Source organism: Micromonospora sonchi (assembly GCF_014646235.1).
Classification (GTDB): domain Bacteria; phylum Actinomycetota; class Actinomycetes; order Mycobacteriales; family Micromonosporaceae; genus Micromonospora; species Micromonospora sonchi.
Genome location: NZ_BMNB01000008.1, coordinates 1 through 228,459, shown reverse-complemented (window position 1 = coordinate 228,459; position 228,459 = coordinate 1). Strand labels below are relative to the sequence as shown.

Sequence of the window (228,459 nt, the reverse complement as noted above, 5' to 3'; positions counted from 1 at the left end):
CGGCGGTGACGGTCAACGCTGGCGGCAGTACGCGCCGAGCGGGACCCGCTCTACGGTCGACAACCCGCTGATCCTCGCCAACCGCGCCTCAAACAGACGCCCAATTCTTCACCGACCTGGTCGACACCGAACTGTCCCAACTCGGTGCCGACCGGGCAGCCCTGACTGAGCTGCGCGGCCTCGGCAACCAGGCCGACGGAGAAGCTGGCATCTATGGCAACAGCGACGCGCAGGGATTCCTTGACAAGATCAACCCGGGCAACTCAATGGCCGCGAACGTCGTCTTCGACGTGCCGAAAGGCACCAAACTCAAGTCGATCACGCTCGACGCCGGCTAGTTCACCTTCACTGAGGACGCCGTCGTCCTGCGACCGGAGTGCCCGGCGGCAGTGGCCGATCGCGCCCCTGGAGGGAGTCGATCGGCCACTGCCGGGCCGTGAAGTGGTCCGAGCGGGGATCGAGGCCCCGGCCACGCCGGGGCCTCGTGAAGAGAAGGGTCGAAGGCTCTTCATCGTGGCGTGGGTCGACAACAGCCTTGACCTCGCGTCAAAATGCAGGCATTATGCAGTCATGGCAGTGGTGCTCACGATCCGCGACGTGCCAGAGGAAGTGCGGGACCTCCTGGCCCAGCAGGCACGCGAACGCGGCCAGTCTTTGCAGGCATACCTACTTTCTGTCCTCAACCGCCAGGCTGACTTCTGCCGGAACCGGCAGCTTCTCGCCGAGATCGGCCAGGAGCTCGACAGCGGCGCCGGTGCCGATCAGGGCGCCCCCGATGCGGCTGAGGTTCTGGGGCAAGCTCGTGCCGAGCGTGGCCTTCGCGGCGACGCATCCTCCGCACACTCAACCCGGGATGTCGCGTGATCGTCGTTGATGCCTCGGCCGTCGCGAGCATGCTCGTGTACACCGACGATCGTGGCCGCAAGGCCCGCGCTGTGCTGGGCCGGGATCCTGAATGGGCGGCACCCGAGCACTGGAAGATCGAGGTCTTCTCCGTCATGCGTGGGCTGGTGCTCGGCGGGAAGATCACCGACCAACTGGCATCCCGCGCGGTCGACCGGATCGGTCGCCTGGGCGTCGATACGGTGCCGGTTGACGATCTCCTGCCGCGGATGTGGCAGATCAAGGCGAACATCAGCGCCTACGACGCGGCCTATGTCGCCCTCGCGGAACGCCGTGACTTGACGCTCGTGACCGCCGACGCCAAACTCGGTCGGGCCGCGATGGCGCACTGCCGAGTGGAGCTTCTCTCGTAGCGGGCCTTCGTCCCGGAACGGGCCATGCCGCCGCGACCTCTTCGATGCTGGCCATGCTGTCCCTCCGTCGACCGTCCGCGAACGTGGATTACGTCTGATTAGTCGGACGGACGCTATTGGAGATGAATGCGGCTCGCAGTCTGGTGACGACGGGGTCGCGCTCGGTGGTCGCGCTGTGGCATTGTGCGGGTTGTGAGCGAGACCGGTCAGTCGGATCGGGTGACTGGGGTGCCGGAAAAGCTGGATCCGTGGCACGACTTTCGCAAGAGTGTCGCGCTGGTGTCGATGGTGCTGTTCTTCTTCTGCGTGGTCGGCCTCGGCTTCCTCGGCTACCAGTTGGCGATCGTCGGTGACAACGAGGCCTTCGACGTTTGGTCGTTCGTTCGTTTCACGTCGGTGGCTGTCCCTCTCGGTGTCGCCGCCGTGGCGGGTCTCGGCATCTACCGTGCGTCTTCCAACGCCGAGTCGAAACGGCGCGGTCGGATCATGGCCTTGGCGTTGCTCGCCGCCGCGATCCTGCTCGTCGTGACGGGCGTGATCCGGGACGCGCTGTCATGAGCCTTTAGGCATGGCCCGCGCATCAGAAACTCGTCAACGAGATGGACCAGCGGCTTACCCACCTGATCGAACTCCTCGGCAAGTCGCGCGACGCGCTGTACGCCGTCGGGGCTTTCTACCGGTGCACCGACACCGACATCGCCGCCCGGATGGACGCCACCTATCCGACGACGGATCGCAGCGGTTACGCGCTTCCCGGTGGCCCGCTGAGTGGCAACCTGTCATGAGAGAGCCAACCAACTTCCTTGTTGCGCCCGGAGAGCCGGACGCCTCGCTGACCAAGGGCTTCGCCAATCCCATCGGGATCCTCGATGCTCTGCCCATCTCCCACTCCGGCACCCACGACCTGGACCACCTCCGCGCCGAGTGACCCGCGCCCCGGAGCAGCGCCTTGCTCCTCAGCGTGCGGCCCCCTAACCTAAATTCGCGGACGTCGATCATTTGCCACTCGTGACGGCGTCCCGGTGGCGCAGGGCTGCCCGTGTTCCCGCTGGCCGCACGCCGCCTGGCCGGGTGGTTCGAGCGACGGGGAGCCAGTGATGCGACGGCGAACGGTATGGACGGTCCGGCTGGCCACGGCGGCGGTGGTGGTCGGAAGCCTGGTTGTCTCGACAGCCTCGGGCGGCACCGCGCACCGGCCCGTTGCCCCGCCCGCCACGGTGGTCGACTGGAGCGCGGAACGGCAGACCGTCGACGGCTTCGGCGGGGCGTTCCCGTTCCACAAGGCGGGTGCGCTCCAGCGGCTCGGAGAGCCGCTGACCTCGCAGATGCTCGACATGGTCTTCGACGACCAGTCCGGCATCGGCCTGGACATCGTTCGGGTCATGGTGGGCGACGGCGGCGTGGGCGTGTGGGGCGACCAGCTCTACGACGGCCCGACGCAGACGATCGAGCCGGAGCCGGGCCGGTTCGTGTGGGACCTGCCCGACTGGGCGCAGCGCAAGGCCGACTTCGACGCGTACCAGGTGTGGCTGATGCGTGAGGCGCAGGCGCGCGGCGTGGAAACGATCCTCGCCAGCGTGTGGAGCCCGCCGGCGTGGATGAAGCAGAACAACAGCGTGATCTCCTCCGGCCCGTCCGGCCCACCGAACAAGCTCCGGCCCGACATGTACCAGGCGTTCGCCGACTACCTCGCGGAGTACGTGCTCGGCTACGAGCGCGAGTTCGGCATCCGGATCACGCACATCTCACCGACCAACGAACCCGACATCACCACCGGGTACTCAAGCTGCCAGTGGACGGCCGAGGAGCTGCGTGTCCTGGTGCGCGACCACCTGGGCCCGACGTTCGCACGCCGGGGGGTGGACGCGAAGATCGTGCTTGGCGAGGGCGTCGGCTTCCACGAGGGCTTCGCCCTGCCGGCGATCAGCGACCCGGCGGCGAACCGGCACGTCGACGTCGTCGCGGCGCACGGATACTCGGGGCTGATCGACGCGGCGACGCGGGCCACGCCCACGGCGTTCACCACCTCGCACGCGCTGGGTAAGACCATCTGGCAGACCGAGTACATGAACCAGGGTGCGCCGCGCGACCGGCTGTTCGTCAACAACACGATCAGCGACGGCCTGCGCTACGCCACGCTCATCGGGAACCTGTTCGACGAGACCCGGCTGAACGCGTACTTCTGGTGGTGGCCGGTGGCGAACAACGGCGCGGACGGCTCGGACCTGATCCGGCTGGTCAACACCGGCACCCCGCAGAGCGGCAACCCGACCGAGAACGGCCAGTACCGCATCTTCAAGCGGTACTACGCGTTCGGCCAGTACAGCCGCTTCCTCGACCCCGGTGACGTGATGATCGGCGCCACCAGGGCACCGGCACCCGGGGTCACGGTCACGGCGTACAAGGACGAGGCGACGCACGACTTCACCATCGTCGTGGTCAACAACAACCCGGACGACGTACCGCTCGCCGTCGATCTCGCAGGCGGCTTTCCGCTGCCGCCGGAGACCAGGAACGACTGCAAGAAGGGCGGCTGGGCGGCCTTCGTCAACCCGGCATTCCGTAACCAGGGCGAGTGCGTCTCCTACGTCACCGCCGGCAAGGGACCGATCTCCTCGGTGGTGCCGTACCGCACGTCGGCGAACGAGAACATGAAGAAACTGGCCGACATCCGCACGCACGGCCGGTCCTTCAGCACGACTCTGCGCGGCCAGAGCGTGACGACGTTCGTGCCGAAGTGGTCCGAGTTGCCCGCGCTGCCCGACCGCAAGGACGTGTTCTCCACCTACCTCGCAGAGGAGAACGACGGCCAGTCGGCGGGCCTGCGGATCGTCACGACGCCCGAGCACGGCAAGGTCGTCACGCGGGTACGCGATGGCAGCCACCTGCGCTGGACGAATGTCAACTTCGCGGACGGATCGGCGGCGGGATTCGCCGACCAGAAGGGCCAACTGCGTCTGCACGCCACCGTCGCCCCGAAGGCCGGGGGTGTCATCGAGGCACGGATCGACAGCCCGAACGGGCCGCTCGTCGGCTCGATGACCGTGCCCCCCGGGTCCGGCACCGACTGGGTGACGGCCACCACCTGGATCGACACCAGCCCGGACGCCGCGAACGGCTTCCACGACCTCTACCTGGTGTTCACCGGCGGCGACGGCACACTCTTCGCCGTGGATCGCGCCGAGTTCAGCGACTGAGCGCGCCGGCGGGTGGTGGCGGCTGTGCGCAGCGGCCCGGCACCCGGCCCCGTCCCCAACCCGGCGGTCAGTCGGACAGACAGCAGTGGCGCGTCAGGGTGTGGGCGCCAGCGATGTGGCTTCCCAGGCAAACCCGTCCGGGTCGGTGAAGGGTCTGGCAGCGCCACCGATCACGAGCCGGTGCGACCCGGTGCCGTCGGGAGCGACGCCGAGGTCCTTGGCAAGGGCACGGCGCCGGTACAGCGCCAGTTTGATGGGACTCGATCCAGTGGCGAACTCGACGTACATGCGGCCGAAGCTCTTCGCCACGGCGAGGCCTTGGTCGACGTAGAATCGCTTGCTCGCGGTCACGTCCGCGACTCCCAGTAGGAGCACGATCTCGTCGACATGCCGGGTGGCCGGGCCGGTGTCCTTCTTCGCCGAGGTCGCGACCTTCCAGATGGTCCCGTCCGGGGCTTGGACGACGCCGCCGTAACCCCAGAGCGACTTCGCGGCTGGCTTCAACGTCGTCGCGCCGGCGTCGAGCGCGGCCTCGATGAGGCCGTTGACGGTGGCTGGCTGGGACACTGTGAGCGACAGCGTGAACCCGCGGAAGCCGGTCGTCGGCGCATCGGAGGCCCGCAGGCGTACGTGTGTGTCCAAGCCGAAGGCGCTGTAGAAGCGGTTGGCGGCCGTGAGGTCGGCCACGTCGAGGGTGACGGATTCGATGGAAGTCAAAACGGAAGGGACGGTCATAGTCATTCCTGTAGTCGTGGGTCACGGTCGACCCGGTGTGTGGTGTCGGGGTTGAACGCTGTGGAGGGCTGTCGGTTCCGCCGGGACGCGGCTCAGCTGACCGCCTGCTTCACGAGCGCACCGATCCGTGCCTCCACCTCGGCTGTCACCTCGGTCAGGGCGAAACCGGCCGCCCACATCGGGCCCTCGTCCAGCCTTGCCTGGTCGCTGAACCCGAGCGTCGCGTAGCGCGCTTTGAACTTCTCCGCGCTCTGGAAGAAGCAGACGATCTTGCCGTCCAGTGCGTAGGCGGGCATCCCGTACCAGAGCTTCGGCGCCAGGAGCGGGGCGCTGGCTGTGATGACGGCGTGGACGCGCTCGGCCATGACTCGGTCCGAGTCTTGCATCTCGGAAATCTTGATGAGCAGGTCCCGCTCCGCCTCCGCCGCTTTGTCCGCGCGCGAGCCGCGGCGTGCGGCCTTCTTCAACTCCTGGGCGTGGTCCTTCATCGCGACCCGCTCCTCGGCCGTGAACCCCTCGTGCCTGCTGCTTTTGGTGCTGCTCATGGCAAGTTTCCCCTTGCAGATGTGATGTGGCGCGATCCTGGGCGTGCGGGTGGCGACCTGCCACCACCCTGCCCATCGGCACGCACCGTGCCGATCGGGGCCCAAATGTTGCACACGGCCCTCGATATTGTCAACGGCACGCCCTGTGCCGATAGGATGGGGAGCATGACCGGCACGCCCGCCTCGCCACGGCGCCGAGGCGCTGCGCGCACTGAAGAACTGCTGCGAGTAACCCTCGATCTGGCTGCGGAGGTCGGTTACGCGGGCCTGAGCATCGAGGCGGTCGCTAGACGGGCCGGGGTCGGAAAACACACGATCTACCGGCGCTGGCCGTCCATCGCGGCGCTGCTGCTCGACGCGCTCAGCCTCGTGTGGACCAGCGATCTGGACTACCGCAACGCCGGGGACGTCCGCGCGGATCTGCGCGAACAGTTCCTACGCTCAAGCCTCGCCCTTTCCAGCCCGCCGATCGGCCCCGTCTACCGCGCAGTCATCGCCGAGGCACAGGCCGATCCCACGCTGCGGGCGACCCTGCACGAACGATTCCTGATCACCGTCGAGCAGAGCACCCTCGACCGAATCACCCGCGCCCAGCGCACCGGTGAGCTGACCGCAGAAGCGAACCTGGAATTCGCCGCCGAGGTGCTGTGCGGCACTCTGTACTACCGCTGGCTGCTGTCAACCCGCCCCATCGACGAGAGCGCGGTCGACGGACTGCTGGACATGTTCATGGCCGCGTACGGTTCATCGAACCAGAACTGAAGCGCAAACCCTTGCGTTGGGCAGGCCCTTCAGGTGGCTGGGTGCTGATGCTGCGTGCCCAGGTGTCAGATCTTGTGGGGTCTAGGGGCGCGAGGACAGGCTGACGTTCTGGCTCACCACGCCGTGATCCCAGAGTGGCATCGTGGTGTCGGATTTCGGACTGTCCAGCAGGTGGAAGGAACAGCTCGACGCCGAAGCTATTCGCAGGTGAGGTGCGGATACCGGCGTCAATGGGTCACTCGGGTAGAAAGGCCGACCGGGCCTGCCGCTGATCGACGTCTGGGCAGTGTCCGGAAGCGACGGTACCGTCCACGGGGCCTGAGACAGACACAGCTGTGGGGAAGTGACCGTCATGGCCGCGCGGCAGCGCATGATGCAGGATGCGTGAGGACTCGCCGCGCTGGGAGCAGATCAATCCCAGTGCAAGGCGAAGCGACTGCGCAACGTCATCGCCCACTACGCCCCGGCCGGCGTACTGCCCACCGGCCCGATCCACTCCTCGCCCTTCCTGCGCCCCGCCAACAACGCGCCGGGTGGCGGCCGCTTCCCGTAGACCCTCGCGGAGCCAAACCTGGGATGGCTCTGCCAGGGGCGCCTGCCGAGGTATGGAAGTTAATGGCGGACCTGCGATCGGCACACGTTGGAGGCGTGGCCGTTCGGACGGTACCAAGGTCAGCTTCGACGTCGAAGACTGTCTACTGTGAAGGCTTTTGTGGGTGTGACTGACGAAACTTGGTTCCGCTTCCTGGCCGATCGTCCGCATCTCAGCGAGGTCAACTTCTGGCGCCCGTCCGGGGGTTCGTTTCGAGCGTTGACGCCGGGGGAGCCCTTCCTCTTCAAAGCACATTACCCGCTCAATCGAATAGTCGGTGGCGGCTTCTTCAGCGGCTTCGAGCGACTACGAATATCGGAGGCATGGGAGCTATTCGGCGAGGCGAACGGAGCCCCGAGTATTGACGAACTCAGTCGCAGAGTCGGCCGGTATCGCAAGCAGGCGATCGAGCGCACCGAGGATCCCTTCATCGGCTGCATTTTCGTCAGAGATGCCGTCTTCTTTCCTGACGGTTCGATGGCTGATCCTCCACCCAGTTTCGCCGCAAACCTGGTGCAGGGCAAGACCTATGATCTTGCTGCTCCGGAAACGGCGGACTACTTCAACGCGCTGATTGGTCGCTTGCTCGGGGCGACGTTTGATGTCGACCTGACTGGACCGTGGCATCGTTCCGGACCGGTTTACGGCGATCCAAGGCTCGTACCGCAGCGCCTTGGTCAGCAGTCCTTCAAAGCTGTTGTGCTCGGTGCCTACGGGCGCCGCTGCGCTGTCACTGGTAACAAGGTCCAACCGGTGTTGCAGGCAGCGCACATCCGCCCGCTGCCGTTAGGTGGCGAGCATCGCTTGGACAACGGGCTGTTGCTCAAGTCCGATGTGCACATCCTCTTCGATCATGGCTACCTTGGCGTGGACCCTAAATATCGACTTGTGGTAAGCCCACGCCTGCGGAGTGAATTCGGGAATGGTGACCAGTTTTATGCGAGGGCGGGGACGCAAATCGCATTGCCGGAAAGCCGGCGCGATTGGCCGAAGTCCGAATTCTTGGAATGGCATATCGACACAGTCTTCAAGGCAGCATAGAACATGCGCCGGGGCGGCTACGGCCACGAAGGCCAGGGTGAAGCTTATTCGGCCCGCTTTAAGTGCCCTGGGTGTTCAGGGGCGCGAGGACAGGCTGGTCGCTTCGGCGAATAGACCTGCTCACAGGGGGCACGATTGGCCCCTGCATGGCGCACCTGCCGAGTGGAGCTTCTCTCGTAGGGGCCTTCCTCTCGGAGCGGCTGCCGAATCGCCGGTTTGCCGCCGACTGCGTTCTCGTCGGAGCCGGCCCGGTTCGTGGAAGATGCTCCGTCGTGCCGACTTCGGAGATTTGAGGCGAGATCTCGTTTGGGTCATCCCGCCTAGATCACGCGCTTCAGCTCGGCGACGAGAACACCAACAGAGGTCGAAGGGTTTCCCTCGACGTCGCAGACGGCCCACGCCTCGTCGTAGTCATCCTCCCGCTGCCGGCGGTACGCGCCGCGTATCAGGTCGACGGGCGAACCGCGCTCAACAGCGACCGCGGCCTTGACGCTGACCCACGGCTCCCGCTTCAAGGCGTCGAAGTAGGCGCGCTCGGTGGACTCGCCGTTCGTCGTGATCAGCACGGTCCGCCGCTGCTCCCGTGTTGCCGGCCCTCTGCGTAGGTCCGTTTCCCGCCCGGCGTTACGCACCATGCGACCCGTCTGACGCTCACTGCGACGAGGTGTCATCCGTACCTCCACGGTTGGCGAGTGCCTGCTCGAACAGGTGGGTCGAGAGGTCCGGCACCGCACCGTAGTTGCCGTTCAGGTACCGACGCTGTCGGTTCTCGCCTTCCTTCCGAGGCTTGAAGTCCGTCAGCGGGTAGAGCGACGAAGCCCCCTGGTCGTCCTTCTCCACAAACCAGATCTCATCGCGGCGCAGGATCTCCTCCGCGTCCAGAGTGCCCAGCAGCGCGGCGTCGTGGCTGGTGAAGATGAGCTGACTGCCCAGGGGGTTGGCCTCTGGGCTCCGGAAGAGACTGATGAGCTTGGCGGTCAGGATCGGGTGCAGGCTGGCGTCGATCTCATCGATCAGCATGGTGGCGCCGGTCCGGAGCATCGCGGCAGCGTGCAGCCCTAGGGTGAGAAGTTGCCGTGTGCCGGTCGACTGATCCTTGAGGTCTAGCAGCGCGGTGCCGTTGGGGCCCTGGTGGGCGAACTGGATCTGGATCCTCGATCGTTCAAGCCCAGCCGACCGACGGGCGCGCGGCCGAACGAATGTGTAACCGACCGGCAATCCTGGCTCGTGGATGCCTCCGCTCGGTTTCGGCTCGACCACGATGTCGACGATCCCCACGTCGGCAGCTTGCAACAGTTCAACGGCCAGCTGAAGCACGTCCTGGTTGCCCGCGTCGTCAGGACGAAGTTGAGACAACACCATCTCGGGTTCCATCCGCTGGCCTGCCAGGTAGAACCACCGGTAGGTGTTGTGCAGCGGCTGAGGGTTCGCCGGATCCGGTTCTGGGCGACTGTGGCCGAAGCGGGCGACGGTGCTGAGGAAGAGGGCGGTCGGCGCGGTGATCTCGGCGATTTGCTCCAGGGGCCGCCGGCCCGACTCTTCTCCCCACGCGAAGTCGTTCCCCTCGCGTTCGAAGATGCGCCGCTTGCGGCCCAGCGGATAGTGGTAGAGCCACTCCTCAAGCACGCGGTTGTCGTCGATCGTGAACCCGTAGGTGTGCCGAACCCCGCCGAGCATAAGGTCTGCGACATAGCGTGATGGCTGCCCGGCGATCTCGGGATCCAGTCGGAAGGGTTCGCGGAAAAGTCCTACCCCGGGTTCGACCGCGCGGTCCGACTCCACGACCATCTGCCGCATGAACGCCAGCGCGCCGAGGCAGTTGGACTTGCCGGACGCGTTGGCTCCGAAGATGCCGACAACCCGGACAGCCTGCGGAGTCGACTCGCCCGCCTCGGTGCTGTCCCCGTAGACAGGTGTGAGGTTGAGCTGCTGCTCGTCACGAAACGAGCGGTGATTGGCAAAGCGGAAACTTAGCAGCATCGGCGGTCTGCCCCCTGCCTGGTGGGCGGTTACAAGCGCATCCCTGCGAGTAAACCACGAAAAAGACGGGGAAGCCCTCCAAGGAGCAGGTGCAGGTGCCGCGTGCCCGCGTATCGGAGTGTTAGGCGCTCAGGGGCGTGAGGACAGGCTGACGGCCTCAGCGAGTAGGGCGTCCAGGTCGGCGTCCGACAGGTTTTCCTCGGTGAGGATTTTCTGCACGGTGACTGCCTGGATGCGGCCGATCATCTCCTGGCTGGTTGAGTAGTCGAGTGAGGGGTCGATGATGGACATGATGAGCTGCTCGGCGGCCTCGGCGTTGATCTCCGGCCCGCCGTCAGCCAGCCCGGCGCGTAGCTCGCCGACGAAGGTGATGATCTCGGCGCGGCCAGCGGTCTCGCCGAAGCGGCGATCGACGGCCAGGAAGAAGACGGAAGCGAGGTAACGCGGGAGGCCGTCCCAGCCCTCGGCGTCAAGTTTGGCCTCTACTACATCGTTGGCGGCGTGGTCGCCTCGAACCAACGTGCGGATGTACGTGGGCAGTCCAGGATTAATCATTGGCGGTTACCTCCACCGCAACGTCCGGAGTCAGCTCATACCCGGCTTGCCAGCGCTGCTGCCTCGGCGAGAGTCTCATCCAGCTCGTCGTCGCCGACAGCGCCACCGCCCAAAATATTGAGGATCACCAGTCCCTGGATTCGTCCGGCCATCTGCGGATCGATCGCCGTCTCGACATCGGGGTCCACGGCGGCTCGGATCAGCGTCTCGGCTGCGTTGGCGTCGATCTCCGGGGTGCCGGGCGGAGTTCTCGCTCGCATGTCGGCCACGAATCGCATGATCTCGCCCGGGGAAGTCCGCTCATCGAAGCGCCGGTTGACCGCGAAGTAGAAGACCGCACCGAGGAGGGCCGGGAAACCGTCCCAGCCGATTTCATCGAGGCGCGCTTCGATCCGGTCGTTGGCCTCGTGGTCGCCTCTGATCATCGTCCGGATGTACAGGGCCATCTCAGGTCTGCTCATCAGATCGCCCCCTTCGGCGGCCACAGGACGTCGGCTGCGGTTCGTTCCACGTCGGCGATGAACGCCTCAAGCTCAGGCTCGGCGCGGTAGCCGTCCTGGAGTAGCTTGCCGAGGAAGACGATCTGCATCTGGAGGGCTGTCTCGGGGTCGAGGTTTTCGATGAGATCGACCTCACCGAGCGCGGCCCGGACGAGTGCTTCCATCTCCAGCGTGGGTAGCGACTGCGCGGCCGGGAACCGTGACCGCGTCTCGGCGACGAACCGAGCCACGTCGGTGGGGGAGTGGTCAGCGGTGAAGCGCTCGTTGACCGCGATGGCGAAGGCCGCCGCGATCACCTGGCTGCCGCCGCGCCAGTCGATGCTCTCCACTTCGTCCAAGAGCCGGTCGGCTGTGCCCCAGTCGCGACGCGCCATCGCGCGGATCAGGTCGCTGAATTCCGTTTGTACGCTCACGCCGTCTTAACTCGCGTGCTGCCCCAAGGGTGATCAGCGGAGAGCGCCGAGGCTACGGGCCGACCGAAAATCTACACAAAGCGCCCAACGTTCGGCGTAGTCATGGGCGAGGATTGTCAACCTTGGACACTTACCGTTCGAGCCGAACGGTAAGTGTCCAAGATCTTGAGGTCTTGCCGGGTTCTGCGGGTTCGTGGGTCAGTGGGTGGTGCGGGCGGTAGTGAGGAAAGCGGCCCAGGCGGTGGGGGTGAAGGTGAGGGTGGGGCCGTGTGGGTCTTTGCTGTCGCGTACGGCGACGACGCCGGGCAGGTTGTCGGCTATCTCGACGCAGTCGCCGCCGTTGCTGCCGCTGCGGGTGCTCTTGCGCCAGCGGGCACCCGTCAGGTCAACCATGGTGAACCTCCCCGATGATCTTGTTAATTAGATGCCTCGATTGTCCTTCATCGAAGGCAAGCTGCTCCAGGCTCGTCCAGACCTTTTCGTAGGCAGCGAACTCTTCTGGACGATCGAGATAGAGCGCACCGGTCCACGATTCGCTGTAGATCACCGGTGGCTCTGGCGTAGCCCGGTTGCCGAGGGGAAACTCCAGCATGACGAAGGTTCCGGCCTCGACGCCTCGGTGCAGCCCGACTGATAACGGCAGGACCCGGAGTCGGACGTTGTCTCGGCCACCAACGTTGAGCAGGTGGCGCAACTGCTCGGCCATTGTCGGCCGGTCTCCGACGATCCGCAGCAACGCGCCTTCCGAGATGACGATGTCCATCTGGGGCGCTGCTGGCAGGCGACGCGTGAGCAGCGACTGTCGCTGGATCCGCACCTGAACCAGGCGCTCACGTTCCTCTTCCGTGACCTCTGATCGGTGCTGGTAGACGGCGAGCGCATAGCCTCGGGTCTGCAACAAGCCGGGGATCAGTGCTTCGTCGTACCTTCGGATTCGGCATGCGGCGGATTCGAGGCCGACGTACAGCTCGAACCAGTCGGGGATGGCATCGCCGTAGGCGTGCCACCAACCTTTCGCCTTTGTCTCGGCGGCCACCGCCATCAGCGCCCGGGTCAGGTCGCTGCGTGCGCCGTACAGCTCGCACATGGCGCGGACGTCGACGCCGCGCACGGAGCCGAGGCCGCTCTCGATCCGCCACACCTTCTGTCGGCTGCACTCCAGCGCCTCGGCGGCGGCGTCCAGGGTGATCCCGGCTTCGGTGCGCAGGTCACGCAGGGTCCTGCCGAGCTGGCGTCGGGGCACTGTCGACCCCATGTCGTCGGCCATCGCGCCCTCCTTCCTGTTTGTTTTTGCAACATCCGGGCGAGGGGTTGTCGAACTCGGAATTGGTGCGATCAAGCAGTTGATCAGTATGACGCGACATTCATTGTCATGGTGTTTCCGACCCTACAAGATGAGTCCGACAACAGCGATGACCGCGACGTCAATTCCGACCACAGAAGGGGCGGTGTCGACCCGTGCGCGCAATCTTCGAACAGCCACCGGGCACTGGCGGAAATCGGACCGGTGAGCGGTGACCGTCATAACCTGCCCCGACTGTGACGGGTTGACCTTTCAGCTGTTGCCTTGTCGGTGCACCACCTTCGGCAACCGGTTCCTGGCCGACGAGGCGGCCACGCCCACGCACCCTGAGGCGTACCGGGATTGTGAGCAGTGTCGGGGCGCGGGCAGCGTCGCGTACCCCTGTCATCGCTGCAAGCGGCGCGGGCGGCGACGGGCGCAGCTGGTGCTCAGCGTGGCCAACCTGGACACCGGCGTGGTCGCCTCGCACAGTGTCATGCCCGGCGGCCTCGATCCTGAGCCGAGCCCAACCGGCTGGGTGGTCAAGCTTGAGAATCGGGTACGCGAGTTGGCTGCCAGCGTCGGCGCAACCGTTACCGACGAGGCGCTGACGCTGTGGTTGCCGCCGCAGTGGCGACCCGACGCCCCGGCCGTGCACCGGTACGAGCTGGAGGCCCAGGCCATCGCAGGGCTCGACAACATGCCCTGGCGGCTGTTCCTCGGCCGGTCGGCCGCTGCGCCGCCGGTCGACCCGGCCGACCGGCTGGTGCGGCTCTGCGCGCTGGCCGATGTGCTCCTGCTCGACCTGGTGATCGAGGTACGCCGGCACGGGCAGGGCTGGAAGGTCCGGTACGAGGTGCCCGGCTCGCCGGTGCCGATGTTCAGGATCGGCCATCCCGACCTGCCGGAAGCGCTGGCCGGCACCGACGTGGCCGACGCGCTCGCCGGGCTCGCCGAGCGTGGCCGGGGCGTCGCCGCCCGGCTGGTGCAGCCCGACCAGCCGCGCCCACCCGTCGTGCCCGCCGTCGAGGTGGACCAGCTGGAACGGCGGATCCTCGCCGACTGTGTCGACCCGGTCGACGGTGTCGAGCTGCCCGGCGCGCAGGCGATCTGGCGCGACGGACGTTGGTGGCACACCAGCCTGCGCGACGGCGAACCCGTCGAGGACCTGGTGGAGCAGCCCACCGGTCAGGTAATGCGCCGGGTGCGGGTGCCGCTGCGCCGGGGCTTCACGCCGCCCGACCCGTCCTGGCTCGGTGCGGAGATCGGCTGGCGGCCCTGCCCGGACTGCGTGCCCGGCAGCCGGCTGCGTAGCTGCGACTGCCGCCTCGGTGGCCGTACCGCCGATGGTGGCTGCCCGCACTGCCGCGGCGCCGGCCTGCGCCCGTCGGCGCTGGCCTGCCTCAGCTGCGACGACACCCACCGGCTCTAGGACGCGGTGGTGATCACGCTGACCGACCTGCGGCACCGGGTGGTGCATCTGGCCTGGCACGCCGGCACGTCGGAGGAGGTCACGCTCGCCGCCACGCAGCCCGGCGGCAAGCCGGTGGTCCAGCTGCCCGACCGCTACCGGCTCGCGGCCTGGGCGCCCATCCTCGGGGTACGGCCCGAGGACCTCGCCGAGGCCGACGGTGGGCACGAGATTGAGCTGGACCTGCGCGGCGGGTACGTCACGCTGCCCTGGGCCGGGGCCGACCCGGTGGCCGAGCAGGTGCGCCTCGCCGGTCGGGGCCAGCCCGCGGCCCGGCTGATCGTGACGGCGGTACGCCCCGACGCCCCACCCCTGACCGAGCTGATCCGCCTCGCGCTCGGCCTGGACCTGGCGTTGGAGGTCAGCGTCTGCGACCTGCGGCAGCACACCGGTGACCCGCGCTACCTCGACGGGCAGCGCTGGTCGGTCGACCTGCGACCGCGCGACGCCCCGGTCCGCCCCGACGAACTGCCGTACCGGCCGACCCTGGAGGCGGCGCTCGCCTGGTGCGTCGAGTGCCTGACCGACACCGTCGCCGCCGTCGCGCCGGCCGACCCGGCCGTGCCGATCCCGGCGCCCGCCGCCGCGCCGAGTGGCGTGACCGCCGACCCGGTGCCGGTGCTGCTGCGGCTGGCGGCCCGGCACGCCGGGCAGATCCTGACCGTCCGCTTCACCCGCGCCGGCTGCACCCTGCACCGCCACGACGACGACGGCGTACGCCTGCTCGCCGAAGCCACCGACCTGCACGAACTCCGGTTGACTTAGCGGTCTGGTGTGCTGCGTCGGGGCGCCAGCGCCAACCCGGCGAGTCGGGTGAGCGCGACCATCGCCGCAAGCCCGGCAACGCCGCCGATGACCTGCGCCGCGTCGGGCATCCACAGGGAGACCTGACCGAGCCCGTCGGCTCCCTGTAGGGCCGGGACCCCCCACACCACCGTCGCGGCCAGCCCACCGCAGCCAACCACCCAGCCGACCGTACGGACGATCTCGCGACGGCAGCGGGCGGCTCCCGAGCGGCGTCGGCGGACGACGCGGACGACAGCCCAGGCCAGCGCGACCACCAGGAGCGCGGCAAGACCCACCAGCCCGACCAGGCCTCCGGTCAACAGCGGGTCCGGCTCCGCCTCGACGGTCGGCGCGGCGTGCAGTACCCGGGCGATGTTGAACGCCGCCGAGACGAGCAGCGGGTCCATCGCCAGGCTGTAGGCGTTGGCCAGTACGACCACGCCGATCCTGGTTTCCGGCACCAACACCAGGTGGCTGAAGTATCCCGGCGTGGCGCCGGCGTGCCACACGATGCGGGCGTCGGGTCCCGTGAGGGTTGTTTCTCGCCAGCCCAACCCGTACCGGCCGCTGCCACCGGTCGACACCTGACCGGTCTGCATCCGCTGGGTGGTGTCGGCGGACAGCAGGGTCGTGTCGCCGTACCGGCCGCCGGCGAGTTGGGTGGTGGCGAACCGGGTGAGGTCGTCCAGGCTCGCCGTCAGGTAGCTGTACGGCACGCCGGAGGTGTCGAAGGGCGAGTCGTACCGCTGCGGCGGAGTGCCGGGCCCGGTAGATCCCCACGGCCACGAACGCGATGATCGCCATCAACGCGACCAGCAGCACGGTCGATGTGATCATGCCGATTTCGGCGATGTCGCCGTCGGCAGCCACGATGTTCGTCATTGCTTGTCCTCATCCTTCTGCCCGGGAACGGTCAACGTCGGTACGGCCGCCGCGATGGCCTGCGGAGTCAGCGTCACCGCGAATGGAGCGAGGTCGAACCACTTGACCGAACTGCCGTCCGGAGCCGTTTCCAGAGTGCCGACGACCAGTTCGGCGGCCTCCAACTTCTGCAGGTGCATGTAGAGCAGGGGCCGGTTCATCCGCAGCCGGCGGGCCAACTCGCTGACGTAGCTCCGGCCCTCGGCGAGCGCGGCGACGATCCGCAGCCGGTGCGGACTGGCCAACGCCGCGAGCATCGCCAACAGCTCGTCGCCGCTCGGCGTCTCACGACTCATGCTTCGGACCCCTCCACCACTGGGTGTCAGAAATTTCTGACGCCCCCTGTCAGGGAATGCTGACAGGTCGGTGCGCAGTCGTCAACCGGCCAGGCATCCGGCGATCGGAATGCCCGCTCGGCAGAGGCCGACGGAACGGGCAGGATTGATGTGGCCGGGTGTCGCGGGGAGGGCGGTGCGGTGAGCAGGGCGGTCGAGCAGACGAACCGGGCGATGCTGCGCGCCCGGGACGCGATGGACCGGGCGTACGCCGACCCACTCGACATCCCGACCCTGGCGAAGATCGCGCACGTCTCCCCGGCGCACTTCATCCGGACCTTCCGGGCCACCTTCGGCGAGACCCCGCACCGCTACCTGCAACGGCGGCGGGTGGAGCGGGCCATGTACCTGCTGCTGCACACCGGCCAGGACGTGACGGAGGTCTGCCACGGGGTCGGCTTCGGCAGTCTCGGCACGTTCAGCCGTACCTTCCGGCAGATCGTCGGCGAGTCGCCCAGCGACTACCGCAAGCGGCGGACGGTGCCCGCCGCGCCGGTGCCGGGCTGCTTCACCAAGGCGTGGACGCGACCGAGCAGTTTTGGATAAGCAGCAGGTCAGAGCGCTGCACTAGCTTTCTGGGCATGACGATGAACGCGATCAGCCGCTCCCAGATCTACGTCCTCGACCAGGACGAGGCGCTCGACTTCTACATCGGCAAGCTCGGCCTGGAGCTGAACACGGATCAGGATCTCGGCTTCATGCGTTGGCTCACGGTCAACGTGCCCGGCGACCCGAAGCGCGAGATCCTGCTGGAGAAGCCGGGCCCGCCCAATCTTGACCCGGCCACCGCCGAACAGGTCCGTGAACTGCTCACCAAGGGCGCCGCGGGCGGTTTCCTCTTCATGACCACCGATGACGCCCACAAGACGTACGAGGAACTTCTCGCCAAGGGTGTCGAGATCACCGACGAGCCGATGGAACGGCCGTACGGGATCGATTTCGGCATCCGTGACCCGTTCGGCAACCGGATCCGTATCGGCCAGATGATCGAGCGCGGCTGACGGCGTCGGGCGGAGTCGCAGCGCGAGAGTTGTTGAAGAGTTTTGCAAGTGCTAAAGTCTTCAGTGCGGCCCCGGTGGTGCCGCAGGAGGAGGCTGAGGCGTGTCCGTGCCGCTGTACCAGGCGAAGGCCGAGTTGTTCCGCACGCTCGGGCACCCGGTTCGCATCCGGGTGCTCGAGCTGCTTCAGGACGGCCCCAAACCGGTGCGTGACCTGCTCGCCGTGATCGAGGTGGAGGCGTCGAACCTGTCCCAACAACTCGCTGTGCTGCGCCGGGCCGGCATGGTCACCTCGTACCGCGACGGGCCGCTGGTGATGTACGCGCTGAGCACACCTGACGTCGCCGATCTGCTGGCCGCCGGCCGGCGGATCCTCGGCGCGATGCTCACCGACCGGGGCGCTCTGCTGGAGGAACTGCGCGCCGACGGGCGGGAGCGGTGAGTAGCGGCACCCAGACCCCACTCGCCGGCAGCGCCCGGTCCGCCGCGAGCACCGTCGGGCGTCGCCTCCTCGACCTGCTGCCCAGTCGCGCCGACTGGCACGCCGTGCGCCGGGCACCCCGCCGGGACCTCGTCGCCGGGCTCACCGTCGCCGTCGTCGCGCTCCCGCTGGCGCTCGCCTTCGGTGTCACCTCCGGCCTCGGCGCGGAAGCCGGGCTGATCACCGCCGTGGTCGCCGGTGCGGTGGCGGCCATCTTCGGCGGCTCGAATCTTCAGGTCTCCGGCCCGACCGGCGCGATGACCGTGGTGCTGGTGCCGGTCGTGGCGCAGTTCGGGGCGACCGGCGTGCTGATGGTCGGCGCGCTGGCCGGGCTGATCCTGGTCGCCCTGGCTTTCGCCCGCACCGGCCGGTACGTCCGGTACCTGCCGATGCCGGTGATCGAGGGCTTCACCGCCGGCATCGCGGTGGTCATCGCCCTGCAACAGGTGCCTGCCGCGCTCGGCGTCACCGACGCGCAGGGCGAACGGGTGTGGGCGGTGGCGGCCGACGCGGTCGCCCGTTTCGTCGTACATCCGCAACCGGCGCCCGTCCTGATGGCCCTGGGAGTCGCGGCGGTGATGCTGCTCGGCGCCCGGTGGCGCCCCGGCCTGCCGTTCTCACTGTTCGCCGTGGCCGCCGCCACGGTGCTCGCCGAGTTCGCGCCGATCGACCTGGTCCGGATCGGCGCCCTTCCCCAGGAGCTACCCGCACCCTCACTCGGCTTCTTCGACCTCGGCGCGGTGGGCGTGCTGCTGCCCGCAGCGCTGGCGGTGGCGGCCCTGGCCGCGCTGGAGAGTCTGCTCTCGGCCACCGTCGCCGACGGGATGACCGTCGGCCAGCGGCACGACCCCGACCGCGAACTGTTCGGGCAGGGTCTGGCCAACCTCGCCTCCCCGCTGTTCGGCGGCATCCCGGCCACCGCGGCGATCGCGCGCACCGCCGTCAACGTGCGAGCCGGTGCCGTATCGAAGCTGGCCGCGCTGACCCACGCGGTGGCGCTGGCCGGCGTCGTGCTGGTCGCCGCGCCGCTGGTCGGCCGCATCCCACTCGCGGCGCTCGCCGGGGTGCTGCTGGCCACCACGGTACGGATGGTCGAGGCGGCCTCGCTCTGGGCCTTGGCCCGCGCAACCCGGGGCGACGCGCTGGTGTTGATGCTCACCTTCGCCGTGACCGTCATCTGGGACCTGGTCCTCGCCGTGGCCGTCGGGGTCGGCGTGGCCATCGTGGTGGCGCTGCGCGCGGTCGCCCGCAGTGCCCGGGTCGAACAGGTGCCACTCGACACCAGCGAGCACACCGCCGAGGAACAGGCGCTGCTCGAAGAGCACATCGTGGCCTACCGGCTCGACGGGCCGCTCTTCTTCGCCGCCGCGCACAACTTCCTGCTGCGGCTCTCCGACGTCGCCGACGTGCGGGTGGTCATCCTGCGGATGTCCCGGGTCACCACCATCGACGCCACCGGCGCCTACGTGCTCGGCGACGCCATCCGCCGACTCCAGGGACGCGGCGTCACCGTGCTGCTCTCCGGCATCCTGCCCGGCCACGACGAGGTGTTGGACGCCGTCGGCGTGGCCGACCAGCTACGCCGCGACGGCTTGGTCTTGCCCGACACCCCGGCCGCCATCGCGTACGCCCGCACCCTCGTGCCGGGTACGCCGAAGCAGGCGGCCGGGCACGGATCGCGGGCGTGATCCGTCAGGAGTACCGGAGCGCGGCGGGCGAGACGGGCTTGCTGCCGCAGGTCGGTGGAGTGCCCGTGCACTCGACCCAGTGGAACGTTCCGGCCTCGATCCGATAGCCGCGCGGGCTGCTGAAACCGGTGGTTCGGAACGTCCTGCCATGGTTGGTCACTTCAAGCTGCTGCGACTCGCCGCCGACGACCAGGGCGAACTCGATGACCCACTCGACCGTGCCCTTGGTGGTGACGGTCAGCTCGAAGACCTCGGTCTCGCCTCGTTGCAGGGTGAATCCGAACAGCGGCAGACGGCCGTCGACCCTGGTGGCGTACTCGGCTGACGGTTCCTTCGTGTCGAGGTCCATGACAACGTGCCGGGGCGTGACGACGCCCTGCGAACCGCCGCAGGTCATGGAGATGCCACCCGGGGCAGGGGTTGCCGAGCGGCTGATGATCCGTGCCCGCATCCCTTCGATGAGCACGCCCTGGTCGGAAGCGCCCTGCACCACCAGACGTACCCGGGTGGCCTCCTGATCCACCCCGCCGTTGGCGTGCGCCCAGTCCACCACCGACGGGCAATCGGTCGGAGGACGTGTGGCGGGACGTGCATCGACGGGCATCACGAACGAGAACACCTCGTTCCCCCAGGCGGGCACGGTCGCCGGGTTGCTCACCACGTTGATCGCGATCGGCCGCTCTTCGGGCGGGGGATCGAGCAGCTTCGGCACATAGATGCTGACCGCAGCGCCGATGGTGGCCGTGACGACGCCGCCGACCACGAACCACCAGCCTCTGTGAATGGAGCGCAGTGCCCGGCGCGTCGGGGTCAGTTCCTGCCCGGCGACGCGATCGTCACTCGGACGCCGTCGGGTACGGACCAGACCTGCCCGCCCTCCTCGCCGTCGAGAAGCAGCCACTTCCCGTCCTCCGTAAAGTGCGGTTCCACGCCAAAATACGCCGATTGAGGGCTCGCATCGAGCGGCGATCGCTCGGCCAGTGCCCAGATCCGCTGCTCGCGTCGGCCAGCCACCTCCCACAGCGACAGCTTGTTGTGCATCGGAATCACCAGGGCGACCAGGCTGCCGGCACGGTCCACCGCGCCCGCCTCCGCTCCGCAGCCGCACGGCACCCACGTGAGCTGCTGGCTCCCGACCGCCCAGTGCAGGAATCCGTCGCTGCCCGCAGCCACGACCTGATCGCCGTGATCGAAAACCGCGAACGATCCCGAGTACCAGTAGGAACCCGGATCGCTGGACACCTCGATCTCCGGCGGCACCGGTGAGGCCACCCACTTTCCCGTCGCCACGTCGATGACCACCAGGCGGCCGTTACGAACCTGCTGGTAATCCTCCCGGCCGACCAGGTGGGCACTGTCCGACGAGAAGCGGATGCTCTCCAGGGGCGGAGTGAAGAGTGCCTTCGGCCGCTTGGTCGTCAGGTCATAAAGGATCACCGTGTCGGGATGCGCCACGGCGAGGTAGCGCCCATCCGGCGAGAAGTCCATCCCGAGGATCCGCTCGACAGCGGTCCCGAACCGGCCGAACTCTTCGCCGTCCCGGGTGACCACCACCCACTCGTCGACATGCTTGGCGGCGAACCGCCCGTCCTGACCGAGGTGACGATCGATCTGGCGCCACGCCAGGTCGAAGGTCCCGGCCGGCATCACGATCGATGGCGGCGATGCCGTGGTCGTGACTATCGGGTCCGACCCGTCCGAGCGGGCCCGCTCGGGAGTTGACTGACATGCCGCCAGGCAGGCCAGTGCCACGGCGGCGCCAACCAACCTGACCGGTATCCCGCGCCGAGGCTGAAACATCGGTGCAAATCTTATCGAGCCTCGTCAAGGTCGACCTCAAGAGCGCTCGATGTTATGCGAGGAGAAGGCGGGGAACTCCTCCGAGGCCGTCTACGCGACCGTCTGGGGGAATGGGCATGGGAAGGCTTGAGGGCAAGATCGTCCTGATCACCGGAGGATCGTCCGGGTTCGGCCGGGCGAGTGCCGAGCGCTTTGCGCGCGAGGGAGCGAAAATCGTCGTTGCCGACATCAGCGAAAAGCCACTGTCCGGCGGTTTCGAGCAAAATCTCGAAAAGCCGACGGCGGAACTGATCACGGCCGGTGGCGGGCAGGCGGTGTTCGTGACGTGCGACGTTACCAAGGCCGACGAGGTCGACAGAGCGGTGAAAACCGCCGTGGACACCTACGGCCGACTGGACGTCATGTTCAACAACGCAGGCATCTACCGCGGCGGCAAACTCATGGACGAGTTCACCGAAAAGGATCTTCAGGCCTGCTTCGACGTCAACGTCAAGGGCAGCTTCTACGGGACGCAGTCCGCGGTGCGGCAGTTCCGCCGCCAGGGAAGGGCAAGCAACGGGATGGCGGGGAACATCCTGAACCTCGTCTCAACCGCTGGCCTCGGGGGGCACCCGAAGCAGTCGGTCTACAACATCTCGAAGGGCGCGCAAGCCAACCTCACCCGCTGCGCGGCGATCGAGTACGGCCACGAAGGCATCCGGGTCAACGGCATCTGCCCGACGTACGCGAAGACAGCGCTCACCCGAGAGCTGTTCGACAACATGGAGTTCATGCAGACCTTCGCCGATAGCGTGCCGCTCAAACGGTGGGGCGAAGTGGACGACATCGCGGATCTGGCCCTCTACCTCGCCAGCGACGAGTCGAGCTACGTACACGGTGCTCTCATCAGGATCGACGGCGGAGAAACCCTCTCCCGCTACTCGGTCTGACCTGGCACTGCGCCTGCGCCGCGGCGCACCTCTGCCAGAGGCCCAGGCGGTGAAGGTGAGGGCGGGGCCGTGCAGGCCCCGTCCGCTCACTCCGGCACGCGGCGGTAGGCGCCGTCGCTGGCGGAGGTGGCCATCGAGGCGTACGCGCGGAGTGCGGCGGAGACCGGGCGCTGGCGGTCGACAGGAGTGTAGGGGCGGTCCCGCTTCTCCTGGGCGACCCGGCGGGCGTCCAGCACGTCGGCCGGCACGTTCAGCTCGATCGAGCGCGCCGGAATGTCGATGACGATCTCGTCGCCCGGCTCCACCAGCGCGATCAGCCCGCCGGAGGCGGCCTCGGGGGAGGCGTGCCCGATGGAGAGCCCCGAGGTGCCGCCGGAGAACCGGCCGTCGGTGAGCAACGCACAGGCCCGACCCAGCCCCCGGCCCTTGAGGAACGAGGTGGGGTAGAGCATCTCCTGCATGCCGGGGCCGCCCTTCGGCCCCTCGTAGCGGATCACCACGACGTCCCCGGCGACGATCTCCTTGGCCAGGATGGCGGTGACGGCGTCGTCCTGCGACTCGTAGACCTTCGCCGGGCCGCGGAAGGTGAGGCACTCCTCGGGCACGCCGGCGGTCTTCACCACGCAGCCGTCCGGCGCGAGGTTGCCGTGCAGGATGGCCAGCCCGCCGTCGGCGGTGTACGCGTGCTCGCGGTCCCGGATGCAGCCGCCGGCGGCGTCGGTGTCCAGCGACGACCAGCGGTTGGTGGTGGAGAACGGCTCGGTGGTGCGCACCCCGCCCGGCGCGGCGTGGAACAGCTCGATCGCCTCGGGGATGGCCGAGCCGCCGCGCACGTCCCAGTCGGCGAGCCAACGCTCCAGCGAGGGGGCGTGCACCGCGTGCACGTCCCGGTGCAGCAGGCCGGCGCGGTCCATCTCGCCGAGGATGGCCGGGATGCCGCCGGCCCGGTGCACGTCCTCCATGTGGTACTGCGGCGAGTTCGGGGCGACCTTGGCCAGGCACGGCACCCGGCGGGAGATCGCGTCGATGTCGGCGACGGTGAAGTCCATCTCGGCCTCGCGGGCGGCGGCCAGCAGGTGCAGGATCGTGTTCGTCGAGCCGCCCATCGCCACGTCCAACGCGACGGCGTTCTCGAACGCGGCCCGGGAAGCCACCATCCGGGGCAGCACCGAGGCGTCGTCGTGGTCGTACCACCGCTTGGCGATCTCCACGGCGGTGCGGCCGGCCTCGACGAAGAGCGACCGGCGCGCGGCGTGGGTGGCCAGCGTCGAGCCGTTGCCCGGCAGCGCCAGCCCGATCGCCTCGGTGAGGCAGTTCATCGAGTTCGCCGTGAACATGCCGGAGCAGGAGCCGCAGGTCGGGCAGGCGGAGCGCTCGATGGCATCGAGCTGGTCGTCGGTGACGGCCTCGTTCGAGGAGGCGATCATCGCGTCGATCAGGTCGATCTTGGAGTGCACGACCCCCTCGATCGCCATCGTCTTGCCGGCCTCCATCGGGCCGCCGGAGACGAACACGGTCGGGATGTTCAGCCGCAGCGCGGCCAGCAGCATCCCCGGGGTGATCTTGTCGCAGTTGGAGATGCAGATCAGGGCGTCCGCGCAGTGCGCGTTGACCATGTATTCCACCGCGTCGGCGATCAGCTCCCGGCTGGGCAGGGAGTAGAGCATGCCGCCGTGGCCCATGGCGATGCCGTCGTCCACGGCGATCGTGTTGAACTCCCGGCCCACCCCGCCGGCCTCGGCCACCGCGTCGGCCACCAGGCCGCCCATGTCCTTCAAATGTACGTGACCTGGGACGAACTGGGTGAAACTGTTCGCGATGGCGACGATCGGCTTGCCGAAATCGTCGTCGGTCATCCCGGTGGCCCGCCACAGGGCCCGGGCACCGGCCATCGTCCGACCGTGCGTGGAGGTCCTCGACCGCAGCTCAGGCATGAATACCAGTCTGGCACGTCGAGCCCGAACCGAATCGACGAGCGGTAGGTGTCCCACCAGTTGCGCACCCGACCCCCCACGGAGAGCGCTCATCCGGCAGAGTTGAAAGGGTGCACCCACCCCCGGGCATGATCGGCGCTTCGGCGCTGAGCGCGCTGGTCGCCCTCGCGGCCGGCGGGCTGCTGACCGCCGCCGCCCGGCGCCGGGTCGGACCCCACCGCCAGGCGTACGCACTGCTCGCCGTCGCCACCGCGGTCGCCCTGCTCACCCTGTTGACCGGGCTGGTCGTCGCGTTGACCAGGAGCGGGCACTGGCCGCACGAGCCCCCGCCGCACATCGGGGTGGCGAGCGCGGTCGCGCTCGGCACGGCCGTCAGCGGTCTGCTCTTCTGCCTCGGTCTGCTGCGGATGCTCGGGGTGGCCGGCTCGGCGGGCTCGGCCGCCCGGCTCGCCCTGGACGGTGTGATCCTGGGTACGGCGCTGTGGTTCGTCGGCTGGGTGCTCTTCTCCGAGCCGACCCGGCTGCTCGGCGACGCCACTCCGGTGGCCTGTCCGGCGATCCTGCTCGGCTCGGTCAGCGCGGCGTTGAGCATCGGCCTCGCCGCCAGCATGGTCTTCCGGGTCTCGGCACCCCGGCGCGGCCTCGCCGTGCTGGCCACCGGCATCACGGTGGCGACCTGCGGCGGGCTCGGCCTCGCGGCCGGGCTCTGCCAGGCCGGCCCGGTCGTGACCTCGATCAGTGCGGTCACCCTCGCCGGGGGGCTGTTGACCGCCGCGCTGGCCGGGCACTGGATCGACCCGCCCGGTCAGGTCGCCATCGACGTGATCCGGCACGACGGCGAGTACGGCGTCGTGTCGATGGCCGCGCTGGCCGGTTCGGCGATCTACCACCTGCTCCAGGGCGGCCAGTTCGACGCGCTGGGCGTCGTCGCCGGCAGCGTGGAGGGGTTCGCCCTGGTGGCCCGGCAGTACCTCACCCTGCACGAGGCCCGCGCCTACGCCCGGCGGCTCGCCGATCGGGAGGCGCACTTCCGCGAGCTCGCGCACACCGACGCGCTCACCGGCCTGGCCAACCGGCGCGGGCTGTTGCGAGCGCTGCACCGGTGCGCCGAGGGTGGCGGGCCCTGCGTCCTGCTCAGCCTCGACCTGGACGGCTTCAAGCACGTCAACGACATGCGCGGCCACGACGTGGGTGACGCGGTGCTGGCCGAGGTCGGCCGGCGGCTGCGTGGCAACCTGCGCCCCGGCGACGTGGCCGCCCGGCTCGGCGGGGACGAGTTCGCGGTGCTGATGCCCGGCGGTCCGACCGAGGCGGGCGCGGTCGCCGAGCGGCTGCTGGGGGTGCTCGGCGGTGGCTACGAGCAGCCCGAGGGGGCGTTGTTCCTCTCGGTCAGCATCGGGCTGGCCAGCTGGGGCGAGACGCCGGACGTCGAACTGCTGCTGCGGCACGCGGATCTCGCGCTGCGCTACGCCAAGCAGCGCGGCAAGAACCGGATCGAGCGGTACGACGGCACCTACGACCGACTACTGCGCCGGCGCACCACGCTGGAGCATGAGCTGCGCGGCGCGATCGAGCGCGACGAGCTGCGCCTGGTCTTCCAGCCGGTGGCCTCCCTGCCGTCGGTACGCCCGGTCGGCGCCGAGGCGCTGCTGCGCTGGCACCATCCCGAGCTGGGCAATGTCCGTCCCGACGAGTTCATCCCGCTGGCCGAGGAGTGCGGGATGATCGCCAAGCTCGGCGCCTGGGTGTTGCACCAGGCCTGCCGCCAGCTGTCCCGCTGGCTGGCCGAGGGGCACGACGTCTGGGTGTCGGTCAACGTCTCCCCGCGCGAGCTGCACGCCTCCGAGTACGTGGTCCAGGTCGCCGAGGCGCTACGCGCCCACCACGTCCCGCCGCAGCGGCTGGTCCTGGAGGTCACCGAGCACGCGGTCGCCACCGACCTCGACGAGCTGATCCGGCGGCTGACCGCGCTGCGGCTGACCGGCGTGCGGATCGCCCTGGACGACTTCGGGGCCGGCTACTCCTCACTGGGGCAGTTGCGCCGGCTGCCGATCGACATCCTCAAGATCGACCACGGGCTGGTGGCCGAGCACGAGCCGGTCCGGCCGGTCGGGCGCGACGGCCCGGCCTTCGCCCCGATGGTCGACATCGTCATGCGGCTGGGGCACCAGTTCGGTCTCGAGGTCATCGCCGAGGGGGTGACCACCCGCACGGAGCTGGCCGCGGTGGTGGCCGCCGGCTGCCGGTTCGGCCAGGGCGCGCTGTTCGGCTGGGGCGTACCGGCCGAGCACCTGGAGGCGATGCTGGAAGCGGCGACCTCCCCGGGTGCCCGACCGCGCCGACCGACGCCCGCTCCGCGCCCCGAAAAGGGGGCTTCCGAGCAGGTCAGGCCGGGTGCGGCCGGCGTGCCCGCGCGCGACGCGCCGAGAACCGTGGACCAAAATGTGGGATCAGTTGACTCATCGCGTGAGATGCGTCAGGCTTGAGCCCATGTCGTCGTACCGGTCGCTGCGAGTACTTACCTGAGCGCACTCTCCCTGCCGAGAGTGCGCTGGCCCCGTGCATCTGGCACGCGGGCCTTTTTGTTGCCGTCGAACCCATCGGACGCCTCACCCGCGTTCCACAGTGTGAGCAGCCCCACCAACTCCAGCCGAAGGCCAACGTCATGACGAGACCCACGCCAGAGACCCTCGCCCATTCCGCCCGGCGGGCCCGTACCGTCGCCGAGGCCCCGGGTGACACCGACCACGTCCCCGCCGCCACGCCGGTACGCCCCGCCCCGGCCCAGGTCTCGGGCGCCGGCTCGCTGGTCCGCTCGCTCGAGGCGCTCGGCGTCGACGTCGTCTTCGGCATCCCGGGCGGCGCGATCCTGCCGGCCTACGACCCGCTCTACGACTCGACCGTCCGGCACATCCTGGTCCGGCACGAGCAGGGCGCCGGCCACGCGGCCACCGGCTACGCGCAGGCCACCGGCCGGGTCGGCGTGTGCATCGCCACCTCCGGGCCGGGCGCGACGAACCTGGTCACCCCGATCGCCGACGCGCACATGGACTCGGTGCCGATGGTGGCGATCACCGGTCAGGTGGCCCGCCCCGCGATCGGCACCGACGCCTTCCAGGAGGCGGACATCCAGGGCATCACGCTGCCGATCACCAAGCACAACTTCCTGGTCCAGGAGGCCAGCGAGATCCCGCGGGTGCTGGCCGAGGCGTTCCACCTGGCCTCGACCGGCCGCCCCGGCCCGGTGCTGGTGGACATCCCCAAGGACGTGCTCCAGGCGTCGACCACCTTCACCTGGCCGCCCACCCCGGACCTGCCCGGCTACCGGCCCACCCTGCACCCGCACGGCAAGCAGATCCGGGAGGCCGCGCGGCTGATGAGCAACGCCCGGCGCCCGGTGCTCTACGTCGGCGGGGGCGTGCTCAAGGCCGGTGCCACCGAGGGCCTGCGCAAGCTGGCCGAGCTGACCGGCATCCCGGTGATCACCACGCTGATGGCGCTGGGCGCGTTCCCGGACTCGCACCGGCAGCACCTGGGCATGCCGGGCATGCACGGCACCGTCGCCGCGGTCTACGGCCTGCAGAAGGCCGACCTGATCGTGGCGCTCGGCGCCCGCTTCGACGACCGGGTCACCGGCAAGCTGGACACCTTCGCGCCGGACGCCACGGTGGTGCACGCCGACATCGATCCGGCCGAGATCGGCAAGAACCGGCACGCGGACGTGCCGATCGTCGGCGATGCCCGGCACGTGATCGACGAACTGCTCGCGGCGGTCACCACCGAGCGCGCGGCCGGGCGGGGCACCGACCTCGCCGACTGGTGGACGCAACTGGACGACCTGCGCGAGCGGTACCCGCTGGGCTACGAGGAGTCGTCCGACGGCACCCTCGCCCCGCAGTACGTGATCAAGCGGCTGGGGGAGATCGTCGGGCCGGACGCGATCTACGTGGCCGGCGTCGGCCAGCACCAGATGTGGGCCTCCCAGTTCATCTCGTACGAGAAGCCGAAGACCTGGCTCAACTCCGGTGGCCTCGGCACCATGGGCTACGCGGTGCCGGCGGCGATGGGGGCCAAGGTCGGCAAGCCCGACACGGTGGTCTGGGCGATCGACGGCGACGGCTGCTTCCAGATGACCAACCAGGAGCTGGCCACCTGCGCGCTGGAGGGCATCCCGGTCAAGATCGCCGTCATCAACAACGGCAACCTCGGCATGGTCCGCCAGTGGCAGACGCTGTTCTACGGCGAGCGTTACTCCAACACCGATCTCGGCACCCACAAGCACCGGATCCCGGACTTCGTCAAGCTCGCGGAGGCGCTCGGCTGTGTCGGGTTGCGCTGCGAGAACGTCGAGGACGTCGACAAGACCATCGAGGCGGCAATGTCGATCAACGACGCGCCGGTGGTGATCGACTTCGTGGTCGGCAAGGACGCCATGGTCTGGCCGATGGTCGCCGCCGGCACCAGCAACGACGAGATCATGTTCGCCCGCGGCGTCCGCCCGGTCTTCGACGAGGATGAGCTTTAAATGAGTGAGCGAAGCGAACGAATCATCAGGCTCAGGCCACTGTCGCGTCATGGCGCGACCGAGCGCAGCGAGGTCGTGGCATGACCATGCACACCCTGTCCGTGTTGGTGGAGAACAAGCCGGGCGTGCTGGCCCGGGTCTCCGGGCTGTTCTCCCGGCGCGGCTTCAACATCGACAGTCTCGCCGTCGGCGAGACGGAGAACCCGGACGTCTCGCGGATCACGATCGTGGTCAACGCCGACTCGTCCCCGCTGGAGCAGGTCACCAAGCAGCTCAACAAGCTGGTCAACGTACTCAAGATCGTCGAGCTGGACCCGGCGACCTCGGTCGCCCGGGAGCTGCTGCTGGTGAAGGTGCGGGCCGACCGTAACGCCCGCAGCCAGGTGATGGAGACGGTCAACCTGTTCCGCGCCCGGGTGGTCGACGTGGCCCCCGACACCCTCACCATCGAGGCCACCGGCACCGCCGACAAGCTCGACGCGCTGTTGCGCGACCTTGAGCCCTTCGGCATCAAGGAAATGGTCCAATCGGGTCTGGTGGCGATCGGACGCGGCTCGCGTGCGATCACCGCTGGTCCGGCACTGCGGGCCGCCTGACCCGAAGCACCGGCCCGGCTCGCGGGCTGTCCATCCAAACCACAGGTTCGGCTCCACCGGCCGCCTGATCCACACCGCCACGACGGGCCGCCGCGGCCGTTGTACGAAAGGGAAGTCATGAGCGTTGAGGTGTTCTACGACGACGACGCCGACCTGAGCCTGATCCAGGCGAAGAAGGTCGCTGTGATCGGGTACGGCAGCCAGGGCCACGCCCACGCGCTGTCGCTGCGCGACTCCGGTGTCGACGTGGTGGTCGGTCTGCCGGAGGGCTCGAAGAGCCGGCCGAAGGCCGAGGAGCAGGGCCTGCGGGTGCTCACCCCGGCCGAGGCGTCGGCCGAGGCCGACGTGATCATGGTCCTCGCGCCGGACACCGCGCAGCGCCACATCTACACCGAGTCGATCGCGCCGAACCTCAGCGCGGGCAAGGCGCTGTTCTTCGGGCACGGCTTCAACATCCGGTACGGCCTGATCAAGCCCCCGGCCGGCGTGGATGTGGCGATGGTCGCCCCCAAGGGCCCCGGCCACCTGGTCCGCCGGCAGTACGTCGACGGCAAGGGCGTGCCCTGCCTGGTCGCCGTCGAGCAGGACGGCAGCGGCAACGCCCTCGCGCTGGCCCTGTCGTACGCCAAGGGCATCGGCGGCACCCGCGCGGGCGCGATCAAGACCAGCTTCAAGGAGGAGACGGAGACCGACCTCTTCGGCGAGCAGGCGGTGCTCTGCGGCGGCGCGGCAGCGCTGGTGCAGGCCGGCTTCGAGGTGCTCACCGAGGCGGGCTACGCCCCCGAGGTGGCCTACTTCGAGTGCCTGCACGAGCTGAAGCTCATCGTGGACCTGATGTACGAGGGCGGCATCGCCAAGATGCGCTACAGCATCTCGGACACCGCCGAGTACGGCGACCTCTCCCGTGGCCACCGGGTCATCGACGGCCGGGTCAAGGAGGAGATGCGCAAGATCCTCAGCGAGGTCCAGTCCGGCGAGTTCGCCCGCGAGTGGGTGGCCGAGGACGAGGCCGGTCGCCCCAACTTCAAGAAGTGGCAGGCCGAGGGTGCGGCGCACCCGATCGAGCAGACCGGCGCGAAGCTGCGCGGCATGATGAGCTGGGTGGACCGCCCGATCACCGAGACCGCCTGACCCGCGCGTACTCTCCTGGCCCCGGCGCCCTCCTCGGCGCCGGGGCCACTGTCGTTCGGTAGCGCATGTCACGTCCGCGCACGCCGCGTCCGGTTTGTGAGGGCACTCACCCCACACTCCGAAGCGCGTCGGACGGCCCGCACCCTACGATCGCGGGTAGGTGTTCCAGCCGGCACCTGACGGCCATGGCACGGATCAGCGCGGGACGCAGCGCGGCGACCCGACGCTCCAGACCGCTCGCATCCCAGCGTCTACGAGGACCAATGACTCCTGTCGTACTGATCGCCGAAGAACTCGCCCCCGCCGCCATCGAGGTGCTCGCCCACGACTTCGACGTCCGGCACGTCGACGGCACCGACCGACCGGCCCTGCTCTCCGCGCTCTCCGAGGCCGACGCCGTCATCGTCCGCAGCGCCACCCAGATCGACGCCGAGGCGATCGCCGCCGCGCCGCGTCTGAAGGTCGTGGCCCGCGCAGGTGTGGGTCTGGACAACGTCGAGGTGCCCGCCGCCACCGCCCGGGGCGTCATGGTGGTCAACGCCCCCACCTCCAACATCGTCTCCGCCGCCGAGCAGGCCGTCGCCCTGCTGCTCGCGGTCGCCCGGAACACCGCCAGCGCCAGCGCCGCCCTCAAGGCGGGGGAGTGGAAGCGGTCGAAGTACACCGGCGTGGAGATCCAGGGCAAGACCGTCGGCGTGGTCGGCCTCGGCCGCATCGGCGTGCTGTTCGCGCAGCGCATCGCCGCGTTCGGCACCCGACTGATCGCGTACGACCCGTACATCCAACCGGCCCGCGCCGCGCAGCTCGGGGTACGTCTGGTCGGCCTGGAGGAGCTGCTGCGGGAGAGCGACTTCATCTCCATCCACCTGCCGAAGACCCCGGAGACTGTCGGGCTGATCGGTGAGAAGGAGCTCTCCATCGTCAAGCCGGGCGTGCGGATCGTCAACGCCGCCCGTGGCGGCCTCGTCGACGAGCAGGCCCTCGCCGACGCGCTGGCCGAGGGGCGGGTCGGCGGCGCCGGGGTGGACGTGTACGCCAAGGAGCCGTGCACCTCCTCGCCGCTGTTCGCCTTCGACAACGTGGTGGCCACCCCGCACCTGGGTGCCTCCACCGCCGAGGCGCAGGACAAGGCGGGCCTGGCCGTGGCGAAGAGCGTGAAGCTGGCGTTGCAGGGCGAGTTCGTGCCGGACGCGGTCAACGTGCAGGCCGGCGGCGTGGTCGCCGAGGACGTCCGCCCGCTGCTGCCGCTGGCCGAGAAGCTCGGCCGCGCCTTCACCGCGCTGGCCGGCGGCGTCGCCGCCAGCGTCACCGTCGAGGTACGCGGCGAGATCGTCGACCACGACGTCTCGGTGCTCAAGCTCGCCGCCACCAAGGGCCTGTTCAGCTCGGTGGTCGAGGAGCAGGTGACCTACGTCAACGCGCCGCACCTGGCCGCCCAGCGTGGGGTCGAGGTCGCGCTGGCCACCCAGACCGAGACCGTGGAGCACCCGGTGCTGGTCACCGTGCGCGGCGCGCTGCCCGACGGTCGCACGGTCAGCGTCTCCGGCACGGCGACCCATACCGGCACCCGGGACGTCATCAAGCTGACCGAGGTGGACGGCTTCGACGTGGAAATCGGCGCGGAGGGCATCCTGCTCTTCCTGCGCTACGCCGACCGTCCGGGCGTGGTCGGCACCGTCGGCACCCTGCTCGGTGAGGCCGGCATCAACATCGCGGCGATGCAGGTGGCCCGCCGGGAGGCCGGTGGCGAGACGCTGATGACCCTCACCGTCGACCAGGCGCTCGGCGCCGACCTGCTCACCTCGGCCGCCGACTCGATCGGGGCGATCGCGGCCAGCGCGGCCGACCTGCGGGACGAGTAGTCCACACACGACTGCTGGGGGCCCGACCTACGGTCGGGTCCCTTGTCGTACCGGCGCTCGGCTCAGCCGGGCAGCCGGGCGGGCGGCGGCGGATAGACCGAGCCGTCCTGGGCGTCGAAGAGCATCAACTGGCACTCGCCGGCCAGCCGCTCGATGTCGAGCAGCACCTGGTCGGCGCAGCCCGGATCCAGGTTCAGTTCGATGTGGTCGGCCGCCGTGTGCAACGGCAGGACCGCCCAGGGGCTGCCCGGGCCGACCGGCCGATCGGGGTAACTGGCGGTGATCGCCCGGTAGAAGGCCACCAGCCGCGGGTCCGGTTGGCGCTCGATGTGCTGGCCCTGCCGGCACCGCTGCACCGCCGCTCGCACGTCCTGGGGTGTCGCCCCGTACGCCAGAGCCCACACGCTCAGATCAAAACTCACGGCGGACAGCGTGCCATCCACGCTTGGCCTTGTCGAAAACACCCCTGCCACCGGCGGAGTCAAGGTCGATGCCACGGCGCCGTGATGTCCCCTGTGGAACCCTTGCCGCGAAACGTGTCGATTCGATAGCGTACGGGGGCGGTTGCTGGCCGTGCCCGTGGCGCCGGCCCGTCTTCGGGTGGCGAGGTTGTCGCCCCGGCCGACCGGCCCGCACCCCTCGATTGCGCGAGCCACGCGCACTCGTCGCCGACCGGCCTCCACGGTCGTTGCCGCGGCCGTGGAGGCCGATCGCTGTTCCGCACCAGCCACAGTCGACCTGTCGGCCACCGTCCTGCGTACACCACAGCCGCCGTCGCGCCGTTGATGTCGCACCGTCGGACCGCCGGATCGCCGCGGTGTCGGACCGCCGCGCGGCGCCGGCTCAGCGGCGGGCGGCCAGCAGCGCCTGGTAGTCGGTTCCCGGGCGGAACCAGGCCAGTCCCGCCGGGCCGGCGGCGTAGAGCGCGGTGGCGTAGCCGTCGGCCACCGCCAGGTCGGGGCCGACCACGCTGGCGGCGACCAGTTGATCGGCCGGCTCACCGGTGTGCGGGTCCACCACGTGTCCCCGCCGGCCGGTCACCCCAGAGGTACCGATCGCGCCCGTGGTCATCTCCAGCACCAGTGGCCTCCGACGACGATCCGTCGGATGGTGGATCGCGATCCGCCACGGGCCGCCGTGCGCGGCGTGGCCGCGTACCACCAGGTCGGCGCCGGTGAGCACGGCGTAGTCATGGATGCCGGCGGCGCGCAACCGGGCCGCCGCCCGCTCGACCGCCCATCCGCCGAGCAGGCCGCCGGGGTCGAACCCGCCCGGCACCGCCCAGGCGTCGAACCAGCCGTCGGTGGCCCCCCGCATCGCGGCGCACCGGTCCACCAACTCCGCCAGGGGTGGGTACGACTCGGGGCCGATCTCACCCCGGCGCAGCCGGGACACCAGGCTGTCCGCGCGGTTCGGGCCGTACGTGAGGTCGATCGCCCGCAACTCGGCCACCGCGTCGCGCAGCGCCTCGCCGGCTCCCCGCCGGCCCACCCACTCGGGGGCGTTCAGCAGCAGGGTGTACTCGGCGGTCGAGGTGCGTACCGTGTGCCGCACGGCGATCCGGTCCCCGGCCGCCAGACCGGACCGGTCGGGACGGCGGTCGCGGGTGCCCAGCCGCAGGTCGGGCCGGCGGAAGCGGAAGGCCACTGGATCCACCCAACGGGTTCGTGGCTGCTCGTCGGTCCACATGGCCTCGCCCTCCTTCGGCACTCCGCCACGCCGTCGTGGTGGTCGCCCGGGCCGGTTGGCCCGTTCAGGATCACGCTAAGCAGCGCAGATGACCGGCCCATGAATGCCTGCTGGGAAGCTGCTGTGCATTCCGATTCCCGTATGATGGAACATCCGTACCGGGACGCGGGACGGCAGCGTACCGTCGAGCCACACGAGCAAAGGAGCTGAGGACGTGGCACGGATCGCGGTGGTGGCCGGGGACGGGATCGGGCCCGAGGTGGTCGCGGAGGCCCGCAAGGTCATTGACGCGGCGGTGCCAGGGGTGGAGGCCACCGAGTACGACCTCGGCGCGGCACGTTACCACCGCACCGGCGAGGTGCTGCCCGACTCGGTGCTGACCGAGCTGGCCGGGCACGACGCGATTCTGCTCGGTGCCGTCGGCGACCCGACCGTCCCGCCCGGCGTGCTGGAGCGGGGCCTGCTGCTGAAGCTGCGCTTCGCCTTCGACCAGTACGTCAACCTTCGGCCGTCGCGGCTCTGGCCGGGAGTGGCCAGCCCGCTGGCGACCGTCAAGTCCGGCGAGGTCGACCTGGTAGTGGTCCGGGAGGGCACCGAGGGGCTCTACGCGGGCGCCGGCGGCGCACTGCACCGGGGCACCCCGGCCGAGATCGCCACCGAGGAGAGCCTGAACACCCGGCACGGGGTGGAGCGGGTGGTCCGCGACGCCTTCGCCCGGGCCCGGCGACGCGAGCGGCGCAAGGTGACGCTGGTGCACAAGACCAACGTGCTCACCCACGCCGGCTCGCTGTGGGCCCGCACCTTCGAGGCGGTGGCCGCCGAGCACCCCGACGTGGCCACCGAGTACCAGCACGTCGACGCCGCCGCGATGTTCCTGGTCACCCAGCCCCAGCGCTACGACGTCGTGGTCACCGACAACCTGTTCGGCGACATCCTGACCGACATCGCCGCCGCGGTCACCGGCGGGATCGGGCTGGCCGCCAGCGGCAGCATCAACCCCGACGGGACGTACCCGTCGATGTTCGAGCCGGTGCACGGCTCCGCGCCGGACATCGCCGGGCGCGGGGTGGCCGACCCGGTCGCTGCGGTGCTCTCCGGCGCGCTGCTGCTCGACCAGCTCGGGCACGCCGACGCCGCGGCCCGGATCACCGCTGCGGTCAGCGCGGAGCTGGCCGGTCGCGGCCCGGAGGTAACCCTGCGCACGGCCGAGGTGGGCGACCGGATCGCCGCCCAGGTAGCCGCCTGAGCCGCCTCGCGCCGCCGCCCGGTGTGCCTGCTGAGCCGGCGCGCCGGGCGTACGCTGCCGAAACGCCGGTTCCCAGCCGGCGCGGTGGCGCCTCGACCAGCGGGCCTCGCACCAGTTGTCGTCTTGCTACCCACCGGTCGACCTATCCGCTGAACGACCGTTCGGGGTAAGTTTCTGGCACATAGTTTCCGGTGTGCGTCGGCGCATGCCGTGGTCTTCAGGGAGGTCAGTGCGATGAGCGGTGGTGACAAGCTCGACTTCGAGATCCGTCCGAATCCCGCGCCGGTATCCGCCACCGATCGGGCCGCCCTGCTGGCCAACCCCGGGTTCGGTCGGGTCTTCACCGACCACATGGTCACCATCCGCTACGCCGACGGCAAGGGCTGGTACGACGCCCGGGTCGAGGCGCGTGCCCCGATCCCGATGGATCCCGCCAGCGCCGTGCTGCACTACGCGCAGGAGATCTTCGAGGGGATGAAGGCGTACCGCGCGGCCGACGGCGGAGTGACGATGTTCCGCCCGTACGCCAACGCGGCCCGGTTCAACACCTCCGCCGCCCGGATGGCGATGCCGGCGCTGCCGGAGGAGACCTTCGTCGACTCGCTGCAGCGGCTGATCGAGATCGACCGCGAGTGGATTCCCGACGTCGAGGACGGCAGCCTCTACCTGCGGCCGTTCATGTTCGCCAGCGAGGTGTTCCTCGGCGTCCGGCCGGCCAACGAGTACCTCTACGCGGTCATCGCCTCGCCCGTGGGGGCGTACTTCGCCAGCGGGGTGCGGCCGGTGACGGTCTGGGTCTCGCCCGACTACACCCGGGCCGCGCCCGGCGGCACCGGCGCGGCGAAGTGCGGCGGCAACTACGCCGCCTCGCTCGCCGCCCAGGCCGAGGCGGCCGAGCACGGCTGCGAGCAGGTGGTCTTCCTGGACGCGGTGGAACGCAGGTTCGTCGACGAGCTGGGCGGGATGAACGTCTTCTTCGTCTACGACGACGGCTCGATGGCGACCCCGCCGCTGACCGGCACCATCCTGCCCGGCATCACCCGCGAGTCGGTGATCGCGCTGGCCGAGGCAGCCGGGCACGAGGTGCGGGAGCGGCCGGTGAGCTTCGCCGAATGGCAGGCCGACGCCGCCAGCGGCCGCCTCCGCGAGGTCTTCGCCTGCGGCACCGCCGCCGTGATCACCCCGATCGGAGAGGTCCGTTTCCCCGACGGGGAGTTCGCCGTCGCCGACGGCGAGCCCGGCCCGGTCACCATGGCCCTGCGCCAGCAGCTCGTCGACCTCCAGCGCGGCAAGACCGCCGACCCCCACAACTGGGTCCACCGCGTCCTCTGAGGTGTAAGGAAGGGCCCCTTCTTAACGTCTGAGGTAGAGAAGGGGCCCCTTATTAACACGCTGACGGGCCCGCGCGCCGGGCGGGCTCGCCGCCCGGCCGGCGCCGTCGAAACCGGCGTGATCAGTCGAGCAGGTGTGCGCGCAGGGCGGTGAGCTGCTCCTCGGTGACCCCGGCGTGGCGGAGGTAGTTGTCGACCGAGCCGTGGCCCTCGCGGATCTCCGTCAGGAACAGCCGCATCGTCTCGGCCGGCGAGGCGAGGAACGGCGACGGCAGTTTGGCGGCGTTGGGGAAGGTGGCGGCGGCCCAGGCGCTGAAGCGCTGGGACGCCTCGCTGCTCAGCGCGTAGTCCGCCGCGATGTCGTCGTCCTCGACGCCGAGCACCGCGAGGGTCAGGCCGCAGACGATGCCGGTCCGGTCCTTGCCCGCGACACAGTGCACCACCACCGGTGCGTTGGCGCTGTCGGCGACCAGGCCGATCGCCTCGGCCAGCCCGGCGGTACCGGTGCGGGCCAGGTCGGCGTACCGGTCGGCGAGGTAGCGGGCGAGGTCGGTGCCCGGCTGGTACGGCTGTTCGCCCCACTCCGCGTGCTCGGGGTGGATGTGCCGGTAGGCGAGCCCGTCGAAGTCGGGGACCCGCCCGTCCCGGTCGACCTCGTGCGGGCGGCGCAGGTCGATGACGGTTCGCACGCCGAGTGCGGTGAAGACGTCGCGGTCGGCGTCGTCGATGCGGTGCAGCGAGTCGGAGCGGTAGAGGCGGCCGGTACGGACTGTGCGGCCGTCCCGGCTGCGGTAACCGCCGACGTCGCGGAAATTGAAGGTCGTGGTAAACGGAATCCTGCGGGTTACCTCGATGGCGTCCACCCTGACACCGTAACGGCCGGCGGGGCAGTGCCCCACCGGCCGTCGCGCTGTCCCGCAGACAGGTGAACGGAAACTCCGGTCACCGCAGGTCGCCGGCCGGGGGCGCGGCGTACGTGTCGGTGTAGTAGCCGCCGAGCTTGTCCCGGAACGCGGGGTCGGTGGCCGTCTCGTCGTACTCCGGTGCCGCCTTGATCTGATCCTTGTTGCGGTCGACGTACACCTTCCGCTCGTCGTGGTCGACGTGGTTCACGGTCCCGGCGGGCAGCATGACCTTCCTGCCGAAGATCCACGGCCCGGTGTCGACCACCAGGTAGCTGGCGTTGACCTCGTTGCTGTCGCTGTCGATCTTGCCGATCGAGCCGTCGGTCGCCTCGACCTTGTAGCCGGCCAGGTTGCTGCCGGCCACCCCGGCCTCGTCCCGGTAGCTCCAGGGGTCGAAGGTGCCGGCGGGGGTGCCGCCCACACCGGCGGGGGTGCCGCCCATGACGACCCCCTGGTCGACGCCGCGAAGGGTCGCCTCCGGCGTGGTGTGCTGATCGAGCCTCTCCATTGGGATCTCTCCTGCCCCGACTACGCTGAGTCGTCTCGGAGGAACGTGTTTCCTTGTCCCGAAAACTCCTACCCCGTCCGCCGGGTCCTACACACCAGCCTTCGCCGGCCGCTGCCATCGTCCCGACATGTGGATTTCGCCTCCCAGAAGCCGCCGCCGAGTGGCAGAGTGCAGAACGTGACCAGCACCGCCCGCATTATTGGCAACTAGCGCGCCGGCTTTCCCTCCGCCGAGCGCGCAGACCTCCCGCAGCCGCGGGGGGTCTTTTTGTTGCGCTGGCCGGTGCCTTACGAAGGGATCCCCATGACGTTCCAGGTCTACGACACGACCCTGCGCGACGGTGCCCAGCGCGAAGGGGTCAGCTACTCGGTGGTCGACAAGCTCGCGGTGGCGCGGCTGCTGGACGAGTTCGGCGTCGGGTTCATCGAGGGCGGATGGCCGGGCGCGGTGCCCAAGGACACCGAGTTCTTCCACCGGGCGCGTACCGAACTCGATCTGAAGCACGCGGTGCTGGTCGCCTTCGGCGCAACCCGCCGGGCCGGCGCGGTCGCCGCCGACGACCCGCAGGTGCGTGGCCTGCTCGACGCGCAGACCCCGGCGATCGCCCTGGTCGCCAAGGCCGACCTGCGGCACGTCGAGCGGGCGCTGCGCACCACCGCCAAGGAGAACCTGGCGATGATCCACGACACGGTGACCCACCTGGTCGCCGAGGGACGCCGGGTCTTCGTCGACGGTGAGCACTTCTTCGACGGCTACCGTCACGATCCGGCGTACACCGCCTCGGTGGTGGAGACCGCGCTGGCGGCCGGGGCCGAGCGGTTCGTGCTCTGCGACACCAACGGCGGAATGCTGCCCTCCTGGGTGACCGCCGCCATCGCCGACCTCACCGACCGGATCGGCGTCGCGCCGGAACTCTTCGGCATGCACGCCCAGAACGACACCGCCTGCGCGGTGGCCAACACCATCGCCGCCGTCGAGGCCGGCGTCCGCCACGTGCAGGGCACCGCCAACGGGTACGGCGAACGACCCGGCAACGCGGACATCTTCACCGTCGTGGCCAACCTCCAGCTCAAGCTCGGGATGCCCGTCCTACCGGAGGGCTGCCTGGAGCAGATGGTGCGGGTCTCCCACGCCATCGCCGAGATCGCCAACATCGCCCCCGACACCCACCAGGCGTACGCCGGGGCCGCCGCCTTCGCCCACAAGGCCGGGCTGCACGCGAGTGCGATCAAGGTGGATCCGCTGCTCTACAACCACGTCGAACCCGAGGTGGTGGGCAACGACATGCGGATCCTGGTAACCGAGATGGCCGGCCGGGCCAGCATCGAACTCAAGAGCCGAGAGCTCGGGCTCGACCTGGCCGGCCATCCGGAGACGCTGTCCCGGGTCACCAAGCGGGTCAAGGAACTGGAGGCCGGTGGATGGTCGTTCGAGGCCGCCGACGCCTCGTTCGAGCTGCTGGTCCGCTCCGAGCTGCCGGACGCCGCGCCGGCGCGACCGTTCACGCTGGAGTCGTACCGGGTGCTGGTCGAGCACCGGGAGGACGGCGCGGTGGTCTCCGAGGCCACGGTCAAGATCCGGGTACGCGGCGAGCGGGTGATCGCCACGGCAGAGGGCAACGGCCCGGTCAACGCGCTCGACGAGGCGCTGCGGGTCGGTCTCGGCCGGCACTACCCGGAGCTGCGCGACTTCGAGCTGGCCGACTACAAGGTGCGCATCCTGGAGGGCAGCCACGGCACCGGCGCGGTGACCCGGGTGCTGGTCGAGACGGCCGACGGCCGGGGCGGCGGCTGGACCACCGTCGGGGTGCACCCCAACGTGGTCGAGGCGAGCTGGCACGCCCTAGTCGACGCGCTCACCTACGGCCTGGACCGGGCGCGGGTGTGAGCGGCTGACCCTCCCTCACCCCGCCGGCAGGCGTAGGTCGGCGAGGACCATCCGGTGGTCGCTGTCGGGCAGCGGGTGCACCACCACGTCGCGTACCGCGATGCGGCGGTCGACCAGCACGTGATCGATCACCACGGGCGGGATCAGGTCGCCGTCGTACGGGCCCCAGGTGCCGGTGAGCCCCGCGCCGACCGCCGCGGCGGCGTCGGCGTAGCCGGTGTCGAGCAGGGCACGCAACGGCGCGTGGTCGAGCGTGGCGTTGAAGTCCCCGGCGAGGATGCTCAACGGCCCGTCCGGCGCGGCCGCCGGTTGCGCCGCCAGGTCGTTGCGCCAGGCGTCGATCTGATCGAGGGCGTACGGGGCCGCCGGGTGGGCCGACTCGACACGGACCGGGGGGGCGCCGGGCACCGTCACCGTCGCGTACGCCTGGGTGAAGCCCCACCCGCCGCGCAGTTGGCGCACGCCCTCGTCGCTGATCGGATGCCGGGCGTACAGCCCGGAGCCGGGGCTGCCCTCCATCGGGTTGAGCTGCCGGTACGGCAGCAGCCGGTCGAGGCCGAGCCGGTCCAGTCCGGCCGCGGACGCCGGGGTGAACTCCTGCACGACGAGGACGTCGACCCGCTCGCTGCGGACCAGGTCGACCAGCGTCCGCAGGTCGGCGGAGCCGATCAGCAGGTTCGCGGTGAGCAGCCGCAGCGCCGGCCCGGCGGTCGACGGCTGCGGGGTGGGCAGTGCCCGGGGGGCCACCACCGCGAGCAGCGCCGCGGTGGTGACCGCCGCGACGACCGCCGGCCACCGGCGTCGCAGCGCGAGGGCGAGCACCAACGGCCCGAGGGACCCGATCACCACGTACGGCGTGAAGGCGAGCAGTTGCACCAGTGGCCCGCGTTCGACGCCGAGTAGCCGGACGACCAACCAGGCGACCGCGGGCGCCACGGTGATCCAGCAGAGGATGGTGCGGTGGCGGTGCCGCCCGGTCGTCGGTGTCGGTCGGATCGCCGCCAGACCGGTACGCATGCTCACGGCATCAGATTATCGCCGACCCCCATCGGCTTTCGTGAGGGGTGTGGCCCTCACGTTTCGCAATTACGCGAACCTCTGATTCGGGTGCGAAAGGCGATGATCGAACGTTGACTTCGCTGTTTCCTGGTGCTATTTTCCAGATGGTTGTGGCGTCAGAGCTCAGAGTGTGTAATGCCTGGTCAGGCCGGCTATGATCTTGGCCATTCAATGTCATTCGCTCGGTTGGCCATTCTCCGGGGCGGGTCGTTCCGGCGCATTCTCGTTGCAATCTCCGACTCGCTGGAAAGTGAGTCGGTCTTATCATCCCGGTCAACCAAGGGAGAACCTGTCATGGCCAAACTCTTCTCACCCAGGTCGATGGCGGTGGCCTTCAGTGCGCTGGCGCTGACCCTGGCCGGCGGCGGCATCGCCGTCGCCGCCCAGCCGACCACCGTCGTCCAGGCCCCCGTCGATTCCGGTCAGCCGGCCGCCCGGGCGGCCGCCGCCACCGGCCAGCCGCAGGTGACACCGGAGGAGGCCCGCCAGGCCAGGGCCGCGCTGAAGGGGTCCGTCGGCACCAACGCCATCATCGGATCGGTCTCCTTCGCCGTGGTGGGATCCGGTGGCAACCTCATCCGTGGCCTCGACGCGGTTTCGGCGACCAGGTACGGCCCGGGGCAGTACCAGGTGCTCTTCAACCGCAACCTGACCCGGAGTGCCTACCACGCCACGGTCGGCACTGACCAGCAGTGCTGCATCCCCCCGGCCGGGCAGGTCTCCGTTGCGCCCCGCCTCGCCACACCGAACGCAGTCTTCATCCAGACCTACAACTCGGCCGGCGTGCCCGCCGACCGGCCATTCCACGTGGCGATCTCCAGCTGATCAGCCACACCGGGTGCCGGCCGTCCGACCGGACGGCCGGCATCGCCGTGGTCGCGCCGGCCGGCCCGCCGGGTCGTCGAGTGTCCGGCTTGTACCACGACGGGAACGGGACTGCCGGGAAGGGCCCCGAGAGCACCCGTGGCCCGGCAAGTCCGACGTTTGTCGGGCCGCCTGCCCGGGAAGCAAGCACCGTGACGGACATCTCGGACACCATGGCCAGCCTGCCCAGCCCGGCCGATCTGGACGCGGTCGCAGCCGAGCTGGACCAGACCCTCTTCGAGGTCAAACGCGTGATCGTCGGGCAGAACCGGCTCGTCGAACGCCTGTTGACCGCACTGCTGGCCGGCGGCCACTGTCTGCTGGAGGGCGTACCCGGAGTGGCCAAGACCCTCGCCGCGCAGACCCTCGCGACGGTGGTCGGCGGCACCTTCTCCCGGATCCAGTTCACCCCCGACCTCGTCCCCTCGGACATCGTCGGCACCCGCATCTACCGGGCGTCGAAGGAGAGCTTCGACGTCGAACTCGGCCCGGTCATGGCGAACCTGGTGCTCGCGGACGAGATCAACCGGGCGCCCGCGAAGGTGCAGTCGGCGCTGCTGGAGGCCATGGCCGAGCATCAGGTCTCCATCGGCGGGCGCAGCTACCGGGTGCCGGAACCCTTCCTCGTCCTGGCCACCCAGAACCCGATCGAGTCGGAGGGGGTCTACCAGCTGCCCGAGGCGCAGCGGGACCGCTTCCTCATGAAGGTCGTCGTGGACTACCCGGACGGCGCCGACGAACTGGCCATCCTCTACCGGATGAGCGCCGACCGCCCTCGGGCGCACCGGGTGCTCGATCCGGAGCGGTTGCGCGAGCTCCAGGTCCGCGCCACGCAGGTCTTCGTCCACCACGCCATCGCCGAGTACGTGGTCCGGCTCATCCTCGCCACGCGCGACCCGGGCCGGTTCGGGCTGCCGGAACTCGGCCCGCTGCTCGCCTACGGCGCCAGCCCTCGCGCCACCCTGGGGCTGGTCGCCGCCGCGCGGGCCCAGGCGCTGCTGCGGGGCCGGGAGTACGTGCTGCCCGACGACGTCCGGGAGCTGTCCGTGGATGTGCTCGCCCACCGGCTGGTGCTCTCCTTCGACGCGGTCGCCGACGGGGTGACCGCCGAGTCGGTGGTGCGCCGGCTGGTCGAGGCGGTGCCACCGCCCCGGGTGGCGGCCGGGCATCCGGAACACGCGATCGACCTGGCGACCGCGTGATGGGACGTCGCCCCGCACCGGCGGAGCCGGGACTGACCGAGCTCACCCCGGACCAGCGCCTGCGCCGGTTGGAACTCACCGTCACCCGTCGGCTCGACGGACTTCTGCACGGCGAGCGTCGGGGCCTGCTACCGGGGCCGGGCAGCGAGCCGGCGGGCAGCCGGGAGTACCGGCCCGGCGAGGACGAGGTGCGCCGGATGGACTGGTCGGTGACGGCCCGTACCACCGTGCCGCACGTGCGGGAGGTGGACGCCGACCGGGAGCTGACCACCTGGCTGCTGGTCGACGCCAGTGCCAGCATGGAGTACGGCACCGCCGAGCTGGACAAGCGGGAACTGGCGGTGGCGGCGGTCGCCACCATCGGCTTCCTCACCGCGGGGCCGGGCAACCGCCTCGGCGCGCAGGTGCTCACCCCGTACGGGCTGCGTCGAATGCCGCCCCGGGGTGGGCGCACCCACCTGCTCGGGCTGCTGCGCGCGCTGCTCGCCGCGCCCCGCGTGGGCGGTCGTGATCCGGACGTCCCGCCGGCATCCGGCCCGCCCGAGCTGGCCGAGGCGCTGGCCGCGGTGTGCCGGGTCGCCCATCGGCGGGGCCTGGTGGTGGTGGTCTCGGACTTCCTCGACGGGCTGCCCGACGACCCGGCGGCGCCGGTGGCCTGGGAACGGCCGCTGCGCCGGCTGACCGTGCGACACCAGGTGCTCGCGGTGGAGGTCACCGACCCGCGGGAACTGGAGCTGCCGGACGTCGGGATGATCACGCTCGCCGACCCGGAGACCGGCGAGCACCGGGAGGTCTGGACCGGCGACCGCCGGCTGCGCGAGCGGTACGCGGCGGCCGCCGCCGCGCAGCGCGACCAGGTCCGGCAGGCCCTGCGCCGGGCCGGCGCGACCCACCTCGCGCTGCGTACCGACCGGGACTGGGCGGCCGACATCGTGCGGCACGTGCAGGCCCAGCGTCGACTGGCCCTGGCTCCGGCCGCTGCACCCGCGGGAGGTGTCGCATGATCTGGCAGTCGCCCGTCCGGCTCTGGCTGCTGCTCGGCGTGGCCGCCCTGGCCGTGGCCTACCTGCTGGCGCAGCGGCGCCGTGGCCGCTACGCGGTCCGGTTCACCAATCTGCGGCTGCTCGACCGGGTGGCGCCCCGGCGGCCGACCTGGCGCCGACACCTGCCGGCCGGCCTCTTCCTGGCCATGCTGGCGCTGCTCGTGGTCGGCTTCGCCCGGCCCACCGCCGAGGTCCGGGTGCCCCGGGAACGCGCCACCGTGATGGTGGCCGTGGACGTCTCCACCTCGATGCTCGCCACCGACGTCGAACCGGATCGACTCAGCGCCGCCAAGAACGCCGCCCGGCGGTTCGTCGACGGGCTGCCCAGGGAGTTCAACGTCGGGCTGGTGGCCTTCGCCGGCAGCGCGGCGGTGCTGGTGCCGCCGGGCACCGACCGGGAGGCGCTGCACAACGGGATCGGCCGCCTCGCCGAGGGGGTCACCGGCGTGCAGGGCACCGCGATCGGCGAGGCGATCAGCACCTCACTGGGCGCGGTGCAGGCGTTGGACGACAAGGCGGCCACCCAACCGCCGCCGGCCCGGATCATCGTGCTCTCCGACGGCGCGAACACCTCGGGCATGGATCCGTTGGAGGCCGCCGCCGGCGCGGTCGCCGCCGAGGTGCCGGTGCACACCATCTCCTTCGGTACGCCGAGCGGCTTCGTCGACCGGGGCGGGCGGCCGATCCAGGTGCCGGTCGACGGGGAGACGTTGCAGGCCGTCGCCGAGGAGACCGGGGGCGGCTTCCACCAGGCCGGCACGAGCGACGAGTTGCGTGCCGTCTACGACGACATCGGCAGCTCGGTGGGCTGGCGGAAGGTACGGCAGGACGTCTCGGCGCGGTTCATCGGGCTCGGGCTGGTGTTCGCGATGGGCGCGGCGTTCGGCTCGATCCGGTGGTTCTCCCGCCTGCCCTGACCTGGTCCTGCCGCGGCTCGGCCGAATCGCGGCCGGAACGCCGGCGAGCGCACACGGGAGGAGCTACGTATGGCAGTGCAGACCGGACTGGGCGAGCCGCGGGGACCCTGGTTCTTCTCCCCGGACCTCGACCCGGACGGGCGGGGCCGGTCGGACGGTGCCACCGGGGCGGGTGACCGCGCATGGGGCTGGCGCCGCCGGCTGTTGGCGGGGCTGGCGGTGGTGGCGCTCTCCACCGGTTCGGGGGCACTGGCCGGCGGCTGGGTGGCCGGCCGGGACGGTGTTCCGGGGCCCGCCGCCGCATCGGCCGCCCCGGTGCCGGCCGAGCTGGTCACCGCCGCCGAGAAGACCGTGCCCGGCGTGGTGTCGGTGCTGGTGGGCGGGCCCGGCGGGGCGTCGGCGAGCGGTTCCGGCTTCGCGGTCGACGCCGAGCAGCACATCATCACCAACGACCACATCCTGGCCAAGGGGCGGAGCGGCCCGGTGACCGTGGAGCTGCCGGATGGCCGGCGGTTCGACGCGGAGGTGATCGGCCGCGAGCCGGGCAGCGATCTCGCCGTGCTCAAGGTGCCCGCCTCGGCGGGTCTGGCGCCGCTGCCGCTGGCCAAGCCGGGGGCCACCCGGGTCGGTGAGCCGGTACTGGCCGTCGGGTCGCCGCTGGGACTGTCCGGCACGGTCACCGCCGGCATCGTCAGCGCGCTCGACCGTCAGGTGCGCCTCGGCGACAACCGGCACCGGGCGGTGCAGACCGACGCCTCGATCAACCCGGGCAACTCCGGTGGGCCGTTGGTGAACGCGCGGGGCGAGGTGGTCGGGGTGAACACCGCGATCGCCACCATCGACGGCAACGGTTCGATCGGCATCGGGTTCGCCATCCCGATCGAACAGGTGCAGGAGACCGCCGACACGATCATCGGAAAAGGCGGCTGATGCACGGACGGTGACCGTCCGGTTGCATCGAGATCAGGGTAAGTGTCGGATTTCCGGCGAGGGATGATCGGCCCATGGAAATATTACGCTGGGGATGAATACTTGCGTGAGTGGAGCGTCCTCTCATCGCGGCCCTCCTGCTGGTGGGCCTCATCATCGGAAGCGGCGTCGGGTCGTCGTACGCTCGCGCCAGGCGGAGCTGGAACGACTACCAGGCCGCGAAGAAGACGGTGCCCGGCGCGCGCCGGGCCGCGTGGCTGCTGATCAAGGTGGTCACCACGAAGATAGGCGTGATCGTCCTGCTGTTGATCGGGGCGGTCGCCTACGCCGCCGCCGGTGGCGAGGACCGGCCCGCCCCCTCGACGCCGAGTCCGAGCACCGCCGAGGACGATCGGCCGGCACGCTAACCTCAGGGCGTGGACGACGGACTGCGGGTGACTGATCGGTGGGTCGTCCCCGCCGCCGAGCTGCGGGAACGCTTCTCCCGGTCGTCCGGGCCGGGTGGGCAGGGCGTCAACACCGCCGACTCCCGGGTCGAGCTGAGCTTCGACCTGGCCGGCTCGGCGAGCGTTCCGGAGTCGCTGCGGGCCCGGGCGCTGGACCGGCTCGACGGCCGGCTGGTCGACGGGGTGCTGACCATCGCCGCGAGCGAGCATCGCGCCCAGTTGGCCAACCGGGAGGCGGCCCGGGAGCGGCTGGCCGCGCTGCTGCGCGAGGCGGTCGCCCCGCCACCGCCACCCCGCCGTCCGACCCGCCCGTCCCGGGCGGCCAAGGAACGCCGGCTGGCCGACAAGAAGCGCCGGTCGCAACGCAAGCGCGACCGCCGGGTGGACGGCGAGTAGGCGCGGGGAAAGACCGCAACACCCCGCCGGGCACGCGGAGCAGGCGCCTCAGGGGGCGGCGACCACCCTCGCCGGTGGCTCCGCTGCCGCGAGCAACACCGCGCAGACCTCGATCAACCGGGCACGGAGTTGGCCAGCGCGCTGCGCGAACTCGCGTTGGCGAGCCACGTACTCCGCCCTGCCCTCCGGCGTCTCGATGGCCACCGCCGGCTGCCCGTACGAGGACAGGTCGTACGGCGACGCCTGCATGTCGAGCAGGCGGATGTCCCGGGCCAACTCGAAGCAGTCGAGCGCCAGATCACCCGGGACCGCCGGACCGAGCTTGGTGGCCCACTTGTGGCAGTCCATCGCGGCGTGCAGGCAGCCCGGCTGGTCGAGGTCGACCTGGCTGGCCCGGGTGGGTCGCAGCCGGTTGAGGCCGACCGCGTCGGGCGTGAAGAACCGGAACGCGTCGAAGTGCGTACACCGGATCTGATGCGCCTCGACCACCGCGTCGGTGCCCGCCTGCCCGAGCCGCAGAGGCAGGGGGTGCCGGTGGTCCCGCTGGCGGTACACCATCGCCCACTCGTGCAGCCCGAAGCAGCCGGTGAAGGCCGGCCGGGTAGCGATCGAGGACAACAGTCGGTGGATGAAGCGCACCGAATCGGCCCGGTCGGCGAGGAACGCCGCCGCGTCGACACCGACCACCCCGTCGGCGTCCGTGGCGTACCAACGCCACTGCCGGTGCGGAGCGGGACCGTCCGGCCCGGGCGCCAGGGCGATGCCCACCCCCGGGTGCCAGCGGCGCAGCACGGACGGTCGGGTGCCGTAGTAGTCGAAGAGGAAATCATCGATCGCGTGACGTTCCCGGGCGGCCCTGCGCGCCCGGTGGGCCGCGGTCAGCGAGTCGGCGCGGCCCTCGTGCGCGGCCAGGAGGGGAAGCCAACGCGCCGCGGGCATGCTGATCACCGGTCGAGCCCCTGCCGTCCGTTCCGCGCCGTCTGCCTGCCCGTCACGGCCCCAAGGGTACGACCACCGGCCGCCCGCCGGTCAGGGCATGTCCACCCGCACCCCCGCGGAGAAGACCCCACTGCGCAGTTCCAGGCGCTCGGGTGCGGCGCGTCCGTTGACGGTGAAGACCAACGGCAGCACCATCCGGCTGCCCGCCGCCATCGGCTCGGCGAAGACGTCGCGTCCCTGGTTCGCCTGCCGGGTCGCCGACTCGTCGGTGGTGACCCAGTTGCCGTTCGGCAGATAGGCCCGTTGCAACTTGCCGTGCCAACTCTGGTGCTCCGGCGTGACGTTGCGCACGCCGACCGTGGCCTGGCAACGTCGTACCTGCTGGCCGGGCTCGCAGGCCATCCGGTAGACGGTGAACTCGAACGCGTCCTCGCGCAGCGGTTCCCCCAGGCTGCCGGTGACCCCCGTGCCCTTCCACCCGCCACTGGTCGGCTGGCTGTCGGTGTCGATCGCGGCGACCCGCCGGGTGGCGGTCCAGGCGGCCGTGCCGATCGTGGCCGCCAGCACCGTCGCGGCCACCGGCACGATCAGCCAGATCGGTGGTTTGCGTCGGCGGTGTGCCGGGCGGGGTGCCGCCGGGCGCGGATAGATCCGCCCCGGACCGTCCGAGGCGAGCGCGGCGGCCACCGGCCGGCGGTTGCGCCACCAGGTGACGAGCCCCACCACGCCGAGCACCAGCACCGCGACCGCGCCGACCAGCAGTGCGGACGCCTGGTCACGCCACCCCGACGGCTCCTGCGGGGCGGCGGTCGCGGCGTGCGGGCTCGTCCAGGTGGCGCTCGCGCAGTCGTACGGCTGCCGGCCGTCCCCGGCGAACGCGCACGCCGGGGCGGTCAGCGGCTGCTGCACCGAGGCGGCGCGCAGCGTGGTGTCCAGCGTGGTGGTGCTGTGCGGCGGCAACCGCAGCTGCCAGGTCACCGCGGTCGCCGTCGACCCACCCGGGCGGACCATCCGGCCGCCGTTGCTGATCGAGTTCGCCCACGCGCCCCGGGGCAGTTCCTGGCGCACCGTGGTGCTCACCGGCGCGTTTCCGGCGTTGCGGACCTCGATGTGGTACCCGGGCTCGCTGCTGCTCGCCGGCGCCACCGCCACGCTGACCCTGGGCGCCGGGGGCGGTACGGCGAGCCGCGTCGGGGTGGGCGCCGCCGGCGGTGCCGCGGGCATGGCGGGGTCCGGCGTCAGCATGGTGGGGTCGGGCGCCGGCGCGGTGGGATCCGGCTCTGTCGTCGCTGCCACGTGTGGCCGCCCGGCTGTCCCGTGGTGCCGCTCTCCGAACGCCGCGACCTGTGGTTGTCCGGCCGGCGGGGCGCCCGGGGCGGTGGCCGCCGGGAGCACCGGCAGGGCGGTGAGGAAGCCGACGCAGTGCACGATCGCCGCGAGGGCCCTGTGGTGTCGTGTCGATGCAGGCATACGAACGAACCTCCGCAGCCGACGCTAGGTGCGCAGCCCCGTCGTGCGGGTACGAAGCGGCGAATCCGACCCCGGCGCTGATCGTCTTGGGTAAGCTGCCGCACCCGGTCGCCGGCGGACTAGATTGACCTGGTGCGTATCGCTCGTTTCGCCCATGCCAAGGGAATGTCGTTCGGGGTCGTCGAGGGGGAGCCGGAGGCGGGCCCACAGGGGCTCACCATCGCCGAGATCTCGGGTCACCCGTTCGGTCAGATCACGTTCAGCGGGGTCCGTTGGGCGCTGTCCGACGTCCGGTTGCTCTCGCCGATCCTGCCCAGCAAGGTGGTCTGCATCGGCCGCAACTACGCCGAGCACGCCGCCGAGCACGGCAGCGAGGTTCCGAGTGAACCGCTGCTGTTCCTCAAGCCCTCCACCGCGGTCATCGGTCCCCGGGACGCGATCCGGCTGCCCGAGTTCAGCAAGCAGGTCGAGCACGAGGCCGAACTGGCGGTGGTGATCGGTGCACCGGGAGCCCGCCGGGCGGACCGGGCCGCGGCGGAGCGGGCCATCTTCGGCTACACCTGTGCCAACGACGTCACCGCCCGGGATCTCCAGCGCTCCGACAGCCAGTGGACCCGGGCCAAGGGATTCGACTCGTTCTGTCCGATCGGGCCGTGGATCACCACCGGCCTCGACGTCACCGATCTGGAGATCCGCTGCGAGGTGGGGCGTGACCCGGAGGAGATGGAGGTCCGCCAGCTGGGTCGTACCCGGGACATGGTCTTCGACGTGCCGGCACTGGTGTCGTACGTCTCGCATGTGATGACGCTGTTGCCCGGCGACGTCGTGCTGACCGGTACACCGGCGGGGGTTAGCCCGCTCACGGAGGGGGATACGGTCACCGTCCGGATCGAGGGGGTCGGTGAGCTGACCAACCCGGTCGTGTCCGCGACCTGATCCCTGTTTTCGCAGCTCAAGGGCGGTTTGGGGAAGTCGATTTGGCCTGTCGGTGCCGGGAGGGTAGAGTTTGATCCCGGCACCGCAAGGGGCCAATGGGGTATGGGGTAATTGGCAGCCCGACTGATTCTGGTTCAGTTAGTCTAGGTTCGAGTCCTGGTACCCCAGCGCAGCCGAGATTCGGAAGAATCGAGGTGGCTGGATTCTGGTGGAGTTCAGCGTCGATGCTCCCGCGAGGGAGGGTCGGTCGCTAGGTCTGGTAGAGTTCGGCGGCACCACCGTCACGGTGGTGTCGCGTTTTGTGTGCCTGGCCCCGTCGTCTAGCGGCCCAGGACGCCGCCCTCTCAAGGCGGTAGCGCCGGTTCGAATCCGGTCGGGGCTACAGATGAGGCTCGTCCCGCGTTTGCGGGGCGGGCCTTTTTTCGTGCCACCAGCGGCGGGGCCATTCCGGAATGATCGACCGCCCCCGGTGCGGCACCCACCGGGACGCCGTTTAAACTACTGCCGCACCGCCCGCGCGGTGGTGTCGCGTTTTGTGTGCCTGGCCCCGTCGTCTAGCGGCCCAGGACGCCGCCCTCTCAAGGCGGTAGCGCCGGTTCGAATCCGGTCGGGGCTACCACACCAAGGCCCGTCTCGCATCTCCGCGAGACGGGCCTTCCCCATCCCACCGCCCCCTCCTTCATTGATCATGAGGTTGGCGGCGAAGTTGATCTCCTTCACTGCCGCTAACCTCATGATCAACGGGGAGGGATCGAGGGTGGGGGGGTTGGGGGGTGGGGGGTGGGGGATTAGAGGCCGGAGAGGCGTTGGCCGGCTCTCACTACGGCCATGGCGTGGCGTTCGCCGGGGCGGCGGCCCAGGCGTTCGATGGGGCCGGAGATGCTGATGGCGGCGATGACTCGGCCGGTGCGGTCGCGGATCGGGGCGGAGACGCTCGCCACACCGGCCTCGCGTTCGGCGACGCTCTGCGCCCAGCCGCGGCGGCGTACCTCGGCCAGGGTGCGGCCGGTGAACTTCGACCGGGGCAGCAGCGGCATCACCGCCTCGGGAGGCTCCCAGGCGAGCAGGATCTGGGCTGCCGATCCGGCGGTCATCGGCAGCACCGAGCCCACCGGGACGGTGTCGCGCAGACCACTGGCCCGTTCGGCGGCGGCCACGCAGATCCGTTCGTCGGCCCGGCGCAGGTAGAGCTGGGCGCTTTCGCCGGTGGCGTCGCGCAGGGCGGCCAGCAGCGGCTCGGCCGCGGTCAGCAGCACGTCCGGCGCGGCGTTGGCCAGTTCGCCCAGGCGTGGACCGGGACGCCAGCGACCCTGGGTGTCCCGGACCAACATCCGGTGGATCTCGAGCGCCTGCGCCAGCCGGTGCGCTGTGGCCCGGGGCAGCTTGGTGCGTTCAACGAGTTCGGCCAGGCTGGCGCCGTCGACACAGGCGGCCAGGATGACCACCGCCTTGTCGAGAACGCCGACACCGCTCATACTGTGTCCCACAAGCCGAAATTTACCTCCCAGAATTTAGGAAGTCCAGATGGTGGGAGCCACTCCTGAACCGAGGACCCTGGCCGAGAAGGTCTGGGACGCGCACGTCGTCCGGTCCGCCGATGGTGAGCCTGATCTGCTCTTCATCGACCTGCACCTGCTGCACGAGGTGACCAGCCCGCAGGCGTTCGACGGGCTGCGGCTCGCCGGCCGCCGGGTGCGCCGCACCGACCTCACGCTCGCGACCGAGGATCACAACACCCCGACCGGGTACGCCGATCCCTCCTTCCAGCAGCGTCGTGGCGATCTGCTCACCATCGCCGATCCCACCTCGCGCACCCAGATCGAGACGCTGCGGCGCAACTGCGCCGAGTTCGGCGTGAAGCTGCACCCGCTGGGCGACGAGAACCAGGGCATCGTGCACGTCATCGGCCCGCAGCTCGGGCTCACCCAGCCCGGCATGACCATCGTCTGCGGCGACTCGCACACCGCCACCCACGGCGCGTTCGGGGCGCTGGCGTTCGGCATCGGCACCAGTGAGGTCGAACACGTGCTGGCCACCCAGACGCTGCCGCAGGCCCGGCCGAAGACGATGGCGGTCACCGTCAACGGTCAGCTCGGTCCCGGCGTCACCGCCAAGGACCTGGTGCTCGCGTTGATCGCCAGGGTGGGCACCGGTGGTGGGCGCGGGCACATCGTGGAGTACCGCGGTGAGGCGATCCGGGCGCTGTCCATGGAAGGCCGGATGACCATCGCCAACATGTCCATCGAGTGGGGCGCCAAGGCCGGCATGATCGCGCCGGACGAGACCACGTTCGCGTACCTGAAGGGGCGGCCGAACGCGCCGACCGGCGCGGACTGGGACGCGGCGGTCGCCTACTGGCGGACGCTGCCGACCGACGAGGGCGCGACCTTCGACGCCGAGGTCACCCTCGACGCCGCCGAGATCACGCCGTTCGTCACCTGGGGAACCAACCCCGGTCAGGGCGTACCGCTGGGCGCCACGGTGCCGGCCCCGGAGAGCTTCGGCACCGAGCCGGAGCGGACGGCCGCCCGGCGCGCGCTGGAGTACATGGACCTGCGGCCGGGCACGCCGCTGCGGGACCTCTCCGTCGACGTGGTCTTCGTCGGCTCCTGCACCAACGGCCGGCTGGAGGACCTGCGGGCCGCCGCCGACGTGCTGCGCGGCCACCGGGTGGCCGACGGCGTACGCATGCTGGTGGTGCCCGGTTCCGCCGCCGTCCGCGAGGCGGCCGAGGCGGAAGGGCTGGACAAGGTCTTCACCGACGCCGGTGCCGAGTGGCGCTTCGCCGGCTGCTCCATGTGTCTGGGCATGAACCCGGACACGCTCTCGCCGGGGCAGCGCTCCGCCTCGACCTCCAACCGCAACTTCGAGGGCCGCCAGGGCCGGGGTGGGCGTACCCACCTGGTCAGCCCGCCGGTGGCCGCCGCCACCGCCGTCGTCGGCCGGCTGGCCGCCCCCGCCGACCTGTAGAAGGGCTGCGAGAGATGGAAAAGTTCACCGTGCACACCGGCACCGCCGTGCCGCTGCGTCGGTCCGACGTGGACACCGATCAGATCATCCCGGCCGTGTATCTCAAGCGGGTGACCCGTACCGGCTTCGCCGACGGGTTGTTCAGCGCGTGGCGCGAGGACCCAGGATTCGTATTCAACAATGATTCATATTCCGGTGCCTCGATTCTTGTGGCGGGGCCGGAGTTCGGCACCGGGTCATCCCGGGAACACGCCGTATGGGCGCTGCGCGACTACGGATTCCGCGTCGTGATCTCGCCACGCTTCGGTGACATCTTCCGGGGCAACGCCCTCAAGGAGGGCCTGCTGCCGGTCGAGTTGGAATTGGGAGCCGTCGAGGAGATCTGGGATCTGGTCGAATCCGACCCGAGCGCCGCGATCACCGTCGACCTGACCGCCCGGCAGGTCCGCGCCGGCTCCTCCGCCTGGTCGTTCCCGCTGGACGACTTCAGCCGGTGGCGGCTGATGGAGGGCTTGGACGACATTGGACTCACCCTCCGGCATTCCGATCGGATCACCGCCTTCGAGGCCACTCGGCCGGCGTTCCTGCCCCGGGTCGCCTAGTCCCTCGCCGCTTCCTCCGCTGATTTCGCCCCCACCGGTTCAACCGGTGGGGGCGAATCCGTTACGACACAAGGGCTTTTTTCGACAGAATGTTTGTGTCCCGGCAGCACAGGGCATACGGTGCGCGCAGAATGGCTCGCGTCGAGTCAGTTGCACAATCAGGAGGAAGTAGTGAACAAGGCCGAGCTCATCGAGGCGCTCGCCGTTCGCCTGGGGGACCGGAAGACGGCGACGGCGGCGCTCGACGCGGTCCTCGCTGAGGTCCAGGCGGCGGTCACCAAGGGCGAGAAGGTGGCGATCACCGGTTTCGGAGCGTTCGAGAAGCGCGTACGGGGCGCGCGAACAGCGCGCAACCCGCGTACGGGTGAGGCGGTGAAGGTCAAGAAGACCTCCGTGCCGACCTTCCGCCCGGGCGCGGGGTTCAAGGAGATGGTGGCCAGCGGCAAGGCGCCGAAGGCCACGGCGGCGGCGAAGAAGGCCGCCGCGGCCACCGCCAAGGCGACCGGTACGAAGACGGCGGGCGCGAAGGCGACTGGTGCGAAGGCGGCCGGTGCGAAGGCGACTGGTGCGAAGGCGGCCGGCGCCAAGGCGACGGGAGCCAAGGCGGCTGCGGCGAAGAAGACCACGGCGACGAAGACCGCGGCGGCCAAGAAGACCACCGCAGCCAAGGCCACCAAGGCCGCCACGGCCACCAAGGCCGCCACGGCCACCAAGGCCGCCACGGCCAAGAAGACCGCCACGAAGAAGGCCGCGCCGGCGAAGAAGACCGCCGCGGTGACCAAGGCCACCGCGGCCAAGAAGACCGCGACGGCGAAGAAGACCCCGGCGAAGAAGGCCCCGGCAAAGAAAGCCTCGGCCAGGAAGGCAACGACCCGGCGCTGAGCCGGCCGTACGACGAGGGCGCCCGCCATCACGGTTGGGTGCCCTCGCCGTTTCCGCCGGCTGACCGGCCCGCCACCATCCATGGGACGGGATCCTTTGCTCTGCTTCACCGGACGCAACGGTTTCGGCGGCAAACCGTTGCGTGGGTTGAAGCAGAGCAAAGGCTGCGCGCTGGGGATACTGCTAGCCGGTGAGCGGGCTGACGCCAAGGCCGCTCAGAGGCGGTCGGCGGCGAGCAGCTGGTCGCCGGCGAAGGCGAGCAGCCAGCCGCCGCCCTTGTTGGTGCGGTAGTCGCCGCACCGCCCGGCGAGCCGTTCCAGCGCCCCCGGGATCACCTTGCCCTGGCTGCACACCGCCACCGGCTCGCCGGCAGCGGCCAGCGTCGCCAGCCGGCCTGCGGCGGCCAGCACGCACTCGTCGGACTGCTGGCCCGCCAGCGGCTCGTCCAGGTCGCCGCTCACCTCGATCGGCAGGCCCAGCGCGGCGGCGGCCGGATCCAGGGTCTGCACGCACCGACGGGGCGAGGCGGAGAACAGGCGTACGGGGCGGATCAGCTCTATCAGTGGCGCCAGGGCGTACGCCTCGGACCAGCCGCGTGCGTCCAGCGGCCGTCCCGCGTCCGGGCCGGACCAGGTCAGCCGGGCTCCGGCGTGCCCGTGCCGGAGCAGCATCATCGTCGTGGTGACCGGCGGCAGTGCGGCGAACGCCGCCAGCACCTCCGCGTCGTGCGGGTAGCTGACCAGCGCCATTGCCTCGTCCACGTCCAGCCAGCGCACCGCGTCGACCTCGGTGTCGGGCTGGAACCCGCCGGTGCCCACCGCCCGCATGGACCAGTAGTCGACCGTCTTGAGTCGGCCCTCGCTGCGGTACCGCGCGCTGGGCAGCCGGACCTGCGGCACCGCCTGGGCGTCGGCCTCCTCGGCGACCTCCCGCGCGGCGGCGATCAGCGCGTGCTCACCCGCTTCCAGCTTGCCCTTCGGCAACGTCCAGTCCCCGTACCGGGGACGGTGCACCAGGCACACCTGGACGCCGCCGTCCGGCACCGGCTGCCACACCACGCCGCCGGCCGCTCGGATCGCCTCCACCATCTGCTCAGCCTATGCCCGGGCCGCTCAACCGGTCTTGCCGCCGACCCGGCGGAGCAACAGATCCTGCAGGTGGGCCAGGGAAGCCTTCGGCGAGCCGGTACGCCGGGTCCAGGTGCCGTCGGCGCCCAGTTCGAACGCCTCGACGTCGGGGCTCATCGCCGTGCCGAGCACGTGATCCAGCTCGGCGCGGGCCACCGGGTCGCTGACCTGGACCAGCGCCTCGACACGTCGGTCCAGGTTGCGGTGCATCAGGTCGGCCGAGCCGATCCAGAACTCGGTGTCGCCGTTGTTGCCGAAGCGGAAGATCCGGGAGTGTTCGAGGAAGCGGCCGAGAATCGAGCGGACCCGGATGTTCTCCGACAGCCCCGGCACCCCCGGGCGCAGCATGCACATGCCCCGGATGATGAGGTCGACGTGCACCCCGGCCTGGGACGCCCGGTAGAGCGCGTCGGTGATCTCCTCGTCGACGAGCGCGTTCACCTTGAACTGCACGAGCCCCGGCTGGCCGAGCCGGACGTGGGCGATCTCGCGCTGGATGCGCTCGATCAGGCCGCTGCGGATGCCCTGCGGCGCCACCAGCAGTCGCCGGTACGCGGTCTGCCGGCTGTAGCCGGTGAGCACGTTGAACAGGTCGGTCAGGTCGGCGCCGATCTCCGGGTCGGCGGTGAGCACGCCGAAGTCCTCGTAGAGCCGCGCGGTCTTGGGATGGTAGTTGCCGGTGCCGATGTGGCAGTAGCGCCGGATCTGGTTGCCCTCCTGGCGTACCACCAGGGCGGTCTTGCAGTGGGTCTTGAGGCCGACCAGGCCGTAGACCACGTGACAGCCGGCGCGTTCCAGGGTGCGCGCCCAGCCGATGTTGGCCACCTCGTCGAAGCGTGCCTTCAGTTCGACCAGCACCACCACCTGCTTGCCGGCGGCGGCGGCCTCGACCAGCGCGTCCACGATCGGTGAGTCGCCGCTGGTCCGGTAGAGGGTCTGCTTGATGGCCAGCACGTTCGGGTCGGCGGCGGCCTGCTCGATGAAGCGCTGCACGCTGGTGGCGAACGAGTGGTAGGGATGGTGCACCAGGACGTCCCCGTCGCGCAGGGTGGCGAAGACGCTGCGCGGCACCTCACCCTCGGTGAGTCGCGGATGGGTGGCCGGGACGAACGGCGGGTCCTTCAGATCGGGCCGGTCGGCCGCGTCGTACAGCTGCCACAGTGCGGAGAGGTCGAGCAGACCCCGGACCCGCAGCACGTCCTGGGTGTCCATGTCGAGTTCGCGGACCAGCAGTTCGAGCATGTGGTCGGAGATCGACGCGGCCACCTCCAGCCGGACCGGTGGGCCGAACCGGCGCCGGGCCAGCTCCCGTTCCAGGGCCTGGAGCAGATCCTCGTCGCGGTCCTCGTCGACCTCCACCTCGGCGTTGCGGGTGACCCGGAACAGGTGGCACTCCACCACCTGCATGCCGGAGAAGAGCTGCCCGAGCTGCACCGAGATGAGGTCCTCCACCGGCAGCATCCGAACCCCGGGCTGGTCCCGGTCGACCCGGACGAACCGGGGCACGTTGTTGGGCACCTTCACCCGCGCGAACAGCTCGGGCCCACCGTCCGGATCGCGTACCGACACCGCCAGGTTGAGCGACCGACCCGAGATGTACGGGAAGGGGTGGGCCGGGTCGACCGCGAGCGGCGTGAGCACCGGGAAGATCTGGTCCCGGAAGTAGCTGCGCAACCGCTCCTGTTCGGCGTCGCCGAGGTCGGACCAGCACAGCATCTGAATGCCCTCGGTGGTCAGCTTCGGCAGCACGTCGTCGACGAAGCAGGCGGCGTGCCGGGTCACCAGGGCGGCGGCCTTCTCGGCCACCATCTCGAGCTGGGTACGTAGCGGGAGCCCGTCGCCGCCGCGTACCGGCAGGCCGGCGGAGAGCCGCCGCTTCAACCCGGCCACCCGCACCATGTAGAACTCGTCGAGGTTGCTGGCGAAGATGGCCAGGAACTTGGCCCGCTCCAGCAGGGGCGTGCCCGGGTCCTCGGCCAGCGCCAGCACCCGGGCGTTGAAGTCGAGCCAGGACAGTTCCCGGTTGAGGAACCGCTCCTCCGGCAGGGGCCAACCGGCCGGGGGCTGCTCGTCGGCCGGCTCCGGCAGCCCGGGTTCGGCAACCGGATCGAGCACCTCGTCCAGGCCGGCGGAGGCCGCTGCCGGATCGGTGCCGGCCACGTCGTCGGGGCGCTCGCGAGGGGTGCTCACCCGCTCATAATCACCCGATCAGGGTTAACGCAGAATGAACTTCGGTCGGGTACGTCAGGACATCGTCGGAAGCGTCACCCGGACGACGTCACCGCCGGCGTCGGTCTCGACCCGGACGCGCTGGCCGAGCCGGAGCAGCCGCAGCCCGGAGGCGTCGAAGGCGCGCGCGGGAAACGCCAGCTCGGTGCCGTCGTCGAGCAGCAGCAGACCGCTGCGCGTCGCCGCGTCGAAGGTCGCCACCGTGCCCTGCATGCCCAGCACCGTACACCGCCGCGTCCGCCTCAGCCGGCGCGGCAGCCGACGGTCAGCGCCGCGGTGCGCGGCCCGAGCCCGAGCCGGGCCGCCGTGGCCAGGTCGGCCGCGGTGTCCACGTCGCGCCGCAGACTGGGCCAGTCGCCGGTGAGCGGGCGGGCGCCGCTGGCCGCGTGCGCGGCGGCCGAGCCGGACCCGAACCGGGGTCGCAGGGGTACGCCCGGCGGTGCGGCCAGCAGCACGGTGCCGGTCCCCGACGCGTCGGCCACGAAGTGGCGTACGTCCGGCGGGCCGCCCCGGGCCGCTCGCAGCGCCTCCGCCAGCTCGGCCGGCCGCAGCGCGGGCAGGTCGGCGGTGAGCCCGACCACCCAGCCGGCGGCGCCCGCCGCGCCGTACCGGAACGCGGCGTTGAGGCCGGTGCCCGCGACCTCCGGAACGACCCGGGCGCCCGCCCGACGGGCCGTGTCGGCCACCCGTGGGTCGGCCGTGACCACCCGCACCTGCGCCACCTCGGAGCAGGCGCGCACCGCGTCGAGCGTGTCGGCGGTCAGGGCCAGCGCCAGCTCCTCGTGCGGCACGCCGGGCACCCCGCCGCGCAGCCGGGTCTTCGCGGCGGTCAGGCGCTTGACCGGCACCACCACCGTCCATGGCTGACTCACACCTACCATCCTGCCAGTCCGGCACCGGTACCCTCACTGGCCGTACCAGGGGCGAGCAGGCATGATTTCGGCTGCGGGCGTCATCGGAGTTCCTCCGGTGGGCGGATCGGGGCGGGCACGAGGAGGCAGGGTGGGTCGGCGGAGGCTGGGGTTCTGGCAATGGCTCGCCGTGGTGCTGGTCAAGCCGGCGATGACCGTCTGGACACGGCGTACCTGGCGGGGCATGGAGCACCTGCGCCACGGCCCGGTGATCATCGTGCCGAACCACATCTCGCACGCCGACCCGCTGGTCTGTGCCCACTACGTCTACGACGCCGGGCGGTGGCCGCAGTTCCTCGGCAAGGCGAGCGTGTTCAAGGTGCCGGTGATCGGCTGGATCCTGCACCGGTGCCGGCAGATTCCCGTGGAACGAGGCTCGGTGGACGCGGCGAGATCGCTGGACGCCCTGGTGAAAGCGCTCGACGAGGGTGGCGCGGTGATCATCTACCCGGAGGGCACCACCAGCCGCGAGCCGGACCTGTGGCCGATGAAGGGCAAGACCGGTGCCGCCCGGCTGGCGCTCGTCACCGGTGCCCCGGTGATCCCGCTGGCCATGTGGGGTCCGGAACGCATCTTCGATCCGCGCCGGGCCCGACTCAACCCGAGGCCCCGCATCCCGGTGACCGTGGTGGCCGGGCCGCCGATCGACCTGAGTCGCTGGGCCGGCGCCACACCGAGCCGGCAGGTGCTTGAGGAGATGACCGACGTGATCATGCTGCGGCTGCGCGACATGCTGGCCGAGATCCGGGGCGGCACGCCTCCGCCCCTGTGGCAGCGTGGCGGCCGACGCGGTGCCGAGGGTCAGCACCCGGAGGCAGCCGCATGAGCGAGCGTCAGCGAGCAGTCCAGCGACGCGGTGCGGTGCTGCCGCCCGGCGGCGCGAAGCGCGGCGGAGCGCGGGCATGAGTGGGCACGTGGCGGTGCTCGGGGCCGGCTCCTGGGGTACGGCGTTCGCGAAGATCCTGGCCGACGCCGGGCGGGACGTCACCGTCTGGGCCCGGCGGCAGTCGATCGCCGACACCATCCGCACGCAGCGGAGCAACCCGGAGTACCTGCCCGGGGCGGTGCTGCCGCAGCGGGTCACCGGCACCGGCGACGCCGCCGAGGCGATCAAGGGCGCGGAGATGGTGGTGCTGGCGGTGCCGTCCCAGACGCTCCGTGGCAACCTCGCCGGCTGGGTCGAGCACCTGCATCCCGACGCCACGCTGGTCTCCCTGATGAAGGGCATCGAACTCGGCACCACCAAGCGGATGAGCGAGGTGATCGTCGAGACCGCCAAGGTGGCGGCCGACCGCGTGGTGGTGGTCTCCGGCCCCAACCTGGCACCGGAGATCGCCGCCGGACAACCGGCCGCCACCGTGGTCGCCTGCACCGACCCCGACCGGGCCACGCTGGTGCAGAGCGCCATCACCACGCCGTACTTCCGCCCCTACACCAACGACGACGTGATCGGCTGCGAGCTGGGCGGGGCGGTGAAGAACGTGATCGCCCTGGCGTACGGCATCGCCACCGCGATGGGTCTCGGCCACAACACCCGGGCGACGCTGGTCACCCGCGGCCTGGCCGAGACCGCCCGGCTGGGTGTGGCCCTCGGCGCGGACCCGCTCACCTTCGCCGGCCTGGCCGGCATGGGTGACCTGGTCGCCTCCTGCTCCTCACCGTCGGCGCGCAACCGCACCTTCGGCGAGCACCTGGGCCGGGGCGCCACCCTGGAGGAGGCACGGGTGGCCACCCGGCAGACCGCCGAAGGGGTGAAGAGCGCGCTGGCGATCCGGGACCTGGCCCGCGCGCACGGGGTGGAGATGCCGATCACCGAGCAGGTCGAGCTGGTCTGCCACGAGGGTGTCGACCCCCGCGTCGCGGTACGAGCCCTGATGAGCCGTACCACGAAGCCGGAGTGAGCTGGCGTGAACGAGTTCCGGGATCGCACCGAGGAGCAGCACGACGGCCGCTTCCCCGGGCACGGCGACGGCACCCGGTGTGCGCACGCCGGCCTGCCCGAGCCCGTACCGGGCGCGCCCTTCCTGCCCGGCCCGGTCTTCGCCGCGCCGTACCACCTCGACCCTCGGCACGGGCCGGCGTCGGCGCCGAACGGGTACGGACGCCCGGACAACCCCACCCGTCGGCTGCTGGAGGCGGCGATCGGCGAGCTGGAGGGGGGTGAGTGCCGGGTCTTCGCCAGCGGGCAGGCGGCGGTCACCGGCCTGCTGCTGGCGGTGCTGCGTCCGGGGGACAGCGTGGTGCTCCCCGCCGACGGCTACTTCTCGGTGCGGGCGTTCGCCACCGAGACCCTGGCCGGCAACGGCGTACGGGTGCTGCTGGCCCCGACCGCCGGCCCGTACCCGTCCTTCGACGGGGTACGTCTGGTGCTGGTGGAGACGCCGGCCAACCCGGGACTGGACGTGGTCGACCTGCCCGCGCTGGCCGAGCGGGCCCGCTCGGCCGGAGCCCTGCTGGCGGTGGACAACACCACCGCCACGCCGCTCGGGCAGCGTCCGCTGGACCTCGGCGCGGACCTGGTGGTCGCCTCCGGCACCAAGGCGTTGACCGGCCACTCCGACCTGCTGCTCGGCTACCTCGCCACCCGGTCGGCGGAGCTGCTGGGCCGGCTCACCGCCTGGCGGACCGCCACCGGGGCGGTGCCCGGTGCCTTCGACGCCTGGCTGGCCCACCGCTCGCTGGCCACGCTCGATCTGCGGCTCGGGCGGCAGAGCGCCAACGCCGAGGCGCTCGCCCGGCTGCTGGCGGCTCGCGCCGACGTGTCCGGGCTGCGCTGGCCGGGACTCGCGGACGATCCGGCGTACCCGGTGGCCTCGCGCCAGCTACGGCGGATGCCCGGGGTGCTCTCCTTCGACCTCGGCAGCGCCGAGCGGGTCGCCCGGTTCCTGGAGGCGTCCCGGCTGGTTGCGGCGGCGACCTCCTTCGGTGGCCTGCACACATCGGCGGACCGGCGGGCGCAGTGGGGCGACGACACCGCGCCGGGTTTCGTCCGGCTCTCCTGCGGCGTGGAGGACAGCGTGGACCTCGTCGCCGACGTCGCGGCCGCACTGGACGCCGCCTGATGGCGCCTGTCTCCCCGGCCGAGCGGGCCGCTGTGGTCGCCCGGTTGCGGGCCGCCGGCTGCGTCTGGGCCGAGGACGAGGCCCGGCTGCTCGTCGAGGCCGCCGCCGGCCCGGAGACGCTCGCCGGCCTGGTGGATCGACGAGTCGTCGGAGAGCCGCTGGAGTACGTGCTCGGTTGGGCGGAGTTCTGCGGCGAGCGGATCGCCGTCGAGCCCGGGGTGTTCGTGCCGCGTGCGCGTACCGCCCTGCTGGTCACGGCGGCCGCTGCGGTGACCGGGCCGGCGGCGGCCGTGGTCGAGCTGTGCTGCGGCTCCGGCGCACTGACCCGGGCCCTGGCCCGTCGGCTCGTCGCGCCCCGCCTGCTGGCCGCGGTCGACCTGGACCCGGCGGCGGTGTCCTGCGCGCGGCGCAACCTGGCCGACCTGGACGTGCCCGTCTTCGTCGGTGACCTCTTCGACCCGCTGCCGGTCGCCTGGCGCGGCGGCCTCGACCTGGTGGTGGCGAACGCCCCGTACGTGCCGACGGGGGAGTTGACCCTGCTGCCGGCGGAAGCCCGCCAGCACGAGGCACCGGTGGCGCTGGACGGTGGGGCGAACGGCCTGGCGGTGCTGCGCCGGATCGCCGTTGCCGCGCTGAGCTGGCTCGCCCCCGGCGGGCACCTGGTGGTGGAGGTCGGCGCGCGCCAGGTCGACGAGCTGCGGGCGGTGCTGACCGAGATCGGACTGGTCGCGGAGGTGGTCCGGGACGAATCGCTCGGCGCCACCGCGATGACGGCGCGGCGTCCGACCGACATGGCGGGTCGGCGGCGCGAGAATGCTCACCACAGGTCGGACGGCGGGAAGCGGAGGTCGGATGGGTAGCGCAGCGGTGCCGGTGGTCGTCGGGATCGACAACGGCGGTACGAGCAACAACGCCACCGTCCTCACGCTCGACGGGCGGTTCCTGGTCGACCGGCTGGTGGAGACGCCCAGCGAGGTGCTGGCCGGCCCGGAGGCGGCGGTCGAGGCGATGGCCCGAGCCTTCGAGGGCGTGCTGGCCCTGACCGGGGTGCTCCGTGCGCAGGTACGCGCGGTCGGGCTGGACACGCCCGGCCCGGCCAGCGCCACCGGGGTGATCTCGTCGAAGGGGTCGACGAACTTCTCCCAGCCGGCCTGGCGCGGCTATGACATCCGGGGCGCGCTGGAGCGTCGGCTCGGGCTGCCGGTGCTCTACCACAACGACGGCAACGCCGCCGCGCTCTACGCCCACCACGTCCACTTCGGCGCCGATGCGATGCGACGGTCCTCGGTCTCCGCGATCGTCGGCACCGGGCTGGGCGGCGGCCTGATCGAGGAGGGCCGGGTGATCGCCGGTGCCGCGGGGATGGCCGGCGAGCTGGGGCACGTGCACATCCCGCTGGCGGAGGTGCTGGCGCCACGGCAGCCGGTGCCGATCTGTGCCTGCGGCTTTGCCGGTGACGTGGAGAGCATCGCCTCGCTGACCGCGATCGAACGCAACCTGCTGCCGTACTGGCTGGCCCGGTTCCCGGAGCACCCGCTGGCGGATGTGCCGCCGGCGCGGGCGGCGAGGCTGGTCCGCGACCACGGCGAGCGCGGCGACGAACTGGCCCGGGAGATCTTCGCCCAGCAGGCGCGGGCGCTCGGAGCGCTGTTCACGATCGCGGCCAACTTCACCGATCCGCACGCGTACTTCGTCGGTGGTGGAGTGGTGGAGACGGTCCCGGAGTTCCGCGACTGGTTCCTCGCGACGGTGCGCCAGCACACCCGACTCCGCGCGGAGCAGGCGGCCCTGGCCACCTTCGCGCTGGTGCCGGACCGGGACATGGCTGGCGCACGTGGCGTGGCGCTCGCGGCCCTGGAGGCGGTACGCGCCGAACCCCCGCCACCACCGCCGCCTCCGCTGGTCGGCGGCTGAGTCGGCACCGCTTCCGTCAGGTATCGGCGGCCGGAATGAAGCTGACCGGGCCGGCGGTGCCCTTACCGGCCCGGTCAGCGGCTCTGGGGTGTGTCGGTCGTGGCGCGGTCAGCGGGTCGGCGGTGCCTGGGCGAAGGCGCTCCAGGCGGCCGGCGGGAAGAGCAGCAGCGGACCGCCCGGGTCCTTGGAGTCGCGCACGGCCACCGTCCCGGGGACGACCCCCACCTCCACGCAGGCTCCTTCGTCGCCGCTGTGGCTGCTCTTGCGCCATCCGACCACGGCGACCGCCGCGCTGATCGTCGGTGTCATGCCAGTTACCGTCCCTTCAGGGTGTTGGCGATTGCGTCGCGGCTGTCCGTCGGGCTGAGCGCGACGGTCCGCAGGTGTTCCATGATCTTGGTGCAGGTGCGCAGGTCGTCGGGGCGGTCGAGAATCATCTGACCGGCGACCGTCTCCACCGAGGCGATGATCGGGTCCTCCGGGTCGGCGAACTCGAGAATGTGCAGCGAACCCCGGGTGCCCCGGTGGTAACCGGCGGCCAACGGGATCACCTGAACGGTGATGTTCGGCAGTTCACTCATCTTGAGCAGGTGGCGCAGTTGCCCCTGCATCGCCGAGTCGTCACCGACCGGGCGCAGCAGGGCGGCCTCGTCGAGGATCGCGTCGAAGATCGGCGGGTCCTCTCCGGCGAGCCGTTGCTGCCGGTCCAGCCGCAGGTGCACCCGATCTTCGACGTCGCTGTCGCTGAGGGTGTGCGGACCACCCCGCATCACGCTGCGGATGTAGTCGGCGGTCTGCAACAGGCCGGGCACCACGGAGGGTTCGAAGTTGAAGATGCCGGTCGCCTCGGCCTCCAGCGAGATGAAGTCGATGGTGCGCCGGTCGAGCAGGTACGAGTAGGAAACCCACCAGCCGGGCTTGCGGGCGTCCTTGGCCAGCGCGACGGCCGCCGCGACTTCGTCCGCGCTGGCCCCGTAGAGGGTGAGCAGCGCGCGCACGATGGCCGGGTTGACCAGGCTCTTCGCGTTCTCGTAGCGGGACAACGTGCTTCGGGTGCTGTTGATCTCATCCGCCGCGGCCTCCAGGGTGAGGCCGGCGGCCTCCCGATGGAGGCGCAGGGCGATGCCCAGCCGACGGGCACGTGCGGTCTTCGGTGCCATGCATCGATGGTCGCACGTATTTGGGACTCTGTACATGAGAAAACGTCGGTGAGAGTTGCATTCATGCCCGTCAGGATGTCAACCTGTTAGCGCGTCCTCACCGCCGGTTGTCGTGGCGACGGTGGTGGTGAGCGACCGGAGGGGATGGGGCGCGCGGCGGTCGGGTTTTCCCCCGTGCTCGGCCGCCGCGTGCCCACGCCATAGTCGCCGCGCCGGAAGGAAAGCGACGTGTTCGAAGACTGTCACCCCGGTAGGCTGCGATGACGCGCTTCCTGGTGGTGCTGACCGACGTCCGTCCCTACGAGGGGGACGGCCGCAACGAGCGGACCTCGCCCGAACGCCGCCGCCAGGTGGTCGGCGCGAGCAGCCGGGAAGCGGCCGAGCGGATCGCCGGTGCGTTCATGGCGTTGGGCATGGTGCGGGCCGGCCGGCAGCGGGTCAAGGTGATCGCCATCGGTCGACGGCACGCGTACGGGGGGCGGGAGGCGGCGGGCTGATCGAGCTCTTGTCCGATTACGCTCCGTATGCGCATTGTTGGTCGATTACGACCTTCCCGCGTTCTCGCAGGGTATCGACTACCCGTTCTCGCCACCCACAGTAAGGTCATCCGGGAGAGCGCCAGCAGTGCCTCCCGGAAAGGTGAGCGCAGTGACCACCCCAGGAAAGACCCGTGTCGCGATCGTCTTCGGCGGCCGCAGCCCGGAGCACGGCATCTCCTGCGTCAGCGCCGGCAGCGTGCTCGGCGCACTCGATCCGGACGAGTTCGAGGTGGTGCCGGTGGGCATCACCCGGGCGGGTCAGTGGGTACTGACCGACGGCGACCCGGGCCGGTTGGCGATCGACGCCCGCCGGCTGCCGGAGATCACCGCCGAGTCGGGCACCGACATCGTGCTGCGGGCCGACCCGACCGGCAACGGGCTGCTGGTGCTCGACCCGACCGAGGGCCCCCGGGCCCTGGCCGATGTGGACGTGGTGTTCCCCGTGCTGCACGGCCCCTACGGCGAGGACGGCACCATTCAGGGCATGCTGGAGATGGCCGGCATCCCGTACGTGGGGGCGAAGGTGTTCGCCTCGGCCGCCGCCATGGACAAGGAGTTCACCAAGAAACTCTGCGTCGCCGAGGGCATTCCGGTCGGCCCGTACGCGGTGCTGCGCAGCGGGACGACGCTCAGCGAGGCGGAGAAGCAGCGGCTCGGCCTGCCGGTCTTCGTCAAGCCGTCCCGGGCCGGGTCATCCTTCGGCATCACAAAGGTCAAGGACTGGGCGGAACTGGACGCGGCCATCGCCGTCGCCCGCAAGATCGACAGCAAGGTGCTGGTCGAGGGCGCCATCGTTGGCCGGGAGATCGAGTGCGGTGTGCTGGAGGGCGAGGCCGGCGGGATGCCGGAGGCGTCCGTGCTCGCCGAGGTGCGCGTGATCGGCGACTACGACTTCTACGACTTCGAGGCCAAGTACATCGACGCGGAGTCGGCCTGCGAGTACGACATCCCGGCCGACCTGCCGGAGCGGGTCACCCGGCAGGTGCGCGAGTACGCTGTCCGCGCCTTCACCGCGCTGGACTGCGCCGGGCTGGCCCGGGTCGACTTCTTCGTCACCCCCGAGCTGGACGTCTACCTCAACGAGATCAACACGATGCCCGGCTTCACCCCGACGTCGATGTTCCCCCGGATGTGGGCGGCCGCCGGACTGGAGTACCCGAAGCTGGTCGACCGGCTCATCCGCACCGCCCTGACCCGGGGACCCGGTCAGCACTGACCGCCGGCGAGCGACCCGGGGCCCCGGCCAGCACCCGACCGGCGGCGACCCGGGCCCCGGCCAGCACCGGTCGGCCGTCCGGCGCAGCCGGCGGTCAGGAGGTGCAGCCGGACGGCACCGGGCCCGCCGAGCGGATCGATTCGACGATCGTCTCGGAGATCGGGGCCACCCATTGCAGCCCTTCGCCGTAGAAGTGCGGCACCCGGACGGTGACCGCGGTCTCCCGGTCGACCGTCGTCAACTCCGTGACGTCGGCCCGCTCCGTCGCGTGCCAGCAGACCGCGTTGACCACGTACACGTGGTCGGTCTGCTGCACCTCGGGCTCGGCGCCGCCGCAGGCCACCGTCAGCGCCGGGTCGCCGTACGCGGCGTTCTGCTCGGGCCCGGCGGTCACCGGCCGCTGCGGCAGGTCGCGGATCGAGGTGGGCAGCTGGGCCAGCAGGGCGCGGCAGACGATCGCCGGGCGCTCGGCCAGCGCCGGGGCGGCCATCTCGACCGGCGCGGTGGAACTCGGCTGGGCGGTGGTCGGGGTGGGGTCCGGCGCGGCGGCCGGGTTGTCCGGGGCGAGGTTGGCGAACGCCAGCGCGCCCACCAGCAGGGTCACCGGCAGGGCCACCGCCGTGGCGATCAGCGCCGCGCTGCGGTTGGACCGGTCGGGTGCCTTCGCCGGGCGCTCGGCCTCGGCGACCGAAGATTGGGTGATCTTGTCCTTGTCCACTTACAGGCGCACCACCGAACATGTGAGGGTGCGAGTGATGCCGGGCACCATCTGCACCTTGCTGACGATGAGTTTGCCGAGTTCGTCGACGGTGTTTGCCTCGGTGAGCACGACCACGTCGTACGGCCCGGTCACGGCGTCGACCCGGACCACACCGGCGAGGTCCGCGATTAGACCGGCCACGTCACGCGCCCGGCCGACCTCGGTCTGGATGAGGATGTACGCCTGCACCACGACTCGACCTCTCTCCGTCGCCGCCCGCCAGGCGGCCCGAAGGGAGAAAGTACCTTACGGACCAGGCGTGATCCCTATCGGTGGTCAAGGAGAAGCGGTGAGCGAGCGGAGCGGAGCGGCGGCGTGAGCGAGCGTAGTGAGCGAACCATTGGGCTCAGCAGCGTGGCGCCTCGCGCCGTTGCGCAGCGGAGCGGAGCGGCGGCGTGAGCGTCGCGGGGGTCGGGGAGTTCGGCCTGATCGACCGGGTGACCGCCCGGTTGTCGTACGGACCCACGGTGCTGCTCGGCCCCGGCGACGACGCGGCCGTCGTCGCCGCGCCGGACGCCCGGGTGGTCGCCTCGACCGACGTGCTGGTCGAGGGACGGCACTTCCGCCGGGACTGGTCCGGGGCGTACGACATCGGCCGGCGGGCGGCGGCGGCCAACCTCGCCGACGTGGTGGCGATGGGCGCCGACCCGACCGCACTGCTGGTGGCGCTCTGCGTACCGGCCGGTCTCTCCGCCGGCTGGGTGGAGGAACTGGCGGACGGGATCGGTGCGGAGGCGTCGGGCGTGGGTGCCAGCGTGGTCGGCGGAGACATGTCGGCCAGCCCCACCCTGACCATCGCCGTCACCGCCCTCGGCGACCTGGCCGGCCGGGCGCCGGTCAGTCGGGCCGGCGCCCGCCCCGGCGACCTGGTCGCCCTGGCCGGCCGCACCGGGTACGCGGCGGCGGGGTTCACCGTGCTCTCCCGCGGGTTCCGCACGCCCCGGCTGCTGGTCGAGGCGTACCGGCGGCCGGAGGTCCCCTATCCGGCCGGGCCACTGGCCGCCCGGCTCGGTGCCACCGCCATGATCGACGTCTCGGACGGGCTGCTCGCCGACCTCGGGCACGTGGCGAAGGCCAGCGGGGTGGCCATCGACGTCGACCGGGACGCCTTCGACGTGCCGCCGCAGATGCGCGACGCCGCCCAGGCGCTCGGTGTCGACCCGTACGCCTGGCTGCTGGCTGGTGGCGACGACCACGCGCTGGCCGCGGCCTTCCCGCCGGCGACGGTGCTGCCGGACGGCTGGCGGGCCATCGGCCGGGTCACCGAGGGCTCCGGGGTGACCGTGGACGGTGCCCGGTTCGACGGTCCGGCCGGCTGGGACCACTTCCGTTGAGGTCGCCTTCCGGCACCCAGCCGTGGTGGTCGTAACCTTCTCGGGTGCAGGAGATCGAGATCCACGAGGTGCCGTTCGACTCCCCGGTGGCACAGCGGTTGATCACCGCCGCCCTGGCTGACCTGGGCGCCCGGTACGGCGGCAGCGGCGACGACACCCCGGTCGACCCGAGCGAGTTCGTGCCGCCGGCCGGGGTGTTCCTGGTCGCGCGGCTCGACGGGCAGCCGGTCGGCTGCGGTGGCTGGCGCAGCCACGGTGACGAGGGCGACACCGCCGAGCTGAAGCGGATGTACACCGCACCGCAGGCCCGGGGGCGCGGGGTGGCCCGGACGGTGCTGGCCGCCATCGAACGCTCGGCCCGGGAACACGGCCGCAAGCGGATCATCCTGGAGTGCGGCGACCGCCAGCCCGAGGCGATCGCGTTGTACGCCGCGGCCGGCTACGAGCGGATCCCCAACTTCGGCTTCTACGCCGACGCCCCCGGCTGCCTCTCCTTCGGCCGCACCTTGTGAAAGGAAGGGCCCCTTTTTAACGCCTCGTGCATAGGAAGGGCCCCTTTTTAACATCCGCGGCGAGCGAGCGTGCCGACCCCGGTGCGCCGCGTGGCGGCCGGCGGCCGGACGCGGACACGACAATGCCGGCGGACCTGCTGGCCCGCCGGCAATCGATGCTCGTGGCGTGTCGGGTGCTGCCGCGTCAGGCGCGGGCCACCTTGCCCGCCTTGATGCAGGACGTGCAGACCTTCAGCTTCTTGGTCGTGCCGCCACCGGCCGGGGTGCGCACCGACTGGATGTTCGGGTTCCAGCGGCGGTTGGTCCGCCGGTGCGAGTGGGACACGTTGTGGCCGAAGCCCGGCCCCTTGCCACAGACGTCGCACACGCTAGCCACGGGATACTCCTGAGTTTGAAACGTTCATGAGGTCGCCGCCAGGCACTGCCCGGGCAACCTGGCCAGGTTACCCGATGCCGCAGCCACCCGCCCAACCGGGCTCGGCCCTCGCCCGCCCGACCTGCTGGCGGGTACGCCGGGGCACACCCGGCCGGGCTGTTAAGAAGGGGCCCCTCCTATGCACTAGGCGTTAATAGGGGGCCCTTCCTTTCACCGCAGCCGCCCGGCGGTCCGGCGGGGGTCAGCGTACGCCAGTAGGCTTCCACCGTGCTGGACACCCTCGACGCCGCCGCTGTGCGCCGCTGGTGCGCCAGCGGCCTGGCCGCGCTCAAGCGGCACCAGGGTGAGATCGACGACCTCAACGTCTACCCGGTGCCCGATGGCGACACCGGCACCAACCTGGTACTCACCCTCACCTCGGCGCAGCAGGCCCTGGCGATGGATCTCGACACCCTCGCCGACGGCGCCTCGACCGCGCACGGGCACGCGCTGCGCCTGATGGCCCGGGGTGCCCTGCTCGGCGCGCGCGGCAACTCCGGCGTCATCCTGTCGCAGATCCTGCGGGGCTTCGCCGACGCGTTGGCCACCGTGCCGGCGGTACGGGGCCGGGAGTTGGCCGCCGCGCTGCGCGACGCGACCACCGCGGCGTACACGGCAGTCGCCCGGCCGGTGGAAGGCACGCTGCTCACGGTGGTTGCCGCGGCGGCCGGTGCGGCCGAGCGAGCCGGCAGCGACGAGCTTCGGACGGTGGCCCGGGTGGCGGCGGGCGCCGCGGCGACGGCCCTGGCCCGCACGCCCGAGCAGCTGCCGGCGCTGGCCCGCGCCGGGGTGGTCGACGCCGGTGGGCAGGGGCTGTGCCTGCTGCTGGACGCCCTGGTCGAGGTGGTCACGGGGGAGAGCCCGGAGCGACCGGCGCCGGCGGCCCGGACGGTTCCGCCGCCGGTCACCGCCGCCCGGGAGACCGGCTCCCCGGAGTACGCCTACGAGGTGCAGTTCCTGCTCGACGCCGTACCCGAGGCCGTCCGGCGGATGCAGGACACCCTGGCCGCGCTCGGCGACTCCCTGGTGGTGGTCGGCGACGGCAGCGCCTCGGTCGGCACCTGGCAGGTGCACGTGCACGTCAACGACGTCGGCGCGGCGATCGAGGCCGGCGTGGTGGCCGGCCGGCCGCACCAGATCTCGGTGACCCGCTTCGCCGACCAGGCGGCACCGGTCCCGGCCAAGGACGGCCGGGCCGCCGTGGTGGTGGCCGCCGGCTCCGGGCTCGCCGAACTCTTCACCGCCGAGGGTGCGCTCGCGGTGCCCGGCAACCCCTCGACCGGAGAGCTGCTGGAGGCGGTACGGGCCACTGGCGCGGCCCGCGTGGTGGTGCTGCCCAACGACCCTGACGCGCAGGCGGTGGCGAATCGGGTCGCCGAGGAGGCGCACCGGCTCGGGGTGAGGGTCAGCGTGGTGCCCACCCGGTCGCCGGTGCAGGCGCTGGCCGCGCTCGCCGTACGCGACCCACGTCGCCGCTTCTCCGACGACGTGATCGCGATGGCCGAGGCCGCGGGCGCCTGCCGGTACGCCGAGGTGTGCCACGCCGGCCGGGAGGCGCTCACGGTCGCCGGGCCCTGCCGCGCCGGTGACGTGCTCGCCCTGGTCGAGGGGGAGGTGCACCTGATCGGCACCGACCTGGTGGACACCTGCGTGACCCTGGTCGACGGGATGCTCGGCGGCGGCGGTGAGCTGGTCACGCTGCTCGTCGGGGCCGACGCGCCGGACGGGCTGGCCGACGCGGTGCAGACCCACATCGCCCGCCGCTGGCCCTTTGTCGAGGTGCAGGCGTACCCGGGCGGACAGCCGCGCTATCCATTGCTGGTAGGTGTCGAATGACCTCTGATACGTCCACGGTGGACACCCCGCTGAAGAAGCTGGTCGGCGAGAAGACCGCCAAGGCGTTGGCCAGCCACCTCGACCTGCACACCGCGGGTGACCTGATCTACCACTTTCCGCGCCGCTACGACGAGCGCGGCGAACACACCGACATCCGCGCGCTCGACGTCGGTGAGCAGGTCACCGTGCTGGCCCAGGTGCAGCGCACCGCCGTACGCCCGATGCGTCAGCGCCGGGGCAACCTGCTGGAGGTGACCGTCGGCGACGACTCCGGCGGCACCCTCTCGCTGACCTTCTTCGGCAACCAGGCGTGGCGGGAGCGGGAGCTGCGCCCCGGCCGGTGGGGGCTGTTCGCCGGCAAGGTCACCGAGTTCCGGGGCAGGCGCCAGCTCAACGGGCCGGAGTACGTCCTGCTCGGCGACCAGACCGACACCGAGGCTGCGGCCAGCGAGCAGATCGAGGAGTTCGCCGGGGCGCTCATCCCGGTCTACCCGGCCGCCGCGGCCGTGCCGACCTGGGTGATCGCCCGGTGCGTACGGGTGGTGCTGGACACCGTGGCGCCGCCGGAGGACCCACTGCCCGCCACGGTGCGGGCCAGCCGGAAGCTGGTCGGCCTCGGCGGCGCGCTGCGCGAGATCCATCGTCCGTCCAGCCGGGAGGAGCTCTACCGGGCCCGCCGCCGGTTGAAGTGGGACGAGGCGTTCGCCGTGCAGCTGACCCTGGTCCGGCGCAAGCACCAGGCCGCCGCCTGGCCGGCGCGGCCCCGGCCGCCACGGGCGGGCGGCCTGCTGGACGCGTTCGATGCCCGACTGCCGTACGAGTTGACCGGTGGGCAGCGGGACGTGGGCACCGAGATCGCGGCGGACCTGGCCACCGGCCATCCGATGCACCGCCTGTTGCAGGGCGAGGTCGGGTCGGGCAAGACCGTGGTGGCGCTGCGGGCCATGCTCCAGGTGGTCGACGCGGGTGGGCAGGCCGCGCTGCTCGCCCCGACGGAGGTGCTGGCCGCCCAGCACCACCGGGGCATGCTCGACCTGCTCGGCCCGCTCGCCCAGGCCGGTGAGCTGGGCGCCGCCGAGCACGCCACCCGGGTCGAGTTGGTCACCGGCTCGCTCGGCGCGGCGGCCCGGCGGCGGGCGTTGGCCGAGGTCGCCAGCGGTGCCGCCGGCATCGTGCTCGGCACCCACGCCCTGCTCTACGAGGGAGTCGACTTCGCCGATCTCGGCCTGGTGGTGGTCGACGAGCAGCACCGCTTCGGCGTGGAGCAGCGCGACGCGCTACGCGCCAAGGCCGACCAGCCGCCGCACGTGCTGGTGATGACCGCCACCCCGATCCCGCGCACGGTGGCCATGACGGTCTACGGCGATCTGGAGATCTCCACCCTGTCCCAGTTGCCGCGCGGCCGGTCGCCGATCGCCTCGCACGTGGTGCCGGCCGCCGAGAAGCCGGCGTTCCTCGACCGGGCCTGGGGCCGGCTGCGCGAGGAGGTCGCCGCCGGCCACCAGGCGTACGTGGTCTGCCCCCGCATCGGCGGGGTCGGGGCCGAGGAGGAGCCGCCGGCGGTCGACGACACCGGGCGGCGACCGCCGCTCGCGGTGGCCGAGGTCGCCCCGCTGCTGGCCGAGGGGCCGCTGCACGGGCTGCGCATCGGCGTCCTGCACGGCCGGCTGCCCGCCGACGAGAAGGACGCGGTGATGCGCTCCTTCGCCGGCGGTGAGCTGGACGTGCTGGTGGCCACCACGGTGGTCGAGGTCGGCGTGGACGTGCCCAACGCGACCATGATGGTGGTGCTGGACGCCGACCGTTTCGGGGTCTCCCAGCTGCATCAGCTGCGGGGCCGGGTGGGCCGGGGCAGCGCCGCCGGGCTCTGCCTGCTGGTGACCGAGGCGACCGAGGGCAGCAGCGCCCGGGAGCGGCTGGACGCCGTCGCGTCCACCACCGACGGCTTCAAGCTCGCCGAACTCGACCTGGAGCAACGGCGGGAAGGCGACGTGCTGGGCGCCGCCCAGTCCGGCCACCGTTCGCACCTGCGGCTGCTGTCGCTGCTGCGCGACGCCGACCTGATCCGGGATGCCCGGGCGGAGGCGATCGCCCTGGTGGAGGAGGATCCGGACCTGTCCCGTCATCCGGCGCTGGCCGCCTCGGTCGCGGCCCTGGTCGACGCCGACCGCGCCGAGTACCTCGAAAAGGGCTGAGGGGCGTTCCGACCGTGGTCGGCACGCCCCTCAGTTGGTGTAAGGAAGGGCCCCCTATTAACGCCCTGGGTAGAGAAAGGGCCCCTTCTTAACGTTTCGCTTCGCTCAGCTCAGCTCAGGCGGTGAAGTGGATCCGCCGACGCCGCGCCATCACGAACAGCACCGCGCCCACCGCCAGCAGAGCGACGGCGCCCGCGGCGATGCCACCGGCTGCGGCACCGGTCACCGGCAGGCCCGGCTCCTCGCCACCGCCGCCGCCACCCTCGCAGCCCTCGGGCGCGTAGACGACCTCAAGCTCCAGGCCCAGCTCGGGCAGGACGACCAGGGCGGCCTCGTCGTCACCGGCCTTGAAGGAGACCGTCTCCGACTTGCCCGGCTCGACGGTACGGGTCTCGGTCTGGTCGCCGTAGGTGAACTCCACCTTGACCGGCGAGTTCCCCTCCGGGTTGGTGGCGGTCAGGGTGAAGGTGTCGCAGTCGGCGTCGGTGGTCACGGCCGGCAGCGGGCAGTCCTCCGGGCGCTCCCAGGTGTACGTGCCGTTCTCGATCACCTTGCCGTCGACCAGCACCTCGATCTTGCCGGCGTTCTCGGCGGGCACCACGGTCTCGTTGTCGGCCTTGCCCGGCTCGACGGTGACCTTCTTGGACCAGCCGTTGGCGCCCCGGACCTCGAACTCCACCGGGTACCGCGAGATCGAACCGTCGTTGCTCAGCGAGACGGTCACGGTGCCGTCGCAGGAGGAGGCGAAGGTGGACGCCGGGGTGGTGCAGTTCTTGCTGCCGCCGTTGTACCAGCCGGGCGGGCCGGACGAGCGGTTGCCGGGCGCGCCCTTTTCGCCCAGCTTCTTGTTGCCGTAGAGCGGGCCGCCCTCGACCAGCGGGTCGATGATCTCGTCCAGGCCGCCCCAGATCAGGTCGACCTGGGTGTGGCACTCCGGCACACCGACGTTGAGCTCGATCTCGGTCTGCGTGCCGCCGAGGTAGTTGCTGTCCGGCTCGCCGTAGACGTACTGCGGGGTGGCGAACTGCGGACGCGGCGCGAAGTACGACACCAGGGTGAAGTACTGCTTCTCCTCGCCGCACAGCGGCAGGTCGCCCTCCAGCTTGACGGTCGCCTTCCCGTTCGCGCCGTCGAACGTGTGGCTGTACTTCGCCTGGCTGGCGTCGACGCACTCCGGTGCCGGGGCGCACGGCGCGTCACGGTCGAGCTTGATGGTGCCGCTGTTGGTCTGCGTACGGTTGTTGTCCCACCGGGCCTCGACGGTGAGCTTGGCGTTCAAGGTGTCGCCCGGCACCCGCTGGACGGCCTCGACGGAGCCGCCCCGGCCGATCGCGAAGCCCTGCAGGTCGACGGGGTCGGCGCCGGCCACGAGGACCTTGACCGGGGTCGACGGCTCGGCGGTCACCTTCGTGACGGTGGCAGCCGTCCTGAGCTCGCTGTTTTCCACCTTCCACGTGATCACCCGCTCGCCGGTCAGCTGGTCGCAGACGACTTTGCCGGTGATGGTGGTGTGGTGAGCGCTGGCCGGAGTGGCCATCGCCGCTGCTCCGGTCATGCCGATGAGGGCGGCTGACAGGACAGCCAGCGGTCGCCGCAGCGACAGCTTGGGTCGGATCACGCGTACTCCCGGGGTGAAGAAGCGTCTGTTCGGTGTGGGTGGCAACGGACGGCGCCGGCGAAGCTCGCCGCGCCAGAAGGGGATGTCCACCGTGCCGTTGAACCGGCGGCATATGCCGGCACCCGGCCGACCTTAGCGAGATCGCGACTGTCGATACAGCCTTCAGGCGGGCTTAAGAATGATGTTATCGATGCGAGATCATTGATATACGGATCGTCACCGATAGTGCGCCATGGGTGTCTTGTCCACTATGCGCCACTCGCGTGCGGTGTGCGCGGTGCCGCCCGCCTTTGCGCGGCGGGAAAGTCCTCGGACAGACGCGCCGAGGGCGCGCCGACCGGGTGGTCGACGCGCCCTCGGTTTCAGGACCGGTTCAGGTCAGGTCAGGCGGTGAAGCGCAGTCGCCGACGGCGGGTCACCACGAACAGGGCTGCACCTGCGGCCAGCAGCACGACCGCACCGGCGATGATGCCGCCGGTCGCGGCACCGGTGACCGGCAGACCGCCGCCGCCCCCGCCGTTGTCGCAGTCCTCCGGCTGCTCCCAGGCGATCGGGTCACCCTTCTCGTCCTCGAAGCTCGGGGTGACGACCAGGCCCTCGTACGCGTCGAAGGAGACCGAGGTGGTCTGACCCGGAACGGCGTCCAGCGTCTTGACCTCACCCTTCTCCGAGGTCAGCGTGATCTGGAAGGCCACACCGTCGGCCGGGTTGTTGATCTGGAAGGTCAGCTCGTCGCAGGTCTCGATGAGCTCGAAGGTCGGCTCACCCGGCTCCGGCTCGTTCGGCACGGTCGGGCTCGGCGACGGCGCCGGCTCGGTCGGCTCCTCGCTCGGCGTGGGCTCCTCGGTGGGCTCCTCGCTCGGCGTGGGCGACGGCGTGGGCTCCTCGGTGGGCTCCTCGCTCGGCGTGGGCGACGGCGTGGGCTCCTCGGTGGGCTCCTCGCTCGGCGTCGGCGTCGGCTTCGGCGGCTTCGGGCAGTTGCCGATGACCGTCGCGCTCTCCTTCGCGTTCCGCGTGTGCACCTTGCGGTGCCGCGTCCACTCGGCGGTCACGGCCAGCGTGATGTCCCGGTCGCTGACGTTCCTCGGGACGATCTGCTCACCGACCAGCGATCCCTCGCCGGCCTTCGGCAGCACGGCCTTGACGGCGATGTTGGTGACCGGAGTGCGGACCCCGGTGGAGACGTGCGTGATCTTGCCTTCCAGGTCCCGCTCGCTGTTCGAGACGGTCCAGGTGATCTTCTTGCTGCCATCCGTGAGCTTGCAGCCGACTCCCTTGATGATGGGGTGGTGGGCGCTGGCCGGGGAGGCGACGACGGCGACGCCAGCCAGGCCGATCAGCGCACCGGCGGCAGCCGCCGCGACACGCCGGAAGTTCAGACGGTTCACGTCTACTCCTGTCAGGGGAAACCGGAGGATTAGGTCGGGCGGGGGAAGAACCACACATCGCGTCCGACACCCGGCAGAGATTATCGATCCGCGCCGTTGCGCCATAGCCTTCAGCGAAACCTAAGGATGATGTTGTCAATCCGTGATCTTTCATATACGTAAGGTCTTCACGTGATTGCGGAGTGGTCGTGCGTCGGTTGTCCGGCGGCCGGCTGGGCATCGCGTAGCGTCGGGGCATGAGCGAGCGGCAGCGAGCGGGCCATCCACTCCGGTGCGCGGGGCCGAACGAAGCGAGCCGAGGCGTCGGCGGGGGTGCCCGGTGACCCGGATCGTCGCCGGCAGCCTCGGCGGTCGGCGGATCACCGCACCCCCGGGTGCCGCCACCCGGCCGACCTCCGACCGGGTGCGCGAGGCGCTCTTCAGCTCTCTCGAGGCGGAGATCGACCTGGACGGCGCGCGCTTCGCCGACCTGTACGCCGGATCGGGCGCGGTCGGCCTCGAGGCGCTGTCCCGAGGGGCCGCGCACGTGCTGCTGGTGGAGTCCGACCCGCGTGCCGCCCGGGTGATCCGGGAGAACCTGGCAGCCCTGCGGGCGGTGCCGGCGGCCCGGCTGGTCACCGGGAAGGTCGCCACGATCCTGGCCGCCGGGCCCGACGGCGATCCGTACCACGTGGTCTTCGCCGATCCGCCGTACACGGTGTCGGACGACGCGGTGACCACCATGCTCGCCGCGCTGGTCGACGGCGGCTGGCTGGCGCCCGAGGCGACGGTGGTGGTGGAACGCTCCAGTCGCGGCGGACCCGTCAAATGGGTGGAGAGCATCACTGGCCTGCGCAGTCGCCGGTACGGCGAGACCACCCTTTGGTACGGTCGCCGATCATGAGACGTGCGGTGTGCCCCGGCTCGTTCGACCCCGTCACCAACGGTCACCTCGACATCATCGGCCGCGCCAGCCGGCTGTTCGACGAGGTGATCGTCGGTGTGCTGATCAACCAGTCGAAGAGCGGACTGTTCAGCGTCGAGGAGCGCATCGACATGCTTCGCGAGGTGACCGCCTCCTACGACAACGTGCGGGTGGAGTCGTTCCGCGGCCTGCTGGTGGACTTCTGCCGGGCCCAGCGGGCGACCGTGCTGATCAAGGGCCTTCGGGCGGTCAGCGACTTCGACTACGAGTTGCAGATGGCTCAGATGAACATCGGCCTCGCCGGGGTCGAGACGCTGTTCATGCCGACCAATCCGCTCTACTCCTTCCTCTCCTCCAGCCTCGTCAAGGACGTCGCCAAGTGGGGCGGTGACGTCACCCCCCACGTCCCCGACCTCGTGCACGAGGCCCTCAAAGCCCGCCTCGTTCCCCCCGCCTGACCCTCCACGCCCGGCGCCCATCCCCGCGATCTTGCACTTTCGGTCGCCCTTCTGTCCCTTTCATCCGCTTTTTCGGCGACCAAAAGTGCAAGATCGACGGAGTGGTGCGGGGGCAGAGGGGCGACGCGCCGGGGCAGGGGTGGGGTGGGGGAGGGGTGGGGACGACATCATTGGATGAAGCGGGAACCCGGCCGCAGGCCGCATGATGTAGGCCGGCCCGACGAACGACAGGAGTGAGGTACCGGTGGACCCGCTCGACCGCATCGACGAACTGATCGCCATGGTGGAGCAGGCGCGCTCCGTCCCGATGTCGCGCAACAACTGCATGGTCGATCGGGGCGAGATGATCGCGGCCCTCGACGAACTGCGCGCTGAACTCCCCGCCGACCTGCGCCGGGCCGCTGTCCTGCTGGAGGAGCGGGACAAGATCATGGATGCCGGCAAGCGGGAGGCGGACCGGATCATCGGCGAGGGTGAGGCGGAACACGCCCGCCTGGTGTCGGTGAACGAGATCACCGTCTCCGCCGAGCACGAGGGTGCCCGGATCATCGCCGAGGCGCGGGCCGAGGCGCAGCGCCTACGCGAGGAGGTCGACGACTACGTCGACACCGCGCTGGCCAACTTCGAGCAGTTCCTCACCCGGGCGCTGGCCTCCATCGAGCGCGGGCGGGACAAGATGCACGCGTTGCGGGAGATCGGCACCTTCGGCGGCGACGAGGCGGAACGCCCACTGCCGTTCTGAACAGGTCAGCAGGCTGAACCAGCGGGGCCCCGGTTCGACGCTGGCCTGCTCACCCAGGTAACCTCATTTGTCGGCCCCCTCACCGGCCGGAGTCTAACTATGCCCAAACACTCACTCACCGCACCCGACCCCAGGTCGCCGCTGGTCCTCGACACGAGGGAACTTCCGCGCCGGCCTGGTGTTTGGCGTGCCGTCCAACGGGTGGTTCCGGCTCCGTCGGACCTCGGCCTGGAATTGATCGGCGTGCCGGAGGGCGCGGACCTCGACCTCGATCTGCGGATGGAGTCGGTGTCCGAGGGCGTGCTCGTCTCGGGGACTGTCAGCGGTCCGGTCCGTGGCGAGTGCGGTCGCTGCCTGCGTGAGATCAACGACTCGGTGACGGTGACGATCCAGGAGCTGTACGCGTACGAGAACAGCACCACGGACATCACCACCGAGCCCGATGAAGTCGGTCGGATGCAGGGAGACCTGATCGACCTGGAACCGGCGGTGCGGGACGCGGTGGTGCTGGCGCTGCCGACCAACCCGCTCTGCCGGCAGGACTGCCCTGGCCTGTGCCCCGAATGCGGGGTACACCGGGACGATCTGCCGGCCGACCACAGCCACCAGCAGATCGACCCGCGTTGGGCGGGCCTGTCGCAACTGACCCGTAAAGAGGAGTAAGAACCGTGGCCGTCCCCAAGCGCAAGATGTCGCGCAGCAACACCCGGTCGCGCCGGGCGAACTGGAAGGCCGCGGCGGTCGCGACCGTGGCCTGCCCGCAGTGCAAGTCCCCGAAGCTGCCGCACTCCGCCTGCTCTGTCTGCGGCACCTACAACGGCCGCCAGGTCCTCGAGGTCTGACCCGGACGCCGAGTGACGTCTCCGACCACGGGTCGGGCGACGCGCACATCCCGGCGATCCCCCGCTGCTCCCGCCGACGCCGGCCGGCTCTCCCCGGCCGGCGTCGCGAAGCAGCCGGGCACCGCACGGATCGCCGTTGACCTCCTCGGCGGGGACGAGGCTCCCGCCGTGGTGGTGGACGGCGCTCTACGGGCGATGCGTACCGACCCCGACCTGCAACTCCTGCTCGTCGGCCCGATGGAAGCGGCCGGCGCGCTGCTCGACGCCCTCGACCCGGCCGATCGCGGCCGGGTCACCGTGCGTCCGGCAGACGCCGCCGTCGACATGGCCGACGATCTCACCGCGGCCCGCGCCGACACCACCATCCGGGCCGCCGTCGCCGCCGTCCGATCCGGGCAGGCCGACGCGTTGGTCTCGGCCGGCTCCACCGGCGCCACCGTCACCGCTGCCGCCCTCGGTTTCGGCCGTTGGCCCGAGGTCCGCCGCCCGGCGCTCGTCGCCGCGCTACCCGCTGTCGCCGGAACGGTCGTACTCCTGGATGTCGGTGGCTCGCTGGAGCCGAGCGCCGCGACTCTCGCCCAGCACGCCGTGCTCGGTGCCGCCTACGCCGCGGTCGCGCACGGCCTGGCCGCGCCCCGGGTGGGACTGCTCTCCGTCGGCACCGAACCCGGCAAGGGCGACCGGGCCCGCCGGCTGACCGACCCGGTGCTCAGCGCCGCGGAACTGCCCGGCGACGCCCGCTACGTCGGACTGGTCGAGGGGTACGACATCTGCCTCGGCGCCCGCGCCGACGTGGTGGTCACCGACGGCTTCACCGGTAACGTGCTGCTCAAGGCCGTCGAGGGCGCGTACGCCATGGCCGGCGGGGCGCCGCCCGGCAAGGCCGCACCCCGGGCGGCGGCCCTGCTCGGCGTGGCCGGGACCGTGGTGGTGTGCCACGGGGCGGCCCGAACCGACGACATCGCCTCCGGCATCGCGCTCGCCGCCCAGCTCTGGCGGCAGGACGCCGTCGAGCGGGTGGCCGCGCTGCTCGCCGAGAACCGCAACCTTTGCATGACAGACATAGAGGTACGCACATCATGAGCAACGACAAGCGGCGGCGGCCCTCCGTCGGCCACCTCGAGGCCGCCTTCGGCGTGTCGCTGGATCCGGAACTGCTGGAGCGGGCACTGACCCACCGCTCGTACGCGTACGAGAACGGTGGCCTGCCCACCAACGAGCGGCTGGAGTTCCTCGGCGACTCGGTGCTCGGCGTGGTGGTCACCACGGCGCTGTTCCACAACCACCCCGACCTGCCCGAGGGGCAGCTGGCCAAGTTGCGGGCCAGCGTGGTGAACATGCGTGCCCTCGCCGACGTGGCCCGCGGCCTGGGTCCGGAGGGTCTCGGCCCGTACCTGCTGCTGGGCAAGGGCGAGGAGACCACCGGGGGGCGGGACAAGGCGAGCATCCTCGCCGACACCCTGGAGGCGCTGCTCGGCGCGATCTACCTCCAGTACGGGCTGGACACCACCGCCATCGTCATCCACCGGCTGTTCGATCCGTTGATGGCCGAGTCGGCCGGTCGTGGTGCCGCGCTGGACTGGAAGACGAGCCTGCAGGAGTTGACGGCCGCGCTCGGCCTCGGTGTCCCGGAGTACCGGATCGAGGGCACCGGTCCGGACCATCTGAAGACCTTCACCGCCTGGGTGATGGTCGCCGGCAACCGGTACGGCGGCGCCGAGGGGCGCAGCAAGAAGGAAGCCGAGCAGCGGGCGGCGGAGTCGGCATGGCGCATGCTGACCGACCAGGCCGAGACGACGGCGACCGCGACAACGACCGAGCAGCCCGAAACGGCAGCCGAGCCGGCGGCGACTGCGGCCGGGCGGCCCGGCCCGGCCGCCGAACCGGCCGTGGTCGAGGCCGAGCCGGCCGTGGTCGAGATCGAGCGGCCCGGCCCGGCCGCCGAGCCGGCCGAAGCGCAGGTGCATGGTGCCTGAGCTGCCTGAGGTGGAGACCGTCCGGCAGGGGCTGGCCCGCTGGGTCATCGGCCGGCGGATCGACCGGGTCGAGGTGCTCCACCCCCGAGCGGTGCGCCGGCATGTTCCCGGTGGCGCCCACTTCGCCGACGTCCTGGCCGGTCGGACCGTGCTCGACGTACGCCGGCGGGGCAAGTACCTGTGGCTACCGCTGGACAGCGGGGACGCGGTGATCGGGCACCTCGGGATGTCCGGGCAACTGCTCCTGCAGCCAGCCACCGCGCCCGACGAGGCGCACCTTCGGGTGCGCTTCCGCTTCGCCGACGACGGGCCGGAGCTGCGCTTCGTCGACCAGCGTACGTTCGGCGGGCTGTCGGTGAGCGAGGGCGGCGCGACCCTGCCCTCGGAGATCGCGCACATCGCCCGGGACCCGCTGGATCCGGAGTTCTCCGACACGCAGTTCGGGGCTGCGCTGCGCCGACGTCGTACCGAGGTCAAGCGTGCGCTGCTCGACCAGACGCTGATCTCCGGGGTGGGCAACATCTACGCCGACGAGGCACTGTGGCGGGCGGGGCTGCACGGGGCCCGACCGACCGACGCGCTGACCGGCCCGGCTGCCCGGCGGCTGCTCGGCCATGTCCGGGACGTGCTCGGGGAGGCGATCACCGCAGGTGGCACCAGCTTCGACGCCCTCTACGTCGACGTCAACGGCGAGAGCGGCTACTTCGACCGGTCGCTGAACGTCTACGGTCGCGAAGGGCAGCCCTGCCGCCGCTGCGCCGCGCCGATCCGCCGCGAGGCGTTCATGAACCGGTCCTCCTACAGCTGCCCGCGCTGCCAGCCGCGCCCCCGAGCCGCCGCGCACACCTGACCACCCTCCCCACCCTCCCCGCTCGGCGATCTTGCAGTTTCTGTCCCCGCAAAAAGTGCAAAAAGGGCGTATAGGCGACCGAAAGTGCAAGATCGGCGAGGGGCCGGCGAGGTGTCGGCGAGGTGTCGGGGGTGGTTACGGGGGTGGTGGGCAGGGTTGCCGCCACGCGTCCAGGGTGCGGTTCTTGAGGATTGAGGCGAAGCCGTACCCGACGCTGGTGACGCAGAAGTCCGTGGTGGTGCCGGTGTACTCGACGTGGAACACCGGCTTGCCGGCGTCGACGAAGGGCAGCAGCTTGGCGCACCGCTTCAGGCGTACGCACTCCTCGTTGACCGCGAAGTCGAAGTCCGGCGCCAGCGCGGCGACCTGCGCCAGGGCACCCAACAGGCCGGGGGAGAGGTCGAGCGAGCGGGCCAGCGTGGCGACCCGGCGGTTGAACGCCAGTTGGTCGTCGAACGCCAGCGGGAAGCCGCTGCCCTGGTCGTAGCCGTCGGCGTCGGCGAGCACCACGGCACCGAACCCCTTGCCGCGACAGAGCCGGAACCGGTCGGCCAGCACCGGCCGCAGCGTCTCCCAACGGCGTACGTCCAGCCAGGTACGACCGGTCCGGGACGACGTGGCGCCGCGTACCGGTGGCGGGTAGCGGCCGGCGTCCGGGTCGTCGGGGTGCACCGATCCGACGTGCACCTGGCAGATCAGCCGGCGCCCCCGGGAGCGCAGCTCGGTGGTCTGCGCCGCGGTGGTGGCCACCGGGTCGAGCACGAACACGTCCGCTTCGACCGCCGGGTCCAGCACGCCGGTCAGCTGCCACTGCCAGTCCCGGGCCGAGGCGGCCGGCCACGGGCCGCCGGGCGGGGCGGGGTCGGGCCGGCAGGACACCATCGTGGCGAGCACCACGAGCGCCAGGCACGCCGGCAGCGCCCGGCGCGATCCTCGCGTCGGCCGCTCGTCCAGCCCGTTCCGCATGCCCAGCTCCGCAGGTCGCGGGGCGACATCCCGCGCCGCCCGAGCCCCACACCGGTATCCCGGCCCACCCCCACCGGGTCAAACGAGCACAGACCCGACAACGACTCGCGGTCCTTCCCGCCGACGAACCCGCCCTGTCGCGTTGATCATGGGGTTGGCGGCATGGGAAAGCGCTGTCCGCCAACCTCGTGATCAACCGCGTGGGGCGCGGGGTGTAGGGGCTAGCGCGGGGTGGCGAAGACCTGCGTCCAGTAGGGGCCGTTGCTGCTCGCGACGCCGATGCCGATCTCGGTGAAGCTGCAGTTCAGGATGTTGGCCCGGTGACCGGAGCTGTTCATCCACGCGTCCATCACCGCGGCCGGCGACTGCTGGTTCCAGGCCACGTTCTCGCCGTACGTACGCCAGCTGTACCCGACCCGGTCGATCCGCTCGCCCGGATCGCTGCCGTCGCTGCCGGTGTGCGACATGTTCCGGTGGTCCGCCTGGTCCTGGCTGTGCCGTTGGGCCACGGTCATCAACTGCTCGTCGATGCTCAGCGCCCCGCAGCCCGCCTTGGCCCGTTCCGCGTTGACCAGTCCGAGGATCTCGGCCGCCTCGGTGGTCGCACCGCTGGACGGGGCGGCCGAGGCGGTGGTGCCCCGGCTCGGGCTGGCCTGTCGCGCGGCGCCCTGCCGGGAGGCCGCCGTGCTGCGCGACTGGGCGGGCGTGGGCGCCGGCCTGGGCTTGACGGTCCGGCTCGGTGTCGGGGAGGGCGCGGCGGTGGTGGGCGAGACGCTCGGGCTGGGGCTCGGGCTCTCGAGCGTGTCGAAGGGAATCGCCGGCTCCTCGTCGGGCAGCGCCGGTGCGGTGGCGGCGGGCACCTCGCCGGCTCTGGTGTTGGTGGGGGTGTCGTCGCCGGGCAGGGCGAGGGCGGCGACGCCGACGCTCACCACGAGGGTGGCCGCCGCGGCGGCACCACCCATCACCAGGGGGCGCGAGCGCCGGCGAACCCGGCGACCCCGGCGGCCGCTGCGGGCCGGGTCGGCCACCTGTCGGTCGGTCGCGGCCGGTGCGGCCGACCCCGCCGCCGGCCAACCGCCGAGCTCGTGGTGCCCGGTTCCCGGCTCACCGGCGTGGTGGTGCTCGTCGCGGTGCCGGCCCGCGCCCGCCCACCCGGCGGCGTCCGAGGTGGTGGCGGCCTGCCACTGCTCGGTCGGCTGGTCGCGGTACCACTCCTCGGAGGGGCGGTCCGGCTCGTCGCCGAACAGGTACGACGACCGCGGCGCCGGTCGGTCGCTCAACCAGGCCGGGTCATCGATCGGCTCGGGTCGCCGAGGGCCGTTCGCCGGGTCGATCGGATCGTTCCAGCCGTGCACGCCTGTCGCCTCCACGGGTCGGGTATGGGCCGGGGTGACGCTACGTTCCGGGCTGACCAGCAGCAATGCGGCTAAGGAAGAGTTAAGGGGACCCTGGCCATCCGGGTGAGGTGTTCGGGCGATTCGACCCCGTAGAGTCAGTGCGTCCGGACAGAGTGTGTCCGCGCCTTGTGAGGGTGCCCCCGGCGGCGGGTCGGGGCGACGCCGGAATGATCTATGGCCTACGTCAACTTGACGAAGCAGGGGCTGCCGGCTCACTATGGAGAAGTCGCCAGTCGCGCCCGGCCATGCCCAGATTTCGTGGGAGTGGTAGTCGCGTACACATGGGCGCGCGTTGGCCGGCCTCTCCGGCAGCGCAATTCAAGGAGTCAACATGGCGAAGGCCCTCTTCGGCCACGTAGGTGCGGCGCCCGATCGGCGCCTGCTCGACGAGGTCACCCGACTGCGTGCCAGGGTTCAATCACTGCAGTTCGAGGTCACGCGGCTGCGCGCCGAGAACGATCGGCTCGCGGCGGCGGCGGCGGAGGCGGACGATCTGCTCCGCCTGACCGAGCCAGCCCTGACCTGATCCACCTGGCCGCCACAACCGAATAGCACCACCGCACCCAAAGCGCGCCGACACGATGTGCCGGCGCGCGATTCTGTGCGTACCCCCTCGGTTGGGCCGTTCGGTGCGCGGACCGGGCCGGACGGCGCGCGGTGAGCGGCGGGTGGGTCGCGTGGGGCGACCGGCCAGGTTCCGGGTTAGTCTGCGGGTTCACCAGGGTCCGCGCAGCCGGGCGACGGTACGGCGGCCACCGGACGAGGATCGAGAAGGTGCATCTCAAGAGCCTGACGGTGAAGGGCTTCAAGTCCTTCGCCTCCGCGACGACGCTCAAGCTGGAGCCGGGGATCACCTGCGTGGTGGGCCCGAACGGCTCCGGCAAGTCGAACGTCGTCGACGCCATCGCCTGGGTGCTCGGCGAGCAGGGCGCGAAGGCGCTGCGTGGCGGCAAGATGGAAGACGTCATCTTCGCCGGCACCGCCGGCCGGGCCCCGCTGGGCCGCGCCGAGGTGACCCTCACCATCGACAACACCGACGGCGCTCTGCCGATCGAGTACACCGAGGTCTCCATCACCCGCCGGATGTTCCGCTCCGGTGAGAGCGAGTACGAGATCAACGGCGACACGTGCCGGCTGCTCGACATCCAGGAGCTGCTCTCCGACTCCGGCATCGGCCGGGAGATGCACATCATCGTGGGGCAGGGCCGGCTCGACGGCATGCTGCACGCCAAGCCGGAGGACCGGCGGGCGTTCATCGAGGAGGCGGCCGGCGTCCTCAAGCACCGCAAGCGCAAGGAAAAGGCGCTGCGCAAGCTCGACGCGATGCAAGTGAACCTCAATCGCCTGACCGACCTCACCGCCGAGCTGCGCCGCCAGCTCAAGCCGCTCGGCCGGCAGGCCGAGGTGGCCCGCCGGGCCGCCGTGATCCAGGCCAGCCTGCGCGACGCCCGACTGCGGCTGCTCGCCGACGACCTGGCCACCCTGCGGACCACGCTCGACCGGGAGATCGCCGACGAGACCGCGTTGCGGCAGCGGCGCGAGCAGGTGGAGGCCGAGCACGCCGAGGTGCAGTCGCGCCTCGGCGAGCTGGAGGAGGCGCTGGCCTTCGACGCCCCGCTGCTGGCCGCCGCGCAGGACACCTGGTACAAGCTCTCCGCGCTGCAGGAACGGTTCCGCTCGATCGAGCAGCTCGCGGTGGAGCGGCTGCGGCACCTGAGCGCCACGCCGGACGACGAGCGCCCGGGCCGGGATCCGGAGCAGTTGGAGGCCGAGGCCGAACGGGTCCGCGAGCAGGAGGAGGAACTGCGCGCGGCGCTCACCGACGACCAGATCCGCCTCGCCGAGGCGGTGGAGCACCGCCAGGAGTTGGAACGGCAGCTCGCCGCGGCCGAACGGGAACTGGTCGCCGCCGCCAAGGCGATCGCCGACCGGCGGGAAGGACTGGCCCGGTTGACCGGCCAGGTCAACTCCGCCCAGGCGCGGACCACCAGCGCCGGTGAGGAGATCGAGCGGCTCGCCGCCGCGCACGCCGACGCGCTGGCCCGGGCCGAGCGGGCCCAGGCCGAGCTGGACGCGGTCGCCGAGCAGTCCACCGAGGCCGACCGGGACAACGCCGACCTGGACGCCCGGCACGCCGAGGCGGTCGCCGTCCAGGAGAAGGCGCAGGCGACGGTCCGTTCGCTGTCCGACGCCGAACGGGCCGCGGAGAAGGACGCAGCCACCTGGAAGGCCCGCGAGGAGGCGCTCGCGCTCGGCCTGCGCCGCAAGGACGGCGCCGGCGCGCTGCTCGGCCGCGCCGACCAGGTGCCCGGCCTGCTGGGCAGCCTCGCCGGCCTGCTCACGGTCGCCCCCGGTCACGAGGCGGCGCTCGCCGCGGCGCTCGGCGGGATGGCCGACGCGGTCGCGGTCACCGGGGTGGACGAAGCCGTGGAGGCGATGCGGCTGCTGAAGATCTCCGACGCGGGCCGCGCCGAGCTGCTGGTCGGCGGCCCCACCGGTCCGGGGATGGCCGGCTCCGCCGACGCGCTGCGTCCCAAGCTGCCCGACCGTGCCCAGTGGGCTCCCGACCTGGTCGACTGCGACGCGCAGCTGCGCCCGGCGGTGCACCGCGCGCTGCGCGACGTGGTGCTGGTCGAGGACCTCGCCGCCGCAGCCGAGGTGGTCGCCGGCAATCCCGAGCTGCGGGCGGTCACCCGGGAGGGAGACATCGTCGGCGCGTACGCGGCGGCGGGCGGGTCGGCGAAGGCGCCCAGTCACATCGAGGTGCAGGCGGCCGTCGAGGAAGCCCGCACCAACCGGCTCGCCGCCGAGCGAGCCAGCGCGGAGCTACGCGCACAGTTGGTCGACGCCCGAGCGGCCGTGGCCGAGGCCAAGGAGCGCGTGCAGCACGCCGCCGCTGCCAAACGGGAGGCGGAGAGCCACCGTAACGCCGCCGCCCGCCGGCTGGCCGAGCTCGGCGCCGCCGCCCGGTCGGCCAGGGCGGAGACCGACCGGCTGGGCGAGTCGCGGGCCCGCGCCGAGGCCGCCCGGGAACGGGACCTGACCGCGCTGGCCGAGCTGGCGGAGCGGCTGCGGCTGGCCGAGGCGACCCCGATCGACGCCGAGCCCTCCACCGACGAACGTGACCAGCTCGCCGCGATGGTGCCGCAGGCCCGGCAGAACGAGATGGAGGTCCGGCTCGCGGTGCGTACCGCCGAGGAGCGGGTGTCCTCCATCGCCGGGCGGGCCGACTCGCTGCGCCGGCAGGCCACCGCCGAGCGCGCGGCGCGGGAACGGGCCGCGGCCCGGCGGGCCGCGCGGACCCGGGGCGCGGGCATCGCCCGGGCCGTCACCGGCGACGCGCGGGAGGCGCTGCGGCGGCTGACCACCAGCATCGCCGGGGCGGAGGAGCATCGGGACGCGGTGGCCCGCGAGCGGGCCACCCGCGAGGCGGAACTGCAGGAGGTGCGGGCCGCCGCCAAGCGGTTCGGCGCGGAACTGGAGCGACTGACCAGCCAGGTGCACCGCGACGAGGTCGCCCGCGCCGAGCAGCGGCTGCGCATCGAGCAGCTGGAGGCGAAGGCCGCCGAGGACTTCGGCCTGACCGTGGAGACCCTCATTGCGGAGTACGGCCCGACCCAGCCCGTGCCGCCCACCGAGGCCGAGGTGGCCGCCGCCGAGCGCGACGGCCTGCCGGTGCCGGAGCCGGTCCGCTACGAACGGCCGGTGCAGGAGAAGCGGGCCGCCAAGGCGGAACGGGAGCTGGCCCTGCTCGGCAAGGTCAACCCCCTCGCCCTGGAGGAGTTCGCCGCGCTGGAGGAGCGGTACAAGTTCCTCTCCGAGCAGCTGGAGGACCTCAAGGCGACCCGCCGCGACCTGCTCACCGTGGTCAAGGACGTCGACGAGCGGATCCTGGAGGTCTTCGCCAGCGCCTTCGCCGACACCGCCCGGGAGTTCGAGCAGGTCTTCACCGTCCTCTTCCCCGGCGGGGAGGGCCGGTTGGTGCTCACCGAACCGGACGACCTGCTCACCACCGGCGTCGAGGTCGAGGCCCGTCCGCCCGGCAAGAAGATCAAGCGGCTGTCGCTGCTCTCCGGCGGCGAACGGTCGCTGACCGCGGTGGCGATGCTGGTGGCGATCTTCCGCGCCCGGCCCAGCCCGTTCTACATCATGGACGAGGTCGAGGCCGCCCTCGACGACGTGAACCTGGGCCGGCTGATCAAGCTGCTCGCGCAGCTGCGGGAGAAGAGCCAGCTCATCGTCATCACGCACCAGAAGCGGACCATGGAGATCGCCGACGCGCTGTACGGCGTGACCATGCGCGGCGGGGTGACCCAGGTGATCAGCCAGCGGCTCAACCGGGCCGACGGGGACGACGAGCGGCACGGCCGCGGCGAGGAGAACGGGTAGTGGCTCGGGAACGCGCGACGGCGCTCCTGGTGGACTTCGACGGCGTACTGCGGCGGTGGGACCCGGCGGTCGCCGCCGGGGTGGAGCGGGAACACGGCCTCTCCTCCGGCGTGCTCGGCGAGATCGCCATGTCCTGGGGGCTGCTCCAGCCGGTGCTCACCGGCCGGGTCAGCCACGCCGAGTGGGTGTCGAGTGTCGCCGACGCGTTGACTCCCTCCGTGGGCGACCCGGCGCGGGCCCGGGCCGCCGTGCAGGAGTGGCAGCGCTACCGCGGCGAGGTCGTCCCGGAGGTGTTGGCGTTCATCCGCGAGGCGCGCGCCGGCGGCATCCGGGTCGGGTTGGGCACCAACGCCACCGATTTGCTCGACGCCGACCTGGCCGCGCTGGAACTCACCGGCGAGCTCGACGTGGTGGTCAACTCCTCGGCCATCGGGGTGCACAAGCCGGCCCGCGAGTACTTCCAGGCCGCCTGCGTGGTGCTGGAGACCCCGCCGGACCGGGTGCTCTTCGTCGACGACGAGGATCGGGCGGTCAGCGGAGCCCGGGTGGCGGGGCTGTCCGCGTACCGCTGGACCGGCCCCGCCGACCTGCGCTACCTGCGAGCGGCGCTGGCGTTCTGAGGTGCCCGGCGGCGCCCTCGGCGGGCGCCGCCGCGACGGTCAGTCGCCGGTGGTGCCGTCGATGCGTTCGCGGATCAGATCGGCGTGCCCGTTGTGCCGGGCGTACTCCTCGATCATGTGGACGTAGACCCAGCGCAGGTTGAACGTCCGCTGTTTGGGCCCGACCTCGGTGAACGTCTCGTCGAGGGACCGACCGGCGACGGCGGCGCGGGCCAGCTCCACCTCCCGGTGGTAGGTGGCGAAGTCGGCCTCCGCGTCGGCGACGCTCACGTCGTGGTCGGCGTCCGGATTCTCCGGCGTGTAGTAGGGGTAGTCGACCCGCTGACGGCCGAAGTTCTCCCGGAACCACCAGGCTTCCACCTCGGCCAGGTGCCGTACCAGCCCGAGCAGGGTGAGCCCGGACGGCTCGACGCTGGCGGTGCGCAGCTGGTCGGCGGTCAGGCCGGCACACTTGAGCAGCAGGGTCTGCCGGTGGTAGTCGAGCCAGCCCTCCAGCATGGTGCGCTCGTCGCCGACATGGGGCTCGGGGGTCCGGGTGATCTCCGGCGCTCTCCAGATCATGCCCGCCATCCTGGACCGCATCCCCGACAGCCGGCGACACATTTTCCCGTCCCCAGCCGCCGCGTCGACTCAGGAAGGTCACCGGCGCGATCGGTCGGAGTGTCCATCGTCGGTCAGTCCCGGATCCCGGTCCGGATCACGGCGGCCCCTCCGCCCGCCGCCACCGTCGATTCCTGCTCGACCTCGTCGGTGAGCGGACCGCCGGTGTGCCGCAGCAGCGGCACCTCCTTGATGAACAGGACGGCGATCAGGGCGATCAGCCCGAACGGGGTGGCGGCCAGGAAGATGTCCCCGGCCCCGTGGCCGTACGCCGACTCCACCACGGCCCGGATCGGTGCGGGCAGCGTGTGCACGTCCGGCAGGGTGTCGCCGCTGCCGGCCGGCGCGGGTACGCCGAGCGCGGCCAGCCCGTCGGCGAGATAGCGCCTGACGTTGTGTCCGAGCAGGGCACCCAGCGCGCTGACCCCGACGGCGCCGCCGAGGCTGCGGAAGAAGGCCACCACGGAGCTGGCCGCGCCGAGTTCGTGCGCGCCGACGGTGTTCTGCACGGCGAGCACCAGGTTCTGCATGGTCATGCCGATGCCGACACCGATCAGCGCCATGAAGACGCTGACCCGCCAGTACGGAGTGTCCGCCCGCATCGTGCCCATCAGCGCGAAACCGACGGTGAGCAGGGCCGAACCGGCGACCAGGTAGCGCTTCCAGCGGCCGGTGCTGGTGATGATCCGGCCGACGGCCGTGGAGGCGACCAGCAGGCCGAGGATCATCGGCAGGGTCATCAGGCCGGACATGGTGGGGGTGACGCCACGGCTGATCTGGAAGTACTGGCTGAGGAAGACCGAGGCGCCGAACATGCCCACGCCCACCGCGATGCTGGCCAGCACCGAGAGGGTGATGGTGCGGTTGCGGAACAGTCGCGGCGGGATCAGTGGCTCGCTGGCCCGGGTCTCCACCCGGACGGCGGCGGCACCGAGCAGCAGCGCGCCGGGCACCATGACCGCGCTCTGCCAGGAGAGCCAGTCGTACCGGCTGCCGGCGAGCGAGATCCAGATCAGCAGCAGTGACACGGCGGCGGTGATCAGTGTGGCGCCCCACCAGTCGATCTGCACCTTCCGCTTGACCACCGGCAGGTCGAGGGTCTTCTGAAGCACGACCAGGGCGAGCAGCGCGAACGGCACCCCGACGTAGAAGCACCAGCGCCAGCCCAACCAGGGGGTGTCGACGAGGACGCCGCCGATCAGCGGACCGCCGATGGTGCCGACGGCCATGACCGCCCCGAGGTAGCCGCTGTACCGGCCGCGCTCGCGAGGCGCGATCATCGTGGCCATGATCACTTGAGCCAGCGCGGTGAGGCCGCCGGCGCCGACGCCCTGGAGCACCCGGCAGGCGATCAGTTGCCCGGTGGACTGCGAGAGCCCGGCCAGCACGGACCCGAGCACGAAGATCACGAGGGCGACCTGGACCAGCACCTTCTTGCTGGTGAGGTCGGCGAGCTTGCCCCAGAGCGGGGTGGTCGCGGTGGTCGCCAGCAGCGTCGAGGTGACCACCCAGGTGTACGCGGACTGGGTGCCGTGCAACTCGGTGATGATCCTCGGCAGCGCGTTCGCGACGACCGTGCCGGAGAGGATCGCGACGAACATGCCCAGCAGCAGGCCGGAGAGAGCCTCCAGGATCTGCCGGTGGGTCATCGCGACAGGGATCGCTCGGGCAGGGACGCTCGCCTGAGTCATACGGAGGTGCCTCCAAGCGGAGTGAATGGTGTTGCCGCAGGCAACCGTAGGGCTTGGTTGCCTCAAGCAACAACTCGCCGTGGCGGTGATCTGTTCCGAGGGGAGGGGAGCGGAGCGGCGGAATGATCGTCACGGTTTCGCCGGAACGGCGTACTCAACTCGGCACCGATGGCGCCGTTTCGGCGGAACGGTGTCGATCTTCGGGCCGGCCTGGTTCACCGGGACCGGATGAGCCGGTCGGAGGTTCACCCCCAGGCGTCGTTGAACCGGCGCATCAGGCGGGCGAACTCCTCGACGTCCTGGCGCGGCCAGCTCTCCAGGGCTCGCCGGATCTGCCGGAGCCGGGACGCCCGGGCGGCGTCGAACCGGCGCTGGCCCTCCTCGGTCAGGCTGAGCTGAGCGGCCCGCCGGTCGCTCGGGTCCGGGTCCCGCCGGACCAGCCCGAGGCCTTCCAGGCTCTGGATCTGCCGGCTGAGTGTGCCCTTGCCGACGCCGAGCCGGGCGGCCAGGTCGGTGAGCCGGATCGAGCCGGAGCGGCGCAGCCAGAGCAGCAGCCCGTACGCGTTCGGTTCCAGGTTGGGATGCACCTCGCTGGCGATCTCCCAGGAGATGGCCCGGCCGCGGCGCAACAGCGCGGTCAGCTCGTGCTCGACCTCGCGCAGGCTCTCCGGCAGCTGTTCGTCCACCCGACGAGGGTACGAAGCAGTGCTGCCGGCCGCTTGGCCGGCCGTTGCCTGCCGGGCCGTTGCCTGCCCGGCCGGCGACGCCGCCCCGCCCCGCCCGGCACACGGTCGGAGCGTGTTAACAAGGGGCCCTTTTACTACGCCAGGCGTTAATAAGGGGCCCTTCCTTGCACCTGGTCAGGGGGTGAGGCGGTGGCGGGCCACTTCGCGCAGGTGGCCGTCGCCGGTGGTGCCCTCCATGATCACCTCGGCGTTGCGGCCGGCGTGGGTGAGCGTGGCCACCGCGTTGCCGAAGTACGGGCCGGCCAGCTTGCGCCACGTCATCGCGGGTCGGGGCACCCCGGCGGTGCGGGCCAGCGCGCGGGCCGCCCCGGCCGGCCCGCGCGCCCAGCCGAGTCGCATCAGTGGGCGCAGCCCGGCCGGCACCTGGTTGTGGAACGGCGAGCAGGTGAGTTGATGCACCGGGGTGCGTACGCCGGGGTCGGCGAACCGGACCCGGGCCACGTACGAGTGGTGCACGTCCCCGGAGAGCACGTTGATCGACGCCGGTGGCGGGTACGCCGGTCCGGCGCCCTTGCGGTCGCCGGGTGTGCCCGGTGTGCCGCTGCCGATTCGGGCGAACAGTGCGCCGAGACCCTCGAAGGAGCGGCGGAAGGCACCCCAGTGCTCCAGGTCGAGCCCGCGGCGCAGCCGCTCCGCCAACGCGACCACCCACGATCGGGGCGAGTCGGCCAACTGCTCGTTCCACGCCTCCACGTGATGGATGCCGGGCGGCAGCAGCCAGGGCAGCGATGATCCGACCACCAGGTGGTCGTAGTCGCCGTGGGCGCGGTCGACGAACCAGGACCACTCGCCGGCCGGCAGCATCGCCCGTCGGCCCGGCTGCAACACCCGGCTGCACCGGGTGTCCAGCATCACCAGCCGGGTGCGGCCGAGGTCGAGCGAGTAGCTCCACTGGTAACTGTCCGCGCGTTCGGGCGGAAGTGCGGAGCGAGCCGCGCGGTCGGCCGCCGATGACGAGGGGGGGCCGGTGGCGTGCGCCAGGTCGGCCTCGGTGTCGACCCGCGCGCCGAACTCGCGCAGCACCTCGGTGGCGTCCTCGGCCGCGCGCACCCGGGTGAAGACCGGGTCGGCGGTGATCTCGTCCGGGTGGAGGTTGCCCAGGTGCTGGTACACCCAGTAGGAGGCCAACCCGCTGGCGATCCGCTCGGCCCACCAGGGCTGCGCGCGCATGTCGGCCCGCCAGAAGGCCGAGGTGTTCCAGTCATCGATGATCTCGTGATCGTCGAAGATCATCACGCTCGGCACGGTGGAGAGCAGCCACCGGATCTCCGGGTCGCTCCAGGACTCCAGGTAGAGCTTGGTGTACTCGTCGAAGCTGACCACCTGGTCGCCGGGTGCGCCCGGTGGCCGCCGTCGGCGGCGGTGCAGCAGCCGCTTCACGGTGGGTGAGGTCTCGTCGGCGTAGACCTGGTCCCCGAGCATCACCAGCAGGTCCGGCAGGGCGGCCGGGTCGGGGTCGGCCATGATCCGCCGGGCGTACGCGTCGAGCGCGTCCGGGGGCAACCTGCGGGTGGTGGCGTGCTGGGTGGTCTCCCGGCAGGACCCGAAGAGCAGCCGGACCGGCTGGTCCCGGTCGTCGGCGGCGCGGGTCCGGATCACGCTGGGCGGGAAGCGGCCCTCGGGCAGCGGCCAGACCACCTCGTCGTCGATCAGCACCTGGTAGGTCGTGGCGCTGTCCGGGGTGAGTCCCGCCACCACCACCAGCGCGTAGTGGTGGTCGTACGCGGAGAAGGTGGACGCCGTGCCGGTGGCGCCGCCGGCCGTGCGGACGGTGACCACCGCGGGTGCCGTGGTCTCGACCCAGACGGTGGCCCGCGTGCCGACGATCCGGCGCAGCAGGGGGCCGATGAGCAGCTGCGCGGGCATGCCGAACCTCCAGACGAGAGAGCTTCATCCTGTACTACCCGGACGTTGGTCGCACCATCGCTGGCTGTGGTCGAAACTACTGCCGGCTGGCGTGGCGGGAGCGGTGGCTGAGACGCGATCGTCGGCATCTGACAGGATTTCGGCATGACGGAATACCTCCTCATCGCTCTCGCCCTGCTCGGCGTGCTGATCCTCGGCGGCATCGGGCTGGTCGTGCCGCGGTTGCGCCGGCGGCCGGAGCCGCCGTTGCCGCGTACCGAGGTGGACACCCGCGCGGAGGAGGAGCTCGCCGGGCCGCCGGTGCAGGCGCCGGAGGCCGATCTGTCCACCGGCGTCCTGGTGGAGCCGCCGCCGGTCATCGAGGCGCCGGCACCGACCGTCGAGGTGCCCGAGCCCACCGCCGGCCGGCTGGTGCGGCTGCGCTCCCGACTGTCCCGCTCGCAGAACGTCTTCGGCAAGGGGCTGCTCGGCCTGCTCAGCCGCGACCGGCTCGACGAGGACGTCTGGGAGGAGATCGAGGACAGCCTGATCACCGCAGACGTGGGGATCGACGCCACCCGCGAGATCGTCGACCGGCTGCAGGAACGGACCCGGGTGCTGGGCACCCGGTCGGTCGCCGAGCTGCGTGCCCTGCTCGCCGCCGAGCTGGTCAACGCGCTCGACCCGGGGCTGGACCGCTCGCTGCGTACCGCGCCCAAGGAGGGCGTGCCGGCGGTGCTGCTGGTGGTCGGGGTCAACGGCGCCGGCAAGACCACCACCTGCGGCAAGATCGCCCGGGTGCTCATCGCCGACGGCCGCAGCGTCCTGCTCGGCGCGGCCGACACGTTCCGGGCCGCCGCCGCCGACCAGCTGGAGACCTGGGCCGGGCGGGTCGGTGCGGAGACCGTCCGTGGCCCGGAGGGCGCCGACCCGGCCAGCGTCGCGTTCGACGCGGTCCGGCGCGGCATCGACACCGGCGTGGACACGGTGCTGGTCGACACCGCCGGCCGGCTGCAGAACAAGGTCGGTCTGATGGACGAGCTGGGCAAGGTCAAGCGGGTGGTGGAGAAGCACGGCCCGATCGACGAGACACTGCTCGTGCTCGACGCCACCACCGGCCAGAACGGCCTGGAGCAGGCCCGCGTCTTCACCGAGGTGGTCAACGTCACCGGGGTGGTGCTCACCAAGCTCGACGGCACCGCCAAGGGCGGCATCGTGATCGCCGTGCAGCGCAAGCTCGGCATCCCGGTGAAGCTGGTCGGCCTCGGCGAGGGACCGGACGACCTGGCGCCGTTCGACGCCGCGCAGTTCGTCGACGCGCTCCTGGGCACCGAAGCCCCCGGGCCGACCGCGTAACCTCGGGTGACCAGAGAAGATCGCGCGTACGCGGGCTGGCGCGACCCGAGCCACCCGTCGCAGCGCCTCGGGAGACCGTACGTGACTTCGCAGGAGATCCCCCTGCACGGCGGGAACGTGAGCACCGTCGTCCGGGTGGGCGACACGGTCCGGCGCAACGCCGGACCCTGGACCCCGTCGGTGCACGCCCTGCTCCGCCACCTGGAGTACGTCGGGTTCACCGGCGCTCCCCGCGCGCTGGGCATGGACGAGCGCAACCGCGAGGTGCTGTCGTACCTGGAGGGCGAGTGTGGGCAGTACCCGCTGGCCCCGCACTGGGTGACCGACGAGGCGCTGGCCACCGTCGCCACCATGCTGCGCATGTTCCACGACGCCCAGTACGGCTTCGTCCCGCCACCGCAGGCGGTGTGGCGCTCGTTCGGGCCGCCGCCGCCGGACACCGAGGTCATCTGCCATCACGACGCCGCGCCGCACAACGTGATCTGGCGACCGGACGGCACCCTCGGGCTCATCGACTTCGACCTCGCCTCACCCGGGGCGCGGATCTACGACGTGGCGTACGCGGCCTGGACCTGGGTGCCGATCTTCTCCGACCGGGACTCGATCACCCTGGGCTGGAAGCACCCCGACCGTCCGCGCCGGCTGCGTCTCTTCGCCGACAAGTACGGGCTCATCCCCCGCGACCGGCACCGGCTGATCCGGACCATCCGAAAGCGGATCGTGGACCACGTCGAGGGCATCCGCCGGATGGCCGCCGCCGGGGAACCGGCCTTCGTCCGGATCGTGCACAAGGGGCACCTGCGCCGGCCGATGCGGGACCTGCGGCTGATCGACTACGAACGGCAGGTCCTCGAGGACGCCCTGCGCTGATCCATATTCTTCACACGTCCGAAACAACCCGTCACGGTTCGGAAACCGGCCGGGGACCCTGGGTGAAACAGCCGCCGATCAGGCTTCCGCCCAACCGGCGTACGGGCGATGCCGCACGATGCCGGGAGGGAGGGAAGACAACCCGAGAGGAGGCAGCGTGCCGGAACTCAATTCTGGTGCCACCGCCTGGATTTTGACTTCTGCCGCCCTGGTGTTGCTCATGACGCCCGGCCTGGCGCTGTTCTACGGCGGCATGACGCGATCGAAGTCCGTGCTCAACATGATGATGATGAGCTTCGGGGCGATCGGCCTGGTCAGCCTGCTGTGGGTGTTCTACGGCTACAGCATCGCGTTCGGCGATGACATCGGCGGGATCACCGGTGATCTCTCCGCCGCGGGTCTGCGCGGCATGCTGACCAGCGGCGCCGAGGGCGGCATCCCCGACCTGCTGTTCGCCGGCTTCCAGCTGATGTTCGCCGTGATCACGGTCGCGCTGATCAGCGGCGCGATCGCCGATCGGGCCAGGTTCGGCCCGTGGCTGCTCTTCGTCGGCGTCTGGGCCACCCTGGTCTACTTTCCGGTCGCGCACTGGGTCTGGGGCGGCGGCTGGATCGGCGAGTTGGGCGTGCTCGACTTCGCCGGCGGCACTGCGGTGCACATCAACGCCGGCGCCGCGGCGCTCGCCTTGGCGCTCGTGCTCGGCCGCCGGGTGGGCTGGCCGAAGGACAAGTTCAAGCCGCACAACCTGCCGATGGTGCTGCTCGGTGCGGCGCTGCTGTGGTTCGGCTGGTTCGGCTTCAACGCCGGCTCGGCGGGTGCGGCCGACGGGGCCGCCGCCGTCTCGCTGATCAACACGCAGGTGGCCGCGGCCGCCGCCGTGCTCGGCTGGATCGTGGTCGAGTGGCTCCGCGACGGCAGGCCGACCACCCTCGGTGCGGCCTCCGGCGCGATCTCCGGCCTGGTCGGCATCACCCCGGCCTGCGCCTTCCTGGAGCCGCTGGGCGCGATCGCCCTCGGGGTGATCGTCGGTGCGGTCTGCGCGCTCGCGGTCGGCCTGAAGTACCGCTTCACGTACGACGACTCGCTCGACGTGGTGGCGGTGCACATGGTCGGCGGCATCCTCGGCTCGCTGCTCATCGGCTTCCTGGCCATCGAGGTGCTGGCCGGCGCGGGCAACGACGGCCTGCTCTACGGCGGCGGCATCGGGCTGCTGGGCCTTCAGGCGGTCGGGGTGGTCGCGGTGCTGGTCTACTCGTTCGTGGTCGCGTACGTCATCGGCTTCGCGATCGAGAAGACGATCGGTTTCCGCGCCAGCGCCGACGCCGAGGTCGAGGGCATCGACAACGCCGAGCACGCGGAGAGCGCGTACGAGTTCAGCTCCACGGGTAGCGGCGGTGCGTTCGTTGCGGCGGGCATCGCCGCCGCGGCGGCGCCGAGGTCGAAGCCCACCGAACCGGTGAGCGAGAAGGTCGCCGGCTAACGTTTGCGAATGGAGGGGTTGGACATGAAGCTGGTGACCGCGGTCATCAAGCCGCACCAGTTGGACGCCGTCAAGGAGGCCCTGCACACGCTCGGCGTGGCCGGGCTGACCGTGAGCGAGGTCCAGGGCTACGGGCGGCAGAAGGGCCACACCGAGGTCTACCGGGGCGCCGAGTACACCGTCGAGTTCCTACCCAAGATCCGGGTGGAGGTGCTCACCGACGAGATCGACGTCGAGAAGATCGTCGACGCCGTCGTCGGTGCCGCCCGGACCGGCAAGATCGGCGACGGCAAGGTCTGGGTGACCGCGGTCGAGGAGGTCGTCCGGGTCCGCACCGGCGAGCGCGGCCTGGACGCCCTGTAGGAACAGCACCCAATGACCTCGTCGACCAGCAGGCGGGCCCGGGAACCCCGGCACGCGGTGCTGGTCAACGAAGTCGTCGGCGTATCGGCGGGGATCGGTGCGACGGCGCGCCGGGCCCGGGCGGACGCCTACGACGCCTGGCTGGCCCGGCTGGCGCCGGACCGGGCCGGCGTCGCGCTGCTCGTGGTCGGCGGGTTGGGCCGGCGGCAGTGCGCCCCCCACGGCGATCTCGACCTGGTGCTGGTGCACGCCGGAGTGCCCGGGATCGACGAACTCGCCGCCGAGCTGTGGTACCCGATCTGGGACGCCGGCCTGCGGCTCGACCACTCGGTGCGCACCGTCGCCGAGGCGCTGTCGGTGGCCCGGGACGACGTCAAGGTGGCCCTCGGGCTGCTCGACGCCCGGCTCGTGGCCGGCGACCCCGACCTGGCCGACACCCTGCTCCGCAGCGCCACCGACCACTGGCGGCGCACCGCCGTACGCCAACTGGCTCCGTTGCGCCAGAGCACGGTCGCTCGCTGGCAGGCCCACGGCGAGCTGGCGTTCCTGCTCGAGGGCGACCTCAAGGAGGCCGCTGGCGGCCTGCGCGACGTCGGGATCCTGCGGGCCATCGCGCTCGCCGGGATCACCGACGCGCTGCGACCCGCCGTACACGCCGCGCAGTTGCGGCTGCTGGACACCCGCGACGCGCTGCACCAGCAGGTCGGCCGGCGGGTCGACCGGCTGCTCGCCCAGGAACGCGCCGGGGTGGCCGCCCTGCTCGGCCTGCGCCAGTCCGCACCCGCCGGATCGGGCGGCGACGGCGACGCGTTGCTGCGCCGGGTGGCCGGCGACGCCCGGACCGTCAGTCATGCCCTGGACGACGCCTTCCGTTCCGCCGACCGGCTGCGCTCCGGTCGCTGCCGGGGCGCCGCCAGGCGACCGGTGCGCCGGCCCGTCGCCCGGGACGTGGTCGAGCACGACGGCGAACTGGTGCTGGCCCGCACCGCCATCGCCCGGGTGGCCGAGGCGGTCGGCGACACCACCACCCTCGACCTGCTGTACGCGCTGGTCCGCGCCGATGCCGCCGCCACCGGCCCGGCCGCCTGGTCGGACTGGAAGGGCCGACTGGTCGGCGAACTGGTCGGCCGGGTGCGAACCACCCTCGACACCGGCGTCGTGCCTGACCCGCCGACGGCGAGCGTGCCCGCCTTGAAGCCGCTGTCGTCGCTGCGGTGTAAGGAGGGGGGCAACGACCATGGGCACCGAGGAGCACCGGTGCGGGCAGACCGGGATGTCCCGCAGGTCCTTCCGGTCGAGTCACGTACGCGCGATGCTGAGAGACAGCCGAACGCGCCTTCGTGCCGCACCGCATGCTGCCTGAGCGCGAACTCACCGAGCAGCCCGGGAGGTACTCCTTGCACGCACACCAGCACCCGTCCCCGCCGGATCGGTCGCAACGTCAGGTGATCCAACTCCGGACGGCGCTACCCCGAACGAGGGAGCCTGCCGATGCCGCTTCGGCAGGCGGCGGGAGCGCCACGGGCGTAGCGCAGCGGATCCTGGCCCTGCAACGGCTGGCCGGCAACGCGGCCGTCGGACGCGTGTTGGCGGACGATGCCGGGCAGACGCTCGCGGACGCCGGCGGCGCCGACCGTTCGCTCGTCGCGGGTGGCGCGCCGGTGCTCGCCGTTCAGCGGGCACCCTGGGTCGATGCGGAGTCGGAGTTCCGGATGGGCACGGCCGCCCATCTCGAGCCGCTCATCGAGGGTTTGATCCGGGACGTGTTCGGGCTGAAGGCCCAGGTGAGTCTCGGTGGCGGCGCCGGGGTCGCCGCCGGGGAGCAGGTGCGCGGCGTGCACGATCTGGACCTGCGCGTCGATGTGGGCGGCCTCCTGGTCGCCACGAACGCCGACGAGCGGGCGCGGGCCAAACAGCAGCGGCAGGACATCCTGGCCAGCATCGGTTCGGTGATCGATGCCTCCTCGATCACCGACACCACGGTGCGCGGGACCTACAGCGGCGTGGAGGTCAGCGTGACGCTCGCGCCCGTGCCCACCGAATCCCGACGCATGCCGGTGATCCAGGAGGGCGGCTGGGCCGCGGACGAACCCACGGTTCCGCTGCGGGTGGTCACGGCTGATCGGGCCGTCACCGACAAGATCAAGGCGTTCTCCGGCCGCACCGGGGCGGACCGGGACGAGAAGCGGGCCCGCGACGCCGTCGACATCGCCGCGTTGCTGCGGGGCCGGCCGATACCCCAGGCGGCCGAGGAGATCTGGACCGCCATGCAGAAGGATCCCAAGGGGCCGAGCAGCCTGCGCAGTTTTCCCCAGGACTGGCGCCGGCTCAGCAAACTGGCGCCCGAGCCGGGCACCTCATCCGCCGACGACGGCCGGATGACCGGTCTGCCCCTGCTAGCCGGCGACGTGCTCACCATCATGGAGGAGCTCACCCGGTACGTGAACGATTGCCTGAAGGAGAGCCGCAAGGCCAAGAAGACTGCCCCTGCCGCACCGCCCGGCGGCAATGCCCCGTCGGCGAGCGACGTCGGCGGCTGACCCCCCTGAGATCGCCGGCGCTCGTCGGGGCGATCCGGCCCGCTGCCGCTGGAAGGGGAGCGGCTGGGCCGGGCTCGGTGAGCGGCGTCGGGCTAGGCTAGCGGTGGGCTGGACGACACCCGCGCGTCCGCGCTGTGCCCGCCGAAGACGACAAACGGGATGTTCGCGTGTTTGACACCTTGAGTGACCGCCTCTCCGGGATCTTCACCAAGCTCCGCGGCAAGGGGCGCCTCACCGACGCCGACATCGACGCCACGGCGCGCGAGATTCGCCTCGCGCTGCTGGAGGCCGACGTCGCGCTGCCGGTCGTCAAGGGCTTCATCACGAACGTCAAGGAACGGGCTCGCGGCGCGGAGGTCTCCCAGGCGCTCAACCCGGCCCAGCAGATCATCAAGATCGTCAACGAGGAGCTGGTCGCCGTCCTCGGTGGCGAGGGGCGTCGGCTCCAGTTCGCCAAGCAGCCGCCGACCGTGATCATGCTGGCCGGCCTCCAGGGCTCCGGCAAGACCACCCTCGCCGGCAAGCTGGCCCGCTGGCTCAAGGCCCAGGGGCACCAGCCGTTGCTGGTCGCCGCCGACCTCCAGCGTCCCAACGCCGTCGGGCAGCTCCAGGTGCTCGGTGGCCGCGCCGGGGTCGAGGTGTACGCCCCGGAGCCCGGCAACGGCGTCGGCGACCCGGTGCAGGTGGCGAAGTCCTCGATCGAGCACGCCCGACGGGCCGCCCGGGACGTCGTCATCGTCGACACCGCCGGCCGGCTCGGTGTCGACACCGAGATGATGCAGCAGGCCGCCGACATCCGCGACGCGGTCGACCCGGACGAGGTCATCTTCGTCATCGACGCGATGGTCGGCCAGGACGCGGTGCGTACCGCCGAGGCGTTCCGCGACGGCGTCGGCATCACCGGCGTGGTGCTCTCCAAGCTCGACGGCGACGCCCGGGGCGGCGCGGCGCTGTCGGTCCGGCAGGTGACCGGGCAGCCGATCCTGTTCGCCTCCACCGGCGAGAAGCTGGAGGACTTCGACGTCTTCCACCCCGACCGGATGGCCAGCCGGATCCTCGGCATGGGCGACGTCCTCACTCTGATCGAGCAGGCCGAGGCGGCCTTCGACACCGATCAGAAGGAGAAGATGACCGCCAAGCTGATGGGCGGCGAGCAGTTCACCCTGGAGGACTTCCTCGACCAGCTCATCGCGGTACGCCGGATGGGGCCGATCGCCAACGTGCTGGCCATGATGCCGGGCATGGGGCAGGTCAAGGACCAGCTCGCGGAGCTGGACGACAAGCACTTCGACCGGATCACCGCGATCATCCGGTCGATGACCCCGGCCGAACGCACCAACCCGAAGATCATCAACGGTTCCCGGCGGGCCCGCATCGCCAACGGCTCCGGCGTCACCGTGATGGACGTCAACCAGCTGCTCAACCGCTTCACCGACGCGCAGAAGATGATGAAGCAGATGGGCGGCATGATGGGCCTTCCGGGCGGCGGCCGGCGCAAGGCCACCAAGAGCCCGAAGAACAAGCGCAAGGGCACGAAGGGCGGCGGCCGGCCGCGCAGCGGCGCCGGCACCCGCGGGGCGCAGGGCGGGCTGCCCGGTGGCTTCCCGGGCGGCATGCCGCAGCTGCCGCCGGGGCTGAGCCCGGAGGACCTGGCGGCCGGTCAGGGCCTCCCGCCGGGCTTCAAGCTTCCGAAGATCGACTTCAACAAGCTCGGCAAGGGCGACAAGCCTCGCTGAGCGTGTCGGTGACGGCGGGTGGTTTCGTCGGCGCTTAGGGTGATGCCGCCCCTGGAGGGAGGAGTCATGACCGTGGCGCCCATCCTGCCCGAGCGGTCGGAGTGGACGGTTGACGACCTCGGCGACCTGCCGAAGGACCTTCCGTACGAACTGATCAACGGAAGGTTGATCGTGCCGTCCCCCACTGCCCTGTATCAGGACCTCGCTGCCACCGGGGATCGAGCGTGAAAGCGGTCCAGGCGTACCGGTTCGCGTTGGACCTCACGCCGGGGCAGGAACGCGCGGTATTGGCGCATGCGGGCGCGGCGCGTGTGGCGCACAACTGGGCGCTGGCCCGAGTCAAGGCGGTCATGGACCAGCGCGTGGCCGAACGCAGCTACGGTGTGGCGGACGAGTTGCTGACTCCGTCTGTTGGCTGGTCACTGCCGGCGCTGCGTAAGGCGTGGAACGCGGCGAAGGGCGAGGTGGCGCCGTGGTGGCGGGAGTGTTCCAAGGAGGCGTTCAACACCGGCCTGGATGCTCTCGCCCGCGGGTTGAAGAACTGGTCCGACTCCCGCACGGGCAAGCGAGAAGGTCGCCCGGTTGGGTTTCCTCGGTTCAAGTCCCGCCGCCGCACCATACCGAGCGTGCGGTTTACCACCGGCGCGATCCATGTCGAGCCGGACCGTAAGCATGTGGTGTTGCCTCGGTTGGGGCGGCTGAAGCTGCACGAGTCGGCGCGCAAGTTGGCCCGCCGCCTCGACAACGGCACCGCCCGGATCATGTCCGCCACCGTCCGGCTCGATGGCGGTCGGTGGCACGTGTCGTTCTGTGTCGAGGTCGACCGCGCCCAACAGCGGCCGGCGCGGTCCGGCTCGGTGGTTGGTGTGGACATCGGGATCACACATCTGGCGGTGTTGTCCACCGGCGAGCTGGTGGACAACCCGCGCCACCTGGGCGCCGCGCAGACTCGGCTGCGCCGGCTCGGTCGTGCCGTGTCGCGGAAGATCGGCCCTGACCGGCGTACCGGGCAGCGTCCATCGCAGCGGTGGGTCCGGGCATCGGCTCGGCTGGGCCGCGCGCATGCCCGCGTGAGCAATCTGCGTCGTGACGGCCTGCACAAGCTCACCACCCGGCTCGCCCGCGAGCACGGCACGATCGTGGTGGAAGACCTGCATGTGGCCGGTATGCTGCGCAACCGCAGGTTGGCCCGGCACATTGCCGACGCCGGTTTCGCCGAGGTTCGTCGGCAGTTGGCGTACAAGACTGAATGGAACGGCGGCCGACTCGTGACAGCCGACCGCTGGTTCCCTTCATCGAAGACTTGCTCGGGCTGTGGCGCGGTGAAAGCCAAGCTGGCCCTGTCCGAGCGCACCTACACCTGCACGACCTGCGGCCTGATCCTCGACCGGGATCTCAACGCCGCGCGTAACCTCGCCGCTCTGGCGGCTCAAGTGGATTCCGCCGGGAGTGGCCCGGTGGCTGGACGTGGAGCTGACCGTAAGACCCGCCCCGGCGGGCTGGTGGCTGAGAAGCGTCAACCCGGCACCGCACCAGCGGATCAGACCGGGACCGTCCCACCGCAAGGCAGGACTACCAATCACGCACTCGTCAGAGCGCACTGAGAGGTAACGGCTCCTCGCGCACGGCGGCAGTGATCGGGTAGGACTGTGCGCATGGCTCTGCATGTGCGCGGTGTGCTCCTGCCGGACGACGAGGTCCGGGACCTGTGGCTGGTCGGCGACCGGATCACCTTCGACCCGGTGCCCGGCGCGGAAACGATCGCCGATCGTGGGTTCGTCCTGCCCGGGCTGGTGGACGCGCACTGCCACATCGGCATCGCCCGGGGTGGCGCCCCGATCACCTCCCTGGACCAGGCCCGCGAGTTGGCCCGTACCGACCGGGACGCGGGTGTGCTCGCGATCCGGGACGCCGGCTCGCCGTACCCGTATCCCCAACTGGACGACGAGCCGGACCTGCCCCGGCTGGCCCGCGCCGGGCGGCACGTCGCGCCGCCGAAGCGGTACCTGCGCGACATCGGCGTGGAGGTCGGCGCGGCCGAGGTGGCGGCGACCGTGGCGGAGCAGGCCGCCGCCGGCAACGGCTGGGTCAAGCTGGTCGGGGACTGGATCGACCGGGGCGCCGGTGACCTGGCGCCGGCCTGGGACGCCGACACGATGACCGCCGCCGTGGCCGCCGCACACGCCGCCGGGGTACGCGCCGCCGTGCACACCTTCAGCGAGTCGGCCGTGGAGATCATGGTGCGGGCCGGGGTGGACTCGGTCGAGCACGGCACCGGGTTGAGCCTGGACCTGATCGACCTGATGGCCCGGCAGGGCACCGCCCTGATCCCCACGATGATCAACATCCGTACCTTCGGCGGCATCGCCGACCAGGCCCGACCCAAGTTCCCCGGGTACGCCGACCACATGCTTGCCCTGCGGGACCGCTTCCCCGAGGTGGTGCGGGCCGCGTACGAGGCCGGGGTGCCCATCTTCGTCGGGACGGACGCCGGCGGCGGCATCGACCACGGCCTTGCCGCCGAGGAGATGCTCCTGCTGCACGAGAAGGCCGGCATGTCCCGGACGGACGTCCTCGCCGCCGCCTCCTGGCGCGCCCGAGAGTGGCTGGGTTTCCCCGCTCTGACCGAGGGTGGCCTGGCCGACCTCGTCGTCTACTCCGACGACCCGCGCCGGGATCTGCGGGTGGTCCGCGAGCCGGCCCGCATCGTCCTGCGCGGACGGCTCATCCGCTGACCCGGCGCACGTCGAGCTGGCCCTCCGCCCCGCCCGCTGCCCACCCCCGCGATCTTGCACTTTTCGTCGCCGCAAATCACCCCACAGGTATCTTTTCGGCGACCGAAACTGCAAGATCGGCGCGGTGGGCCGGTGGGTGGGGTGGGCAGGGGAGGGAGTGCGGGGTGGGAGGAGGGGTGGGGGAGAGGGAGGCATAGGATGTGCGGTCATGGCGCGTGTGCTCACTCCGCGGGCGGAGGACTTCCCCCGGTGGTACCAGGATCTGATCGCCAAGGCGAAGCTGGCCGACAACGGGCCGGTGCGCGGGACCATGGTGATCCGACCGGCCGGCTACGCCATCTGGGAGCGGATGCAGGCCGAGATGGACTCCCGGATCAAGGCGGCCGGCGCGGAGAACGCGTACTTCCCGCTGTTCATCCCGGAGAGCTACCTCAAGCGTGAGGCCGAGCACGTCGAGGGCTTCTCGCCGGAGCTGGCGGTGGTCACCCACGGCGGCGGCAAGCAGCTCGCCGAGCCGGTGGTGGTACGCCCCACCAGCGAGACGGTCATCGGCGAGTTCATGGCCAAGTGGATCGACTCGTACCGCGACCTGCCGCTGCTGCTCAACCAGTGGGCCAACGTGGTCCGCTGGGAGCTGCGCCCCCGGGTCTTCCTGCGCACCAGCGAGTTCCTCTGGCAGGAGGGGCACACCGCGCACGCCACCCGGGAAGACGCCCGCGCCTACGCCCGCAAGATCCTGCACGAGGCGTACGAGGACCTGATGGTGAGCGTGCTCGGCATCCCGGTGGTGGTCGGACTGAAGACCGCCCGGGAGCGTTTCGCCGGGGCCACCGCCACCTACACCTGCGAAGGCATGATGGGCGACGGCAAGGCGCTGCAACTGGGCACCAGCCACGAGCTGGGGCAGAACTTCGCCAAGGCGTTCGACATCAGCTACTCCTCGGCTGAGGGCGGCCGGGAGCACGCCTGGACCACCTCCTGGGGCACCTCGACCCGGATGCTCGGCGGCCTGATCATGTGCCACGGCGACGACAACGGGCTGCGGGTGCCGCCGCAGTTGGCGCCGGTGCAGGCGTACGTCATGGTGGTCAAGGACGGCGAGGGCCCTGGCGGCCCTGCGGAGGCGGCGAAAAAGCTTTGCGACGCGCTGCGCGACGCCGGGGTCCGGGTCGCGCTCGACGACCGCACCGACACCCCGTTCGGCCGCCGGGCCGTCGACGCCGAGCTGCGCGGCTACCCGGTACGCGTCGAGGTCGGCCCCCGCGACCTGGCCACCGGCAACGCGGTCGTGGTTCGGCGTACCGACGGCTCGAAGGCCCCCACGCCGGTGGCCGACGTGGTGGGCGCGGTGCTCGCCGCCCTGGACGCCGACCAGCGGGCCCTGCACGACCAGGCGCTCGCCTTCCGCCAGTCGCACACGGTCGACGTGGCGACCCTGGACGAGGCGATCGAGGCGGCGGCCACCGGCTGGGCCCGGGTGCCCTGGTCGGCGGTCGGCGTCGAGGGCGAGGCGAAGGCCAACGGCCAGGGCGTCACCGTCCGCTGCCTGGTGCGCGCCGACGGTTCGGTCCCCGACACCGAGGACGAGCCCGACCTCACCGCCATCCTCGCCCGCGCCTACTGAGATGCAAGGGAGGGCCCCTTCTTAACGCCTCCGGTAGAGGAGGGGCCCCTTCTTAACACCTCGCTGCCGGCCCCGACGTCGCGGAGCCGGGTGCTCGCGGGCGGCCGGTAGGGTCGGTGCGTGAGATTCGAGCCGGGCCGGTTGGTCGTGCACCGCAACGTGCGGCGGGGACGCATCGGTTGGGTCCGACCGGCCCGGGTGGTCAGCGACGACGAGCGCGGCCTGCTGCTCTGGGTGGCCGAGGGGTCACCGGTGGCCAGCGAGGTGACCGAGACCGGGTTGGGCATGCGCGCCGTTCCGTTCAGCGAGTGGATCACGTCGACCTACCGCCTCGCGGAGGGCCGGTGGCACGGGCCGCCGTTGCTGAAGTTCCTGCCCGCCGACGCGGCCCATTCCGTCTGGTGGTTCCGGGACGCGCGGGGGCGCTTCGCCGGCTGGTACGTCAACCTGGAGGAGCCCGGCGTCCGGTGGGACGACGGCGCGCTGGCCGGGGTCGACATGGTGGATCAGGATCTCGACGTGTGGGTGCGGCAGGACCGCAGCTGGGTGTGGAAGGACGAGGATGAGTTCGCCGAGCGGCTGGCCTTCCCGGAGCACTACTGGGTGGCCGACGAGGCCGCCGTGTGGGCGGAGGGCAAGCGGGTGGTCGCCCTCGTGGAGGCCGGCGAGTTCCCGTTCGACGGCACCTGGTGCGAGTTCGTCCCACCAGCGGAGTGGATCACGCCCGAGCGGCTGCCGGAGGGCTGGGACCGTCCACCCGTACGCTGAAGTCGGGTGTGTTCGTGCTCACCTTTTGAACACGTCGGGTGAACCGCGCCGGTCCGGTGTGAGAGATCCCCGGCCGATCTGGCAGAATGGCTCGCTGGTATCCGGCGTGTGCCCGGCGCCCTCTAACCCGGGCACGTCGCCAGTCCACCCGAGTGCTCTCCGGCCCAACCCCACTGTGCCGGTTGACGCTCACCCATGCACACCGCCCGTGTCGGGCCGGTGAGATCGCAACAGGAGCGAAACAAACGTGGCCGTAAAGATCCGGCTCCTGCGGATGGGCAAGATCCGCAACCCGCAGTACCGCATCGTCGTCGCCGACTCGCGTACCAAGCGCGACGGCCGGGCGATCGAGTTCGTCGGGATCTACCAGCCGAAGGAAGACCCTTCGGTGATCGAGGTCAAGTCGGAGCGGGTCCAGTACTGGCTGTCCGTCGGGGCCCAGCCGAGCGAGGCGGTGCAGCGGCTGCTGGAGCTGACCGGTGACTGGCAGAAGTACAAGGGCCTGCCGGCTCCGCCGCCGCTGAAGGTGGCGCCCGAGCGGGCCGACCGCACGGCCGCCTACGAGGCCGAGGCGAAGGCCGCCGCGGGCGTGGCCGACACCCCGGCCAAGCCGGCGAAGAAGGCCGCCAAGGCTGAGGCGCCGAAGACCGAGGCACCGAAGGCTGAGGCGCCGAAGACCGAGGCACCGAAGGCTGAGGCGCCGAAGACCGAGGCACCGAAGACCGAGGCACCGAAGGCTGAGGCGCCGAAGACCGAGGCACCGAAGACCGAGGCACCGAAGGCTGAGGCACCGAAGGCCGAGGAGCCGAAGGCCGAGGCACCGAAGGCCGAGGCGCCGGCCGCGGACTCCGGCGAGCAGGCCTGACATGGCGCTGCGGCCGGCGTTGGAGCACCTGGTCAAGGGGATCGTCGATCACCCCGAGGACGTACGCGTCCGGATGGTCGACTCCCGGCGGGGCAAGCGGCTCGAGGTCCGCGTGCACCCCGAGGACCTGGGCACCGTGATCGGGCGGTCCGGCCGGACCGCCAAGGCGCTGCGCCAGGTGATCGGCTCCATCGGTGGGCGCGGCGTACGCGTCGACATCGTCGACGCGTACTGATGCTGCTCATCGTCGGCCGGATCGGCAAGCCGCACGGCATCCGCGGTGAGGTCACCGTGGAGGTGCGTACCGACGAACCCGAGACGCGGTTCGCTCCCGGCATGGTGTTGCGCACCATGCCGGGGGCGAACGCCGGGCGCGGCGCACCGCCTCCGGCCGCCGGTTCCGGTGCACCTGCCGGTCCTGGCGTGCCGTTCCAGGTGCCCGACGAGCTGACCGTGGAGGTCGCCCGCCGGCACCAGGGGCGGATGCTGGTCGTCTTCGAGGGGGTGCTGGACCGCGACGTCGCGGAGGCGCTGCGTGGCACCCTGCTCGCGGTGGACAGCGCCGACGTGGCTCCGCCGGAGGATCCGGAGGAGTTCCACGATCACCAGCTGGTCGGGCTGGCCGTGGTCACCACGGAGGGCGAACGCCTCGGCGAGGTGGCCCGGATCGATCACGCCCCCGCCTCCGACCTGCTGGTGTTGCGTCGTCCCGAGGGCCGCACCGCGCTGATCCCGTTCGTCAAGGCGATCGTCCCCGAGGTCGATCTCGCCGGTGGCCGGGTGGTGGTCGACCCGCCCGGTGGCCTGCTCGACCTCTGATCCGCGGAGCAGCCCCTCATGCGCGTCGACATCGTGTCGATCTTTCCGGAGTACTTCGCCCCGCTGGACCTGTCGCTGATCGGCAAGGCCCGGGCCAACGGCACGCTGCGGCTGGTCGTACACGATCTGCGTAGCTGGACCCACGACGTGCACCGCACCGTCGACGACACCCCCTACGGCGGTGGGCCCGGCATGGTGATGCGGCCCGAGCCGTGGGGCGAGGCGCTGGACGCCCTGGCCCCACCGGAGCTGACGCCGCCCCGGCTGCTGGTGCCGTCCCCGGCCGGCGTGCCGTTCACCCAGGCGCTGGCGTACGAACTGGCCGCCGAGCCGCACCTGCTCTTCGCCTGCGGCCGGTACGAGGGCATCGACCAGCGGGTGCTCGATCACGCCGCGACGCGGATGCCGGTGACCGAGGTCAGTCTCGGCGACTACGTGCTCTTCGGCGGCGAGGTGGCGGTGCTGGTGATCCTGGAGGCGGTGACCCGGCTGCTGCCCGGTGTGCTCGGCAACGCCGGCTCGCTGGAGGAGGAGTCGCACGCGCACGGGCTGCTGGAGGCGCCGATGTACACCAAGCCGGCGACCTGGCGCGGGCTGGACGTGCCCGACGTGCTCCGCTCCGGCGACCACGGCCGGATCGCCCGCTGGCGCCGGGACCAGGCGTTGACCCGGACCGGCCAGCGCCGGCCCGACCTGCTGGCCGCGCTCGACCCGCAGAGCTTGGACAAACGGGACGTGACGGCGCTGGAGCGGGCCGGGTTTCAGGTGCCCGGGGCGGATGTGGCAGAGTAGAGGGGTTGCCGCAGTCGTGCACGCCGTGGGCGGCTGCGAGGATCCCTGACCGGGGTCGGTTCACCGCCGGCCACCACCCGGGGATCAGTATCACCCATCCGCGCGCCGATTGACGGTGCGCCGTGAGCCTCACGAGGACACAGCGATGAACATCCTGGACGCCCTTGACGCCCAGTCGAAGCGCACCGACCTGCCCATCTTCCGCGCCGGTGACACCGTCAAGGTGCACGCCCGGGTCGTCGAGGGTGCCCGGTCCCGGGTCCAGATCTTCCAGGGCGTTGTCATCCGCCGTCAGGGTGGCGGACTGCGCGAGACCTTCACCGTCCGTAAGCTCAGCTTCGGCGTCGGCGTCGAGCGGACCTACCCGGTCAACAGCCCGGCGATCGACCGGATCGAGATCGTCACCCGCGGTGACGTCCGTCGCGCCAAGCTCTACTACCTGCGTGAGCTGCGGGGCAAGAAGGCCAAGATCAAGGAGTTGCGCGAGAAGCAGCCGAGCTGACCTCGCTCTGCGCCACATCGCCTGGGCTGCGCGTATGTCGTACTGGCCAGATCGCACTACCCTGGTCGTACGGGCGCAGCGCGGGCGGTGACCCGCCTGACGTGGCGGGTGACCTCCACTACCGCCCGGGGAGTCTCGACGAGACTGCCGGGCGGTAGTTGTTTCTGCGGACCGGGGAGTGGGCGTGGTGAGGACGCTTGACGACAGCGGTGCGGTCGACCCGTGGCGGCGGCGCACCCGTCGGAGCAAGCGGCAGATGCCGCTCTGGCAGGAGTTGCCACTGCTGCTCGTCGTGGCCTTCTGTCTCGCCGTGCTGATCCGCACCTTCCTGCTCCAGGCGTTCTTCATCCCCTCCGGGTCGATGGAGGACACCCTGCTCGTCGGTGACCGGGTGCTGGTCAACAAGGTCGTCTACAACATGCGGGGCCCGCAGCGGGGCGAGGTGGTGGTCTTCCGGGGCACCGACCAGTGGGTCCCACAGGTCGACGCGCAACCGCCGACGGGTTTCGTCGACAAGCTCGGTCGCACCATCGGCGATCTGATCGGCGTCAGCCGTCCCGGCGAGAAGGACTTCATCAAGCGGGTCATCGCGCTGCCCGGCGACCGGGTGAGCTGTTGTGACGACCAGGGGCGGGTGCTGGTCAACGGCACGCCGCTGGACGAGTCGGCGTACGTCCTGCGGGACTCGCCGCTGGACCTGCCACCGAACCCGCAGGAGTGCCGGTCGCGGCGGTTCGAGGAGGTCGTCGTCCCGCCCGGCCAGATATTCGTGCTCGGCGACCATCGGTTGGTTTCGCAGGACGCGCGTTGTCAGGGCCCGGTGCCCATCGACAATGTGGTGGGGCGGGCCTTCGCGGTGGTCTGGCCGTCCGACCGCTGGCATTCGCTGCCGGTGCCCGAAACGTTCGCCAGCGTCGCTCCGCCGGCTGCGGCCACCGGTGGCGTCGCCCCGCCGCCCGGACCCACGCCCGACGGAGGTGTCGTGGTGCTCCTGCCGATTGCGGCCGCCCTGTCCTTGTTCGCGCGTTCCGGACGGTCGCACCGATCCGGGCAACGTAGGCTCCTCCCGTGATTGACGAGCAGACCGACAAGTCGCGCCACTCCTTCTGGAAGGAACTACCCATCCTCCTCGGGGTGGCGATCCTGGTCGCGGTGCTGGTGCGTGCCTTCGTACTGCAGACCTTCTACATCCCCTCGCCGTCCATGGAGAACACTCTCAAGATCGACGATCGGGTGCTGGTCAACAAGCTGGTGTACAACTTTCGGTCGCCGCACCGTGGTGAGGTGATCGTCTTCAAGGCGCCGACGGAGTGGAGCGGCAACCCCGCCGGGGAGGACTTCATCAAGCGGGTGATCGGCGTCGGCGGTGACCGGGTGGTCTGCTGTGACGAGCAGGATCGCCTGATGATCAACGGCGCGTCGCTGGACGAGCCGTACATCTTCTCCTTCGACGGCCACCAGGACAAGCCGGCGGACCAGGAGTTCGACGTCGTCATTCCGAAGGGTCGGCTCTGGGTCATGGGTGACCACCGCTCCGCCTCGGGTGACTCGCTGGAGCACTACCAGCAGTCGCAGCAGAACATCACCACGGCCACCATCCCGGAGACGGAGGTCGTGGGCCGGGCCTTCACGATCTTCTGGCCGGTCAGCCGGGCCACCCTGCTGAGCGTGCCCGAGCAGTTCGAGGCGATTCCCAGGCCCTGACCGGGCGCCACCCGTGGCGTGGGCGTTGTCGTCGACGTCTGGCAGTCTGGTGCGGTGACGGTCTACACGCCGAGGCGCGCCGCCCGCGTGCTCCTGGTCGACGGGGCCGGTCGGTTGCTGCTGTTCCGCGGCTTCGACCCGGTCCGTCCCGAGGCCGGCCGCTGGTGGTTCACTCCGGGTGGCGGCCTGGACCCGGGCGAGACGTACGCCGAGTGCGCGGCCCGCGAACTGGCGGAGGAGACCGGATTGCGACTGACCGTGGCCGAGTTCGGCGAGCCGGTCCACACCGACGTCACGGAGTTCTCCTTCGACGGGGTGTGGTACCGGCAGGAGCAGCAGTTCTTCCTGGTCCGGGTGGCCGCCCACGAGGTCGACACGGCCGGGTTCAGCGAGGTGGAGCGGGGCAGTGTCGACGGCCACCGCTGGTGGTCGGCGCAGGAGTTGGCCACGACCGGCGAGCGCTGCTACCCGACGGATCTGGCGGCGGTGCTGGCCGACGCGTTGGCCGGCGCGGCACAGCGGAAGGGAGCCTCGGCGTGCTGACCCCGCCGCGCACGGTGGTGCGCCGCGAGGCCGGGCTCTACGCCCTGGAGCGGGCCCTGCAACGGCGCGGCTTCCGGTTCGTCGCCGGTGCCGACGAGGCCGGTCGGGGCGCGTGCGCCGGGCCGCTGGTGGCCGCCGCCGCGGTGCTGTCGGAGGGCCGCCGTGGCGAGATCGACGGTCTGGCCGACTCCAAGCTGCTCACCCCGGCGAGCCGGGAGCGGGTGTACGACGAGGTCGTCGCGCGTGCCGCGGCGTACGCCGTGGTGGTCATCCCGGCCGAGGAGGTCGACGCCCGGGGGCTGCACGTGTGCAATCTGGCCGCCCTGCGTCGGGCGCTGGCGTCGCTGACCGTCCGGCCGGAGTACGTGCTCACCGACGGCTTCGGTGTCGACGGCCTGGAGGTGCCCGGGTTGGCCGTGTGGAAGGGCGACCGGGTGGCGGCCTGCGTGGCGGCGGCGAGCGTGCTGGCCAAGGTGACCCGGGACCGGATCATGGTGGATCTGGACGCCAGGTATCCCGGCTACGGCTTCGCCGAACACAAGGGGTACATCACCGCCGAGCACACCGCGGCGTTGCGCGAACGCGGTCCGTGTCGGGAACATCGGTTCTCGTACGGCAACGTGGCCGCCGTGACCGGCCTCGACGGCCGCCCGCCGCGCTCGCGCCGACCGCTGGGCGCAAGCCCGGACGAGCCGATGGAGTGTTCAGGTGCCGCAGGGGGTACCGTCGGCGTGGCGTTGGGCGAGCAGCCTTGGCCTCCGACGCCGGTGGGGGAAGATGTGGTCATGGAAGGCGGAGTGCGATGAGCGCGGAAGATCTCGAGAAGTACGAGACCGAGATGGAGCTCCAGCTCTACCGGGAGTACCGCGACATCGTCCGTCAGTTCTCCTACGTGGTGGAGACCGAGCGGCGGTTCTACCTGGCCAATCAGGTCGACCTGCACGTGCGTAACTCCGACGGCGAGGTCTACTTCGAGGTCGAGATGCACGACGCCTGGGTGTGGGACATGTACCGCCCTGCCCGGTTTGTCAAAAATGTCCGGGTGATGACGTTCAAGGACGTCAACGTCGAGGAGTTGGAGAAGCCCGACATCTCCCTTCCCGCCGACTCCGGCTTCGGCGGCTGATCCACGTCCCGCGCTCCGGCCCGGCGCTGTCGGCGGACCCCCACCCGCCGCTGGCGTCCTCCGCGACCGGTCCATAACAGATCACCTGTCTCGGTGGGGCTTGTCCACAGCGCCTTCGGTTATCCACAGAGGAGCGCTTCGGGGTGGTCGGCCTCACCCGAGCCCGGCAGGCTCGCCGGTATGCGAACACGGTCGATCCCGCTCCGCCGGATGCTCGGTGGTCTCGTGCTGCTCATGCTGATCCCGACACCGGCGGTGCGCAGCGTGGCGACGGCCCAGCCGGCTGCTCTGCACGGTCCCGCCCCGCTGGGCGGTCCACCGCCAGCGGCGTGGCAGGTGACGGAAGGCGTCGTACCGCCCGGGGCCGCCGGTCCGTTCCGGTGGCCGGTGGACGGCACGCCGCATCCGGTACGCCGGTTCGATCCGCCGCCCCGCCCGTGGCTGTCCGGTCACCGGGGGGTCGACCTGCTCGCACCGGCCGGCGCGCCGGTCCGGGCGGCCGGTGCGGGCACGGTCCTGTTCGCCGGGATGGTCGCCGGCCGGCCGGTGATGACCGTCGGTCACGCCGACGGGCTGCGGACCACCTACGAGCCGGTCCAACCGGCGGTCGCGGCGGGCACCGTGCTGCCGGCCGGGGCCGTCCTGGGGCACCTGCTGGCCGGGCATCCCGGCTGCCCCGCCCCAGCGTGCCTGCACTGGGGGCTGCGTCGCGGGCCCGACTACCTCGATCCACTGGCCCTGCTCGGCCTCGGCCGAGCGCGCCTGCTGCCGCTCGACGGGGTCGGCGGGGTCAACGTTGAGCGAGCAGCGCGGGCAGCCGGCCGGCGAGCCGTTCGTACTCGTCGGGCGAGTTGTACACCTGCCCGCAGAGCCGCAGCCAGCCGCGTCCGTCCCAGGTCATCACCGCCACCTGGGCGGCGAGCCGCTCGGCGATCCGGGCCCGCAGCGCCCGCGCCGCGTCGATGTTCGTGGCCAGGCCCGCCGGCAACGGGATGATCCGCATGGCGACCCCGGGTCCGCCGGGGTCCGGCAGGTCGACCGGTGACACGCCGAGCGCGTCCCCCACCACCCGCTGGCCGTACGCGGCCAGTGCCGCGTTGTGCTCACGTACCCGATCGTGCCCCAGGCTGCGCAGCGTGTAGAGCCCCACCGGGGCACTGAGCCAGGCGGTGTAGTCCGCCGTCGCCTGCCACTCCACCCGCCCGGGGAAGCCCGCCTCCTGCTCCCAGGAGACCACCAACGGCTCGATCCGCTCCCGCCACGGTCGGGCGACCACGAGCACGGCGGTGCCCCGTGGGGCGTACCCCCACTTGTGCAGGTTGCCCACCCAGAAGTCGGCGCCGATGCTCTGCACCGTCGCCGGCAGCATGCCGGGCGCGTGCGCGGCGTCGACCAGCACCGACACCCCGTGCTCGCGGGCCACCCCGGCGATGGCGGCGGCCGGAAGCAACCTGGCCGTGGCCGAGGTGAGCTGGTCGATGACGAGCAGCCGGGTACGCCCGGGCCGCAGCCCGGCCCGCACGATCTGCACGACCTCCTCGTCGGTGGCGGCCAGCGGCAGCCGCAGCACCCGGTGTGTCGCCCCGGTGCGGCGGCACTCCCGCCGGACGGAGAACTCGACCGCGCCGTAGCCGTGATCGGTGGTGAGCACCTCGTCGTCGGGGCGCAGCCCGAGCGACTGGAGCACCACCGCCACACCGGTGGTCGCGTTCGTGGTCAGCGCGGTGCCGTCGGGGTCGGCGCCGAGGAAACCGGCCAGATGGCGGCGGGTGTGCGTGATCCGGTCGACCAGCCCCTGGGTGAAGAAGCGCAGCGGATCGGCCTCCATCTCGTCGCGCAGCCGCTGCTGGGCCCGCTGTACGACGATCGGCACCGCGCCGAACGAGCCGTGGTTGAGATGGCTCACCGCCGGGTCGAGGGAGAAGAGCAGCCGGCCGCCTGTGATCGGCTCGGGCGGCGGTGGGACGCTCACCGGATGATCGTAACGCCGATCGTGATCGCCTCGCGTCCGTCGGCGCCAGCCGGTGGCAGCCTCTGTGCGGTCAGGCTCGGGGATGCGCCTGCCGGTAGGCGGCCCGCAGCCGCTCCACGGAGACATGGGTGTAGAGCTGCGTGCTGGCCAGCGAGGAGTGCCCCAGCAGTTCCTGCACCGCCCGCAGGTCCGCGCCACCTTCGAGCAGGTGGGTGGCGGCTGAGTGGCGTAGCGCGTGCGGGCTGATCCGGGGCAGGCTGGCGGCGTCGGCGTACCCACCGACGATCCGGCGGGCGGTCGTCGGGTGCAGACGGCCGCCCCGAGCGCCGAGCAGCAGCGCGTCGCGGGATGCCGGGCCCGCCAACACCGGCCGCCCCTGCCGCAGCCAGTCGTCGATCGCCCGCTGGGCCGGTACCCCGTACGGCACCACCCGCTCCCGTCCGCCCTTGCCGCGTACCCGCACCACCCGCCGACCGTGGTCGACGTCCGCCACGTCGATCCCGCACGCCTCGCTGACGCGTACTCCGGTGCCGTAGAGCACTTCCAACAGCGCCCGGTCGCGCAGCAGTACGGCCTCGGCCACACGATCGGGTGAGCCCGCCGCGGCCACGGGCGGTTCGGGGTTGTCGGCCGTAGCGCGGCCGGGGGCCTCGACGAGCAGCGTGGCCTGGTCGGCGCGGAGCACGGTGGGCAGCGCGCGCTGCGGGCGGGGGCCGGCCAGCGTGGCGGCGACGTCGGTGGGCAGGAGCCCGCCGCGATGCGCCCAGGCGCTGAACGTGCGTGCCGTCGCCGCGCGTCGGGCCAGCGACGTGCGGGCAGCGCCCATCGTCCGTTGCCTCGCCAACCAACTGCGTACCGTGTCGAGGCTCAGCTCGGACACTTCGGTGCAGCCCATCCGCCCGGCATGGTCCAGCAGGGAGACCAGATCGGCGACGTACGCGCGCACCGTGTGCGCCGAGCGGTTGCGGACCGTGGCGAGGTGGCGGGCGAACTCGTCCACCGCGTCCCGCAGCTGCTCCGGCAGCGCCGCGTGCGTGGCCTGGGTGCCCCGGTCGTGAGCGTCCGAATCTCGCACGGAACCAGCGTACGGCCGGCACCGTCGCGCGATCGGCCACGACCGCTGGCTTTCACCGTTCCGGCTGCTCGGCCGGACCCGATCGGCCCGGCCGGGCAGCCAGGAGGTAGCCGTCGGCGCGGCGTACCACCAGGGCCAGTTCCTCCAGCGTGGACAGCTTGCGCAGCACCGTCCGGACGGCCAGACCGGCTCGCGCGGCGAGGGCGTCCACATCGACCGTGCCGCGCCGCGGCATCGCCTCCACGATCGCCCTCGCGTCGTCGTCGAGCAGGTCCGTGGGCCGATCCGGACCGCGCGGCACCGGTGCCAGCTCGCCGATCCGGCCCACCTCCTCCAACACCTGGTCGAGCCCGGTCACCAGGCGCGCCGTCGGCTGCTCGCGCAGCAGCTCGTGGGCGCCGACGGACATCGCCGAGGTGACCGGACCGGGCACCACCATCGCCGGCCGGTTCAGCCCGATGGCCCGTCTGGTGGTCTGGGTCGCGCCGCTGCGGGCCGCCGCCTCGACCAGCACCGTTCCCCGGGTGCCCGCCGCGATCACCCGGTTGCGGATGAGGAACCGTGGGCGCAGGGGCTCGGCCCCGGGCGGCCACTCGCTCACCAGCAGGCCGGTGTCCGCGATCCGGTCGAACAACGCGGCGTTGCCCATCGGGTAGGGGCGGTCCACGCCGCAGGCGAGCACCGCGACGGTCAGACCGTTCGCGTTCAGCGCACCACGATGCGCGGCGGCGTCGATGCCGAACGCGCCGCCGGAGACGACCGTCCAGCCCCGGTCGGCCAGGCCGTAACCGAGATCGGTGGCGATGTGAATGCCGTACGAGGTGGCAGCGCGCGCACCCACCACCGCCACGGAACGTTCCAACGCCTCGGCCAGCGGCCACGGTCCGCGTACCCAGAAGCAGAGCGGCGGTGCGGTCTCCAGATCGACCCGGCGGTGAGCGTCGGGCAGGTGCAGCCTGCGCAGTTCCTCGACCGTCGCGGGCCAGTCCTCGTCACCGGGAATGACGATGCGGGCACCGAGCCGGTCGATGTTTCCCAGCGCCTCGGCGGCGACCGACCGGGCGTCCCCGGCGCCGCTGCGCGCCGCCACGCTCTCGCGTAGCGCCTCCTGCGGGGCCCCGCCGTCGAGCAGTAGATCCAACGTGTCCACCGGTCCGAGCACGTCGACCATCCTGTGCACCGACCGCGTTCCCGGCTCCGCCAACCAGGTCAACGCCACCCGGGCCAGCACCGACTCCTCGCGCGTACTCACGTACCCTCTCCCGTTCTGAGCTGGATGGCCTCGGCGACGTCCTCCCGGTCGGGGCGTGCCCGCCCGTCCAGGTCGGCAATGGTCCACGCGAGCCGGATGACCCGGTCGAAGCCGCGCGCGGAGAGCGATCCGGCGTCGAGCCGCGATCGCAGCTCCGCGGTGTCCTGGACCGCCAACCGCCACGGCGGGCGGCGCAGCTCCGGGCCGGGTATCTCGGCGTTGAGCCGGTGACCCGATGCGGCCCACCGGGTGGCCGCCGCCGCGCGGGCCGCCGCCACCCGGGCGGCGACGACCGCAGAGGATTCGGGCGCGGTGGACTCCATCAGTTCGGCCGCGCGCATCGGTGGCAGGCGCACCTGAAGGTCGATCCGGTCGAGCAGCGGACCCGAGAGCCGGCTGAGGTAGCGGCGACGGGTCAGTGGCGGGCACTCACAGCGGTCGTCGCCGGCCGGACTGGCGCAGGGGCAGGGGTTGGCCGCGAGTACCAGTTGGGCCCGGGCCGGATATTCAGCGCCGCCCCGACTGCGGGTCAACAGCACCCGGCCGTTCTCCAACGGCTGGCGCAGTGCCTCCAGGGCGCCCTTGCTGAACTCGGGCGCCTCGTCCAGGAAGAGCACCCCGCGGTGGGCGAGGGAGACCGCGCCGGGCCGGGCCAGGCCCGGCCCGCCGCCGACGATGGACGGCACCGTCGCGGTGTGGTGCGGAGCCTGGAACGGAGGTCGACGGAGCAGCCCCGCACCCGTCGGCAACAGCCCGGCGATCGAGTGCAGCGCGGTCACCTCCAGCGCGGCGTCGTCGTCCAGGTGGGGCAGGATCGACGGCAGGCGCTCCGCGAGCATCGTCTTGCCGGCCCCTGGTGGCCCGATCAGGGCCAGATGGTGCCCGCCGGCGGCGGCGACCTCCAGGGCCCGGCGGCCGAGCCACTGCCCGGCGACCTCGACCAGATCGGGGCCGGCCGCGGTCGAGGGCGGGGCGCCGGCCGGCGGCTCGGTCAGCGGGTCACCGTCGCGGACGAAGCTGACCAACCGGTGCAGGCTGTCCACGCCGCGTACCCGTAATCCGGGCACGACCGCGGCCTCGGCGGTGTTGCCGGCCGGGACGATCACCCGTCCGACGCCGGCCTTCGCGGCTGCCGCGACCATCGGCAGGACGCCCCGCACCGGCCGCACCGTCCCGTCCAGGCCGAGTTCGCCGAGGATCACCACGTCGTCCAGTGCTGCCAGCGGCAGCTCACCGGAACCGCCGAGCAACGCCACCGCGATCGCCAGGTCGAACGCCGATCCGAACTTGGGCAGGGTGGCCGGTAGCAGGTTGAGGGTTATCCGACGGTTCGGCCAACGTTGACCGGAGTTGACCACCGCAGCCCGGACCCGGTCCCGGGCCTCGTGCAGGGCAGTGTCGGGCAGCCCGGAAATGACCACTCCGGGCAGGCCGGGCGCGAGGTCGGCCTCCACCTCCACCAGGTGCCCGGTCATTCCGACCAGCCCCACGCAGAGCACTCGGGCGTAGCTCATCAGAACGCCCCTCGGAGGTGCTCGACGTGGGCCCGGCCGGTGCCGGGCAGCAGGACCGAGATGACGTCGAAACGAATCTCGTCGGCGTTGGTGCCGGTAGTCGCCAGCCATTCGGCCGCGAGCCGACGCAGCCGGCGCGCCTTGCTCGGCACCACCGCCTCGGCGGGCGTGCCGAAGTCCGCGTTGCGGCGAGTCTTCACCTCGCAGAAGGCCAGCACCGGCCCGTCCCAGGCGATGATGTCGATCTCTCCCGACCGGCAACGCCAGTTCTGGGCCACCGGGCGCAGCCCCGTCTCGATGAGGTGGCGGACGGCGCACCGCTCTCCGTACCCGCCGACGGCCTGGTTTCGCTTGGTCATGACCGGCACCCTGCTGGCGTGGGCCGCTCTCGGCGACCCCGTGGGCGCGATCTGTGGACGACCGAGGGTGCTGTGGACAAGCGGACGATCATGCCCCGGGTGTGCTATGGCGGAGATTCCGGATCTTGCTCTCCGTACTGGGTCGAAATGGCCGCATCCCCCCTGGTCAGCGCCGGGCCAGATGGCGTCCGGCGGGCGGGTCGCATACGGTGCCGGGCGTGGACGGACGACGCAGCTTTGCCGACGATCAGGAATCGCGCTGGTACTCGGGTGAACGCGAGCATGGCTATGGCGATCCGGACTGGCGTGGCGCGGCGGAGGCGCGTTACCGCGACGACGAGACGCGCCTCGCCGATCCGCTGGCCGCCGATCTGGGGGTCGCGCCGGATCCGCGAATCGATGAGGACGACCGGTACGGCTCGGTGCGGAGCTTCGGCGGAGCGGACCCGCTGGGGGATGCCCCGGCGGAGACCGGGCGCTACCGGGCATCGCGCATGCGGCGTACCGAATCGGTGGACCCGGAGGTCTCCGGTGAACTGCCGGCAGATCGTCCCGGTCGCCGCGCCGCCCCCGAGCCGAGCCCAGCCGGAGGTGATCCCCTGGCGAGTGATTCGACCCGCTCCGCCCTGCTCGCTGGCTACCCGATCGTGGAGGGAAGGCGGGGGGCGGAGTCGGCGAACCCCTTGGAGCAGCCGACCGGACCGATGCCCTCGGTCGCTCCCCGGGCCGACCTGCCGGTGGGCGAGGCCGGACCGCACGCCGTCGCGGCGGAGGGCGGGTACCAGACGGTTGGTACGCAGCCGAGCCTGCCGGCCGGCGACGGTGTGTACCGCAGTCGGCGGCCGGTGCTCGCCGTACTGTGTGCCGTGCTGGTCGTGATCTTCGAGGTGCCGGCCCTGCGGGTGCTGCTGCACGGGGTGACCGCGGACCCGGTGTCCGCCGCCGACGTGCTGGCGGGCACGTTCCTGATGTGCGGCCTGCCGATCTTCGCGGCCGGTCTGTACGGGCTGCGGACCACCGGATTCTCGTTGACCGACGGGGCGCGGGGCTGGCTGCGTCCGCCGACCGCGTACCTGACCGTCGGCCTGGCGCTCTTCCTCGCTGCTGCCCTCGCGGTGGGCTGAGCGTTAATAAGGGGCCCTTCCTCTACACGAGGCGTTAATAAGGGGCCCTTCCTTACAGCTCAGCTGGAGGCGCGTACACTGGTCGACTGGCGACCGCCTCGTGTGGTCGACCTCGCGTGCCCTCCTCACGAGTCGTCGTGTGGCGGCGGCCTCCCTGGTCTCGATCTTGATCGGGCCCACCCTGGCCGGCGACCGGGCACCAGGCCGCCCGGCCGCCGGCCGGGCGGGACAACCAGGGACCGCAAGGAGTACAACCATGGCCGTCGTGACCATGCGTCAACTGCTGGAGAGCGGTGTTCACTTCGGGCACCAGACCCGGCGCTGGAACCCCAAGATGAAGCGCTTCATCTTCACCGAGCGCAACGGCATCTACATCATCGACCTGCGCCAGACTCTCGACTACATCGAGAAGGCGTACGAGTTCGTGCGCAACACGGTGGCCGAGGGCGGCAGCATCCTCTTCGTCGGCACCAAGAAGCAGGCCCAGGAGGCGATCGCCGAGCAGGCGACCCGGGTCGGCCAGCCGTACGTCAACCACCGCTGGCTCGGCGGCATGCTGACCAACTTCCAGACGGTGTACAAGCGGCTCCAGCGGATGAAGGAGTTGGAGGCGATCGGTGACCTGAGCGGCACCGCCGCCGGTTACACCAAGAAGGAGACCCTGCAGCTCTCCCGCGAGAAGGTGAAGCTGTCCCGCACCCTGGGCGGCCTGCGGGACATGCAGAAGCTGCCGGCCGCGGTCTGGGTGGTCGACACCAAGAAGGAGCACATCGCCGTCGACGAGGCCCGCAAGCTGGGCATTCCGGTGATCGCCGTGCTCGACACCAACTGCGACCCGGACGAGGTCGACTTCCCGATCCCGGGTAACGACGACGCGATCCGCTCGGCCGAGCTGCTGACCAAGGTGGTCGCCGCGGCCGTCGCCGACGGTCTGATCACCCGGTCCGGCCGTCGCCGGGGCGGCGACGAGAAGCCGGAGGCCGGGGTCGCCACCGACGAGCCGCTGGCTGAGTGGGAGCGTGAGCTGCTCGAGGAGCCCAAGAAGGCCGAGGAGCCGAAGGCCGAGGAGCAGCAGCCGGCCGAGCAGCCGGCCGCCGTCGCGGGTCAGTGACCCACCGTCGCCGGCCACCGTTGCTGATGGTGGCCGGCGACGGCCAGACCGGGCACGAACCTCCCGGATCCGGGTAACTGGCACCTCAGACCATTCCACCGCAATCTCAAGACCGAAGAGAGAGTCATGTCCCAGATCACCGCGGCGGACGTCAAGAAGCTCCGCGACCTGACCGGCGCCGGCATGATGGACAGCAAGAAGGCCCTGACCGAGGCCGAGGGCGACTTCGACAAGGCCGTCGAGATCCTGCGCGTCAAGGGCGCCAAGGATGTCGGCAAGCGCGCCAGCCGCACCGCCGCCAACGGGCTCATCGCCCACGCCGGTCAGGCCCTGCTCGAGCTCAACTGCGAGACCGACTTCGTGGCCAAGAACGAGGCCTTCATCGCGCTGGCCCAGCGGCTGGTCGAGCACGGCGAGCGTTCCGGCGTGAGCAACGCCGAGGAGCTGCTGGCCAGCGAGGTCGACGGCCGGCCCGTCGCGGACCTGGTCCAGGAGCAGTCGGCCAAGATCGGCGAGAAGCTGGTGCTGAACCGCTTTGCCAAGGTCGACGGCACCGTCGCGGTCTACCTGCACCGCAAGGCGCAGGACCTGCCCCCGGCGGTCGGCGTGCTGGTGCAGTACTCCGGCAAGACCGACGAGGCGGGCGACGCCGACGCGCGCGGCACGGCCATGCAGATCGCCGCGATGCGTCCGCAGTACCTCACCCGCGACGAGGTGCCGGCCGAGGTCGTCGAGTCCGAGCGGCGTGTCGCCGAGCAGACCGCCCGCGAGGAGAACAAGCCGGAGGCGGCGCTGCCGAAGATCGTCGAGGGTCGGGTGAACGCCTTCTTCAAGGACTTCGTCCTGCTGGAGCAGGCGTCGGTCACCGACAACAAGAAGACGGTGAAGCAGGTGCTGGCGGAGGCCGGTATCGAGGTCACCCGCTTCGTGCGGTTCGAGGTCGGCCAGGCCTGACGCCGCCGGCCGGGCGTGCCACGCCCGTGGGCTGAGCAACGACACGACGAGGAGGCTGCCGGTGTACGCGACAGACACCGCCGCCTCCTCGTCCCATAAGGTCGGCAAGGGCAGGTACGCACCCGGGCGCTGGGGAAGGGCGGGCGGATGACGCAGGTTGTGAAGGACCGTACGTTGGCGGCGGATAACCCGACGGCACCACCGCCCGGTCGGGCGCGGCGGGTGGTGCTGAAGCTCTCCGGCGAGGTGTTCGGCGGCGGGGCGATCGGCGTCGACCCGGACGTCGTTCAGGCCATCGCCCGTCAGATCGCCACCGTGGTGCGCCGGGGGGTTCAGGTCTCCGTCGTGGTCGGCGGCGGCAACTTTTTCCGCGGGGCGGAACTGCAGAAGCGGGGCATGGACCGGGCCCGGGCGGACTACATGGGCATGCTCGGCACGGTGATGAACTGCCTCGCCCTCCAGGACTTCCTGGAGAAGGAGGGCATCGAGACCCGGGTGCAGAGCGCCATCACGATGGCCCAGGTCGCCGAGCCGTACATCCCGTTGCGGGCGATCCGGCACCTGGAGAAGGGCCGCGTGGTCATCTTCGGCGCCGGGGCGGGGATGCCGTACTTCTCCACCGACACGGTGGCCGCCCAGCGTGCGTTGGAGATCCACGCGGACGTGGTGCTGATGAGCAAGAACGGCGTCGACGGCGTCTACACGGCCGACCCCCGGGTCGACCCGGCCGCCAGCAAGTTCGACTCGATCACCTTCTCCGAGGTGCTGCGGCGCAACCTTCGGGTCGCCGACGCGGCGGCCTTCAGTCTCTGCATGGAGAACGGCCTGCCGATGCTGGTCTTCGGCGCGCAAGGCGAGGACACCATCGTCCGCGCGGTGGGCGGCGAGCAGATCGGCACGCTGATCACCACCTGAGCCGCCGCCGTTTCGACCCCGGCGCCCGACGACCCGACAAGCCCACGACGAGCACAAGAAGGAGGCGAGGAGAGCGGTGATCGACGACACCCTCCTCGAGGCCGAGGAGAAGATGGAGCGTGCGGTCGAGCACGCCAAGGAGGAGTTCGGCGCCATCCGCACCGGTCGCGCCAATCCGGGCATGTTCTCCAAGATCATCATCGACTACTACGGCAGTCCGACGCCGCTGACCCAGATGGCGTCGGTGGGGATTCCCGAGCCGCGAATGGCCATCGTCAAGCCGTACGACACCTCGCAGATCAACGCCATGGAGAAGGCGATCCGCGACTCGGACCTCGGGGTCAACCCGACCAACGAGGGTAACCAGCTGCGCATCCTGCTCCCGCAGATGACCGAGGAGCGGCGCCGGGACATGATCAAGGTCGTCCGCCACAAGGCTGAGGAGGCCAAGGTCGCCATCCGCAACATCCGGCGCAAGGGCAAGGAAGAGCTGGACCGGCTGGTCAAGGACGGCGAGGTCGGCGAGGACGAGGGCCGCCGCGCGGAGAAGGAACTGGACGACCTCACCCAGCGCTACGTCGCCCACGTCGACGAGCTGGTCAAGCACAAGGAAGCCGAACTCCTGGAGGTCTGACCCCCTCGCGGCGGGGGCCGAGGGCGGGACTGGTACGTCCTGCGGGGCGGGGAGGTGCAGTAGGCTCGGCACGATTCCCGGTGACCCGGCGATGAACGGTGGGGATCGGCCGGCCGACGGGCCGGAGAATCAGACGGAGCGCCTCGCGCGGGTAGGGATGGTAGTGGCTGTGCGTCAAGTCGTGGATCTCGTACCGCTCCCATCTGGTGCGTGATGTCCCACCTCGACCCCTACGGTGGCGCCGAGGCCCGCGGCCGGGAACGCCCGGTGTCGCTGCCCTGGCCCGACCCGGAACTCGACCCCGACCCGTGGAACCGGGACCCGCGACCCGCGACCGAGCGGTACGAGGTGAACGGGCACCGGGACCTGGACCTGGACCTGGACCACGAGCAGGCACCCACGGCGCAGTTCGCTCCGGTGCGTGTCGGTGCGGCTCCGGACCACGAGGAGGCCCCCACCGCGCAGATCCCGCCGGTACGCGTCGGCGCGGACCTGGATCACGAGGAGGCGTCGGTGCGCGCTGCCGACGAGCCGGAGCCCGACGAACAGCCGACGCCGGGCAAGCGCCACCGTGGTCGGCGCCGCGCTGGCGCCGGCCGACCGGCCAGTCAGCAGAAGTCGTCCGGTCGCGCCGGTCGTAACCTGCCGGCGGCGATCTCGGTCGGGGTGTGCCTGGGGGCGGCGGTCCTGTTGCCGCTGTTCCTTTACACCCCGGCCTTCCTGCTGGTGCTCGCCGCGGCCTTCGGCATCGGCATCTGGGAGTTGTCCCGAGCGGTGCGCCGCAGCGGTGCGCAGGTGCCGCTGGTGCCGCTGATCGCCGGTGGGGTGCTCACCGTTACGATGGCCTGGTTCGCCGGCCCGGACGCGCTCCTGCTCGGCCTGCTGGTCACGGTCGCCGGCACGTTGGTCTGGCGGCTCGGTGACGGCATCGCCAACTTCCGGCGGGACGCCACCGCGGCCACCCTGATCGCGGTGTACGTGCCCTTCCTCGGCGGCTTCGCCGCCCTGCTCGCCTCGTCCCCCGGCGACGGGGACCTGCGGGTGCTGGTGACCCTCGTCGCCGTGGTGCTCTCCGACACCGGCGGGTACGCGGCCGGGGCCAACTTCGGCAAGCACCCGATGGCGCCGGCGATCAGCCCGAAGAAGTCCTGGGAGGGGTTCGCCGGCTCGGTCGGAGCCGCTGCGCTGGGCAGCGCCCTGCTGCTCTGGCTGCTGTTCGATGTGGCCCCCTGGTGGGGTGCCGTGTTCGGGCTGGCGATCGCGGTCGCCGCGGTCCTCGGTGACCTGGCCGAGTCCATGATCAAACGTGATCTCGGCGTGAAGGACATGAGTAATCTGCTGCCCGGCCACGGTGGTCTGATGGACCGGCTCGACTCGGTCCTGTTCGCCGTGCCCACCGCGTACCTGCTGCTCGTGGTCTTTGTTCCGGCGGTGGGCTGAGGCATGGATCACGCTGGCGCAGCCGGGGCGCGGAGGCGATCGGAGCGGATTCGCCCCCCGCGGGCGGGTACGTTCCGTGCCGGGCGTGCCAGACTGGACGGGCCATGACGAGCCTGCCCCTGATCCCGGTCGACCCGGACGCGCCCGGCGCGCGCCGGGCGGCAATGCCCCCGCAGCACCTCGCCGATCTGGACCTGGCCGGCCGGAAGGCCCTGGTCACCGAGCTGGGTGAGCCGGCGTTCCGCGCCGGACAGGTCTCCACCCACTACTTCGGCCGGCTGGTCCGCGACCCGGCGCTGATGACCGACCTACCGGCGGCGTCCCGCGAGCGGTTGGCCGACCAGCTGCTGCCCCGGCTGCTCAACCCGGTGCGGGAGTTGGCCTGCGACGAGGGGGCGACGCGCAAGGCGCTCTGGCGGCTGCACGACGGGTCGTTGGTGGAGAGCGTGCTGATGGGCTATCCGGACCGGATCACCGTCTGCATCTCCAGCCAGGCCGGATGCGGCATGGCCTGCCCGTTCTGCGCGACCGGCCAGGCGGGGCTGACCCGTAACCTCTCCACCGCCGAGATCGTCGACCAGGCGGTGTACCTGGCCGGTGTGGCCGCCTCCGGCGTGGTGGCCGGGTCGCCGCCGAGGCTGTCGCACGTGGTCTTCATGGGCATGGGGGAGCCGCTGGCGAACTACAACCGGGTGGTGGCGGCGATCCGCCGGCTGGTCGCGCCGGCACCGGAGGGGCTCGGGCTGTCGCAGCGGCACATCACCGTTTCCACGGTCGGGCTGGTGCCGGCCATCCACCGACTGGCCAGCGAAGACCTCTCGGTGACCCTTGCGTTGTCGCTGCACGCCCCCGATGATGAGCTGCGCGACGAACTCGTGCCGGTCAACCAGCGCTGGAAGGTGTCCGAGGTGCTGGACGCAGCGTGGGCCTACGCGGCTCGCACGGGGCGTCGCGTGTCGATCGAGTACGCGATGATCAAGGACGTGAACGACCAGCCGTGGCGAGCCGATCTACTCGGGCGGCTGCTGGCCGGCAAGCTGGCCCACGTGAACCTGATCCCGCTCAACCCGACTCCGGGCAGTCGCTGGGACGCCAGCCCGAAGCCGGTCGAGCGGGAGTTCGTCCGGCGGTTGCGCGACGCCGGGGTGTCCACCACGGTGCGGGACACCCGAGGCCGCGAGATCGACGGAGCGTGTGGGCAACTGGCCGCTGCGGAGGACACAGGCACCGACCCGGCCGGGGAGAGTTCGGCGTGACCGGGCGTGGCGAACGAGACCAGGAGACATAGTGGCGAGTCAGGGTCAGCGTTTCCGGCGTAAGGCGCTCCGCCGGGGATACAAGGTTGACGAGGTGGACGCCTTCCTGGACCGCGTCGAGGCGACCCTGGCCGGCCAGCCGGTCGGAGCTCCGGTGGCCTCCCAGGAGGTCCACGACGTCGTCTTCCGGGTTCGCTTCAACGGTTATGACGAGTGGCAGGTCGACCTGCACCTCGACCGGGTCGAACGACAGTTGGCCGAGATGGAGGAGCGCGGCGCGGGCCGTGCCGTCGGCGATTCCCGGATGGGCCCGCCGGACCGGATGGGGGGGCCGCCGATGCGCGAGGACCGCGGCATGTCGCCGGTGCCGCAGCCGCCGATGCCACCCCGGTCGATGCCCGCACAGGCCGGCCCGCCGTACGGTCGCTACGACGAGCCGACCGGCGCCTTCGCCGGCGGCTACGACGCCCCCCGGGGCGGTTACGACGCGCCGCGCGGCCCCGCCGGTCCGATGGGCCCACCGGGCGCTCCGATGGGCCACGGCGGCCCGCCGCCGCGCGGCCTGCCCGCCGGCCCCGGTGGTTACGGTTCCCCCGACGGCCCCGGCGGCTATGGCCCCTCGGACGGCCCCGGTGGCTACGGTTCCCCCGACGGGCCGGGTGGTTACGGTTCGCCGGACGGCCCCGGTGGTTACGGTTCCTCCGACGGGCCGGGTGGTTACGGTTCGCCGGACGGCCCCGGCGGTTACGGTTCCTCCGACGGGCCGGGTGGTTATGGTCCGCCGGACGGCCCCGGCGGTTACGGCTCCTCTGACAGGCCGGGTGGTTACGGTCCGCCAGATGGACCGGGTGGTTACGGTCCGCCGGACGAGCAGCGCTTCGACGGCTTCGAGGCGGGCCGGCACGGCCGGGCCGACATGACCGCGGAGATCCGGATGCCGGACCGTCGCGGCCCCGCCGGGCCTCCCGGCGTGCCGCAACAGGCGCTCGGTGGGCCGTCGATGGCCGGGCCATCGCCGATGGCGGGTCCGCCCGCGATGGGTGGAGCGCCGATGGGTGGGCCGCCGATGGCCGGACCGCCCGGCAGCGATCTCTATCGAGTGGATCAGATCCGACGTAGTTTCCAGGTACGCCGGTTCGGCAGCGGGTACGACCCCGACCAGGTGGACCGGTTCTTCGAGAGCCTGCTCGGCGGGATGGCCGGGCGTAACCCGATGCCGGTGAACCCGAAGGACCTGGACACCCTGCGCTTCGGGCTGGTGCAGGGCGGCTACTTCGAGGCCGAGGTCGACGCCGCGCTGAAGAACGTCCAGGACATCCTCTTCGGCCGCTGACAGCCACGACGAAGGGCCCGCCTCCGCGACCGGGGGCGGGCCTTCGTACGTCGTTCTTCGGTGTTGCGCCCGGCGGTCAGGACCGCAGGCCGTTGCGGCGCAGCACCGCGTCGCCGATCACGACCAGCAGTAGGAACGCGGCCAGGCCGATCAGCCAGAGGTCCTCGACCCTGCCCTCGTGGTTGCCGCAGAGCATCGCCAACAGCGCGAGCGCGGTGAGAACCGCGCCGATCCGCCCGGCCTTGCGGTGCCCGGGCTTGTGCTGATCTGGCGACGTTACCGGCTCGCTTCCCGCCACTGTCGGTCCTTCCTCGCGTTGGGATCTCCGGCTAGTCTGGCATGCCCTGCCTGCGGGGACCTGCGGTGGGGCGGACACGGGCGGTCGGACGCCTGGGACCTTCGGCCCGTCTCGATGAGACGAGCGGGTATGGCGGCGTCGCGGGGCGGCGACCACACTGCCTCCGGTAGCGTTTCGGCGTACGCCTTTGATTTGTCTTTTTGAGGGGGAACTGCGGTGCGAGTGACCGGTACCGGGCACGCGAGCATGCGGATCGACACGGCTGCGGGCAGCATCCTGTGCGACCCGTGGGTCAACCCGGCCTACTTTGCCTCCTGGTTCCCGTTCCCGGACAATTCCCAGCTCGACTGGGAGGCGCTCGGCGACGTCGACTACCTGTACGTCTCCCACCTGCACCGGGACCACTTCGACGCGGCGCACCTGAAGCGGTACGTGTCGAAGAAGGCGACCGTGCTGCTGCCCGAGTTCCCCACCTCGGAGATGGAGGACGAGTTCCGCGAGCTGGGCTTCACGAAGTTCCTGAAGACCCGCAACGAGGAGGTCGTCGAGCTGGACGGCGGCCTCAAGATCATGATCCAGGCGTTGACCAGCCCGACCGACGGCCCGATCGGTGACTCGTCACTCTGGGTGGAGTACGACGGCATCCGACTGCTCAACCAGAACGACGCCCGGCCCACCGACCTGAGCACCTTCGCCGAGTTGGGCCACGTGCACGCGCACATGCTCCAGTTCTCCGGGGCGATCTGGTACCCGATGGTCTACGAGCTGCCGCAGGCGGCGAAGACCGCGTTCGGCAAGCAGAAGCGGGAGCGGCAGTTCGACCGCACCTGGCGCTACATCGACGACCTGAAGGCCGACCACGTCTTCCCGATCGCCGGCCCGCCCTGCTTCCTCGACGACGAGTTGTGGCAGTTCAACGACATCTTCGACGACGAGGGGAACATCTTCCCCGACCAGTCGGTCTTCCTGACCGAGTACGCCAAGGTCGGTGGGACCAACGGCATCGTGCTGCTGCCCGGCAGCGTCTCCGAGATCACCACCTCCGGGGCGGCCACCACGCACCCGGTGCCGGTGGAGGAGTTCTTCGCGGACAAGGCCGCGCACCTGGCGGAGATGCGCGAGCGCAAGCGGCCGATCATCGAGGCGGAGAAGGCGTCCTGGCGGCACCCCGAGGTCGACGTGCTCAAGGAGATGAAGCGGCGCATCGAGCCGCTGCTCGACGAGTCGATCTACCTGGCCAAGGGCGTGGGCGGGCCGGTGCGCTTCGACCTGGTCGGTTACGACGGCGAGAGCGTCGAGTCGATCGTGGTGGACTTCCCGGGCAAGCAGGTGCGGCCGTACGCGGACGAGAAGGTGCGCTACCGGTTCCGTACCGAGCGGGCGCTGGTGGAGCACCTGTTCCACATCGGCGAGGTGGACTGGGTCAACTCGCTCTTCCTGTCCTGCCGCTTCTCGGCGGCCCGGATCGGGCAGTACAACGAGTTCGTGTACGCCTTCTTCAAGTGCCTGTCCAGTGAGCGCCTCCAGTACGCCGAGGGCTGGTACGACGAGCACGAGCGGGCGGTCGACGCTGAGGACATCACCATCGGCGACTGGACGGTGCAGCGGCGCTGCCCGCACCTGAAGGCGGACCTGAGCCGTTTCGGCATCGTCGAGGGCGACCAGCTCACCTGCCAGCTGCACGGGTGGCGTTTCGACCTGCCCAGCGGTCGCTGCCTCACCAGTGTCGGCCACAAGATCCGCGCGCACCGCGTCGGCGAGGAGGCACCGGTCTCGGAGACCGCACAGTCGAGCTGAGTTCGCTGCTTTGTTAAGAAGGGGCCCCTTTACTACGCCAGGCGTTAAGAAGGGGCCCTTCCTTACATCTCGGCGAGGATGCGGCGGGCGGCGTTGTGGCCGGCGGCGCCGATGACGCTGCCCGCAGGGTGGCAGCCCGCGCTGCCGGCATACACCCCTTCGACGCCGGTGGCGTACGGCATCCGGTCCGTGAACGAGACGGTGTTGTCGACGTGGTGGATGTGCCCGCCGGTGATACCGAAGTGCGCCTCGATGCCGGGCGGGGGCAGCGGCACCGCGTCGGCGATCAGGTCACCGGTGCCCGGGGCGTACCGCTCGCAGATCTCCACCAGCCGCTCGACGTACCCGGGCAGGGCCGCGTCCCAGGTGGTGCCGGCCAGCTCGTACGGCACCGACTGGACGAACAGCGCCGACGAGTGGTGCCCGGCCGGGTCGGCCAGCGACTCATCGACGGTGGTGTGCAGGTACCACTCGATGGTCGGCTCCGCCGGCAGCCGCCCGGCCCGCACGTCGGCCCACATCGCGCGTAGCGCCGCCATCGGCGACTCGCCCCCGCCGCCGGTCAGCGACGCCGAGCCGGGCAGCAGGTGGATGGTGGACCCGAACGGGCTCGGCGCGCCCTCCGGCAGGCAGGAGAAGCGGGGCAGGCCGCGCAGCGCCAGGTTGAGCTTGAGGGTGGTGCCGGTGCGTCGGACCGCCGCCATCCGCTCGGTCAGCGCGGCCGGCAGCGCGCCGTCGGGCAACAGCTCCATCAGCCGGTACGGGTCGCATGCGCCGAGCACCACCTCGGCGGCGACCTGGCGCCCGTCGGCCAGCACGACACCGGAGGCGGCGCCGCCGTCGAGGGTGATCGCGGTGACCCGTGCGCCGGTGACGATCCGGGCGCCGGCGGCGCGGGCCGCGTCGGCGAAGACTCCCGACACGGTGCCCATGCCGCCCTCGGCGATCATCCAGGTGCCGCCCGAGCCGGGTAGCCGGGCCATGTTGTGCACCAGGAAGTTGTGCCCGGTGCCCGGGTCGTCCGGGCCGGCGTTGAGCCCGGACAGCCCGTCGGTGACCGCGTACATGCTGACCAGCAACTCGGAGCGGAACTCGAAGCGGGCCAGGTAGTCGGCGACCGAGCCGCGTACCAGGTCCACGAAGACCTGTTGCAGCGCGGGCCGGACGTAGCGCTGCGCGGTCTCCTCCACCGGCAGCGGCTCGGCCAGCCAGGCCGGCGCGAGGTCCTCCCGCAGCGCGGCCAGCTCGGCCTGCAGCGCGTCGTCGGCGGCCACGTCGGCGGGGGAGAAGAACTCGGCGAGCTGCGCGCGGCTCGCCGCGGTGTCGGTGCCGAAGAGCAGGTACGGCGAACCGACGCCGCCCGGGGTGGGCAGGAAGTAGTGCGGGTCGCGGCGCAGCACCGGGATGCGCACGTCGAGCGTGGCGAGCAGCTCCGGCGGCATCAGCCCGAGCAGGTACGACCCGGTGGAGTGCCGCAGCTCGGGCACCTTGGGGAACGGGTTCTCAGTGCGGGTAGCCCCACCGATCACCTCGGCGGACTCCAGCACCAGCACGTCCAGCCCGGCGCGGGCCAGCAGGATCGCCGACACCAACCCGTTGTGCCCCGACCCGACCACCACCACGTCGACCCGGCTTGGCAGCTCACCCGTCATCCCCGCACCCTAACCCGCGGCCCGCCCGATCCACCCCGGCGAGGCGGCCGGCCACGGACGCCGAGGGGTTCGTGGCCGGCCGCCGGTCGGTCAGGAGGTGCTGGAATTCGCCGGTGTGATGGCGTTGAGCTGACGGGAGACGGTCAGCAGGGCGTAGCCGACCAGTGCGACCACCACCCCGAGGCCCATCGCCAGGGCCGCGACGCCGAAGGACACCACGGAGGTGAACAGGGACGAGCGCAGGAACGAGCCCGTCATCACCACCTGCCGGGTGGGGTCCTCCCGGTCGAGTTCGGCGTAGGTTTTGCCGCCGCTGGCCTCCAGCGAGTGCTTCTCGATCACCTCCGCCTCCGCGTACGCGGTGAACGGGCCCTTGATCGGCTTGCCGGCGAACCGGTCGGCGTCATCGGAGACGGTGATGCGTTCGTCGGCGAGTTGGCTCTGCACGACGAACCAGGTGGTCGCACCGGCGGCCAACATGATCAGACCGGCGATGATCACCAGGATCGACAGTAGTCGTACGGTGGCACCGACGGGCTTGGGCGTAGCCACGGCGGGCGCGGAAGTATCGGTCATGGCAATTCCTCCTGCTGTGTCGAGATGTGAATGCACTGTTGGGAGGGCTCCCGTCCCTGTGTGCGGAGTCAGTATCGACGGGCCGGGCCTGCGCTGCATCCGCCGGCACCGGCGGCAGCATCTACGAGGTGACCGACCGGTTGCGCCGTTGCCGCCGGTGGCGCCACCGGGACAGTGCCAGGGTGGCCGAGTAACCGGCCAGCACGACCACGTGGAAGAGGTAGAGCCAGAGGAGGATGGCCACCGCGGTGCCCACCTCGTCCAGGCCACCGAAGGGCACCCCGAGGTCGAGGGGGAGCGAGGCGAACAGCACGAAGCCGTGCAGGAAGCCGGAGATGTTCGCCGCGGTGAACGAGCCGACGCCCAGCGCGGAGAGCCAGTCCGGCGACGCCGGACCCACCACCCGGAACACCCAGAGCAGCACCGGGGTGAGCACCGGCCACACCGCCAGGAAGGAGAGCACCACCCCGAGCGCGCTCACCCAGCCTCCGCGTCGGACCAGCCCGGTGGTGACCGGCAGGGCCAGCAGGATCGCCAGCAGCAGGGCCGGGGCCGGGGCGAGCAGCGGCAGCAGCAACAGCCGCCCCCGCCAGCCGATCAGGTGCTCGTCGGAGCGGGGCGCCGCGACCGACACGAACGCTCGGCGCAGCCCCTCGCCGTACAGCGACGCCGGCAGCACCGCGGCCAGCGCCAGCCACGGTGTCAGGCCCACCCCGGCCTCGACCAGGGCGGCCACCGCCCGGGGCGCGCCGATCGCGTCCGGCAGTGCGGCGATGGCGTACGTAGTGAGCCGGCGAACCCGCTCTGCGCCGGCCACCAGCGTGGTCAGCCAGATCGCCAGCAGGGCCACCGGCACCACGGCGATCGCGCCGTAGAACGTGATCGCGGCGGCGTGCAGCGACAGGTCCCGGCCGCGTACCGGCCGGAAGGCGGCCCGGAGGATCCGCCTCGTCTGCTGCCACGCACCGCTCACCGCGCTCCTGTTCCCCGTGGTCCGCTACGGCAACCGCTTCCGGATGATCCATCAGGCCCTCCGGGCCGTCGGGGCGGCCTGGTCGGTGTCGGCCCGCGAGTTCACACCTGACCACCGTTGTTTGGTTTTCCCCCGCTTTGCTCTGCTTCAACGGACGCAACGCTTTCGGCCCCAAACCATTGCGTGGGTTGAAGCAGAGCAAAGGCGCGACCTGAGGTACTGGGAGGTCCTGGGGACATTGGGGCAGCGGGCCGCAACTCGGGCTATCGACTTGCGATCTCTCCGCTGGTAGAACAGCCAATCATCGCGGCGGTGGCGATCAAAAGTCGCCAGCCGTCGCCCGACCCTCGAAACGAGGTACCTGCGTGGCTGTTCGACGATCAATGACCGCACTACTCGCCGGGGCACTGCTGCTCGCCCCGGCGTCCGCCGCCGTGGCGGCACCAACCGACCCGGAAGCCCTCGACGCGGTAGCCGCGTCGCCGCGCGGACCGGCCGACACCGATCTGCCCTTCGGTGTCGGATCTGACCAGCGGGGACGTTCCGCCGACGCCCCGGGCCGGCAGCCGAACCAGCCGGCACCGTCGGCGAAGCTGCCCGGCAAGCCACGGAATGATGTCATCGCCGACGCGCCGGTGGAGCTGACCGACGCGTCGATCGCCTACAACCTCATTCCGTACCACGACATCCCGCCCGCCCTGCGCGACCTGCAACGCAGCGGCCGGATCAGTGTGGAGATCATCGGGCAGTCTGTGCTCGGCCGGGACCTGCACCTGGTGGTGGCGACCGCACCGATGAGCGATGCCGGGTGGAAGACCTGGCAGCAGCTGTCGGACCTGCGGTTCAGCGACCCGCAGGCGGCGCTGGCCAAGCTCAGGGCCGGCGGGTACGACAACTGGCGTACCCCGCTGTTCATCAACAACAACATCCACGGCAACGAGTGGGAGGGCACCGACGCCAGCCTCCAGGTTCTCCAGGAACTGGCCTTCTCCACCGAGCCCGCGATCGTGGACATGCTCGAGCGGCATGTGATCGCCTTCGTGGTCACCAACAACCCGGACGGCCGGGTGGCGGCGACCCGGGCCAACGCCAACGGCTTCGACATGAACCGGGACTACATCACCGCGTCGCAGCCCGAGGTCCGCGCCGTGCGCGCCCAGCTGGTCCGCTACAGCCCGCTGACCATGCTGGACATTCACGGGTACGTCAACTGCACGCTGATCGAGCCGACCACCGGCCCGCACGGCGACAACTACGAGTACGACCTCTACATCAAGCACGCGCTGCGCAACGCCCTGGCCATGGAGCAGGCCGTCCTCGCCACCGGTGAGACCCGCGCGACCTGCGCCAACCCGGATGGCAGCCGGCGGAACGACATCCCGTTCCGGGACCGTACGCAGGGTTGGGACGACTGGCCGCCGATCTTCACGCCGATGTACTCGATGTACCACGGCGCGATCGGGCACACCATCGAGGTGCCGCTCAACCCACGGGGCAACCTGACCGAGGCGGAGCGGCACGAGCGGACCCGGATCAACACCGCCGTCGCGGTGGCGTCGATCAAGGGGAACCTCGGCTACGCCACCGAGAACCGGGCGCAGTTGCTGGCCAACCATCTCGAATGGTTCCGCCGGGGGGTGGCCGGCGAGCCGACGCGGCCGATCGACGACCCGCTCGCCCTCTCGCTGGCCCGTGGTGACAACGCCAAGACCCACCTCCAGGGCTTCCCTCGGGCGTACGTCATTCCGGCCGGCGCGGAGCAGCGCAGCGCCACCGCCGCGGCCCGGGTGGTCCAGTTCATGCTCGACAACGACCTCGAGGTCCATCGCGCCTGGCGGCCGTTCACGCTCGGCGGCACGCACTATGCGGCGGGCACCTACGTCGTCGACATGCACCAGGCCAAGCGCGGCCTGGCGAGCGCCCTGCTCGGGGTCGGGCGGGACGTGACCAACGACTTCAACGCGATGTACGACATCTCGGCCTGGAGCCACGGTCACCTCTGGGGCGCGACGGTGCAGGAGATGAGCGAGAGCGTCATTCTCGACGCCAAGGCGCTGCGGCCGGTGACCGAGGCCCGTGCCACCGGTGCCGTCGCACCCGGCAAGCAGGCGAACTACGGCCTGGTGGTCGACTCGGTGGCGGGTATCCAGGCGGTGAATCGTCTGCTCAACGACGGGGTGACGGTGTCCAGGACCGCCGACGGCACCTTCGTGGTGCCCGGCGACGTCGCCGTCGTCCGGCCGATCGCCGAGGCGTACGGTGTCGAGTTCGTCAAGCTCACCCCGCCGCAGGTACGCACGGCCACGCCGGTGGCGAAGACCCGGCTCGGTGTCGCGGCCAACGGTGGTGAGATCTTCGCCCTACGGCAGATGGGCTTTGACCCGATCTCGGTGACGCAGACCGCGTTCAACAACGGCACCCTGTCCTTCGCCGACTTCGACGCCCTCTTCGTCTCGACGGCGGCGTTCAACCCGCTCAGTCTGAACACCACGCAGAGCGCCGCGTTCGAGCGGTGGTTGGCGGACGGGGGGACGGTCGTCGGCCGCGGGGCCAGCGGGAAGCAGTTCAACGACCGCGCCGGCCTGCTCGACGTGACCATCGCGGCGGGCCGCAGCGACGCCAACGGCATCGTCGGGGTGGTCAACAACCCGGCCTCGCCGATCACCGGGAAGGCACTGTCGACGTCTTTTGTGGATGCACCGCAGTACTTCACCCGGGTCGGTGCCGGTGTCCGCGTCGACCAACGCCTGGCCGACGAGGGCTTCTTCCTCGCCGGGCACTGGGGTGGACAGGAGGCCGCCGCCGGGCACGCGGTGGTGGTCAGCGGTGAGGCGAAGGGCGCGAAGGTGACCCTGTTCGGCACCGAACCCCTTTTCCGGGCCCACCCCGAGGGTCTGTACCCGCAGGTCGCCGCCGCTCTGTGGTGACCTAGCGAGGCTCGAACAAAAGAGTTGCCCCGGCCGGTGCGCCAAGCGCCGGCCGGGGCAACGTTCGTCGGGTCAGCCGAAAGCTCTGAAGGACGTGTAGTCGGGCGACAGCACGACCGTCACCGATGCGTCGATGTTGGTCAGGGACGGTAGGTGGAGCCGAATCTTCCCGTCCGTGCCGGACCGGGTCCAAAGGTCGGGGATTCCGTCGCCGTTGACGTCCGGAATGCCGATGATCGCGTTGTATTTCGCCTCGGTCCAGCCCGTACCGATCCGCACGTCACCGTCTCGCGAGTTGGCCGCGACCTTGAGCGAGTCCAGGTTCACGCTGCCGCTGACCGGGCCCGGTTTCCCGTGCCGAACGAACACGGTGCCGGCGTCGAGATTGCGCCAGATCAGGTCCGGCGTCTTGTCCCGGTCGAAGTCGCCGGCCGGGTCGCCTACGACGGCGCCGCGTACGGCACGGCCCTGGCCTCGACCACCGGCGGCCTGGCCACCCAGACCTGGTCGCTGAAGGCGGACGGCTCCGGCTACCAGAGCGACGGCACCACCACCTTCGACCCGATCGGCCGGGTGCTGACCAGCACCGACCCCGACGGGAAGATCTCGCGGATCACCTACACGCCCGCCACCGGTCAGGCGTACTCGGTCAGCGAGGAGAACTCGCTCGGGCACAAGCAGACCCGGGAGTTGGACCCGGGCCGCGCGGTCACCCTGAAGACCACCGACCCGAACAACCGGATCAGCCATGCCGAGTACGACGCCCTCGGCCGACTCGTCAAGGCGTGGGCCGCCGGCCGCACCCCGTCGACCACGGCCGTGCCGGATTTCCGTGCCGAGTACGCCCTGCCGGCAGTGGTCGACGACCCGGAGAACCCCGGTGAGAAGATCCGCAAGCCGCCGTACATCATAACCTTCAGTCGTGGGCACGAGGGGCGGATCCAGACCTCGGTCACCATCTACGACGGGCTGGGCCGGGAGCGGCAGACCCAGGTGGAGGCCACCAACGGCGGTCGTCTGATCACCGACACGCTCTACAACTCCGCCGGCGAGATCTGGCAGACCAACAACGCCTACCTCGCCAACGGCTCGCCGATCGGCCGACTCTTCGTGCCGTACGAGGACCCGGAAAACCCGGGCAACGTCCCGAACGCCACGCTCTACACCTACGACGGCCTCGGCCGCGTGGTCAAGGAACTGCCCGTCCTGAACGGTGCCGAAAGGCCGGAGCGGGCCACCCGCTACGAGTACGGCTTCGAGCACTCGACGGTGATCAACCCGAAGGGCGCGGCCTCGTACCGCATCTGGTCCGATGCCCTCGGCCGCACCACGAAGGTCGACACCTTCACCGACGCCGCCCGCACCGAGTTCACCACCATGCACTACGAGTACGACTCGCGTGGCCAGCTGGTGCAGGCCAACCACTCGGCGAACCCGGTCCCGTGGACCTGGGCGTACGACCAGCGCGGCCGGCTGACCCGGAGCACCGACCCGGACACCGGCGCCACCACCGTGACGTACGACCACCGCGACCGGCCGCTGACCACCACCAACGCCCGTGGCGTGACGGTGTGGAACGGCTACGACGAGCTGTCCCGCCCGACCCAGCAGCGGCTCGGCGGCAGCGGCGGCACCCTGCTGGCCGAGTACACCTACGACACGGTGGCCGGCGGCAAGGGCCTGCCGGCCACGTCGACCCGGTACACCGACGGCCTGCCGTACACCCAGTCGGTCGGCGGCTACACCGAGGACTACCAGCCCACCTCGACCACGCTGACGCTGCCGGAGTCGATCGCCACCACGTGGGGGCTGAACCGGGAGTACCGCTACGAGTACACCTACACCGACACCGGTCTGCCCGAGTCGACCTCGCTGCCGGCGGTGGGCTCGCTGCCCAGCGAGAAGCTGCTGGTGCGCTACAGCTCCGACGGCCTGCCGCTGTCGGTCTCCGGCAAGGACTGGTACGGCTCGGAGACGGTCTACTCGCCGTACGGGCAGGTGCTGCGCTCCACCCTGGGCGCGCACCCGTACCGGGTGTGGACCATGGCCTCGTACGACGACGCCAGCGGCGAACTCACCCGCCAGCAGGTGTTCCGCGAGGTCAAGGACGCCCACCTCGTCTCCAACCGTGCCTACACCTACGACGACGCCGGCAACGTCACCTCGATCCGGGAGCACGCCAGCACCATCGCCGAGCGGCAGTGCTTCACCTACGACCCGCTGGGGCAGCTCCGCAACGCCTGGACGGCGACCGACCAGGCGTCCTGCGGCGCCGGTCCGGGCACCGCGACCGCCCCCAACGCGGTGAAGGGTGTCGACGGAACCGGCTACTGGCAGGAGTACGAGTACGACCTGCTCGGCAACCGCACGAAGCTGGTCGAGCGGGACCTGACCGGCCGGACCTCCACCGGCCCGATCGAGACCACCTACGGCTACGGCTACGGCGCGGAGGGCGGCGGGGCGCAGCCGCGCACCCTGGACGCCGTCACCAGGACCTACACCACCCCGCAGGGTGCGGCGATCGTCGCCGAGGCGAAGCGGCTGTACGAACTGACCGGCGAGACCAAGTCGGTGACCTCGACCAGCAACGGTGACCAGCAGGAACTTTCCTGGACCTACGACGGCCAGGTCGAGCGGATCACCGGATCCGGCAGCAAGGGCCGCAGCTCGTACCAGGGCATCGCCGCCAAGTGTATGGATCTTTACCAACGCCTCGCCCAGCCCAACCAGCCGATCCAGTTGTTCTCCTGCAACGGCGGCAGCTGGCAGAAGTGGGCCTTCACCCCGACGCCCGGGCAGAACAACGGCAACCTGGGCACCCTGACGGTCTACGACGACAAGTGGTGCATCCAGCCGGCCGGCACGACGGCGGGTTCGGCGTTGCGGTTGCAGCAGTGTGACGGCACGCCCAGCCAGCAGGTGGAGCGGCTGTCCACCGGCCAGTTGAAGCATCCGGAATCCGGCCTGTGCCTGGCGGCGAAGGACGGTGCCTCGGCGGACACCACGCCGATCGTGTTGGCGACGTGTGCGAGCGGTTCGGCGGCGCAGCTGTGGAATCCGCAGAACGAGACGCGGCACATCTATGGCCCGGGTGGCACCCGGCTGCTGACCGTGCAGGGTCGGCAGGCCACGCTGAACCTGGGTGAGGCACAGCTGACGGTGCATCCGGGCGGCGCGCAGATCAACGCGCAGCGCACGTACGTCACGCCGGGTGGTGCGGTGGCGCGGCAGGTGGCCGGTACGGCTCAGCAGGCGTTGACGGCGCTGGCCGGGGACCATCAGGGCAGCCCGTACGCCGAAGTGACGCTTTCTTCCGGGATGGAGTCCCGGATCCGTAAGCAGGACCCGTTCGGCAACGTTCGCTCCGCCGCGACCAGCGGTGACCTGCGGACCAACCGGGGTTTCCTGGGCGCGGTACGCGACGACGAGTCGGGCTTCGTGCCGTTGGGCGCCCGGTTGTACGACCCGGAGGTGGGTCGGTTCCTGTCCGCGGACCCGGTACTGGACCTGATGGATCCGGTGCAGAACAACGGTTACACGTACGCGCACAACAACCCGGTGACGCACTCTGACCCGACGGGTCTGTCCGTGTCGCTGACGCCGTCGGAGATGGCCGCGGCCCTCGCGGGTGCGGGTTTGTCGGCGGCGATGGTCTCCCAGGCGCAGGCCAACATGGGCCGTTCCCTGATCTCGGTGATCCTGGATTCGGCGTGGTACGTGCTGAAGGAGTTCATCGGTCTCAACGACGCGATCAGCTGCTTCGGCGGTGACATGTGGGCCTGCGGCAGCCTGATCATCGGCGCGATCCCGTGGGGCAAGATCGCCAAGATTCCGTCGGTGGTCAGGGCGGTCAACCGGACCATCTCCGCGATTCAGGCATGGCATGCCGCGAAGCGGGCCGCCGAGGTGGTCTTGGCGGCGGCGCGGGCGGCCGAGGCGGCGGCGCTGAACGCCAAGAAGTTGGCGATCGAGCGGGCGAAGAAGGCCGCCCAGGCGGCGAAGAAGAAGGCTGCCGACAAGGCCAACACGACGAGTAACCGGGCGGCGAACTCGTCGAAGAAGACGGGTAACCCGGAGCAGAAGCAGGCCCAGGCCAAGTCCAACCCGAAGGCGTCGACCGCCGCCTCCAGCGGCTCCGGCGGCAAGGGCGGCGGCGGTGGCGGCAAGGGTGACTCGAAGCCGGGCGGCTCGTCAGGTGCCTCGGAGCGCAGCAGCGGCGGCTCCAGCGGTGGTTCCTGTAAGAACCCGCACAGCAGTTTTGTACCGGGCACGAAGGTGCTGATGGCCGATGGGTCGACCAAGGCGATCGAGGAGGTCGAGCGGGGCGACGAGGTGGTGGTCACCGATCCGGCGACCGGTCGTACCGAGGTGGACACGGTCACCGCGACGATCACCGGTGATGGCGTCAAGCGGTTGGTGAAGGTCACTATCGACACCGACGGCGACCAGGGCACGGAGACCGCCGAGGTTACCGCCACGGACAATCACCCGTTCTGGGTGCCCGAGCTGGGCGAGTGGATCGAGGCCACCGACCTTCAGGCCGGGCAGTGGCTGCAAACAAGCGCCGGCACGTACGTCCAGGTCACCGCCCTCGACCGCTGGAGCGTCCCCCGCGCCACCGTCCACAACCTCACGGTCGCCAACACCCACACGTACTACGTCATGGCAGCCGGAGCACCGGTCCTCGTCCACAACTGCGGTGGCTCCGAGGAAGGTCCAGCAAGATTGTGGCGTGCTGGTGAGAATGGGGCAGACAACACTCCCCAGGATCCGTTTCCAATGGGCTCTTCGATCCGGGCTGGCGGAAATCTGCAGGAAGGAAATTATCACTATGTAGTGATGCCAGATCAGTCGGTTCGGGCGTTCCATGAAAGTGTCTATGAGGCAGGGATTTTCCCGGGTCACACGAGTCTGTCTGAAGGAAATCCGGTAATCATGGCAGGCCTATTTGATGTAGGGCCGGATGGTAGAATTACTGAGTTCAGCAATTTCTCGGGCCATTATCGCCCTGGCGGATCGCTCCTTGAGAGTATTGCCCGGAGATCTTTGACTGCGAATGGATTTGACGTGAGTGGCGCGCGTTGGAACCCGTTCCAGTTCTAGTGGTCAGCCGGCAGAGCTGGGTTTGGAGCTTATCCGCAGGGCTGCGTAGTGGGAGCGGCAACTGGTTGAACGAATGCAGACCAGCGGTGATGTTAGTGCGCCGAATTCTGCTGATACCGGATTCGGCGCACGATCAGGAGCTGCAGCAGGTCTTGCAGGCTGTCTTGTCCCGCCAGCCCGACTCGTACTGCGGCTGCTGGGGGCGTTCTTGGGTCCCGCTGGCTATGTAGATAGAGTTCACGCTTTCTCCGTCCTTTTCTGGTTCTCCTCTCGCAGTTTGTTGGCGGCGTCAGCTAGTTGTTCTACCTGTTTGGGATTGAGATGGCTGGCGGCAGCGATCAGTCGGCCCATCTCGACGGCCGACGGATATTCTTCTGGTCGATCAGATTCCCCTATCGCTGGCAGGCCAGCGATGACGAGTAGGTCGGTCAAAGATATCTGAAGGATGGGGGATATGTCTCGGAGGATCTCAACGTGAGGAGTTACCCTGCCGGAAAGCAACTGCCTGATTGTGGACTCGGCCCGCGCCGACGCCTGGCTGACAACTCTAGGCGACAGGCGACGATTCTCCATAAGGCCCTGCAGGATGGTGGAAAACTCGACGGTCATACACGTAGCCTACGGCCCCTTGTACCATCGCTGGGCGCCCGCACGCTACACGGCTGTTACAGGTTCATTGGGACTGTAGCCCGGTGGCTCCGCGTGGCGCTGTTGGGCTATGCCTTGGGATTTGCGTCCCGGCTCCTTCAATAGCGGAGGCGGCACGGTACCGCGTGGTGCATTGCGGTACATGATGAGGATTACGCTGCGGGAGGAGGTTCAGATCGATCGGGACGTGCTGGTCTGGCTGCACAAGCAGTCCCGCAACGTCTTCTTGACCGTCCTGACATCGAGGTGGGCTGGCATCTGCATCCGGAGGCGTGCGCAACGGGTACGCCACCGAGGCCGGTTTCGCGCCGTCGTCGAGCGGGAGTTCGCGACCGGGACGCCGCTGATCTACGCGGTGGTCGATCCGGGTAACACCGCGTCGATCGCGGTGGCCCGCCGGCTCGGCATGACGTCTGTCGGCCGTCGTAGCGGCTGGTACGGCGGCGAGGAGTTGGAAACCTTCGTCCTGACCCGCCCCGCGTGAGTCGATCAGCCGGCGACGGTGAGCCGGTCGTCGTTCCCGGTTCCGTGGCGGAGGCCGAGCGCATCCAGGAGCAGTTGCGACGACGGCTCGACCTGCACAATCCTTTGCCCACCGCGCCGAGGCTGGTGGCCGGCCCGGGTGGGGTGGGTTATGCGATGGCGGCGATGTCGCCGTCGTCGAAGTAGATGGCTTGGTGGAGGCGTCCGCCGAGGGCGGCGGCGTAGCGGGCTACCACCTCTTGGCCGGAAATTTTGCCTTGTTCGATCTGGGAGACGCGGCCCTTGGTGACGCCCATGCGGTCGGCAACCTGCTGTTGGGTCAGACCGCGGGCGCGGCGTACTTCGGCGAGGCGGTGTCCGACGACGGTGGCGAGTAGTTCCTGCTTGCCGGCTTCGACGGCTTGCTCGCCGCCGGCGCGCTGGATGTGGGTGGCGCGGATGTCGCGCCAGCGTGCGTAGCCGTTCATGGCTGTCTGCCCTCCTCCTCGGCGCGTTCCTTGAGGTAGATCTCGTAGCGTTGCTCGGCTAGCGGGATTGCCTCGGTGTACCACTGCTGCCAGCGTCCGGCTTTGTCTCCGGCGACGAGCAGGATGCTGGAGCGCCAGGGGTCGAAGGCGAACAGGATGCGTACTGTGCCGGGGCGTGGTTCTTTGAGGTTGGCGATCGATGAACGGTGGATCGTGTCGACCAGTGGGCGTCCGAGTCCTGGGCCGGCTTGGGCGAGCAGGTCGATGGCCTGCACGACGCGGGCGTGGGTGAGTGGATCGAGGCGTTCGATCCACTCCTGTACCTCGTTGACGAGGTAGATCTCCCACTCGTCGGTCGCCAACTCTCAAGTATAGCGGATGCTATACCGGACGCGTGTTCGCTCAGCGGGTGGAGCGGTTTTGATGCGGGCGCGGCCATGCCGCTGTCGATGAAGGCGAGGAAGTTGTGGGCGACCTGTGGTGGCGGCATCTGATCCGCGTACCGGAGCGTCTCGCGGGATGCCACCGTCAGCGAGGTGAGGCATTGCAGGCACCCGAGCCGGTGCCTGCAACCGGTCCGAACCGGCACCGGCCGGGCAAGTGCGTTGTACTGATGCGGGCCGTGGTTACGATCCCGGCCATGGCGATTGTGATCACTGAGCGGCTGCTCGTGCGGGATTGGACCGATGGGCCGGTGGATCTGGCTCGGCTGTTCGAGATCTATTCTCGGCCGGAGATCGCTCGGTTCCTCGGCTCGACATCGGGGTTGCCGTTGACGGATCCGGGGCAGGCGGCCGAGCGGTTGGCCAGGTGGCGTCGGAGGCACGCGGCGTACGGTGATCGGTACGGCATCTGGGCGATCGAGGTGCGAGAGACCGGCGTGGTGGTCGGCTCGGTGCTGGTCAAGCCGTTGCCGGGGCGCGACGAGCAGGTATTCACCGATGACATCGAGGTGGGTTGGCATCTGCATCCGGAGGCGTGGGGCAACGGGTACGCCACCGAAGCCGCCCGTGCCCTCGTCGAGCGGGAACTCGACACGGGGACGCCGCTGATCCATGCCGTGGTCGCTCCGGGGAACATCGCTTCGATGGCGGTTGCTCGCCGGCTCGGCATGACGTCCGTCGGTCGACGCAGCGACTGGTACGGCGGTGAGGAGTTGGAAACCTTCGTCCTGGCCCGCCCGGCGTGAGCCGACCAACCGGCGCTGGTGAGCCGGTCGTGGCTCCGGCATCGGTGGCGGAGGCCGAGCGCATCCAGGAGCAGTTGCGACGGCGGCTCGACCTGCACAATCACCTGTCCACCGCGCCGAGGCTGGTGGCCGGCGTCGACGTGTCGTACGCCAAATCTTCGCGGCGGGTCACCGCGGCGGCCGTGGTGTTCGACCTGGCCGCCGGTGTCGAGGTGGAGTCGGTGGTCGTGCCCGGCGAGGTGACGTTTCCGTACGTTCCCGGGCTGCTGGCGTTCCGCGAGGTGCCGATCCTGCTGACGGCGCTCGACCGGCTCGCGGCCCGTCCCGATGTGGTGGTCTGCGACGGGTACGGCATTGCGCATCCTCGACGCTTCGGGCTGGCCTGTCACCTGGGGGTGGTGACCGGGCTGCCGACCTTCGGGGTGGCGAAGACCCCGTTCGTGGCCGGGTATGACGAGCCGGGCGAGTGCCGGGGTGACTGGTCGCCGTTGCGGGCCGGCGACGAGGTGCTGGGCCGGGTGCTGCGTACGCAGACCGGCGTCAAGTCGGTGTTCGTCTCGGTGGGCCACCGCACCGCCCTAGCCCAGGCAACCACCCTGACCCTGGGCCTGACCCCCCGCTACCGCCTCCCCGAGGTGATCCGCCGAGCCGACTTCCTCTCCCGCGAAGCCCTCCGCCACTCGCAACCTGGTTGATCATGAGGTTAGCGGCGAAGTCGATCTCCTCAACTGCCGCTAACCTCATGATCAACCGGCGGGGTGGGGTTGGTGGCGCGCTCATTGCGGATTGCGATCCTGTTGCGTGGCCGACCGGTCGTGGTGATGATGGCCGGTCTGCCGGGACTGCCATCGCCGCAACGCTCGGCGCAGGCGTTCGGCCTCGGTGTTGGCGGTGGTCAGCTCGCGGCGCAGGCGTTCCAGCTCGTCGGCGACGCGGTTGAGGTAGTCGTACACCTCAATGGGGTCGAGGCCGCGCGGGCGGACGGTGGCGAAGGTGACGGCGCGGACCTGCTGGGGGAGCAGGTGTTCCTTACTTGAATAGGTCATCGGCGCGCCTTGGTCAATTCCATGATTCCTCTTCTGTTTATTGTGGACGATGCCGGGGTGGGCGCCGGGATGAGGTTCTGGGGAAGGACACCCGCCCCGGTTGTGACCGCCGGGGAATTGGCCGGTCATCAACAATCCTGATTTTCCTACTAGCCTTCCGCAATCTTCTGCAGAAGAATGCGAACCAAGGGATGAGGTGCCTTACGCGACAACAGTAGAGGAGATGACGTGGACGACTCGGGAAGCACCGTCCCGCGTAGGCAACTCGGCAGGTATTGAGAGAACTTCGCGAAAATGCCCACGTGACGGTGGTCGCGGCCGCGAAGGAACTGGAATGGTCGACGCCGCGGATCTGGCGGTACGAAACCGGCCAGGTCCCCGTGCACCCGAACGACGCGGCGGCCATGTGCCGGGTGTACGGCGCGACCCCCGAGACCCCCGAGACCACCGAGACCATGCGCGCCCTGGCCCGGGAAACCAAGGCACACGGCTGGTGGCACAGCTACGGAGAGGCGGTAGAAGACTGGTTCAAGCTCTACGTCGGCCTGGAGGCCGCCGCAACGAAGATCCGGAAGTACGAGGCTGACCTGATCCCGCTGTTGCAGACGGTCGAATACATGACGGAAGTAATCGCGACGGATCACCCGCAGTTGAGCGAGGCGGAGCAGCAGGCCCGAGTGGACGTCCGGCTCCGCCGGCAACGGCTGCTGGCCCGAGCGGTACCCCGGGCACCCTATTACGACGTGATCCTCAGCGAGACGGTGCTGCGCCGGCCATTGCGAGACCGATCGGCGATGGTCCGGCAACTCGACGCCTTGGCGGTGGCGAGCCCGCAGCACCACATCACCATTCGCGTCCTGGCATTGGATGCGGGGCTGTTCCGCTGGGCCGGAACGGGCACCTTCACCGTGCTCGACTTCGACGCCGCCGACTGAGCCCGGCGCGACACAGTCTGGTGCCGGGCCCGGCAGCCCGGCACCAGACTCGCGTCACTCATCTCAACCGGGGCGCGAGACCTGGTAGCAGCTAGGCAATCTTGGACGCTTTCTGCCCCCAGAAAGGCCTCCCGCGTCCAAGATCCACCTGAGTGTGGATGGTTCGGTCTACCGGTGAGATCTCGCAGCGGCTCTCACTCGGGTGAGAGACGTCGCGCCAGTCGATCTCAGCCCGTCCAGGCCGCGTCGATCATGCAGTTTTCGTCGGAGAATTGTCCATGAACCATCCCTTTGTCGGGGCCGAAAGTGCATGATCGGCGCGCGCGGCGACGCGGCGCGTGGGCGGTGGGGGTAGTGCGGGTATGCGGGTTCGAGGTGTGGGTGAGATGGGGGTGTTACGGGGCGTGGCGATGCTGAGGGTATGGGAGCTGCGCGGGGGTGTGGTGGTGGGGAGCCGGGCGTAAATGTGACCGACAGGGTCCTGGTCTGGCTGATCCATCCGGTGACGGTGGCGGGTACGGCGCTGCTGATCGTCAACGATCACGTATTGAAGGCGGCCTACCCGGGGTGGTTGACCGGGAAGCTCAGTGATGTCGCCGGGTTGGTGATGACGCCGCCGTTGCTGGCGCTGCTGCTCGCGCTCGGCGGCCGGCTGGCGGCTGTGCTGCGTACCTCATGGGGGTTTCGGGGCCGGCGCGCCGGCGATCTGCTGGCGGTCGCCGCGATCGTCGTGGTGGGGGTGGGGTTCACCGCCGTGAAGGCGACCGCGGCCGGAGCGGCGACGGCCTCGGCGGCGTGGAGTGCCGTAAATGGACCATCGGTGATTCTGGCCGATGTCACCGATCTGCTGGCGTTGCCGGCGTTGGGGCTGGCCTGGTGGGCGTGGCGGTCGGCGGCGGTCCGCCCGACCGTGGCGCGGTGGCTGCGGATGGTGGCGGTGCTGGTGGTGCTGCCGATCGCCGGACTGGGCGTCGCGGCCACCTCCGCCCCCGTTTACGACGACGCGGTCACGCTGTACGAGTGGCGCGGGGCCGCTGTGGTCGGCATCGGCAACGCCTACCACGGCGATCGCGAGCCCGACCGGTGGCAGGTCAGCCGGCACGACGGGCCGACATTCGCGGAGCTGCCGGCGGGCGGTTACGAAATGTTCGTGGAGCAGCCGCCGCCCGCCGCGTCCGGGGAGGACTGCTCGACGCGGGAGCCCGGGCACTGCTTCCGGGTCGTGCCGCGCCGCCTGGCGGTGGAGGAGAGCCGGGACGGCGGCGCGACCTGGCGCGTTGCCTGGCAGGTCGACGAGGATGCGCGGCAACGGCTCGCGGTGACGATGCCGGCCATGGACGACGTCGAGGAGTACCTGTCATCGCGGGCGCTGCTGGTGCGGGACCAGCCTGACGGTGGGGTGGTCGTGCTGGTGGCCAACGGCCGCGACGGCCTCGCTCGTCGCGACGGCGCCGGTCGCTGGGAGCGCATCGGCTTCGGCACCCTCACCGGTGACGGTCTCCGGCAGGAGGTGGCCGCGCAACCGATCCCGAGCGTTGCCGAGGCGACCGTCACCGCCGGTTGGCGAGTCGCCGCGCCGCTGTCGATCGTGGTGGGCAGCTTCGTGGCGCTGGTCGGTTGCGCCACCCTGCTGGTACGGCGGCACGGCCGGCTCCTGCTCACGGTGACCGTGCCCGCCGGACTGCTCAACCTGCTGGGGCTCGCCGTGTTCACCATGTACGCGATGGCCGGCGCGAACTCGGACGAACTCCTGGCACCGCTCATGATCGTGGGGACGCTCCTGGGGCTGGCGGTGGCGCCCGCCGGCGCGATCGTGCTCACCGTCGTCGTTGTCAAGCCGCTGCGGGCCATCGCCGGCTGGATCTGCGCGGCGGGCCTGCTCGCCGGGGCGGTGGTCTGGCTGCCGTACCTGCTGCGGCTGCTGACGAACTGGCCGCCGCAGCGCACACTGACCCTCCACGCGGTCGCCACCACGCTGGCCGTGCTGCTGGTCAGCGTTCCGGCGGTCATCCGCCACGCGGCCCGGCTTGACCGCTGAGCTGGCGCGATGGTTACCGTTCCGGGTCATGGGCGCGATGCGAATCCCGGAGGTCGCGGCACGCAGCGGCGTGCCGCCGACCAACCTGCGGTACGACCCGGACGCGTCGGCCCGGCTGGCCGCCGCGTGACCCGGGACAGGCTCGAACGCCATCAGGTCTGGTGCTATCTCAGCGCCGTCGCGCTCGGTCTGCTGGTCGGGACGGTGTGGCCGCAGGCCGGGCGTACCGGCGGCGCGCTGGTCTGGCCGGTGCTCGCGCTGCTGCTGTACGCCACGTTCACCCAGGTGCCGTTGATCTCGATCCCGGCCGCGTTCCGGGACGGACGCTTCCTCGCCGCCGCGCTGGTCGGCAACTTCGTCCTCATTCCCGCCGTCGTGTGGGGCCTGGTCCAGTTCACTCCCGCGAACGACGCGCTGCGGTTGGGCCTGCTGCTGGTGCTGCTGGTGCCGTGCACCGACTGGTTCATCACCTTCGCCCAACTCGGAGGCGGCGACGCCAGCCGGGCGACCGCGTTGACCCCGCTCAGCCTGCTGCTGCAACTGGTGCTGCTGCCCGCGTACCTCTGGCTCATGTCCGGCACCGACTTCGCCGCCGCCTTCGCTCCCGGTGATGTCTGGCCGGCGCTGCTGGTGCTGCTCGTACCCCTGGGCCTGGCCGCGCTCAGCGAGACGTGGTTCGCCCGGCGGCCCGAGCGGGACCGGATCCGTGAGCGGCTGGGCTGGTGGCCGGTGCCCCTGCTGTCCGTGGTGATCCTCCTGGTCGCCACGGCGCACGTCGGGCCGGCCCGCGCGGCGCTCGACCTGCTGCCCGTCGTCATCGCGGTGGCCGCCGCGTTCCTCGCCGTCAGCCTCGCCCTCGCCCGGCTGCTCGCCACCCTCGGGAAGCTGTCGACGGGGCAGGGCCGCACGCTGGCCTTCTCGCTGGGCACCCGGAACTCGTTCATCGTGCTGCCGTTCGCGCTCTCCCTGCCCGCCGGGTGGGAGATCGCCGCCGTGGTCGTCGTGATGCAGTCGCTGGTCGAACTCTTCGGCATGATCTTCTACCTGTGGTTCGTCCCGCGATTTCTCTTCCCGTCTCAGGGACCCGTGGCGGTGTCATGACGCCTGACGGACGGCGGGTGCGACGACCCGCGTCACGGGCTGCGCCCTGTCTCCGCTTGACTCCGGCCTGAAGGGCGGCGCATACGGATTCGAGGTGTGCCGAGCATGGTCCGGCCGGGCTTCCCTATGTTGGGAAGCCCGGCCGGGTCGTGCTGTCAGATCTGGTTGACGCCGCCGTCGACGTAGAGGCTGGAGCCGGTGATGAAGCTGCTCTGGTCGGAGGCGAGGAAGGCCACGGCTGCGGCGATTTCCTCCGGGCGTCCCAGTCGGCCCAGCGGCACCTGCGCAGCCAGGTGTTGCCGGAAGACACCGGCCTGCGCCTCATCGGAGGCGAGGCCGGACAGGCCAGGGGTGTCGGTCGGCCCCGGTGTGATGGTGTTGACCCGGATGCCGCGTCCCTTGAGTTCGTTGGCCCAGGTGCGGGCGAACGAACGGGTGGCGGCCTTGGAGGCGGCGTAGACACCGAACGCTTCTGCGCCGACGTCTCCGTTGGTGGAACCGTTCAGGATCACCGAGGCGCCCTCGTTCAGCACCGGTAGGGCCTTCTGCACGGTGAACAGGGTGCCGCGGACGTTGATGCCGAAGAGGGTGTCGAAGTGCTCCTCGGTGATCTGGTCGAGCGGCACGAATTCAGCGATGGCGGTGTTGGCGAAGAGGACGTCCAGGCCCCGTCCCCGGCTGTGGACCGTCTCGTAGAGCCGGTCGAGGTCGTCCAGGTTCGCGATGTCGCCGGTCACCGCCGTGGCTGCTGCTGAGCCGATCGTTTCCACGGCCGCGTCGAGCTCGGTCTTGCGCCGGCCGGTGATGAACACGTACGCGCCCTCGGCCGCCAGGCGTACGGCGCTGGCCAGGCCGATGCCGGTGCTGCCGCCGGTGACCAGAGCGGTTTTGCCCTCAAGCAGTCTTCATGTGGATGACCTCCTAAACTTCCGCAGCGATCGATGCGGAAGTTGAACACTAGCACTTCCGTATCGATCGCTACAGAAGCGGTAGACTGCGGTGGTGGGAAACAGGCAGAGTGGCCCGATCGGCCGGCCGCGGGGATTCGACGCCGACGAGGCTCTCGAACGCGCCATGCTGGTCTTCTGGGAGCACGGCTACGAGGGGGCCAGCCTGGCCATCCTGACCAAGGCGATGGGCATCTCCACCACCAGCATGTACGCGGCCTTCGGCAACAAGGAGGAGCTGTTCCGCAAGGCGCTGGAGCGCTACACCGAGGGCCCGGGCGGCTACCTGTCCCGCGCGCTCGATGAGCCGACCGCCCTCGGCGTGGCCACCGCGATCCTGACGGGCACCATTCGCACCACCACCCGCCCCGCCCACCCCCCAGGCTGCCTGGGCGTCCAGGGCGCCCTCGCCGCCGGCGACTCCGGGCAGGCAGTCCGTGACCTGCTCACCGCTTGGCGTAACAACGGCTGCGCCCGCCTACGCCAGCGGTTCCAGCGGGCCGTCGACGAAGGCGACCTGCCTCCGCAGACCGATCCCGGGCTACTGGCCCGCTACGTCACCACCCTGGCGTTCGGCATCGCCGTGCAGGCCGCGAGCGGCATCGGTCGCGACGAACTCCAGACGATGGCCGACGCCGCCCTGCGCAACTGGCCGCTGACCTGACGGGAGCTGCTGACCTGGTGGCCGGTGTCACTGCTGCTCGGTTCTCCGCAGCGCGAGCCCGGCCGTGTTAAGAAGGGGCCCTTCCTCTACCGCAGGCGTTAACAAGGTGCCCTTCCTTGCCCTCCAAGGTGGGTGGGGAAGAATGGCGGGGTGACGTCCCCCCGCGAACTTGTGCTGTTGGGCTCCACCGGCTCGATCGGTACCCAGGCCATCGACATCGTGCGGCGCAACCCGGACCGGTTCCGGGTGGTGGCGCTCGGCGCCGGTGGCGGCAACGTGGAACTGCTCGCCGCCCAGGCGCTCGAACTCGGCGTCGAGGCGGTCGGGGTGGCGAAGGCGTCCGCCGCGCAGGATCTCCAGCTCGCGTTCTACACCGAGGCGAGCCGGCGCGGGTGGGCCAGCGGCGAGTTCAAGCTACCCAAGATCGTCGCTGGGCCGGACGCGATGAGCGAGCTGGCGCAGTGGCCGTGCGACGTCGTGCTCAACGGGGTGGTGGGCTCGCTCGGGCTCGCGCCGACGCTGGCCGCGCTGCGCGCCGGGCGTACCCTCGCCCTCGCGAACAAGGAGTCGCTGGTGGCCGGCGGCTCGCTGGTCAAGGCCGCGGTGACCCGGCCGGAGCAGATCGTCCCGGTCGACTCGGAACACTCGGCGCTCGCGCAGTGCCTGCGCGGCGGCACCCGGGGTGAGGTCCGTCGGCTGATCGTCACCGCCAGTGGCGGGCCGTTCCGGGGCAGGCGGCGCGACGAGTTGACGAGCGTCACGCCGGAGCAGGCGCTCGCTCACCCGACCTGGAACATGGGGCCGGTCGTCACGATCAACTCGGCGACCATGGTCAACAAGGCGCTGGAGGTGATCGAGGCGCACGAGCTGTTCGACGTGCCGTACGCCGACATCACCGTGATGGTGCACCCGCAGTCGGTGATCCACTCGATGGTCGAGTTCGTCGACGGCTCCACGATCGCCCAGGCCAGCCCGCCGGACATGCGGCTGCCGATCGCGCTGGGGCTCGGCTGGCCGGATCGGGTCGCCGACGCCGCCTCCGCCGTCGACTGGACGGCCGCCCACACCTGGGAGTTCGCGCCGTTGGACGACGAGGCGTTCCCGGCGGTGGCGCTGGCCAAGGCGGCCGGCGAGACCGGCCGGTGCCGGCCGGCCATCTACAACGCGGCGAACGAGGAATGCGTGGCGGCCTTCGTCGCCGGCCGGCTGCCGTTCCTCGGCATCGTCGACACGCTACAGCGCGTGCTGGAGGACGCTCCCGATTTCGGCGAACCGGGTACCGTCGAGGACGTACTCGAAGCCGAGTCCTGGGCTCGCGCGCACGCGCAGGAGATCATCGCTGCTGCGATGGAAGGAGCTTGATGTCGTTCGCGTTCGGGGTGACGCTGTTCGCCCTCGGCATCCTCGTCTCGGTGAGCCTGCACGAGGCGGGCCACATGCTCACCGCCAAGGCCTTCGGGATGAAGGTCACCCGCTACTTCGTCGGTTTCGGCCCCACCCTGTGGTCGTTCAAGCGAGGCGAGACCGAGTACGGCATCAAGGGCATCCCGCTCGGCGGCTTCTGCAAGATCGTCGGGATGACCCCGCAGGACGACGACGTCGAGCCCGGCGACGAGAAGCGGGCCATGTGGCGCTACCCGGTGTGGAAGCGCACCATCGTGATGTCCGCCGGGTCGGTCACCCACTTCGGGCTGGCGATCTTCGCCACCTGGCTGGCGGCGATGACCTTCGGCCTGCCCAACCCCGACTTTCCGCGCAACGAGGAGCAGATCCGCGCCGAGCCGGCGGTGATCGCGATCCAGAAGTGCGTCCTGCCGGACACCACCTGGCGGGAGTGCGTCGCCGGTGACGCGCCCAGCCCGGCCGCAGCGGGCCAGCTGCGCGACGGCGACCGGATCACCTCGATCAACGGCACCCCGATCAACAACTACGGCGAGCTGCTCACCACCCTCCGGGCCACCGCCCCGGGCAGCACCGCCACCATCGGCTACGAGCGCGACGGCCAGCCCGGCACCACCGAGACGATGCTCGCCACCACCAAGCGCCCGCCGATCGACGACCCGAAGGGGCCGGTCACCGAGGTGTCCGCGCTCGGCGTCGGGCTGGTCGTCTCCACCCCCGGCCTGGTCTCCCACGGCCCGGTGCCGGCGGTCGGCGCGACCAGCGACTTCCTCGGCGACATGGCGGTGGCGACCGCGAAGGCGATGCAGCGCCTGCCGGAGAAGGTCCCGGCACTCTGGCACGCCATCACCGGCGGCGAGCGCGACATGGACACTCCGATCAGCGTGGTCGGCGCCAGCGTCCTCGGCGGCGAGGCGGTCGCCAACGACGCCTGGGAGCTGTTCGTGATGCTGTTCATCTCGCTGAACTTCTTCATCGGCGTGTTCAACCTGCTGCCGCTGCTGCCGCTGGACGGCGGCCACATCGCCATCGCCTGGTTCGAACGGGCCCGCTCCTGGGTGTACGCGCGGCTGCGCCGCCCCGACCCGGGCCGGGTCGACTACTTCAAGCTGATGCCCTTCACGTACGTGGTGATCCTGATCGGTGGCGTGTTCACGCTGCTCACGATCACCGCGGACGTCGTCAACCCGATCACCCTCTTCCCAAGGTGAGTGCCTGAAGTGACCGCTGTCAGCCTCGGTATGCCCGCCGTACCGCCGCCGCCGCTCGCGACCCGCCGGGCGAGCCGTCAGATCATGGTCGGTTCGGTGCCGGTCGGTGGTGGGGCGCCGGTGTCGGTGCAGTCGATGACGACCACGTTGACCGCTGACGTCAACTCAACGTTGCAGCAGATCGCGGAGCTGACGGCGTCGGGTTGCCAGATCGTGCGGGTGGCGGTGCCCAGCCAGGACGACGTGGAGGCGCTGCCGGCGATCGCGAAGAAGTCGCAGATCCCGGTGATCGCCGACATCCACTTCCAGCCGAAGTACGTCTTCGCCGCGATCGACGCCGGCTGCGCGGCGGTCCGGGTGAACCCGGGCAACATCCGGCAGTTCGACGACAAGGTCAAGGAGATCGCGGCGGCGGCGTCGGCCACCGGTACGCCGATCCGGATCGGGGTCAACGCCGGCTCGCTGGACAAGCGGCTGCTGGCCAAGTACGGCAAGGCCACCGCGGAGGCGATGGTCGAGTCGGCGCTGTGGGAGTGCTCGCTCTTCGAGGAGCACGGCTTCCGGGACATCAAGATCTCGGTGAAGCACAACGACCCGGTGGTGATGATCCGGGCGTACCGGCAGCTCGCCGAGCAGTGTGACTACCCGCTGCACCTGGGGGTCACCGAGGCCGGCCCGGCCTTCCAGGGCACCATCAAGTCGGCGGTGGCGTTCGGGGCGCTGCTGGCCGAGGGGATCGGCGACACCATCCGGGTGTCGCTGTCGGCGCCGCCGGTCGAGGAGATCAAGGTCGGCAACCAGATCCTGGAGTCGCTGGGGCTGCGCGAGCGCGGCCTGGAGATCGTCTCCTGCCCGTCCTGCGGGCGGGCCCAGGTGGACGTCTACAAGCTGGCCGCGGAGGTCACCGCCGGCCTGGAGGGGCTGCCGGTCCCGCTGCGGGTGGCCGTGATGGGCTGCGTGGTCAACGGCCCCGGCGAGGCCCGCGAGGCTGACCTGGGCGTGGCCTCCGGCAACGGCAAGGGGCAGATCTTCGTCAAGGGCCAGGTCATCAAGACCGTCCCCGAGGGCCAGATCGTGGAAACCCTCATCGAGGAGGCGCTGCGCCTGGCCGACGAGATGGGCGCCGACATCCCCGAGGAACTGCGCACCCTCCTTCCCGGCGCCACCGTAACCGTCCACTAACCCCCCACCCCACCCCCTCGCTGCGTTGATCATGAGGTTGGCGGCGTTCCCGATCTCCACAGCTGCCGCTAACCTCATGATCAAGCGAACGGGTGGGGCGGTGGTCACCGTCCGCCACCACGGTCGGGGAGGATCTGGCAGGCTGTAACCGTGCTGACGGCGCCGGTGCGGCAACTGGGGGAATCGGAGCGGCGGGCGGTCGAGCGGCTGCTCGACCTCGACCCGTACGCGGGCGCGCAGGTCGCGGAGCGGGTCGCCGCGCGTGGGCTGGCCTGGTGGCGGGCCGAGGGCCGGGTGCTCGGCTACGGCTCCCGCCGCCAACTCGAAGCGGTCTGCTGGCTCGGCGGCAACCTCACTCCGGTGCTGGCCGGCCCGCAGGCCGTCGCCGCCTTCGCCGACCTGCTCGCCGGCGAGGAACGGCTCTGCTCCTCGATCGTCGGGCGGGCCGACGCGGTGCTGGAGTTGTGGGACCGCCTCGGCGGCGCCTGGGGACCGGCCCGCGACGTACGCCCGAACCAACCGCTGCTGGTCACCGACGCGTTGCCCGAGATCGCCGTCGACCCGCAGGTCCGCCAGGTCCGCAACGGTGAACTCGACCTGCTCTTCCCGGCGGCGGTGGCGATGTACACCGAGGAGGTGGGCGTCTCGCCGCTGGCCGAGGACGGCGGACGCGGGTACCGACGCCGGGTCACCGACCTGATCCGCTCCGGCCGGGCGTACGCCCGGTTCGTCGACGGCCGGGTGGCCTTCAAGGCCGAACTGGCGGTCGTCACCCGGCGCACCGCCCAGGTACAGGGGGTCTGGGTGGCGCCCGAGTGGCGGGGCCGGGGCATCGCCACCGCGGCGATGGCGGCGGTGGTCCGCGACGCGCTGACCCGGGTCGCCCCGACCGTCAGCCTCTACGTCAACGACTTCAACCTGCCCGCCCGGCGGGTCTACGAACGCTGCGGCTTCCGCCCGGTGGGCACCCTGGCCACCGTGCTCTTCTGAGTCTGCCTGCGGCGAAAATCCGTTGAGTCCCCAGGGCGGGCCAAGCAGGCTGGAACCTCTGCCACGAGGAGCCGGAGGAACCGACCCATGCGCCTGCTCCGTGATCTGTGGGTCACCTCTGCGCGCCGGATGACGCTGGTGGCGGTCCTGATCGTCGTCGGAGGCATCGGTCAGGCGGCCACCGCCGCGCTGGCCGGGCCGGTGCTGGTGCACCGGTCGGTCGGCTTCTTCGTGCTGCTGTCGGTGGCCCTGGTCGCGGCCGTCGTCAGTGACCTGGTGATCAGCCTGATGATGGCGGGGGTGACCGCGGACTGGTCGGCCGACCTGCGCCGCCGGCTGTGTCGGGTGGCGATGGGTCAGCCCGTGCCCGCCCTGGAGACCACGCCCGTCGGGGAGATGCTCGACCGCATCGACGGCGACGTCTACGACGTGGCGTCAGGACTGCGCGGCCCCGGCGTACGGCTGGCCCAGGCGCTGGCCGTGGGCGTGGTGTCCACGCTGGTCGCGCTCACCGTCTGGTGGCCGGCCGGGGTGGGCATGCTGCTGCTCACCGTCCTGCTCGCGATCACCCTGCGCCGGCCCGCCGGGCGGATCGCGCCGGCCCGGATGCACGAGGAGGCGGCCTGGTCGGACCTGGCGGCGGTGATGGAGGAGGCCATCCACGGCCAGGACGACGTACGCACCAGCCTGGCCCGCCCCTACGTGCTACGCCTGTACGCCGCGCGGGCCGCCGAGGTGCTCCGCCGCGGTCTGCGCGTGTGGCGGATGTCGGCGCAGGTGAACACCATCGCGGCCGGCGTGGTCCGGGCCGGTGTCGCGCTGGTGGTGCTCGGCGGGGTGTGGGCGCTGACCACCGGCCGGGTGGACGCCGCCCGGCTGACCGCGATCTGGCTGCTCGCGATCTCCCTGGGCATGACCGTCGAACACGTCAGCCGGATGGTGCCGGAGGTGCAGTACGCGCTCGGTGCATGGGGCCGCGTGCAACTGCTCTCCAGCGCCCCGCAGGAGCCCACCGGCGGCGTCGCGCCGACCGACGGGGACCTGGTGATCCGCGACCTGACCTACCACTACCCGGCCGCCGGCCCGGACGCCGACCGGGGCCCCGCGCTGCGCGAGGTCGACCTCACCTTCGTCCGGGGCCGCTCGTACGCCCTGGTCGGGCGGACCGGCTCCGGCAAATCGACCCTGGCCAAAGTGCTCACCCGAGCCGTGGACGTGCCGCCCGGCATGGTGCTGCTCGGCGGGCGCGACGTGCTCGACCTGGACGTGGAGCAGTTGCGGCGGTGGGTCGCCGTGGTGCCGCAGCGGACCGAGATCCTCGCCGGCACGCTCGCCGAGAACGTGGCCCTGTTCGACCCCGACCTGCTCGACGCCGCCGCGCGGGCCCTGCACGAGCTGGGCCTCTCCGGCTGGATCACCGAACTCCCCGCCGGCCTGGACACCCGCCTCGGCGAGGGTGGGCACGTGCTCTCGGCTGGGCAGGAACAACTCGTCGCCTTCGCCCGCATCCTGGTCCGGGACCCGCACGTGGTGATCCTCGACGAGGCCACCGCCCGGCTCGACCCGGTGACCGAGACGCGGGTGCAGCAGGCCACCGAGCGGCTGCTGCGCGACCGGATCGGCATCGTCATCGCGCACCGGCTGTCGTCGGTGAGTCGGTGCGACGAGGTGGTGGTGCTGGCCGACGGCGCCGTGGTGGAGGCCGCCCCGCTGGCGCAGTCGCGCCGGTTCGCCGAACTCCTCGCCGCCGGTCACGCCGGCGCGGAGGACGGCCCGAAGGCCGGCGACGCCGAGGCCGAACTGCTGACCGACGTCGGGTGGATGAGCGCCGAGCCCGCGCTGGTCGGCGCCAGCCCGGCGACGACGACCGTCGCGGGCCTCCCTGCCGCCGGGGCTGTGACCTCCGCCGGGTCGGGCGGGGCCGTGACGGTCGGCGGGCTCGTCACTGCCGATGGTCCCGCGCCGATGGTCGGGCCCGAGCCGGTCGACCCGGCGGAGGGACGGGAGGCCAGCGGCCGGGAGGTCGGTGGACGCGAGCGGGGTGGTCGTACCGCTTCGGTGGGCCCGGCCGACGGTGCGCCGAACGCCGACCGGCGCCCGGCGTCGCGGGCGCGGACCCTGCGGGAGATCTTTCGGCTCTGCCGCAACGACCCCCGCTACGGTCTCGCGGCGGTCGGGATCTTCGTCGTGCTGGTGATCCTCGGCCTGGACGGGCCGGTGCTGCCCTGGCTCTGGGCGGACGTGGTGGACGGCATCGGCGACCCGTGGCGGCCCGCCCTGGGCATCGCCGCGGGGCTGATCTTCGCCATCCCGTCGTACTACTGGACCCACCTGTGGTTCCCGGCCTGGTGGGTGCGGCAGATGCTGCGGATCAGCCTGCGTCTGGTGCACGGCCAGACCGGCCCGCGCCGGGTCAGCCGGCACACCGCGGCGGAGGTGGTGGCGCAGGGCGGCGACACCGAGCGGGTGGTGCAACTCGCCGACAACGTGTGGGACCAGGCGATGGGGGTGGTCGTGCTGGTCGTGATGACCCTGGTCACCGGCAGCGTGGTGCCGGGGCTGTTCTTCCTCGGCACGATGCTGCTCTCCGGGCTGGCCGCGATGGCGTTCGGGTCCCGGCTGGAGCGCGCCGCGCGGGACACCGTCACCGCACGGGCGGCGTTCGCCACCGCGCTGGTCTCCAGCCTGTCGGCCGCACGGACGGTGAAGCTCGCCGGTGCCACCCGGCCCGTGCTGGCCCACCTCGCCGCCCTCGACAGGGTGCGCAGCGAGCGGCAGCGCCGGGAGGTCGCGGTGCAGGTGTGGGCCCGCTCGACTCCGTCGCTGACCAGCGGTCTGCTGCCGATCGGGGTGTGGGGATTGTTCCTGGCCGGCGGGCTCTCCGCCGGGGCGACGCTGGTCGCGGTCGCCACGTTGGGCGCGGCGCGCTGGTTCTCCTGGACCACCGCATCGCTGGTCTCGCAGATCCCGTCGGCCCGGGTGTGGACCCGGCGGACGGCCGAGATGACCGGGATCGAGGCGTACTCGGCGAAGGTGCCGGGGGTGGACCTGGCGGCCGGGACGGTGCCGGCACCGGCGGCGGCTCCGCGTACCCCGCTGCGCCGGCTGGAACTGGCCGGTTTCGGTGTCCGGCACACCGACGGCACCATCGCCGTACGCGACGTCGACCTGACCGTGGAGCGTGGGCAGTTGGTGCTGGTCGTCGGGCCGGTCGGCGCGGGCAAGTCCTCGCTGCTGCGGGCGCTGGCCGGGATCGCCCCGCACACCGGCCGGCTGGCCTGGAACGACGACCCGGTCACCGCGCCGGAGCTGTTCCTGCGGCCCAACCAGGTCGGCTATGTGGGCCAGCTGCCCCGGGTGCTCTCCGGGACGGTGGCCGACAACATCACCCTCGGCCACCAGGTGGACGCCGGGCACGCGGTGGCCACCGCCCAGTTGGAGCACGATCTGGCGGCCACCGGCAGCGGGCTCGGGCTGCTCATCGGGCACAAGGGCACCCGACTCTCCGGCGGGCAGCTGCAACGGCTGGCGCTGGCTCGGGCACTGGCGCCGCGTACCGAACTGCTGGTCGCCGACGACGTCTCCTCCGCGCTGGACGTCACCACCGAACTGGCCCTCTGGCAGGCGCTGCGCGAGCGCGGCGTGACCGTGGTCGGCTCGACCTCGAAGCGGGCCGCGCTGGTGCGGGCCGACCACGTCGTGGTGCTCATCGGCGGCACGGTGGCGGCGCAGGGTCCGTGGCGCGAGTTGGAGCAGCGCTGGGGACACCTGGCGGGCTGACCGCCGCCACCGGGCCGCCAGCCCGGGTGGCGTCAGGCCGCGCGCAGGTACTGGTCGGGCCAGCTGGCGTCGGCGCCGAGCTTGGCCGCGGCCTGGAGCGGCCAGTACGGGTTGCGCAGCAGTTCCCGGCCGAGCAGCACCAGGTCGGCCTCGCCCTCGGCGATGATCGCCTCGGCCTGCTCCGGCTCGACGATCAGGCCGACCGCGCCGGTGGCGACCCGCGCCTCGCGGCGCACCCGGGCGGCCAGCGGCACCTGGTAGCCACGGCCGACCGGGACGTTGGCGTTCGGCGACGCCCCACCCGAGGAACAGTCGACCAGGTCCACCCCGGCGGCGGCGAGTTCGGTGGCGAGCGCGACGCTGTCGTCGACCGTCCAGCCGCCCTCGACCCAGTCGGTGGCGGAGATCCGGGCCAGCACCGGCACGTCCGCGCCGACGGCGGCACGGACCGCGCGGGCGACCTCCAGGGTCAGCCGCATCCGCCCGGCTCGGTCCCCACCCCAGCCGTCCGTGCGGTGGTTGGTCAGCGGCGACAGGAACTCGTGCAGCAGGTAACCGTGCGCGGCGTGCACCTCCACCGCGGCGAAGCCGGCCTCCACCGCCCGCGCGGCGGCGGCCCCGAACGCCTCGATGACGGCGGCGATCCCCGCCTCGTCCAGGGCGGTCGGCACCCGGTATTCGGGCACGAACGGCTCGTCGGTGGGGCCGACCGGCACCCAACCGCCCTCGGCGTCGGGCACCCCGCCCCGGCGTGGGTCCCACGGCCGGTACGTCGACGCCTTGAACCCGGCGTGCGCGAGCTGCACCACCGGCACCGCGCCGTGCGCGGCCAGGAACCGGGTCACCGGACGCCAGGCGTCGACGTGCCGACCGGACCACAGGCCGGTGTCCTGCGGGCTGATCCGGCCCTCCGGCAGCACGGCGGTCGCCTCGGTCATCACCAGCCCGGCCCCACCGACGGCGCGGGTGCCGAGGTGCACCAGGTGCCAGTCGGTGGGCAGGCCGTCGGGGCCGGCAGTGTACTGACACATCGGCGCCAGAGCGATCCGGTTGGGCAGGGTCACCGCGCGCAGCGCCAACGGCGTGAACAACGAACTCATGGACCCATCCTCTCCTCAGGGCCGCAGCACGGACGACGCCCGTAAGGAGTGATACCCACGACAACCATTGCGGTTGCCGCCGACGCCACACGGTTCGCGGGCCGTGAGTTTGCGGTGTCCAGTCGCCACCGGAGGCACATGGTCGAGTAGCCGTCATGTCACACGGACATAAATATGTCTGTGTGACATGACGGCTTCCATGAGAGCGACCCGCAATAGGGCGGGGGGCGGCTGGGGCGGGCCCTGGGCCGGAGGCCGGGCGATCACCACGTCCGCAACCGGCCCGTCGCACAGGGCACCGCAACTCGCGGTCTCAACCGGCCCGGAAACCCCAACATGCCGCAACCCGCGCCGTCCAAGGACGGGATACGCCGACATGCCGCAACTCGCGCCCGCCTCGGGCACCCGAACACCCCGAGATGCCGCAACCCGCGCCGTCCACAACCTCAGGCAGAGCGGCCACCACGTCTGGATCTAGCCGCCACCGCCTATTGCCGGTCTCGCTGAGTAGCGCTTCCCCGGCCGGCCAGTCCGAGACCGATCCTCGCTTGTGAGAAGCATGTCTCACCTGGCCGAATCACGCCGCAAGGCGGGCAGGGTCAGCAAGGCGGGCAGGGTCAGGAGGCTGTGGCGGGCTTTCTAGTGGGGTTGGCCGAGGTGGGGCCGTGCGTGGGGCGGCGGGTCAGGACCTGGGGGCCGGAAGCCGTGATGGCGACGGTGTGTTCGGAGTGGGCGCTGCGGGAACCGTCGGCAGAGCGGATCGTCCAGCCGTCGGCGTCGAACTTGATTTTGTCGGTGGAGCGGCAGAACCAGGGCTCGATGGCGATGGTGAGGCCGGGTTGGAGTTTCAGGCCGCGGCGGGCGCGGCCGTGGTTGGGTACGTGCGGTGCCTCGTGCATGGTGCGGCCGATGCCGTGGCCGCCGAACTCGGCGTTGACGCCGTAGCCGTAGTTGTGGGCCACCTCGCCGATCGCGGCGGAGATGTCGCCGAGGCGACCGCCGGGCTGGGCGGCGGTGATGGCGGCCTCCAGTGCGACCTCGGTGGCCTCGATCAGCTTCAGGTCGGCCGGGTCGGGGGTGCCGACGATGACGGAGAGTGCGGAGTCGGCGACCCAGCCGTCGATGCCGACCGCCATGTCGATGCTGAGCAGGTCGCCGTCGCGCAGGACGTAGTCGTGCGGCAGGCCGTGCAGCACCGCGTCGTTGACCGACAGGCACAGCACGTTTCGGAACGGGCCGCGGCCGAACGAGGGAGCGTAGTCCCAGTAGCAGGATTCGGCGCCGCGTTCGGAGATCCGGCGGCGGGCGTGGTGTTCGAGGTCCATCAGGTTGACGCCTACTGCGGCGACGTCGCCCAGCTCGGCGAGCAACTCGCCGACGAACTGACCGGTCACCGCCATTCGGCCGATTTCCTCGGTCGACTTGAGCTCGATCACGCAGCCTCCCCTCCGGATGCGGTATTTTTATACCACGCGAGTCGGGGCTGCTCCGGAGGGATATCCTGCTGGCATGGTTCGCCAGCCACTCACCGCCGAACAGATCGCAGCGGGCCAGCGCCTCGGAGTCGCCCTCCGGGCCGCGCGGGCGGGCCGCAGCCTCGTCGAGGTGGCCCTGGCGGCCGGCATCTCTCCCGAGACGCTGCGCAAGATCGAGGCGGGCCGTCTTCCCGCACCGGCGTTCGGCACTGTGGTCCGCCTCAGCCAGGCCCTCGGCGTTCCTCTCGGTGACCTGGCCGACGTCTGGCTGGCCGACACACCCCTGCGCCACGCGTCCTAGCGACCAGCCGCCCTAGCCGGACGAGGGCGGCAAGCGGGTGTCCCGTGCCGCGCAACGTGACGTGGCGGTGGCCAGACCCCAGCCGGCCGCCACCGCCAGCAGCAGCCGCTCCAGCACCCCGACCAGCGAACCCCGGCCGACGAACAGCATGGCCAGGCCGACCGCGCCCGCGAGCGGCAGCGCCAGCACCATCGCGACCGCGGCCACCCGGCGCAGGGTGCGGCCCGCCGCCGGGGCCAGGGCGATCACGATCATGGCTAAGACCACGGCGGCCGTCGCGGCGACGCTCGCCGCACCGTGCACCAGGTCGGCCACGGTGGCCCGTTCGAACGGCGGCAGCGGGCAGCCCGCGCTGCACGTCACTGCCCCGGACAGGAACGTGGCCATACCGCCCGCCACGAGCAGCACCGCCGCGATCCGCAGCCCGTTGTCGCCGCGCCACAGGGCATTGCCGCGCCACACTCCGCGGCCGCCTTGGTCCGCACCGCCGCGCCATCCGCCGCCGGGGTGCAGCGCGGTGGCGAGCAGCAGCAACGCCGTGGCCAGGGCGAAGACCCCGATGCGGTACGTCCAGGCGTACCCGCTGTCGGCGACACCGGCCTCGCTGACGTACCCGGTCAGACCCGGACCGGGACCGGCGACCACGGCGAGCGTCACCAGAGCCGTGCCGACCAGCGCACCGAGCGCCGCGCCCCCGGCGGCGATCCGCGACGCAGCCCCGCCTCGCGGAGCGGTCCCGGCCTGCGGAAACGGCCCGCCCCGCGCCACGGCCCCGCGCCGCCGTCCGTGCGCCGGTGTCCGTCGATTCGCGGTGGGTGGTTCAGCCACGCCCATGCGGCGTCGTCCAGCCGTGCAGGTCCGGGCCGAGCGGCACGATCCCGGTCGGGTTGATCTCGCGATGGGTGGCGTAGTAGTGCCGCTTGATGTGGTCGAAGTCGACGGTCTCGCCGAGGCCGGGAGTCTGGAACAGATCCCGCGCGTACGCCCAGAGCACCGGCATCTCGGTGAGCTTGCTCCGGTTGCACTTGAAGTGTCCGTGGTACGCCACGTCGAAGCGGACCAGGGTGGTGAACAGCCGCACGTCCGCCTCGGTGATGGTGTCGCCCATCAGGTAACGCCGGCCGGACAGCCGCTGCGACAGCGCGTCCAGCCGGGCGAACAGCGTCCGGTACGCCTCGTCGTACGCCTGCTGCGAGGTCGCGAAGCCGCAGCGGTAGACGCCGTTGTTGACGTCGGCGTGGATCTCGGCCATCAACGCGTCCATCTCCGGACGCAGCTCGACCGGATAGAGGTCCGGCGCGTCCGGGGCGTGCAGCCGCCGCCACTCGGTGGACAGGTCGAGGGTGAGCTGCGGATAGTCGTTGGTGACCACCCGTCCGGTGACGGTGTCCACCAGCGCGGGCACGGTGACCCGGCCGGCGTAGTCGGGGTCGGTGGCCAGGTACGCCTCGGACAGGAAGCCGATGCCCAGCACCGGGTCGAAGCCGTCCTGGTCGAGGTTGAACCGCCAGCCGCGCTCGTCGCGGATCGGGTCGACGGTGCCCAGCGAGATGGCGTCCTGCAGTCCGAGCAGGTTGCGTACGATCAGCGCCCGATGCGCCCACGGGCAGGCCCGGCACCAGATCAGCCGGTAGCGTCCCGGCTCCAGCGGCCAGCGGTCCTGCTCGTCCGGCCCGCCTCCCGGCGGCGAGGTCGAGTGCGGGGTGACCCGCCCGGTGAACCGGTTGGGCTGCCGGACGAACGCGCCGCCGTCGCTGGTCTCCGCACTGAACTGGGCTCGTGCCATGCCGACAACCTATCGCCGATCCGGCGGCGATATCCTGGCCGCCGGCCGTCCCCGTGGAACCGGTGGACGCCGCCCCCGACCTTCCCACCCCCGAAGGACTCGCGATGACCGTGGCATACCTGGTGGCCGGTGTCCGCACCCCGATCGGCCGGTACGCCGGTGCGCTGGCCGGCGTACGCCCCGACGACCTGGCCGCGCACGTCATCCGCGAGCTGGTCGCCCGCCACCGGACCGTGGACTGGTCGCGTACCGACGACGTGATTCTCGGCTGCGCCAACCAGGCCGGCGAGGACAACCGCAACGTGGCCCGGATGGCGGCGCTGCTCGGCGGGCTGCCCGAGGAGGTCTCCGGCAGCACCGTCAACCGGCTCTGCGGCTCCGGCCTGGACGCGTTGGCCACCGCCGCCCGCGCCATCGTCGCCGGAGAGGCCGACCTGATCGTCGCGGGCGGCGTGGAAAGCATGAGCCGGGCGCCGTTCGTCGTGCCGAAGGCGACCACCGCCTTCTCCCGGACCGCCGGGATGTACGACACCACGATCGGCTGGCGGCTGGTCAATCCGCTGATGGAGCGGGGTTGGGGCATCGACTCGATGCCGGAGACGGCCGAGAACGTCGCCGCGGAGTACGGCGTCGACCGGCTCGCCCAGGACGAGTTCGCGTACCGCTCGCAGCTGCGTGCCGCCAAGGCCCAGACCGACGGCCGGTTCGCCGAGGAGATCGTGCCGGTGACCGTGCCGGCGGGCCGGGGCGAGACGCGGCTCGTCGAGATCGACGAGCACCCCCGGCAGACCTCGCTGCAGAAGCTCGCCGCGCTGCCCACCCCGTTCCGGGACGGCGGCACGGTGACCGCCGGCAACTCCTCCGGCGTCAACGACGGCGCGGTGGCCCTGTTGGTCGCCTCGGAGGCGGCGGTCGCGGCGTACGGGCTCACCCCGCTGGCCCGGGTCACCGGCGCGGCCACCGCCGGCGTGCCGCCCCGGGTGATGGGCATCGGTCCGGTCCCGGCGACCCGCCGGCTGCTCGACCGACAGGGGCTGACCCTGGCCGACCTCGACGTGATCGAGCTGAACGAGGCGTTCGCCGCCCAGTCCGTCGCGGTGCTGCGGGAACTGGGGTTGCCCGCCGACGTCGAGCACGTCAACCCGAACGGCGGCGCCATCGCCCTGGGGCATCCGCTCGGGGCCAGCGGCGCGCGGCTGGCGCTCACCGCCGCACTGGAACTGCGCCGCCGGGGTGGGCGGCGGGCGCTGGCCACCATGTGCGTCGGTGTGGGGCAGGGCATCTCGCTGCTGCTGGAGGCGGCCTGACCGGCCCGGCCGGAAGCGTCCGGCCGGATCTCCCGTCGCGTGAGGTGGCGGCCTAGAGTGGGCAGCGTCACACGATCCGCGGCGACGACTTGGGGTGCACCAGTGCAGATGCCGGACGGACTTCCCACCGAGATCGACCTCTCCCGGCCCAGCGCGGCCCGGGTGTACGACTACTTCCTGGGCGGTGCCCACAACTTCGAGATCGACCGGCAGTTGGCCGAGCAGATCGCGGCCATGACGCCGAACCTCCCGGCGACCATGCGGGCCGGGCGGGACTTCCTGCGCCGTGCCGTGCGGGTGCTGCTCGACGCCGGCGTCGACCAGTTCCTGGACATCGGCTCCGGCATTCCCACCGTGGGTAACGTGCACGAGGTCGCCCAGGCCGCGAACCCGAAGGCCCGGGTGGTCTACGTCGACATCGACCCGGTGGCGGTGGCGCACAGCCGGGAACTGCTGACCGACAACGACCTGACCGGCGTCATCCACGCCGACCTGCGCGACCCGGAAGGGATCCTGGCCGAGGCCCGCCGGCTGGATCTGCTCGACTTCGACCGGCCGCTGGGCATCCTGCTGGCCGGCGTGGTCCACTTCGTTCCGGACGCCGACCGTCCCGCAGACATCATGGCGATCCTGCGGGCCGCCGCCGTGCCCGGCAGCCATCTGGTCATCTCCCACTCCACCTTCGAGGACCAGCCGCAGGAGATGCTGGACGCGCAGCGACTGTCGGCGCGTACCGCCACCGAGATCACCCTCCGCTCGCGCGCCGAGATCACCGGCTTCTTCGGCGACTGGACGCTCGTCGAGCCGGGGGTGGTGCACATGGAGCTGTGGCGCCCCGACTCGCCGTCCGAGGTCGCCGCCGACGCGCAGCGGTTCGGGGCCTTCGGCGGCGTGGCCCGGTACGACCGGCCCGCGGACTGACCGATGTCCGGGGTCGACGCAGCCGGCGGGAACGCCGTCGACCGGTCCGGTGCCCAGCGCTACGCGGCCGAGTGGGCCCGGGCCGTACGCCGGCTCGGATTCGTGCCGTTGAGCGCGGCCGAGACCGAACGGTTGCTGCTGGCGCAAACCCTCCGGCTGGCCGACGCCCTGCTCGCCGACGAGCCGGTGGCGTCGGTGGCGGAGGAGGTCGGCCGGGCCATGGTCGAGACGAACCTGACCGAGCCGGCAATGATCGAATGGTCGGTACATGCCCTCGCCGACCGGTTTCCGGCCCGGGTGCTCTGCCGGCGAGCCGGGTCCGTCGAGGCAGCCGGGCCCGCCGAGGTGGCCGGGTCCGCCGAGGTGGCCGGGCCCGCCGAGGTGGCCGGGTCCGCCGAGGTGGCCGGGCTCGGTGGGCGGATCGCGGCTGCGCAGGGCGGCCTGGCCGTTGGCTTCGCCCGGGCGCTGCGCGACCGCACCTTCGTCCACCAGGAGCGGATCGCCCGATCCGCGTGGCAGGCCCGGGACACCGTCGAACAGGCGTTGCGGGACAGCGAGGCCCGCTTCCGAGCCGTTTTCAGCGGGGCGGCGATCGGCATCGGCATCGCCGACGTCGACGGCAGCATCATCGACGTCAACCAGGCCTTCGCCGACATGCTCGGCTACCCGATCGAGGAACTGCGGCGGCTCGACGTCGCGTCGCTGTTCCACCCCGACGACGCGGCCGGGATGTCGGAACTCTACCGGGAACTGGTCGAGGACAAGCGCGAGAGCGTACGGGTCGAGCAGCGGTACCACCGCAAGGACGGCACTGCCGTCTGGACCGACCTGGCGGTCTCCCTGATCCGTCACGACGACGGGCGGCCCCGGTTCACCGTCGCCGTGGCGAAGGACATCACCGAGCGGTACGAACTCCAACGCCGGCTGCGCTTCCAGGCGCTGCACGACCCGCTCACCGATCTGCCCAACCGGACGCTGTTCTTCGAGACGTTGGGGCGGCTGCTGGGCTCGGCGGGCCGGGTCGGGCTCTGCTTCCTCGACCTCGACGGGTTCAAGGCGATCAACGACAGCCTCGGCCACGACCTCGGCGACCGGCTGCTCGTGGCGATCGCCCGACGGCTCGCCGGTTGCGTGGCGGAGCACGGTTACCTGGTCGCCCGGATGGGCGGCGACGAGTTCGTCATCCTGGTCGACGGCGACGCCGGGGTCGACGGCGTGATCGCGGTGGCCGAGGCGGTGCTGGCCGCGGTCTCCGCTCCGGTGTTCGTCGACGACCAGCAGCTCATGGTCTCGGCCAGCATCGGCATCGTCGACTCCGAGCACGTCGGCACCAGCGTGGCGGAGCTGATGAAGGCTGCGCACACCACGCTGTACTGGGCCAAGGCGCAGGGCCGGGGCCGGTGGGCGGTCTACGACCCGGAGCGCAGCGCCCGGGACATCGCCCGGTCGGCCCTGGTCGCCGGGCTGCCGGTGGCGCTGGATCGGGGCGAGTTCGTGCTGCACTACCAGCCGATCGTGTCGTTGTTGGACGGACGGATGCTGGCGGTCGAGGCGCTGGTCCGCTGGCAGCACCCGCAGCTGGGGCTGATCGGCCCGGACCGGTTCATCGGGCTGGCCGAGGAGACCGGCCTGATCGTCCGGCTGGGCGAGTGGGTGCTGCGCCAGGCCTGCCGGGACGCCCAGCGGTGGCACACCGAGTTTCCCGACGCCCGGCTGGTGGTCAGCGTGAACCTGGCCGCCCGCCAGGCCGACGCCCCGGCGATCGTGGACACCGTGGTCGACACCCTGGCCAGCAGCGGACTGCCGGCGGAACTGCTGCAACTGGAGCTGACCGAGAGCGCGGTGATGGGCTCCGCGGAAGAGCCGCTGCGGACGCTGTACCGGCTCGCCGCCCTCGGCGTACGGCTGGCGATCGACGACTTCGGCACCGGGTACTCGAACCTGGCGTACCTGCGGCGGCTGCCGATCACCTCCCTGAAGCTGGCCGCGCCGTTCGTCGAGGGCATCCGGGGCGACGAGCCGGACATCGCCGACCACCGCGACGAGCGGATCGTCGACGCCCTGGTGCGGCTGGCCCACGCGTTGGGACTCTGGGTCACCGCCGAGGGGGTGGAGACCGAGGTGCAGGCCGAGCGGCTGCGGGCGCTACGCTGCGACACCGCGCAGGGCCGCCTGTTCGGCCCACCCGAACCCGCCGACGCGATCAAAACCCGCCTGAACGGCGGGTAAGGCGGCGGGTAAGGAAGGGCCCCCTATTAACGCCTGCGGTAGAGGAAGGGCCCCTTCTTAACAACCGCAACGATCGGATGGGAAGCCGACGTGAGTCTGACAGAGACCGGCACGGTGGTGTCCGTGATCACCGCGTTGGCCATCCTCGCCGGGCTGGCCGGGGTGGTGGTGCCCGGCCTGCCGGCGCTGCCGCTGTGCTGGGGCGGCGTACTGGTCTGGGCGTTGTTCGGCGACGCCGGTGCCGGCCGCTGGCTGGTGCTCGCGGCCGCCACCGCGGTCGCCCTGGGGGGCACCGTGGTCAAGTACGCCTGGCCGGGCCGCAACCTCAAACGGGCCGGCGTACCCACCACCACGCTGCTCGTCGGGGCGTTGCTCGGCCTGGTCGGCTTCTTCGTCATCCCGGTCGTCGGGCTGGTCATCGGCTTCGTCGGCGGCATCTTCCTGATGGAACGGTTGCGGCTGGGTGACAGCGGGTTGGCCTGGCCGGCGACCAAGCGGGCCGTCGCCGCGGCCGGACTGTCGATGCTGATCGAGTTCCTCTCCGGGGTGATGATCGGTGTGCTCTGGCTGGCCGGCCTGGTGCTGACCTGAGGTGATCAGCGGGCGGCGCGGGGCGGAGTCAGGGCAGAGCGCGACGCCGTGCCCGAGAGAGAGGTGACGCTTCCCCGCGCCGCCGCGGCTGCCGGGCCGTTCCGAGGGCCCGGTCGGCCCGTCGCGATCGGGCCTGGTCACAAGCTCAAGAATGGGGTACGCCGGACCCTCCGGCAACGCAATTCCCCCGACCGTGGCACCCAGGTGGGCCCTGCACTGGGTGCACTTGTTGTCGCTCCCACAACAAGAAGTGCACCCAGTAGCGCGTTTCGCGCCGGCGAGATCAGTCGGCGGCCTCGCCGAACCACCGGGGCAGCTGGGCGAGCAGATCCTGCTGGTCGTCGCCGACCCAGGCCACGTGGCCGTCCGGGCGCAGCAGCACGGCGGGTACGTCCAGTTCCTCGCTGACGTCGACGGCGTGGTCGACCCGGTCGGCCCAGCCGGCGACCGAGAGCCGACCGGTCTGGTCGAGCAGCAGGCCACGGCCGGCGTGCGTCAGTTCGTAGAGGCGACCCCCCTTCAGGCGTACGTCGCGCATCCGTCGGCCGAGCAGGTCGTGCCCCGCGCCGAAGTCGTAGCGGACCCCGATCGCGGTGATCTTCTCGATCAGGTACCGGTTGACCTCCTCGAAGTCCATCAGCTCCGACAACAGCCGTCGCACCGCCAGCGGGCCCGGCTCGGTGGAAAGCAGCTCCATCTGCGCGCGGGTGTTGTGCAGCACGTCGGCGGCGACCGGGTGTCGTTCGGCGTGGTAGCTGTCCAGCAGCCCCTCCGGCGCCCAGCCCGCCACCTCGGCGGCGAGCTTCCAGCCGAGGTTGAACGCGTCCTGGAGGCCGAGGTTGAGCCCCTGCCCGCCGGTCGGTGGGTGGATGTGCGCCGCGTCGCCGGCCAGCAGCACCCGGTCGACCCGGTAACGCTCGGCCAGCCGGGTGGCGTCGCCGAAGCGGGAAAGCCAGCGCGGTGAGTGCACACCGAAGTCGGTGCCCGCGTACGCCCGTAGTTGCTGTTTGAATTCCGCCAGGGTCGGCGGGACCGCACGGTCGGCGGCCACCCCCTCGGCGGGCACGACGACGCGGTACACCCCGTCGCCGACGGGCCCGACGCCGAACCGCTTCTGGGTCGCGCGGACCTCGGTCACCACGGCGGCCACCGTCTCCGGCGGCACGGCCACCTCCATCTCGCCCAACAGGGTTTCGACCCGGCTGGGCTCGCCGGGAAAGCCGACGCCGAGCAGCTTGCGTACGGTGCTGCGTCCGCCGTCACAGCCGACCAGGTAGCGCGAGCGCAACCGGGTGCCGTCGGCCAGTTCCACGGTCACCCCGCCCTCGTCCTGGGCCAGCCCGACCAACTCGCCCCCGCGCCGGATCTCCGCGCCGACCTCGGCCGCCCGCTCGGCCAGCAGTCGGTCGGTGACGGTCTGCGGAATGCCGAGGACGTAACCATGCGCGGTGTCCAGCCGGTCGGGCGCGGGCTTTTCCATGGCGGCGAAGAAACCGCCGACCGGGTACCGCCGGCCGAGCGCGAGGAACCGATCCAGCAGGCCGCGCTGGTCCAGCACCTCGATGCTGCGTACGTGCAGGCCGAGCGCGCGGACGTACCGGGTCGGCTCGGTCTCCTTCTCCAGCACGAGCGTGCGTACGCCGTGCAGCCGCAACTCGCCGGCCAACATCAGACCGGTCGGCCCCCCGCCGGCAATGATCACGTCGTACATGCCGTACCCCCATTGTTTTTCGGTCAGTTGCTTATGTGCGATGCCGGCCGCGTGCTCTCGCGAGTTTGAATTCTGCAGGTCGCGGCGCTCCGGTCGCAGATTCTGCGGCATTACCCGGGTCTTGCCGCAAGGCCCCTGGTGCGGTATACGTTAGAGGTGGCAGGGAGATGTTGATTTCCTTCCTGCCCATTGCTCATCCGCCGCCGGTCCGCAGGAACTGCGGGGCTTTTCGATTCGTTGCGAGCCGACGCAACCCACGTGCTGGGCCATGCGTAGTGGCAGACAGATGTTCGGTGACCGGTGGGGCGTGACCGAGAGCGAAGTGCAGCCGTGGGTCCGGTGATCGACCGCAGGTGCCAACCAGCGTCCGGCGAGCTTGACGCGTTACGTTGCTGATCGGCCGGGGTAGAAGGCGGAACACGGCATTTGGTGATCGGGCGCGTCGTGGACGTGGCCGGGGAGGCTGCATGAACTCGGCCCAGGCGAGTACGGACGGAGGCCATCCGTCCGGTACGGGCGATGGCACTCCTTCGAGTGAGCGCCGGCTGCGGGCCCTGGCCGAGGCCGCCGAACTCGACCGGTTCATGCTGCGGCTGCCGGCCGATCCGATGCGGCTGGGCGTGCTGCGTAAGCGGCTGGAGGAGTTCCTCGTCGCCCACGAGGTGAGCGAGAGCGACCTGTTCGACCTCACCGTGGCGGTCTCCGAGGCTGCGGCGAACGCCATCGAGCACCCGGTCGACCCGGCGGAACCGACGATCGGTGTCGAGGTGAGCGTGGCGGACCGGGTGGTGGTGGCGACCGTGCGGGACACCGGCCGGTGGCGGGAGTCGACCGGGTCGGGTTTCCGGGGCCGGGGCCTGTCGCTGATCCGGGCACTCGGGGAGCTGTCGGTCAGCCGTACCCCTGAGGGGACGGAGGTGACCCTGCGCCGGCGGCTCGACCCCTGAACGGGCTCAGCCTCCACTCAGCCGGCGCTGCTCACCGAGACCGGCGCTTGACACAGTGCCCGGGGTGTGGGCGACAACCCCCGGCGACGGATGGTGATGGGAGCCCTCCGGCGATCGGCGATAGGCTTGTCGCATGACCGTCCGTGCGCCGCTGACCCCAGGCACGCTCTCTCCGTGGCGGCCGGTGCCCGCCCACATCCCGCGACCGGAGTACGTCGGCAAGAAGGCGCCCCGCCCCTGGCAGGGATCGCACGTGCAGTCTCCGGAGATCATCGAGCGGATGCGCGTCGCGGGCCGGCTCGCCGCCCAGGCGGTGCAGCTGGCCGGTGAGCACTGCAAGCCCGGCGTGACCACGGACGAGATCGACCGGGTGGTCCACGAGTTCCTCGTCGACCACGGTGCCTACCCGTCGACGCTGGGCTACAAGGGCTTCCCGAAGTCCTGCTGCACCAGCCTGAACGAGGTGATCTGCCACGGCATCCCCGACTCGACGGTGCTGGCCGACGGCGACATCATCAACGTCGACGTCACCGCCTACCTCGACGGGGTGCACGGCGACACGGACGCCACCTTCTGCGTCGGCGAGGTCAGCGAGGAGGCCCGGCTGCTGGTCGAGCGGACTCACGAGGCCATGATGCGGGGCATCCGGGCGGTCGCACCGGGCAGGCAGATCAACGTGATCGGCCGGGTCATCGAGTCGTACGCGAAGCGCTTCGGTTACGGCGTGGTGCGCGACTTCACCGGCCACGGCATCGGCGAGTCCTTCCACAGCGGGCTCTACGTGCCGCACTACGACAGCCCTCGGCCCACCGACGTGATGGAGCCGGGCATGACCTTCACCATCGAGCCCATGATCACCCTCGGCACCTACCAGTACGACCTGTGGGACGACGGCTGGACGGTGGTGACCAAGGACCGGAAGTGGACGGCCCAGTTCGAGCACACCGTCCTGGTGACCGAGGACGGCCACGAGATCCTGACGCTGCCGTGACCGGGACACCGGCGGCGCTTCGGGAGTCGCACCACGCGGACGTGTCCGGTGGCTGGCTGCGGCCGGCCGTCTTCGGCGCGATGGACGGCCTGGTCACCAACATCGCCCTCATCGCGGGGGTCGGCGGTGGTGGCGTCTCGCCGCGCAACATCGTGCTGACCGGCACCGCCGGCCTGGTCGCCGGCGCGATCTCGATGGCGCTCGGGGAGTACACCAGCGTCCGGTCGGCCAACGAGCAGATCGCCGCCGAGGTGGCCAAGGAACGGCGCGAGCTGGAGCTGCACCCCGAGGCCGAGGCCAGGGAACTGGCCGAGCTCTTGGCCGCTCGGGGCCTGCCGAAGGACCTCGCCGTCCAGGTCGCCGAGGCGGTCCGGGAGAAGCCGGAGCTGGCCCTGCGGATGCACATCCAGGAGGAGTTGGGCGTCAACCCGGACGAGCACCCCGACCCGTGGGCCGCGGCGATCTCCTCGTTCCTCTGCTTCTCCCTCGGCGCGCTGGTGCCGCTGCTGCCGTACCTGTTCGGCGCGACCAGCCTGGCACTGGCCCTGGCGGTGGGCGGGCTCGGGCTCTTCGTCGCCGGTGCGGTCGTCTCCCGGTTCACCAACCGCCGCTGGTGGACCGGCGGCCTGCGTCAACTGCTCCTGGGCGCCGCCGCCGCCCTTGCGACCTTTTTCGTCGGCGCCCTCATCGGCGTCCAGGGCGCTCTCTGACATTCGGGCATTCCGTCCGATCGGGTCAGTCCAGGCGGCGTTCCACCGGTAGCCGGGAGCGGGTGAACAGCGCCGCCCCGAGCATCGCGACCAGGGGCACCACGACCAGCACGCCGAGCGTGAGCCAGGGAACCACCATCGGGTACGGGGCTACGATCGGCCAGCCTTCGGCGTACCGCTGATTGGTGAAGAGCAGGATGATCACCGACGCGGCGAAGCCGGCGATGATGCCCAGCGCCGAGCCGAGCACGGCGATCACGCCGGCCTGGCAGAGCGACAGCAGACGGCGTACGCCCGGACCGGCGCCGACCGCGGCGAGGGTGGAGAGATCGGCCCGTCCCTCCGCCGCGGCGAGACCGGTGGCGATCCCTGCGGCGCCGACGGTGACCAGCGCGGACACCCCGGCGAGCAACAGCAGCAGCGGTGTGGCGTCGCGGGAGCCCCAGTCGTCCGAGGTGTCCACCAGCAGCACTCCGAGCGAGCGGGTCGCGGCGTGGAACTGGTCGTGCTGGTGCCCTTCGGGAGGTTCGTCGACGCTGAACGCCCAGCCGATCTGACGGGCCGTGAGGCCGAGCCGTTCGGCTGCGGCGGGGGACAGCAGCAGCCAGTCGGTGCCGAGTCCGGTGTCCAGAACGTGGCCGGGCACCGCCACCGTGTCCGTGTCGCGTACCGGCTGCTCCGGATCACGCTCGACGCTGAGCTTGAGCTGCCCGTCCACCAGGTAGCGACGGTCGGTCAGTACCGCCCCGCCGGCCCGCAGCGTGGCCCGCGCGGCGGCGACCTCGTCGGGTGCCGCCCCGGTGACGATCGGCAGCGCGGATCCGTCGTCCACGATCACCCGCGGGTACATGGTGAGGTGGTCGTCGGGCGGGTCCTGGCAACGGGCGTCGGCGCGGGCCCGGCGCTGGTCGGCCGCGCTGAGTGGCTCGTCCGCTCGCCACGGGCAGGCCCGCTCGGCGGGCATCTGCGCGGTGACCAGGCAGGGTTCCAACGGCGACCGGCAGCCGGCCTCGACCAGCGGGGCGACCGCCTCGGCGCCGAGGTGCTGTCGGGCCGCTTCGGGGATCGCGGCGAGATCGGGCGTCTCCGGACCGGCCGGATCGGCGACGGTGATCAGCAGACTGTGGCTCGGCAGCCAGGGCAGGTGGTGCTCGGCGTTGCGGGTCTGCTCGCTGGCCAGCAGGAGACCGAGGGCGACGCTGCCGGCCACCGCGGCCATCACCGCGGAGATGGCCGGCGCCGCCGACGAGCGGTTGCGGCTGGCGTCGCGTAACGCGATGCGGGGTGCCAGCGGGAGGACCCGGCCGAGCCGGGCCAGCAGACCCACCAGCGTCGGGGTGACACAGACCAGTCCGAGTTCGCCCACGACCAGCCCGGCGAGGATCACCGACTGTGAGGTCACCACCGCGCCGAGGGCGGCCACCCCGGCCCCGCCGGTGGCCAGGAGCACGCCGATGACCAGCCACCGGCGCGAGCGCCGCGGTGGGGTCCGTCGGCCGGCGAGCCCGGCCACGACGTCCTGCCGGGCGGCCGTCCACGCTGGCGCCAGGGCGGCGAGCACCCCGGCGAGCACCGCGACCAGCGCGATCACGACCAGGGCCGCCGGCCAGACGCGGTACCCGCCGAAGCGGTGCTGGAAAATGAACTGCTCCATCAGCGGCCGGCCGGCGAACGCGGTGACCACCCCGAGCGCGATGCCGGCCGCGGCGCCGGCGCAGCCCAGCACCACGCCGTCGGCGAGCACCACCCGGCGTAGCTGCGCGGCGTCGCCACCGGCCACCGCGACCAGCGCGAGTTCGCGCCGCCGACGCCGTACGCCGACTGCGAAGGCCGGGCCGACCAGCAGCACCACCTCGAGCAGGCCGAGCCCGGCGACCAGCACGCTGGTGCCGACATCTTCCAGGTCCAGCGCCCAGGACGGTGGCCCGGGAGCGGCCAGCGCGGGCGGCGCGGGCACCCGGGCGGCGACCACGACACCGTGGCGATTGAGGTGACGGAAGAGGTCGTCGGTGATCGGCCCGGGCAGATCGGCGAGGTACACCCGCTCGCCGTGCGTTTCCGGTGGTGACGCCCCGGTGGGGTGCAGGATCACACCCGGACTCAGTTCGTCGGGAAGCTCGACCACGCCGACGACGGTCCAACTGCGCGCGTTCTCCCCGGTGAGCCGATCGCCGAGGTCGGCGCCGAGCCTCCGTTGGGCGGCCGGGTTCACCACGATCTCGTCGGGGCCGGCCGGCACCCGACCGGCATGGACCCGGACGACCCCGCGGCCGAGCGGGTCGGTGAGGTCGATCACGCTGGCGGTGACAGCGCCCCGGAACCGCTGACCGTCCCAGGCGGGAAACGGCAGCCAGCGGATGATCGGCAGGACCCGGCTACCCGCTGGCAGCAGGGCCTCGACCTGCTTCGCGCTGACCTGCTCGACGATGGCCTCGCTGTCGTCGGACGCCCAGTCGCCGCCGTCTGCGGACTGCCACACCGGGCCGCGACCCACCGTCCGAAGCTCCGCGTCGGCCACACCGAGGCGGCGGTCCAGCCGCTCGGCCGGGGTCAGCCGGGACATGTCCGCGCTCACCGCGACGAAGGTGAGCGCCAGCACGGGCAGGATGATCATGGCCAGGACCAGGGCGGTACGTCCCCGGGCCCGCTTCGCCTCCCGGCGGGCGATGCGTAGCGCCGCCCGCCACGATCCGGCGGCCTCAGCCAGCCGGCCCCGCCGGGAACGCTGGTGCGGGGTGCCAGTCACCGGTTGCTGCCGGCGAGCAGGGCCTCGACGCCGGCCAGCGGTGCGGTCGAGTCGACGGCCACTCCGTCGCGCAGGAACACCACCCGGTCCGCCCAGCCGGCGTGGCGTGCCTCGTGGGTGACCAGCACCCCGGCGGCCCCCTCGTCGACCCGGCGGCGCAGCAGGCGCAGCACCGCCTCCCCGGTCTGCGAGTCCAACGCCCCGGTCGGCTCGTCGGCCAGGACCAGGCGGCGCTCGCCCACCAGTGCCCGGGCGATCGCGACGCGCTGCTGCTGGCCGCCGGAGAGCTGGTCCGGGAACCGGTCACCCAGCTCCGTCAGGCCCACCTCGGTCAGCGCGTCCTGTGCGAGCCGGCGGGCCCGGCGCACGCCGGCGCCGTCGAGTTCGAGGGGAAGCGCGACGTTCTCCACGGCGGTCAGCCCGCCGATGAGGTTGAGGTTCTGGAAGATGTAGCCGATCCGGCGACGGCGCAACCGGGCCAGGTCTCTGCGGTGCAGCGCGTGCAGCGGCTGCCCCTCGACGTACACCTGGCCGGCGGTCGGCCTGTCCAGCCCGCCGGCCAGGGTGAGCAGGGTCGACTTGCCGGAGCCGGAGGGGCCCATCACGGCGACCAGTTCGCCGGGACGCACGACCAGGCTGACGCCCCGCAGGGCGTGCACGGCGGCCGGACCGCTGCCGTGGGTGCGGTGCACGTCACGCAGGTCGAGCACGGCGTCGGCCGGCGGATCGTCCGGGCTGCCCGCGCCGGTCGTGGCGGCCGGGTCCGGCGCGGCCGGCGCCGTGCCGCTGAGTGCGCTCACCGTCGGGCCTCCTCACCACTGCGACCCACCGCCTCGGAGCTGGGCGCCGGGCCGGGCGCCGGGGGGCGGTGTCGCACCAGGCTGGTCTCGCAGTGGTCGAGCCAGCGCACTTCCGCCTCGGCCTGGAACATCATCGCGTCCAGCACCAACCGCCAGGGCAGGTCCTCGGGGCGGTCGCTGGCGTACTTCAACCGGGTCAACTCCTGCAACGCGCGCATGGTGGCGGTGCGTTGGGTCTGCACCACGGCACGTACGTCGACCCCGGGTGTGGTCAGCGCCAACGCCAGTTTGATCGCCAGCTCGTCCCGGGGACGATCGGTCCGGCTGATCGGGGTGGCGAACCACAGGGCCAGGTCGGCCCGCCCGGCATCGGTGATCTCGTACGGCCGCTGCCCGGCCTCGCTCTCGGGCAGCGAACGCACCAGCCCGTCCCGCTCCAGCCGGGACAGCGTGGTGTAGACCTGTCCGATGTTCAGCGGCCAGGTCGAGCCGGTCGACTCCTCGAACGCGGCTCGCAACTGGTAGCCGTACATCTGCCCGCGTTCGAGCAGGGCGAGCAGGCCGTGGCGGATGGACATGGCACCGGAGTATGCATACCTGGTATGCCGGCCGCAACCGTGGCCGGCAGCCGGGTGTCGTAGACCTCAACCCGGGCGGCCGGGAAAGGCCACCGTCAGCGGGCTGATCCCGGCGCTGCGCCGCCAACGGGTCGCCCGCACCGCGTACTCGACCAGGGCGGCCAGGGCCCGATCGCGTTCGGCGCCGGCGCTGGTCGGCAGCACCGCCCGCCAGAACGCCGCCGTGCGCTCCTCCACCTGCACGGCGAGTCGTAGCGCGCTGGCCCGGTCGGTCACGGGGAAGGGCAGCGCGTATCCCGCCCGGTCCGGCGGGATGCTGCCACCACCGTTGCTCAACTGCACCACCAGGGCGTCCCGCCGGCCGCGGTGCGCCGCCTCCGCCGTGGCGGCGGCCTTGCGCTCGGCGCCGGAGAGGCGTACCCCGATCGGGCCGTAGGCCCAGATGGCGGCGTACTCGGCGGTCAACGCCTGGGCGAGTGCCTCGCCGGCGTCGGACGGTGCGGTCATCACTTGAGCGCCTCCAGGTGGCTCGCGCGTGCGGCGGTGATCGAGCCGAGCAGCGCGACGCGGTCGGCGGGCGCCTCGGCGCAGGCCTTCGACGCCGCGTCCCGGCCGGTCCGTTCGGCCTGCCGCAGCGCGGTCAACGTGGCGGCCTTGTCGGCCTCCGGCGCGCCGGAGGGGGCGGCCGGCTCAGACGGGAGCGCGGTGCCGGTGACCCGGGCGAGCTCCGCGGCGTGCGCTTCGTGCGCCTCGGCGAGCGGGGTGAGCCGGTCGGCCAGGTCGGGGTGGGTGCCGGCGGCCGCCCGCAGCCCCGCCGCGAGCCGCAGCGCCTCGTCGATCATCGGAGCGAGCGGGTCGGGTGCCGGGGGTTCGTCGCGGTCGAGGAGACCACAACCGGTCAGCGGCGCGGCGGCGCCCCCGAGCGCCAGCAGCGCGCCGACCCCCAGCACCGCCCGTCGGGAAATCTCGGATGTGCCGTTCCGGCGAGTCGTTCTGCCCATCACCACCGGACAAGTGAACACCATCGCCACCGCCCGTGTCCGGCGGTGGCGTCGGTGCGCCGCCGGGGCCGTCCCGGGGCCGGCGCGTTACGCTCTGCACAGCCACCGGCGCGTCCGCACCGGTGGCGTGCCGGCATGGTCGCCGGCGAGCAGCGGAAAGGTCTCTTGAGATGACGCAGCGTGGCCGTGCCACCAGAACGACGGGGCGTTCCCGTGGCGGCCAGGCTCCGCGAGGCGCACAGACTTCCTCCGGCCCGGCGCCGCGGGGTGATCTCACCGCCCGTCGCGAACGGCTCCGCTCGGTGATCGCGCCGGTGGTCGACGGCGCCGGTTACGACCTGGAGGACCTGTCCGTGTCCCGGGCCGGTCGTCGGCACGTGGTACGCGTGATCGTCGACGCCGACGGCGGGATCAACCTGGACGCGGTGGCCGACGTCTCGCGGGCGGTCTCGGCGGCGCTGGACGCCGCCGAGGACAGCGGCGGCGACATCGTCGCCGGGGAGTACCAACTGGAGGTCAGCTCGCCGGGCGTGGACCGCCCGCTGACCCTGCCCAGACACTGGCGACGCAACGTCGGCCGGCTGGTCCGGGTGACGGTCCGGGGCGCGGGGACGCCGTCCGCGCCGCAGGGTGACCGGCCGGCGGGTGACCGGCAGGTCGCCGGGCGGGTGATTGCCGCCGACGACGAGCGCGTGGTGCTGGAGACCGAAACCGAGCGTACGGAGCTGACCTACCCGGATCTCGGTCCGGGCCGGGTGCAGATCGAATTCAGCCGCCTCGACGAACTGCCCGATTCAGAAGACCTCGACGACGATGACGATGTGGAGGACGAGGAGAGGTGAACATCGACCTCGCGGCGCTGCGCGCACTCGAGCGTGAGCGGGAGATCCCGTTCGACACGATCCTCGCGGCGATCGAGACCGCGCTGCTGACCGCGTACCGGCACACCGAGGGCGCCCAGCAGCACGCCCGGGTGGAGATCGACCGCAAGAGCGGCGCGGCCCTGGTCTGCGCCCAGGAAGTGGACACCGAGGGTGCCGTGGTGCGGGAGTGGGACGACACTCCGCACGACTTCGGCCGGATCGCGGCCATGACCGCCAAGCAGGTGATCCTCCAGCGGCTGCGGGAGGCCACCGACGAGGTGCACTTCGGCGAGTACGTCGGCCGCGACGGCGACCTGGTCACCGGGGTGGTGCAGGCGCACGAGGCACGTGCGGAGAAGGGCATCGTCACCGTCGACCTCGGCAAGCTGGAGGGTGTGCTGCCGCAGTCCGAGCAGGTGCCCGGCGAGCGCCCCCAACACGGGGAACGGATCCGCTCTGTGGTCGTGCACGTGGCCAAGGGAATGCGTGGCCCGCAGATCACGTTGTCCCGTACGCACCCCAACCTGGTGAAGAAACTCTTCGCCCTGGAGGTGCCGGAGATCGCCGACGGCACGGTCGAGATCGCCGCGATCGCGCGCGAGGCCGGCCACCGTACGAAGATCGCGGTGCGCTCGACGGCAGCCGGCGTCAACGCCAAGGGTGCCTGTATCGGCCCGATGGGACAGCGGGTCCGGGCGGTGATGAGCGAGCTGCACGGTGAGAAGATCGACATCATCGACTGGTCGGACGATCCGGCGACCTTCGTCGGGAACGCGCTCTCTCCGGCCAAGGCGCTGCGGGTCGAGGTGGTCGACCTGGCCGCCCGCGCGGCCCGGGTGACGGTCCCGGATTTCCAGCTGTCGCTCGCGATCGGGCGGGAAGGGCAGAATGCCCGGCTTGCCGCCCGACTGACCGGTTGGCGGATCGACATCCGGTCGGACGCGGAACAGGCCGCTCCCGCCGATCAACCGGAAGCTGATCAGGTCCGGGAACCGGGCGGCGCGGTGTCGGGCAGCTAGGGGTAGACTCCCAACAGTGGCACGACGCGCGCAGCCGGAGCGCACCTGTGTGGGTTGTCGACGGCGCGCGCCGGCCAGTGACCTACTGCGGATCGTCGCGGTCGAAGAGGAGGCTGATCTCAGCCTCCGACCCGATCCGGCCCGCAGGCTGCCGGGTCGGGGAGCGAACATGCACCCGGATCCGGCCTGCTTCGCGCAGGCACTACAGCGTCGCGCCTTCGGGCGTGCGCTGCGTGTCGCCGGGGTCCCGCGTGACGAGGCCCTCGCGGAGTACCTGACGCGTCAACCACCACGTCCGGTCAACCGACCGGGCGAGGGTCGCTAGCAAGGTAGGACGACCGACATGAGCACACGATGAAGTCCCAGAAATGACCAGGCTTCAAGTGCACGAGTGAGGTCGCTGCGGGTGCTGCCCGCACGACCTCGGAGTGAGGAGTGCAGTGGCAGGCAAGGCCCGCGTACACGAGCTTGCAAAAGAGCTCGGGGTCGAAAGCAAGACCGTTCTCGCCAAGCTGAAGGAAATGGGCGAGTTCGTGAAGTCCGCATCGAGCACCGTCGAGGCGCCTGTCGCCCGGCGGCTGCGCAGCGCGTTCGTCGCCTCTGGCGGCTCTGGTGCGTCGGCGGCTCCGCCGTCGGCCGTCCCGGCTCCGTCGGCCGCGCCGACCCCGCCCCCGACCCCGGGTGAGCCCCGGATCATGGCAAAGCCGACGCCGCCCCGGCGTCCGGCGGTGCCCGGGCCGAAGCCGAAGGCCCCGCTGCCCGGTCCGCCGCCGGCGGCGGCCCCGGTCGCCAAGCCGGCGAGTGCCCACGACATCGAAGTGGCGGCCGCCGAGGCGCGTGCCGCCGCGCTGAAGGCCGAGCAGGAGGCCGCGGTCAAGGCCGCGCAGGCCGCCCGCCAGCAGCAGCGCGAGAACGTCCGCCGGGAACCCCCGGCCGACGGCGCCGCCCGTCCGGGTCCCCGGCCGGGCCCCGGCACCATGCCGCCCCGTCCGGGTTCCCCGGCTGCGGGCCGGCCCGGTGGGCCCAACCCCGGTCCGGGTGGCCGGACGGGCCGTCCGCCGGCCCGTGGCGCCGGCAACAACCCGTTCGGCATCCAGGGCAGCCAGCAGCAGCGTCCGCCGGCCGCCGGTGCCGGCGGTCCCCGGCCGAGCCCGGCTTCGATGCCGCCGCGGCCGAGCCCGGCTTCGATGCCGCCGCGGCCCAGCCCGGCCTCGATGCCGAGCCAGCGGCCCGGACGCCCGGGTGGTCCGGGTGCCGGTCGTCCCGGCGCGGGCACCGGTCGTCCCGGCGGCGCTGGCGGTGGCGGTGGCGGTGGTTACCGCGGTGGTCCCGGTGGCGGTGGCGGTGGCGGTTACCGTGGCGGCCCCGGTGGCGGTGGCGCCGGTGCCGGTGCCGGTGCCGGCGGTGGTTACCGCGGTGGTCCCGGTGGCGGTGGCGCCGGCGGTGGCTTCCGGCCGGGTGGACCCGTTGGCGGCGGCCGTCCGGGTGGCGGTGGCCGTGGCCGTGGCGGTGGCGCTGCGGGTGCCTTCGGGCGTCCGGGTGGCAAGCCGACCCGTGGCCGCAAGTCCAAGAAGCAGCGCAGACAGGAGTTCGACAACCTGTCGGCCCCGACCATGAGCTCGGGTGCTCCCCGGGGTCAGGGGCAGCCGATCCGGCTCTCTCGTGGCGCCTCGCTGTCGGATTTCGCCGACAAGATCAACGCCAACCCGGGTTCGCTGGTCCAGGAGATGTTCAACCTGGGCGAGATGGTCACCGCGACCCAGTCCTGCTCCGACGAAACCCTGCTGCTGCTGGGTGAGCACCTCGGCTTCAACGTGCAGATCGTCAGCCCGGAGGACGAGGATCGCGAGCTGCTCGCGCAGTTCAACATCGACCTCGACGCCGAGGTGACCGAGGATCGCCTGGTCAGCCGGGCTCCGGTGGTGACCGTCATGGGTCACGTCGACCACGGTAAGACCAAGCTGCTCGACGCGATCCGCAAGGCGAACGTGGTGGCGGGCGAGGCCGGTGGCATCACCCAGCACATCGGGGCCTACCAGGTCCACGTCCCGCACGAGGGCGAGGACCGGGCGGTGACCTTCATCGACACCCCGGGTCACGAGGCGTTCACCGCGATGCGTGCTCGTGGTGCGCAGGTGACCGACATCGTGATCCTGGTGGTGGCGGCGGACGACGGCGTGATGCCGCAGACCATCGAGGCGCTCAACCACGCCAAGGCGGCGGACGTGCCGATCGTGGTCGCGGTCAACAAGGTCGACAAGCCGGAGGCCAACCCGGACAAGGTCCGCCAGCAGCTGACCGAGTACGGCCTGGTCGCCGAGGAGTACGGCGGCGAGACCATGTTCGTCAACGTGGCCGCGAAGCCGGGCATCGGCATCGACAGCCTCCTCGAAGCGGTGCTGCTCACCGCCGACGCGTCGCTGGAGCTGACCGCTCCGACCGACGGGCCGGCGCAGGGTGTGGCCATCGAGGCGCACCTGGACAAGGGCCGCGGCGCGGTGGCGACCGTGCTGGTGCAGAAGGGCACCCTGCGGGCGGGCGACTCGATCGTCGCCGGTGGGGCGCACGGCCGGGTCCGGGCGATGCTCGACGAGAACGGCAAGCAGGTCACCGAGGCTGGTCCGGCACGTCCGGTCATGGTTCTCGGTCTGACCGCGGTGCCGGGCGCGGGCGACACCTTCCTCGCCGCGGCGGATGACCGCACGGTGCGGCAGATCGCCGAGCAGCGCCAGGCGCGGCGGCGGGCGGCGGCATTCGCCAACTCCCGCGGCCGGGCCACCCTCGAGACGCTCATGGAGCAGCTCAAGGAGGGCGAGAAGACGTCGCTCAACCTCATCCTCAAGGGCGATGGCTCCGGTTCGGTGGAGGCTCTGGAGGACGCGCTGTTCAACCTCGACATCCCCGAGGAGGTCCAGCTCAAGGTCCTCGACCGGGGCGTCGGCGCGATCACCGAGAGCAACATCATGCTCGCGAGTGCCTCGTCCGAGCCGGTCACGATCATCGGCTACAACGTGCGGGCCTCCAGCAAGGTCCGCGAGATGGCCGACCGCGAGGGCGTGGAGATCCGGTACTACACGATCATCTACCAGGCCATCGAGGAGATCGAGGCGGCGCTCAAGGGCCTGCTCAAGCCGGAGTACGAGGAGGTCGAGCTCGGCAGTGCGGAGGTCCGCGAGGTCTTCCGCTCGTCCAAGATCGGCAACATCTCCGGCTGCATCGTCCGGTCGGGCATCATGCGGCGCAACGCGAAGGCGCGCCTGCTGCGCGACGGCACGGTCGTGGCGGACAACCTCACGATCAGCTCGCTCAAGCGGTTCAAGGACGACGCGACGGAGGTCCGGGAGGGCTTCGAGTGCGGTCTGACCCTGGGTGGTTTCAACAACGTCCAGGTCGGCGACGTGATCGAGACCTTCGAGATGCGGGAGAAGGCGCGCGCCTGATCTCGCGGTAGGCAATACCGATCAAGGGGTTTACGCCGGAAGGCGTAAACCCCTTGATCGTCTGGAGCGGACGGGTAGTGTCCGCAGACGATGTACATCGCAACCGCTGCCTTCGACCTGCTGCTGCCCGGCGATTCCCGGTCGCTGAAGGCCAAGAGATCGTACGTACGGCCGATCGTGGCGGCACTGCGCCGCTTCGAGGTCTCGGCCGCCGAGGTGGGTGCGCTCGACCTGCACGGGCGAGCGCAGCTGGGCGTGGCGGTCGTGGCCGCCGAGCCGGGGCACGCCCGTGAGGTGCTCGACGCCTGCGAACGCCTGGTGGCGGGGCGGCCGGAGATCGAACTGCTGTCGGTGCGCCGCCGGCTGTACGGCGCGGACGACTGACCACGACAGGCGACGCCGCTGTTCGGCCGGTGCCGCCCGGTACCGGCCGGCGCGCCGGCCGCCCGCACACGCGAAGGTGCGGCGCGGGTAGGGTTCGAGGTGTTGGGGCACGGCTGGCTCCGGTGACGTCGGCGTCGCCGGTCCTGGCCGGTAGCGGGAGCCCGTGGAGGTGACGGAGATGACGGATCCGGCCAAGGTACGCCGGCACGCGGAGCGGGTGCGGGAACTGGTCGCGTCGGTGGTGCGGAGCCAGATCAAGGACCCCCGGCTCGGCATGATCACCATCACCGACGCCCGGATCACCGCCGACCTGCGCGACGCCACGGTGTTCTACACCGTGCTCGGCGACGCGGCGGCCCAGGCGGGCACCGCCGCCGCACTGGACAGCGCCAAGGGAATGCTGCGCAGCACGGTCGGCAAGGCGCTCGGCCTGCGCCACTCGCCGACCCTGACCTTCGTCCTCGACGACGTGCAGGACCAGGTCAAGCACATCGACGACCTGCTCGCCGCGGCCCGCAATGCCGACGCCGAGGTGCAACGTCTCGCCGCCAAGGCCGAGTACGCCGGTGCGCCCCAGCCGTACCGGCTGGAGGAGACCGAGGAGGCGCAGGAGACCGACACCGACGGTGCCCGGGGCGGGGAGCAGCGGTGACCGCCTTCCCCGGCAGCACCCTGACCGAGGCGGAACCGGCGATCGTGACCGGCCCTACCGACGACGACTGGGACGCTGCCGTGGCGGCCGTGCGTCGGCTGCCGCCCGACGGTCGGGTGCTGCTGGTCTGCCATGTCAACCCCGACGGCGACGCGCTGGGCAGCATGCTGGGCTTTGGGCTCGGGCTGCGTCGGCTCGGCGTACGGCAGATCCAGGCGACCTTCCCCGACCCGCCGGAGGTGCCCGAGCCGTTTCGCGGCCTGCCCGGTCTGGAGTTGCTGGTGCCGGCCGCCGCGGCCGACCCGGCACCGGACCTGGTCATCTGCTTCGACGCGGCGAGCGTTTCGCGCCTCGGTGAGCTGGCCGACCGGCTGGCCGGCCCGGGTACCGCGCTGGTGCTGGACCATCACGCCTCCAACACCGGCTTCGGCGACGTCAACCTGGTCGATCCGGCCGCTGCGGCGACCTCGGTGGTGGCCGAGGAACTACTGGCCCGGCTCGGGGTGGCGCTGGACGCCGGCATCGCCGAATGTCTGTACGTGGCCTTGAGCACGGACACCGGCTCGTTCCGGTTCGACGCCACCACCCCGGCGGTGCACGAGATGGCGGCCCGTCTGCTGGCCACCGGGATCCGGCCGGGCGACATTTCCCGGCGGGTCTTCGACAGCCGCCCGTTCGGGGCGGTACGCCTCTTCGGCGAGGTGCTCGGCCGGGCTCGGCTGGAGCCCGAGGCCGCCACCGGGCACGGCCTGGTGTGGACGTACGCGACCCTGGACGACCTGGCCCGGCACGAGCAGCGACCGTACGTGCTGGAGGCCCTGATCGACCCGGTGCGGTGCACCGCCGAGGCGGACGTGAGCTGCGTCGTCAAACAGACCGGTCCGCGGGAGTGGGCGGTCTCCCTGCGCAGCAAGGGGGCGACGGACGTCAGCCGGGTGGCCGTCGCGTTGGGCGGTGGCGGGCATCGGCTCGCCGCCGGATTCACCGGTCGGGGCACCGTCGACGAGGTGGTCGAGCGAATCCGGGTCGAGCTGGCGGTGCCCGCCCCGGGTGGTGGCGCCGACCGGCGCGGCTGACATCACTGGCCGTCGCCGCGGGTGTTGCCGTTTCCGCGGTGGCGCAGGACGGGGACAATCGGATGATGGAGCAGCCCCACGATCTGACCGTCGAGGCACCCCGCACCTGGGAGCGTCCGGTTGTCTGTGTACCGGTGCTCGTCGCCCTCTCCCTGGTCGGGGGACGCTTTTCGTCCTTCTCCACCGAGGCGAACCTCTACGTGTTCGGCACCGGTGGGGTGCTCATCTGGCTCGGACTGAGCAACCGGGTGCCGCGCCGTCCGGCGCCGCGACGGCTGAGCTCGGGTGCGGTCTGGTGGACCCTCCCGGTGCTGGTGTTCGGGATCTTCGAGGGGGCCACCTTCTTCGCGTCGGCCGGTGACGATTTCCCCACCTTCTCGCGGCTGGCCGATCCGTTGCTGGAGGACCGGCTGGTCCGCTCTGCGGCCTGGTTGGTGTGGCTGTCGGCGTTCTGGGGGCTGGTGCGGCGATGATGCGGGCACTGGCGATCGGCGGTTTCCTGGTCGGGTTGGCGCTGTTCGGTCTGGTCGAGTGGTTGGCCCGGCGGGAGGGCTCGCGGATCCCGACCCTGGGCGAGGTCTGCGCCTACGTGCTGCGGTACGAGGTCGGCCCGGTGCCGGTCGGACGGATCGGGATGTTCGGTTTCTGGTGGTGGGTGGGCTGGCACTTCCTGGCCCGGTGACCGATACCAGATTTGTCCAGATGGCGGGAACGGCGCGCACCATGTGGACCTGAACGATAGCTTGGGAATCGGCCGACGTTGCTTTGATACAGGTCAGGAGCGGAGCCATACCTGGGCGCTGCTTCTCTCCAGGGGGCGACCGATCCGGGTCACCCACGCCGCCCAGCCATCGCTCCGGCGACCCCTGAGCAGGTTCCGGGCATCCGTCGAAACACCGCCCGTGACGTGCCGCCGCGCGCCCTGGAAAGGGGTCCACCATGTCCGCCAAGCCCAAGCCGGAGCCGACCGACGAGGCCCGTGAGCAGGCCCGCCGGGCCCTGCAGACCTCCATGGACACCCGTCAGTGACCGTGACCGGTCGGCGGTGACGTCGAGCTGTCGGAGCGCGTACGGCATTGCGCCGGCCATCCGACCAACCCGGTCCGCGCCGCCGGCTTTGTCCCTTCCTTCACGTTGACGAGCGACGCGAGCCTCGGCTGAACGAGCGACGCGAGCCTCGGCTGAACGAGCGACGCGAGCCTTCGACGGGTAAGTAGCGCATCAGCTTGCTCCCCTTACCGCTCGCGTGTCACCATCGGCGGCGATGAGCCAGCCCACCGCCGCCGTCGACCGGGTCGCCTCGCCCGGTCGGATCGCCGCGCTCGCCCTGCCGGCCCTCGTGGTCCTGGCCGCCGAGCCGCTCTACGTCCTGGTCGACACCGCGGTCGTCGGCCATCTGGGCCGGGTCCCGTTGGCCGCCGTGGCCGTCGGTGGCACGGTGATGACCCTGACCGCCTGGCTGGGCACCGTGGTCGCGTACGGCACGACCGGACGGGCGGCCCGTCGCTTCGGCGCGGGTGACCGCGCCGCCGCCGTGGCCGAGGGCGTGCAGTCCTCCTGGCTGGCCCTCGGTGTCGGCGTGCTGGTCGTGATCGGCATGCAGTTCGGCGGTGGCGCCCTGGCCGGTGCTCTGGCCGGGGGCGGCGAGATCGGCCTCGCCGCCGCCGAGTGGCTGCGGATCGCCGCGTTCGGTGCTCCGGGGCTGCTGCTCGCCGCCGCCGGGAACGGCTGGCTGCGCGGAGTGCAGAACACCCGCCGTCCACTGCTCTTCGTGGTCGGCCCCAACCTGCTCTCCGCGGTGCTGTGCCCGGTGCTGGTCTATCCGGTGGGCATGGGGCTGATCGGCTCCGCGGTGGCGAACGTCATCGCGCAGACCCTCTCCGGAGTGCTCTTCGCCGCCGCGCTGGTGGCCGAACGGGTGGCGCTTCGCCCCCGCCCCCGGGTCATCGGCCAGCAACTGGTCCTCAGCCGCGATCTGCTCATCCGGGGGGTGGCCTTCCAGGCCAGCTTCCTGTCCGCCACGGCGGTCGCCGCTCGGTTCGGTGCCGCTGCGGTCGGTGCGCACCAGATCGCCGTGCAGCTCTGGTTCTTCGCGGCGCTGGTACTCGACGCGCTGGCCATCGCCGCGCAGGCGCTGGTCGGGGCCGCGCTCGGGGCCGACGATGCGGTGGGAGCCCGCGCGCTGGCCCGGCGTATCGGCCGGCTCGGCGCGGCCTGCGGCGCGGCGTTCGCCGTGTTGGCGGCGGTCGGTGCCGGAGTCGTACCGACCTGGTTCAGCTCCGACTCCGCGGTACATCAGCAGGCGTTGGTCGCCTGGCCCTGGTTCGTCGCGATGCTGCCGCTGGCCGGGGTGGTGTTCGCGCTCGACGGGGTGCTGATCGGCGCGGGTGACATCCGTTACCTGCGCAACCTCACGATGGCCGGCGCGCTGGGCGGATTCCTGCCGGCGATCTGGCTCGCCCACGCCTTCGATCTGGGCCTGGGCGGTATCTGGGCCGGCCTGATGCTGTTCATCGTGATCCGCCTGGTGGCCCTGCTGCTGCGGCTGCGCACCGGCGCCTGGGCGGTGACCGGCGCGGTCCGCACCGAGTCCCGCGTCGGCGGCGCCAACCTGTGATCAGACCTGGTTGTGGAGGGGCCCGCACCGGTGGTCCATCGTCGCAGGCGACCACCACGAGGCGCATCCCGTTTCGCCGTCGGCCGTGGCGGTGCTCAACGGTCGGAAACGGTCTGGCAGGCTTGCACGTCGTGAGCGGAGACGGTCTGATCGTGGTGGACAAGCCCGGCGGCGTGACGTCGCACGACGTCGTGGCGCGGGTCCGTCGACTCGCGCGTACCCGCCGGGTCGGGCACGGCGGCACCCTCGACCCGATGGCCACCGGGGTGCTGGTGATCGGCGTGGGCCGGGCCACCCGCCTGCTGACATACGTGATCGGTGCGGACAAGAGCTACAGCGCCACCATCCGGCTCGGCCAGGCCACCGTCACCGACGACGCCGAGGGTGACGTGATCTCCACCACGCCTGCCGGTGGGCTCACCGAGGACGCGGTCCGGTCGGCGCTGGTCGCGCTGACCGGGGAGATCGACCAGGTGCCGAGCTCGGTGAGCGCGATCAAGATCGATGGGCAGCGCGCGTACAAGCGGGTCCGCGAGGGGGAGAACGTCGAACTGCCGGCCCGCCGGGTCACCGTCTCCCGGCTGGAGGTGTTGGCGATCCGGCGCGAGCAGCCCGACGTGGTGGACGTCGACATCGACGTGGCCTGCTCCACCGGCACGTACATCCGGGCGATCGCCCGGGACGCGGGCCGCGCGCTCGGTGTGGGTGGGCACCTGACCGCGCTGCGGCGCACCGCCGTGGGCGGCTTCCGGCTGGCGGAGGCCGTCACCCTCGACGAACTGGAGCGGCGGGCGCCCGATCTGGTCGACCTGCCCCTCGCCGTCGCGGCGCAACGGTTCTTCCCGCGCCGGGACGCCAGCGCGGACGAGGCGAAGGTGCTGTCCCACGGCGGGCCGCTCGACCCGGTCGGCCTTCCCGGGCCGTACGCGGTCTTCGATCCGGCCGGCGGGCTGATCGCTATCGTCAGCGAGCGGGCCGGCCGGGCCCGCGCGGAGATCGTGCTGGCCCCGGCCTGACGGCAGCCCCGACGGCCGGCGGGACGACAGGAGAGGAAGAGCATGCAGCGGTGGCGGGGGTACGACGCGGCACCCGGTGGCTGGGGGCGGTCGGTCGTCACCATCGGGGTCTTCGACGGCGTCCACAAGGGGCATCAGGCCACCATCGGGCACGCCGTGACCCGGGCCCGCGAACTGGGCGTGCAGTCGGTGGTGGTCACCTTCGACCCGCACCCGGCCGAGGTGGTCCGGCCCGGCTCGCACCCGGCGGTGCTCACCGAACCGGCGCGCAAGGCGGAGTTGATCGAGGCGCTCGGTGTGGACGTGCTCTGCGTGGTTCCCTTCACCCCGGAGTTCTCCCGGCTGCCCGCCGAGGCGTTCGTGCACGACGTGCTGGTCGAGCACCTGCACGCCGCGCTGGTGGTGGTGGGCGACAACTTCCGGTTCGGGCACCGGGCGGCGGGGGATGTCGCCCTGCTGGAGCGGCTCGGCCGCACGTTCGGCTTCGCCGTCGAGGGCGCCCCGCTGGTGGCCGGGTCCGGCACCGTCTTCTCCTCCACGTACATCCGTTCCTGCGTCGATGCCGGTGACGTGACGGCGGCGGCCGCCGCGCTGGGCCGCCCGCATCGGCTGGAAGGGGTGGTGGTCCGGGGCGACCAGCGCGGCCGAGAGTTGGGCTTTCCGACCGCCAACCTGCGCTGCCGCCGCTACGCGGCGATCCCCGCCGACGGCATCTACGCCGCCCGGATGGTCCGCCGGGGTCAGCGGCGGACCCTCGCCGCGGCCGTCTCGATCGGCACGAATCCGACCTTTTCCGGAAGGGAGCGCCGGGTCGAGGCGTACGCCCTGGACTTCGACGGCGACCTGTACGGCGAGTGGCTCGCCCTGGACTTCGTGGCGCACCTGCGCGGCCAGATCCGCTTCGACTCGATCGAGCCACTGGTGGCGCAGATCACCGAGGATGTGGAGCGGACCCGCCAAGCACTGGCCCGAGGGGCTTGTCCGGAAGTTCCGGACGAGGTGGTGTACCGTGGGGAGGACGTCGGCTGACCGACGTGGGGCCTCGCATGCCTGCTCGACGCCGCGGGTGCGAGGACCGTCCGTCGCCGGTGCTGTGGCCCGGCTCGACGGACCGCATCAAGACAATCCATCGAAACAGGGAGAACATGGCGCTCGACCAGCAGACCAAGGCCAAGATCCGCGAGGAGTACGCGACCGTCGAGGGCGACACCGGTTCGCCCGAGGTGCAGGTCGCGATCCTCACCAAGCGGATCGCCGACCTCACCGAGCACCTGAAGGCGCACAAGCACGACCACCACAGCCGCCGTGGGCTGCTGCTGCTGGTCGGCCGTCGCCGCCGGCTGCTCAGCTACGTCCAGAAGAAGGACATCAACCGCTACCGGTCGCTCATCGAGCGGCTCGGCCTGCGCCGGTGACGTGAGCGGGGGAGTGGCCAGCCCGGCCGCTCCCCCGGCGTCCCACCTCGAGACACGGGCCGCGACCACCCAGACAGGGAGCCGTCGGCGTACCGGTCTCCGGTAGTGGCCCCCGGGCAGCGCGGCAGCACGCCGCCGGCCCCGGGCGCTTCGATCGAAGACCGGCCGTCCGCACAGCTCCCGCATCGTGGCCCCCGATGCGAAGGAGTACGACAGCACATGACCGAGACCAGACTCGGCACCGAATCCCGCACCGCCGTGATCGACAACGGGTCGTTCGGCACCCGTGAGATCACCTTCTCCACCGGCCGGCTGGCCCGGCAGGCCGCCGGTTCCGTCGTCGCCCAGCTCGGCGAGACGGTCGTCCTCTCCGCCACCACCGTCGGCAAGCAGCCGAAGGAGCAGTTCGACTTCTTCCCGCTGACCGTCGACGTGGAGGAGCGGATGTACGCTGCCGGGCGCATTCCCGGCTCGTTCTTCCGCCGCGAGGGTCGGCCCAGCGAGGAGGCCATCCTCACCTGCCGCCTGATCGACCGGCCGCTGCGCCCGTCGTTCGTCAAGGGCCTGCGCAACGAGGTGCAGGTCGTCGAGACCATCCTCGCGCTCGACCCGCAGCACCCGTACGACGTGGTGGCGATCAACGCCGCCTCGATGTCGACCAAGCTCTCCGGCCTGCCGTTCTCCGGCCCGATCGGGGCCACCCGGGTGGCCCACGTCGACGGCCAGTGGGTCGCCTTCCCGACCCACGAGGAGCTGGAGCGGGCCACCTTCGACATGGTCGTGGCCGGCCGTTCGCTGCCCGACGGCGACGTCGCGATCATGATGGTCGAGGCGGAGGCCACCGAGCACACCGTCAAGCTGGTCGCCGGCGGTGCCGCCGCGCCGACCGAGGAGGTCGTGGCCAGCGGTCTGGAGGCCGCCAAGCCGGCCATTCGCGAGCTGTGCCGGGCACAGAGCGAGCTGGCCGAGGTGGCCGCCAAGCCAGTCGCCGAGTTCCCGGTCTTCCTTGACTACCAGGATGACGCGTACGACGCGGTGGCCGGGTTCGCCCGCGCCGACGTCGCCGAGGCCCTGCAGATCGCCGGCAAGGCGGACCGCGAGGAGGCCCTGGACGCGGTGAAGGCCCGCGTGCTGGAGGAGGTCGGCCCGCGTTTCGAGGGCCGGGAGAAGGAGCTCAGCGCGGCCTTCCGTTCGCTGACCAAGTCCGAGGTACGCAGCCGGGTGCTGCGCGAGCAGGTCCGCATCGACGGTCGTGGTCCGCGTGACATCCGCACGCTGACCGCCGAGGTCGGCGTGCTGCCCCGGGTGCACGGCTCGGCGCTGTTCGAGCGCGGCGAGACCCAGATCCTCGGCGTCACCACGCTCAACATGCTGCGCATGGAGCAGGCCCTGGACACCCTCTCCCCGGAGAAGTCCAAGCGCTACATGCACAACTACAACTTCCCGCCGTACTCGACCGGTGAGACCGGCCGGGTCGGCTCGCCGAAGCGCCGCGAGATCGGGCACGGCGCGCTGGCCGAGCGGGCGCTGATTCCGGTGCTGCCCTCGCGGGAGGAATTCCCGTACGCCATCCGGCAGGTCTCCGAGGCGCTCAGCTCCAACGGCTCCACCTCGATGGGCTCGGTCTGCGCCTCGACGCTGGGCCTGCTCTCCGCCGGCGTGCCGCTGAAGGCGCCGGTGGCCGGCATCGCCATGGGCCTCATCTCCGACGAGGTCGACGGCAAGACCCAGTACGTGACGCTCACCGACATCCTCGGTGCCGAGGACGCGTTCGGCGACATGGACTTCAAGGTCGCCGGCACCCCCGACTTCGTCACCGCGTTGCAGCTCGACACCAAGCTCGACGGCATCCCGTCCGACGTGCTGGCCGCCGCGCTGCAGCAGGCCCACGAGGCCCGGCAGACCATCCTCGACGTGATGCAGCGGGCGATCGAGGCACCGGCCGAGATGTCCGACTACGCACCGCGGGTCACCACCGTGAAGATCCCGGTCGACAAGATCGGCATGGTGATCGGCCCGAAGGGCCAGACCATCAACGCCATCCAGGACGAGACCGGCGCCGAGATCTCCATCGAGGACGACGGCACCATCTACGTCGGCGCCACCAACGGCCCGTCGGCGCAGGCCGCCGTCGAGCGGATCAACGCGATCGCCAACCCGACCCTGCCCAAGGTCGGCGACCGCTTCCTCGGCACCGTGGTCAAGACCGCGCCGTTCGGCGCGTTCGTCTCGCTGCTGCCCGGCCGCGACGGCCTGCTGCACATCTCCAAGGTGGGCGACGGCAAGCGGGTCGAGAAGGTCGAGGACTTCCTCAACGTCGGCGACAGGGTCGAGGTCGAGATCGCCGACATCGACCAGCGCGGCAAGATCTACCTGGACAAGGTCCGCCCGGAGGGCGCCGAGGCGCCAGCTCCCGCCGCCGAGGCCAGCGGCGAGGCCGGCGGCGAGCGGCCGGCCGGCCGGGACCGGGGTGACCGGGCTCCACGGGACCGGGGCGACCGCGAGCGCGGTGGCGACCGGGGCGGCCGTGGCCCGGAGCGGGGCGAGGGCGGCGAGGACGGCGGCGACTCCCGCCCGCGGCGCCGCACCCGGCACAGCTGATCCCCGATCAGCCGTACTGATCCGCTGACCGGCCGGGCGACCACGTCGCCCGGCCGGTTTGCGCCCAACCACCCCTCGTCCAACTGGAAGCAGGTTCCCGTGAATCGGACCCGGCCGTCGTCCTTCCCGGCGGATCGACGGGGGGTGATGCTGCCCGGCGCGAGCCGGCACGCCACCGCGACCTCCAGGTCCGCCGGCGGCGCGAGCCGGGCGGTGACCAGGACGCTGAGCGACGACCCGCTGGGCGGTACGGTGCGCCGCACGGTGCTGCCCAGCGGGCTGCGCGTGCTGACCGAGGCGATCCCGGCGATGCGCAGCGTCTCGTTCGGCATCTGGGTGGCGGTCGGCTCGCGGGACGAGACCGGGACGCAGGCCGGCGCCGCGCACTTCCTGGAGCACCTGCTCTTCAAGGGCACCCACAAACGGGGCGCGATGGAGATCTCCTCGGCGATCGAGGCGGTCGGCGGGGAGACCAACGCCTTCACCACGAAGGAGTACACCTGCTACTACGCCCGGGTGCTGGACGAGGACCTGCCGCTGGCCATCGACGTGATGTGCGACCTGGTGGCCGACTCGACGCTGGAGCCGGCGGACGTGGAGACCGAGCGTGGTGTGATCCTCGAGGAGATCGCCATGTACGACGACGAGCCCGGCGACGAGGTGCACGACCTCTTCGCCCGGTCCGTCTACGGCAACCACCCGCTGGGTCGGCTGATCTCCGGCACCGTCGAGACGATCACCCCGATGACCCGCCGCCAGATCCAGAGCTTCTACCGACGCCGCTACGTGGCACCGCAGATCCTCATCGCCGCCGCCGGCAACCTCGACCACGCGACCGTGGTCCGGCTGGTCCGTCAGGCGATGCACGGCAGCCCGCTGGACACCGATCCCGCCGAGCCGGCGCCGTACCGGCCGGCCACCCCGGCGGTACGCACCCGGGCCGCCACCACGGTCGTCGAGCCGAAGGAGACCGAGCAGGCGCACGTTGTGCTCGGCTGCCCCGGCATCGACCGGCTCGACGAGCGCCGCTTCGCCCTGGGTGTGCTGAACAACGTCCTCGGCGGCGGCATGTCGAGCCGGCTGTTCCAGGAGATCCGCGAGCGCCGCGGCCTGGCCTACTCGGTCTACTCCTACGCAAGCCAGTACGCCGACAGCGGCCTTTTCGGCGTCTACGCCGGCTGCGCCCCGACCCGGATCGGCGAGGTGCTGGAGCTGACCCGTACCGAACTGGCGCGCACCGCCGAACACGGCATCACCGAGGCCGAACTCGCCCGGGGCAAGGGGATGAGCAAGGGCTCGTTCGTCCTCGGGCTGGAGGACACCGGCTCGCGGATGAGCCGGCTGGCCAAGGGCGAGCTGCTCCACGGCCACCTGATGCCGGTCGACGAACTGCTCGCCCGGGTCGACGCGGTCACCCTGGACGAGGTCAACACCCTCGCCGCCGACCTGCTGGCCCGGCCGATGTCGCTGGCCGTGGTCGGCCCGTTCGGCGAGTCCGACTTCACCGCCTGACCTCCGCCCGGTTGGGATAGGTTGTGGCGCGTGACTGACGAGCAGGAAAAGGGTGCGGCCGAGCCGATCCGGGTCGGCGTGCTGGGTGCCCGTGGACGGATGGGCGCCGAGGTGTGCAGGGCCGTCGACGCGGCCACCGACATGGAGTTGGCGGCGGCAGTCGACCAGGGCGATTCGTTGGATGAGCTGTCGGCGGCCGGCGCGCAGGTGGTCGTCGATTTCACCACCCCGGATGTCGTCATGGACAACCTGCGCTGGTGTGTCGACCAGGGCATCCACGTGGTGGTCGGCACCACCGGCTTCACTGAGCAGCGGCTGGAGCAGGTGCGTGGCTGGCTCGCCGACCGGCCCGGGCTGGGCATGGTGATCGCCCCGAACTTCGGCATCGGCGCGGTGCTGATGATGCAGTTCGCCGCCCGCGCCGCCCGGCATTTCGAGTCGGTCGAGATCGTCGAGCAGCACCACCCGCGCAAGCTCGACGCGCCCAGCGGCACCGCCACCCACACCGCCCGCCTGATCGCCGCCGCCCGCGCCGAGGCCGGCCTCGGCCCCGCCCCGGACGCCACGAAGGACGAGGTCGCCGGCGCCCGGGGCGCCGACATCGACGGGGTGCGCGTGCACGCGGTCCGGGCCACCGGGCTGGTCGCCCATCAGGAGGTGCTCTTCGGCACCACCGGCGAGACCCTGACCATCCGGCACGACTCGTACGACCGGGTCTCGTTCATGCCCGGCGTGCTGCTCGCGGTTCGCGCGGTGGGCGACCGTCCTGGCCTCACCGTCGGCCTGGACCCGCTGCTCGACTGAGCGGTCGCCGACCGGGGCCGGTCAGCCGGCCTCGGTCGGCTCGGTGGGGACCGCGACGTGCAGGCGCAGTTGGGGCACCAGCATGTCGTCGACGTCCAGCGCACGTCCCGCACCGTCGGGCTCCCAACCGGCGGCGGTGAGGAACTTGCGGGACGCCTGGTCGCCCTCGAACACCCAGGCCACCGCCTGCTCGAAGCCGGACTCCCGCCACAGGTCGACGCTGGCCGCGAGCAGCCGACTGCCGTGCCCACGCCGGCCCCACCGTGGCTCGACCAACAGATCCGTCACCGCCACCACGCCCGGGCCGAGGGCGTCGGCCGGCTCGTTCGGGGCCAGCGCCTCCGCGTCGGCCGGACCGGAGGCGGCGAAACCCACCAGATACGATTGCGCGGCCTGTTCGACGGCGACCAGCACCTGGTGCGTGTCGCCGGGCGGCTGGCGCACTGCGGCGTCCCAGCGCTGGGCGAGCCACCCCTCGTCGAGGTTGTCCAGCACGTGCCGGGGCAGCAGCCGCCGGTAGGCGGCCCGCCAGGTGGCGAGCTGGATGCGGGCGATCTCGGCGACGTCCTCCGGACGCGCCGGGCGGACAAACCCTGCAGCCATGAGACGACAGCCTACGCAGGGTGAGGGAGGCGACGTTGGCGCAGGGTGCCAGGCAGACCATTGGGCAGACCGTCACGGTGGTCGCGCTCGCCGTCGCGGTGGCCGCGTTCCTCTCCGTGGCGGCGGTCCGGCACGGCTTCTTCGACCTCCAGGTCTACCGGGGCGCGCTGGTGTGGTGGGCGCACGACGGTGGGGAGATCTACGACTACCTGCGGCCCGGCACCCAGTACGGCTTCACCTATCCGCCGTTCGCCGCGCTGGTGATGCTGCCGATGGCGTACCTGGCGTGGCATCCGGCGATCGTGGTGAGCGTGGCCGCCGGGGTGGCCACCAGCGCGGTGGTGATCTGGTGGCTGCTCGACCCGGTGTCGCGGCGGGCCGGCTGGCCCCGTTGGTTCGCCTTCGCGGTGGCGCTCTGCCTCGCCGCCGCGTTCGAGCCGATGCGCGAGACCATCAACTTCGGCCAGGTCAACACCCTGCTGCTGTTCCTGGTCGCGGTGGACCTGCTGCGGCTGCTGCCGGGCGGCAGCCGGTGGACCGGAATCGGCATCGGCCTGGCCACCGCGATCAAGCTGACTCCGGGCATCTTCATCGTGTACCTGCTGGTCACCGGGCGCGTTCGGGCGGCGGTCACCGCCGTCGGCACCGCGACCGGGGCGACCGTGCTCGCCGCCGGGCTCTTCCCGGACGCGTCCCGGGAGTTCTGGACCACCGCCCTGTGGAACACCGACCGGGTCGGTGAACTCGCCTTCATCTCCAACCAGTCGCTGCGCGGCGTGGTGGCCCGGCTCGACCCGACCAGCCCCAGCACGGTGGCCTGGCTGGCACTGGTCGCCGCGACGGCGGCGCTGTGGGTGTGGCGGTCCCGCGCCGCCGCGTCCGCCGGGGACTCCGCCGCCGGCCTGGCCCTGACCGGCACGGTGATGTGCCTGGTCAGCCCGGTCACCTGGGTGCACCACCTGGTCTGGCTGCTGCCGGGGTTGATCCTGCTGGTCGACCACGGCATGGCCGCGCCGCCGGGCAGCCGCCGGCGTCGGACCCTGCTGGTCGCCACCACCATCGCGTACGCCTTCCTGATCAGCCGCATCGTCTGGGCGTGGGAGGAGGACTTCAGCGGGGTCGACGGTTTCCTGTTCAGCAACACGTACGTCTGGATCAGTCTGGCGCTGCTGGCCTTCCTGCCGGTGCGACGGTCGATCCCGCCCGGCCGGCGGCCGGCTGCACCCGTCGAGCCATCGGGTGCAGCGCAACTCGACCAGGTCGGGCGACCGACCGACGATGTCGTACGGCTGACGTAGCCTGCCTCGCGATGGCCGTACCGGAATCGCTCTCGCTCGCCCAGGCCCGGCGGATCGCGCTGGCCGCCCAGGGCTTCGCCGACCCCGCGCCCGCCGGGGCGCCCACCCGCCGGCACCTGCGCCGGGTGCTCGACCGGGTCGGGCTGATCCAGATGGATTCGGTCAACGTGCTGCAACGCGCGCACTACCTTCCGCTCTACAGCCGGCTCGGGCCCTACCCGACCGCGCTGCTCGACTCGGCCGCCTACCGGCACCCACGGGACCTGGTCGAATACTGGGGCCACGAGGCGTCGCTGGTGCCGGTGGGCCTGCACCCGGCGCTGCGCTGGCGGATGGCCCGGGCGCACACCGACGCCTGGGGCGCGATGCGCCGCATCGTCCGCGAGCAACCCGAGCTGGTCGCCTGGGTCCGCGACGAGGTGGCCGCCCGAGGCCCGCTGACGGTGGCCGAGATCGAGCACGACGCGCCCCGACAGACCGGCAACTGGGGGTGGAACTGGTCGGCGGTGAAGCAGGCGCTGGAATATCTCTTCTGGGCCGGCGAGGTCTGCGCGGCGGAGCGCACCAACTCGTTCGCCCGCCGCTACGACCTGCCCGAGCGGGTGTTGCCGGCGGCGGTGCTCGACGCACCCACGCCGAGTGACGCCGACGCGTACCGCACCCTGGTCGGCGTCGCCGCGCGGTCGCTGGGGGTGGCCGCGGAGCCGGAGCTGCGCGACTACTTCCGGCTGCCGGTGGCCGGGGCCCGGCAGGCCATCGCCGAACTGGTCGAGGCGGGGGAGTTGCGGCCGGTGACGGTGGCGGGCTGGCGACAGCCGGCCTGGCTGCACGCGCAGGCCCGGCTGCCGCGCTGGGTCCGGGGCAACACGCTGGTCAGCCCGTTCGACCCGCTGGTCTGGGAACGCGGCCGCGCCGAGCGGCTGTTCGACCTCAGCTACCGGATCGAGATCTACGTCCCGGCCCCCAAACGGGTGTACGGCTACTACGTGCTGCCGTTCCGGCAGGGTGAGCGGTTCACCGCCCGGGTCGACCTGAAGGCCGACCGCAAGGCCGGGGTGCTGCTGGTGCCGGCCGCCTGGGTGGAGCCGGGCGTCGACCCGGGGGAGACCTCGTTGGCGCTCGCCGCCGAGCTGTATCGGCTGGCCGGCTGGCTCGGCCTGGACGCGGTGGCGCCGCCGGTCGCCGGTGACCTCGCGGCCCCGCTGGCCGCCGCGCTGACCGGGGTAGCCGGTGTACGGTGAGTTTCGTGACGAGCGTTGACCGACCGGCTGCCCAGCCGCACCCGCCGACCGAGGAGCCGACCGCCTCCCCGGCGGGTTACTCGGTGGCCGAGCCGGACCGGCTGACCCGGTTCGTGACGCGGATGCACGCTCGTACGCCGCGCTGGGTGGTGCCGCTGGCCGCGCTCGGCTGCGTCGCCGCCGGCATCGGCTACACGCTGCTCAGCGACCCCACCCGCTCGGCCCCGGACGCGTTGCCGTCCTGCCTGCTCAAGTTCACCACCGGGCTGGACTGCCCGGGCTGCGGCGGCACCCGCGCCCTCTGGTACGTGCTGCACGCCGACCTGCCCGCCGCTGCCCGGCACCACTTCCTCTTCGTCTTCGCGCTGCCCTTCCTGGCGTACTTCTTCGTCGTCTGGGCCGGCAGGCAGGCGTTCGGCTGGCGCCTGCCCGAGTTGCGGGTCAGCCCCAAGGTGATCGGCGGCTTCCTCGTCGCCTGGCTGGCCTTCTCAGTGGTCCGCAACCTCCCCTGGCCCCCGTTCACCGCCCTCTACGTCTAACACTCCAGCCGCCCTTCGTGATCCTGGCTGAAGTTCAGGGTTGAGGTGGTGGGTGTTGCGGCGGTTTTTGCCATTCGTTCGGGTCAAACCGACTTCGACATATTGCCTGACTACGCCCTGGTTGGCGCCGTAACCGCCGCCTAGGTGCGAAAGACGGAATCCCCAGCCGGCGGCGCGACTTCCACGACCTCGGACCGCGACGCATCGGCTGTTGACCTTGCATCCTGCCGTTGTTAACGTTAACAACGGCATCCACTTTCGAGTTTGGCGCCAATCAAGGAGTATCAATTGAGATTGCAACAGCAAAGGTCACGTCACAGGCTGAGTCGGAAGAGCAGAGGTGTCGCCGGCCTGGCACTGGGTGGGCTTCTCTCGGTCTCGTTCGTAGCGACGCCCTCGTACGCTGCCGAGGCGGAGCTCAACAAGGGTCTGGTGCACCACTTCGCCCTCAACGAGACCAGTGGGACGACCCTGGTCAACTCGGGTAGCGCGGGCTCGGCGGCGAACGCCACGCTCGTGAATCCGGAGAAGGCGACCTTGACCGGCGAAGGGGTCAGGTTCAACCCCGACTCCTACGCGAGCGCCCTCGACGGTGCGTACGTGGCACTGCCGAACGACCTCACCGCCGGCATGTCGAACTTCACCGTCGACTACGACGTGTGGATCGACCCGGCGAACGTCGGCGAGCACCAGATGTGGAGCCTCGGCCGGAAGTCCGGCTCGTGCGACGTCGACACCGGCGCCCAGGGCTCCATCTTCGCGTCGAACACCCAGCGGTTCCGCGTCGCGGTGGGTTCGACGAACCTCCAGCAGAACCGGGTCCGCATGCACGAGGGGGCGTGGACGCACGTCACCTACACCCAGTCGCTGAACGAGAACGGTACGAGCTGGACCGGCAGGCTCTACCTCGACGGCGTACTGCACGCCACGTCGGCGAACCTGACCACGCCGCCGTCGGTGAACGCCGCGGGGACCAACTGCAACTTCCTCGCTCGCTCCCAGAACTCGGGCCACTACTCGTTCCGCGGAACGCTCCGGGACTTCCGGGTCTACGACCGGGCAGTGAGCCTCGACGAGACACTCGCCCTGGCGGACAGGACCGTCTCCAACGGCGTTCGCGCCGACGCCGAGGCCATCGACCTCGGCCTGACCAGCGCGATCGTCCACGACATCGTCCTGCCCAAGGTGGGCTCCAAGGCGGGCTCGGCCATCACGTGGACGAGTTCGGACCCGTCGGTCGTCGAGGTCTACACCCCGCCGGCCCTCAACAGCGCACGCAAGGTCGCGGTGACCGGCAAGATCACCCGGCCCGCGAAGGGGCAGCCCGACGCGACAGCCACCCTCACGGCGACTCTCCGCAAGGGCGCCGAGGAGGTCGCCACCCGGGAGATCCCCATCGTGGTGAAGGCCGAGTTCGACGACGCGCAGGCGGTCGACCGTGACACGTACGACCTGAACCTGTACGCCACCGACGACGTGCGCGGGAACATCGACCTTTCGGCCACCGGCGAGTTCGGGTCCACGATCACCTGGAAGTCGACCACCGACCTCGTCAGCCCGACGGGTGAGGTGACCCGCCCGGCCTTCGGCCATCCGAACGTGGACGCCACCCTGACGGCGACCATCACCAAGGGATCGTCCTCCCAGACGAAGTCGTTCCCGGTGACCATCAAGGCCATGCCCCGTTCCGAGGAGTACGAGCGGTACTTCATGGGGTACTTCAAGGGCGAGGGAATCGCCGACGGCGAGCAGATCATGTTCGCGACGTCCAACGGAAACACCGCTCTGGACTGGACCGGCCTGACCGGAGGCTGGCCGTCGCTCATCTCTCAGCAGGGCGACCAGGGCCTGCGTGACCCGCACATCGTCCGTTCACCCGACGGCGACACGTTCTACATGATCGCCACCGACCTGAACTGGTACGACCAGGGCGGATACGCCATCAACGACACCCAGTACATCGAGGTGTTCGAGTCGAACGACCTCGTCAACTGGACTCCTCAGCGGCACGTGAAGGTCGCGCCCGACGACGCGGGCAACGCCTTCGCACCCGAGTCGCTGTGGGTCGAAGAAATCGGCGCGTACGCCGTGTTCTGGGCCCAGTCGCTGTGGGACAACCCGGTGAACCGCACCGGTCAGGGGAACGCGCAGATGTGGTACGCCACGACGCGCGACTTCCAGACGTTCTCCGCTCCCCAGGTCCAGCAGGACCCGGCCCCGCTGTCGCGGATCGACACGACCGCGATCAAGGTCGGCGACTACTACTACCGCGTGACCAAGAACGAGGCCGGCAACCGGGGCTCGGACATCTTCTCGGAGAAGCACACCGACTTCCTGGACAGCGACGTCAACAGCTGGCAGTTGCTCGCTCCGGCCCTGGGGCGCACGACGTGGGACCCCAACCAGGGCTACGAGGGGCCGGTCATCTTCCAGGCCAACCCTGGTGACACCGCCTGCCCCGGCCAGTTCTACCTCTGGGGTGACCGGTACACGAACGGTGGTGGGTACCAGGCCGCGTGCCACGAGGACATTGAGGCTCCGACCTGGAACACCAAGGCGCTCACGATGACCAACGCGGGCGTGACCCGTCCGCGTCACGGCACCGTGATCCCGATCACCGTCCGCGAGTGGAACGACATCCGCGAGATCCCGAACAGCGACGTCAAGACCACCACCAAGGTGGCTGTCGAGCCGTACGCGAGCGGGGCCCAGACGACCACGGCCACCGCCACGGTCGAGGCAGCTGACGGGTTCGAGACCGGCGGCCAGGTGCGGTTCAGCGTCGGCTCGTGGTCGAAGCTCGCCTACCTGAAGGACGGCGCGGCCACGGTCACGCTGCCGGCGGGTCTGGCTGCGGGTACCCGGACGGTCAAGGCCGAGTACCTCGGCTTCGACTACCTGGAGGCGTCGGAGGCTGCGGCGTCGTTCAAGGTGCCCTCCGGCCCGAACGCCGTCAAGGTCCACGCGAAGGCCGCGCCGGCGTCGGTTGTCCGTGGGGACACGTTCAAGCTGGACGTGACCGTTGGTCCCGCGGGCGGGCAGAAGAAGAAGGCTGCGACCCCGACCGGTGAGGTCACCGTCACCTTCGGTGGCACCGAGCATGTCGTGCAACTGGTGGACGGCAAGGCCGTCGTCACGCTGCAGACCGCCGATCTGCCTCGCGGGAACTACAAGGTCCACGTTGCCTACTCCGGCAACCCGACCTACCAGCCGCACGCCGCCAACTACCAGAATTTGACGGTGCGGTAGCCAGCAGGTGGCGGGTCGGCGAGCTCATCCTCGTCGGCCCGCCACCGCCTGCTGCAGTTCAGCTCGACAGGGACCGAATGAGTGGGGCATGGCCTCGGCCGGATTGCGCCTGTCGAGCGCGGCGTGACCGAGGTTGCAGAGGGGCGAGCCTGAATTGGGCCGGGAATGCAGTGACGTTAGAGTCGCGGCATGCCGGAGATGGTTCAGCCCAAGGTCCAGATGATCGCGTGGACCCAGTTCGACCCGCCGGAGGACGTGCCCTGGTCCACCGACGCGGACGGGGGCCAGGCGCTCGCGGAGTTCGCCGGACGGGCCTGCTACCAGAGCTGGAAGAAGCCGAATCCGGCCACCGCGACCAACGCCGGCTACCTGGCGCACATCCTGGAGGTCGGCCACCTCTCCGTGCTGGAGCACGGGTCGGTGAGCTTCTACTTCACCGGGGTGTCCCGATCGTTCACCCACGAGCTGATCCGGCACCGGCACTTCTCGTACTCCCAGCTGTCCCAGCGCTACGTGCCGGAGCGGGACGCGGCGATGGTCGAGCCGAAGGTGATCGCCGAGGACCCGGAGTTGCACAAACGGTTCGTCGAGGCGGCCGAGGCGAGCGTGCGGGCGTACAACGAACTGCTGGAGGGTCTCGAACGGCGCTTCGCCGACGAGCCCAACCCGACGCTGCGGCGCAAGCAGGCCCGCCAGGCGGCCCGCGCGGTGCTGCCGAACGCGACCGAGACCCGCATCGTGGTGACCGGCAACTACCGCGCCTGGCGGCACTTCATCGCCATGCGTGCCACCGAGCAAGCCGACGTGGAGATCCGCGAGCTGGCGGTGGAGTGCCTGCGGCAGTTGCAGCGGGTCGCGCCGAACGTCTTCGCCGATTTCGTCATCTCGGCCCTTGCCGATGGCACCGAGGTGGCGGCGAGCCCGCACGTCGCGGCATCCTGAGCGGGAGTGAGCCCCGCACGCCCAGGGGTCCTGAACCCTTCCCCGGCGGGCCCCCGCCGGCCGTCCGCTAGGTTGTCTTCATGACGCACGACCACCTTGACACCCCGGTCCGGGCCGTGTCCCGACCCTTCGGCCGGGTGCTCACGGCCATGGTGACCCCCTTCAGCCCCGACGGCGCGCTGGACCTCGACGGCGCCGCGCGGCTGGCGGAGCACCTCGTCACCGAGCAGGGCAACGACGCGCTGGTGGTCAACGGCACCACCGGGGAGTCGCCGACCACCACCGACGCGGAGAAGGAACGCCTGATCCGGACCGTGGTGGAGACCGTCGGCGACCGGGCCCGGGTGGTGGCCGGCGTCGGCACCAACGACACCCGGCACACCATCGAGCTGGCCGCCGCGGCGGAGAAGGCCGGCGCGCACGGGCTGCTGGTGGTCACCCCGTACTACAACAAGCCGCCCCAGGCGGGGCTGCTGCGGCACTTCACCGCCGTGGCCGACGCGACCGGGCTGCCGGTGATGCTCTACGACATCCCGCACCGTGCCGGTGTGCCGATCGAGACCGAGACGCTGGTCCGGCTCGCCGAGCATGGCCGCATCGTGGCGGTGAAGGACGCCAAGGGTGACCTGACGGCCACCAGTTGGGTGATCAGCCGCAGCGACCTGGCGTACTACAGCGGTGAGGATGCCCTCACGCTGCCCGCGCTGGCCGTCGGCGCGGTCGGCGTGGTCGGCACGTCGACCCACTTCAGCGGGGTGGACACCAAGCGGATGATCGAGGCGTACGACGTCGGTGACACCGCGACCGCGCTGGCCCTGCACAGCCGGCTGCTGCCGCTGTTCACCGGGATCTTCCGTACCCAGGGCACGATTCTGGTCAAGGCCGGCCTGGCGGCGCAGGGTCTGCCGGCCGGCCCGGTCCGGTCACCGCTGGTGGATGCCACCGAAGACCAGGTCGCCCAGCTGCGCGCCGACTGCGCGGCGGCGGGTCTGCCACTCCCCGAATGATCGAACGACACGACGGACGCCGAGTGACGGCGTCCCAGAATGAGGTGACAGCGTGACCGCGGCGCACAACGAGGAGGCTCCACTTCCCCCGCCGCTGCCGGAGGGCGGGCTGCGGATCATCCCGCTCGGCGGGCTTGGTGCCATCGGTCGGAACATGACCGTCTTCGAGTACGACGGAAAGCTGCTCGTCGTCGACTGCGGCGTGCTCTTTCCGGACGTGGAACAGCCCGGCGTCGACCTGATCCTGCCCGACTTCGGTCCGATCCTCGACCGGCTCGACGACATCCAGGCGATCGTGCTGACCCACGGCCACGAGGACCACATCGGCGCCGTGCCCTACCTGCTCGCCCACAAGACCGACATCCCGCTGGTCGGTTCGCAGTTCACCCTCGCGCTGGTCGAGGCGAAGCTGGCCGAGCGGCGGATCCAGCCGTACACGCTGACCGTGCGGGAGGGGGGCCGGGAACGGCTCGGTCCGTTCGAGTGCGAGTTCTTCGCCGTCAACCACTCGATCCCGGACGCGCTCGCGGTGGCCATCCGTACCCCGGCCGGGCTGGTGCTGCACACGGGCGACTTCAAGATGGATCAGCTGCCGCTGGACGGCCGGATCACCGACCTGGCCGGCTTCGCCCGGCTCGGCGCCGAGGGCGTGGACCTGCTGCTGTCGGACTCCACCAACGCGGAGATCCCCGGCTTCGTCACCCCGGAGCGGGAGATCGGCCCGGTCCTCGACTCGATCTTCGCCAAGGCGCGCGGGCGGATCATCGTGGCCTCCTTCGCCTCCCACGTGCACCGGGTGCAGCAGGTCTTCGACTCGGCCATGGAACACGGCCGCAAGGTCGCCCTGATCGGCCGGTCCATGGTGCGCAACATGGGCATCGCCCGCGACCTGGGGCTGCTGAACATCCCGCCCGGCCTGGTCGTCGGCCTGGACGAGGCGACCTCGATGCCGCCCGAGCAGATCGTGTTGATGTCCACCGGTTCGCAGGGCGAGCCGATGAGCGCCCTGGGCCGGATGGCCAGCGGCGACCACCGGCACATCACCATCGCCCCCGGCGACACCGTGGTGCTGGCCTCCTCGCTGGTGCCCGGCAACGAAACCTCGGTCTACCGCGTGATCAACCGGCTGGCCCGGGCCGGCGCCGTGGTGGTGCACAAGGACGTGGCCAAGGTGCACGTCTCCGGCCACGCCCCCGCAGGGGAGCTGCTCTACCTGCTCAACGTCGTGCGGCCCAGCAACCTGATGCCGGTGCACGGGGAATGGCGGCACCTGCGCGCGCACGCCCGCCTCGGCATCGAGTCCGGCGTGGCACCCGACCGGGTGGTGCTCTGCGAGGACGGCGACGTGGTCGACCTGGTGGAGGGGCGGGCCAGCCTGGTCGGCCACGTCAAGAGCCGGTACGTCTACGTCGACGGACTGGCCGTCGGTGACGTCAGCGAGTCGTTGCTCACCGAGCGGCGGATCCTCGGCGACGGTGGGTTCATCGCCGCAACCGTGGTGGTGGACTCGGTCACCGGCAAGGTGGTCGCCGGCCCGACGGTCTCCGCCAAGGGCTTCTCCGAGGACCAGGCGACGTTCAACGCGGTGATACCGCTGGTCACCGAGGCGTTGAACCGGGCGGCGACGGAGGGGATCACCGATCCGCACCAGCTCCAGCAGATCGTCCGGCGGACCGTGGGCCGGTGGGTCAACGACGTCTACCGTCGCCGTCCGATGATCGTGCCCACCGTCGTCGAGGTCTGAACCGAACGGACCTTCCGCCCGTACTCCGATCCGGCGGGCGTACCCCACGCCGGCCGGAAGGAGCGTGGCGGATGGACCGCAGACGATTGACAGCCATCGGTGTCGTGGTGGCGGCGGTGGGCGCGGCGGCGGCGGTGGCCCTGCCGTCGTTCGCCGGCGACGGTGGCGCGCCGAGCAACGCGCCGACCAGCCAGGCGGTGGAGGGAGCCGACCCGGAGATGGTCGAAGCGCTCCGCCGTGACCTGCGGCTGGATCAGTCGCAGGTCGCCGCCCGGCTCAAGACCGAACGCTGGGCGACCGGCGTGGTCGACCAGCTCCGGGCAGAACTCGGCACGGACTACGGCGGCAGCTGGCTCAGCGCCGACGGCAGCCAGCTCAACGTGGCGGTCGCCGACCCGGCGCAGGCGCGCCGGGTCCAGGCCGCCGGGGCGGTGCCGAAAGTGGTCGAGCGCGGAGTCGGGCAGCTCGACGCGCTCAAGACCCGGATGGACCGTACGGCCGCCCAGGCGCGGCAGGTCTCCGGCTGGTACGTCGACGTCGCCTCGAACAGCCTCGTGGTGCTCGCCGAGCCGGGCGCGGAGGCGGCCGGCTGGCGCTTCGTCGCGCGCGCCGGGGTGCCGCGGCAGGCGGTCCGGATGGCCACCGAGGAGCAGCCCCGGCTCTTCGCCGACGTCCGAGGCGGGGAAGCCTTTTTCGTCGGCAGCGGACGCTGCTCCGTCGGCTTCGCGGTGGTCGGTGGCTACGTCACCGCCGGGCACTGCGGCCGGGTCGGTGACCGCACCTCTGGCCCGGACGGGGAGTTGCAGGGAATCTTTCGGGCCTCGTCCTTCCCCGGCGACGACTGGGCCTTCGTCCGGGTCAACAACAACACCCGGGTGCTGCCGGAGGTGACTGACTTCCGGGGCGGCATCGCCCGGGTCGCCGGTTCGCGGGAAGTGCCGGCCGGCTCGTCGATCTGCCGCTCCGGCTCCACCACGGGAGTGCGTTGCGGCACCGTCCAGGCGCGCAATGCCACGGTGCGCTACCCGGATGGACTGGTCAGCGGGCTGGTCCGGACCAACGTCTGCGCCGAGCCCGGCGACTCGGGCGGATCGTGGATCTCGGGCAACCAGGCCCAGGGCGTCACCTCCGGCGGCTCGGGCGACTGCGTCCGCGGCGGGACCACGTTCTACCAGCCGGTCAACGAGATCCTTCAGCGCAACAACCTGACCCTGATCACCGCCCGGAACGCGTCGTAGCCGAGCGCGCCGGCGGGCCCGGGACGGGCCCGCCGGCGCCCGGGAACTCACGCCGACAGCGCGTTCAGGTCCCGGTAGGGCAGTGGGTCGCCGATGTGGCCGTACGACCCCTGCGTCAACGCCTCCGTCGCGGCGCGGTGGATCAGCCCGTACGCCGCCTGCGCGATGGACGAGCCGAGGCTCACCCGAGCCACCCCCAGCTCGGCGAGGACGGGGATCGGCGGCGAGCCCGGACCGGCGAGCACGTTGAGTGGCGCATCGATCCCGGCCACCAGCGCACCGACGATCGCGGGATCGACGACGCCCGGCACGAAGATCCCGTCCGCGCCCGCCGCCCGGTACGCCGCCGCCCGGCGCAGCGTCTCCGCCAGCCGGTCCGCCGGATCACCCACCTCCCGCAGGTAGGTGTCGACACGGGCGTTGACGAACAGTCGGACCCCGGCGGCGTCGGCGGCCTCCCGAGCCGCCCCGATGCGCGCGCACTGGTCGTCGACCGGCCGAAGTGGATCCGTTCCGGACACCAGCGCGTCCTCGATGTTGATGCCGACCGCGCCGGTGGCCAGCACGCCGCCGACGGTCAGGGCGACGCCGGCCGGGTCGGCCCCGAACCCGCTCTCGATGTCCGCGCTGACCGGAACGGTCACCACGGTGGCGATCCGACCGATCGCCGCGAGTGCCTCCTCCCGGCCCAGTTGGTCGCCATCCGGCCGGCCCAGGCTCCAGGCGACTCCGGCGCTGGTGGTGGCGACCGCCGCCGCACCGCAGCTCGCGACGATCCGGGCGCTGGCGGCGTCCCAGGCGTTGGGGAGCACGAGGGGGGTTCCGGGCCGGTGCAGGTCGTGGAAAAGCAGGGCATGGCGCTGCTGGTGCGTCGTCATGCCGGCAAGTCCACCAGCCCGGACCGGGCCTGTCTCGCGGATTTCGGACCTGATTCGGGGGCCGGCGGGCCGCGTCAGGGCAGGGCGGCCACCGCGTCGGCGTACGCCGAGCCGGTGCGCACGGCCGCCTCCAGCAGCACGTCCAGCTGGATCGGGGCCACCCCGTGCGACAGGTCGGTGCTGACGTTCCCGGCCAGCACCAGGTCGCCGCCCGCATCGTGCACGTATGCCGCCGGCAGCAGCCGGTCGTGGTTCCAGGAGTTGCAGAACGCGTACGCCTCGGCGCGCCGATCGGCGGGGAGCCGGCGGCTGGCGACGGTGCGGACGTGCAGGACCTCGCCCCGCTCGCCGGCGCGCCGCACCTGGATGAGCGCCTCACCCCAGCGGCCGATCACGGTGTCCGCGGCGTCCACCACGTACCGGTCACCGCGCCGGTCCAGGGCGGCGGTGATCAGCGCCAGGCTGAGCGGTACGGGCACGTCGTCCGGCAGATCGTCGGCCGTCCCCTCGTCGGTGGGCCCGACGTCCTCCGGTCCCTCGCACGGCAGCGGCACCGGGTCGGCGAGGGTCCGTTCCGCGAGTGCGCGCTCGGCCAGCCAGGACGCGATCCGCCCGGACTGGTGCCCGGTGCCGTTGCGCGCGTCGAAGCTGCCGGCCAGCGTGACGGCCAGGTCCAGCAGCACGACACCGAGGGTTTCGACGTCGAGGTCGGCCGCGGGTCGGGACGCGTACCCCGGGCGGTGCACCGTCTGCCCGCCGAGCCCCGCCGCCGCCGCGACCGAGCACACCAGCGACGCGGCGGCGGCGAATTCCATCGCACCCAGTTCGTCGTCGGCGTGGTCGAGCCTCGGCAGCTGCGTGGCGAGCAGCTCCAGCCCTCGGACGGGGTGCCCGGCGAGGGCGCAGAAGCGCAGGTGCGCCGCCAGGTACGGAAAAGCGGTCAGCTCCTGCCGATGCCGCCGGTACGCCCGGACGTGCGCCGCTGCGGCCCGTTCCGGCTCGCCGGCCCGCAGCCAGGGCAGCATCGCAGCGGCGAGGCCACGCTCGGGCTCCTCTGTGCAGTCGCTGCTCCCGACCTCGGCCAGCTCGTCCAGGGCGGCCCGCCAGTCGCCCCAGCCGGCGAGCAGGTCGGCCCGCCGTCCGGCGGCGCAGTCGGGGCACCCGTCGGCCGACTCCGGTCCGGCGGCCACCCAGCGTTCGTACCAGGACCGGGCGGCCGGTTCGTCGCCGAGGTGGTCGGCGATCCGGCAGCGCAGCTCGGCGACCGCCGCGACGCCACCGGCCTCGAGGTCGTCGAGCAGCGCCCGGGTCTGGTCCAGCCCGACGCGGGGACTGCCGAGCAGGGCCTCGACCGCGTACCGCTGGTAGCGCGACAGCTGATCACGGCCACCGGGCGGCAGCAGGTCGGGCCGGCGTTCGACGGCCGCCAGGCAGCGGCGGACCGGCTCGACCAGTCGCCACCGCTTACCGTGCAGCAGGTACGTCTCGATCAGCGCGAGCCGGGCGTCCAGCGCCGACCGATCATCGCCGGTGGCGTCGGCGCGGGCGGCGATGCGCTCCAGCTCGGCGGTGCGCACCTCGCCGTCCGGGGAGTCCCGGGCGTCGGCCAGCTCCTCGGCGAGCGCGCGGCCGTCCCGCTCGGGTCGCCGCCGGCCGCCCAGCCACCCCGGCCAGCCGAACTCGTCCAGCCCCCGGCCGCCGGGTTGCCCGGTCACGGCAGCACCCCGCCGGGCAGGCTGGCCACCTCGGCGGCCAACTGGCAGCCGGTGGTGATGCCGCAGTCGAGGAGCCGGCCGAGCTGGTGCGGGGTCACCCCGTGCTCCAGGTCGGCGATGACCTCGCCGCAGATCCGGGCCCGCCCGTCGTCCTCGACGTGGACGAACGCCTTGAGCCAGAGTCGGTCGTGGTTCCACGCGTTGCAGAAGGCGTGCAGCGCGGGCACGTACTCGATGGCGAACGTCGGTGCCGTCACCGTGCGGACCTGGAGCATCTCCCCGGCGCTGCCTGGACGCAAAAACCAGATCAGGCTGTCGGCCCAGCGGCCGACCAGGTCGCCGGCCGGGTCGGTTTCGACCGGGTGGCCCCGGCTGGCGAGCACGGTGGCGATCAGCTCACCGGTCAGCGGACGCAACGCGCCCGGGTACCCGGCCAGGGGATGGTCTGCACCGTCCGCGGTCGGCAACGCCATGGGCAGCCTTTCTGAGGCGGATATCACGACCGGCGGCGGATTCGCGCGACGACGCGCGGACACGACCCGGAAAGCAGCGATCTGTCGGGTACCGCCGTTACGGTGATGCTATGGCGGGCCGTACCTCTCAGGCGAGCCGGCGGCGCGGCGCGTCGCCGCGCGGCGGCACGAACAGTCGTGCCCGCCAGCCGGCGAAGAAGACCAGCCCGTCGGCGCGGCGCCGCACGACCGCGCGGCGGGGGCCGGGTCCGGTCGGGTGGGTCGGCCGCGCGCTCGGGGCACTGTGGATGGGCCTGGCGCACGGCGTGGGTTGGGCGGTGCGGGCCGTCGGCCGGCAGGCCGCCTCCGCTCGCGACCTCGACCCGGAGCACCGCCGCGACGGCGCCGGACTGCTGATGGTCGGCTTGTCCCTGCTCAGCGCCGGGGCGATCTGGTTCTCGGCGGCCGGGCCGGTCGGCGCCCGGCTGGCCGACACGGTCCGGCTCTTCCTCGGGGCGATCTCCATCGTGGTGCCGGTGCTGCTCGGCATCGGCGCCTGGCGGCTGATGCGCCAGCCCGGCGATCCCGAGCACCGTGGCCGTGGGCTGATCGGGTGGGGCTCCATGCTGGTCGCCACCGCCGCGATGCTGCACATCGGTCAGCAGCCGGCCGACCCGGGCGAGCGGGATTTCGCCGGCGGCCTGATCGGCGCCGGTGTGGGCAGCCTGCTGGAGCGGGCGGTCAGCGCCTGGGTCGCGGTGCCGCTGCTGATCCTACTGCTGGTGTTCGGGCTGCTCGTGGTCACCGCGACACCGATCAACAAGATCCCCGAGCGGCTCGGGCTGCTCGCCGGGAGCGTGCTCGGCCAGAGCGGCCAGGAGCCGGACGAGACCCCGGCCGCGCCACCCCGCCGGCGCCCGGCGAAGCGCGCGCCGCCGCCGGTCGACCCGGACGAGTTCGACGACCTGACCGGCGTGGACCTCCAGGAGACCATGGTCCTACCGCGCAAGGCGCCGTCCCGGGTGCCGGCGAGCCGCAAGCCGGCCGAGCCGCCGGAGCACTCGCCCGCGCCGACCCGGGCCGAACAGCTCGCGCTGACCGGGTTGGCCGGCGACTACACCCTGCCCCCGTCGAACATGCTCGGCAGCGGTGCCGCACCGAAGACCCGCAGCAAGGCCAACGACGAGGTGATCGCCGCGCTGACCGGCGTCTTCGATCAGTTCGACGTGGACGCGGCGGTGACCGGCTTCACCCGGGGCCCGACGGTGACCCGCTACGAGGTCGAGTTGGGCCACGGCGTCAAGGTCGAGCGGATCACCCAGCTCTCCCGCAACATCGCGTACGCGGTGAAGTCGCCGGACGTCCGTATCCTCAGCCCGATCCCGGGCAAGAGCGCGGTCGGCGTGGAGATCCCGAACACCGACCCGGAGAACGTGGCTCTCGGCGACGTGCTCCGCTCGCGCGCCGCCACCAGCGACCACCACCCGATGGTGGTGGCGCTCGGCAAGGACATCGAGGGCGGTTACGTGGTGGCCAACCTCGCGAAGATGCCTCACATTCTGATCGCCGGCGCTACCGGCGCCGGCAAATCCAGCTGCCTGAATAGTCTACTTATGTCCGTATTGACACGGGCGACGCCGGACGAGGTTCGGCTGCTGCTGGTCGACCCGAAGCGGGTCGAGCTGACCGGCTACGAGGGGATCCCGCACCTGGTCACCCCGATCGTGACCAACGCGAAGAAGGCGGCCGACTCGCTGGATTGGGTCGTCCGCGAGATGGACATGCGCTACGACGACCTCGCCGCCAACGGGGTCCGGCACATCGACGACTTCAACCGCAAGGTCCGCAACGGCGAGATCAAGGCCCCGCCGGGCAGCGAGCGGGAGCTGCGGCCGTACCCGTACCTGCTGGTGATCGTCGACGAGCTGGCCGACCTGATGATGGTCGCCCCGCGCGACGTGGAGGATTCCATCGTCCGGATCACCCAGCTCGCCCGGGCGGCCGGCATCCACCTGGTGCTGGCCACCCAACGCCCCTCGGTCGACGTGGTGACCGGGCTGATCAAGGCCAACGTGCCGTCCCGGCTGGCCTTCGCCACCTCCTCGCTGGCCGACTCCCGGGTCATCCTCGACCAGCCCGGCGCGGAGAAGCTGCTCGGTCGCGGCGACGGGCTGTTCCTGCCGATGGGCGCCTCGAAGCCGATCCGCATCCAGGGCGCCTGGGTCACCGAGCGTGAGATCAACGACGTCGTCAAGTTCTGCAAGGAACAGCGCGAGCCGGAGTTCCGCCCGGACGTGCTGACCGTGGCCCAGGAGGGCAAGAAGAAGATCGACGAGGACATCGGCGACGACCTCGACCTGCTGGTGCAGGCGGTCGAGCTGGTGGTCACCTCGCAGTTCGGCTCGACCTCGATGCTCCAGCGCAAGCTGCGGGTCGGCTTCGCCAAGGCGGGCCGGCTGATGGACCTGATGGAGACCCGGGGCGTGGTCGGTCCCTCCGAGGGCTCCAAGGCCCGCGACGTGCTGGTCAAGCCCGACGAGTTGGAGGAGCTCCTGGCCGGCCTGCGCGGGGACGAGCAGTGACGCTGCCGGAAGGCCGGCGGACGGATCCCCAGACACACCGCAGCGGCCCACACAAAGAGGGCGATGGCGGCGAAGACGAAGCCGAGGATCGTGCAGATGCGGGCGGCGTTGGTGCGGGGGCGGCTGCCGGCATGCTCAGCTGAAGACCTTGAGCCCGACCACCCCGGCGATCACCAGCAGCAGGCTGAGCAGCCGGAGCAGGTTGGCCGACTCGCCGAGCGCCACCATGCCGACCAGGGCGGTGCCGACCGCGCCGATGCCGACCCAGACCACGTACCCGGTGCCGACCGGGATCTCCCGCAGCGCGTACCCCAGGCCGATCATGCTGAGCACCAACGTGATCACGAACACCACCGCGGGGACCGGTCGGGTGAAGCCCGCGCTGCGATCCAGGGCGATCGCCCACGCGGTCTCCAGCAGTCCGGAGAGCACCAGTACGATCCAGGCCATCGAGTCACCTCTTCGCCGTCACCCGGGCCGTCGGACCCCGGGCGGAGTCGATTCCGCACGGGGCGTCTTGGCCTGACCGGGTACGCCCACGACTCGTCCGGGACGGCCACATCGGGCCGCCGGAGCCGACCGTAGCACCGGCGGGACGCTGCGGCGGGTGAGGCGGATCACCCGACTGGACCTCAACTTTGCTTCACCTTGCACGATGGGGCCATGACCGTGCTCATCTCCGACGCGGAGGTCGCCGCCGCACTGGACGCACCGGCCACGGTGGACGCGATGCGCGAGGCGTTGCTGGCCAGCTACCACGGCCGACTGGTGGCTCCGCCCCGCGCCGCCGTGCAGCTGGGCGGCGGCCGGATGACGCTCACCGCCGGGCATCTGGTCGGGCAGTGGTACGGATACCGGGCGTACGACACGTTCGGCCATCCCGAGACCGAACAGGTGGTGGTGCTGCACGATGGGCGTACCGGCGCGGTGCGGGCAATCGCCGTGGGGGAGGAGTTGGGCTCCCGGCGTACCGGCGGGCTGGGCGGGGTCGCGGTGGACGCGCTGGCCCGCCCGGACGCGGCCACGCTCGGTGTGATCGGCTCCGGCGGGCAGGCGTGGACCCAGGTCTGGGCCGCCGCCGCGGTACGTCCGCTGCGGGAGGTGACGGTCCACAGCCGCTCCGCGGCGCGACGGGAGGCGTTCGCCGCCCGGGTCCGGGCCGAGCTCGGCATTCCGGCCCGCGCGGTGGACACCGCCCGGGCGGCCGTGCGGGACCGGGACGTGGTGGTGCTGGCCACCACCAGCCCCACGCCGGTACTGGACGCCGCCGACCTGACCCCGGGCTGCCACGTCAACGCGGTCGGGTTCAAGCAGCGCGACCGCGCGGAGTTCGGCCCCGATCTGCTGGACCGCGCCGCCGTGCTGGTCAGCGATTCACCGGCGCAGTCCCGGTCGTACGTACCGCCGATGCTCGCCGCCGAGCCGCCGTACGCCGCACGGCTGGGCGATCTGGGCTCGGTGCTGGCCGGATCGGCGCCGGGCCGCACCGGCGCGGACCAGATCTCGGTCTTCTGCTCGGTCGGTCTCGCCGGCACCGAGGTGTTCCTGCTCGACCGCCTGGTCCGGATCCTTGCCCCCACCGTGTCCGGCTCATCCGGGTGACGCCCGCCGCCGGCCCGCCCCGCCGGATCGGGCGCGGCGGCCCGGTACCCTCGGATGGTGTCTGCCACCGCCCCTTCCGACCACTCCAGCTCGGCCCGTCTGGCGCCGCGCCGCGAGCTGGAGCAGTCGTCCGACCAATCCAGCTCGGCCCGTCTGGCGCCGCGCCGCGAGCTGGAGCAGTCGTCCGACCAATCCAGCTCTGCGCGGCCGGCGGAGTCGTCCGCCGGCGACGGCCGTCGGGTCGCCCTGCTGACCCTGGGCTGTGCCCGTAACGAGGTCGACTCGGAGGAGTTGGCCGCCCGTCTGCACGCCGATGGCTGGCAGGTGACGACCGACGGCGAGGGCGCCGACGTGGTGGTCGTCAACACCTGCGGCTTCGTGGAGAAGGCCAAGCAGGACTCCATCCAGACGCTGCTGGCCGCCGCCGACACCGGCGCGAAGGTGGTCGCCGCCGGCTGCATGGCCGAGCGGTACGGCCGGGAATTGGCCGACAGCCTCCCCGAGGCCCGGGCGGTGCTCAGCTTCGACGACTACCCGGAGATCTCCGCTCGGCTGGATGCGGTCGTCGCCGGCCGGGAGTTCGCCGCGCACACCCCCCGGGACCGACGCGAGTTGCTGCCGCTGACCCCGGTGGCCCGTCGGGACAGCGCGGTGTCGCTGCCCGGGCACGGCAGCGCCGCCGACGTCGACGAGCACACCCCGGCGCACCTGCGGCCGGTGCTGCGCCGCCGGCTGGAGAGCGGCCCCGTCGCCTCGCTCAAGCTGGCCAGCGGCTGCGACCGGCGCTGCGCTTTCTGCGCCATCCCCGCCTTCCGGGGCGCCTTCGTCTCCCGCACCCCGGACGAACTTCTCGCCGAGGCCGAGTGGCTGGCCAAGAGCGGTGTTCGTGAGCTGGTCCTGGTCAGTGAGAACTCGACCTCGTACGGCAAGGATCTGGGCGACCCGCGCGCGCTGGAGAAGCTGCTGCCGCAGCTCGCCGCGGTCGACGGCATCGTCCGGGTCCGGGTCAGCTATCTCCAGCCGGCCGAGACCCGGCCCGGCCTGGTCGAGGCGATCGCCACCACACCGGGGGTGGCGCCCTACTTCGACCTGTCGTTCCAGCACTCCAGCGAGGCGGTGCTGCGCCGGATGCGCCGTTTCGGCTCCACCGACCGCTTCCTGGAGCTGCTGGCGGGCGCGCGGGCGCTGGCACCGCTGGCCGGCGCGCGGAGCAACTTCATCGTCGGGTTCCCCGGCGAGACCCGGGCCGACGTCGACGAGTTGGTCCGTTTCCTCACTGAGGCCCAGCTCGACGCGATCGGGGTCTTCGACTACAGCGACGAGGACGGCACCGAGGCCGCCGGGCTGCCCGGCAAGGTCTCCGCCGCCACCATCAAGCGTCGGTACGACAAACTCAGCGCGCTCGCCGACGAGCTGTGCTCGCAGCGTGCCGAGGACCGGCTCGGTACGACGGTCGAGGTGCTGGTCGACTCGGTCGACGACGGGGTCGTCGAGGGGCGGGCCGCGCACCAGGCGCCGGAGGTGGACGGCTCGACCACGCTCGTGGCGCCGGACGCCGGCGGGGTCGACCTGGCCGCGTTGCGCCCGGGCGACCTGGTGCGGGCCACCGTGACCGGCACCGAGGGCGTCGACCTGGTCGCGGTCCCGGATGAGATGATCTCGGCGGCGCCCGGCGCGGCGCGGTGACGGCAGGCCCGGACGAGGCGGGGGAGCGGCGACGTGTGGTGCCCGACGGTGGGCCGATGACCGGGGCGGCGGAATCCACCCCGCTGCCGGTGGTGGCCCGGGTGCCGGTGGTCAACGCGGCGAACGCCCTGACCGCGCTGCGGCTGGCGCTGGTGCCGGTCTTCGTCGCCGCCGCGATCGTCTCGGGCATGACGCAGACCGGATGGCAGGTCATCGCCGCTCTGATCTTCGCCGTCGCCTCGCTGACGGACTTCGTCGACGGCTGGATCGCCCGCCGGTTCGGGCTCGTGACCGCGTTCGGCAAGGTGGCTGACCCGATCGCCGACAAGGCGCTCACCGGCGCCGCCCTGCTGGTGCTGTCGGCCTACGACCAACTGCCGTGGTGGGTGACGGTGGTCATCCTCGCCCGGGAACTGGGCATCACGGCCCTGCGGTTCTGGGTGATCCGGCGCGGGGTGATCGCCGCGAGCCGGGGCGGCAAGGTCAAGACCGCCCTCCAGATCCTGGCCATCGCCTGGTACCTGTGGCCGATGCCCGCCGCCCTGGCCACGGTCGGTCCGTGGATCATGGGAGCGGCGGTGGCCGTCACCGTGCTCACCGGCTTCGACTACCTCGCCCGGGCCCTACGGCTGCGCCGAACCACCAGCTGACCGGGCGTCGCGGCGAGTAGATCCCGCCCGGTCGGGAAGGATGCGACAAATGGGCATGAGAGAAGCCGAAGGAGCGATGGGCAGCGCGGCGGCCGGCGTGGTGCACCGTCTCGCCGAACGGCGGCAGACGGTCGCCACCGTCGAGTCGCTGACCGGCGGCCTGCTGGCCGCCACGATCGTCGAGATCGCCGGTGCGAGCGTCGCCTACCGGGGTGGGCTGGTGGTCTACGCCACCGAGTTGAAGGAGTGGCTGGCCGGCGTACCGGCGCAGCTGCTGGCCGAGCGCGGACCGGTCGACCCCGACGTGGCGGCGGCGCTCGCCGAGGGCGGGCGACGCCGCTGCGGGGCCGACTGGGCGCTGGCCACCACCGGGGTGGCCGGCCCGGAGCCCCAGGACGGCAAGCCGGTCGGGCTGGTGTACGTCGCGGTCGCCGGCCCGGACGGCACCGAGGTACGGGAACTCGACCTTGACGGTGGGCGCGACCGCATCCGGGCCGGCGCGGTGAGCGGCGCGCTGCGGCTGCTCGCCGAGCACATCCAGGTCCCGGACACCCCCGAAGCCAGTCGATCCTGACCCGCCCGCCACGCCCCTGCCGGAGGCGGAACCTAGGTTGGCGGGTCGGGGTGGGATGTCGTGGCGGCGCGTACCGGGTACGGTTGCGGGAAGGCTCCGACGACCGGGGCCGGTGCCGCCGCCAGGCCGCGAGGCCGGGCGAACTGTGTCCCCCAGGGGAGGTGCGATGGTCCTGCTACGCCGGGTGATCGGTGACGCACTGCGGGCGCGCCGGCAGGGGCAGCACCGCACGCTGCGCGAGGTATCTTCCGCCGCCAACGTCAGCCTGGGGTACCTGTCCGAGATCGAGCGCGGCCAGAAGGAAGCTTCCAGCGAACTGCTCGCCGCGATCTGCGACGCGCTGGGTGCCCGCCTGTCCGAGCTGCTGCGCGAGGTCAGCGACACCGTCGCGCTCGCCGAGCAGCTGCCGGGCGTACTCGTCCCGGTGCAGAACGAGCCGGCCGAGTCGACGCCGGTCGCCGCGACGCCGGTGGCCAGGTCCACCGGCCGGGGGGTGCGCCAGGTCAGCTCGGACGGCACCGTCGCCGTCTCCGTGCGCCAGGAATCTCCGCTCAAGGCCACCCTGCGCAGCACCCGGGTGCGCCCCGACCGGGACGTGGTCTGCGCCGCCTGACAGGGCCGATGGTCGTGGTGGCCCGCGCCGCGTAGGGTTGATCGTGCACGTCCCCTCCCGTCGGTACGGATGCTGTGCTGGCGGTCGGCTGGGACGATGTATCCACCATCGCCGGTGGCCGACCTGGCCCACCCGGTGTGGGACAGGCGCAGCGACGTTACTGAGGGGATATCGCGGAGATGGCGAACCCGTTCGTCAAGGGTTGGAAGTACCTGATGGCGCTCTTCGGCGCCCGGATCGACGAGCACGCCGACCCCAAGGTGCAGCTTCAGCAGGCCATCGACGAGGCGCACCGGCAGCACCAGACGCTTGTCCAGCAGGCCGCGGCGGTGATCGGCAACCAGCGTCAGCTGGAGATGAAGCTCTCCCGTCAGATGTCCGACGTCGAGCGGTTGCAGGCCAACGCTCGGCAGGCGCTGGTCCTCGCCGACCAGGCCCGGGCCAAGGGTGACGAGGCCGAGGCCGGCCGCTACGAGCAGTCCGCACAGACCCTGGCCACCCAACTGGTCTCCACCGAGCAGGCCGCGGAGGATCTGAAGACTCTGCACGACCAGGCGCTCGCCGCCGCCGGGCAGGCGCGCCGCGCGGTGGAGAACAACTCGATGATCCTCCAGCAGAAGCTCGCCGAGCGCGCCAAGCTGCTCAGCCAGCTGGAGCAGGCCAAGATGCAGGAGAGCGTGGCCGCCTCGCTGGAGTCCATGTCCGCGCTCACCGCGCCGGGCACCACCCCCAGCCTGGACGAGGTCCGCGACCGCATCGAACGCCGCTACGCCAACGCCATGGGCCGGGCCGAGCTGGCCAGCAACTCGGCCGAGGGCCGGATGCTGGAGATCCAGAAGGCGACCCTGGACACGGCGGGCTCGGCCCGGCTGGATCAGATCCGGGCCAGCATGGCCGGCGAGCAGCTCGGCGCCGGCACCGAACGCGGCGCCGCCAGCGGCCAGCCGGCAGCGGCGAGCAACGACCCGGCCGTGGCGCGGCTCGACGAGATCCGGGCCAGCATGAGCCGCAACCGCGGCACCGGCGACACCACCGCCGCCGGCTGAGCTCAACGGTCGAGGAGGCGACGGTGGCAGACGAGCGCACCCGCTACTTCCGCCGGTTGGGCAAGTTGCGACGCTCCGCCCGGCGGTGGAGCGTACTGGCCGGTGGGCTCGGTGGCGCGACGGCCATCCTGACCCCGTACGCCGGGATCGGGCTGGGTGACGCGGCCTGGGCCGCCGCTGCGGGCGCGACCACCGCGCTGGCCGCCTGGCGCTGGAGCGACCTGCGCGCGCTGGCCGCCCGACCCGCCCCGCCCGCCCTCGACCCGGTGCAGGCCGCCGCCCGTTCCCGCGCCCGCCTGGTCGCCGCCGTGCAACGCCTGCCCGCCGGTGCCGGCGTGGTGGCCGAGGTCCGCCGGGTTCGCTCCCGCAGCGCGCTGCGCGGCACCACCGCCGCCGGGCCGTGGGAGCGGCTGGACCGGGCCGCCTCGACCCTGGTCTCGATGGCGGGCCGGGTGACCGGCCTGGCCGAGCCGGCGGTGGCCGAGGCCGCAGCGGCCGAGCAGTCTCTGCGCGACCTGGCCAACCGCGTCGCCAGCGTGGAACGCGCGGTCGACCTCGCCCCGGCCGATGCCCGGCCGCCCCTGGCCGAGGCGCATCAGGCGCTCACCGGGCAGTTGGAGGACGGCGTGACCGCGTACGAGCGGCTGGTGGTGGCCGCCGCCGGTTACCTGGCCGAGGAGTACCGCCCGGAGACCGAGCATCCCGCCGCCGCCCGGCTGACGGAGGCCACCGACCTCCTGCACGGCTTCGCCTCGGCCCTGTCCGAACTCCGCGCCGGCAACCGCCCCGCCACCCCCTGACTGCCTCCCCTGCCCCTGTTGATCAAGAGGGGTCTTCAGGGCATTTCCGGGGCGGAGTGTGCTCAGTCCGGGGTGGTGACCGGGACCGGGCTGGTGAACGGGGAGCTGCCGACCAGGTTGAACGAGCGGATCCGGTAGTGGTAGGTGACGCCCCGGACCAGGCCGGTGTTGGTGAAGCCCCGGCCGGTGACCGTGAAGGTGGCCACCTCCCGGGTGAAGCGGGAATCCCGGGCCCGTTCCACGACGAACCCCGAACCCGGGCCGGTGGGCGTGCTCGCCGCCCAGCCCAACACGACCGTCGCGGTGTCGGGGCCCGGCGCGCTGGTGGCAACGCTCACCCCCGTCGGGATGCCCGGCGCCGGTGGGGTGGTCATCCGGGCCACCGTCGACCAGGGTGAGGCCGCACCGAGGTAGGTGGTGCGTATCCGGTAGTAGTACGTGGTGTCGGGGGCGAGCGCGGTGTCCAGGTGGTGGTCGCCGACGCCGATGGCGGTGGTGCCCGGCCCGCTGGTGAAGGTCGGGTTGGTGGCCCGCTGCACGTCGACGCCGGTGGCGAAGGAGCGGTTCGTCCAGCGCAGCGCGACCCGCAGTGGGGCGGCGGGCGCCAGGGTCGCGGTCAGCCCGGTCGGCGCGGCGAGCCGCACCGCCGCCGGAACGCTGTTCGACCAGGCGGAGCAGCTCGCCGCGTTTTCCGCCCGGATCCGGTAGTGGTACGTCACCCCGGGGATGACGCTGGCATCGGTGTGCCGGGTCGCCGTGGCCGCCACGGTGATCTCGGTCAGGCCGGTGCTGAAGGCCGCGTCGGTGGCCCTGTGCAGCCGGTGGCTGGTGGCGGCCGGAAGGCTGCCGTTGCCGGTCCACGTCAGGGCGATCGCCGGCAGCACCGTCGCCGAGCCGGGCGCGGGGGTGGCGGTCAGCCCGGTCGGTGCCCGGGGGGAGACGCGTACCACCAGGGGCCGGGTCATGCCCTGGTCGCGGTGCCCGCCGGCGGCGCTCGACCAGTGGTATTCCCAGCCCAGGTTGACCAGCTGGTTGACCACCGACGCGGGCTGACCGTCGAGCGGACTGATCCTGGCGGAGCCGGTGGGTGCGGCGGCCGGCCGGGTCGGGTCGAGCAGCCGTACGCTGTCGCTGATCTTGAACGGTAGGGGTGGCGCCTCCGGTCGGAGCGCCAGCACCACGTCCTCGCCCGGGTCGACCCGCACGATCTGCTTCCAGCCGAGTTCGCCGGGCTGCGGCGGTCGGATCCTGCCGTCGTCGCCGACCCGGCCGACCACCTGCACGTCGAGCCCCTCGAACCGCACCGGATGGCTCTGCCGGCCGGTCCCACGGACCCGCCAGAGCTGGCTGCCGTCGCCGGGCGCGCCGACCGGTACCGCCGGGTCGCCGACGCGCAGCAGTTCGGTGGCCGGATCGTTCGGGCCGAGCGGCAGCATCGCCTCGGCCAGCGGCCCGGCGTGCGGGTGCGTCACGCCGAGGCGGCCGGTGAACCGGCCGTGGTCGGGCTCGAAGACCTGCCCTACGGCCTTGACCGCCAGCGGCAGGGCCACCGGGGCGGCGGCGCCGGCCGGAATGAACTCCACCTCGGTGGCGTGCACCGACACCCGGACCGGACCGGTGGTGACGGTGCCGAAGCAGGGATCGTAGGCCGGTTGCGGCACGACCGGGGGACGTTGGCTGGTCGCGTACGCGCCGGGCAGCCGTTGCCGCAGCCGGTCGAGGTCGTACGCCGGTGCGGGACGGCCGGCCACCCGCAGCTGCAGCAGGGTCCGGGTGTTCGGGCCGTACCCGGGGCGGGTCGGGGGCGGGCCGCCCTCGGCCGTGTGGTCCGGCCCGCCGGTGTGCAGGTCGTAGCGGGGATCGAAGCAGGGCAGCGGGACGGGGCAGTCGTTGTACAGGATCAGCGTGCTGCCCGGCGCGACCGTGGCGAGGTCCACCAGCACGTCGGCCCGCTCGCCGGGGGCCAGCAGCAGCGCGTGGTGAGCCACGTTGAGCACGGTCGGATCGCGCCGGTCGTACCGGAATCCGATCGGCTGGTTGGGGACCACCTCGGGCGCCGGAAGCAGGCCGCACTCGTTGCCGATCCGGATCAGCGCGGGCCCGGCGGCGCGCGGATCCGGCACCCCGCCGGGCCGGCCGTCGGTGGGCCAGTCCGCCGGCCGGTCGGTGGCGGGTACGGCGTCGACCAGCGGCACCTCACCGGCGGCCGGGTCGGCCAGCACCCCGTCCGGCGTCCACATCGGCCCGTCCGAGCCGGCCAGGTACAGCTGGAGATTCAGCCAACGATCGGTGCAGGCGTTGAGGATCCGCCACCGGTACAGCCGGGGCTCGACCTCCAGATACGGGTACGCGACGCCGTTGACCAGCACGGTGTCTCCGTACGCTGCGGGCACCGCGCTCGGGTGCGGCACATCGGGGATCTCCGGCGGCTCGTCCGGGTCGGTGACCGGGTCGTGGCGTGGGTTGGGCACCGGCGCGGCGGGCGCGTCCGGTGCGGCCGGCACCGCGGTACGCGACCACGGGCCGTAGTCCCACCGGCCGGTCGGGTTGGTCCCGTCCGGCCGGTACGGGTGCTGCCGGGGCTGGTAGACGTGTGGGTGCCAGAGGCTGCCCCGAGCCCCCCAGCGGTCCCGGTCCCAGGTCGGGTCCTGGGTGGCGAGTTGGTCGTCGTCCGGTACGAAGGTCTTGTCCTCGAAGACCAGGGGAAGTTGCTCGGCGGGCAGCACCCCGTCGGCGATCAGTTCCTCCTGCGCCTCGTCGGTCAGCAGATAGAGCGCGACCTGCCCGGAGTAGCCGGTCAGCCGGGACAGCCCGACCGTGTTGTCGTGGAACCAGAGCAGTCGACCGCTCTGCTCGTTCGGGTAGTAGAGCGTGGTGGCGCCCCGACCCGGCTGGGCCATGTCGGGCACGTGGGCCAGTCCGGTGCCGGTCGGGTACGGGGTGATCTCGCCCGCCGGGGTGATCCACTGCCAGGGGTTGCCGGCGCTGGTCCAGCCGGTCGACGCGCCGCAGAGGTGCAGCACCGCCCGGTTCTGCGGGTACGGCGCCGGCCCGTCGAGCGGACCCGCCCCGGCACCGGGAACGGTCGGGTCGACCGGCAGGAAGAGGTCGCCGGCCGGCCCGGCGGGCAGTTGGTTGATGAACTTGATCCGCACCGGTCGCCCCCGACGGGCCAGCACGACCGGGCCGAGGTGCCAGGGCCGCGGCGGCGGGGCGACGGTGTTGTGTCCGTCGGCGTCGGTGCCCAGGTTGAGCTGTCGGTAGCCGCGCAGCCGGGTGGCCGGCAGGTCCCGGTGCAGGCGCTGGGCGTACTCCTGGAGGCCGATCTCGTAGTAGTCGCAGCCCGGATAGCTGATCGTGTCGGGCGTCGCCACCGGCAGGTGCGCGCCGGGCGGTGCGTCCTGCGGTGTGCCGAGGCCGGGCAGCGGGTCGACGAACTTGCGCAGTCCGGTGCCGGCCACCGGCTGACCGGCGTCATCGACCAGCGGCAGCGGACTGTACGCGTGGTTCGGCACCGGACCGAGGCACCGCGGCGCGGCCGCCGGATCCAGACTGGCGGCTGCCCGTGTCGGGTCTGGCGCTGGTGCGGTGCCGGTTTCGGTGCTGCCTGCGGCGCCGGAGCCGGTGCGCGCGGCGGGGACGGCCATGGACGGATCCTGCGGATCGGCGCTGCCGGCGCTGCCGGCATCGTCGGCGCGGACCATCCAGGTCGAGCGGAGTCTGCGAAAAACGGCCATGGCTCTCCCGGGGATCGGGCGCGGCGGCTGCCACTACGTCGGGGCAGGCCCGGGCGCGCGGTGTTGACGATCCGTGAGCACCCAATCGCAGCATGCGACCTGAAGGCCCGGTTAGGAAGTGCCCAATCGTGCCAATCTGCCGCTCTCCGGCGTGTCCCGCACGCCACCCCGGCGATGCCGGATCGCTCCGGTTCGCCCCACCTGCTGAGCTGACCCGGCCGGTGGTGGCGGGTCTCGTCAGGGGGCGGGCTGGCAGCGGGGGCACCAGTAGGTGACCCGCTCGCCCAACTCCTCTTTCCGGATGGCGGTGCCGCAGCGGCGGCAGGGCGCTGCCCGGCGTCCGTACACGTAGCTGGTCTGACCTCGGCGCAGCGAACGGGTGCTGCTCTGCGTCCACCGGCCGCGGTTGGCGGCGAGCAACCTCTGCATCAGGGCGACCAGGCCGGCGAGGTCGGGTACGTCGCGGACTCGCGTCCAGGGGTGGATCCCGTGCAGGTACAGCGCCTCGCACTTGTAGATATTGCCGACCCCGGCCAGGTTGCGCTGGTCCAGCAGCGCCACTGCGATGCTCTCGTCCGGGTGGGCGGCCAGCCGGCGTACCGCCTCGTCCGGGTCCCAGTCGGGGCCGAGCAGGTCGGGACCGAGGTGCCCGACGAGGCGGTCCTCCTCGGCGGTCGGCACCAGGGCCAGGTCGTGCAGGTGGTAGCCGACGGCGGTGGCGGCCGGTGCGCGCAGCACCGCCCGGATCAGGTGTGCCGGCCTGGCCGCCCAGCGTTCCCCGGGGGCGTACGTCCGCCAGGTGCCGTCCATGCGCAGGTGCGAGTGCAGCGTCCACCGGGCGGGGTCGGGGGCCTCCAGCCGCAGTAGCAGGTGCTTGCCCCGGCTGGCGCATCCGAGCACCGTCCAGCCGGTGAGGTCGGTGGTGGCCAGCCGGGGCACCCGGAAGTCGCTACCGGTCAGCCGGGCCCTGGCCAGCGCGCGCTCCAGCGCGCGGGCGGTGTTCCAGACGGTGTCGCCTTCGGGCACCTCGCCATTATCGCTCAGCCGTCAGGGCAGTTCCTCGGGGCGCGGCGAGCGGACCAGGTCCTGGTAACGGGGGTGGCAGGCGCCGTACACGGCGAAGTTGAGGCGGGCGAGGGAGAGGCTCAGGTCCCCGTTGGCGCCGCCGCGTACGACGTCGGCGTCGGCGTCACTCTGGCCGTCGTCGGTCCAGAAGCAGACGGGACAGGTGCCCCCACCGGTCCGGGACGCGCAGCAGGGGCAGACAGCGGGTACCCAGCGATCATCCACGCCGACAGCTTTCCATAGTGGACTTTTTAAGCGGATGGCCCGAAGGCCGGATCAGTAGTTGAGATCTCCTCGACCCGCAACAGCCTACCGGGGCGGGCGGCGAGCAGGTCGACGGCCCGGCCGCCGTTGACCGAGAGCGCGACCCGCTCGGCCGAATCGGCGTGCGCCACCAGCGTGCCCACCGGTGCGTCCCCGAAGGTGCGGCCGTGCACGGCCTCGATCGCGTCGCGGTTCCTGGCCGGACTCACCCGCACCCGCGCCGGCAGGGGCGCCAGGAGAGCGGCCGGGGCGGCCAGTTGGACGTTGCCGAAGTGGTCCACCGTCAGCACCTCGGCGGTGAACCCGCCCGGCCTCGGCTCGACGACCGGCTCGGGCAGCCGGACCAGCATCGCCGGGTCGACCGCCGGGCCGGCCCCGCCCAGCGGCGCGCCGGTAGCCAGCCAGGCCGCCACCGGCGCGAAGACGTCCCGGCCGTGGAAGGTGGCCGACACCCGAGGGGCCTGCCACCGCGGGTTGGTCAACTCCACCGCGGCGGTCACCCCGCCGAGGGCGTCGGCGGCGTCGAGCAGCAGGCCGTTGTCCGGGCCCACCAGGATGCCGTCGGGCGTGGCCAGCGCGATGCCCCGGCGGGTCGTGCCCACGCCTGGGTCGACCACCGCCACGTGCACCCCCGTCGGCAGGTGCGGCACCGTCTGTGCGAGCACCGCCGCGCCACGGCGTACGTCACCGGGGGGCACCAGGTGGGTCACGTCGAGCACCCGCACCGCCGGCGCGATCCGGGCGATCACCCCGTGGCAGGCCGCCACGAAACCGTCGGCGAGTCCGTAGTCGGTGGTCAGCGAGACGACTCCGGTCCGTACCTGTGCTCCGTTGCCCGTTTCGCTGGTCACCGTAGTGCCACCAGGATGCCCCGCCGTTCAGGGCGGGGAGGAATGGCGGCCCACTTCCTGTCAGCCATGATCGTCTCCTTTGGTAAGATGTGTCGTGTGAGGGCGGCGTACCGGTGTCGGGCTTACCCGACGCCTGAACAAGCGGCGGTGCTGTACCGCACGTTCGGGTGTGTGCGTGTCGTCTGGAATCGGACTCTCGCCGCCCGGCATCGCCGCTGGCACTCCGAATGCAAATCCACCTCCTACGCGGAGACGGACCGGGCGCTCACCGAGGCGAAGAAACTGCCGGAACTGGCGTTCCTCAACGACGTCAGCTCCGTGCCGTTGCAGCAGACGTTGCGGCACCAGCACACCGCCATGACCGCGTTCTTTCAGTAGCGGGCGAGGTATCCCCGCTATAAGTCGAGACACGGACGCCAGTCCGCCTCCTACACTCGGTCGGCGTTTCGCCTGCGCGACGGCAACCTGTCTCTGGGGAAAACTCCCGGCACGCTGCGGTTCGTGTGGTCCTGGCCCGACATCGACGTGACCACCCTCGACC

Annotated in this window: 210 protein-coding genes, 3 tRNA genes, 8 pseudogenes and 1 riboswitch (1 of these 222 only partly in view); of the genes and pseudogenes, 148 read left to right on the top strand and 73 right to left on the bottom strand. The window is 71.5% G+C overall.

Going from position 1 to position 228,459, the window contains the following annotated elements; translation table 11 throughout:
- The 8 genes from IEY61_RS11395 to IEY61_RS11360 all read left to right on the top strand — a co-directional run.
- Window positions 1–71: the 3' end of a GlxA family transcriptional regulator gene (locus IEY61_RS11395; RefSeq protein ID WP_229705820.1), read on the top strand. The gene continues 985 nt to the left of window position 1, outside the view; 71 of the gene's 1,056 nt are visible here — the last part of the coding sequence; its start codon lies off the left edge, out of view; it ends in the stop codon at window positions 69–71.
- A gap of 45 nt (window positions 72–116) precedes the next feature.
- Window positions 117–338 carry a DUF4352 domain-containing protein gene (locus IEY61_RS31780; RefSeq protein WP_308424565.1) on the top strand — a complete coding sequence of 74 codons (222 nt, stop codon included), beginning with the start codon at window positions 117–119 and terminating at the stop codon, window positions 336–338.
- Window positions 339–570: 232 nt separating this feature from the next.
- On the top strand, window positions 571–864 hold the full coding sequence (locus IEY61_RS11385) for a FitA-like ribbon-helix-helix domain-containing protein (RefSeq protein ID WP_189043296.1): 294 nt from the start codon (window positions 571–573) through the stop codon (window positions 862–864).
- Complete coding sequence (locus IEY61_RS11380) at window positions 861–1,256, top strand: type II toxin-antitoxin system VapC family toxin (RefSeq protein ID WP_229705819.1); 396 nt, start codon at window positions 861–863, stop codon at window positions 1,254–1,256. The genes IEY61_RS11385 and IEY61_RS11380 overlap by 4 nt, the downstream gene beginning before the upstream one ends.
- Before the next feature lie 192 nt (window positions 1,257–1,448).
- The gene (locus IEY61_RS11375) at window positions 1,449–1,814 is read left to right on the top strand and encodes a hypothetical protein (RefSeq protein ID WP_229705818.1); all 366 of its coding nucleotides are present in this window, start codon (window positions 1,449–1,451) and stop codon (window positions 1,812–1,814) included.
- Between the two features lie 41 nt (window positions 1,815–1,855).
- Window positions 1,856–2,041 carry a hypothetical protein gene (locus IEY61_RS11370; protein WP_189043294.1) on the top strand — a complete coding sequence of 62 codons (186 nt, stop codon included), beginning with the start codon at window positions 1,856–1,858 and terminating at the stop codon, window positions 2,039–2,041.
- Window positions 2,038–2,184: a hypothetical protein gene (locus tag IEY61_RS11365; protein WP_189043292.1), complete on the top strand. Its 147-nt coding sequence runs from the start codon at window positions 2,038–2,040 to the stop codon at window positions 2,182–2,184. The genes IEY61_RS11370 and IEY61_RS11365 overlap by 4 nt, the downstream gene beginning before the upstream one ends.
- A 169-nt stretch (window positions 2,185–2,353) precedes the next feature.
- A complete protein-coding gene (locus IEY61_RS11360; protein WP_189043290.1) occupies window positions 2,354–4,453 on the top strand; it encodes a glycoside hydrolase in 2,100 nt (699 codons plus the stop codon).
- 93 nt (window positions 4,454–4,546) lie between these two features.
- Here the strand turns inward: IEY61_RS11360 and IEY61_RS11355 are convergent, their stop codons facing one another.
- Both IEY61_RS11355 and IEY61_RS11350 read right to left on the bottom strand, forming a co-directional pair.
- Complete coding sequence (locus IEY61_RS11355; protein WP_229705817.1) at window positions 4,547–5,188, bottom strand: VOC family protein; 642 nt, start codon at window positions 5,186–5,188, stop codon at window positions 4,547–4,549.
- A 92-nt stretch (window positions 5,189–5,280) separates the two neighbouring features.
- A complete protein-coding gene (locus tag IEY61_RS11350; protein ID WP_189043288.1) occupies window positions 5,281–5,733 on the bottom strand; it encodes an iron chaperone in 453 nt (150 codons plus the stop codon).
- Between the two features lie 165 nt (window positions 5,734–5,898).
- On the opposite strand from IEY61_RS11350, the gene IEY61_RS11345 reads away from it, so the two are divergent.
- Together IEY61_RS11345 and IEY61_RS11340 are read left to right on the top strand one after the other, a co-directional pair.
- Window positions 5,899–6,495, top strand: coding sequence for a TetR/AcrR family transcriptional regulator (locus IEY61_RS11345; RefSeq protein WP_189043286.1), 597 nt, complete (start codon window positions 5,899–5,901; stop codon window positions 6,493–6,495).
- A gap of 700 nt (window positions 6,496–7,195) precedes the next feature.
- Window positions 7,196–8,128 (top strand): HNH endonuclease, encoded by a 933-nt coding sequence (locus IEY61_RS11340; protein WP_189043284.1) that lies wholly within the window; start codon window positions 7,196–7,198, stop codon window positions 8,126–8,128.
- A 320-nt stretch (window positions 8,129–8,448) separates the two neighbouring features.
- Here IEY61_RS11340 and IEY61_RS11335 read toward each other — a convergent pair whose 3' ends face one another.
- The 7 genes from IEY61_RS11335 to IEY61_RS11305 all read right to left on the bottom strand — a co-directional run bounded on the left by IEY61_RS11335 (window position 8,449) and on the right by IEY61_RS11305 (window position 12,843).
- The gene (locus IEY61_RS11335; RefSeq protein ID WP_189043282.1) at window positions 8,449–8,694 is read right to left on the bottom strand and encodes an RloB domain-containing protein; all 246 of its coding nucleotides are present in this window, start codon (window positions 8,692–8,694) and stop codon (window positions 8,449–8,451) included.
- Window positions 8,695–8,779: 85 nt separating this feature from the next.
- Entirely contained in the window at window positions 8,780–10,108 is a 1,329-nt protein-coding gene (locus IEY61_RS11330) for an AAA family ATPase (RefSeq protein WP_189043280.1), read from the bottom strand.
- A 129-nt stretch (window positions 10,109–10,237) separates the two neighbouring features.
- Window positions 10,238–10,663, bottom strand: coding sequence for a hypothetical protein (locus IEY61_RS11325; RefSeq protein WP_189043279.1), 426 nt, complete (start codon window positions 10,661–10,663; stop codon window positions 10,238–10,240).
- Window positions 10,664–10,698: 35 nt separating this feature from the next.
- Window positions 10,699–11,109 (bottom strand): hypothetical protein, encoded by a 411-nt coding sequence (locus IEY61_RS11320; RefSeq protein WP_189043278.1) that lies wholly within the window; start codon window positions 11,107–11,109, stop codon window positions 10,699–10,701.
- Window positions 11,110–11,123: 14 nt separating this feature from the next.
- Entirely contained in the window at window positions 11,124–11,576 is a 453-nt protein-coding gene (locus IEY61_RS11315; RefSeq protein ID WP_189043277.1) for a hypothetical protein, read from the bottom strand.
- Window positions 11,577–11,774: 198 nt separating this feature from the next.
- Entirely contained in the window at window positions 11,775–11,969 is a 195-nt protein-coding gene (locus tag IEY61_RS11310; RefSeq protein WP_189043276.1) for a DUF397 domain-containing protein, read from the bottom strand.
- Window positions 11,962–12,843, bottom strand: coding sequence for a helix-turn-helix domain-containing protein (locus IEY61_RS11305; protein ID WP_189043275.1), 882 nt, complete (start codon window positions 12,841–12,843; stop codon window positions 11,962–11,964). The genes IEY61_RS11310 and IEY61_RS11305 overlap by 8 nt, the downstream gene beginning before the upstream one ends.
- Before the next feature lie 280 nt (window positions 12,844–13,123).
- Between IEY61_RS11305 and IEY61_RS11300 the strand changes: the two genes are divergently transcribed.
- Together IEY61_RS11300 and IEY61_RS11295 are read left to right on the top strand one after the other, a co-directional pair.
- Entirely contained in the window at window positions 13,124–14,290 is a 1,167-nt protein-coding gene (locus IEY61_RS11300) for a hypothetical protein (RefSeq protein ID WP_189043274.1), read from the top strand.
- Window positions 14,291–14,299: 9 nt separating this feature from the next.
- Window positions 14,300–15,094 carry a hypothetical protein gene (locus IEY61_RS11295; RefSeq protein WP_189043272.1) on the top strand — a complete coding sequence of 265 codons (795 nt, stop codon included), beginning with the start codon at window positions 14,300–14,302 and terminating at the stop codon, window positions 15,092–15,094.
- Here the strand turns inward: IEY61_RS11295 and IEY61_RS31110 are convergent.
- Together IEY61_RS31110 and IEY61_RS11285 are read right to left on the bottom strand one after the other, a co-directional pair.
- Window positions 15,091–15,876: pseudogene (locus IEY61_RS31110) on the bottom strand (serine hydrolase domain-containing protein); the annotation flags it as partial. The gene IEY61_RS11295 and the pseudogene IEY61_RS31110 overlap by 4 nt on opposite strands.
- A gap of 117 nt (window positions 15,877–15,993) precedes the next feature.
- Window positions 15,994–16,332 (bottom strand): ArsR/SmtB family transcription factor, encoded by a 339-nt coding sequence (locus IEY61_RS11285; RefSeq protein ID WP_189043271.1) that lies wholly within the window; start codon window positions 16,330–16,332, stop codon window positions 15,994–15,996.
- A 180-nt stretch (window positions 16,333–16,512) separates the two neighbouring features.
- Here IEY61_RS11285 and IEY61_RS11280 point away from each other — a divergent pair, with 180 nt between their 5' ends.
- The 4 genes from IEY61_RS11280 (at window position 16,513) to IEY61_RS11265 (ending at window position 19,538) form a co-directional block, all read left to right on the top strand.
- A complete protein-coding gene (locus tag IEY61_RS11280) occupies window positions 16,513–16,917 on the top strand; it encodes a helix-turn-helix domain-containing protein (RefSeq protein WP_189043270.1) in 405 nt (134 codons plus the stop codon).
- Window positions 16,918–16,952: 35 nt separating this feature from the next.
- Window positions 16,953–17,372 carry a VOC family protein gene (locus IEY61_RS11275; RefSeq protein ID WP_189043269.1) on the top strand — a complete coding sequence of 140 codons (420 nt, stop codon included), beginning with the start codon at window positions 16,953–16,955 and terminating at the stop codon, window positions 17,370–17,372.
- Between the two features lie 100 nt (window positions 17,373–17,472).
- Window positions 17,473–17,811, top strand: coding sequence for an ArsR/SmtB family transcription factor (locus IEY61_RS11270; RefSeq protein WP_189043268.1), 339 nt, complete (start codon window positions 17,473–17,475; stop codon window positions 17,809–17,811).
- 74 nt (window positions 17,812–17,885) lie between these two features.
- The gene (locus tag IEY61_RS11265) at window positions 17,886–19,538 is read left to right on the top strand and encodes a SulP family inorganic anion transporter (protein ID WP_229705828.1); all 1,653 of its coding nucleotides are present in this window, start codon (window positions 17,886–17,888) and stop codon (window positions 19,536–19,538) included.
- A 4-nt stretch (window positions 19,539–19,542) separates the two neighbouring features.
- Here IEY61_RS11265 and IEY61_RS11260 read toward each other — a convergent pair whose 3' ends face one another.
- Window positions 19,543–20,301 carry a hypothetical protein gene (locus IEY61_RS11260; protein WP_189043266.1) on the bottom strand — a complete coding sequence of 253 codons (759 nt, stop codon included), beginning with the start codon at window positions 20,299–20,301 and terminating at the stop codon, window positions 19,543–19,545.
- 47 nt (window positions 20,302–20,348) lie between these two features.
- On the bottom strand, window positions 20,349–21,089 hold the full coding sequence (locus IEY61_RS11255; protein ID WP_189043263.1) for a WD40 repeat domain-containing protein: 741 nt from the start codon (window positions 21,087–21,089) through the stop codon (window positions 20,349–20,351).
- Window positions 21,090–21,454: 365 nt separating this feature from the next.
- Between IEY61_RS11255 and IEY61_RS11250 the strand changes: the two genes are divergently transcribed.
- On the top strand, window positions 21,455–22,267 hold the full coding sequence (locus tag IEY61_RS11250) for an SDR family NAD(P)-dependent oxidoreductase (RefSeq protein WP_189043261.1): 813 nt from the start codon (window positions 21,455–21,457) through the stop codon (window positions 22,265–22,267).
- An 86-nt stretch (window positions 22,268–22,353) separates the two neighbouring features.
- Here IEY61_RS11250 and ilvD read toward each other — a convergent pair whose 3' ends face one another.
- Window positions 22,354–24,201 (bottom strand): dihydroxy-acid dehydratase, encoded by a 1,848-nt coding sequence (gene ilvD, locus IEY61_RS11245; protein WP_189043259.1) that lies wholly within the window; start codon window positions 24,199–24,201, stop codon window positions 22,354–22,356.
- Window positions 24,202–24,311: 110 nt separating this feature from the next.
- On the opposite strand from ilvD, the gene IEY61_RS11240 reads away from it, so the two are divergent.
- The 5 genes from IEY61_RS11240 to serA all read left to right on the top strand — a co-directional run bounded on the left by IEY61_RS11240 (window position 24,312) and on the right by serA (window position 32,315).
- Window positions 24,312–26,687, top strand: coding sequence for a putative bifunctional diguanylate cyclase/phosphodiesterase (locus IEY61_RS11240; protein WP_189043257.1), 2,376 nt, complete (start codon window positions 24,312–24,314; stop codon window positions 26,685–26,687).
- Between the two features lie 179 nt (window positions 26,688–26,866).
- Window positions 26,867–28,726 (top strand): acetolactate synthase large subunit, encoded by a 1,860-nt coding sequence (locus tag IEY61_RS11235; protein ID WP_189043255.1) that lies wholly within the window; start codon window positions 26,867–26,869, stop codon window positions 28,724–28,726.
- Window positions 28,727–28,806: 80 nt separating this feature from the next.
- A complete protein-coding gene (gene ilvN / locus IEY61_RS11230; RefSeq protein WP_189043253.1) occupies window positions 28,807–29,322 on the top strand; it encodes an acetolactate synthase small subunit in 516 nt (171 codons plus the stop codon).
- A gap of 117 nt (window positions 29,323–29,439) precedes the next feature.
- The gene (gene ilvC / locus IEY61_RS11225) at window positions 29,440–30,453 is read left to right on the top strand and encodes a ketol-acid reductoisomerase (protein WP_189043251.1); all 1,014 of its coding nucleotides are present in this window, start codon (window positions 29,440–29,442) and stop codon (window positions 30,451–30,453) included.
- Between the two features lie 263 nt (window positions 30,454–30,716).
- A complete protein-coding gene (gene serA, locus IEY61_RS11220) occupies window positions 30,717–32,315 on the top strand; it encodes a phosphoglycerate dehydrogenase (RefSeq protein WP_189043249.1) in 1,599 nt (532 codons plus the stop codon).
- A gap of 62 nt (window positions 32,316–32,377) precedes the next feature.
- Here the strand turns inward: serA and IEY61_RS11215 are convergent, their stop codons facing one another.
- Together IEY61_RS11215 and IEY61_RS11210 are read right to left on the bottom strand one after the other, a co-directional pair.
- Entirely contained in the window at window positions 32,378–32,737 is a 360-nt protein-coding gene (locus IEY61_RS11215) for a hypothetical protein (RefSeq protein WP_189043247.1), read from the bottom strand.
- Between the two features lie 421 nt (window positions 32,738–33,158).
- On the bottom strand, window positions 33,159–34,004 hold the full coding sequence (locus IEY61_RS11210; protein WP_189043246.1) for an FAD:protein FMN transferase: 846 nt from the start codon (window positions 34,002–34,004) through the stop codon (window positions 33,159–33,161).
- A 214-nt stretch (window positions 34,005–34,218) separates the two neighbouring features.
- Here IEY61_RS11210 and IEY61_RS11205 point away from each other — a divergent pair, with 214 nt between their 5' ends.
- Both IEY61_RS11205 and IEY61_RS11200 read left to right on the top strand, forming a co-directional pair.
- A complete protein-coding gene (locus tag IEY61_RS11205) occupies window positions 34,219–35,250 on the top strand; it encodes a 3-isopropylmalate dehydrogenase (protein ID WP_189043245.1) in 1,032 nt (343 codons plus the stop codon).
- Between the two features lie 234 nt (window positions 35,251–35,484).
- Entirely contained in the window at window positions 35,485–36,582 is a 1,098-nt protein-coding gene (locus IEY61_RS11200) for a branched-chain amino acid aminotransferase (RefSeq protein ID WP_189043244.1), read from the top strand.
- Between the two features lie 121 nt (window positions 36,583–36,703).
- Here the strand turns inward: IEY61_RS11200 and IEY61_RS11195 are convergent, their stop codons facing one another.
- Window positions 36,704–37,444: a tyrosine-protein phosphatase gene (locus IEY61_RS11195; RefSeq protein WP_189043243.1), complete on the bottom strand. Its 741-nt coding sequence runs from the start codon at window positions 37,442–37,444 to the stop codon at window positions 36,704–36,706.
- 79 nt (window positions 37,445–37,523) lie between these two features.
- On the bottom strand, window positions 37,524–37,928 hold the full coding sequence (locus IEY61_RS11190; protein ID WP_189043351.1) for a PRC-barrel domain-containing protein: 405 nt from the start codon (window positions 37,926–37,928) through the stop codon (window positions 37,524–37,526).
- A 369-nt stretch (window positions 37,929–38,297) separates the two neighbouring features.
- Between IEY61_RS11190 and cimA the strand changes: the two genes are divergently transcribed.
- Window positions 38,298–39,881, top strand: a complete 1,584-nt coding sequence (gene cimA, locus IEY61_RS11185) for a citramalate synthase (RefSeq protein ID WP_189043242.1) — start codon at window positions 38,298–38,300, stop codon at window positions 39,879–39,881.
- A 15-nt stretch (window positions 39,882–39,896) separates the two neighbouring features.
- Here the strand turns inward: cimA and IEY61_RS11180 are convergent, their stop codons facing one another.
- Window positions 39,897–40,898 (bottom strand): endonuclease/exonuclease/phosphatase family protein, encoded by a 1,002-nt coding sequence (locus tag IEY61_RS11180; RefSeq protein ID WP_189043349.1) that lies wholly within the window; start codon window positions 40,896–40,898, stop codon window positions 39,897–39,899.
- Between the two features lie 336 nt (window positions 40,899–41,234).
- Here IEY61_RS11180 and IEY61_RS11175 point away from each other — a divergent pair, with 336 nt between their 5' ends.
- The 7 genes from IEY61_RS11175 to arfB all read left to right on the top strand — a co-directional run bounded on the left by IEY61_RS11175 (window position 41,235) and on the right by arfB (window position 46,738).
- The gene (locus IEY61_RS11175) at window positions 41,235–41,765 is read left to right on the top strand and encodes a hypothetical protein (protein ID WP_189043241.1); all 531 of its coding nucleotides are present in this window, start codon (window positions 41,235–41,237) and stop codon (window positions 41,763–41,765) included.
- Window positions 41,766–41,956: 191 nt separating this feature from the next.
- A complete protein-coding gene (locus IEY61_RS11170; protein ID WP_189043239.1) occupies window positions 41,957–43,006 on the top strand; it encodes an AAA family ATPase in 1,050 nt (349 codons plus the stop codon).
- Window positions 43,006–44,010, top strand: coding sequence for a DUF58 domain-containing protein (locus tag IEY61_RS11165; protein ID WP_189043237.1), 1,005 nt, complete (start codon window positions 43,006–43,008; stop codon window positions 44,008–44,010). The genes IEY61_RS11170 and IEY61_RS11165 overlap by 1 nt, the downstream gene beginning before the upstream one ends.
- The gene (locus IEY61_RS11160) at window positions 44,007–44,966 is read left to right on the top strand and encodes a VWA domain-containing protein (protein ID WP_189043235.1); all 960 of its coding nucleotides are present in this window, start codon (window positions 44,007–44,009) and stop codon (window positions 44,964–44,966) included. Before IEY61_RS11165 ends, IEY61_RS11160 begins: the two co-directional genes overlap by 4 nt.
- 69 nt (window positions 44,967–45,035) lie before the next feature.
- Window positions 45,036–45,896: a S1C family serine protease gene (locus tag IEY61_RS11155; RefSeq protein WP_189043233.1), complete on the top strand. Its 861-nt coding sequence runs from the start codon at window positions 45,036–45,038 to the stop codon at window positions 45,894–45,896.
- A 110-nt stretch (window positions 45,897–46,006) separates the two neighbouring features.
- Complete coding sequence (locus IEY61_RS11150) at window positions 46,007–46,303, top strand: hypothetical protein (RefSeq protein WP_189043231.1); 297 nt, start codon at window positions 46,007–46,009, stop codon at window positions 46,301–46,303.
- Between the two features lie 9 nt (window positions 46,304–46,312).
- Entirely contained in the window at window positions 46,313–46,738 is a 426-nt protein-coding gene (gene arfB / locus IEY61_RS11145; protein ID WP_189043229.1) for an alternative ribosome rescue aminoacyl-tRNA hydrolase ArfB, read from the top strand.
- Window positions 46,739–46,786: 48 nt separating this feature from the next.
- Here arfB and IEY61_RS11140 read toward each other — a convergent pair whose 3' ends face one another.
- Together IEY61_RS11140 and IEY61_RS11135 are read right to left on the bottom strand one after the other, a co-directional pair.
- Window positions 46,787–47,677 (bottom strand): 3-methyladenine DNA glycosylase, encoded by an 891-nt coding sequence (locus IEY61_RS11140; RefSeq protein ID WP_189043227.1) that lies wholly within the window; start codon window positions 47,675–47,677, stop codon window positions 46,787–46,789.
- A 90-nt stretch (window positions 47,678–47,767) separates the two neighbouring features.
- The gene (locus IEY61_RS11135) at window positions 47,768–49,147 is read right to left on the bottom strand and encodes a hypothetical protein (protein WP_189043225.1); all 1,380 of its coding nucleotides are present in this window, start codon (window positions 49,145–49,147) and stop codon (window positions 47,768–47,770) included.
- A 132-nt stretch (window positions 49,148–49,279) separates the two neighbouring features.
- Here IEY61_RS11135 and IEY61_RS11130 point away from each other — a divergent pair, with 132 nt between their 5' ends.
- The 4 genes from IEY61_RS11130 (at window position 49,280) to IEY61_RS11115 (ending at window position 50,702) form a co-directional block, all read left to right on the top strand.
- A complete protein-coding gene (locus tag IEY61_RS11130) occupies window positions 49,280–50,083 on the top strand; it encodes a fumarylacetoacetate hydrolase family protein (RefSeq protein ID WP_189043221.1) in 804 nt (267 codons plus the stop codon).
- A gap of 96 nt (window positions 50,084–50,179) precedes the next feature.
- Window positions 50,180–50,251 (top strand) — tRNA-Gln (locus IEY61_RS11125).
- Window positions 50,252–50,392: 141 nt separating this feature from the next.
- Window positions 50,393–50,465 (top strand) — tRNA-Glu (locus IEY61_RS11120).
- 161 nt (window positions 50,466–50,626) lie between these two features.
- Window positions 50,627–50,702, top strand: a tRNA-Glu gene (locus tag IEY61_RS11115).
- A 169-nt stretch (window positions 50,703–50,871) separates the two neighbouring features.
- Here IEY61_RS11115 and IEY61_RS11110 read toward each other — a convergent pair.
- On the bottom strand, window positions 50,872–51,558 hold the full coding sequence (locus IEY61_RS11110) for an IclR family transcriptional regulator (RefSeq protein WP_013284529.1): 687 nt from the start codon (window positions 51,556–51,558) through the stop codon (window positions 50,872–50,874).
- A gap of 49 nt (window positions 51,559–51,607) precedes the next feature.
- Between IEY61_RS11110 and leuC the strand changes: the two genes are divergently transcribed.
- From leuC to IEY61_RS11095, 3 genes are all read left to right on the top strand, one after another.
- Entirely contained in the window at window positions 51,608–53,053 is a 1,446-nt protein-coding gene (leuC, locus tag IEY61_RS11105) for a 3-isopropylmalate dehydratase large subunit (protein WP_189043219.1), read from the top strand.
- Between the two features lie 14 nt (window positions 53,054–53,067).
- A complete protein-coding gene (gene leuD, locus IEY61_RS11100; protein ID WP_189043217.1) occupies window positions 53,068–53,655 on the top strand; it encodes a 3-isopropylmalate dehydratase small subunit in 588 nt (195 codons plus the stop codon).
- Window positions 53,656–53,826: 171 nt separating this feature from the next.
- Entirely contained in the window at window positions 53,827–54,537 is a 711-nt protein-coding gene (locus tag IEY61_RS11095) for an HU family DNA-binding protein (RefSeq protein ID WP_189043215.1), read from the top strand.
- A 215-nt stretch (window positions 54,538–54,752) separates the two neighbouring features.
- Here the strand turns inward: IEY61_RS11095 and IEY61_RS11090 are convergent, their stop codons facing one another.
- The 4 genes from IEY61_RS11090 to cofC are packed head-to-tail and all read right to left on the bottom strand — an operon-like array spanning window position 54,753 to window position 58,765.
- On the bottom strand, window positions 54,753–55,625 hold the full coding sequence (locus IEY61_RS11090) for an NUDIX hydrolase (protein WP_189043213.1): 873 nt from the start codon (window positions 55,623–55,625) through the stop codon (window positions 54,753–54,755).
- Between the two features lie 24 nt (window positions 55,626–55,649).
- A complete protein-coding gene (locus IEY61_RS11085) occupies window positions 55,650–57,854 on the bottom strand; it encodes an RNA degradosome polyphosphate kinase (RefSeq protein WP_189043211.1) in 2,205 nt (734 codons plus the stop codon).
- Between the two features lie 54 nt (window positions 57,855–57,908).
- Window positions 57,909–58,106 (bottom strand): cold-shock protein, encoded by a 198-nt coding sequence (locus IEY61_RS11080; RefSeq protein ID WP_189043209.1) that lies wholly within the window; start codon window positions 58,104–58,106, stop codon window positions 57,909–57,911.
- A gap of 29 nt (window positions 58,107–58,135) precedes the next feature.
- Window positions 58,136–58,765 carry a 2-phospho-L-lactate guanylyltransferase gene (gene cofC / locus IEY61_RS11075; RefSeq protein WP_189043206.1) on the bottom strand — a complete coding sequence of 210 codons (630 nt, stop codon included), beginning with the start codon at window positions 58,763–58,765 and terminating at the stop codon, window positions 58,136–58,138.
- Between the two features lie 130 nt (window positions 58,766–58,895).
- Here cofC and IEY61_RS11070 point away from each other — a divergent pair, with 130 nt between their 5' ends.
- The 5 genes from IEY61_RS11070 (at window position 58,896) to IEY61_RS11050 (ending at window position 63,780) form a co-directional block, all read left to right on the top strand.
- Window positions 58,896–59,630, top strand: coding sequence for a lysophospholipid acyltransferase family protein (locus IEY61_RS11070; protein WP_189043203.1), 735 nt, complete (start codon window positions 58,896–58,898; stop codon window positions 59,628–59,630).
- 76 nt (window positions 59,631–59,706) lie between these two features.
- Window positions 59,707–60,705, top strand: a complete 999-nt coding sequence (locus IEY61_RS11065) for an NAD(P)H-dependent glycerol-3-phosphate dehydrogenase (RefSeq protein ID WP_189043202.1) — start codon at window positions 59,707–59,709, stop codon at window positions 60,703–60,705.
- Window positions 60,706–60,711: 6 nt separating this feature from the next.
- The gene (locus IEY61_RS11060) at window positions 60,712–61,866 is read left to right on the top strand and encodes a cystathionine gamma-lyase (protein WP_189043200.1); all 1,155 of its coding nucleotides are present in this window, start codon (window positions 60,712–60,714) and stop codon (window positions 61,864–61,866) included.
- The gene (locus tag IEY61_RS11055) at window positions 61,866–62,726 is read left to right on the top strand and encodes a putative protein N(5)-glutamine methyltransferase (protein WP_189043199.1); all 861 of its coding nucleotides are present in this window, start codon (window positions 61,866–61,868) and stop codon (window positions 62,724–62,726) included. Before IEY61_RS11060 ends, IEY61_RS11055 begins: the two co-directional genes overlap by 1 nt.
- Window positions 62,719–63,780, top strand: a complete 1,062-nt coding sequence (locus IEY61_RS11050; RefSeq protein ID WP_189043197.1) for an ROK family protein — start codon at window positions 62,719–62,721, stop codon at window positions 63,778–63,780. Before IEY61_RS11055 ends, IEY61_RS11050 begins: the two co-directional genes overlap by 8 nt.
- A gap of 108 nt (window positions 63,781–63,888) precedes the next feature.
- On the opposite strand, the gene IEY61_RS11045 is transcribed toward IEY61_RS11050, so the two are convergent.
- A complete protein-coding gene (locus tag IEY61_RS11045; protein WP_189043195.1) occupies window positions 63,889–64,089 on the bottom strand; it encodes a DUF397 domain-containing protein in 201 nt (66 codons plus the stop codon).
- Window positions 64,090–64,094: 5 nt separating this feature from the next.
- Entirely contained in the window at window positions 64,095–64,940 is an 846-nt protein-coding gene (locus IEY61_RS11040; RefSeq protein WP_189043193.1) for a helix-turn-helix domain-containing protein, read from the bottom strand.
- 260 nt (window positions 64,941–65,200) lie between these two features.
- Here IEY61_RS11040 and IEY61_RS11035 point away from each other — a divergent pair, with 260 nt between their 5' ends.
- A complete protein-coding gene (locus IEY61_RS11035) occupies window positions 65,201–65,437 on the top strand; it encodes a hypothetical protein (protein ID WP_189043191.1) in 237 nt (78 codons plus the stop codon).
- Between the two features lie 151 nt (window positions 65,438–65,588).
- Window positions 65,589–66,695, top strand: coding sequence for a D-alanine--D-alanine ligase family protein (locus IEY61_RS11030; protein ID WP_189043188.1), 1,107 nt, complete (start codon window positions 65,589–65,591; stop codon window positions 66,693–66,695).
- A gap of 94 nt (window positions 66,696–66,789) precedes the next feature.
- On the opposite strand, the gene IEY61_RS11025 is transcribed toward IEY61_RS11030, so the two are convergent.
- The gene (locus IEY61_RS11025) at window positions 66,790–67,398 is read right to left on the bottom strand and encodes a DUF3515 family protein (protein ID WP_229705827.1); all 609 of its coding nucleotides are present in this window, start codon (window positions 67,396–67,398) and stop codon (window positions 66,790–66,792) included.
- Window positions 67,399–67,413: 15 nt separating this feature from the next.
- Entirely contained in the window at window positions 67,414–67,647 is a 234-nt protein-coding gene (locus IEY61_RS11020; RefSeq protein WP_013284547.1) for an Lrp/AsnC ligand binding domain-containing protein, read from the bottom strand.
- 203 nt (window positions 67,648–67,850) lie between these two features.
- Between IEY61_RS11020 and IEY61_RS11015 the strand changes: the two genes are divergently transcribed.
- Together IEY61_RS11015 and IEY61_RS11010 are read left to right on the top strand one after the other, a co-directional pair.
- Window positions 67,851–68,789, top strand: coding sequence for a thiamine-phosphate kinase (locus IEY61_RS11015; protein WP_189043184.1), 939 nt, complete (start codon window positions 67,851–67,853; stop codon window positions 68,787–68,789).
- A gap of 44 nt (window positions 68,790–68,833) precedes the next feature.
- Window positions 68,834–69,301, top strand: coding sequence for a GNAT family N-acetyltransferase (locus tag IEY61_RS11010; protein WP_189043182.1), 468 nt, complete (start codon window positions 68,834–68,836; stop codon window positions 69,299–69,301).
- 184 nt (window positions 69,302–69,485) lie between these two features.
- On the opposite strand, the gene rpmB is transcribed toward IEY61_RS11010, so the two are convergent.
- Window positions 69,486–69,677, bottom strand: coding sequence for a 50S ribosomal protein L28 (gene rpmB / locus IEY61_RS11005; protein WP_093401721.1), 192 nt, complete (start codon window positions 69,675–69,677; stop codon window positions 69,486–69,488).
- Between the two features lie 267 nt (window positions 69,678–69,944).
- Here rpmB and fakA point away from each other — a divergent pair, with 267 nt between their 5' ends.
- Both fakA and recG read left to right on the top strand, forming a co-directional pair.
- Complete coding sequence (fakA, locus tag IEY61_RS11000) at window positions 69,945–71,552, top strand: DAK2 domain-containing protein (RefSeq protein ID WP_189043180.1); 1,608 nt, start codon at window positions 69,945–69,947, stop codon at window positions 71,550–71,552.
- Window positions 71,549–73,747 carry an ATP-dependent DNA helicase RecG gene (recG, locus tag IEY61_RS10995; RefSeq protein ID WP_189043178.1) on the top strand — a complete coding sequence of 733 codons (2,199 nt, stop codon included), beginning with the start codon at window positions 71,549–71,551 and terminating at the stop codon, window positions 73,745–73,747. Before fakA ends, recG begins: the two co-directional genes overlap by 4 nt.
- Before the next feature lie 115 nt (window positions 73,748–73,862).
- On the opposite strand, the gene IEY61_RS10990 is transcribed toward recG, so the two are convergent.
- Both IEY61_RS10990 and IEY61_RS10985 read right to left on the bottom strand, forming a co-directional pair.
- Window positions 73,863–75,365, bottom strand: coding sequence for a cell wall anchor protein (locus IEY61_RS10990; protein WP_189043176.1), 1,503 nt, complete (start codon window positions 75,363–75,365; stop codon window positions 73,863–73,865).
- Window positions 75,366–75,748: 383 nt separating this feature from the next.
- Window positions 75,749–76,753, bottom strand: a complete 1,005-nt coding sequence (locus tag IEY61_RS10985) for a cell wall anchor protein (RefSeq protein WP_189043174.1) — start codon at window positions 76,751–76,753, stop codon at window positions 75,749–75,751.
- Between the two features lie 319 nt (window positions 76,754–77,072).
- On the opposite strand from IEY61_RS10985, the gene rsmD reads away from it, so the two are divergent.
- From rsmD to mutM, 8 genes are all read left to right on the top strand, one after another.
- A complete protein-coding gene (gene rsmD / locus IEY61_RS10980; protein WP_189043172.1) occupies window positions 77,073–77,636 on the top strand; it encodes a 16S rRNA (guanine(966)-N(2))-methyltransferase RsmD in 564 nt (187 codons plus the stop codon).
- Entirely contained in the window at window positions 77,633–78,115 is a 483-nt protein-coding gene (gene coaD / locus IEY61_RS10975; RefSeq protein WP_189043171.1) for a pantetheine-phosphate adenylyltransferase, read from the top strand. The genes rsmD and coaD overlap by 4 nt, the downstream gene beginning before the upstream one ends.
- 244 nt (window positions 78,116–78,359) lie before the next feature.
- Window positions 78,360–78,857 carry a hypothetical protein gene (locus tag IEY61_RS10970; protein ID WP_189043169.1) on the top strand — a complete coding sequence of 166 codons (498 nt, stop codon included), beginning with the start codon at window positions 78,360–78,362 and terminating at the stop codon, window positions 78,855–78,857.
- 99 nt (window positions 78,858–78,956) lie between these two features.
- On the top strand, window positions 78,957–79,520 hold the full coding sequence (locus IEY61_RS10965) for a YceD family protein (protein ID WP_189043167.1): 564 nt from the start codon (window positions 78,957–78,959) through the stop codon (window positions 79,518–79,520).
- A 5-nt stretch (window positions 79,521–79,525) separates the two neighbouring features.
- Window positions 79,526–79,699 (top strand): 50S ribosomal protein L32, encoded by a 174-nt coding sequence (gene rpmF / locus IEY61_RS10960; protein WP_189043165.1) that lies wholly within the window; start codon window positions 79,526–79,528, stop codon window positions 79,697–79,699.
- Between the two features lie 129 nt (window positions 79,700–79,828).
- Complete coding sequence (locus IEY61_RS10955) at window positions 79,829–80,782, top strand: phosphate acyltransferase PlsX (RefSeq protein WP_229705826.1); 954 nt, start codon at window positions 79,829–79,831, stop codon at window positions 80,780–80,782.
- Window positions 80,779–81,675: a ribonuclease III gene (gene rnc / locus IEY61_RS10950; RefSeq protein ID WP_189043163.1), complete on the top strand. Its 897-nt coding sequence runs from the start codon at window positions 80,779–80,781 to the stop codon at window positions 81,673–81,675. The genes IEY61_RS10955 and rnc overlap by 4 nt, the downstream gene beginning before the upstream one ends.
- Window positions 81,668–82,525 (top strand): bifunctional DNA-formamidopyrimidine glycosylase/DNA-(apurinic or apyrimidinic site) lyase, encoded by an 858-nt coding sequence (mutM, locus tag IEY61_RS10945; RefSeq protein ID WP_189043161.1) that lies wholly within the window; start codon window positions 81,668–81,670, stop codon window positions 82,523–82,525. The genes rnc and mutM overlap by 8 nt, the downstream gene beginning before the upstream one ends.
- Before the next feature lie 135 nt (window positions 82,526–82,660).
- Here mutM and IEY61_RS10940 read toward each other — a convergent pair whose 3' ends face one another.
- Window positions 82,661–83,491, bottom strand: coding sequence for an endo alpha-1,4 polygalactosaminidase (locus IEY61_RS10940; RefSeq protein WP_189043160.1), 831 nt, complete (start codon window positions 83,489–83,491; stop codon window positions 82,661–82,663).
- A gap of 221 nt (window positions 83,492–83,712) precedes the next feature.
- Window positions 83,713–84,861: a CAP domain-containing protein gene (locus IEY61_RS10935; protein WP_189043159.1), complete on the bottom strand. Its 1,149-nt coding sequence runs from the start codon at window positions 84,859–84,861 to the stop codon at window positions 83,713–83,715.
- A 358-nt stretch (window positions 84,862–85,219) separates the two neighbouring features.
- Between IEY61_RS10935 and IEY61_RS10930 the strand changes: the two genes are divergently transcribed.
- From IEY61_RS10930 to IEY61_RS10920, 3 genes are all read left to right on the top strand, one after another.
- Window positions 85,220–85,414 carry a hypothetical protein gene (locus IEY61_RS10930; RefSeq protein WP_189043158.1) on the top strand — a complete coding sequence of 65 codons (195 nt, stop codon included), beginning with the start codon at window positions 85,220–85,222 and terminating at the stop codon, window positions 85,412–85,414.
- Between the two features lie 248 nt (window positions 85,415–85,662).
- Window positions 85,663–89,277, top strand: a complete 3,615-nt coding sequence (gene smc, locus IEY61_RS10925; RefSeq protein ID WP_189043157.1) for a chromosome segregation protein SMC — start codon at window positions 85,663–85,665, stop codon at window positions 89,275–89,277.
- Window positions 89,277–89,897, top strand: a complete 621-nt coding sequence (locus tag IEY61_RS10920) for an HAD family hydrolase (RefSeq protein ID WP_189043156.1) — start codon at window positions 89,277–89,279, stop codon at window positions 89,895–89,897. The genes smc and IEY61_RS10920 overlap by 1 nt, the downstream gene beginning before the upstream one ends.
- A gap of 39 nt (window positions 89,898–89,936) precedes the next feature.
- On the opposite strand, the gene IEY61_RS10915 is transcribed toward IEY61_RS10920, so the two are convergent.
- From IEY61_RS10915 to IEY61_RS10900, 4 genes are all read right to left on the bottom strand, one after another.
- The gene (locus IEY61_RS10915; RefSeq protein WP_189043154.1) at window positions 89,937–90,458 is read right to left on the bottom strand and encodes a DinB family protein; all 522 of its coding nucleotides are present in this window, start codon (window positions 90,456–90,458) and stop codon (window positions 89,937–89,939) included.
- 113 nt (window positions 90,459–90,571) lie between these two features.
- A complete protein-coding gene (locus IEY61_RS10910; protein WP_505820369.1) occupies window positions 90,572–92,146 on the bottom strand; it encodes an MDR family MFS transporter in 1,575 nt (524 codons plus the stop codon).
- 287 nt (window positions 92,147–92,433) lie between these two features.
- The gene (locus tag IEY61_RS10905; RefSeq protein WP_229705816.1) at window positions 92,434–92,874 is read right to left on the bottom strand and encodes a MarR family winged helix-turn-helix transcriptional regulator; all 441 of its coding nucleotides are present in this window, start codon (window positions 92,872–92,874) and stop codon (window positions 92,434–92,436) included.
- A 174-nt stretch (window positions 92,875–93,048) separates the two neighbouring features.
- Window positions 93,049–94,800, bottom strand: a complete 1,752-nt coding sequence (locus tag IEY61_RS10900; RefSeq protein WP_189043148.1) for an alkaline phosphatase D family protein — start codon at window positions 94,798–94,800, stop codon at window positions 93,049–93,051.
- Window positions 94,801–94,944: 144 nt separating this feature from the next.
- Between IEY61_RS10900 and ftsY the strand changes: the two genes are divergently transcribed.
- The 23 genes and pseudogenes from ftsY to IEY61_RS10785 form a co-directional block, all read left to right on the top strand.
- The gene (gene ftsY / locus IEY61_RS10895) at window positions 94,945–96,135 is read left to right on the top strand and encodes a signal recognition particle-docking protein FtsY (RefSeq protein WP_189043146.1); all 1,191 of its coding nucleotides are present in this window, start codon (window positions 94,945–94,947) and stop codon (window positions 96,133–96,135) included.
- A gap of 6 nt (window positions 96,136–96,141) precedes the next feature.
- Window positions 96,142–97,005, top strand: coding sequence for an aminoglycoside phosphotransferase family protein (locus IEY61_RS10890; RefSeq protein ID WP_189043144.1), 864 nt, complete (start codon window positions 96,142–96,144; stop codon window positions 97,003–97,005).
- Between the two features lie 220 nt (window positions 97,006–97,225).
- Window positions 97,226–98,485 carry an ammonium transporter gene (locus tag IEY61_RS10885; RefSeq protein ID WP_229705825.1) on the top strand — a complete coding sequence of 420 codons (1,260 nt, stop codon included), beginning with the start codon at window positions 97,226–97,228 and terminating at the stop codon, window positions 98,483–98,485.
- 24 nt (window positions 98,486–98,509) lie between these two features.
- The gene (locus IEY61_RS10880) at window positions 98,510–98,848 is read left to right on the top strand and encodes a P-II family nitrogen regulator (RefSeq protein WP_189043345.1); all 339 of its coding nucleotides are present in this window, start codon (window positions 98,510–98,512) and stop codon (window positions 98,846–98,848) included.
- Between the two features lie 12 nt (window positions 98,849–98,860).
- Window positions 98,861–100,021 (top strand): annotated as a pseudogene (locus tag IEY61_RS10875) (bifunctional uridylyltransferase/uridylyl-removing enzyme family protein); the annotation flags it as partial.
- Between the two features lie 410 nt (window positions 100,022–100,431).
- Complete coding sequence (locus tag IEY61_RS10870) at window positions 100,432–101,388, top strand: nucleotidyl transferase AbiEii/AbiGii toxin family protein (protein ID WP_189043140.1); 957 nt, start codon at window positions 100,432–100,434, stop codon at window positions 101,386–101,388.
- Between the two features lie 167 nt (window positions 101,389–101,555).
- Window positions 101,556–103,124 (top strand): signal recognition particle protein, encoded by a 1,569-nt coding sequence (gene ffh, locus IEY61_RS10865; RefSeq protein ID WP_189043137.1) that lies wholly within the window; start codon window positions 101,556–101,558, stop codon window positions 103,122–103,124.
- Window positions 103,125–103,190: 66 nt separating this feature from the next.
- A complete protein-coding gene (locus tag IEY61_RS10860; protein WP_229705815.1) occupies window positions 103,191–103,352 on the top strand; it encodes a hypothetical protein in 162 nt (53 codons plus the stop codon).
- Window positions 103,349–104,728 carry an IS607 family element RNA-guided endonuclease TnpB gene (gene tnpB, locus IEY61_RS10855; protein WP_189043135.1) on the top strand — a complete coding sequence of 460 codons (1,380 nt, stop codon included), beginning with the start codon at window positions 103,349–103,351 and terminating at the stop codon, window positions 104,726–104,728. Before IEY61_RS10860 ends, tnpB begins: the two co-directional genes overlap by 4 nt.
- A 51-nt stretch (window positions 104,729–104,779) precedes the next feature.
- Window positions 104,780–105,859 (top strand): amidohydrolase family protein, encoded by a 1,080-nt coding sequence (locus tag IEY61_RS10850; RefSeq protein ID WP_189043133.1) that lies wholly within the window; start codon window positions 104,780–104,782, stop codon window positions 105,857–105,859.
- 208 nt (window positions 105,860–106,067) lie between these two features.
- On the top strand, window positions 106,068–107,483 hold the full coding sequence (gene proS, locus IEY61_RS10845) for a proline--tRNA ligase (protein WP_189043130.1): 1,416 nt from the start codon (window positions 106,068–106,070) through the stop codon (window positions 107,481–107,483).
- 120 nt (window positions 107,484–107,603) lie between these two features.
- Window positions 107,604–108,251 carry a ribonuclease FAU-1 family protein gene (locus IEY61_RS10840; protein ID WP_189043128.1) on the top strand — a complete coding sequence of 216 codons (648 nt, stop codon included), beginning with the start codon at window positions 107,604–107,606 and terminating at the stop codon, window positions 108,249–108,251.
- Between the two features lie 247 nt (window positions 108,252–108,498).
- Window positions 108,499–108,933, top strand: a pseudogene (gene rpsP / locus IEY61_RS10835) (30S ribosomal protein S16); the annotation flags it as partial.
- A gap of 184 nt (window positions 108,934–109,117) precedes the next feature.
- The gene (locus tag IEY61_RS10830) at window positions 109,118–109,351 is read left to right on the top strand and encodes an RNA-binding protein (RefSeq protein ID WP_189043124.1); all 234 of its coding nucleotides are present in this window, start codon (window positions 109,118–109,120) and stop codon (window positions 109,349–109,351) included.
- A 2-nt stretch (window positions 109,352–109,353) separates the two neighbouring features.
- On the top strand, window positions 109,354–109,935 hold the full coding sequence (rimM, locus tag IEY61_RS10825; protein WP_189043342.1) for a ribosome maturation factor RimM: 582 nt from the start codon (window positions 109,354–109,356) through the stop codon (window positions 109,933–109,935).
- Window positions 109,936–109,953: 18 nt separating this feature from the next.
- Window positions 109,954–110,727 carry a tRNA (guanosine(37)-N1)-methyltransferase TrmD gene (gene trmD / locus IEY61_RS10820; RefSeq protein WP_189043122.1) on the top strand — a complete coding sequence of 258 codons (774 nt, stop codon included), beginning with the start codon at window positions 109,954–109,956 and terminating at the stop codon, window positions 110,725–110,727.
- A 145-nt stretch (window positions 110,728–110,872) separates the two neighbouring features.
- Entirely contained in the window at window positions 110,873–111,229 is a 357-nt protein-coding gene (gene rplS / locus IEY61_RS10815) for a 50S ribosomal protein L19 (protein WP_189043120.1), read from the top strand.
- A 184-nt stretch (window positions 111,230–111,413) separates the two neighbouring features.
- A pseudogene (lepB, locus tag IEY61_RS10810) lies at window positions 111,414–112,288 on the top strand (signal peptidase I).
- A 9-nt stretch (window positions 112,289–112,297) separates the two neighbouring features.
- Window positions 112,298–112,933, top strand: a complete 636-nt coding sequence (gene lepB / locus IEY61_RS10805) for a signal peptidase I (RefSeq protein WP_189043116.1) — start codon at window positions 112,298–112,300, stop codon at window positions 112,931–112,933.
- Between the two features lie 54 nt (window positions 112,934–112,987).
- Window positions 112,988–113,476 carry an NUDIX hydrolase gene (locus tag IEY61_RS10800; RefSeq protein WP_189043114.1) on the top strand — a complete coding sequence of 163 codons (489 nt, stop codon included), beginning with the start codon at window positions 112,988–112,990 and terminating at the stop codon, window positions 113,474–113,476.
- Window positions 113,470–114,282 (top strand): ribonuclease HII, encoded by an 813-nt coding sequence (locus IEY61_RS10795; RefSeq protein WP_189043112.1) that lies wholly within the window; start codon window positions 113,470–113,472, stop codon window positions 114,280–114,282. Before IEY61_RS10800 ends, IEY61_RS10795 begins: the two co-directional genes overlap by 7 nt.
- Window positions 114,279–114,602 carry a DUF2469 domain-containing protein gene (locus IEY61_RS10790; RefSeq protein WP_007075222.1) on the top strand — a complete coding sequence of 108 codons (324 nt, stop codon included), beginning with the start codon at window positions 114,279–114,281 and terminating at the stop codon, window positions 114,600–114,602. Before IEY61_RS10795 ends, IEY61_RS10790 begins: the two co-directional genes overlap by 4 nt.
- Before the next feature lie 180 nt (window positions 114,603–114,782).
- Window positions 114,783–115,382, top strand: a pseudogene (locus IEY61_RS10785) (murein hydrolase activator EnvC family protein); the annotation flags it as partial.
- A 10-nt stretch (window positions 115,383–115,392) separates the two neighbouring features.
- On the opposite strand, the gene IEY61_RS10780 reads toward IEY61_RS10785, so the two are convergent.
- The 5 genes from IEY61_RS10780 to IEY61_RS10760 form a co-directional block, all read right to left on the bottom strand.
- The gene (locus IEY61_RS10780) at window positions 115,393–116,574 is read right to left on the bottom strand and encodes an aminotransferase class V-fold PLP-dependent enzyme (protein ID WP_189043110.1); all 1,182 of its coding nucleotides are present in this window, start codon (window positions 116,572–116,574) and stop codon (window positions 115,393–115,395) included.
- Between the two features lie 70 nt (window positions 116,575–116,644).
- Complete coding sequence (locus IEY61_RS10775) at window positions 116,645–117,649, bottom strand: tyrosine recombinase XerC (protein ID WP_189043108.1); 1,005 nt, start codon at window positions 117,647–117,649, stop codon at window positions 116,645–116,647.
- 52 nt (window positions 117,650–117,701) lie between these two features.
- Window positions 117,702–118,901, bottom strand: a complete 1,200-nt coding sequence (locus IEY61_RS10770) for a DNA-processing protein DprA (RefSeq protein ID WP_229705814.1) — start codon at window positions 118,899–118,901, stop codon at window positions 117,702–117,704.
- Entirely contained in the window at window positions 118,898–120,415 is a 1,518-nt protein-coding gene (locus IEY61_RS10765; protein ID WP_189043106.1) for a YifB family Mg chelatase-like AAA ATPase, read from the bottom strand. The genes IEY61_RS10770 and IEY61_RS10765 overlap by 4 nt, the downstream gene beginning before the upstream one ends.
- On the bottom strand, window positions 120,415–120,774 hold the full coding sequence (locus IEY61_RS10760; RefSeq protein WP_189043104.1) for a YraN family protein: 360 nt from the start codon (window positions 120,772–120,774) through the stop codon (window positions 120,415–120,417). Before IEY61_RS10760 ends, IEY61_RS10765 begins: the two co-directional genes overlap by 1 nt.
- A gap of 218 nt (window positions 120,775–120,992) precedes the next feature.
- On the opposite strand from IEY61_RS10760, the gene IEY61_RS10755 reads away from it, so the two are divergent.
- The 8 genes from IEY61_RS10755 (at window position 120,993) to IEY61_RS10720 (ending at window position 129,541) form a co-directional block, all read left to right on the top strand.
- Window positions 120,993–121,898 carry a hypothetical protein gene (locus tag IEY61_RS10755; RefSeq protein ID WP_229705813.1) on the top strand — a complete coding sequence of 302 codons (906 nt, stop codon included), beginning with the start codon at window positions 120,993–120,995 and terminating at the stop codon, window positions 121,896–121,898.
- 256 nt (window positions 121,899–122,154) lie between these two features.
- Window positions 122,155–123,009 carry a 30S ribosomal protein S2 gene (rpsB, locus tag IEY61_RS10750; protein ID WP_189043100.1) on the top strand — a complete coding sequence of 285 codons (855 nt, stop codon included), beginning with the start codon at window positions 122,155–122,157 and terminating at the stop codon, window positions 123,007–123,009.
- A gap of 126 nt (window positions 123,010–123,135) precedes the next feature.
- Window positions 123,136–123,963: a translation elongation factor Ts gene (gene tsf, locus IEY61_RS10745; protein WP_189043098.1), complete on the top strand. Its 828-nt coding sequence runs from the start codon at window positions 123,136–123,138 to the stop codon at window positions 123,961–123,963.
- 147 nt (window positions 123,964–124,110) lie between these two features.
- Complete coding sequence (gene pyrH / locus IEY61_RS10740) at window positions 124,111–124,878, top strand: UMP kinase (RefSeq protein ID WP_229705812.1); 768 nt, start codon at window positions 124,111–124,113, stop codon at window positions 124,876–124,878.
- A 76-nt stretch (window positions 124,879–124,954) separates the two neighbouring features.
- A complete protein-coding gene (frr, locus tag IEY61_RS10735) occupies window positions 124,955–125,512 on the top strand; it encodes a ribosome recycling factor (RefSeq protein WP_189043096.1) in 558 nt (185 codons plus the stop codon).
- A gap of 213 nt (window positions 125,513–125,725) precedes the next feature.
- On the top strand, window positions 125,726–126,952 hold the full coding sequence (locus IEY61_RS10730) for a phosphatidate cytidylyltransferase (protein ID WP_189043336.1): 1,227 nt from the start codon (window positions 125,726–125,728) through the stop codon (window positions 126,950–126,952).
- A 104-nt stretch (window positions 126,953–127,056) separates the two neighbouring features.
- Window positions 127,057–128,208, top strand: coding sequence for a dual-specificity RNA methyltransferase RlmN (gene rlmN, locus IEY61_RS10725; RefSeq protein WP_189043094.1), 1,152 nt, complete (start codon window positions 127,057–127,059; stop codon window positions 128,206–128,208).
- A 31-nt stretch (window positions 128,209–128,239) separates the two neighbouring features.
- Complete coding sequence (locus tag IEY61_RS10720; protein WP_189043092.1) at window positions 128,240–129,541, top strand: DivIVA domain-containing protein; 1,302 nt, start codon at window positions 128,240–128,242, stop codon at window positions 129,539–129,541.
- A gap of 76 nt (window positions 129,542–129,617) precedes the next feature.
- Here the strand turns inward: IEY61_RS10720 and IEY61_RS10715 are convergent, their stop codons facing one another.
- Entirely contained in the window at window positions 129,618–129,839 is a 222-nt protein-coding gene (locus IEY61_RS10715; protein WP_189043090.1) for a DUF2631 domain-containing protein, read from the bottom strand.
- Between the two features lie 216 nt (window positions 129,840–130,055).
- On the opposite strand from IEY61_RS10715, the gene IEY61_RS10710 reads away from it, so the two are divergent.
- Window positions 130,056–131,636: a Rieske 2Fe-2S domain-containing protein gene (locus tag IEY61_RS10710; RefSeq protein WP_189043088.1), complete on the top strand. Its 1,581-nt coding sequence runs from the start codon at window positions 130,056–130,058 to the stop codon at window positions 131,634–131,636.
- 62 nt (window positions 131,637–131,698) lie between these two features.
- Here IEY61_RS10710 and IEY61_RS10705 read toward each other — a convergent pair whose 3' ends face one another.
- The 3 genes from IEY61_RS10705 to IEY61_RS10695 form a co-directional block, all read right to left on the bottom strand.
- Window positions 131,699–133,288 (bottom strand): phytoene desaturase family protein, encoded by a 1,590-nt coding sequence (locus tag IEY61_RS10705; RefSeq protein WP_189043085.1) that lies wholly within the window; start codon window positions 133,286–133,288, stop codon window positions 131,699–131,701.
- Between the two features lie 90 nt (window positions 133,289–133,378).
- Window positions 133,379–133,864 (bottom strand): aromatic ring-opening dioxygenase LigA, encoded by a 486-nt coding sequence (locus tag IEY61_RS10700; protein WP_189043083.1) that lies wholly within the window; start codon window positions 133,862–133,864, stop codon window positions 133,379–133,381.
- Window positions 133,865–133,985: 121 nt separating this feature from the next.
- Window positions 133,986–134,837 (bottom strand): YhjD/YihY/BrkB family envelope integrity protein, encoded by an 852-nt coding sequence (locus IEY61_RS10695; RefSeq protein WP_189043081.1) that lies wholly within the window; start codon window positions 134,835–134,837, stop codon window positions 133,986–133,988.
- Window positions 134,838–135,202: 365 nt separating this feature from the next.
- Between IEY61_RS10695 and IEY61_RS10690 the strand changes: the two genes are divergently transcribed.
- The gene (locus IEY61_RS10690; protein ID WP_189043079.1) at window positions 135,203–137,764 is read left to right on the top strand and encodes a M14 family metallopeptidase; all 2,562 of its coding nucleotides are present in this window, start codon (window positions 135,203–135,205) and stop codon (window positions 137,762–137,764) included.
- Window positions 137,765–137,836: 72 nt separating this feature from the next.
- Here the strand turns inward: IEY61_RS10690 and IEY61_RS10685 are convergent, their stop codons facing one another.
- The gene (locus IEY61_RS10685; RefSeq protein WP_189043077.1) at window positions 137,837–138,133 is read right to left on the bottom strand and encodes a hypothetical protein; all 297 of its coding nucleotides are present in this window, start codon (window positions 138,131–138,133) and stop codon (window positions 137,837–137,839) included.
- Between the two features lie 39 nt (window positions 138,134–138,172).
- On the opposite strand from IEY61_RS10685, the pseudogene IEY61_RS10680 reads away from it, so the two are divergent.
- Window positions 138,173–142,465 (top strand): annotated as a pseudogene (locus tag IEY61_RS10680) (ricin-type beta-trefoil lectin domain protein); the annotation flags it as partial.
- 639 nt (window positions 142,466–143,104) lie between these two features.
- Here IEY61_RS10680 and IEY61_RS10675 read toward each other — a convergent pair.
- Window positions 143,105–143,476, bottom strand: a complete 372-nt coding sequence (locus IEY61_RS10675) for an XRE family transcriptional regulator (RefSeq protein ID WP_189043073.1) — start codon at window positions 143,474–143,476, stop codon at window positions 143,105–143,107.
- Window positions 143,477–143,657: 181 nt separating this feature from the next.
- Here IEY61_RS10675 and IEY61_RS10670 point away from each other — a divergent pair, with 181 nt between their 5' ends.
- Window positions 143,658–143,999 carry a GNAT family N-acetyltransferase gene (locus IEY61_RS10670; protein ID WP_229705830.1) on the top strand — a complete coding sequence of 114 codons (342 nt, stop codon included), beginning with the start codon at window positions 143,658–143,660 and terminating at the stop codon, window positions 143,997–143,999.
- A 148-nt stretch (window positions 144,000–144,147) separates the two neighbouring features.
- Here IEY61_RS10670 and IEY61_RS10665 read toward each other — a convergent pair whose 3' ends face one another.
- Both IEY61_RS10665 and IEY61_RS10660 read right to left on the bottom strand, forming a co-directional pair.
- Window positions 144,148–144,465: a helix-turn-helix domain-containing protein gene (locus tag IEY61_RS10665; protein ID WP_189043071.1), complete on the bottom strand. Its 318-nt coding sequence runs from the start codon at window positions 144,463–144,465 to the stop codon at window positions 144,148–144,150.
- Window positions 144,462–144,827 carry a type II toxin-antitoxin system RelE/ParE family toxin gene (locus tag IEY61_RS10660; protein WP_189043069.1) on the bottom strand — a complete coding sequence of 122 codons (366 nt, stop codon included), beginning with the start codon at window positions 144,825–144,827 and terminating at the stop codon, window positions 144,462–144,464. The genes IEY61_RS10665 and IEY61_RS10660 overlap by 4 nt, the downstream gene beginning before the upstream one ends.
- Window positions 144,828–145,105: 278 nt before the next feature.
- On the opposite strand from IEY61_RS10660, the gene IEY61_RS10655 reads away from it, so the two are divergent.
- A complete protein-coding gene (locus tag IEY61_RS10655) occupies window positions 145,106–145,654 on the top strand; it encodes a GNAT family N-acetyltransferase (protein ID WP_189043067.1) in 549 nt (182 codons plus the stop codon).
- Window positions 145,655–145,683: 29 nt separating this feature from the next.
- Complete coding sequence (locus tag IEY61_RS10650) at window positions 145,684–146,349, top strand: endonuclease V (RefSeq protein ID WP_229705811.1); 666 nt, start codon at window positions 145,684–145,686, stop codon at window positions 146,347–146,349.
- 81 nt (window positions 146,350–146,430) lie between these two features.
- Here the strand turns inward: IEY61_RS10650 and IEY61_RS10645 are convergent, their stop codons facing one another.
- On the bottom strand, window positions 146,431–146,700 hold the full coding sequence (locus IEY61_RS10645) for a DivIVA domain-containing protein (RefSeq protein WP_189043065.1): 270 nt from the start codon (window positions 146,698–146,700) through the stop codon (window positions 146,431–146,433).
- 228 nt (window positions 146,701–146,928) lie between these two features.
- Here IEY61_RS10645 and IEY61_RS10640 point away from each other — a divergent pair.
- The 3 genes and pseudogenes from IEY61_RS10640 to IEY61_RS10630 all read left to right on the top strand — a co-directional run.
- Window positions 146,929–147,620: pseudogene (locus IEY61_RS10640) on the top strand (Scr1 family TA system antitoxin-like transcriptional regulator); the annotation flags it as partial.
- 481 nt (window positions 147,621–148,101) lie between these two features.
- The gene (locus tag IEY61_RS10635; protein WP_189043061.1) at window positions 148,102–149,673 is read left to right on the top strand and encodes a hypothetical protein; all 1,572 of its coding nucleotides are present in this window, start codon (window positions 148,102–148,104) and stop codon (window positions 149,671–149,673) included.
- A 126-nt stretch (window positions 149,674–149,799) separates the two neighbouring features.
- Window positions 149,800–150,774: a hypothetical protein gene (locus tag IEY61_RS10630; RefSeq protein ID WP_229705809.1), complete on the top strand. Its 975-nt coding sequence runs from the start codon at window positions 149,800–149,802 to the stop codon at window positions 150,772–150,774.
- Window positions 150,775–150,929: 155 nt separating this feature from the next.
- On the opposite strand, the gene IEY61_RS10625 is transcribed toward IEY61_RS10630, so the two are convergent.
- Window positions 150,930–151,655 carry an SDR family oxidoreductase gene (locus tag IEY61_RS10625; RefSeq protein ID WP_268240639.1) on the bottom strand — a complete coding sequence of 242 codons (726 nt, stop codon included), beginning with the start codon at window positions 151,653–151,655 and terminating at the stop codon, window positions 150,930–150,932.
- A 121-nt stretch (window positions 151,656–151,776) separates the two neighbouring features.
- Between IEY61_RS10625 and IEY61_RS10620 the strand changes: the two genes are divergently transcribed.
- From IEY61_RS10620 to IEY61_RS10595, 6 genes are all read left to right on the top strand, one after another.
- Entirely contained in the window at window positions 151,777–152,385 is a 609-nt protein-coding gene (locus IEY61_RS10620) for a TetR/AcrR family transcriptional regulator (RefSeq protein WP_189043056.1), read from the top strand.
- 150 nt (window positions 152,386–152,535) lie between these two features.
- Window positions 152,536–153,747 carry a 1-deoxy-D-xylulose-5-phosphate reductoisomerase gene (gene dxr / locus IEY61_RS10615; protein WP_189043055.1) on the top strand — a complete coding sequence of 404 codons (1,212 nt, stop codon included), beginning with the start codon at window positions 152,536–152,538 and terminating at the stop codon, window positions 153,745–153,747.
- Window positions 153,747–154,997 (top strand): M50 family metallopeptidase, encoded by a 1,251-nt coding sequence (locus tag IEY61_RS10610; protein ID WP_189043053.1) that lies wholly within the window; start codon window positions 153,747–153,749, stop codon window positions 154,995–154,997. The genes dxr and IEY61_RS10610 overlap by 1 nt, the downstream gene beginning before the upstream one ends.
- Before the next feature lie 9 nt (window positions 154,998–155,006).
- Window positions 155,007–156,179 carry a flavodoxin-dependent (E)-4-hydroxy-3-methylbut-2-enyl-diphosphate synthase gene (ispG, locus tag IEY61_RS10605; RefSeq protein WP_189043051.1) on the top strand — a complete coding sequence of 391 codons (1,173 nt, stop codon included), beginning with the start codon at window positions 155,007–155,009 and terminating at the stop codon, window positions 156,177–156,179.
- A 150-nt stretch (window positions 156,180–156,329) separates the two neighbouring features.
- A complete protein-coding gene (locus IEY61_RS10600) occupies window positions 156,330–157,169 on the top strand; it encodes a GNAT family N-acetyltransferase (RefSeq protein ID WP_189043049.1) in 840 nt (279 codons plus the stop codon).
- Window positions 157,170–157,256: 87 nt separating this feature from the next.
- Window positions 157,257–160,949, top strand: a complete 3,693-nt coding sequence (locus tag IEY61_RS10595; RefSeq protein WP_189043046.1) for an ABC transporter ATP-binding protein — start codon at window positions 157,257–157,259, stop codon at window positions 160,947–160,949.
- 32 nt (window positions 160,950–160,981) lie between these two features.
- Here the strand turns inward: IEY61_RS10595 and IEY61_RS10590 are convergent, their stop codons facing one another.
- A complete protein-coding gene (locus IEY61_RS10590) occupies window positions 160,982–162,049 on the bottom strand; it encodes an NADH:flavin oxidoreductase/NADH oxidase (protein ID WP_189043044.1) in 1,068 nt (355 codons plus the stop codon).
- 617 nt (window positions 162,050–162,666) lie between these two features.
- Window positions 162,667–163,485, bottom strand: coding sequence for a type I methionyl aminopeptidase (gene map / locus IEY61_RS10585; protein ID WP_189043042.1), 819 nt, complete (start codon window positions 163,483–163,485; stop codon window positions 162,667–162,669).
- Window positions 163,486–163,558: 73 nt separating this feature from the next.
- Here map (IEY61_RS10585) and IEY61_RS10580 point away from each other — a divergent pair, with 73 nt between their 5' ends.
- On the top strand, window positions 163,559–163,825 hold the full coding sequence (locus tag IEY61_RS10580; RefSeq protein WP_189043040.1) for a helix-turn-helix domain-containing protein: 267 nt from the start codon (window positions 163,559–163,561) through the stop codon (window positions 163,823–163,825).
- Between the two features lie 12 nt (window positions 163,826–163,837).
- On the opposite strand, the gene IEY61_RS10575 is transcribed toward IEY61_RS10580, so the two are convergent.
- Window positions 163,838–164,653, bottom strand: coding sequence for a DUF998 domain-containing protein (locus IEY61_RS10575; RefSeq protein ID WP_373293132.1), 816 nt, complete (start codon window positions 164,651–164,653; stop codon window positions 163,838–163,840).
- A complete protein-coding gene (locus IEY61_RS10570) occupies window positions 164,646–165,611 on the bottom strand; it encodes a glutathione S-transferase family protein (protein ID WP_189043036.1) in 966 nt (321 codons plus the stop codon). Before IEY61_RS10570 ends, IEY61_RS10575 begins: the two co-directional genes overlap by 8 nt.
- A gap of 104 nt (window positions 165,612–165,715) precedes the next feature.
- Here IEY61_RS10570 and pcaF point away from each other — a divergent pair, with 104 nt between their 5' ends.
- The 4 genes from pcaF to IEY61_RS10550 all read left to right on the top strand — a co-directional run bounded on the left by pcaF (window position 165,716) and on the right by IEY61_RS10550 (window position 170,659).
- Window positions 165,716–166,918, top strand: a complete 1,203-nt coding sequence (gene pcaF / locus IEY61_RS10565; RefSeq protein WP_189043034.1) for a 3-oxoadipyl-CoA thiolase — start codon at window positions 165,716–165,718, stop codon at window positions 166,916–166,918.
- Between the two features lie 102 nt (window positions 166,919–167,020).
- Window positions 167,021–167,839, top strand: coding sequence for an SAM-dependent methyltransferase (locus IEY61_RS10560; protein ID WP_189043032.1), 819 nt, complete (start codon window positions 167,021–167,023; stop codon window positions 167,837–167,839).
- A 3-nt stretch (window positions 167,840–167,842) separates the two neighbouring features.
- Window positions 167,843–170,068 carry a putative bifunctional diguanylate cyclase/phosphodiesterase gene (locus tag IEY61_RS10555; RefSeq protein WP_189043030.1) on the top strand — a complete coding sequence of 742 codons (2,226 nt, stop codon included), beginning with the start codon at window positions 167,843–167,845 and terminating at the stop codon, window positions 170,066–170,068.
- Window positions 170,069–170,158: 90 nt separating this feature from the next.
- The gene (locus tag IEY61_RS10550) at window positions 170,159–170,659 is read left to right on the top strand and encodes a DUF456 domain-containing protein (protein ID WP_189043027.1); all 501 of its coding nucleotides are present in this window, start codon (window positions 170,159–170,161) and stop codon (window positions 170,657–170,659) included.
- 283 nt (window positions 170,660–170,942) lie between these two features.
- Here the strand turns inward: IEY61_RS10550 and rox are convergent, their stop codons facing one another.
- Window positions 170,943–172,370, bottom strand: a complete 1,428-nt coding sequence (gene rox, locus IEY61_RS10545) for a rifampin monooxygenase (RefSeq protein WP_189043329.1) — start codon at window positions 172,368–172,370, stop codon at window positions 170,943–170,945.
- Window positions 172,371–172,930: 560 nt separating this feature from the next.
- On the opposite strand from rox, the pseudogene IEY61_RS10540 reads away from it, so the two are divergent.
- The 3 genes and pseudogenes from IEY61_RS10540 to IEY61_RS10530 form a co-directional block, all read left to right on the top strand.
- A pseudogene (locus IEY61_RS10540) lies at window positions 172,931–173,317 on the top strand (ATP-binding protein); the annotation flags it as partial.
- 133 nt (window positions 173,318–173,450) lie between these two features.
- Window positions 173,451–174,308, top strand: a complete 858-nt coding sequence (gene map, locus IEY61_RS10535) for a type I methionyl aminopeptidase (RefSeq protein ID WP_189043025.1) — start codon at window positions 173,451–173,453, stop codon at window positions 174,306–174,308.
- Window positions 174,305–175,018 (top strand): VIT1/CCC1 transporter family protein, encoded by a 714-nt coding sequence (locus IEY61_RS10530; RefSeq protein WP_189043023.1) that lies wholly within the window; start codon window positions 174,305–174,307, stop codon window positions 175,016–175,018. Before map (IEY61_RS10535) ends, IEY61_RS10530 begins: the two co-directional genes overlap by 4 nt.
- Before the next feature lie 25 nt (window positions 175,019–175,043).
- Here IEY61_RS10530 and IEY61_RS10525 read toward each other — a convergent pair whose 3' ends face one another.
- The 5 genes from IEY61_RS10525 to IEY61_RS10505 form a co-directional block, all read right to left on the bottom strand.
- Entirely contained in the window at window positions 175,044–177,764 is a 2,721-nt protein-coding gene (locus IEY61_RS10525; RefSeq protein WP_189043021.1) for an FtsX-like permease family protein, read from the bottom strand.
- Window positions 177,761–178,474 (bottom strand): ABC transporter ATP-binding protein, encoded by a 714-nt coding sequence (locus tag IEY61_RS10520; protein ID WP_189043327.1) that lies wholly within the window; start codon window positions 178,472–178,474, stop codon window positions 177,761–177,763. Before IEY61_RS10520 ends, IEY61_RS10525 begins: the two co-directional genes overlap by 4 nt.
- A gap of 86 nt (window positions 178,475–178,560) precedes the next feature.
- Window positions 178,561–179,142, bottom strand: a complete 582-nt coding sequence (locus tag IEY61_RS10515) for a PadR family transcriptional regulator (protein WP_189043019.1) — start codon at window positions 179,140–179,142, stop codon at window positions 178,561–178,563.
- 66 nt (window positions 179,143–179,208) lie between these two features.
- Window positions 179,209–179,649 carry a ferritin-like domain-containing protein gene (locus IEY61_RS10510; protein ID WP_189043017.1) on the bottom strand — a complete coding sequence of 147 codons (441 nt, stop codon included), beginning with the start codon at window positions 179,647–179,649 and terminating at the stop codon, window positions 179,209–179,211.
- Window positions 179,649–180,092, bottom strand: a complete 444-nt coding sequence (locus tag IEY61_RS10505; RefSeq protein WP_189043325.1) for a hypothetical protein — start codon at window positions 180,090–180,092, stop codon at window positions 179,649–179,651. Before IEY61_RS10505 ends, IEY61_RS10510 begins: the two co-directional genes overlap by 1 nt.
- Before the next feature lie 221 nt (window positions 180,093–180,313).
- Between IEY61_RS10505 and rimP the strand changes: the two genes are divergently transcribed.
- The 16 genes from rimP to dapB all read left to right on the top strand — a co-directional run bounded on the left by rimP (window position 180,314) and on the right by dapB (window position 197,542).
- Window positions 180,314–180,985 carry a ribosome maturation factor RimP gene (gene rimP / locus IEY61_RS10500; RefSeq protein ID WP_189043015.1) on the top strand — a complete coding sequence of 224 codons (672 nt, stop codon included), beginning with the start codon at window positions 180,314–180,316 and terminating at the stop codon, window positions 180,983–180,985.
- Window positions 180,982–182,025, top strand: coding sequence for a transcription termination factor NusA (gene nusA / locus IEY61_RS10495; RefSeq protein ID WP_189043013.1), 1,044 nt, complete (start codon window positions 180,982–180,984; stop codon window positions 182,023–182,025). The genes rimP and nusA overlap by 4 nt, the downstream gene beginning before the upstream one ends.
- A 16-nt stretch (window positions 182,026–182,041) precedes the next feature.
- Window positions 182,042–182,350: a YlxR family protein gene (locus tag IEY61_RS10490; protein ID WP_189043011.1), complete on the top strand. Its 309-nt coding sequence runs from the start codon at window positions 182,042–182,044 to the stop codon at window positions 182,348–182,350.
- Window positions 182,351–182,465: 115 nt separating this feature from the next.
- The gene (infB, locus tag IEY61_RS10485; RefSeq protein WP_189043009.1) at window positions 182,466–185,465 is read left to right on the top strand and encodes a translation initiation factor IF-2; all 3,000 of its coding nucleotides are present in this window, start codon (window positions 182,466–182,468) and stop codon (window positions 185,463–185,465) included.
- A 90-nt stretch (window positions 185,466–185,555) separates the two neighbouring features.
- A complete protein-coding gene (locus IEY61_RS10480; RefSeq protein WP_189043007.1) occupies window positions 185,556–185,849 on the top strand; it encodes a DUF503 domain-containing protein in 294 nt (97 codons plus the stop codon).
- Between the two features lie 178 nt (window positions 185,850–186,027).
- Window positions 186,028–186,501, top strand: a complete 474-nt coding sequence (gene rbfA / locus IEY61_RS10475; RefSeq protein WP_189043005.1) for a 30S ribosome-binding factor RbfA — start codon at window positions 186,028–186,030, stop codon at window positions 186,499–186,501.
- Between the two features lie 20 nt (window positions 186,502–186,521).
- Window positions 186,522–187,577, top strand: coding sequence for a DHH family phosphoesterase (locus tag IEY61_RS10470; RefSeq protein WP_189043323.1), 1,056 nt, complete (start codon window positions 186,522–186,524; stop codon window positions 187,575–187,577).
- A gap of 65 nt (window positions 187,578–187,642) precedes the next feature.
- A complete protein-coding gene (locus tag IEY61_RS10465; protein WP_189043003.1) occupies window positions 187,643–188,050 on the top strand; it encodes a hypothetical protein in 408 nt (135 codons plus the stop codon).
- Complete coding sequence (locus tag IEY61_RS10460; RefSeq protein ID WP_189043321.1) at window positions 188,050–188,259, top strand: DUF6186 family protein; 210 nt, start codon at window positions 188,050–188,052, stop codon at window positions 188,257–188,259. The genes IEY61_RS10465 and IEY61_RS10460 overlap by 1 nt, the downstream gene beginning before the upstream one ends.
- A gap of 582 nt (window positions 188,260–188,841) precedes the next feature.
- Window positions 188,842–190,194, top strand: a complete 1,353-nt coding sequence (locus tag IEY61_RS10455; RefSeq protein ID WP_189043001.1) for an MATE family efflux transporter — start codon at window positions 188,842–188,844, stop codon at window positions 190,192–190,194.
- Between the two features lie 131 nt (window positions 190,195–190,325).
- Window positions 190,326–191,210, top strand: a complete 885-nt coding sequence (truB, locus tag IEY61_RS10450; RefSeq protein ID WP_189042999.1) for a tRNA pseudouridine(55) synthase TruB — start codon at window positions 190,326–190,328, stop codon at window positions 191,208–191,210.
- A 42-nt stretch (window positions 191,211–191,252) separates the two neighbouring features.
- Entirely contained in the window at window positions 191,253–192,239 is a 987-nt protein-coding gene (locus tag IEY61_RS10445; protein ID WP_189042998.1) for a bifunctional riboflavin kinase/FAD synthetase, read from the top strand.
- Window positions 192,240–192,355: 116 nt separating this feature from the next.
- A complete protein-coding gene (gene rpsO / locus IEY61_RS10440) occupies window positions 192,356–192,625 on the top strand; it encodes a 30S ribosomal protein S15 (protein WP_189042997.1) in 270 nt (89 codons plus the stop codon).
- Between the two features lie 219 nt (window positions 192,626–192,844).
- On the top strand, window positions 192,845–195,226 hold the full coding sequence (locus IEY61_RS10435; RefSeq protein WP_189042995.1) for a polyribonucleotide nucleotidyltransferase: 2,382 nt from the start codon (window positions 192,845–192,847) through the stop codon (window positions 195,224–195,226).
- A gap of 147 nt (window positions 195,227–195,373) precedes the next feature.
- Entirely contained in the window at window positions 195,374–196,738 is a 1,365-nt protein-coding gene (locus IEY61_RS10430) for a M16 family metallopeptidase (RefSeq protein WP_189043319.1), read from the top strand.
- A 30-nt stretch (window positions 196,739–196,768) separates the two neighbouring features.
- A complete protein-coding gene (gene dapB, locus IEY61_RS10425) occupies window positions 196,769–197,542 on the top strand; it encodes a 4-hydroxy-tetrahydrodipicolinate reductase (protein WP_189042993.1) in 774 nt (257 codons plus the stop codon).
- A 21-nt stretch (window positions 197,543–197,563) separates the two neighbouring features.
- On the opposite strand, the gene IEY61_RS10420 is transcribed toward dapB, so the two are convergent.
- On the bottom strand, window positions 197,564–198,145 hold the full coding sequence (locus tag IEY61_RS10420; protein ID WP_189042991.1) for a GNAT family N-acetyltransferase: 582 nt from the start codon (window positions 198,143–198,145) through the stop codon (window positions 197,564–197,566).
- Window positions 198,146–198,180: 35 nt separating this feature from the next.
- On the opposite strand from IEY61_RS10420, the gene IEY61_RS10415 reads away from it, so the two are divergent.
- From IEY61_RS10415 to IEY61_RS10380, 8 genes are all read left to right on the top strand, one after another.
- Entirely contained in the window at window positions 198,181–199,443 is a 1,263-nt protein-coding gene (locus tag IEY61_RS10415; RefSeq protein ID WP_189043317.1) for a glycosyltransferase family 87 protein, read from the top strand.
- 11 nt (window positions 199,444–199,454) lie between these two features.
- A complete protein-coding gene (locus tag IEY61_RS10410; protein WP_189042989.1) occupies window positions 199,455–200,684 on the top strand; it encodes a winged helix-turn-helix domain-containing protein in 1,230 nt (409 codons plus the stop codon).
- Window positions 200,681–201,223, top strand: a complete 543-nt coding sequence (locus IEY61_RS10405; RefSeq protein ID WP_229705808.1) for a DUF2752 domain-containing protein — start codon at window positions 200,681–200,683, stop codon at window positions 201,221–201,223. The genes IEY61_RS10410 and IEY61_RS10405 overlap by 4 nt, the downstream gene beginning before the upstream one ends.
- A gap of 432 nt (window positions 201,224–201,655) precedes the next feature.
- Window positions 201,656–204,472 carry an immunoglobulin-like domain-containing protein gene (locus IEY61_RS10400; protein ID WP_189042987.1) on the top strand — a complete coding sequence of 939 codons (2,817 nt, stop codon included), beginning with the start codon at window positions 201,656–201,658 and terminating at the stop codon, window positions 204,470–204,472.
- Window positions 204,473–204,670: 198 nt separating this feature from the next.
- A complete protein-coding gene (thyX, locus tag IEY61_RS10395; RefSeq protein ID WP_189043313.1) occupies window positions 204,671–205,414 on the top strand; it encodes an FAD-dependent thymidylate synthase in 744 nt (247 codons plus the stop codon).
- A gap of 80 nt (window positions 205,415–205,494) precedes the next feature.
- Entirely contained in the window at window positions 205,495–206,421 is a 927-nt protein-coding gene (dapA, locus tag IEY61_RS10390) for a 4-hydroxy-tetrahydrodipicolinate synthase (RefSeq protein WP_189042985.1), read from the top strand.
- A gap of 52 nt (window positions 206,422–206,473) precedes the next feature.
- A complete protein-coding gene (locus IEY61_RS10385; protein WP_189042982.1) occupies window positions 206,474–208,165 on the top strand; it encodes a ribonuclease J in 1,692 nt (563 codons plus the stop codon).
- Window positions 208,166–208,236: 71 nt separating this feature from the next.
- A complete protein-coding gene (locus IEY61_RS10380; protein ID WP_189042980.1) occupies window positions 208,237–209,403 on the top strand; it encodes a S1 family peptidase in 1,167 nt (388 codons plus the stop codon).
- Between the two features lie 47 nt (window positions 209,404–209,450).
- Here the strand turns inward: IEY61_RS10380 and IEY61_RS10375 are convergent, their stop codons facing one another.
- From IEY61_RS10375 to IEY61_RS10365, 3 genes are all read right to left on the bottom strand, one after another.
- The gene (locus IEY61_RS10375; RefSeq protein WP_189042978.1) at window positions 209,451–210,281 is read right to left on the bottom strand and encodes an isocitrate lyase/PEP mutase family protein; all 831 of its coding nucleotides are present in this window, start codon (window positions 210,279–210,281) and stop codon (window positions 209,451–209,453) included.
- A 74-nt stretch (window positions 210,282–210,355) separates the two neighbouring features.
- Complete coding sequence (locus IEY61_RS10370) at window positions 210,356–211,996, bottom strand: type III secretion system chaperone family protein (RefSeq protein ID WP_189042976.1); 1,641 nt, start codon at window positions 211,994–211,996, stop codon at window positions 210,356–210,358.
- The gene (locus IEY61_RS10365; RefSeq protein WP_189042974.1) at window positions 211,993–212,469 is read right to left on the bottom strand and encodes a type III secretion system chaperone family protein; all 477 of its coding nucleotides are present in this window, start codon (window positions 212,467–212,469) and stop codon (window positions 211,993–211,995) included. The genes IEY61_RS10370 and IEY61_RS10365 overlap by 4 nt, the downstream gene beginning before the upstream one ends.
- A gap of 110 nt (window positions 212,470–212,579) precedes the next feature.
- Between IEY61_RS10365 and IEY61_RS10360 the strand changes: the two genes are divergently transcribed.
- On the top strand, window positions 212,580–215,030 hold the full coding sequence (locus IEY61_RS10360; protein WP_189042972.1) for an FtsK/SpoIIIE family DNA translocase: 2,451 nt from the start codon (window positions 212,580–212,582) through the stop codon (window positions 215,028–215,030).
- Window positions 215,031–215,165: 135 nt separating this feature from the next.
- Here the strand turns inward: IEY61_RS10360 and IEY61_RS10355 are convergent, their stop codons facing one another.
- Window positions 215,166–215,480: a DMT family transporter gene (locus IEY61_RS10355; RefSeq protein WP_189042970.1), complete on the bottom strand. Its 315-nt coding sequence runs from the start codon at window positions 215,478–215,480 to the stop codon at window positions 215,166–215,168.
- A gap of 56 nt (window positions 215,481–215,536) precedes the next feature.
- Window positions 215,537–215,604: riboswitch (guanidine-III (ykkC-III) riboswitch) on the bottom strand.
- An 89-nt stretch (window positions 215,605–215,693) separates the two neighbouring features.
- Here IEY61_RS10355 and IEY61_RS10350 point away from each other — a divergent pair.
- From IEY61_RS10350 to pspM, 7 genes are all read left to right on the top strand, one after another.
- On the top strand, window positions 215,694–216,632 hold the full coding sequence (locus IEY61_RS10350; protein WP_189042968.1) for an ornithine cyclodeaminase family protein: 939 nt from the start codon (window positions 215,694–215,696) through the stop codon (window positions 216,630–216,632).
- Between the two features lie 171 nt (window positions 216,633–216,803).
- Complete coding sequence (rimO, locus tag IEY61_RS10345; RefSeq protein WP_189043311.1) at window positions 216,804–218,318, top strand: 30S ribosomal protein S12 methylthiotransferase RimO; 1,515 nt, start codon at window positions 216,804–216,806, stop codon at window positions 218,316–218,318.
- A 56-nt stretch (window positions 218,319–218,374) separates the two neighbouring features.
- A complete protein-coding gene (pgsA, locus tag IEY61_RS10340; protein WP_189042966.1) occupies window positions 218,375–218,968 on the top strand; it encodes a CDP-diacylglycerol--glycerol-3-phosphate 3-phosphatidyltransferase in 594 nt (197 codons plus the stop codon).
- A 49-nt stretch (window positions 218,969–219,017) separates the two neighbouring features.
- Complete coding sequence (locus IEY61_RS10335) at window positions 219,018–219,542, top strand: CinA family protein (protein ID WP_229705807.1); 525 nt, start codon at window positions 219,018–219,020, stop codon at window positions 219,540–219,542.
- Between the two features lie 166 nt (window positions 219,543–219,708).
- Window positions 219,709–220,155 carry a helix-turn-helix domain-containing protein gene (locus IEY61_RS10330; RefSeq protein WP_189042964.1) on the top strand — a complete coding sequence of 149 codons (447 nt, stop codon included), beginning with the start codon at window positions 219,709–219,711 and terminating at the stop codon, window positions 220,153–220,155.
- Window positions 220,156–220,334: 179 nt separating this feature from the next.
- A complete protein-coding gene (locus tag IEY61_RS10325) occupies window positions 220,335–221,201 on the top strand; it encodes a PspA/IM30 family protein (RefSeq protein ID WP_189042962.1) in 867 nt (288 codons plus the stop codon).
- Between the two features lie 23 nt (window positions 221,202–221,224).
- Window positions 221,225–222,001 (top strand): phage shock envelope stress response protein PspM, encoded by a 777-nt coding sequence (pspM, locus tag IEY61_RS10320; RefSeq protein ID WP_189042960.1) that lies wholly within the window; start codon window positions 221,225–221,227, stop codon window positions 221,999–222,001.
- Window positions 222,002–222,063: 62 nt separating this feature from the next.
- On the opposite strand, the gene IEY61_RS10315 is transcribed toward pspM, so the two are convergent.
- The 4 genes from IEY61_RS10315 to IEY61_RS10300 all read right to left on the bottom strand — a co-directional run bounded on the left by IEY61_RS10315 (window position 222,064) and on the right by IEY61_RS10300 (window position 227,918).
- On the bottom strand, window positions 222,064–225,738 hold the full coding sequence (locus tag IEY61_RS10315; RefSeq protein WP_189042958.1) for a hypothetical protein: 3,675 nt from the start codon (window positions 225,736–225,738) through the stop codon (window positions 222,064–222,066).
- A gap of 237 nt (window positions 225,739–225,975) precedes the next feature.
- Window positions 225,976–226,764, bottom strand: coding sequence for a zinc finger domain-containing protein (locus tag IEY61_RS10310; protein WP_189042956.1), 789 nt, complete (start codon window positions 226,762–226,764; stop codon window positions 225,976–225,978).
- Between the two features lie 21 nt (window positions 226,765–226,785).
- On the bottom strand, window positions 226,786–227,028 hold the full coding sequence (locus tag IEY61_RS10305) for a CPCC family cysteine-rich protein (RefSeq protein ID WP_189042954.1): 243 nt from the start codon (window positions 227,026–227,028) through the stop codon (window positions 226,786–226,788).
- Between the two features lie 26 nt (window positions 227,029–227,054).
- A complete protein-coding gene (locus IEY61_RS10300) occupies window positions 227,055–227,918 on the bottom strand; it encodes an SAM hydrolase/SAM-dependent halogenase family protein (protein ID WP_189042952.1) in 864 nt (287 codons plus the stop codon).
- 15 nt (window positions 227,919–227,933) lie between these two features.
- Between IEY61_RS10300 and IEY61_RS31105 the strand changes: the two genes are divergently transcribed.
- The gene (locus IEY61_RS31105) at window positions 227,934–228,296 is read left to right on the top strand and encodes a helix-turn-helix domain-containing protein (protein WP_308424564.1); all 363 of its coding nucleotides are present in this window, start codon (window positions 227,934–227,936) and stop codon (window positions 228,294–228,296) included.
- Window positions 228,297–228,459 lie beyond the last annotated feature (163 nt).

What these genes read in the sequence shown, in the direction of transcription:
- IEY61_RS11385 (WP_189043296.1), top strand. Translation starts at nt 571, where the DNA reads ATGGCAGTGGTGCTCACGATCCGCGACGTGCCAGAGGAAGTGCGGGAC.
- IEY61_RS11370 (WP_189043294.1), top strand. Translation starts at nt 1,856, where the DNA reads ATGGACCAGCGGCTTACCCACCTGATCGAACTCCTCGGCAAGTCGCGC.
- IEY61_RS11365 (WP_189043292.1), top strand. Translation starts at nt 2,038, where the DNA reads ATGAGAGAGCCAACCAACTTCCTTGTTGCGCCCGGAGAGCCGGACGCC.
- IEY61_RS11360 (WP_189043290.1), top strand. Translation starts at nt 2,354, where the DNA reads ATGCGACGGCGAACGGTATGGACGGTCCGGCTGGCCACGGCGGCGGTG.
- IEY61_RS11355 (WP_229705817.1), bottom strand. Translation starts at nt 5,188, where the DNA reads ATGACCGTCCCTTCCGTTTTGACTTCCATCGAATCCGTCACCCTCGAC.
- IEY61_RS11350 (WP_189043288.1), bottom strand. Translation starts at nt 5,733, where the DNA reads ATGAGCAGCACCAAAAGCAGCAGGCACGAGGGGTTCACGGCCGAGGAG.
- IEY61_RS11345 (WP_189043286.1), top strand. Translation starts at nt 5,899, where the DNA reads ATGACCGGCACGCCCGCCTCGCCACGGCGCCGAGGCGCTGCGCGCACT.
- IEY61_RS11330 (WP_189043280.1), bottom strand. Translation starts at nt 10,108, where the DNA reads ATGCTGCTAAGTTTCCGCTTTGCCAATCACCGCTCGTTTCGTGACGAG.
- IEY61_RS11325 (WP_189043279.1), bottom strand. Translation starts at nt 10,663, where the DNA reads ATGATTAATCCTGGACTGCCCACGTACATCCGCACGTTGGTTCGAGGC.
- IEY61_RS11320 (WP_189043278.1), bottom strand. Translation starts at nt 11,109, where the DNA reads ATGGCCCTGTACATCCGGACGATGATCAGAGGCGACCACGAGGCCAAC.
- IEY61_RS11310 (WP_189043276.1), bottom strand. Translation starts at nt 11,969, where the DNA reads ATGGTTGACCTGACGGGTGCCCGCTGGCGCAAGAGCACCCGCAGCGGC.
- IEY61_RS11305 (WP_189043275.1), bottom strand. Translation starts at nt 12,843, where the DNA reads ATGGCCGACGACATGGGGTCGACAGTGCCCCGACGCCAGCTCGGCAGG.
- IEY61_RS11285 (WP_189043271.1), bottom strand. Translation starts at nt 16,332, where the DNA reads ATGAGTCGTGAGACGCCGAGCGGCGACGAGCTGTTGGCGATGCTCGCG.
- IEY61_RS11275 (WP_189043269.1), top strand. Translation starts at nt 16,953, where the DNA reads ATGACGATGAACGCGATCAGCCGCTCCCAGATCTACGTCCTCGACCAG.
- IEY61_RS11250 (WP_189043261.1), top strand. Translation starts at nt 21,455, where the DNA reads ATGGGAAGGCTTGAGGGCAAGATCGTCCTGATCACCGGAGGATCGTCC.
- ilvD (WP_189043259.1), bottom strand. Translation starts at nt 24,201, where the DNA reads ATGCCTGAGCTGCGGTCGAGGACCTCCACGCACGGTCGGACGATGGCC.
- IEY61_RS11235 (WP_189043255.1), top strand. Translation starts at nt 26,867, where the DNA reads ATGACGAGACCCACGCCAGAGACCCTCGCCCATTCCGCCCGGCGGGCC.
- ilvN (WP_189043253.1), top strand. Translation starts at nt 28,807, where the DNA reads ATGACCATGCACACCCTGTCCGTGTTGGTGGAGAACAAGCCGGGCGTG.
- ilvC (WP_189043251.1), top strand. Translation starts at nt 29,440, where the DNA reads ATGAGCGTTGAGGTGTTCTACGACGACGACGCCGACCTGAGCCTGATC.
- serA (WP_189043249.1), top strand. Translation starts at nt 30,717, where the DNA reads ATGACTCCTGTCGTACTGATCGCCGAAGAACTCGCCCCCGCCGCCATC.
- IEY61_RS11210 (WP_189043246.1), bottom strand. Translation starts at nt 34,004, where the DNA reads ATGTGGACCGACGAGCAGCCACGAACCCGTTGGGTGGATCCAGTGGCC.
- IEY61_RS11200 (WP_189043244.1), top strand. Translation starts at nt 35,485, where the DNA reads ATGAGCGGTGGTGACAAGCTCGACTTCGAGATCCGTCCGAATCCCGCG.
- IEY61_RS11190 (WP_189043351.1), bottom strand. Translation starts at nt 37,928, where the DNA reads ATGGGCGGCACCCCCGCCGGTGTGGGCGGCACCCCCGCCGGCACCTTC.
- cimA (WP_189043242.1), top strand. Translation starts at nt 38,298, where the DNA reads ATGACGTTCCAGGTCTACGACACGACCCTGCGCGACGGTGCCCAGCGC.
- IEY61_RS11180 (WP_189043349.1), bottom strand. Translation starts at nt 40,898, where the DNA reads ATGCGTACCGGTCTGGCGGCGATCCGACCGACACCGACGACCGGGCGG.
- IEY61_RS11175 (WP_189043241.1), top strand. Translation starts at nt 41,235, where the DNA reads ATGGCCAAACTCTTCTCACCCAGGTCGATGGCGGTGGCCTTCAGTGCG.
- IEY61_RS11165 (WP_189043237.1), top strand. Translation starts at nt 43,006, where the DNA reads ATGGGACGTCGCCCCGCACCGGCGGAGCCGGGACTGACCGAGCTCACC.
- IEY61_RS11160 (WP_189043235.1), top strand. Translation starts at nt 44,007, where the DNA reads ATGATCTGGCAGTCGCCCGTCCGGCTCTGGCTGCTGCTCGGCGTGGCC.
- IEY61_RS11155 (WP_189043233.1), top strand. Translation starts at nt 45,036, where the DNA reads ATGGCAGTGCAGACCGGACTGGGCGAGCCGCGGGGACCCTGGTTCTTC.
- IEY61_RS11140 (WP_189043227.1), bottom strand. Translation starts at nt 47,677, where the DNA reads ATGCCCGCGGCGCGTTGGCTTCCCCTCCTGGCCGCGCACGAGGGCCGC.
- IEY61_RS11135 (WP_189043225.1), bottom strand. Translation starts at nt 49,147, where the DNA reads ATGCCTGCATCGACACGACACCACAGGGCCCTCGCGGCGATCGTGCAC.
- IEY61_RS11110 (WP_013284529.1), bottom strand. Translation starts at nt 51,558, where the DNA reads ATGAGCGGTGTCGGCGTTCTCGACAAGGCGGTGGTCATCCTGGCCGCC.
- leuC (WP_189043219.1), top strand. Translation starts at nt 51,608, where the DNA reads ATGGTGGGAGCCACTCCTGAACCGAGGACCCTGGCCGAGAAGGTCTGG.
- leuD (WP_189043217.1), top strand. Translation starts at nt 53,068, where the DNA reads ATGGAAAAGTTCACCGTGCACACCGGCACCGCCGTGCCGCTGCGTCGG.
- IEY61_RS11090 (WP_189043213.1), bottom strand. Translation starts at nt 55,625, where the DNA reads ATGGTGGAGGCGATCCGAGCGGCCGGCGGCGTGGTGTGGCAGCCGGTG.
- IEY61_RS11080 (WP_189043209.1), bottom strand. Translation starts at nt 58,106, where the DNA reads ATGCAGGGCACGGTGGCGACCTTCGACGCGGCGACGCGCAGCGGTCTG.
- IEY61_RS11065 (WP_189043202.1), top strand. Translation starts at nt 59,707, where the DNA reads ATGAGTGGGCACGTGGCGGTGCTCGGGGCCGGCTCCTGGGGTACGGCG.
- IEY61_RS11055 (WP_189043199.1), top strand. Translation starts at nt 61,866, where the DNA reads ATGGCGCCTGTCTCCCCGGCCGAGCGGGCCGCTGTGGTCGCCCGGTTG.
- IEY61_RS11050 (WP_189043197.1), top strand. Translation starts at nt 62,719, where the DNA reads ATGGGTAGCGCAGCGGTGCCGGTGGTCGTCGGGATCGACAACGGCGGT.
- IEY61_RS11045 (WP_189043195.1), bottom strand. Translation starts at nt 64,089, where the DNA reads ATGACACCGACGATCAGCGCGGCGGTCGCCGTGGTCGGATGGCGCAAG.
- IEY61_RS11040 (WP_189043193.1), bottom strand. Translation starts at nt 64,940, where the DNA reads ATGGCACCGAAGACCGCACGTGCCCGTCGGCTGGGCATCGCCCTGCGC.
- IEY61_RS11035 (WP_189043191.1), top strand. Translation starts at nt 65,201, where the DNA reads ATGACGCGCTTCCTGGTGGTGCTGACCGACGTCCGTCCCTACGAGGGG.
- recG (WP_189043178.1), top strand. Translation starts at nt 71,549, where the DNA reads ATGACCTCTGATACGTCCACGGTGGACACCCCGCTGAAGAAGCTGGTC.
- coaD (WP_189043171.1), top strand. Translation starts at nt 77,633, where the DNA reads ATGAGACGTGCGGTGTGCCCCGGCTCGTTCGACCCCGTCACCAACGGT.
- IEY61_RS10965 (WP_189043167.1), top strand. Translation starts at nt 78,957, where the DNA reads ATGCCCAAACACTCACTCACCGCACCCGACCCCAGGTCGCCGCTGGTC.
- rnc (WP_189043163.1), top strand. Translation starts at nt 80,779, where the DNA reads ATGAGCAACGACAAGCGGCGGCGGCCCTCCGTCGGCCACCTCGAGGCC.
- IEY61_RS10940 (WP_189043160.1), bottom strand. Translation starts at nt 83,491, where the DNA reads ATGCGGAACGGGCTGGACGAGCGGCCGACGCGAGGATCGCGCCGGGCG.
- IEY61_RS10930 (WP_189043158.1), top strand. Translation starts at nt 85,220, where the DNA reads ATGGCGAAGGCCCTCTTCGGCCACGTAGGTGCGGCGCCCGATCGGCGC.
- IEY61_RS10915 (WP_189043154.1), bottom strand. Translation starts at nt 90,458, where the DNA reads ATGATCTGGAGAGCGCCGGAGATCACCCGGACCCCCGAGCCCCATGTC.
- IEY61_RS10910 (WP_505820369.1), bottom strand. Translation starts at nt 92,146, where the DNA reads ATGACCCACCGGCAGATCCTGGAGGCTCTCTCCGGCCTGCTGCTGGGC.
- IEY61_RS10900 (WP_189043148.1), bottom strand. Translation starts at nt 94,800, where the DNA reads ATGCCCGCGCAGCTGCTCATCGGCCCCCTGCTGCGCCGGATCGTCGGC.
- ftsY (WP_189043146.1), top strand. Translation starts at nt 94,945, where the DNA reads ATGACGGAATACCTCCTCATCGCTCTCGCCCTGCTCGGCGTGCTGATC.
- IEY61_RS10885 (WP_229705825.1), top strand. Translation starts at nt 97,226, where the DNA reads ATGACGCCCGGCCTGGCGCTGTTCTACGGCGGCATGACGCGATCGAAG.
- IEY61_RS10880 (WP_189043345.1), top strand. Translation starts at nt 98,510, where the DNA reads ATGAAGCTGGTGACCGCGGTCATCAAGCCGCACCAGTTGGACGCCGTC.
- IEY61_RS10860 (WP_229705815.1), top strand. Translation starts at nt 103,191, where the DNA reads ATGACCGTGGCGCCCATCCTGCCCGAGCGGTCGGAGTGGACGGTTGAC.
- IEY61_RS10850 (WP_189043133.1), top strand. Translation starts at nt 104,780, where the DNA reads ATGGCTCTGCATGTGCGCGGTGTGCTCCTGCCGGACGACGAGGTCCGG.
- proS (WP_189043130.1), top strand. Translation starts at nt 106,068, where the DNA reads ATGGCGCGTGTGCTCACTCCGCGGGCGGAGGACTTCCCCCGGTGGTAC.
- IEY61_RS10830 (WP_189043124.1), top strand. Translation starts at nt 109,118, where the DNA reads ATGGCGCTGCGGCCGGCGTTGGAGCACCTGGTCAAGGGGATCGTCGAT.
- trmD (WP_189043122.1), top strand. Translation starts at nt 109,954, where the DNA reads ATGCGCGTCGACATCGTGTCGATCTTTCCGGAGTACTTCGCCCCGCTG.
- rplS (WP_189043120.1), top strand. Translation starts at nt 110,873, where the DNA reads ATGAACATCCTGGACGCCCTTGACGCCCAGTCGAAGCGCACCGACCTG.
- IEY61_RS10790 (WP_007075222.1), top strand. Translation starts at nt 114,279, where the DNA reads ATGAGCGCGGAAGATCTCGAGAAGTACGAGACCGAGATGGAGCTCCAG.
- IEY61_RS10765 (WP_189043106.1), bottom strand. Translation starts at nt 120,415, where the DNA reads ATGAGCTACGCCCGAGTGCTCTGCGTGGGGCTGGTCGGAATGACCGGG.
- IEY61_RS10760 (WP_189043104.1), bottom strand. Translation starts at nt 120,774, where the DNA reads ATGACCAAGCGAAACCAGGCCGTCGGCGGGTACGGAGAGCGGTGCGCC.
- rpsB (WP_189043100.1), top strand. Translation starts at nt 122,155, where the DNA reads ATGGCCGTCGTGACCATGCGTCAACTGCTGGAGAGCGGTGTTCACTTC.
- tsf (WP_189043098.1), top strand. Translation starts at nt 123,136, where the DNA reads ATGTCCCAGATCACCGCGGCGGACGTCAAGAAGCTCCGCGACCTGACC.
- pyrH (WP_229705812.1), top strand. Translation starts at nt 124,111, where the DNA reads ATGACGCAGGTTGTGAAGGACCGTACGTTGGCGGCGGATAACCCGACG.
- IEY61_RS10730 (WP_189043336.1), top strand. Translation starts at nt 125,726, where the DNA reads ATGTCCCACCTCGACCCCTACGGTGGCGCCGAGGCCCGCGGCCGGGAA.
- rlmN (WP_189043094.1), top strand. Translation starts at nt 127,057, where the DNA reads ATGACGAGCCTGCCCCTGATCCCGGTCGACCCGGACGCGCCCGGCGCG.
- IEY61_RS10705 (WP_189043085.1), bottom strand. Translation starts at nt 133,288, where the DNA reads ATGACGGGTGAGCTGCCAAGCCGGGTCGACGTGGTGGTGGTCGGGTCG.
- IEY61_RS10700 (WP_189043083.1), bottom strand. Translation starts at nt 133,864, where the DNA reads ATGACCGATACTTCCGCGCCCGCCGTGGCTACGCCCAAGCCCGTCGGT.
- IEY61_RS10675 (WP_189043073.1), bottom strand. Translation starts at nt 143,476, where the DNA reads ATGACCGTCGAGTTTTCCACCATCCTGCAGGGCCTTATGGAGAATCGT.
- IEY61_RS10670 (WP_229705830.1), top strand. Translation starts at nt 143,658, where the DNA reads ATGATGAGGATTACGCTGCGGGAGGAGGTTCAGATCGATCGGGACGTG.
- IEY61_RS10665 (WP_189043071.1), bottom strand. Translation starts at nt 144,465, where the DNA reads ATGAACGGCTACGCACGCTGGCGCGACATCCGCGCCACCCACATCCAG.
- IEY61_RS10655 (WP_189043067.1), top strand. Translation starts at nt 145,106, where the DNA reads ATGGCGATTGTGATCACTGAGCGGCTGCTCGTGCGGGATTGGACCGAT.
- IEY61_RS10645 (WP_189043065.1), bottom strand. Translation starts at nt 146,700, where the DNA reads ATGACCTATTCAAGTAAGGAACACCTGCTCCCCCAGCAGGTCCGCGCC.
- IEY61_RS10610 (WP_189043053.1), top strand. Translation starts at nt 153,747, where the DNA reads ATGTCGTTCGCGTTCGGGGTGACGCTGTTCGCCCTCGGCATCCTCGTC.
- IEY61_RS10595 (WP_189043046.1), top strand. Translation starts at nt 157,257, where the DNA reads ATGCGCCTGCTCCGTGATCTGTGGGTCACCTCTGCGCGCCGGATGACG.
- IEY61_RS10590 (WP_189043044.1), bottom strand. Translation starts at nt 162,049, where the DNA reads ATGAGTTCGTTGTTCACGCCGTTGGCGCTGCGCGCGGTGACCCTGCCC.
- IEY61_RS10580 (WP_189043040.1), top strand. Translation starts at nt 163,559, where the DNA reads ATGGTTCGCCAGCCACTCACCGCCGAACAGATCGCAGCGGGCCAGCGC.
- IEY61_RS10570 (WP_189043036.1), bottom strand. Translation starts at nt 165,611, where the DNA reads ATGGCACGAGCCCAGTTCAGTGCGGAGACCAGCGACGGCGGCGCGTTC.
- pcaF (WP_189043034.1), top strand. Translation starts at nt 165,716, where the DNA reads ATGACCGTGGCATACCTGGTGGCCGGTGTCCGCACCCCGATCGGCCGG.
- IEY61_RS10555 (WP_189043030.1), top strand. Translation starts at nt 167,843, where the DNA reads ATGTCCGGGGTCGACGCAGCCGGCGGGAACGCCGTCGACCGGTCCGGT.
- rox (WP_189043329.1), bottom strand. Translation starts at nt 172,370, where the DNA reads ATGTACGACGTGATCATTGCCGGCGGGGGGCCGACCGGTCTGATGTTG.
- map (WP_189043025.1), top strand. Translation starts at nt 173,451, where the DNA reads ATGACCGTCCGTGCGCCGCTGACCCCAGGCACGCTCTCTCCGTGGCGG.
- IEY61_RS10515 (WP_189043019.1), bottom strand. Translation starts at nt 179,142, where the DNA reads ATGTCCATCCGCCACGGCCTGCTCGCCCTGCTCGAACGCGGGCAGATG.
- IEY61_RS10510 (WP_189043017.1), bottom strand. Translation starts at nt 179,649, where the DNA reads ATGACCGCACCGTCCGACGCCGGCGAGGCACTCGCCCAGGCGTTGACC.
- rimP (WP_189043015.1), top strand. Translation starts at nt 180,314, where the DNA reads ATGACGCAGCGTGGCCGTGCCACCAGAACGACGGGGCGTTCCCGTGGC.
- IEY61_RS10480 (WP_189043007.1), top strand. Translation starts at nt 185,556, where the DNA reads ATGTACATCGCAACCGCTGCCTTCGACCTGCTGCTGCCCGGCGATTCC.
- rbfA (WP_189043005.1), top strand. Translation starts at nt 186,028, where the DNA reads ATGACGGATCCGGCCAAGGTACGCCGGCACGCGGAGCGGGTGCGGGAA.
- IEY61_RS10465 (WP_189043003.1), top strand. Translation starts at nt 187,643, where the DNA reads ATGGAGCAGCCCCACGATCTGACCGTCGAGGCACCCCGCACCTGGGAG.
- IEY61_RS10460 (WP_189043321.1), top strand. Translation starts at nt 188,050, where the DNA reads ATGCGGGCACTGGCGATCGGCGGTTTCCTGGTCGGGTTGGCGCTGTTC.
- IEY61_RS10455 (WP_189043001.1), top strand. Translation starts at nt 188,842, where the DNA reads ATGAGCCAGCCCACCGCCGCCGTCGACCGGGTCGCCTCGCCCGGTCGG.
- IEY61_RS10445 (WP_189042998.1), top strand. Translation starts at nt 191,253, where the DNA reads ATGCAGCGGTGGCGGGGGTACGACGCGGCACCCGGTGGCTGGGGGCGG.
- rpsO (WP_189042997.1), top strand. Translation starts at nt 192,356, where the DNA reads ATGGCGCTCGACCAGCAGACCAAGGCCAAGATCCGCGAGGAGTACGCG.
- IEY61_RS10435 (WP_189042995.1), top strand. Translation starts at nt 192,845, where the DNA reads ATGACCGAGACCAGACTCGGCACCGAATCCCGCACCGCCGTGATCGAC.
- IEY61_RS10430 (WP_189043319.1), top strand. Translation starts at nt 195,374, where the DNA reads ATGCTGCCCGGCGCGAGCCGGCACGCCACCGCGACCTCCAGGTCCGCC.
- IEY61_RS10420 (WP_189042991.1), bottom strand. Translation starts at nt 198,145, where the DNA reads ATGGCTGCAGGGTTTGTCCGCCCGGCGCGTCCGGAGGACGTCGCCGAG.
- IEY61_RS10410 (WP_189042989.1), top strand. Translation starts at nt 199,455, where the DNA reads ATGGCCGTACCGGAATCGCTCTCGCTCGCCCAGGCCCGGCGGATCGCG.
- thyX (WP_189043313.1), top strand. Translation starts at nt 204,671, where the DNA reads ATGGTTCAGCCCAAGGTCCAGATGATCGCGTGGACCCAGTTCGACCCG.
- dapA (WP_189042985.1), top strand. Translation starts at nt 205,495, where the DNA reads ATGACGCACGACCACCTTGACACCCCGGTCCGGGCCGTGTCCCGACCC.
- IEY61_RS10380 (WP_189042980.1), top strand. Translation starts at nt 208,237, where the DNA reads ATGGACCGCAGACGATTGACAGCCATCGGTGTCGTGGTGGCGGCGGTG.
- IEY61_RS10375 (WP_189042978.1), bottom strand. Translation starts at nt 210,281, where the DNA reads ATGACGACGCACCAGCAGCGCCATGCCCTGCTTTTCCACGACCTGCAC.
- IEY61_RS10365 (WP_189042974.1), bottom strand. Translation starts at nt 212,469, where the DNA reads ATGGCGTTGCCGACCGCGGACGGTGCAGACCATCCCCTGGCCGGGTAC.
- IEY61_RS10360 (WP_189042972.1), top strand. Translation starts at nt 212,580, where the DNA reads ATGGCGGGCCGTACCTCTCAGGCGAGCCGGCGGCGCGGCGCGTCGCCG.
- IEY61_RS10355 (WP_189042970.1), bottom strand. Translation starts at nt 215,480, where the DNA reads ATGGCCTGGATCGTACTGGTGCTCTCCGGACTGCTGGAGACCGCGTGG.
- IEY61_RS10350 (WP_189042968.1), top strand. Translation starts at nt 215,694, where the DNA reads ATGACCGTGCTCATCTCCGACGCGGAGGTCGCCGCCGCACTGGACGCA.
- pgsA (WP_189042966.1), top strand. Translation starts at nt 218,375, where the DNA reads ATGACCGGGGCGGCGGAATCCACCCCGCTGCCGGTGGTGGCCCGGGTG.
- IEY61_RS10335 (WP_229705807.1), top strand. Translation starts at nt 219,018, where the DNA reads ATGGGCATGAGAGAAGCCGAAGGAGCGATGGGCAGCGCGGCGGCCGGC.
- IEY61_RS10330 (WP_189042964.1), top strand. Translation starts at nt 219,709, where the DNA reads ATGGTCCTGCTACGCCGGGTGATCGGTGACGCACTGCGGGCGCGCCGG.
- IEY61_RS10325 (WP_189042962.1), top strand. Translation starts at nt 220,335, where the DNA reads ATGGCGAACCCGTTCGTCAAGGGTTGGAAGTACCTGATGGCGCTCTTC.
- IEY61_RS10315 (WP_189042958.1), bottom strand. Translation starts at nt 225,738, where the DNA reads ATGGCCGTTTTTCGCAGACTCCGCTCGACCTGGATGGTCCGCGCCGAC.
- IEY61_RS31105 (WP_308424564.1), top strand. Translation starts at nt 227,934, where the DNA reads ATGCCCCGCCGTTCAGGGCGGGGAGGAATGGCGGCCCACTTCCTGTCA.